Origin of the sequence: Rhodococcus sp. AB351 (genome assembly GCF_049538275.1) — a bacterium.
GTDB lineage: Bacteria > Actinomycetota > Actinomycetes > Mycobacteriales > Mycobacteriaceae > Rhodococcus.
The window spans coordinates 226,836-410,592 of record NZ_JBMVFW010000003.1; the positions used below are offsets into that span (position 1 = coordinate 226,836).

162 protein-coding genes and 5 tRNA genes (1 of these 167 running past the window's edge) are annotated in these 183,757 nt (G+C 68.7%); 88 read left to right on the forward strand and 79 right to left on the reverse strand.

The window, feature by feature from the left end:
- The 4 genes in view from ACPCXD_RS09685 to ACPCXD_RS09700 are tightly spaced (at most 58 nt apart) and all read right to left on the reverse strand, a layout consistent with a single transcriptional unit that may run on beyond the window.
- Positions 1–1,198 carry the 5' portion of an MDR family MFS transporter gene (locus ACPCXD_RS09685; RefSeq protein WP_423659354.1) on the reverse strand. It extends 311 nt beyond the left edge of the window, so 1,198 of the gene's 1,509 nt are visible here — the first part of the coding sequence; its start codon is at positions 1,196–1,198; its stop codon lies beyond the left edge, outside the window.
- 58 nt (positions 1,199–1,256) lie between these two features.
- Complete coding sequence (locus ACPCXD_RS09690; protein ID WP_006551872.1) at positions 1,257–1,682, reverse strand: HIT family protein; 426 nt, start codon at positions 1,680–1,682, stop codon at positions 1,257–1,259.
- Positions 1,683–1,707: 25 nt separating this feature from the next.
- Positions 1,708–2,214, reverse strand: a complete 507-nt coding sequence (locus tag ACPCXD_RS09695) for an ArsR/SmtB family transcription factor (protein ID WP_231913212.1) — start codon at positions 2,212–2,214, stop codon at positions 1,708–1,710.
- Complete coding sequence (locus ACPCXD_RS09700) at positions 2,211–3,320, reverse strand: serine hydrolase (protein ID WP_064852814.1); 1,110 nt, start codon at positions 3,318–3,320, stop codon at positions 2,211–2,213. Before ACPCXD_RS09700 ends, ACPCXD_RS09695 begins: the two co-directional genes overlap by 4 nt.
- 131 nt (positions 3,321–3,451) lie before the next feature.
- Between ACPCXD_RS09700 and ACPCXD_RS09705 the strand changes: the two genes are divergently transcribed.
- The 4 genes from ACPCXD_RS09705 to ACPCXD_RS09720 all read left to right on the forward strand — a co-directional run bounded on the left by ACPCXD_RS09705 (position 3,452) and on the right by ACPCXD_RS09720 (position 8,478).
- Positions 3,452–4,117, forward strand: coding sequence for a nucleoside/nucleotide kinase family protein (locus tag ACPCXD_RS09705; RefSeq protein ID WP_423659358.1), 666 nt, complete (start codon positions 3,452–3,454; stop codon positions 4,115–4,117).
- 10 nt (positions 4,118–4,127) lie between these two features.
- Positions 4,128–5,381 (forward strand): phosphoribosylamine--glycine ligase, encoded by a 1,254-nt coding sequence (gene purD, locus ACPCXD_RS09710; protein ID WP_160873721.1) that lies wholly within the window; start codon positions 4,128–4,130, stop codon positions 5,379–5,381.
- 84 nt (positions 5,382–5,465) lie between these two features.
- Entirely contained in the window at positions 5,466–7,247 is a 1,782-nt protein-coding gene (locus ACPCXD_RS09715) for a CocE/NonD family hydrolase (RefSeq protein WP_237451062.1), read from the forward strand.
- A gap of 31 nt (positions 7,248–7,278) precedes the next feature.
- The gene (locus ACPCXD_RS09720) at positions 7,279–8,478 is read left to right on the forward strand and encodes a pyridoxal phosphate-dependent aminotransferase (protein WP_026061522.1); all 1,200 of its coding nucleotides are present in this window, start codon (positions 7,279–7,281) and stop codon (positions 8,476–8,478) included.
- Between the two features lie 22 nt (positions 8,479–8,500).
- On the opposite strand, the gene ACPCXD_RS09725 is transcribed toward ACPCXD_RS09720, so the two are convergent.
- Positions 8,501–10,144 (reverse strand): GMC oxidoreductase, encoded by a 1,644-nt coding sequence (locus ACPCXD_RS09725; protein ID WP_160873722.1) that lies wholly within the window; start codon positions 10,142–10,144, stop codon positions 8,501–8,503.
- 145 nt (positions 10,145–10,289) lie between these two features.
- Here ACPCXD_RS09725 and ACPCXD_RS09730 point away from each other — a divergent pair, with 145 nt between their 5' ends.
- The 8 genes from ACPCXD_RS09730 (at position 10,290) to ACPCXD_RS09765 (ending at position 17,541) form a co-directional block, all read left to right on the forward strand.
- Positions 10,290–10,904 carry a TetR/AcrR family transcriptional regulator gene (locus ACPCXD_RS09730; protein WP_160873723.1) on the forward strand — a complete coding sequence of 205 codons (615 nt, stop codon included), beginning with the start codon at positions 10,290–10,292 and terminating at the stop codon, positions 10,902–10,904.
- A 44-nt stretch (positions 10,905–10,948) separates the two neighbouring features.
- On the forward strand, positions 10,949–12,370 hold the full coding sequence (purB, locus tag ACPCXD_RS09735) for an adenylosuccinate lyase (RefSeq protein ID WP_160873724.1): 1,422 nt from the start codon (positions 10,949–10,951) through the stop codon (positions 12,368–12,370).
- A 114-nt stretch (positions 12,371–12,484) separates the two neighbouring features.
- The gene (locus ACPCXD_RS09740) at positions 12,485–13,087 is read left to right on the forward strand and encodes a TetR/AcrR family transcriptional regulator (RefSeq protein WP_145692999.1); all 603 of its coding nucleotides are present in this window, start codon (positions 12,485–12,487) and stop codon (positions 13,085–13,087) included.
- On the forward strand, positions 13,084–13,512 hold the full coding sequence (locus ACPCXD_RS09745; RefSeq protein WP_016693979.1) for an HIT family protein: 429 nt from the start codon (positions 13,084–13,086) through the stop codon (positions 13,510–13,512). The genes ACPCXD_RS09740 and ACPCXD_RS09745 overlap by 4 nt, the downstream gene beginning before the upstream one ends.
- 4 nt (positions 13,513–13,516) lie before the next feature.
- Complete coding sequence (locus ACPCXD_RS09750) at positions 13,517–15,118, forward strand: L-lactate permease (RefSeq protein ID WP_423659361.1); 1,602 nt, start codon at positions 13,517–13,519, stop codon at positions 15,116–15,118.
- Between the two features lie 75 nt (positions 15,119–15,193).
- Positions 15,194–16,222 carry a Dyp-type peroxidase gene (locus tag ACPCXD_RS09755; protein ID WP_160873726.1) on the forward strand — a complete coding sequence of 343 codons (1,029 nt, stop codon included), beginning with the start codon at positions 15,194–15,196 and terminating at the stop codon, positions 16,220–16,222.
- Positions 16,219–17,037: a family 1 encapsulin nanocompartment shell protein gene (locus ACPCXD_RS09760; protein ID WP_160873727.1), complete on the forward strand. Its 819-nt coding sequence runs from the start codon at positions 16,219–16,221 to the stop codon at positions 17,035–17,037. Before ACPCXD_RS09755 ends, ACPCXD_RS09760 begins: the two co-directional genes overlap by 4 nt.
- Before the next feature lie 219 nt (positions 17,038–17,256).
- On the forward strand, positions 17,257–17,541 hold the full coding sequence (locus tag ACPCXD_RS09765; protein ID WP_229567018.1) for a type II toxin-antitoxin system Phd/YefM family antitoxin: 285 nt from the start codon (positions 17,257–17,259) through the stop codon (positions 17,539–17,541).
- Positions 17,542–17,652: 111 nt separating this feature from the next.
- On the opposite strand, the gene ACPCXD_RS09770 is transcribed toward ACPCXD_RS09765, so the two are convergent.
- The 3 genes from ACPCXD_RS09770 to ACPCXD_RS09780 all read right to left on the reverse strand — a co-directional run bounded on the left by ACPCXD_RS09770 (position 17,653) and on the right by ACPCXD_RS09780 (position 19,752).
- Complete coding sequence (locus ACPCXD_RS09770; protein WP_423659364.1) at positions 17,653–18,132, reverse strand: MarR family winged helix-turn-helix transcriptional regulator; 480 nt, start codon at positions 18,130–18,132, stop codon at positions 17,653–17,655.
- A 58-nt stretch (positions 18,133–18,190) separates the two neighbouring features.
- Positions 18,191–18,940 carry a cutinase family protein gene (locus tag ACPCXD_RS09775; protein WP_423659366.1) on the reverse strand — a complete coding sequence of 250 codons (750 nt, stop codon included), beginning with the start codon at positions 18,938–18,940 and terminating at the stop codon, positions 18,191–18,193.
- A gap of 149 nt (positions 18,941–19,089) precedes the next feature.
- On the reverse strand, positions 19,090–19,752 hold the full coding sequence (locus ACPCXD_RS09780) for an alpha-ketoglutarate-dependent dioxygenase AlkB family protein (RefSeq protein ID WP_423659368.1): 663 nt from the start codon (positions 19,750–19,752) through the stop codon (positions 19,090–19,092).
- Between the two features lie 121 nt (positions 19,753–19,873).
- On the opposite strand from ACPCXD_RS09780, the gene ACPCXD_RS09785 reads away from it, so the two are divergent.
- Positions 19,874–20,704 (forward strand): SDR family oxidoreductase, encoded by an 831-nt coding sequence (locus ACPCXD_RS09785; RefSeq protein WP_423659370.1) that lies wholly within the window; start codon positions 19,874–19,876, stop codon positions 20,702–20,704.
- A gap of 43 nt (positions 20,705–20,747) precedes the next feature.
- Entirely contained in the window at positions 20,748–21,719 is a 972-nt protein-coding gene (locus ACPCXD_RS09790) for a phosphotriesterase family protein (RefSeq protein WP_160873730.1), read from the forward strand.
- A 6-nt stretch (positions 21,720–21,725) separates the two neighbouring features.
- On the opposite strand, the gene ACPCXD_RS09795 is transcribed toward ACPCXD_RS09790, so the two are convergent.
- On the reverse strand, positions 21,726–22,445 hold the full coding sequence (locus tag ACPCXD_RS09795; RefSeq protein ID WP_160873731.1) for a 2OG-Fe(II) oxygenase: 720 nt from the start codon (positions 22,443–22,445) through the stop codon (positions 21,726–21,728).
- Between the two features lie 95 nt (positions 22,446–22,540).
- The gene (locus ACPCXD_RS09800; RefSeq protein WP_016693967.1) at positions 22,541–22,969 is read right to left on the reverse strand and encodes a MarR family winged helix-turn-helix transcriptional regulator; all 429 of its coding nucleotides are present in this window, start codon (positions 22,967–22,969) and stop codon (positions 22,541–22,543) included.
- An 89-nt stretch (positions 22,970–23,058) separates the two neighbouring features.
- Here ACPCXD_RS09800 and ACPCXD_RS09805 point away from each other — a divergent pair, with 89 nt between their 5' ends.
- Positions 23,059–24,957 carry an ABC transporter ATP-binding protein gene (locus ACPCXD_RS09805; protein ID WP_085469472.1) on the forward strand — a complete coding sequence of 633 codons (1,899 nt, stop codon included), beginning with the start codon at positions 23,059–23,061 and terminating at the stop codon, positions 24,955–24,957.
- On the opposite strand, the gene ACPCXD_RS09810 is transcribed toward ACPCXD_RS09805, so the two are convergent.
- Genes ACPCXD_RS09810 through ACPCXD_RS09820 form a run of 3 tightly spaced genes read right to left on the reverse strand, consistent with a single transcriptional unit; the run spans position 24,908 to position 28,536 of the window.
- Complete coding sequence (locus ACPCXD_RS09810) at positions 24,908–26,557, reverse strand: (2,3-dihydroxybenzoyl)adenylate synthase (RefSeq protein WP_229567025.1); 1,650 nt, start codon at positions 26,555–26,557, stop codon at positions 24,908–24,910. The two genes, ACPCXD_RS09805 and ACPCXD_RS09810, sit on opposite strands and share 50 nt — an antisense overlap.
- 57 nt (positions 26,558–26,614) lie before the next feature.
- Positions 26,615–27,397, reverse strand: a complete 783-nt coding sequence (locus ACPCXD_RS09815) for a 2,3-dihydro-2,3-dihydroxybenzoate dehydrogenase (RefSeq protein WP_145693007.1) — start codon at positions 27,395–27,397, stop codon at positions 26,615–26,617.
- A complete protein-coding gene (locus tag ACPCXD_RS09820; RefSeq protein ID WP_202399314.1) occupies positions 27,394–28,536 on the reverse strand; it encodes an isochorismate synthase in 1,143 nt (380 codons plus the stop codon). The genes ACPCXD_RS09815 and ACPCXD_RS09820 overlap by 4 nt, the downstream gene beginning before the upstream one ends.
- A gap of 178 nt (positions 28,537–28,714) precedes the next feature.
- Here ACPCXD_RS09820 and ACPCXD_RS09825 point away from each other — a divergent pair, with 178 nt between their 5' ends.
- The 5 genes from ACPCXD_RS09825 to entS all read left to right on the forward strand — a co-directional run bounded on the left by ACPCXD_RS09825 (position 28,715) and on the right by entS (position 48,493).
- Positions 28,715–36,499, forward strand: a complete 7,785-nt coding sequence (locus ACPCXD_RS09825) for a non-ribosomal peptide synthetase (RefSeq protein WP_423659373.1) — start codon at positions 28,715–28,717, stop codon at positions 36,497–36,499.
- A gap of 94 nt (positions 36,500–36,593) precedes the next feature.
- Positions 36,594–37,622, forward strand: coding sequence for an ABC transporter substrate-binding protein (locus ACPCXD_RS09830; RefSeq protein ID WP_423659375.1), 1,029 nt, complete (start codon positions 36,594–36,596; stop codon positions 37,620–37,622).
- Between the two features lie 111 nt (positions 37,623–37,733).
- Positions 37,734–46,970 (forward strand): non-ribosomal peptide synthetase, encoded by a 9,237-nt coding sequence (locus ACPCXD_RS09835; protein ID WP_423659377.1) that lies wholly within the window; start codon positions 37,734–37,736, stop codon positions 46,968–46,970.
- 40 nt (positions 46,971–47,010) lie between these two features.
- On the forward strand, positions 47,011–47,232 hold the full coding sequence (locus ACPCXD_RS09840) for a phosphopantetheine-binding protein (protein WP_059382429.1): 222 nt from the start codon (positions 47,011–47,013) through the stop codon (positions 47,230–47,232).
- Between the two features lie 10 nt (positions 47,233–47,242).
- Positions 47,243–48,493, forward strand: a complete 1,251-nt coding sequence (gene entS, locus ACPCXD_RS09845) for an enterobactin transporter EntS (protein ID WP_423659379.1) — start codon at positions 47,243–47,245, stop codon at positions 48,491–48,493.
- Between the two features lie 68 nt (positions 48,494–48,561).
- Here entS and ACPCXD_RS09850 read toward each other — a convergent pair whose 3' ends face one another.
- Both ACPCXD_RS09850 and ACPCXD_RS09855 read right to left on the reverse strand, forming a co-directional pair.
- The gene (locus tag ACPCXD_RS09850; RefSeq protein ID WP_016694764.1) at positions 48,562–48,960 is read right to left on the reverse strand and encodes a hypothetical protein; all 399 of its coding nucleotides are present in this window, start codon (positions 48,958–48,960) and stop codon (positions 48,562–48,564) included.
- Between the two features lie 74 nt (positions 48,961–49,034).
- Positions 49,035–50,468: an MDR family MFS transporter gene (locus tag ACPCXD_RS09855; protein WP_423659381.1), complete on the reverse strand. Its 1,434-nt coding sequence runs from the start codon at positions 50,466–50,468 to the stop codon at positions 49,035–49,037.
- 105 nt (positions 50,469–50,573) lie between these two features.
- Here ACPCXD_RS09855 and ACPCXD_RS09860 point away from each other — a divergent pair, with 105 nt between their 5' ends.
- On the forward strand, positions 50,574–51,461 hold the full coding sequence (locus ACPCXD_RS09860; RefSeq protein ID WP_229567036.1) for a phosphoribosylaminoimidazolesuccinocarboxamide synthase: 888 nt from the start codon (positions 50,574–50,576) through the stop codon (positions 51,459–51,461).
- A 6-nt stretch (positions 51,462–51,467) separates the two neighbouring features.
- Positions 51,468–53,615, forward strand: coding sequence for a S9 family peptidase (locus tag ACPCXD_RS09865; RefSeq protein ID WP_423659383.1), 2,148 nt, complete (start codon positions 51,468–51,470; stop codon positions 53,613–53,615).
- Between the two features lie 150 nt (positions 53,616–53,765).
- Here the strand turns inward: ACPCXD_RS09865 and ACPCXD_RS09870 are convergent, their stop codons facing one another.
- The 3 genes from ACPCXD_RS09870 to ACPCXD_RS09880 form a co-directional block, all read right to left on the reverse strand.
- Positions 53,766–54,398, reverse strand: a complete 633-nt coding sequence (locus ACPCXD_RS09870; protein ID WP_088897503.1) for an LppP/LprE family lipoprotein — start codon at positions 54,396–54,398, stop codon at positions 53,766–53,768.
- A 117-nt stretch (positions 54,399–54,515) separates the two neighbouring features.
- Positions 54,516–55,208, reverse strand: a complete 693-nt coding sequence (locus tag ACPCXD_RS09875) for a response regulator (protein WP_016694759.1) — start codon at positions 55,206–55,208, stop codon at positions 54,516–54,518.
- Positions 55,205–56,755: a sensor histidine kinase gene (locus tag ACPCXD_RS09880; protein ID WP_088897502.1), complete on the reverse strand. Its 1,551-nt coding sequence runs from the start codon at positions 56,753–56,755 to the stop codon at positions 55,205–55,207. The genes ACPCXD_RS09875 and ACPCXD_RS09880 overlap by 4 nt, the downstream gene beginning before the upstream one ends.
- A gap of 155 nt (positions 56,756–56,910) precedes the next feature.
- On the opposite strand from ACPCXD_RS09880, the gene ACPCXD_RS09885 reads away from it, so the two are divergent.
- Positions 56,911–58,275 (forward strand): C4-dicarboxylate transporter DctA, encoded by a 1,365-nt coding sequence (locus ACPCXD_RS09885; RefSeq protein WP_016694757.1) that lies wholly within the window; start codon positions 56,911–56,913, stop codon positions 58,273–58,275.
- Between the two features lie 70 nt (positions 58,276–58,345).
- Here the strand turns inward: ACPCXD_RS09885 and ACPCXD_RS09890 are convergent, their stop codons facing one another.
- Positions 58,346–59,209 (reverse strand): fumarylacetoacetate hydrolase family protein, encoded by an 864-nt coding sequence (locus ACPCXD_RS09890; RefSeq protein ID WP_160873739.1) that lies wholly within the window; start codon positions 59,207–59,209, stop codon positions 58,346–58,348.
- Between the two features lie 206 nt (positions 59,210–59,415).
- Between ACPCXD_RS09890 and ACPCXD_RS09895 the strand changes: the two genes are divergently transcribed.
- Genes ACPCXD_RS09895 through bluB form a run of 4 tightly spaced genes read left to right on the forward strand, consistent with a single transcriptional unit; the run spans position 59,416 to position 61,562 of the window.
- Positions 59,416–59,937, forward strand: a complete 522-nt coding sequence (locus ACPCXD_RS09895) for an SRPBCC family protein (protein WP_138841688.1) — start codon at positions 59,416–59,418, stop codon at positions 59,935–59,937.
- On the forward strand, positions 59,934–60,359 hold the full coding sequence (locus tag ACPCXD_RS09900) for a DUF1801 domain-containing protein (RefSeq protein ID WP_229567041.1): 426 nt from the start codon (positions 59,934–59,936) through the stop codon (positions 60,357–60,359). The genes ACPCXD_RS09895 and ACPCXD_RS09900 overlap by 4 nt, the downstream gene beginning before the upstream one ends.
- Positions 60,360–60,406: 47 nt before the next feature.
- Positions 60,407–60,901 (forward strand): glutathione peroxidase, encoded by a 495-nt coding sequence (locus ACPCXD_RS09905; RefSeq protein ID WP_229567043.1) that lies wholly within the window; start codon positions 60,407–60,409, stop codon positions 60,899–60,901.
- A gap of 1 nt (position 60,902) precedes the next feature.
- Positions 60,903–61,562 carry a 5,6-dimethylbenzimidazole synthase gene (bluB, locus tag ACPCXD_RS09910; RefSeq protein WP_085469192.1) on the forward strand — a complete coding sequence of 220 codons (660 nt, stop codon included), beginning with the start codon at positions 60,903–60,905 and terminating at the stop codon, positions 61,560–61,562.
- Between the two features lie 108 nt (positions 61,563–61,670).
- Here bluB and ACPCXD_RS09915 read toward each other — a convergent pair whose 3' ends face one another.
- Positions 61,671–63,797, reverse strand: coding sequence for an oxidoreductase (locus ACPCXD_RS09915; RefSeq protein ID WP_423659386.1), 2,127 nt, complete (start codon positions 63,795–63,797; stop codon positions 61,671–61,673).
- A gap of 138 nt (positions 63,798–63,935) precedes the next feature.
- On the opposite strand from ACPCXD_RS09915, the gene ACPCXD_RS09920 reads away from it, so the two are divergent.
- Together ACPCXD_RS09920 and ACPCXD_RS09925 are read left to right on the forward strand one after the other, a co-directional pair.
- A complete protein-coding gene (locus ACPCXD_RS09920; protein ID WP_423659388.1) occupies positions 63,936–64,640 on the forward strand; it encodes a DUF2334 domain-containing protein in 705 nt (234 codons plus the stop codon).
- 58 nt (positions 64,641–64,698) lie between these two features.
- Complete coding sequence (locus ACPCXD_RS09925) at positions 64,699–66,342, forward strand: FAD-binding dehydrogenase (protein ID WP_064255957.1); 1,644 nt, start codon at positions 64,699–64,701, stop codon at positions 66,340–66,342.
- Between the two features lie 94 nt (positions 66,343–66,436).
- Here the strand turns inward: ACPCXD_RS09925 and ACPCXD_RS09930 are convergent, their stop codons facing one another.
- Positions 66,437–67,081: an MBL fold metallo-hydrolase gene (locus ACPCXD_RS09930; RefSeq protein WP_006551826.1), complete on the reverse strand. Its 645-nt coding sequence runs from the start codon at positions 67,079–67,081 to the stop codon at positions 66,437–66,439.
- Positions 67,082–67,111: 30 nt separating this feature from the next.
- On the opposite strand from ACPCXD_RS09930, the gene ACPCXD_RS09935 reads away from it, so the two are divergent.
- The 12 genes from ACPCXD_RS09935 to purM all read left to right on the forward strand — a co-directional run bounded on the left by ACPCXD_RS09935 (position 67,112) and on the right by purM (position 79,872).
- Entirely contained in the window at positions 67,112–68,002 is an 891-nt protein-coding gene (locus ACPCXD_RS09935) for an LLM class flavin-dependent oxidoreductase (protein ID WP_423659390.1), read from the forward strand.
- Between the two features lie 126 nt (positions 68,003–68,128).
- Entirely contained in the window at positions 68,129–68,374 is a 246-nt protein-coding gene (gene purS / locus ACPCXD_RS09940) for a phosphoribosylformylglycinamidine synthase subunit PurS (RefSeq protein WP_006551824.1), read from the forward strand.
- Complete coding sequence (gene purQ / locus ACPCXD_RS09945; RefSeq protein ID WP_229567048.1) at positions 68,371–69,048, forward strand: phosphoribosylformylglycinamidine synthase subunit PurQ; 678 nt, start codon at positions 68,371–68,373, stop codon at positions 69,046–69,048. The genes purS and purQ overlap by 4 nt, the downstream gene beginning before the upstream one ends.
- Before the next feature lie 342 nt (positions 69,049–69,390).
- Complete coding sequence (locus ACPCXD_RS09950) at positions 69,391–69,741, forward strand: VOC family protein (RefSeq protein WP_064061098.1); 351 nt, start codon at positions 69,391–69,393, stop codon at positions 69,739–69,741.
- 72 nt (positions 69,742–69,813) lie between these two features.
- A complete protein-coding gene (locus ACPCXD_RS09955; RefSeq protein WP_258259601.1) occupies positions 69,814–71,109 on the forward strand; it encodes a M18 family aminopeptidase in 1,296 nt (431 codons plus the stop codon).
- Between the two features lie 80 nt (positions 71,110–71,189).
- Complete coding sequence (locus ACPCXD_RS09960) at positions 71,190–71,780, forward strand: Uma2 family endonuclease (protein ID WP_088897490.1); 591 nt, start codon at positions 71,190–71,192, stop codon at positions 71,778–71,780.
- A 67-nt stretch (positions 71,781–71,847) separates the two neighbouring features.
- Positions 71,848–74,127, forward strand: a complete 2,280-nt coding sequence (purL, locus tag ACPCXD_RS09965; RefSeq protein WP_088897489.1) for a phosphoribosylformylglycinamidine synthase subunit PurL — start codon at positions 71,848–71,850, stop codon at positions 74,125–74,127.
- Between the two features lie 2 nt (positions 74,128–74,129).
- Positions 74,130–75,905 (forward strand): alpha/beta hydrolase, encoded by a 1,776-nt coding sequence (locus ACPCXD_RS09970; protein WP_088897488.1) that lies wholly within the window; start codon positions 74,130–74,132, stop codon positions 75,903–75,905.
- Complete coding sequence (locus tag ACPCXD_RS09975) at positions 75,902–76,582, forward strand: CPBP family intramembrane glutamic endopeptidase (RefSeq protein ID WP_261379866.1); 681 nt, start codon at positions 75,902–75,904, stop codon at positions 76,580–76,582. Before ACPCXD_RS09970 ends, ACPCXD_RS09975 begins: the two co-directional genes overlap by 4 nt.
- Before the next feature lie 11 nt (positions 76,583–76,593).
- Positions 76,594–76,980: a sterol carrier family protein gene (locus tag ACPCXD_RS09980; RefSeq protein ID WP_016695604.1), complete on the forward strand. Its 387-nt coding sequence runs from the start codon at positions 76,594–76,596 to the stop codon at positions 76,978–76,980.
- Positions 76,981–77,078: 98 nt separating this feature from the next.
- Positions 77,079–78,662 carry an amidophosphoribosyltransferase gene (purF, locus tag ACPCXD_RS09985; RefSeq protein ID WP_016695605.1) on the forward strand — a complete coding sequence of 528 codons (1,584 nt, stop codon included), beginning with the start codon at positions 77,079–77,081 and terminating at the stop codon, positions 78,660–78,662.
- A gap of 136 nt (positions 78,663–78,798) precedes the next feature.
- Complete coding sequence (purM, locus tag ACPCXD_RS09990) at positions 78,799–79,872, forward strand: phosphoribosylformylglycinamidine cyclo-ligase (protein WP_016695606.1); 1,074 nt, start codon at positions 78,799–78,801, stop codon at positions 79,870–79,872.
- A 225-nt stretch (positions 79,873–80,097) separates the two neighbouring features.
- On the opposite strand, the gene ACPCXD_RS09995 is transcribed toward purM, so the two are convergent.
- The 4 genes from ACPCXD_RS09995 to ygfZ form a co-directional block, all read right to left on the reverse strand.
- On the reverse strand, positions 80,098–80,289 hold the full coding sequence (locus ACPCXD_RS09995; protein ID WP_006551813.1) for a DUF3073 domain-containing protein: 192 nt from the start codon (positions 80,287–80,289) through the stop codon (positions 80,098–80,100).
- A gap of 194 nt (positions 80,290–80,483) precedes the next feature.
- Complete coding sequence (locus tag ACPCXD_RS10000; RefSeq protein WP_106200610.1) at positions 80,484–81,464, reverse strand: asparaginase; 981 nt, start codon at positions 81,462–81,464, stop codon at positions 80,484–80,486.
- Positions 81,461–82,150, reverse strand: a complete 690-nt coding sequence (locus ACPCXD_RS10005) for an MOSC domain-containing protein (protein WP_088897484.1) — start codon at positions 82,148–82,150, stop codon at positions 81,461–81,463. Before ACPCXD_RS10005 ends, ACPCXD_RS10000 begins: the two co-directional genes overlap by 4 nt.
- A complete protein-coding gene (gene ygfZ, locus ACPCXD_RS10010; protein WP_088897483.1) occupies positions 82,147–83,277 on the reverse strand; it encodes a CAF17-like 4Fe-4S cluster assembly/insertion protein YgfZ in 1,131 nt (376 codons plus the stop codon). The genes ACPCXD_RS10005 and ygfZ overlap by 4 nt, the downstream gene beginning before the upstream one ends.
- A 56-nt stretch (positions 83,278–83,333) precedes the next feature.
- On the opposite strand from ygfZ, the gene ACPCXD_RS10015 reads away from it, so the two are divergent.
- The 6 genes from ACPCXD_RS10015 (at position 83,334) to ACPCXD_RS10040 (ending at position 92,424) form a co-directional block, all read left to right on the forward strand.
- A complete protein-coding gene (locus tag ACPCXD_RS10015; RefSeq protein WP_160873745.1) occupies positions 83,334–84,188 on the forward strand; it encodes an aminodeoxychorismate lyase in 855 nt (284 codons plus the stop codon).
- A gap of 217 nt (positions 84,189–84,405) precedes the next feature.
- Positions 84,406–85,905 carry a cytochrome ubiquinol oxidase subunit I gene (locus tag ACPCXD_RS10020; protein ID WP_088897481.1) on the forward strand — a complete coding sequence of 500 codons (1,500 nt, stop codon included), beginning with the start codon at positions 84,406–84,408 and terminating at the stop codon, positions 85,903–85,905.
- 12 nt (positions 85,906–85,917) lie between these two features.
- Positions 85,918–86,955, forward strand: coding sequence for a cytochrome d ubiquinol oxidase subunit II (cydB, locus tag ACPCXD_RS10025; RefSeq protein ID WP_088897480.1), 1,038 nt, complete (start codon positions 85,918–85,920; stop codon positions 86,953–86,955).
- Between the two features lie 2 nt (positions 86,956–86,957).
- Positions 86,958–88,670, forward strand: a complete 1,713-nt coding sequence (cydD, locus tag ACPCXD_RS10030; RefSeq protein ID WP_423659398.1) for a thiol reductant ABC exporter subunit CydD — start codon at positions 86,958–86,960, stop codon at positions 88,668–88,670.
- Positions 88,667–90,334, forward strand: a complete 1,668-nt coding sequence (gene cydC / locus ACPCXD_RS10035) for a thiol reductant ABC exporter subunit CydC (RefSeq protein WP_423659400.1) — start codon at positions 88,667–88,669, stop codon at positions 90,332–90,334. Before cydD ends, cydC begins: the two co-directional genes overlap by 4 nt.
- A gap of 326 nt (positions 90,335–90,660) precedes the next feature.
- Positions 90,661–92,424, forward strand: coding sequence for a BCCT family transporter (locus ACPCXD_RS10040; RefSeq protein WP_229567060.1), 1,764 nt, complete (start codon positions 90,661–90,663; stop codon positions 92,422–92,424).
- A gap of 75 nt (positions 92,425–92,499) precedes the next feature.
- Here the strand turns inward: ACPCXD_RS10040 and ACPCXD_RS10045 are convergent, their stop codons facing one another.
- The 7 genes from ACPCXD_RS10045 to ACPCXD_RS10075 all read right to left on the reverse strand — a co-directional run bounded on the left by ACPCXD_RS10045 (position 92,500) and on the right by ACPCXD_RS10075 (position 96,513).
- Positions 92,500–93,162, reverse strand: a complete 663-nt coding sequence (locus tag ACPCXD_RS10045) for a heme-binding beta-barrel domain-containing protein (RefSeq protein WP_088897476.1) — start codon at positions 93,160–93,162, stop codon at positions 92,500–92,502.
- 184 nt (positions 93,163–93,346) lie between these two features.
- Positions 93,347–93,652, reverse strand: coding sequence for a DUF1416 domain-containing protein (locus tag ACPCXD_RS10050; protein WP_006551801.1), 306 nt, complete (start codon positions 93,650–93,652; stop codon positions 93,347–93,349).
- A gap of 2 nt (positions 93,653–93,654) precedes the next feature.
- On the reverse strand, positions 93,655–94,491 hold the full coding sequence (locus ACPCXD_RS10055; protein ID WP_016695582.1) for a sulfurtransferase: 837 nt from the start codon (positions 94,489–94,491) through the stop codon (positions 93,655–93,657).
- A 104-nt stretch (positions 94,492–94,595) separates the two neighbouring features.
- On the reverse strand, positions 94,596–95,060 hold the full coding sequence (locus ACPCXD_RS10060; RefSeq protein ID WP_016695581.1) for a DUF4395 domain-containing protein: 465 nt from the start codon (positions 95,058–95,060) through the stop codon (positions 94,596–94,598).
- 119 nt (positions 95,061–95,179) lie between these two features.
- Complete coding sequence (locus tag ACPCXD_RS10065; protein WP_367652172.1) at positions 95,180–95,287, reverse strand: putative leader peptide; 108 nt, start codon at positions 95,285–95,287, stop codon at positions 95,180–95,182.
- Between the two features lie 21 nt (positions 95,288–95,308).
- Positions 95,309–95,734, reverse strand: a complete 426-nt coding sequence (locus ACPCXD_RS10070) for a thioredoxin family protein (RefSeq protein ID WP_088897474.1) — start codon at positions 95,732–95,734, stop codon at positions 95,309–95,311.
- The gene (locus ACPCXD_RS10075) at positions 95,731–96,513 is read right to left on the reverse strand and encodes an LmeA family phospholipid-binding protein (RefSeq protein WP_081314531.1); all 783 of its coding nucleotides are present in this window, start codon (positions 96,511–96,513) and stop codon (positions 95,731–95,733) included. The genes ACPCXD_RS10070 and ACPCXD_RS10075 overlap by 4 nt, the downstream gene beginning before the upstream one ends.
- A 165-nt stretch (positions 96,514–96,678) precedes the next feature.
- Between ACPCXD_RS10075 and ACPCXD_RS10080 the strand changes: the two genes are divergently transcribed.
- The 6 genes from ACPCXD_RS10080 (at position 96,679) to pstB (ending at position 102,693) form a co-directional block, all read left to right on the forward strand.
- Positions 96,679–97,488, forward strand: a complete 810-nt coding sequence (locus ACPCXD_RS10080) for a winged helix-turn-helix transcriptional regulator (protein ID WP_423659405.1) — start codon at positions 96,679–96,681, stop codon at positions 97,486–97,488.
- Positions 97,485–98,396, forward strand: coding sequence for a mycothiol synthase (mshD, locus tag ACPCXD_RS10085; RefSeq protein WP_423659407.1), 912 nt, complete (start codon positions 97,485–97,487; stop codon positions 98,394–98,396). The genes ACPCXD_RS10080 and mshD overlap by 4 nt, the downstream gene beginning before the upstream one ends.
- Positions 98,397–98,675: 279 nt before the next feature.
- Positions 98,676–99,800, forward strand: a complete 1,125-nt coding sequence (pstS, locus tag ACPCXD_RS10090; RefSeq protein ID WP_423659409.1) for a phosphate ABC transporter substrate-binding protein PstS — start codon at positions 98,676–98,678, stop codon at positions 99,798–99,800.
- Positions 99,801–99,888: 88 nt separating this feature from the next.
- Entirely contained in the window at positions 99,889–100,944 is a 1,056-nt protein-coding gene (gene pstC / locus ACPCXD_RS10095; RefSeq protein ID WP_423659411.1) for a phosphate ABC transporter permease subunit PstC, read from the forward strand.
- Between the two features lie 3 nt (positions 100,945–100,947).
- Positions 100,948–101,871 (forward strand): phosphate ABC transporter permease PstA, encoded by a 924-nt coding sequence (gene pstA, locus ACPCXD_RS10100; RefSeq protein WP_016695574.1) that lies wholly within the window; start codon positions 100,948–100,950, stop codon positions 101,869–101,871.
- Positions 101,872–101,916: 45 nt separating this feature from the next.
- Positions 101,917–102,693: a phosphate ABC transporter ATP-binding protein PstB gene (gene pstB, locus ACPCXD_RS10105; protein WP_016695573.1), complete on the forward strand. Its 777-nt coding sequence runs from the start codon at positions 101,917–101,919 to the stop codon at positions 102,691–102,693.
- A 122-nt stretch (positions 102,694–102,815) separates the two neighbouring features.
- Here the strand turns inward: pstB and phoU are convergent, their stop codons facing one another.
- The 6 genes from phoU to ACPCXD_RS10135 all read right to left on the reverse strand — a co-directional run bounded on the left by phoU (position 102,816) and on the right by ACPCXD_RS10135 (position 109,979).
- The gene (phoU, locus tag ACPCXD_RS10110) at positions 102,816–103,523 is read right to left on the reverse strand and encodes a phosphate signaling complex protein PhoU (RefSeq protein ID WP_016695572.1); all 708 of its coding nucleotides are present in this window, start codon (positions 103,521–103,523) and stop codon (positions 102,816–102,818) included.
- Between the two features lie 85 nt (positions 103,524–103,608).
- Positions 103,609–105,558, reverse strand: a complete 1,950-nt coding sequence (locus tag ACPCXD_RS10115; protein ID WP_423659463.1) for an LCP family protein — start codon at positions 105,556–105,558, stop codon at positions 103,609–103,611.
- A gap of 780 nt (positions 105,559–106,338) precedes the next feature.
- Complete coding sequence (gene dusB / locus ACPCXD_RS10120) at positions 106,339–107,481, reverse strand: tRNA dihydrouridine synthase DusB (protein ID WP_088897469.1); 1,143 nt, start codon at positions 107,479–107,481, stop codon at positions 106,339–106,341.
- Positions 107,482–107,669: 188 nt separating this feature from the next.
- Positions 107,670–108,623 (reverse strand): acyl-ACP desaturase, encoded by a 954-nt coding sequence (locus tag ACPCXD_RS10125; protein ID WP_088897468.1) that lies wholly within the window; start codon positions 108,621–108,623, stop codon positions 107,670–107,672.
- A gap of 205 nt (positions 108,624–108,828) precedes the next feature.
- Positions 108,829–109,431, reverse strand: coding sequence for a DUF937 domain-containing protein (locus tag ACPCXD_RS10130; protein WP_088897467.1), 603 nt, complete (start codon positions 109,429–109,431; stop codon positions 108,829–108,831).
- Between the two features lie 86 nt (positions 109,432–109,517).
- Entirely contained in the window at positions 109,518–109,979 is a 462-nt protein-coding gene (locus ACPCXD_RS10135; RefSeq protein ID WP_016695567.1) for a hypothetical protein, read from the reverse strand.
- A 185-nt stretch (positions 109,980–110,164) separates the two neighbouring features.
- Between ACPCXD_RS10135 and ACPCXD_RS10140 the strand changes: the two genes are divergently transcribed.
- Positions 110,165–110,803, forward strand: coding sequence for a hypothetical protein (locus ACPCXD_RS10140; protein ID WP_088897466.1), 639 nt, complete (start codon positions 110,165–110,167; stop codon positions 110,801–110,803).
- An 85-nt stretch (positions 110,804–110,888) separates the two neighbouring features.
- Here ACPCXD_RS10140 and ACPCXD_RS10145 read toward each other — a convergent pair.
- Positions 110,889–110,961: transfer RNA gene (locus tag ACPCXD_RS10145), tRNA-Lys, on the reverse strand.
- A gap of 332 nt (positions 110,962–111,293) precedes the next feature.
- On the opposite strand from ACPCXD_RS10145, the gene ACPCXD_RS10150 reads away from it, so the two are divergent.
- The 8 genes from ACPCXD_RS10150 to ACPCXD_RS10185 all read left to right on the forward strand — a co-directional run bounded on the left by ACPCXD_RS10150 (position 111,294) and on the right by ACPCXD_RS10185 (position 115,793).
- Positions 111,294–111,953 carry a TetR family transcriptional regulator gene (locus ACPCXD_RS10150; protein ID WP_145691352.1) on the forward strand — a complete coding sequence of 220 codons (660 nt, stop codon included), beginning with the start codon at positions 111,294–111,296 and terminating at the stop codon, positions 111,951–111,953.
- A gap of 100 nt (positions 111,954–112,053) precedes the next feature.
- Positions 112,054–112,126: transfer RNA gene (locus ACPCXD_RS10155), tRNA-Glu, on the forward strand.
- A 54-nt stretch (positions 112,127–112,180) separates the two neighbouring features.
- A tRNA-Asp gene (locus ACPCXD_RS10160) sits at positions 112,181–112,254 on the forward strand.
- Positions 112,255–112,293: 39 nt separating this feature from the next.
- Positions 112,294–112,370, forward strand: a tRNA-Phe gene (locus ACPCXD_RS10165).
- 85 nt (positions 112,371–112,455) lie between these two features.
- A tRNA-Asp gene (locus ACPCXD_RS10170) sits at positions 112,456–112,529 on the forward strand.
- 222 nt (positions 112,530–112,751) lie between these two features.
- Positions 112,752–113,990, forward strand: a complete 1,239-nt coding sequence (locus ACPCXD_RS10175; RefSeq protein ID WP_088897464.1) for a glycosyltransferase family 4 protein — start codon at positions 112,752–112,754, stop codon at positions 113,988–113,990.
- Positions 113,984–114,715 (forward strand): class I SAM-dependent methyltransferase, encoded by a 732-nt coding sequence (locus tag ACPCXD_RS10180; RefSeq protein WP_088897463.1) that lies wholly within the window; start codon positions 113,984–113,986, stop codon positions 114,713–114,715. The genes ACPCXD_RS10175 and ACPCXD_RS10180 overlap by 7 nt, the downstream gene beginning before the upstream one ends.
- Positions 114,702–115,793 (forward strand): glucosidase family protein, encoded by a 1,092-nt coding sequence (locus tag ACPCXD_RS10185; RefSeq protein WP_088897462.1) that lies wholly within the window; start codon positions 114,702–114,704, stop codon positions 115,791–115,793. The genes ACPCXD_RS10180 and ACPCXD_RS10185 overlap by 14 nt, the downstream gene beginning before the upstream one ends.
- A gap of 1 nt (position 115,794) precedes the next feature.
- On the opposite strand, the gene ACPCXD_RS10190 is transcribed toward ACPCXD_RS10185, so the two are convergent.
- The 7 genes from ACPCXD_RS10190 to ACPCXD_RS10220 are packed head-to-tail and all read right to left on the reverse strand — an operon-like array spanning position 115,795 to position 122,178.
- A complete protein-coding gene (locus ACPCXD_RS10190) occupies positions 115,795–116,457 on the reverse strand; it encodes a class I SAM-dependent methyltransferase (protein ID WP_016695561.1) in 663 nt (220 codons plus the stop codon).
- A gap of 44 nt (positions 116,458–116,501) precedes the next feature.
- Positions 116,502–117,569 (reverse strand): phosphotransferase, encoded by a 1,068-nt coding sequence (locus tag ACPCXD_RS10195; RefSeq protein ID WP_088897461.1) that lies wholly within the window; start codon positions 117,567–117,569, stop codon positions 116,502–116,504.
- The gene (locus tag ACPCXD_RS10200) at positions 117,566–118,675 is read right to left on the reverse strand and encodes a TIGR03857 family LLM class F420-dependent oxidoreductase (RefSeq protein ID WP_145691351.1); all 1,110 of its coding nucleotides are present in this window, start codon (positions 118,673–118,675) and stop codon (positions 117,566–117,568) included. Before ACPCXD_RS10200 ends, ACPCXD_RS10195 begins: the two co-directional genes overlap by 4 nt.
- Complete coding sequence (locus tag ACPCXD_RS10205; RefSeq protein ID WP_016693004.1) at positions 118,672–119,040, reverse strand: carboxymuconolactone decarboxylase family protein; 369 nt, start codon at positions 119,038–119,040, stop codon at positions 118,672–118,674. The genes ACPCXD_RS10200 and ACPCXD_RS10205 overlap by 4 nt, the downstream gene beginning before the upstream one ends.
- Positions 119,037–119,936: an NAD(P)-dependent oxidoreductase gene (locus tag ACPCXD_RS10210; RefSeq protein ID WP_423659417.1), complete on the reverse strand. Its 900-nt coding sequence runs from the start codon at positions 119,934–119,936 to the stop codon at positions 119,037–119,039. Before ACPCXD_RS10210 ends, ACPCXD_RS10205 begins: the two co-directional genes overlap by 4 nt.
- Complete coding sequence (locus ACPCXD_RS10215) at positions 119,933–120,682, reverse strand: SDR family oxidoreductase (protein ID WP_016693006.1); 750 nt, start codon at positions 120,680–120,682, stop codon at positions 119,933–119,935. Before ACPCXD_RS10215 ends, ACPCXD_RS10210 begins: the two co-directional genes overlap by 4 nt.
- Before the next feature lie 26 nt (positions 120,683–120,708).
- Positions 120,709–122,178 carry an aldehyde dehydrogenase gene (locus tag ACPCXD_RS10220; protein WP_145691350.1) on the reverse strand — a complete coding sequence of 490 codons (1,470 nt, stop codon included), beginning with the start codon at positions 122,176–122,178 and terminating at the stop codon, positions 120,709–120,711.
- Positions 122,179–122,260: 82 nt separating this feature from the next.
- Between ACPCXD_RS10220 and ACPCXD_RS10225 the strand changes: the two genes are divergently transcribed.
- On the forward strand, positions 122,261–123,178 hold the full coding sequence (locus ACPCXD_RS10225; RefSeq protein ID WP_145691349.1) for an SDR family NAD(P)-dependent oxidoreductase: 918 nt from the start codon (positions 122,261–122,263) through the stop codon (positions 123,176–123,178).
- Between the two features lie 38 nt (positions 123,179–123,216).
- Here the strand turns inward: ACPCXD_RS10225 and ACPCXD_RS10230 are convergent, their stop codons facing one another.
- Entirely contained in the window at positions 123,217–124,047 is an 831-nt protein-coding gene (locus ACPCXD_RS10230; RefSeq protein ID WP_145691348.1) for an oxygenase MpaB family protein, read from the reverse strand.
- A 43-nt stretch (positions 124,048–124,090) separates the two neighbouring features.
- The gene (locus ACPCXD_RS10235; protein WP_088897456.1) at positions 124,091–124,687 is read right to left on the reverse strand and encodes a TetR/AcrR family transcriptional regulator; all 597 of its coding nucleotides are present in this window, start codon (positions 124,685–124,687) and stop codon (positions 124,091–124,093) included.
- Between the two features lie 87 nt (positions 124,688–124,774).
- Between ACPCXD_RS10235 and ACPCXD_RS10240 the strand changes: the two genes are divergently transcribed.
- From ACPCXD_RS10240 to ACPCXD_RS10280, 9 genes are all read left to right on the forward strand, one after another.
- The gene (locus ACPCXD_RS10240) at positions 124,775–126,001 is read left to right on the forward strand and encodes a cytochrome P450 (protein ID WP_088897455.1); all 1,227 of its coding nucleotides are present in this window, start codon (positions 124,775–124,777) and stop codon (positions 125,999–126,001) included.
- A 76-nt stretch (positions 126,002–126,077) separates the two neighbouring features.
- Positions 126,078–126,638 (forward strand): TetR/AcrR family transcriptional regulator, encoded by a 561-nt coding sequence (locus tag ACPCXD_RS10245; protein ID WP_016693012.1) that lies wholly within the window; start codon positions 126,078–126,080, stop codon positions 126,636–126,638.
- Between the two features lie 75 nt (positions 126,639–126,713).
- Positions 126,714–127,901: a cytochrome P450 gene (locus ACPCXD_RS10250; protein ID WP_423659465.1), complete on the forward strand. Its 1,188-nt coding sequence runs from the start codon at positions 126,714–126,716 to the stop codon at positions 127,899–127,901.
- Positions 127,894–128,679, forward strand: a complete 786-nt coding sequence (locus tag ACPCXD_RS10255; RefSeq protein WP_145691345.1) for an SDR family oxidoreductase — start codon at positions 127,894–127,896, stop codon at positions 128,677–128,679. Before ACPCXD_RS10250 ends, ACPCXD_RS10255 begins: the two co-directional genes overlap by 8 nt.
- A complete protein-coding gene (gene cyp51, locus ACPCXD_RS10260; protein ID WP_088897857.1) occupies positions 128,676–130,064 on the forward strand; it encodes a lanosterol 14-alpha demethylase in 1,389 nt (462 codons plus the stop codon). Before ACPCXD_RS10255 ends, cyp51 begins: the two co-directional genes overlap by 4 nt.
- A 7-nt stretch (positions 130,065–130,071) precedes the next feature.
- The gene (locus ACPCXD_RS10265; protein WP_423659422.1) at positions 130,072–130,266 is read left to right on the forward strand and encodes a ferredoxin; all 195 of its coding nucleotides are present in this window, start codon (positions 130,072–130,074) and stop codon (positions 130,264–130,266) included.
- A gap of 15 nt (positions 130,267–130,281) precedes the next feature.
- Positions 130,282–130,833: a Cif family virulence factor gene (locus ACPCXD_RS10270; protein WP_016693017.1), complete on the forward strand. Its 552-nt coding sequence runs from the start codon at positions 130,282–130,284 to the stop codon at positions 130,831–130,833.
- Positions 130,827–132,086 (forward strand): hypothetical protein, encoded by a 1,260-nt coding sequence (locus tag ACPCXD_RS10275; protein ID WP_423659424.1) that lies wholly within the window; start codon positions 130,827–130,829, stop codon positions 132,084–132,086. Before ACPCXD_RS10270 ends, ACPCXD_RS10275 begins: the two co-directional genes overlap by 7 nt.
- 22 nt (positions 132,087–132,108) lie before the next feature.
- Positions 132,109–133,686, forward strand: a complete 1,578-nt coding sequence (locus ACPCXD_RS10280) for a GMC oxidoreductase (RefSeq protein ID WP_145691341.1) — start codon at positions 132,109–132,111, stop codon at positions 133,684–133,686.
- Positions 133,687–133,735: 49 nt separating this feature from the next.
- Here ACPCXD_RS10280 and ACPCXD_RS10285 read toward each other — a convergent pair whose 3' ends face one another.
- Both ACPCXD_RS10285 and ACPCXD_RS10290 read right to left on the reverse strand, forming a co-directional pair.
- Positions 133,736–135,199 (reverse strand): FAD-dependent oxidoreductase, encoded by a 1,464-nt coding sequence (locus tag ACPCXD_RS10285; RefSeq protein WP_159416650.1) that lies wholly within the window; start codon positions 135,197–135,199, stop codon positions 133,736–133,738.
- A gap of 22 nt (positions 135,200–135,221) precedes the next feature.
- The gene (locus ACPCXD_RS10290) at positions 135,222–136,067 is read right to left on the reverse strand and encodes an LLM class F420-dependent oxidoreductase (RefSeq protein ID WP_418345381.1); all 846 of its coding nucleotides are present in this window, start codon (positions 136,065–136,067) and stop codon (positions 135,222–135,224) included.
- A 163-nt stretch (positions 136,068–136,230) separates the two neighbouring features.
- Here ACPCXD_RS10290 and ACPCXD_RS10295 point away from each other — a divergent pair, with 163 nt between their 5' ends.
- Positions 136,231–136,914 carry a TetR family transcriptional regulator gene (locus tag ACPCXD_RS10295; protein WP_120281497.1) on the forward strand — a complete coding sequence of 228 codons (684 nt, stop codon included), beginning with the start codon at positions 136,231–136,233 and terminating at the stop codon, positions 136,912–136,914.
- 34 nt (positions 136,915–136,948) lie between these two features.
- On the opposite strand, the gene ACPCXD_RS10300 is transcribed toward ACPCXD_RS10295, so the two are convergent.
- From ACPCXD_RS10300 to ACPCXD_RS10325, 6 genes are all read right to left on the reverse strand, one after another.
- Positions 136,949–137,776 carry a hypothetical protein gene (locus tag ACPCXD_RS10300; RefSeq protein WP_423659426.1) on the reverse strand — a complete coding sequence of 276 codons (828 nt, stop codon included), beginning with the start codon at positions 137,774–137,776 and terminating at the stop codon, positions 136,949–136,951.
- A 169-nt stretch (positions 137,777–137,945) separates the two neighbouring features.
- The gene (locus ACPCXD_RS10305; RefSeq protein WP_006551747.1) at positions 137,946–138,053 is read right to left on the reverse strand and encodes a methionine/alanine import family NSS transporter small subunit; all 108 of its coding nucleotides are present in this window, start codon (positions 138,051–138,053) and stop codon (positions 137,946–137,948) included.
- Entirely contained in the window at positions 138,050–139,654 is a 1,605-nt protein-coding gene (locus tag ACPCXD_RS10310; RefSeq protein ID WP_160873759.1) for a sodium-dependent transporter, read from the reverse strand. The genes ACPCXD_RS10305 and ACPCXD_RS10310 overlap by 4 nt, the downstream gene beginning before the upstream one ends.
- A gap of 83 nt (positions 139,655–139,737) precedes the next feature.
- A complete protein-coding gene (locus ACPCXD_RS10315) occupies positions 139,738–140,859 on the reverse strand; it encodes a lysylphosphatidylglycerol synthase transmembrane domain-containing protein (protein WP_423659428.1) in 1,122 nt (373 codons plus the stop codon).
- Positions 140,860–142,290, reverse strand: a complete 1,431-nt coding sequence (locus ACPCXD_RS10320) for an HAD-IB family hydrolase (protein WP_423659430.1) — start codon at positions 142,288–142,290, stop codon at positions 140,860–140,862. It abuts the gene before it with no gap.
- On the reverse strand, positions 142,287–144,689 hold the full coding sequence (locus tag ACPCXD_RS10325) for a glycerol-3-phosphate 1-O-acyltransferase (RefSeq protein ID WP_423659432.1): 2,403 nt from the start codon (positions 144,687–144,689) through the stop codon (positions 142,287–142,289). Before ACPCXD_RS10325 ends, ACPCXD_RS10320 begins: the two co-directional genes overlap by 4 nt.
- A gap of 210 nt (positions 144,690–144,899) precedes the next feature.
- Between ACPCXD_RS10325 and ACPCXD_RS10330 the strand changes: the two genes are divergently transcribed.
- Positions 144,900–146,411, forward strand: coding sequence for a bifunctional aminoglycoside phosphotransferase/ATP-binding protein (locus ACPCXD_RS10330; protein WP_160873762.1), 1,512 nt, complete (start codon positions 144,900–144,902; stop codon positions 146,409–146,411).
- 70 nt (positions 146,412–146,481) lie between these two features.
- Here the strand turns inward: ACPCXD_RS10330 and ACPCXD_RS10335 are convergent, their stop codons facing one another.
- Entirely contained in the window at positions 146,482–147,375 is an 894-nt protein-coding gene (locus ACPCXD_RS10335) for a universal stress protein (protein ID WP_088897845.1), read from the reverse strand.
- 148 nt (positions 147,376–147,523) lie between these two features.
- On the reverse strand, positions 147,524–149,056 hold the full coding sequence (locus ACPCXD_RS10340; protein WP_160873763.1) for a CHAD domain-containing protein: 1,533 nt from the start codon (positions 149,054–149,056) through the stop codon (positions 147,524–147,526).
- A gap of 164 nt (positions 149,057–149,220) precedes the next feature.
- Here ACPCXD_RS10340 and ACPCXD_RS10345 point away from each other — a divergent pair, with 164 nt between their 5' ends.
- On the forward strand, positions 149,221–149,766 hold the full coding sequence (locus tag ACPCXD_RS10345; protein WP_016693032.1) for a flavodoxin domain-containing protein: 546 nt from the start codon (positions 149,221–149,223) through the stop codon (positions 149,764–149,766).
- A 46-nt stretch (positions 149,767–149,812) separates the two neighbouring features.
- Here the strand turns inward: ACPCXD_RS10345 and ACPCXD_RS10350 are convergent, their stop codons facing one another.
- Together ACPCXD_RS10350 and ACPCXD_RS10355 are read right to left on the reverse strand one after the other, a co-directional pair.
- The gene (locus ACPCXD_RS10350) at positions 149,813–150,319 is read right to left on the reverse strand and encodes an SRPBCC domain-containing protein (protein ID WP_016693033.1); all 507 of its coding nucleotides are present in this window, start codon (positions 150,317–150,319) and stop codon (positions 149,813–149,815) included.
- A 28-nt stretch (positions 150,320–150,347) separates the two neighbouring features.
- Positions 150,348–151,268, reverse strand: coding sequence for a pseudouridine synthase (locus ACPCXD_RS10355; RefSeq protein ID WP_016693034.1), 921 nt, complete (start codon positions 151,266–151,268; stop codon positions 150,348–150,350).
- 169 nt (positions 151,269–151,437) lie between these two features.
- Here ACPCXD_RS10355 and ACPCXD_RS10360 point away from each other — a divergent pair, with 169 nt between their 5' ends.
- Entirely contained in the window at positions 151,438–152,433 is a 996-nt protein-coding gene (locus tag ACPCXD_RS10360; protein WP_254072913.1) for an alpha/beta hydrolase, read from the forward strand.
- Positions 152,423–153,289 carry an oxidoreductase gene (locus ACPCXD_RS10365; RefSeq protein WP_160873765.1) on the forward strand — a complete coding sequence of 289 codons (867 nt, stop codon included), beginning with the start codon at positions 152,423–152,425 and terminating at the stop codon, positions 153,287–153,289. Before ACPCXD_RS10360 ends, ACPCXD_RS10365 begins: the two co-directional genes overlap by 11 nt.
- Positions 153,290–153,340: 51 nt before the next feature.
- Here the strand turns inward: ACPCXD_RS10365 and ACPCXD_RS10370 are convergent, their stop codons facing one another.
- The 5 genes from ACPCXD_RS10370 to ACPCXD_RS10390 form a co-directional block, all read right to left on the reverse strand.
- Positions 153,341–153,775: a GNAT family N-acetyltransferase gene (locus ACPCXD_RS10370; RefSeq protein ID WP_059384207.1), complete on the reverse strand. Its 435-nt coding sequence runs from the start codon at positions 153,773–153,775 to the stop codon at positions 153,341–153,343.
- 79 nt (positions 153,776–153,854) lie between these two features.
- The gene (locus ACPCXD_RS10375) at positions 153,855–154,589 is read right to left on the reverse strand and encodes an aspartate/glutamate racemase family protein (RefSeq protein ID WP_160873766.1); all 735 of its coding nucleotides are present in this window, start codon (positions 154,587–154,589) and stop codon (positions 153,855–153,857) included.
- Between the two features lie 6 nt (positions 154,590–154,595).
- Positions 154,596–156,113: an NCS1 family nucleobase:cation symporter-1 gene (locus tag ACPCXD_RS10380; protein ID WP_423659437.1), complete on the reverse strand. Its 1,518-nt coding sequence runs from the start codon at positions 156,111–156,113 to the stop codon at positions 154,596–154,598.
- 136 nt (positions 156,114–156,249) lie between these two features.
- Positions 156,250–156,972: a GntR family transcriptional regulator gene (locus ACPCXD_RS10385; protein ID WP_423659439.1), complete on the reverse strand. Its 723-nt coding sequence runs from the start codon at positions 156,970–156,972 to the stop codon at positions 156,250–156,252.
- A 101-nt stretch (positions 156,973–157,073) separates the two neighbouring features.
- Complete coding sequence (locus ACPCXD_RS10390; RefSeq protein WP_423659441.1) at positions 157,074–158,249, reverse strand: RNA polymerase sigma factor; 1,176 nt, start codon at positions 158,247–158,249, stop codon at positions 157,074–157,076.
- Between the two features lie 165 nt (positions 158,250–158,414).
- Between ACPCXD_RS10390 and ACPCXD_RS10395 the strand changes: the two genes are divergently transcribed.
- Positions 158,415–159,302, forward strand: a complete 888-nt coding sequence (locus ACPCXD_RS10395) for an oxidoreductase (protein ID WP_160873769.1) — start codon at positions 158,415–158,417, stop codon at positions 159,300–159,302.
- A gap of 29 nt (positions 159,303–159,331) precedes the next feature.
- On the opposite strand, the gene ACPCXD_RS10400 is transcribed toward ACPCXD_RS10395, so the two are convergent.
- The 3 genes from ACPCXD_RS10400 to ACPCXD_RS10410 form a co-directional block, all read right to left on the reverse strand.
- Complete coding sequence (locus ACPCXD_RS10400; protein ID WP_423659443.1) at positions 159,332–161,632, reverse strand: DEAD/DEAH box helicase; 2,301 nt, start codon at positions 161,630–161,632, stop codon at positions 159,332–159,334.
- A gap of 78 nt (positions 161,633–161,710) precedes the next feature.
- On the reverse strand, positions 161,711–162,133 hold the full coding sequence (locus tag ACPCXD_RS10405; RefSeq protein WP_024103052.1) for an organic hydroperoxide resistance protein: 423 nt from the start codon (positions 162,131–162,133) through the stop codon (positions 161,711–161,713).
- Positions 162,130–162,594 (reverse strand): MarR family winged helix-turn-helix transcriptional regulator, encoded by a 465-nt coding sequence (locus ACPCXD_RS10410; protein ID WP_024103053.1) that lies wholly within the window; start codon positions 162,592–162,594, stop codon positions 162,130–162,132. The genes ACPCXD_RS10405 and ACPCXD_RS10410 overlap by 4 nt, the downstream gene beginning before the upstream one ends.
- 150 nt (positions 162,595–162,744) lie before the next feature.
- Between ACPCXD_RS10410 and ACPCXD_RS10415 the strand changes: the two genes are divergently transcribed.
- A complete protein-coding gene (locus ACPCXD_RS10415) occupies positions 162,745–165,168 on the forward strand; it encodes an ATP-dependent Clp protease ATP-binding subunit (protein WP_423659445.1) in 2,424 nt (807 codons plus the stop codon).
- Between the two features lie 64 nt (positions 165,169–165,232).
- On the opposite strand, the gene ACPCXD_RS10420 is transcribed toward ACPCXD_RS10415, so the two are convergent.
- The gene (locus ACPCXD_RS10420; protein WP_423659447.1) at positions 165,233–166,627 is read right to left on the reverse strand and encodes a maltokinase N-terminal cap-like domain-containing protein; all 1,395 of its coding nucleotides are present in this window, start codon (positions 166,625–166,627) and stop codon (positions 165,233–165,235) included.
- The gene (gene treS, locus ACPCXD_RS10425) at positions 166,624–168,447 is read right to left on the reverse strand and encodes a maltose alpha-D-glucosyltransferase (RefSeq protein WP_016695679.1); all 1,824 of its coding nucleotides are present in this window, start codon (positions 168,445–168,447) and stop codon (positions 166,624–166,626) included. Before treS ends, ACPCXD_RS10420 begins: the two co-directional genes overlap by 4 nt.
- A gap of 125 nt (positions 168,448–168,572) precedes the next feature.
- On the opposite strand from treS, the gene ACPCXD_RS10430 reads away from it, so the two are divergent.
- Together ACPCXD_RS10430 and ACPCXD_RS10435 are read left to right on the forward strand one after the other, a co-directional pair.
- Positions 168,573–169,757 (forward strand): acyl-CoA dehydrogenase family protein, encoded by a 1,185-nt coding sequence (locus ACPCXD_RS10430; protein WP_202399319.1) that lies wholly within the window; start codon positions 168,573–168,575, stop codon positions 169,755–169,757.
- 84 nt (positions 169,758–169,841) lie between these two features.
- Positions 169,842–170,561, forward strand: coding sequence for a GAF and ANTAR domain-containing protein (locus tag ACPCXD_RS10435; RefSeq protein WP_337199382.1), 720 nt, complete (start codon positions 169,842–169,844; stop codon positions 170,559–170,561).
- A 5-nt stretch (positions 170,562–170,566) separates the two neighbouring features.
- Here ACPCXD_RS10435 and ACPCXD_RS10440 read toward each other — a convergent pair whose 3' ends face one another.
- The gene (locus ACPCXD_RS10440; RefSeq protein ID WP_229567249.1) at positions 170,567–171,028 is read right to left on the reverse strand and encodes a PPOX class F420-dependent oxidoreductase; all 462 of its coding nucleotides are present in this window, start codon (positions 171,026–171,028) and stop codon (positions 170,567–170,569) included.
- A gap of 23 nt (positions 171,029–171,051) precedes the next feature.
- The gene (locus ACPCXD_RS10445; RefSeq protein ID WP_186455116.1) at positions 171,052–171,456 is read right to left on the reverse strand and encodes an SRPBCC family protein; all 405 of its coding nucleotides are present in this window, start codon (positions 171,454–171,456) and stop codon (positions 171,052–171,054) included.
- 162 nt (positions 171,457–171,618) lie between these two features.
- Between ACPCXD_RS10445 and ACPCXD_RS10450 the strand changes: the two genes are divergently transcribed.
- The 3 genes from ACPCXD_RS10450 to ACPCXD_RS10460 all read left to right on the forward strand — a co-directional run bounded on the left by ACPCXD_RS10450 (position 171,619) and on the right by ACPCXD_RS10460 (position 174,528).
- Complete coding sequence (locus ACPCXD_RS10450; RefSeq protein ID WP_160873774.1) at positions 171,619–172,230, forward strand: acetate uptake transporter; 612 nt, start codon at positions 171,619–171,621, stop codon at positions 172,228–172,230.
- 234 nt (positions 172,231–172,464) lie between these two features.
- Positions 172,465–173,562, forward strand: coding sequence for a 3-deoxy-7-phosphoheptulonate synthase (locus ACPCXD_RS10455; RefSeq protein ID WP_160873775.1), 1,098 nt, complete (start codon positions 172,465–172,467; stop codon positions 173,560–173,562).
- Between the two features lie 81 nt (positions 173,563–173,643).
- Positions 173,644–174,528 carry a glycosyltransferase family 2 protein gene (locus ACPCXD_RS10460; RefSeq protein ID WP_423659452.1) on the forward strand — a complete coding sequence of 295 codons (885 nt, stop codon included), beginning with the start codon at positions 173,644–173,646 and terminating at the stop codon, positions 174,526–174,528.
- A 62-nt stretch (positions 174,529–174,590) separates the two neighbouring features.
- Here ACPCXD_RS10460 and thpD read toward each other — a convergent pair whose 3' ends face one another.
- From thpD to ACPCXD_RS10475, 3 genes are all read right to left on the reverse strand, one after another.
- Positions 174,591–175,481, reverse strand: a complete 891-nt coding sequence (gene thpD / locus ACPCXD_RS10465; RefSeq protein WP_016695669.1) for an ectoine hydroxylase — start codon at positions 175,479–175,481, stop codon at positions 174,591–174,593.
- Positions 175,482–175,674: 193 nt separating this feature from the next.
- Entirely contained in the window at positions 175,675–176,679 is a 1,005-nt protein-coding gene (locus ACPCXD_RS10470) for an AraC family transcriptional regulator (RefSeq protein WP_026061800.1), read from the reverse strand.
- Positions 176,680–177,873: a pyridoxal phosphate-dependent aminotransferase gene (locus ACPCXD_RS10475; RefSeq protein WP_160873778.1), complete on the reverse strand. Its 1,194-nt coding sequence runs from the start codon at positions 177,871–177,873 to the stop codon at positions 176,680–176,682. It lies immediately after the preceding gene.
- A gap of 112 nt (positions 177,874–177,985) precedes the next feature.
- Here ACPCXD_RS10475 and ACPCXD_RS10480 point away from each other — a divergent pair, with 112 nt between their 5' ends.
- Positions 177,986–178,570 (forward strand): carboxymuconolactone decarboxylase family protein, encoded by a 585-nt coding sequence (locus tag ACPCXD_RS10480; protein ID WP_026061798.1) that lies wholly within the window; start codon positions 177,986–177,988, stop codon positions 178,568–178,570.
- A gap of 3 nt (positions 178,571–178,573) precedes the next feature.
- Here the strand turns inward: ACPCXD_RS10480 and ACPCXD_RS10485 are convergent, their stop codons facing one another.
- The gene (locus tag ACPCXD_RS10485) at positions 178,574–179,500 is read right to left on the reverse strand and encodes a sigma-70 family RNA polymerase sigma factor (RefSeq protein WP_423659455.1); all 927 of its coding nucleotides are present in this window, start codon (positions 179,498–179,500) and stop codon (positions 178,574–178,576) included.
- 102 nt (positions 179,501–179,602) lie between these two features.
- On the opposite strand from ACPCXD_RS10485, the gene ACPCXD_RS10490 reads away from it, so the two are divergent.
- Both ACPCXD_RS10490 and ACPCXD_RS10495 read left to right on the forward strand, forming a co-directional pair.
- Positions 179,603–180,244, forward strand: coding sequence for a GyrI-like domain-containing protein (locus tag ACPCXD_RS10490; protein ID WP_160873779.1), 642 nt, complete (start codon positions 179,603–179,605; stop codon positions 180,242–180,244).
- A complete protein-coding gene (locus tag ACPCXD_RS10495; RefSeq protein ID WP_160873780.1) occupies positions 180,244–180,738 on the forward strand; it encodes an NUDIX domain-containing protein in 495 nt (164 codons plus the stop codon). Before ACPCXD_RS10490 ends, ACPCXD_RS10495 begins: the two co-directional genes overlap by 1 nt.
- On the opposite strand, the gene ACPCXD_RS10500 is transcribed toward ACPCXD_RS10495, so the two are convergent.
- Positions 180,720–181,322 (reverse strand): TetR/AcrR family transcriptional regulator, encoded by a 603-nt coding sequence (locus ACPCXD_RS10500; RefSeq protein WP_082937732.1) that lies wholly within the window; start codon positions 181,320–181,322, stop codon positions 180,720–180,722. The two genes, ACPCXD_RS10495 and ACPCXD_RS10500, sit on opposite strands and share 19 nt — an antisense overlap.
- 289 nt (positions 181,323–181,611) lie before the next feature.
- Between ACPCXD_RS10500 and ACPCXD_RS10505 the strand changes: the two genes are divergently transcribed.
- On the forward strand, positions 181,612–182,838 hold the full coding sequence (locus tag ACPCXD_RS10505) for an oxygenase MpaB family protein (protein WP_423659458.1): 1,227 nt from the start codon (positions 181,612–181,614) through the stop codon (positions 182,836–182,838).
- Between the two features lie 54 nt (positions 182,839–182,892).
- On the opposite strand, the gene ACPCXD_RS10510 is transcribed toward ACPCXD_RS10505, so the two are convergent.
- Both ACPCXD_RS10510 and ACPCXD_RS10515 read right to left on the reverse strand, forming a co-directional pair.
- Complete coding sequence (locus ACPCXD_RS10510) at positions 182,893–183,306, reverse strand: DUF302 domain-containing protein (protein WP_016695660.1); 414 nt, start codon at positions 183,304–183,306, stop codon at positions 182,893–182,895.
- 32 nt (positions 183,307–183,338) lie between these two features.
- Complete coding sequence (locus ACPCXD_RS10515; protein ID WP_016695659.1) at positions 183,339–183,608, reverse strand: metal-sensitive transcriptional regulator; 270 nt, start codon at positions 183,606–183,608, stop codon at positions 183,339–183,341.
- Positions 183,609–183,757: the final 149 nt, after the last annotated feature.

Below are 183,757 nucleotides of genomic sequence, written 5' to 3' on the forward strand. Positions count from 1 at the left end.
GTGCCGAGGTCAGCAGCGGCGAGAACATCAACGCGAGGCCGATGTTGAGCAGCACGTGCCAGGCGATGACCGTGCCGATCGCGGTGGTCGCGTCGAAGGTCGTCATGCCCCACATCGCGACGCAGGCGATGATCGCGCCCGGTGCGACGAGCGGCCGCGGACCGAACCGGTCGAACAGGCGTCCGACGATGTAGCCGAGCAGACCCATGACCAGACCGCCGGGCAGCAGCATCAGGCCGGTGGTCAGTGTCGACTGACCCAGGACGTTCTGCAGGTAGATCGGCAGCAGGATGAGGGTGCCGAACAGCGACATCATGCTCACGGACACGAGTGCGACCGCGAGGGAGAACGCCGGGGTGCGGAACGCGCGCATGTCCAGCAGCGCGCCGTCGCCGAGGCGGATCTGACGCAGGACGAAGACCGTCAAGGACGCGATGCCGACGACCAGCGGCAGCCACGGTGGCATGAGCGGATCGCCCTCGGCGGCCTCACCGAGACTGCTCAGACCGAAGACGAGACCGCTGAACCCGAGGGCCGACAACACCACCGACGGAGCGTCGAGCGGCACCGCGACCGGTTCGGTGACGTTGCGGATCCAGCTCAGGCCGAGCGCCGTCGCGACGACCGCGATCGGCAGCACCAGCCAGAACATCCACCGCCAGCTCAGCTGGTCGAGCACGACGCCACCGATGGTCGGGCCGACCGCGGGAGCGACCGCGATGACGATCGAGATCACGCCCATCGTGCGTCCGCGACGATCGGCGGGAACCAGATTGAGCACCGTCGTGAACAGCAGCGGCAACATCACCGCGGTGCCCACGGCCTGGACGACACGACCCAGCACGAGGACCGGGAAGATCGGGGCGCTCGCGGCGATCAGGGTGCCGAGCAGGAAGCTGCCCATCGCGATCGCGAAGACGGTGCGCAGCGACAGCCGGGTGAGCAGGTAGCCCGTGATCGGGATGACGACGGCCATGGTCAGCATGAACGCCGTGGTGAGCCATTGGGCGGTGGCCGCGCCGACGTCGAACTCGACCATCAGCTTCGGCAACGCGACGCTCATGATCGTCTCGTTGAGGATGACGACGAATGCGGCCCCGACGAGAACGGCGATCAGCAGACCGGCGCGCGGTGCGGCAGCGGCCTGCGGCTCGGCCGTACCGGCCGGGGCTGGGGAACTCGGTGGAGTAGAAGACACGAGGAACTCAACGGGATACCGGTCGGAATTGTTCCGCCGATATCCCGTCGAGCGGAGATCAGTCCGGGACGTGCTCGCCGTGACCCTGTTCGCGCAGCGCGTCCTTGATCTTCCGATGCGCGCGGTCGAGCGATTCGGGCGACGGATCCTTCTCGGCCGTCGCGAAGTCGAAGTCGCCGAGGGAGTAGGCGGGGAAGACGTGCAGATGCAGGTGGGGGACCTCCAGGCCGGCGATCATCAGGCCGGCGCGCGGGGCGTCGAAGGCGGCGGTGACGGCGCGGCCGAGGATGCGGGCGACGTCGTTCACCTTCGCCCACAGGTCGTCGTCCACGCTCTGCCAGTGGTCGACCTCCTGCCGCGGCACGACCAGCACGTGCCCCTCGGTGAAGGGGTTGATGGTCAGGAAGGAGACGACGTCGTCGTCCTGCCAGACGAAGCGGCCCGGCAGTTCACCGGCGATGATCTTGCTGAACACGGAAGTCATACCGGGAGGATAAGGGACACCTGGTTCACCGGAGCTGTTCCCCGACATCGGCCGCGGCGACGGTGAGGACGAGCAGCGGCACGACCTTCTCCGGTGCGATCCGGTAGCGGTTGCGGCTCTCCTGCTCGACCACGCGCGCAGCCGACAGTGCCCGGAGATGGTGGTAGAGCCGGCCGGTCGACGTGAGGTCGGTGGCCTCCTGGAGTTCGGTGGCGGTGGCGGGACCGCGCAGCAGGGTCCGCACGATCGCCAGTCGCGCGGGGTTGCCCAGCGCGTCGAGGACGGCGGCGACGGGAACCGGATCGAGCGCGAGGGATGCACCCGCGTCGTACTCGATGTTCCAGCGGACGTTCCCGTGCAGGGAGACCGCGCCCCCGTAGGTCACGAACCCGGTGCCCGCCGCCACGGGACCGGCACCACCGGGACCGTCCCCGGCGCCCGGGCGGGTCGCGTCGCCCTCGAGGATCCGCACACGGCGTTCGAGATCCGCGAGCCGGGCCTCGTACTCGTCGTTCACGTCGCCGTCGCTCACATCGCGCAGCGTATCCGCTCGAGGAAATCGGGATCGTTCGCTGCCGCGGCGAGCATCTCCTGGTGGGCGAACGATTCGAGGGCTCCCGCGTAGTCGCTGTCCGACATGCCGGACGCGAGCATCACCGTGGTCGCGATCGTGCCGTCGTCGCGGCGGAAGGTGATCGCGTCGGTGAGGACGCCGGGCAGGCTGCCGCCCTTGAAACCGATTCCCTCGAATCCCGGAAGCGGGGACGGTTGCCATTCGAGGTGGGTGCGCGCGAGGTCGCCGCCGGCACCGAACGAGCCGTCGGCGATCGCGCGATGCAGGGCGGTGAGTTCGGCGGCCGATCCGGTGTTGTCGAAGCGCTGGACGCGGTCGACCCGGGCGAACAGATCCTCCGGCACCGGGTTCTGCGCCACTTCGGTGCGGTAGGCCGGGTCGGAGGCATAGCGGCGCGCGGCGTCCCGGACCGCCGACGAGTCGTCGAGTGTCGGGTCGAGCAGTGCGAGCGTGTTGCCGAGCATCGTCGGTGGCGTGAAGTCGTCCCAGCCGCCCTGGGCAGCGGCCTCGCGCAGGGCGTCGTCGCCGAGCCGGTCGCGCAGGTAGTCGGGGACGGCGTTGTCGCTCTCCTGGATCATCGCCGACACCATCTCGTCGAGGGTGACGGTGTCCTCCGGGTCGTTCACGCCGAGGCGTTCGAGAGCCCGGGGGTGTGCGCCGCCGTCGGTGCCGGGGAGATGCCAGCGTTCCCAGTCGGCGAGCGGTACGCGTTCGTCGGGGGAGAGTTCGCCGGCTGCGACGGCGCGGGCATAGGCGGCGAGATGCACGACCTTCACTGCCGACGCGAGCGGTTGCCGCTCCTCGGGTCGTTGTTCGAAGGTCCCGCCGTTGCCGTCGTCGACCGCGATGGCGACCGTGTCGGAGTTCTCGGCGAGGTAGCCGATCCAGCCTTCGGCGGTGGTCACGTCGGCGGCGGGGGTGGGCACGCATTCACCGGTCGGCGCGGAGGCTCCGGCACCGGAAGATGCGGCGACGTCGGGCTCCGAGGGGTCGGTCTGTCCGCATCCGGCGAGTGCGATCACGACGCTCGTCGCGGCGAGGGTGGTTCCGATCCTGTTCGGCATGGCGATATCCGTCCGTGTCGGGGTCGTTAGTTCGGAATTTCGAACTTACGAAATAACGATAGACCGGCCGGGTGGGCGTGTCGAGAGCTCACGGCGACTCCGACGTCGCGAGCGGTCGTATCGTCGGGCTCATGGGAGGTGACGGGAGCGTGCGGGAGGCGCCGCTGCGCGTGCTCGTGGATGAACTCGTCACGCACGTCCTCGTCGGGCTTCCCGCGGATCGGCGCACGGTGGTCGGTCTGTGTGGGCCGCCGGGTGCCGGGAAGAGCCGCGCCGCGGCGCTGCTCGTCTACGCCCTCCGGTGCGCGGGGGTCTCCACCGGGCAGGTGCCCATGGACGGCTATCACCTGTCCAACCGGCAGCTCGACACCTTCGGCGCGCGGGACCGGAAGGGAGCACCCGACACCTTCGACGTCGCCGGCTTCCGCGACATGCTCAGCCGGGTGCGGCAGTGCCGCGACGAGACGATCTACGCCCCGGATTTCTCGCGGCCGCTCGACGAACCGATCGCGGCGGTGCACGCCGTGCCGGCCGACGCGCGGGTGATCGTCACCGAGGGCAACTACCTGATGTTCGAGACCGGGGGATGGGAACACATCCGCCCGTTGCTCGACCTCGTCATCTACATCGACACACCCCGCCGCACGCTCACCCGACGTCTCGTGCGCCGGCACCGGCACCACGGGCGGGGCGACGACGGAGCACGCGAATGGGTGCGGACCGTCGATCTGCCCAATGCGGAAGCCGTCCAGCGCACGCGCTCCCGCGCCGATCTCGTGTGGAGACCGGTCCCGTAGTCTGTCCTGCGTGCGCGTACTCGTTATCGGCTCCGGTGCCCGTGAACATGCTCTTGCTCTCGCTCTGTCCCGCGACCCGGGCGTGACCGCCGTGCTGGCCGCGCCGGGCAACCCCGGTATCGCGAACGTCGCCGAGCTGTTCCCGGTCGACGCGGCCTCCGCCGACAGCGTCGTCGCCCTCGCCACCGAGCAGAAGGCCGACCTCGTCGTCATCGGTCCCGAGGTCCCGCTGGTCCTCGGCGTCGCCGACGCCGTCCGCGCCGCGGGCATCCCCTGCTTCGGACCGTCGGCCGCCGCTGCACGCATCGAGGGCTCGAAGGCGTTCGCGAAGGACGTCATGGCCGCCGCCGGTGTGCGCACCGCCCACAGCGAGGTCGTCGACAGCCCCGCGACCCTCGACGAGGCGCTCGACCGGTTCGGACCGACCTGGGTGGTCAAGGACGACGGTCTCGCCGCCGGTAAGGGCGTCGTCGTCACTCCCGACCGCGCCGCCGCCCGCGACCACGCCGCCGAGATCCTCGAGAACGGGCACCCCGTCCTGCTGGAGTCCTTCCTCGACGGCCCCGAGGTCTCCCTGTTCTGCCTCGTCGACGGTGAGACGGTCGTGCCGCTGCTCCCGGCACAGGACCACAAGCGTGTCGGCGAGGGCGACACCGGCCCCAACACCGGTGGCATGGGCGCTTACACGCCGCTGCCGTGGCTGCCCGAGGGCAGCGTCGAGCGGATCGTCTCCGAGGTCGTCGAGCCCGTCGCGGCCGAGATGGTGCGACGCGGATGCGGTTTCTCCGGACTGCTCTATGCGGGTCTGGCGATGGGCGCCGAGGGCCCGGCCGTGGTCGAATTCAACTGCCGTTTCGGCGACCCGGAGACCCAGGCCGTGCTCGCCCTGCTCGAGTCGCCGCTGGGCGAGGCCCTGAACGCGGTCGCCACCGGCACGCTCGCCGAGCTCCCGCCGCTGCGCTGGAAGGACGGCGCCGCGGTGACCGTGGTGCTCGCCGCCGAGTACTACCCGTCCACCCCGCGCACCGGCGACGTGATCACCGGCGCCGAGGGCGACACCGTGCTGCACGCCGGCACGAAGCGTCGCGACGACGGTGCACTGGTCTCCGCAGGTGGGCGCGTGCTCAACGTGATCGGTGTGGGTGCCGACCTCGCGTCCGCGCGCGAGGCCGCTTATGATCGGCTCGCCGACGTCAAGCTGCCGGGCGGTCACTTCCGCCGCGACATCGGTCTGGCAGCCGTCGAGGGCCGGATCTCGGTCTAGCCTTTCACCCGCGTCCTTCACCTTGCACCTACCGGGTGTATGTTGCACACTCGGTGCATCTTTGATGCCGCCAGGGGTGACTGCATGGTTTCTCGAAGACGAACGCCGACGCCGGACCCGACACCGCTACGGCACCACCACGTCGTCGTCCACGGGCTGCCGGACGACGTCCTCGTCGAGCGCGACGTGCCCATCCGCACGGGCGACGGCACCGTACTGAGAGCCGACGTCTACCGCCCTGCCGACTCCGGTGAGCACGACCGCTGCCCCGTGCTGGTCGCCGTCACCCCCTACGGCAAGGACGCCGGCGTCGACCGCTATCCCGTCGACTTCGACGACCTCGCCGAATCCGGCAACCACGTCGGCGATCTCGAGATCAGCGACTGCACCTCCTTCGAAGCACCCGACCCCGCCTACTGGGTTCCTCGCGGCTACGTCCTCGTCGTCGCGGACATGCGCGGCCATCACGCGAGCGGCGGCCGCCCCCGCCTGCTGCTCGGCCGGGCCGCGCTCGACTGCGCGTCCGTCGTGGAATGGGCCGGTGGCCAGGAGTGGAGCAACGGCCGCGTCGGTCTCGCCGGCGCCGACTATCTCGCCACGCTGCAGTGGTACACCGCCGCGCTCAACCCGCCCTACCTTGCGGCCATCGCACCCTGGGAGGGTGTAAGCGACCCCTGCCGCGACATCCTCACCCAGGGCGGCATCCCCGAGACCCGCTACAGCGAGTTCTGGTACAGCGCGATGAACACCGGCGCCCGCTGCGGCGCCGCCTCCCTCCGGCGGTTCACCCCGTGGTTGCTGCGCCGGTTCCCCGACTTCTTCCGTCATGTCGCCCCGCCGCCCCGGCTCGAGGACGTCACCGTGCCCGCCCTCGTCGGCGTCTCGTGGTCCGATCAGGGCCCGCGCGCCCGCGGTTCGGTCGAGGGCTACCGCCGCATCGGGTCGGAGCACAAGTGGCTCTACACCCACGGCCGGAAGATGTGGCAGACCTTCTACGGCAACGAGGCCCTCGACTACCAGCGACGATTCTTCGACCGCTTCCTCAAGGACGAGGACAACGGCTTCGAGGACACCCCGCGCATCCGCCTCGAGACCCGCCACGACCTGCGCACCTATTCCGAACGCCTCGAATCCGAGTGGCCGGTGCCCGACACCCGCTACGTCGCACTCCACCTCGACCACGCGAACGCCGACCTGAGCACCACCCCGTGCGAGAGCCGCCAGTTCCGCCGCACCTTCCCCGTCGCGGGCGACGAACTCGTCTTCACCCACGCCTTCGACGAGGACACCGAGATCACCGGGCACGCGGCGCTGCGTCTGTGGGTGCAGGCGAAGGACGCCAACGACATGGACCTGTTCGTCGGACTCGCCAAGCGCGACGAGCACGGCCGCGACGTGTGGTTCGAAGGCCACGGTGGATACGAGAAGGGATTCGTCGCCCATGGGTGGATGCGGGTCTCGCGCCGAGCGCTGGACCCGGAGGCCTCCACCGCCTACCGGCCCGTCCACGACCAGAAGAAGTACTGGCCGTTGCTGCCCGAGCAGATCGTGCCGGTCGACATCGAGATCATGCCGCACAGCACCTTCTTCGAGGCCGGATCGAGTCTCGTGCTCGTCATCGCCGGCCACGACCTCGACGAGAACCCGCGCGTCGGGCACGACCGCACCATCAACAAGGGCTTCCACATCGTGCACGCCGGCGGACAGTTCGACTCGCATCTGCTGTTGCCGGTCGTGCCGCAACCGGAGCCGGAACCCGACGAGACGGCCGCCGACGCGGAGGTCGTGCCCGCGAAGGTCGTCGACCGTCAGGACTATCCGATCGCGTGGGGCGCCCTCACCCGACTTCAGCGCGTCCGGCTCTGACGAACGACGCGCGCGTACTACCGTCGTCGACGTGCGCCCCGAATCCCAACGCTCCGGTATCGAGACGTTCCATGTCATGGATGTGTGGAAGGCGGCTGCCGAGCGGCAGCGCAGCCACGGCGACGTCCTGAGTCTCGCCGCCGGACAACCGTCGACCCCCGCACCCGCTCCCGTGCTCCGCGCCGCCAACCTCGCGATCGACGCCGAACTGCTGGGTTACACGGAGACCTTCGGCATCCTGCCGCTGCGCGAGGAGATCGCGGCGTACCACCGCCACAAGTACGGCATCGACGTCGACGCGGACGACGTCGTCGTCACCACCGGCTCCTCCGGAGCCTTCACGCTGGTGTTCCTCGCGGCCTTCGACGTCGGCGACACCGTGGTCGTCGCCCGCCCCGGTTATCCGGCCTACCGCAACACCCTCGCCGCGCTCGGCTGCCGCGTCGTCGAACTCGACTGCGGCCCGCAGACCCGTTACCAGCCGACCGTCGCGATGCTCGAGGAACTCGACGCTCCGCCCGCGGGAATCGTCGTCGCCAGCCCCGCCAACCCGACCGGCACGATGATCGAACCGTCCGAGCTCGCGGCGCTCGCACGCTGGTGCGACGAGCACGGCAGTTTGCTCATCTCCGACGAGATCTACCACGGCATCGAGTTCGGCACCGCCCGGTCCGAGACCGGTGAGGGCACCGGATCACCGGCGACCTCCACGGCGTGGGCGACCTCCCGCGACTCGGTGGTGATCGGCTCGGTGTCGAAGTACTTCTCGATGACCGGCTGGCGGCTCGGCTGGATGCTCGCGCCCGAGACGATGCGTCCGGCCCTGCAGCGACTCGCGTCGAACATGACGGTGTGCCCGCCGTCGATCTCCCAGTTCGCGGCGATCGAGGCGTTCGGGACCGAGGCCCGCACCGAACTCGACGGGCACGTCTCCCGCTACGCCGTGAACCGGGAGCTGCTGCTCGAAGGGCTGCCGGATCTCGGCATCACGAAACTCGCACCGGCCGACGGCGCCTTCTACGTCTACGCCGACATCGGCCATCTGCTCGACGGCGAGAACTCGACAGCGTGGTGCGCGCGGCTGCTCCACGACACCGGTCTCGCGCTCGCACCGGGCGTCGACTTCGACACCGTGCGCGGCGACGAGACCGTGCGACTGTCGTTCGCGGGATCGACCGCCGACGTCACCGCGGCGCTCGACCGGCTCGCGGGCTGGCTGCCCGTCTCCTGATCACGGGACTGCCGCGGGGCGGTCACCGCCCGTCGGCGATGATCCGCGCGATGTTCCGTTCGGCGAGCGCCGCGATGGTCAGCGACGGGTTGGCGGTGCCGGTGCTGCCCGGGATCAGCGCGCCGTCGACGACGTAGAGGCCGGGATGACCGTGCACGCGGCCGTAGCCGTCGGTCGCGTCGCCGAGCACCGCACCACCGAGCGGATGCGCCGTGAAGGTCGCGTTGACGTCCTCGGCCATCGGCGATGCGCCCGGAATCGTGCCCCCGGCCTGCGCCATCGCGTTGTGCACGACCCGCAGGGCATCGACGCTCTCGCGTTCGCCACCGGCCGGCCAGTTCAGGACCGCGCGATCGGCACCCGGGTCGTACGCGAAGTCGGCGCGGGTGGGGTCGAGGGTCATGCCGAGGGAGGCGAGCATTCCGACGTCCTTCGCGGTGCCCGCGACGAACCAGTTCTCGAGGCTCAGCGGCAGACCGGACTCGTCGACGATGCGCGACGCCGACGGCGCGCCCTGGTCGCCGCCGAAACCCTCGGTGAGCGCGAACGAACGGACGAGCACCGCGTCGCCGTTGGTGCCCCAGCCCCGCCCCACACGCTCGTCGAGGTTCGGCAGCGAACCGGTGTGCCGCGCCTTGACGAGCAGTTCGGTGGTGCCGATCGATCCGGCACCGAGGACGAGACGGTCGCACGTGATCGTGGTGGTGCGCAGCACCGCACCTGTCGGATCGACGGCCTGTACGTCGAGCCAGTAGCGGCCGTCGCCGTCCTGACCGACCGCGAGCACCCGGTGACCGTGGCACACCAGGGTGCGCCCGGTGGCCTCGGCCGCCGGGATGTAGTTCTGCGTGAGATCGAACTTCGCACCGTTCGAGTTGCCGAGATTGCTCTCGCCCGCGACGGCCGAGCGGCGGACCGAGCCGGCGAGTTCGGCGCGCACGACGTCCCAGTCCCAGATGCCGTCGATGCGGTGCGGGCTGTAACCGGCGGCGCGTGCGTCGTCGTCCCACCGCCGCGAGTGCGCGAACTCGGCGGCGTTGTAGATGTCGTCGGGCATCGGATCGAGGCGCAGCATCGAGCGCACCTTCGGGTACCAGGTGGACGCCATCTCGTCGTAGGAGAGACGGCCGCCGAAGACGTGCTCGAAGAAGTGCCGTTCGGGAGCGATCATCACGCCGGTGAACACGATCGATCCGCCGCCCACCGCGGCGCCGCGCCACACCGACATGTTCGGGTAGTCGACCACGTCGAGGACGCCGGCGAAGTCGTCGCACACCACCGGGATGCCCGTCGGGCCGGTGAACCGGGTGCGGTGGTGGTAACCGCGACCGTCGGCGAGCAGGTCGGTCGTGAAGATCTCGCGGTGCGGGTCGCGGGGCCAGCGCATGCCGCGCTCGAGCATCGTGACCCGGTTCCCCGCCTCGGCCAGGCGCAGCGCGGCGACGCTCGCCCCGAAACCGGAGCCCACCACGACGACCTCGGAATGCTCCGGCGGTGCGGGCGGTGGAACGAACAGCTCGGGCACGAGACGGCGGTACTCGTCGACCCCGACGGGCAGCGCATCCGCACGCGGGAGGCCGACACCGGACAGACCCGGGGCCGCGGCGCCGGCACCCGCCAGGGCGGCCCCGAGAAGCGAGGCCTGCAGAAAGCGTCGACGTCTCATCCGGTACGGCTCCGATCGTTCGATGACCTACTCGCGGGGCGGCGCCCGCCGAGGACTCGACACGCGCGGGCGGGCGCAATGGTACCGGTTGGTCTCCAATTCCGTTTTCCCCTGGTGAGACGCTCGGGACTGTCACCATGAGAAGGTGTCGATTGCTGCGACCCCGAAGGGCGAACGGCGCCGTCAGGCGCTGGTCGAGGCAGCGGCCGACCTCATCCTCGAAGGGGGCATCGACGCCGTCCGCCACCGGGCCGTCGCGACCCGCGCGGGCCTGCCGCTCGCATCGACCACCTACTACTTCGAATCGCTCGACGACCTCGTCGCGTGCGCGGTCGACTACAACAGCGAGCGGGAACTCGACACGATGCGGGAGCGTGTCCGCGACATCGAGCCGCTCCCGCGCAGTCTCGAGGGCACGGCCGATCTCATCGTCGACCTGCTGATCGGACCGCGGGACTGCGACGGCGGCATCGACCGCGAGCGCCTGATCTCCCGGTACGAGCGGTGCGTCGCGACGGCCCGCTATCCGGAACTGCGCGACGTGCAGGTACGCATGCGCGAACAGATCGACCATCTGCTCACCGACCTGCTCGAACGCTGCTGCCGATCGGTGCGGCCCCGCGAGGTGCGCCGGCTCGTGGCGGTCGTGGACGGCGCGGTCCTCGGCGGACTGGGCGAGCTCGATCCCGACCCGCGCTCGCTCGCGCGCGGCATCCTGCTCGACGTCGTGGAGAGCGTCGCGCCCCCGGTCGAGGATTGAGGTCGGGGAATACGGGAGCAGGCCCGGACCGTAAACTCACTTCTGTGAGCCACATCCCCAACGTCCTCGCCACCCGCTACGCCAGCCCCGAACTCCGGGACCTGTGGTCGCCCGAGTACAAGATCGTGCTCGAGCGGCAGCTGTGGCTCGCGGTGCTGCGGGCGCAGGCCGAACTCGGGATCGACGTTCCCGCCCAGGCGATCGCAGACTACGAACGCGTGGTCGAGCAGGTCGACCTCGAGTCCATCGCGCAGCGCGAACGCGTCACCCGGCACGACGTCAAGGCTCGCATCGAGGAGTTCAACGCCCTCGCCGGTCACGAGCACGTCCACAAGGGCATGACCAGCCGCGACCTCACCGAGAACGTCGAGCAGCTGCAGATCCTGCGGTCGCTCGAACACGTCCACTCCCACGGTGTCGCCGTGGCCGCACGCCTCGCCGAGCGCGCCACCGAGTACGCCTCGCTCGTCATGGCCGGCCGCTCGCACAACGTCGCGGCGCAGGCCACCACCCTCGGCAAGCGTTTCGCGTCGGCCGCCGACGAACTGCTCATCGCGCTGCAGCGCGTCCGGGAACTGATCGCCCGGTACCCGCTGCGCGGGATCAAGGGCCCCATGGGCACCGCACAGGACATGCTCGACCTGCTCGGCGGTGATTCCGCCAAGCTCGCGCAGCTCGAGCAGAAGGTCGCGCAGCATCTCGGCTTCGCGAACGTCTTCACGAGCGTCGGCCAGGTCTACCCGCGTTCGCTCGACCACGACGTGCTCTCCGCGCTCGTGCAGGTCGGCGCCGGTCCCGCGTCGTTCGCCCACACCATCCGGCTCATGGCCGGCCACGAACTCGTCACCGAGGGCTTCCAGCCCGGCCAGGTGGGCTCGTCCGCCATGCCGCACAAGATGAACACCCGTTCGTGCGAGCGCGTCGACGGCCTGCAGGTCGTCCTGCGCGGCTACGCGTCGATGGCCGCCGAACTCGCCGGTGCGCAGTGGAACGAGGGCGACGTCTTCTGCTCCGTCGTCCGCCGTGTGGCCCTGCCCGACGCCTTCTTCGCGATCGACGGCCAGATGGAGACCTTCCTGACGGTCCTCGCCGAGTTCGGCGCCTACCCGGCGGTGATCGAGAAGGAACTCGTGCGGTACCTGCCGTTCCTCGCGACCACCAAGGTCCTGATGGCCGCGGTCCGGGCCGGGGTGGGTCGCGAGACCGCCCACGAGGTCATCAAGGAGCACGCGGTCTCCGTCGCACTCGCGATGCGCGAGGAGGGCCGCGAACCCGATCTGCTCGACCGTCTCGCCGCCGACGACCGGCTTCCGCTCGACCGCGCCGCGCTCGACACGGCACTGGCCGACCGGGAGGTCTTCGCCGGAGCCGCGGTCGCGCAGGTCGAAGCGGTCGTCGCGGCGGTGCAGGATCTCGTAACGCAGTATCCGGAAGCGGCGAAGTACACGCCGGCGCCGATTCTCTAGGAAACCGATTCAGCAGGAATCACGGGAGCCGACTACCGGGGGGAGTGTCCGATGGGGGTGGCGGTATCAACAGGGGAGAACGAAGTGTCGGTGAAACCGGGAAATACGGGTCGGGTGCGTGACGCAGCGCGAACACGCACCGCGCTGCTCGATGCGGCGCGCGAGGTGTTCCTGCGCGACGGATACGCGGCGGCGGCCACCGAGGAGATCGTCTCGGTCGCGGGGGTGACGCGCGGTGCGCTCTACCACCACTTCGCCGACAAGCGCGATCTGTTCCGCGGCGTCATCGAACGCCTCCAGAAGGAAGCGGAGAGCTCCCTCGTGCCGGCCGAACCGGTCGACGACGCCTGGGAGGGTTTCACCCAGGCCGTGCTCGCCTCACTCGACGCCGTCTACGACCCCGCGACCCGCCGACTGCTGCTCATCGAAGCCCCCGCGGTCCTCGGCTGGGCCGAGGTCCGCGAGACCCACCGGCACTCCTCGCTGAAGGCCATCGAGCGCATGCTCGTCACCCTCGACCCCGAGACCTACGAGGCGTCGCCCACGCGGACGTCGGTGCTCGCGCACCTGCTCGTCGCGGCCGTCGAGGAAGCGATGCTGTGCCTCGCGCACAGCGACGATCCGGTACGCGACCGTCCCGAGGTTCAGGGCGAACTGCTGCGCCTGCTCGAATCCGCCCGCGGACCCGCACGTACGGAGGAGTCCACGCCACGGTGACGGACTGCATCTTCTGCGCCATCGTGGCCGGGCAGTCGCCGGCCAGCGTCGTGCTCGACGAACCCGACGTGCTCGCATTCATGGACATCCGCCCGTTCACCCCGGGGCATCTGCTCGTGATCCCGAAGCGGCACGCCTCCGGACTGGCACAGCTCGATCCCGACGACGGAGCGAAGGTGTTCGCCGCCGGGCAACGGATCGCCACAGCGATGCGCGCGTCCGACCTCCCCATCGAGGGCGTGAACATGTTCCTCGCCGACGGCGTGGCTGCCGGCCAGGAGGTCTTCCACGTCCACCTGCACCTCGTGCCGCGCAGGGCCGGGGACGGCTTCGGGATCCGCGCCGACTGGCGGACACCGAACCGGACCGTGCTCGACGGCACGGCCGCCACCATCCGCACCGCCGTGGAGACACACCGGTCGTGATGCAGTGACAGGTGCATACGTTCAGCCGATCGCGCCGGTCGGCGGGTCGCTCGCGTGGTCGGCACTGGTGGCGGTACTCCCGCTGCTGACCATGCTCGTCCTGCTCGCCGTCTTCCGTCTGCGGTCCCATTCGGCCGCGGGCATCGCGGTGGTGGTGGCCCTCATCGTGGGCACCGCCGTCTACGGCATGCCGGTCGGATCCGCGCTCAGCGCCGGTGTCGAAGGTGCGGTCTTCGGTCTCTTCCCGATCATGTGGACGGTGGTCAACGCCGTCTGGGTGTACCGGCTCACCGTCGAATCCGGGCACTTCGACGTCCTCACCCGCGCCTTCGGGCGAATATCCCCGGATCCGCGGATCCTCACCATCGTCATCGCCTTCCTGTTCGGCGCGCTGCTCGAGGCGGTCGCCGGCTTCGGCACCCCCATCGTCGTGTCGACCGTCGTGCTCATCGGCGCCGGTCTGCCGCCGGTGCGTGCAGCCGCGGCGTCGCTGCTCGCCAACTCGGTCGTCACCCCGCTCGGCGTCATGGGCACACCGATCCTGACGATGTCGCGCGTGTCGGAGATCCCGATCGACGAGATCGGACCGGTCGTCGCGCGCCAGGTCTGCCTGCTCGCGGTGTTCGTCCCGCTCGTGCTGGTCGCGGTGGTCGGCGGATGGCGCGGTGTGCGTGAGACGTGGCCGGTCGCGCTGGTGGTCGGACTCGCCTTCGGTGCCGCCCAGTTCGTGTGCGCGAGCTACCTCACCGTCGGGCTGAGCAATATCGCCGGTGCCGTGGCCGGTCTGCTCGTGCTGCTCGTCGCGGTGAAGGTGCACCCCACGCATCGGGAGGTCCGCCGGGCCGCGGCCGAGCGGATCCACGACTCGCGGCGACGCGTCGTCGAGGCGTTCGCTCCCTACGCGCTGATCGTCATCGTCTTCCTCGTCAGCCGGTTCGGTCCGGTGGCGTCGCTGCTGTCGAACGCGAGCCTGTCCTTCCCGTGGCCGGGTGTGGACGTGACCACGGCCGACGGGGACGTTCCCACCGCGGAGACCTTCACCATCGATCTGCTCACGGCTCCGGGCAGCCTCGTCTTCGTCGCCGCGCTGCTGTCCATGCCGGTGCTGAAGGTCGCGGTGGCCGACGCGGTGCGGTGCTTCGTCGCGGCGGTCGTGCAGTTGCGGTGGTCGTTCGCGACGGTGACGGCGGTGCTCGCCCTCGCGTACGTGATGAACCTGTCCGGGCAGACCGCCACGATCGGTGGTTTCCTCGCCGGTGCGGGCGTGGCGTTCGCGCTGTTGTCGCCGGTGCTCGGCTGGCTCGGCGTCGTGGTCACCGGCTCGAACACCGCCTCCAATGCGATGTTCGGCAGCCTGCAGGTCGCCGCGGCCCAGCAGTCGGGACTCGACCCGACCGTGCTGGTCGCGGGGAACATGGCCGGCGGCACCACCGGCACCCCGATCGCACTGCAGAACCTCGCGCTTGTGTCGTCGGTGAAGGGACTGTCCGGCAAGGACGGATTGCTCATGCGCCGGATCTGGCCATTGAGCATCGCCGGTCTCGCGGTGCTTGCCGTCCTCGTGTGGCTGCAGTCCACCTCCGTACTGGGCTGGATGGTGCCTTGACGCTGCAATTGTGCAGTGACGAACGTCGGCGTGCCGTGAATGCCTGTTTCGTCGGCGTGCACTAGCGTTGTCGGAGTGGTTCGTGCACAACCGATACTGACCCCGCTCACCGAAGCGGCGATCTTCCTCGTCGTCACCGTCGACGAGGGCGCAGAGGACACCGTGCGGGATCTGCTCGAGGATCTCTCGGGCCTGCGCCGCTCGGTCGGTTTCCGCATCCAGGAGGGCGGCCTGTCGGTCGTCACCGGCATCGGCTCGGACATGTGGGACCGGCTGTTCGACGGCCCCCGGCCCGCCGGACTCCATCCGTTCGTCCCGCTCGACGGCGGTCGGCACCGGGCCCCCTCGACCCCCGGCGACCTGCTGTTCCACCTCCGCGCGTCGACGATGGACCTGTGTTTCGAACTCGCCGCGAAGATCAACGATCGGCTGCGCGGTGCGGCTCGGGTCGTCGACGAGACGCACGGCTTCCGTTATTTCGAGCGCCGCGACCTGCTCGGCTTCGTCGACGGAACGGAGAACCCCGAGGACGACGAGGCCGTCGACGCGGCCCTGGTCTCCGACGAGGATCCGGACTTCGCCGGGGGTAGCTACGTCATCGTCCAGAAGTACCTGCACGACCTCGCGTCGTGGAACTCGCTGACGGTGGAGGAGCAGGAGCGGGCGATCGGCCGGACCAAGCTCGACGACATCGAACTCGACGACGAGACCAAGCCCGCGAATTCGCACGTCGCGCTGAACGTGATCGTCGACGAGAACGGGGTCGAGCAGCAGATCGTGCGCGCGAACATGCCGTTCGGCAGCTTCGGCGCCGACGAGTTCGGCACCTACTTCATCGGTTACTCGGCCACCCCGGAGGTGACCGAGCAGATGCTGCGCAACATGTTCCTGGGCAGCCCACCCGGCAACACCGACCGCATCCTGGACTTCTCCACCGCGGTGACGGGCTCGCTGTTCTTCTGCCCCTCGCTGGAGTTCCTCGAAGATCTTCCGCCGTCACCGGCGGATATTCCCTCCCACGAAGATTCGAGTGCCTCGACCGCCGGCCGGCCGGCCGACGGATCACTCGGAATTGGCGCTCTGCGAAGGAGTTCGACGCTGTGAACAATCTGTATCGCGACCTCGCCCCGATTTCCGAGGCAGCATGGACCGAGATCGAGGAGGAGGCCGCGCGCACCTTCAAGCGGCACGTCGCCGGACGCACCGTCGTCGACTTCTCCGGACCGCACGGCACCGACTTCGCAGCGGTGGGTCTCGGCCGCACCCGCGAGATCGAGCCCCCGGCCACCGGAGTGCGGGCACGCCAGCACCGCGTCGCGCCGGTCGTCGAACTGCGGGTGCCGTTCACGCTGTCGCGCGAGGAGATCGACAGCGTCGAGCGCGGTTCCCGCGACATCGACCTCGACCCCGTCAAGGAAGCGGCCCGCCAGATCGCCTTCGCCGAGGACCGCGCGATCTTCGAGGGCTACGCGGCCGCCGGTATCGAGGGCATCCGGGCGTCGTCGTCGAACCCGTCCCTGCAGCTGCCCGACGATCCCCGCGACTTCCCGGAGATCATCAGCCAGGCGTTGTCGCAGCTGCGACTGGCGGGTGTAGGCGGCCCGTACTCGATCCTGCTCGGCGCCGACGAATACACCAAGGTCAGCGAGACGTCCGATCACGGCTATCCGATCCGCGAACAGCTGCGCCGCCTCATCGACGGCGACCTCATCTGGGCCCCGGCGATCGACGGTGCGTTCGTCCTGACCACGCGCGGCGGCGACTACGACCTGCAGGTCGGCCAGGATCTGTCGATCGGCTACCTCTCGCACGACGCCGAGACGGTGAACCTGTACTTCCAGGAGTCGTTCACCTTCCTCGTCTACACCGGCGAGGCCTCGGTTCCGCTGGTGCCGACGACGCTCGAACTCCCGCACTGAGCCGGTCCCGGGGCGTCCGCGCGTGCGGCGCCCCGGGTCACCGACCGTCCGGCCGGATCGCGACGGCGCCGGCGCGGGTTTCCCCACGATCGTCCTGCTGTGCTGGGTGGCCTTCGGTCTCGTCCTGGCGTTCGTGGCCTCGCGTCGAAAGCCGGCGTCGGACTCGACGCGAACCGAATGACCTGCGACTTCCCCAGCGATTTCGCTAGAAATATGTACATGACCACTCTTCCTGTCGCCATCGCCCGGGCGCAATTGTCACGACTGGTCGACGAGGCCGAGCCCACACACGAGCGATTCGAGATCACCCGTAACGGGCACCGCGCCGCGGTGCTTCTCGGTGCCGACGATTACGACGCGATGCAGGAGACGATCGCGGTGTTGTCGGTTGCCGATCTGCTGAGGACGCACATCGCGGGCCGAACCGAGGTCGAGTCGGGAGACGTCGTCGATACGGAGGAGCTGAAGCGACTGATGCGTGACGACCGGTCGTCCGAGGAATGAGCGCCGCACGGTCGAGGTCACCGCGATTTCGCACCGTGCCGATGCGTATCGATAGAAGACGGTCGGACAGTGCTGCCGCGAGCCGTCGGGGTTGCGGCAGCTACCGATCTGTCAGAGTGCTCCGGCCTTCAGTGCCGCCGTGTTGACGCGGACGAGCGCGGCGTGCAGGTCCTGGAGTTCGTCGAGTCCGACACCGAGGGCGTCGACGACCTGTCCCGGCACCGACTCGGCCTCGGCACGCAGCGCCCGTCCGGCGTCGGTGAGCTCGAGGACGAGTTGCCGTTCGTCGGCCGCGCTGCGCGCGCGGGTGAGCAGGCCCAGCGCCTCGAGTCGCTTGAGCAGGGGAGACAGCGTGGGGGAGTCGAGCTGGAGCAACTGCCCCACCTCCTTGCTCGTCAGCGGCGAACGTTCCCACAGAGCAAGCATGACCAGATACTGCGGGTGGGTCAGGCCCAGCCCGTCGAGGATCGGTCGATAGACCGCGAGCACGGCGCGGTTCGCCACGGCGAGCGCGAAACACACCTGCCGCTCCAGCGCGAGAGGATCATCGCCGGAAGCGGAGAGATGGGTGGCCGGGGACTCGACGCTCATGAACCGACGATACCGAACCGGTATATCCCCGCCCGGGTTCTCCCTGGTGCGACGATGCTCACGGCTCGTAGTCGGGATAGGTCGTGTGCAGTCTCAGGTAGCCGGTAACGTTCTCGCCCAACCACCCTTCGCTCTCCTCTGGCGTCACGCCGTCGCAGACCGCGTCACCCTCGATGCAGATCCGTTCGACGGCGATCGTGCCGAAGTCGTCGCGACCACCGCCGAGCGTGATGCCCGGGACGACCTCGCCCGGAAACAGTGTTTCGACTCCCCGGGTGTCACGCGGGTCGGAGTACAACACACCGCTGATCCGCTCCGGCGGCACCGAACCGTCGGCTGCGATCTCGGCGAGGACGTCGCCGGCGATCGACGCGCCCTGCGAGTAACCGAGGACGACGAGTTCGCTGTCGGGGCACGAGCCGTGCCGGACGGTGATGGTCTCGCGCAGGCGCTGGTGCCCGATCCTCTTGGACTCGTCGTAGGCGAGACGACCAGATCCCTCGCTCGACCCGGACTCGGGCACCGGGACCACGACGGCGGGATAACGGATGTGCTCGACCACCGTGCCGGGTGCCGCGTAGCGCGCCGAGATCTTCGCGAGGGGCGAATCGGGATCGATCGAATCCGGGGTGTCGAGGTTGCGGGTTCCGTCGACCGCGATGACGAACCGCTCCGGGCACGGACGGAAGGTCTCCGCGCGGGCGGTGGACGCGGTGCCGGTAGCGGCAGCGGCGGCGACAGGTCCGGTCAGGCCGAGGGTGAGTCCTGCGATGATCGCCAGGACACGACGACAAACGAAGTCGGACATGGCAGTCTCCTGTGATCGACCCCGACACCGATGACTACCGCACGAGAATATCGTCCGATTTGACGTATTTCTCGCCGGAGAACCGCTACTCCGAGTGTAGTTGGTTACAAAGTCACAGACCGAACGTTCGGAATTCCGGCACGGTTCGGTCAGGCGAGTCCGGTGCTCCGCAGGGTGATGTTGAGGCGCCCAGCGGTGAGTCCGCAGCGGGCGCTACCGGTGTCCGGATACACGACCGGCACCCCGTGGTAGGCGAACCGCGACGGCCCGCCGAAGACGAACAGGTCGCCGGATTCGAGACGCACGTCGGTGTACGGCCGGCCGCGCGACTCGGTGTTGCCGAACCGGAACAGGCAGGCATCCCCGAGGCTGAGCGACACGATCGGCGCGCTCACCCGCTCGTCCTTGTCCTGATGCATGCCCATCCGCGCGTCGCGGTCGTAGAAATTGATCAGGGCGGTATCGGGCTCGTACCCGTTCCCGACCGCCGGATCGTCGTAGGCATGGGCGACGGCACGCCGCCCGAGTTCGACGAGCCGGTCGGGAAGCGGGGGAACGGGAGCGTCGTCGACGTCGACCGCGGTGCGGGTGTACCGGTAGGGCGACCAGTGCCATCCGAGGCACACCGTGCTCACCGACATCCGTCCGCCACCCGGCAGCAGGGTGTGCCGCATCGGCGCCGGTGGGCGCGCCCATTCGCGACACAGCTCGACGAGCTCGCGCTGTTCGTCCGGGCCGAGCCAGTCGGGCAAGTGCACGGCGCCCGGCGCGATCTCGCGTCGCGGACGGGAGACGGAGAACAATTCGTCCATCCCGGGTGCTCGACCTTCCGTGCGTGTGAGCGGTACCTACAGCCGGTGATACGTGTAGACAGGTTCCGTACCAACTGTGCCGCATGGGACGGCACTGCGATTCGACGGGGAGGTAACAGCGATGAAGGTCGAAGGCAGAGTGGCCGTCGTGACCGGCGGGGGCGGCGGAATCGGCGGCGCCATCGCTGCCGGCCTCGTCGAACGGGGTGCGCGAGTGGTGGTCGCAGACCTCGACGAACACGCGGCACAGCGCGTCGTCGCGACGCTCGAGGAGAAGACGCCGGGCAGCGCGGTCGCGGTGGCGGCGGACGTCTCCGACGACGAGCACATCCGCGGGCTCGTCGAGCGCGCCGAAGCGGAGTTCGGTCCCGTGGACATGTACTTCGCCAATGCCGGTGTCACCGGTGTGCCGGGCCTGGAGATCGAGGACTCGGTCTGGGAGCAGTCCTTCGACGTCAACCTGCGCGCACACATCCGGGCGGCGCGACTGCTGGTGCCCCGCTGGGTCGAACGCGGCGAGGGCTATTTCGTCAGCACGGCGTCGGCGGCGGGCCTGCTCACCCAGATCGGCTCGGCCACCTACTCGGTCACCAAGCACGCGGCCGTCGGTTTCGCCGAGTGGTTGTCGGTGACCTACGGCGACAAGGGCGTGCGGGTGAGCTGCCTGTGCCCGATGGGCGTCAACACACCCCTGCTGTACTCGGGGGACGCATCCGGGCATGCACTCGGCGAACTCGCCACCCGGGCCGTCACGACCGCCGGTGCGGTGCTCGAACCCGCGGACGTCGCGGAGACGGTGTTCGCCGCGATGGAGGAGGAGCACTTCCTGATCCTTCCGCACCCGGAGGTCCTCGAGCTGTACCGGAACAAGGGCGCCGACTACGACCGGTGGCTGCGCGGCATGCGTCGCTACCGTCAGGCCCTCGAGGAGTCGACTCCCACCGATTCGTGAAATCGGTGCCCCTCCCGCCGGTGGTGTCCTAACGTCACCGGTCATGACATCCGTCGACACCGTTCGCGGCCCCCTCGACACGGGCCGTCTGGGCAGAGTCCTCATGCACGAGCACGTCTTCGTGCTCGGCGAGGAGATCCGCAGCAACTTTCCCGACTACCCGAGCCCGTGGGACGAGGACGAGCGTGTCGACGACGCGGTGGCGAAGTTGAAGGCGTTGTCGGAGCGTGGCATCGACACGATCGTCGATCCCACGGTGGTCGGTCTCGGCCGGTACATCCCGCGCATCCAGCGCGTCGCCGAACAGGTGGACATCTCCATCGTCGTCGCGACGGGCCTGTACACCTACAACGATCTGCCGTTCCAGTTCCACAACGTCGGGCCGGGGCTGCTGGTGGACGGACCGGAACCGCTCACCGAACTGTTCGTGAAGGACATCCGCGAGGGCATCGCCGGCACGGGGGTACGTGCAGGAATGCTCAAGTGCGCCATCGAGCTTCCGGGCCTCACGCCGGGCGTCGAACGCGTGATTCGGGCGGTGGGGCAGGCGCACGTCGAGACCGGCGTGCCGATCACGGTGCACACCAACCCGCACACCGGATCGGGGGAGGTGGCGCAACGCGTGCTCGCGGAGGAAGGTGTCGACCTCACCAAGGTGGTCGTCGGGCACAGCGGTGATTCGACCGATCTGGATTACCTGCGCCGGATCGCCGACGCCGGTTCGATTCTGGGGATGGACCGCTTCGGCCTCGACCTGCTGTTGCCGTTCGAGCAGCGCGTCGACACGGTGGTCGCGCTCGTGGAGGCCGGTTATACCGAGCGCATGGTGCTCTCGCACGACGCGGCATGCTTCATCGACTGGTTCCCGCACGACGTGAAGCAGGCCGCCGTGCCCAACTGGAACTACAACCACATCAGCGACGAGGTGCTGCCGGCCCTGCGCGAACGGGGCGTGACCGAGGAGCAGATCACCACGATGCTCGTGGACAATCCGCGGCGGATCTTCGAACGGTAAGAATGCTCAGGCCGCGTCGTGCAGGACCAGGCCGAGCGTGCGACGCAGGCCGGAACGGACGGTGCTCACGCCGTGCCGGACCGGCGCCCGCGACCATCCGCGTGCCGAGCGGATCGGTCGGTCGCGGGTGGTGAAGATCAGCGCGTGGCCGCGCTCGAGCACGGTGACGGTGCCCCGCGACTGCGCGCGGGGCCGTTGTTCGACCAGCAGGAACTCACCGCCGGTGTAGTCGACGCCCGCCCGGTCGAGCCCGATCACGACCTGCAGGGGGAACACGAGGTCGCCGTAGAGATCGCGGTGCAGGGCGTTCCAGTCGCCGGTGGTGTAGCGCAGCATCAGCGGGGTGGGGTCGGTCTGGCCGGCCGCGTGGCACATGCCCAGCCAGTCGTCGAAGTCGTCGGGCCAGGGTGCCGGATCGCCGAGGCGTTCGGCCCACGAGCGCGCGACGCCGAGCAGCTGCCGGTAGAACGCCGAGCGCAGGTGTGCGACGGCGTCGGGGACGGGTAGGCCGAAGTACTTGTAGATGCCGTGCCCGTATCGGTAGCGGCTCATGTCGACCGTGGTGCGGAAGCGGGCGTCGTCGTCCCACAGGGCCGCGAGCTCGGCGCATTCGTCGTCGCTCAGCAGCGGCCCGGTGAGGACGCAGCCGTTCTCGTCGAGCTCGTTCGTCAGCTCGGGCAGGTTCAGTGCGTCGACGCGCGACTGCAGATTCTCGATGGTCTCCACGGGCTCTCCTCGATCGGCCGGACAACACGGGCACAGGCCCTCGTAGGGAAGACGTCGCCGCCGTCGGAAATGTGAGTACCCGGAACCGGAAAGGATCAGCGCGGCCGGTCGTCGACGAGTTTGTGCAGCAGATCGGACAGTCGCGCGCGTTCCTCGGCGCCGAGCCGGTCGAACATCTCGACGGCGTCGGCATCGCGGGCGGAGGCCAGCTCGGCCCGGATCCTGCGGCCCTCGTCGGTCAGCCGCACGCAGACCGCGCGCCGGTCGGCGGGATCGGGGAGCCGCTCGGTGAGACCCCGCGTCTCGAGGCGGTCGACGACCTCGGTGGCCGAGCGGGGGACGATGCGCAGTTCCTTGGCCACGACGCCGAGGCGGATCGGGTCGTCGGCGCGTCCGATGACGTCGAGGGCCCGGTACTCGTGGGGTGACAATCCCCACGGCTGGAGGAGGTCGTGCCAGCGTCGGCGCAGCGTACGCGTGGTGGTGAGGAGCAGATCGCGCAGTGCGACGGGTGAATCCGACATAGTGCTCACAGTACCTCACTTGACGGTTGCCACTCAATGAGGCAACCTCAATAAGTACGAAACACGAACCACGAATCGAGGTGGCGCACATGATGCAGCCCCCACCCACACTCGGCGGCAAGCCGGGCAGCCGCGGCAGGATCGACAAGAAGGATCTCGAACAGCTCCGCGAAGCCCCGGTGAGCCTGCGCCGTATCGGCGCCCTCTTCGCGCCCTACCGGTGGAAGATCACCCTCGTCGTCGCGCTCATCATCGCCTCGTCGGTGATCTCCCTCGCGACCCCCTTCCTCGTCCGCGCCGTCATCGACGACGCCATCCCGCACCAGAACGTGAGCCTGCTGCTGTGGGCGGTCGGTGGCATGCTGGCCGTCACCGTCGCGAGCTCGCTCCTGTCCGTCGTCCAGACCTGGATCTCCACGACCGTCGGCCAGAACGTCATGCACGGTCTGCGCACCCGGGTCTTCTCCCACCTGCAGCGCCAGTCTCTGAACTTCTTCACCCGCACTCGCGGCGGCGAGATCCAGTCGCGGCTGACCAACGACATCGGTGGCATGCAGTCCGTGGTCACCAACACCGCGACCTCGCTGGCGTCCAACGTCACCACCGTCGTCGGCACGGCGATCGCCATGGCGGTCCTCAGCTGGCGACTGGCCCTGCTGTCCCTGATCGTGCTCCCGCCGGCCATCTGGCTCACGCGCCGGGTCGCGCTCATGCGCCGCGCCGTCACTGCCCGTCAGCAGCGCCGCCTCGCCGACATGCAGTCGCAGATCGACGAAGGACTGTCGGTCAGCGGCGTGCTGCTCGTCAAGACGCTGGGCACCGGCCCGGCACTGTCCGACAAGTTCGCCCGCACATCGGAGGAACTGGCCGATCTCGAGGTGCACGCGCAGTTGTCCGGCCGCTGGCGCATGGCCACGATGAACATCGTCTTCGCGGCGATCCCCGCGGTCCTCTATCTCGTCGCCGGTCTGCCGGCCACCTCGGGCGGCATGACGATCGGCACCCTGGTGGCCTTCACCGGACTGCAGGGCGCGCTGTTCCGGCCGCTGATGAGCCTGCTCGACGTCGGTGTCTCCGTCACCAGTTCGCTGGCCCTGTTCAGCCGCATCTTCGAATACCTCGACCTTCCCGTCGACATCGACGACCCGCGCGATCCGGCGCCCGTCGACCCGGCGACCGTCGCCGGCCGGGTGCGGTTCGAGAACGTGAGCTTCCGCTACGAAGGAGCGCACCGCAACGCGCTCGACGGGATCGACCTCGACGTCCCGGCGGGGGCGCAGGTTGCGCTCGTCGGTGAGACAGGCTCGGGCAAGACCACGCTCGGCTCGCTCGTCGCACGACTGTACGACCCGGTCGAGGGGCGCGTGAGCATCGACGGTGTCGACCTGCGCGACATGCGGCTCGCCGATCTCGCCGGACTGGTCGGCGTGGTCTCGCAGGAGACCTACCTCCTCCACGCGACCGTCCGGGAGAACCTGCGCTACGCGAAGCCGGACGCGACCGACGACGAGATCGAGGCCGCGGCCCGCGCCGCACACATCCACGACCTGATCGTCTCGCTGCCGGACGGCTACGACACCGTCGTCGGCGCCCGCGGACACCGCTTCTCGGGCGGCGAGAAGCAGCGCCTGGCGATCGCACGCACGCTCCTGCGCGACCCGCGTGTCCTCGTGCTCGACGAGGCGACCAGCGCCCTCGACAACGACACCGAGCACGCCGTGCAGCAGGCCCTCGACGCCGCGCGCAGCGGACGCACGACCATCACCATCGCGCACCGGCTCTCGACCGTGCGCAACGCCGACGAGATCGTGGTCCTCGACCGGGGCCGCATCGTCGAACGCGGAACGCACGACGACCTCGTCGCCCGCGGTGGCCGCTACGCGACCCTCGCGGCCCGCGCCGAGCGAGGTGAGACCGTCCCGTCGTCGCGGAGCGAGATCAGTCCTTCAGAGTGGCCGCGAGAGCGCGCCGCAGTTCGTTCCGGCTGATCTTGCCCACTCCCGTGACCGGGAAGGCGTCGACGAACTGCACCTTGTCGGGGATCTTGTACTCGGCCAGCCCTCGCTCCCTCAGGAACTTCTTGAGCGCGAGGGCCTTCGGCACTTCACCCTCGGTGACGACGAAAGCGCAGGTGCGTTCGCCGAGATACTGGTCGGGCATCGACACCACCGCCGCGTCGAGCACGGCCGGGTGCGCGATCAGATGGTTCTCGACCTCCTCGGCTGCGATCTTCTCGCCACCGCGATTGATCTGGTCCTTCGCGCGTCCCTCGACGACGATGTAGCCGTGCTCGGTGAGCCGGACGATGTCGCCGGTGCGGTAGAAGCCGTCCGGGGTGAACGCCGTCGAATTGTGTTCCGGCGCGTTGTAGTAGCCCCGGATCGTGTACGGGCCGCGGGTGAGCAGGTGACCGGTGGTGCCCGCGGGAACGGGCTCGTCCGCGTCGTCGACGACGCGGATCTCGTCGTCGGGGCTGATCGGCCGGCCCTGGGTGGTGACGATGGTGTCCTCGTCGTCGTCGAGCCGGGTGTAGTTGACGAGACCCTCCGCCATTCCGAAGACCTGCTGCAGCGTGCAGCCGAGTTCGGGGCGAACGCGTTTGGCGGCCTCGGCCGGGAACTTCGCGCCACCGACCTGCAGTACCTCGAGCGACGACAGGTCGCGTTCGGTGCGGGCCCGCGCCGACAGCCACGCCTGCGCGAGGGGCGGGACGAGCGACGCCATCGTCACGCCCTCGCTCTCGATCAGGGCGAACGCGGTGTCGGGGCTCGGATCCGGAGCGAGGACGACGGTGCCGCCGGCGTGCAGCACACCGAGGATGCCCGGCGAGCTCATCGGGAAGTTGTGCGCGGCCGGCAGCGCGACCAGCATGCGGGTGTTCTCGTCCACTCCGCAGATCACCGCGGACTCGCGCACGGAGTACAGGTAGTCGGCGTGGGTGCGGGGGATGAGCTTCGACGTTCCGGTCGTGCCACCCGACAATTGGAGGAAGGCAACGCTTCCGGAGTCGTTCTCCGTGATCGGAGCGGGTTCGCGGTCGCGCAACGACCCGAGCGCGGTGAACTCCTCGGCCTCACCCGCGACCACGACCGCCGGCGGATTCTCCATCTCCGAGGTGACCTGCCGGGCGAGCACGCGGTAGTCGAATCCGCCGTGTTCGGCGGCGATCACGTACGCTGCGGCGTCACTGAACCGGCAGAAGTAGCCGATCTCCGACGCGCGGTGTGCGGGCAGGGAGAAGACGGGGAGCGCGCCGAGGCGGAAGACCGCGAAGAGCACCTCGGTGTACTCGACGATGTTCGGCAACTGCAGGACGACACGGTCGCCCTTCCGGACCCCGAGGTCGGCGAGACCGGCGGCGATGCGGGCCGAGGCGTCGTCGAGTTCGCGGTAGGTGATGTGCCGCCAGGTGCCCGTCGCGTCGTGTCCGACGACGGCGGTGCGATCGGCGAACCGGGCGGCGCGGGCCGGGAGGAACTCGCCGAAGGTCTCGCTCGTCCAGTAACCGGCTGCGCGATACCGCTCGGCGAACTCCTCGGGGTAGCGGGCGGTGTCGACGAGCGGCGTGCGCTCGAAACCGGTTGTCACGGAACGGTTCCTTTCGGGATGCGGATCGATGTCGGGTCGGTCGGGCCGGTCTGTCGGTCAGGCGCGGAGGGTGGCGCCGCCGTCGATGTACAGCGCCTGCATGGTGATGTGGCGAGCACGGTCGGACAGCAGGAACTCGATGGCCTCGGCGATGTCGGCGGGCTCGGCGATGCGGCCGAGGGGGATGCCGACCTTGAACTGCGACAGGTCACCCTCGATGGCGCTGCGGGCGCCCGCGTCGTCGTTCGGGTCCTCCCACAGCGAGCGCTGCATGGCGGTGTCGGTGGAGCCCGGGGCGACGATGTTGGCGCGGATCCCGTACTGCGCCAGTTCGAGTCCGAGGATCCGGACGATCATCGTGGAGGCGGCCTTGGACGATCCGTAGGCGCCCATGCCCATGCGCGGCACGCCGGCGGAGTTCGATCCGACGACGACGATCGAACCCGACCGCCGCTCCCGCATGGCCCGTCCGACCGAACGCAGGACCGACAGCAGGCCGGTGACGTTGACGTCGTACATGTGCTGCCAGTCCTCGGGATCGGAGTCGAGCACCGATCCCGTGGTGAAGACACCGGCGACGTGCGCGAGATGCTCGATCGGTCCGTGCTCGGATTCGATGCTCTCGACGACGTAGGCGACGGCGTCGTGGTCGCGGATGTCGACGGGGTAGGTGGGGACGGAGCCGCCGAGCAGGGCGGCGGTCTTGCGCAGTCCCTCGGCGTTGCGGTCGGCGAGTACGAGACGGTGGCCGGCACGCGCGAGGACCTCGGCGGTCGCGCGGCCGATGCCCTGCGCGGCCCCGACGACGAGCGTGACGGGGGAGGGTGCGGTATCGGTCATCGGAGTACTCCCAGTGCATCGAGGACGGTGCCGAACTTGACGGTCGTCTCGGCCAGTTCGTCGGCGGGGTCGGAGTCGGCGACGATACCGCCCCCGGCGTACGCCGTGAGCCCGACACCGTCGGCGTCGAGGACGGCGCAGCGGATGGTGACCAGCCACTCGCCGTCGCCCGCGGCGTCGCACCATCCGAGCGCACCGGCGTAGAAGCCCCGGTCGCCCTCGGTGGCGAGGATCAGATCGCGGGCCGCGGCGGTCGGCGTGCCGCAGATCGCGGGAGTGGGGTGCACTGCGAGTGCGAGATCGAGGGCCGTGACACCCGGATCGCGCAGGCGACCCTCGATGGGAGTGCCGAGATGCCACAGCTGGCGCGTGCTCGTCACGGTCGGCTGCTCGGGGATGTCGAGGTCGACGCACAACGGTTCGAGCGCGGTGCGGATCGCATCGATCACGTGTGCGTGCTCGGCGAGGTTCTTCGCAGACCCGGCGAGTTCGTCGGCTGTCGCCCGATCGATCTCGGGGTCGCGATGACGCGGTGCGGATCCGGCGAGGGGGTGGGCGGTGACCCGATCGCCGCGACGGCGCACGAGCACCTCCGGGCTCGATCCCACCAGGTGACGTCCCGTCCACGCACCGCCGGCGGCGGTGAGGTCGACGAGGAAGCCGTTGTGCAGCGGATCGTTTCGCGTGAGAGCGACGAGGAGGTCGTGCGGGGTGACGGGCCGGTCGGCGCGCAGAGCGAGTGCCCGGGCCAGGACCACCTTGAGCAGGTCGTTGTCGTCCGAGCGGAGCAGGCGCAGTACGGTCTCGACCCGATCGATGTGCTCGCCCTCCGACGGCAGTGCACCTGTGATCGTGATCGGGGGCAGGTCGGCGGCCGGAGCGTCGTAGTGCGCGGGGGAGTGATGGAGTGTGTTCGGAGCGGTCAGTGCGGCCGGTCCGTCGGGTGCGAAGGGCAATGCTCCGACGATCGCGGCGGCCTGTCCGGTGCGCAGGGCGTCGGCGGCGACGGACGCGCGGTCGAAGCGTGCGCTCACGCCTTCGGCGACCACCGTGCCGTGCGGGCGGGACAGGACGAACGGGTGCGCGACGGGCCGCTCGGCCCGGTCGGTAGCGGTTGCGCCGAGGACCGGCACTTGCATTCTCGTACCTTCCGGTTGAGGAGGTCTGCTGGCAGGACCGCGCCACAGGACACACGATCACTGAGCAACATATACGGTAAGCCTAACCTTTGGTACTGTGCCCTCCGGCGCCGCAGCGCGCACATCAGCGGATTCCGTTCCCAGCCAATCGTTTCGATCGAAGGAAAGAGGATCTCCAGTGCCCCTTGCCGGCCCGGACGCCTCACGGCTCGCTCTGTCGCGCGCACAGTCGGGCGTATGGTTCGCCCAGCAACTGAACCCCGACAACCCGCTGTTCAACACCTCGGAATGTATCGAACTGCGAGGCGCAGTCGACGAGGAAGCGCTGGTCACTGCGGTTTCCGCAGCGGCATCCGAGGCCGAGGTGCTGGTCGCGGGATTCGAGACTCTCGCCGACGGTACGGTCGTTCAGATTCCCGGTGCGCGCACGCTCGATCTCGCCCCCACCGTCGACCTCACCCTCGCGTCGGACCCCTGGCAGGCGGCCCACGAGTGGATGGTGCGCGACCTCGAACGGCCCGTCGACCTGTCGGTGGATCCGTGCGTCCGGGCCGCGGTCCTGCGACTCGCCGACGATCACGTCCTGCTCTACTTGCGTGCTCACCACATCGTCCTCGACGCCTTCGGGTTCTCGCTGTTCAACCGGCGCATCGCCGAGCGCTACACCGCCGCGGTCGCCGGTGCGGAAGTTGCTGCCGCACGGTTCGATCCGGTCGAATCGGTGATACGGGAGGAATCGGACTATCGCGACTCGGCCGACTTCGACGCCGACCGTGACTTCTGGAGCGCGTACCTCGACGGCGTGGACGAAGCGGTCGCTCTCCGGCCCGGACCGGGTGGCATCGCACGACGCTCCCGTGGTGCACGCTTCACCCTCGACGCCGACCGGCAACGCGGGCTGGTGGCCCTCGGCAAGGAGGTCGGCGCGAGCTGGGGCGACGCGGTCACCGCGCTCGTCGCCGCCTACCTGCGCGGAGCGACCGGCCGCGAGGACCTCACACTCGGTTTCCCCGTCATGAACCGGCTCGGCAGCGCCGCACTGCGGGTGCCGATCACCGCGGTCAATGTCGTTCCGCTGCGCCTGAATCCGACCGCCTCGGCCACGCTCGTCGATCTCGTAGCTCAGGTTCGCGACGGAGTGGCGCTGTGCCGCAGCCACTATCGTTACCGCACCGAGGACATCCAGCGCGACCTGCGACTACCCACCGGATCCCGCGGCGTCATCGGCCCGTCGGTCAACGTCAAGCCGTTCGGCGACTCGCTCCGGTTCGGCGACATGCGTGCGGCCGTGCACTCGGTGGCCCGAGGACCCCTGCAGGACTTCATGGTCACCGTGCGGCCGCTCGACGGCAGTGCCGGACTCGAGGTGTTCGTCGACGTCGACGCCGACGTCTACAGCGAGGCGGATCTGACGATCCACACCGAGCGACTGGAGATGCTGTTCGGCTCGGTGGCAGAGCGGGGTCTGCACACCCCGCTCGCGCAGGTGTCCGTCCTGACCGCCGACGAGCGACGGACGATCCTCGACGACTGGAGCCACAGCCCGGACATCCCGTTCGACCCCGACCTGACCCTCGTCGACCTGCTGCGAGAGAGGATCGAGGCGGCCCCCGACGCACCGGCCGCGGCGGACACCCATGTGACGCTCACCTACGCACAGTTCGGCGCCCGGGTGCACCGTCTGGCCCGCCACCTCGCCTCGAACTTCGATCTCGACCGGCCGCACGCACGGGTCGCCCTCGCGCTGCCCCGCACCGTCGACGCGCTGGTCGCCATCCACGCCGTCCTCGAGACCGGCGCCGCCTACGTCCCGCTCGACGTCGATCAACCCCTCGAACGCCTCGCCCACATCCTCGGCTCCACCGACCCCGTCTGCGTCCTCACCACCCGCACGACCGACGACCGGGTCGCCGAGGTGACGGGGGCGCCGCAGCGTGTCGTGCTCGAGGATCTCGACCTCGACGCCGTGTCCGACGCTCCGCTCGACGACTCGGAGCGCGATCCGCTGACACCCGACTCGATCGCCTACGTGATCCACACGTCCGGCTCCACCGGCAGACCGAAGGGTGTCGTCGTACCCCACCGCGGGCTGGTCAACCTGTTCCACAGCCACCGCGCCCAGGTGTTCACCCGTGCCGCCCGCGAGGCCGGCCGCGAATCCGTCCGCCTCGGACTGGCCTGGTCGCTCGCGTTCGACGCGTCGTGGCAGCCGCTGCTGTGGATGCTGGCCGGGCACACCGTCGACATCGTCGACGAGGCGACCCAGCGCGACCCGGCGGCACTCGCACGCCGCGCCCTCGACGAGGGATGGGATTTCGTCGAGTTCTCACCGAGCCAGCTCGAACAGTTCGTCGACGACGGCCTGTTCCCGGACGGCACCGTGCCCACCCTCGGTTTCGGCGGCGACGCCGTCTCCGAGCGGTTGTGGAGCCGCCTGCGCGAACGCCGGGGTGCGGCCTTCAACTTCTACGGCCCCACCGAGTGCAGCGTCGACGTCCTCGTCGCGGAGGTCGCCGACGCCGAGACACCGGTCGTCGGCCGCCCCGTCGCGAACCTGCGCGTCCACGTCCTCGACGCGGGACTCGCCCCCGTGCCGGCCGGAACCGAGGGCGAGCTGTACGTGGCCGGGCCGGGCGTGGTCCGGGGGTATCTCGACGCACCCGCCCTCACCGCGACGAGGTTCGTCGCGAATCCGTACTCGGAGGACTCCTCCGGTCCGTACGCCCGCCTGTACCGCACCGGCGATCTCGTGCAGTGGACCGAGGACGGCCGGCTCGTCTACCGCGGCCGGGTCGACAACCAGGTCAAGGTCCGGGGATTCCGCATCGAACTCGGTGAGGTCGACGCCGCCCTGCTGCGCATCCCCGGCGTGTCCCGCGCCGCGACCGTGGTGCGCACCGATCCTTCCGGCACCGCGCAACTCGTCGGTTATCTCGTCGGTCAGGACGTGCCCGAACCGGTCGAGGCCCGTCGCCTCGTCGCCGAGTTCCTGCCCGGGTACATGGTTCCCGCGGCCCTCGTCGTCCTCGACGAGATGCCGTTGACCTCCAACGGCAAGCTCGACCGCAAGGCGCTGCCCGAACCGGACTTCTCGTCGATGGTCTCGTCCCGCGTCGCGGAGACCGAGACCGAACGGGCACTGTGCCGCATCTACGCCGAGATCCTGGGGCTCGACACGGTGGGCGCCGACGACGACTTCTTCGCCCTCGGCGGGCACTCGCTCAGCGCCGCGAAGCTGCTCGCCCGGATCCGCGACGAGCTCGGTGTGGAGCTGCCGATCCGTACGGTCTTCGACCATCCGCAGGTCGTCGCGCTCGCCGTCCACTGCAGCAACGGTGCGGACACCGCCCCGGACCGGCCTGTGCTCGTCCCGCGCGGTGGGACCGATCCTGCACCCCAGTCCCTTGCTCCACTGTCGTATGCGCAGCAGCGGCTGTGGTTCATGTACCGCATGGAAGGGCCCAGCCCCACCTACAACGTCCCCATCACCGTCGACCTGCACGGACCCGTCGATCCGGATGCTTTGCGGCACGCGGTCTCCGACGTGCTCGCACGCCACGAGAGCCTGCGCACCGTCCTCGTCGACCGCGACGGCGTGGGGATGCAGCACGTGCGCGGAACAGAAGAGATCGCAGTTCCTTTCGCGGTCGAGGCCGTCGACCGCGACGCGCTCACCGGCCGCCTGCACTCCGAGGCCCGGCACGCGTTCGATCTCGAACGCGAGATCCCGCTGCGGATCCGGTTGTTCACGATCGCGCCCGACGAGCACGTGATGCTCATGCTCGCCCACCACATCGCGAGCGACGAACTGTCCACGCCGCTGCTGCTGCGCGATCTCGGCAGCTTCTACTCCGCGCACGTACGCGGCGACTCCCACGAGCCGGCACCGCTGCCCGTGCAGTACGCCGACTACGCGATCTGGCAACGGGAACTTCTCGGCGACCAGGGCGACGAGAACTCGCTCGCTGCACGACAACTCGCGTTCTGGCGCGAGGAGCTCGAGGGCCTCCCGGCCGAACTCGACCTCCCCGTCGACCGTCCGCGCCCGGCCGTGGCCTCCTACGCGGGTGGCGGTGTCGAGCACCGGGTCCCGGCCGGCCGCGCGGCGACGATCCGGGAGGCCGCCCGCACGACCGGCACGACGATGTTCATGATGGTGCACGCGGCGGTCGCGGTCGCACTGTCGCACAGCGGCGCGGGAGAGGACATCCCGCTCGGCTCGCCCACCGCGGGACGGCCCGCCCCCGAGCTCGACGATCTCGTCGGCTTCTTCGTCAACATGGTGGTGCTGCGCACCGACCTCTCGGGCGACCCCACGGTGCGCGAGCTGCTCGCCCGGATCAAGGACACCGACGTCGCGGCATACTCGCACCAGGAGGTCCCGTTCGACCGCGTCGTGGAGACGCTCAACCCCGAGCGCAGCGCGGCCCGGCACCCCCTGTTCCAGGTGATGGTGCAGTACCAGAGCCCGCCCGCCATCACGGGATTCGACGACCTGAAGCCCACACCCTCGTTCGTCGCGAACGACACCGCGATGTTCGACCTCACCTTCGACGTCATCGAGGAATCCGACGGCGGTCTGTGCGTGCGCGTCGAGTACGCCCGCGACCTGTTCGACGAGTCGTCCGCCGAGGCCTTCGCCGCGCGGGTCGAGCGGGCGTTCGCCGCGGTGTGCGCCGATCCGGACGCGAGGCTCTCGCAGCTCGATCTGCTCACCGGCTCCGAGCGTGAGGTGCTGCGTGCCGGTGATGCCACCGCGCTGCCGGATCCGTCCGGCCCGCACCGTGGCAGCGCCGACTGCTCGGCGACCCGCAGCCTGCCCGAGCTGTTCGCCCGCACCGTGGAGCGCTACGGCGACGAGACCGCGCTGGTCACGCCGTCGAGCCGCCTGACCTTCCGCGACCTCGACGCCTGGTCCGACCGGATCGCCCGTCACCTCGTCGCCGACGGGATCGGTCCCGAAGACATCGTGGGACTGAGTCTTCCGCGGGAATCCGTGCTGGTCGCGGCGATCCTCGGCGTGTGGAAGTCGGGAGCGGCGTATCTGGTGCTCGACCCGCAACAGCCGGTGGAGCGGAACGAGTACATGCTCCGCGACGCCGGTGTGGGTGTCGTACTCGATGCCGACGCGGTCGGATCGATCACCGATCACCGCCCGGACGTGCACCTGCCGGTCGTGCATCCGGACACCACCGCCTATCTCGTCTACACCTCCGGATCCACCGGCACCCCGAAGGGCGTGGTGGTGCCGCACCGCGGTGTCGTGAACCTGTGGGAGACGGTGCGCACCCGTACCGTCGGCGATCCCGCGACGCGCCGCCGCACCGTGCTGCTGAGCTACACCTTCGCGTTCGACTCGTCCGTCGAGCCTCTCCTCGCGATGCTGGGCGGCCACACCGTGCACGTGCTCGCCGAGGACCTCATGGCCGATGCCGAGGGCATCGTCCGGTACGTCCGGGAACACCGCATCGACGCGCTCGACTGCGGTCCGGTGCTCGCCGGTCGACTGCTCGCCGAGGGACTCCTCGACCCCGCCGCACCGCATCGTCCCGAGTCGATGGTGCTCGGCGGCGAAGCGGTACCCGGTGACCTGTGGACGCAGCTCGCCGCGGAAACCGATGTGCGTGTGAGCAACATGTACGGTCCGACGGAATGCACCGTCGACGCGACCGGCGTCGTACTCACCCCGGGAAGCATCCCGAACATCGGAACCCCGATCCACGGCGGCCGGGTCCACGTCCTCGACGCGTACCTGCGGCAGGTGCCCCCGGGCGTGCCCGGCGAACTGTACGTCGGTGGTCCGCACGTCACTCGCGGTTATCTCGGCCGGAGCGCGCAGACCGCGGGACGGTTCGTGGCCGACCCCTTCGACGCCGACGGCGAGCGTCTGTACCGCACCGGCGATCTGGTGCGCTGGAGGGTCTCCCGGACCGACGGCCCGGTGCTCGACTACCTCGGCCGGACCGACGACCAGGTGAAGATCCGCGGCTTCCGCATCGAACTCGGCGAGATCGAGACCGTGCTCGGCAGCCATCCCGCGGTGAGTGCCGCGGCGGTCGTGGTCCGCGAGGACGAACCGGGACGCAAACGGCTCGTCGCCTACGCGGCCGGAACGACGGATCCCGACACCCTCCGGACGTACGTCGCCGACCGGCTGCCCGACCACATGGTTCCCGCCGTCACGGTCGTGCTCGACGAACTGCCGGTCACCCGTAACGGAAAGATCGACCGCAGAGCACTTCCCGAGCCGGCCTTCACCCCGTCCGCCGAGAGTCGGCTGCCGGCGGACGAACTCGAACAGCGCCTGTGCGAGCTGACGGCGGGTGTGCTCGGACTCGACGCCGTAGGCCCCGACGACGACTTCTTCGCTCTCGGCGGCGATTCGATCGTGTCCATCCAGTTGGTGTCCGCAGCGCGCGCCGCCGGGATCCGCTTCACCGCCCGGCACGTCTTCGAACACCGCAGCCCGGCTGGACTCGCCCGTGTCGCGGAGATCGAGGACGGGCCCGGGACGGTCGACGTCGAGGCGGCACTCGGGGAGGTCCCGGCAACCCCGATCGTCCACGACATGCTCGACCGCGGTGGACCGTACGCCCGTTACGCGCAGTCGCGCCTGCTCCTCGCGCCCGCAGGGCTGACGCTCGACCGGCTGACCGACGGCGTCCAGGCCCTGCTCGACACGCACGACGCGCTGCGGGCCGTCTTCGACCCGCAGGCACGGGTGCTCGACGTCCGCTCGGTCGGATCCGTCGACGCCGCCGATGTCGTGACCCGCGTGGACGTCTCGGGTTCGGCCGACCTGCAGGACGCGATCGTCGCCGCGACCGGGACCGCCTACGCCGAACTCGATCCCGCCGCGGGCGCGCTCGTGCGCGTGATCTTCTTCGACGCCGGTCCCGACGCGCCGGGGCGGGTGTTCGTCGCGGTGCACCACCTCGTCGTCGACGGTGTGTCGTGGCGGATCCTGGTGCCCGACCTCGCCGGTGCGGTCGACGGTGTCGCCCCGGTCCGCGCGGGTACGTCGCTGCGCCGCTGGGCGCGGGGACTGCTCGACGGGGTGCCGGCGCGCAGATCAGAACTGTCGCTGTGGCGGCGGATCCTTGCCCCGGCGGGACGCGTGCGTCTGGCGTCCGGGGATCCGGATCCCGTGCGGCACACCATGGCGGACACCGCGAAGGTGCAGGTCGAAGTTCCGTCCGAACTCACCGATGCGCTGCTCACCACCGTGCCCGAGCGGTTCCACGCCGGCGTCGAGGACGTCCTGCTCACGGCTCTGGCGTTGGCGTCCGCGCGGGTGTGTGGCGACGGGGCGGTCGCGGTCGACCTCGAAGGACACGGCCGGGAGGAACAGGCCGTTCCGGGGGCGGATCTGTCGCGCACGGTGGGCTGGTTCACCACGCTCTATCCGGTGCGCCTGGACGTCGCGGGACTCGACGTCGCCGACGCGTACGCCGGGGGAGCGAGCGCTGGTGACGCTCTGAAACGCGTGAAGGAACAGCTGCGGGAGATACCCGACAGCGGAATCGGATTCGGGATGCTGCGGCATCTCGACCCCGTGGGCGGCCCGGAACTCGCGAGCGTCGGCTCGGTGGACATCGGCTTCAACTATCTCGGCCGGTTCACGCTGGGCGAGACGGAAGGTCAGGCGTGGGCCGGTGCCCCGGAGGGTTCGGCACTCGGTGGGGCCACCGAAGCCGATATGCCCGTGGCGCACGCCGTCGAGATCGGTGTGCTCACCGACGATTCCGGCGCCGAGCCGGTGCTGCGCGGAATGTTCGGGTACAGCCCCGATCTCGTTCGGGTGGAGACGGTATCGGCGTTGGCCGACGAGTGGGTCGCGGCGCTGCGTGCGCTCGCCGGGCACGCGTCGGATGAGGACGCGGGCGGGTTCACACCGTCCGACCTCACGCTCGACGACCTCGACCAGTCGGAGATCGACGATTTCGCGCTCGAATTCGGCTGAGGGTGGAGCGCTTGGCGGGGCGGTCTCTTTCGGTTAGCCTAACCAATCGTGACCGGGGCAACGCGCCCCGGCGAGAGACTCTGGGAGTACAACGATGCGCGTTCTGGAACGCAAGCGCGCGCGGGGCGCCGCGGCGCTCGGCGCGGCAGCTCTGCTGGCCGTCGGACTTGTGGGATGTTCGAGCGACGGCGACAGCAGCAGCGCGGAGAGCGGCACCGACTCCGCCGCGACGCGCACCTTCGAAGCGCAGAACGGCAGCATCGAGATCCCGGCCGACCCGCAGCGGATCGTGTCCTGCGGCTACGCGACCCTCCCGCTCATCCAGGCCGGCGCGAATCTGGCCGCCGTGTGCGAGTGGAGCCGCGAGCTCGACAACATGGACGAGGAAACCCTCGCCGCCTACGAGGCGCTGCCGAAGGTCGCTCCCGACGGTGCCGTCTCGGAACTCAACTACGAGGCCGTCACCGCCGCCGATCCCGACCTCATCATCATGGGCGTCCCGGCCCGCGTGCAGGAGCAGGTCGACGTGGCCAAGCTCGAGGCGCTCGCCCCGGTGGTCTTCGTCGGACTCACGGTTCCGGGCGAGTGGCGTGAACTCGGTGAGCAGTACGCCGATGCCGCGAACGTCAGCGACTCCTACGGGGAGTTCAAGGAGGAGTACGAGACTCGCGCCGCCGAGATCGCCGACAAGTACGCCGGCTCGCTCGGGGGCCTGAAGTTCGCCGGCGTCTGCGGTGTGTGCGGTACCGAGCCCGGTGAGTTCTCCCGCGAGTACGCCTCGTCGTACACCACCAACCTGTTCGACGATCTCGGACTCGACTTCTACGGTGAGCCGACCGATCCCGAAGAGGTTCACTCCGAGTACCTGTCGGTCGAGCAGCTGCCCGAGAACCTCGGCGAGGCCGACGTGATCGTCTACGGTGTCGAGGCCGACGGTTCGCTGCCGCCCGAGCTGGAGGAACTGTTCGCCTCCCCGCTGTGGCAGGATCTGCCCGCAGTGAAGGCCGGCAACCTCGTCGCCGTCAGGCACTCCAGTGCAGCGACCTACGAAACCGCTCTGCTGGCACTCGATTCCATCGATGCCGAGTTGGCGAAGCTTACTGCGAACCAGAACCAGGAGTAGTCGCCGCTGCGGGCCCGTCCCGCACCACCGACCGAACGGCCCCCGACGTCCCGACGCGGGGGCCGTTCGTCGTTCGTGCCCGAATTGACCGTCTTACAACGAAAGCGACAGATGACCCGTTCCACTGCGCTCGAAGACATCGTTCCGCTCTCGCCGCTGCAACAGGGCCTGCTCTACCTGAGTACCGTTGCGGCACCGACCGGCTCGGTATCCGACGACACGGGTACGGGCGACCCCGACGCCTACACCGTGCAATCGGTGGTACGGCTGTCGGGCGCGGTCGACGAGGGGCGGATGGCGGCCTCCGCCCAGGCGCTGCTCGACCGTCATCCGGCGCTGCGCACGTGCTTCCGTCCCCGAAAGGACGGCCGTACGGCGGGTCTCGTCGTGTCGGGCGTGGAGAATCCCTGGCGTAGCGAGGATCTGTCGGGTCTCGAACGCGCCGAGGCGGAACGCCGGCTCGAGCAGATCGTCGAGGACGACCTGCACGACTGGTTCGACCTCACGCAACCGCCGCTCGTGCGCTGGACCTTCGTGCGGTTCGGCGCCGACGAGGTGCGCCTGCTGCTCACCGCCCACCACATCGTCGTCGACGGCTGGTCGTCCCCGATCCTGGTACGCGAGCTGCTCGAGATCTACGCCGCCGGGGGATCGGCGTCGGGTCTGCCGTCCGTACGCCCCTACCGCGACTACCTCGCATGGCTCGGGCGCCAGGACCACGAGGCCGCCCGGTCGCTGTGGCGCGAGGCGCTCGACGGTGTGAGCGAACCGTCGCTCGTGGCACCGCCGGGCGCGACCCGCTCGTCGGAACGCTGCGGCGAACTCGACGTGCCGGTCCCCGACGGGCTCGGCGCGAAACTCGCGGAGCTCACCCGCGCAAGCGGGGTCACCCTCAACACGGTGCTGCAGACCGCGTGGGCGATGCTCCTGTCCGGTCTGCTCGGCCGCGACGACATCGTCTTCGGCGCGACGGTCTCCGGCCGCCCGCCGGAACTCGTCGGCGTGGAATCGATGGTCGGGCTGTTCATCAACACCGTGCCGGTGCGGGTGCGGCTCGATCCCGCCGCGACCGTCACCGACCTGATGCGACGCGTACAGCTCGAGCAGTCGCGCACCGTCGACCGCCAGTATCTGGGCCTGTCCGACGTGCAGCGCGCCGTCGGGATCGGTGAACTGTTCGACACCCTCACCGTGTTCGAGAGCTACCCCGTCGACCGCGACGCCCTCGAGCGAGCCCAGCGCGCCGGGGGAGTGACGATCACCGGCGTCGACGGACGCGACGCCACCAACTATCCGCTGGTCCTCACGGCCGGCATGTCCGACCGGCTCGTCGTCAAGCTCGACCACCGTCCGTCGCTGATCGACGCGGACGAGGCCGCCGCCCTGGGTGCCCGCCTCGTCGCGATCCTCGAGGCCCTGTGTACCCGACCCGATGCGCCTGTCGCCGACCTCGACGTCCTGCCGTCCTCGGAACGGGAACGCGTACTGGGTACCTGGTCCACCGCACCCGCGGTGCCGTCGAGCGGCACCGTCGCCGACCTGCTCGCGCACCGGTTCACCACCGGCACCGACCGACCCGCAGTGGTGTGTGGTGAGCAGGAATCGTCCTTCGGTGAACTCGGCGCGGCCTCGGCACGACTGGCGAGACTGCTCGTCGACCGCGGCGTGCGACCCGACGAGCGGGTCGGTCTCGCGCTTCCCCGGACCGGCGCCATGGTCGACGCGATCGTCGCCGTCCTCACCTCCGGAGGCGCCTACCTGCCGCTCGACCCGTCCTATCCCGCCGACCGGCTGAAGCACATGATCACCGACGCCGCACCGCGACTGGTGATCACCACCGAAGCCGTGCGCGCGAGCCTCGGCGACGTGCTCGACGGGGCCGATGTGCTGGTCCTCGACGCCCCGGACGTCGAGTCCGCACTGTCGGCGTTGTCGTCCGCTCCGCTCACGGATGCGGACCGGCGCGCTCCGCTCCGTCCCGGTCATCTGGCCTACGTCGTCTACACCTCCGGTTCCACGGGCCTGCCGAAGGGCGTGGCCGTCACGCACGCCAATCTCGCCGACCTGCACGCCGCACAGGCCGCCGGGCCCATGCAGGCCGCCGGTCGTGCGCCGCGCGACGGGCAGTGGCACGTCCTGCTCACCTACCCGTTCGCCTTCGACTCGGCGGTCGCTGCGCTCACCTGGCTCTTCGAAGGCCATGTGCTGCACGTTCTTCCCGACGAGTACCGTGCCGACGTCGACCACATCGTCGACTACGTGCGCACCCACGGCATCGACTACGTCGACACCGTGCCCGTGCTCATGAACCGCCTGCTCGACGCCGGTCTCCTCGAACCGGGTGGGCACGTCCCCGCGACCATCACCGTGGGCGGCGAAGCGGTGAGCACCGCCCTGTGGCAGCGACTCGCCGCGAGCGACGTGATGGCGACGAACTGCTACGGACCCACCGAATGCACCGTCGACGCGACCTCCGCACGCATCACCGGGGACACCGTGACGATCGGCGGTCCCACCCCCGGGACGAGCGTGCGGGTCCTGGACCACTGGCTGCGCCCCGTGCCCATCGGAGTGGCCGGTGAACTGTACGTCTCCGGAAACGGTGTCACCCGTGGTTATCTCGGCCGGCACGACCTGACCGCGGCACGCTTCGTCGCCGATCCCTACGGGTCCGCGGGTGCCCGCATGTACCGCACCGGCGACGTCGTGCGCTGGACGGACGACGGCACACTCGAATACGTCGGCCGCGACGACGACCAGGTCAAGATCCGAGGATTCCGAGTGGAACCCGGCGAGATCGAGACCGCGCTCACCGCGCATCCGGCCGTGCGGAACGCCGTGGTGGTCGCGCACACCGACGACCGGGGGACCACCCGCCTCGTCGGGTACATCGTCGGCGACGGACCCGACACCGCCGAGGTGCGGACCGCGCTCGCCGACCGACTGCCCGAGTACATGGTGCCGGCCGTGCTCGTCGCTCTTCCCGCCCTTCCGGTCACGGCCAACGGCAAGGTCGACCGGAAGGCGTTGCCCGAACCCGACTTCTCGTCCCTCGCAGGTGCCGGCGAACCGCGCACCGAGACCGAGCGGACGCTGTGCGCCACCATCGCAGACGTCCTCGGTCTCGACCGCGTGGGTGTCCACGACGACTTCTTCACCCTCGGCGGCGATTCGATCGTCTCCATCCAGCTGGTGTCGCGCGTGCGCGCGGCCGGGCTGCGCGTGACGGCCCGTCAGGTCTTCGAACTGCGCACCGCAGCCGCACTCGCCGCAGCGTGCGAGGCACCCGCCGAGGAACCCCGGCGAGCCCGGACGGCGGCGACCGGTCCGGTGCCCGTCACGCCGATCGTGCACGAATCCCTCGCATCCGGATCGTTCGACTCGCTGCGCCGATTCACCCAGTCCCGGACGCTCGTCGCCCCCGTCGGTCTGCGGGAGGCGGATCTCGTCACGGGCGTGCGGGCGCTGCTCGCGGCCCACCCGATGCTGCGCTCGCGGTTCACCGTCGGCGACTCCCGGCCGTCGTGGATCGTGCCCGAGGACACCCCGGAGGCCGCGACGCTCGTCCGGCGAGTGGATCTCTCGACTACAGAACAAATTTCGTGGAACGACATCATCGCCGAAGCGTCGTCGGACGCCGTCCACGCACTCGACCCCGAAGCCGGGGTCATGCTCCGCGTGGTTTTCCTCGACCCGGGACCACAGCAGGCCGGACGCATCGTCGTCGTCGCGCACCACCTCGTCGTCGACGGCGTGTCGTGGCGGATCCTGGTGCCCGACCTCGCCGGTGCCGTCTCCGCGGCCACCCGCGGGGAGACACCCGCGCCGGAGGACACCGGGACGTCCTTCCGGGAGTGGGCGGAATCGCTCGTCGAAGCGGCTTCGTCCGAGCGGATCACCGGATCGTGGCCGATATGGGAATCGGCGGTCGCCGCCGAGAGTGCGCCCGCGGTGGGAAGCCGCGCCCTGGACCCGCAGCGCGACATCGTGTCGACCTCGGCGTCCGTCGAGATCGACGTGCCGGTCGACCTCACCGAACGCATCCTCACCACCGTGCCGCCCGCCCTCGGCATCGGCACCGGCGATGTACTGCTCGCGGCCCTCACGCTCGCCGTCACCGACGTCTGCGGCGGATCCGCCCTGCGAGTGCATCTCGAGGGTCACGGCCGCGAGGAACAGATCGTGCCCGGTGCCGACCTGTCGCGTACCGTCGGATGGTTCACCTCCCTGTACCCCGTGACGGTCGAACTCGGCGGAGACCGTGCGCTCGACGGTGGCGATCCGCTCCGGGCCGTCGCCCACGCGACCGAATCGCTGAAACGCATTCCCGACAACGGAATCGCCTTCGGTCTCCTGCGTTTCCTCGGCGACGACCGCGACCGCTTCGACGGTTACCGGGCCCCGGAGGTGATGTTCAACTATCTCGGCCGGATGACCCTCGGCGATACCGCCGACTCCGCGTGGTCGGCCGCACCCGAGGTGGCCGCGCTCGGCGGTTCCGTCGATCCGGCCATGCCCCTCGACCATGTCCTCGACGTCAACGCGATCACAGAGGACGGACCGGACGGACCTGCGCTGTCGGCGGTGTTCACCTATGCCACCGGTGCGCTCGACGCCGATCGCGCTCGCCGGATCGGGCAGCGCTGGCTCGCGGCACTGCACCTCCTTACCGACACGGTCACCGGCGGTGCCGTCGGTGCACCCGTGCCGTCGATGCTCACGGCGGCCGGGCTGTCCGTCGACGAGGTGCTCGCACTGCACGCCGAGAATCCGGACGGCATCGAGGACGTCGTGCCGCTGACACCCCTGCAGCGCGGCATGTACTTCCTGGCCGGACTGGACGAACCGTCGGGATCGGGCAGTGCCGCCGAAGGTGTCGACGTCTACACGATGCAGACCGACCTCGCCCTCGACGGCCGCGTCGACGCCGATACGATGCAGCGCTCGGTGCGTGCACTCGTCGATCGGCACGCCGTGCTGCGCACCGGATATCGACTCGGCGCAGCGGGTGAACCGATCGGCGTCGTCCGTCGTACCGCCGAACCGCACTGGGAGGTCGTCGATCTCGGGGACGTAGAGCCCGGCGAACTCGACACGCGGGTGGCGGAACTGCTCGCCGCCGACCGCGCCCGCAGGTTCGATCTCGCGGCCGCACCGCTGGTGCGCTTCACGCTGGTGGTCGCGGGACCGTCGCGGGCGCGACTGCTGTTCACGATGCACCATCTCGTCTCCGACGGCTGGTCCACCCCGCTGCTCGTGCAGGAACTCCTGCAGATCTACGCCGCCGGCGGATCCGCCGCCGGACTCGCGCCGGTCGCGCCGTTCTCGGACTACCTCGACTGGCTCGGCGAACAGGACGTCGCGGCCGGTGTCGAGGTGTGGCGCGAGTTGCTCGACGGTGTGGACGAACCCACCCTCGTCGCGCCGTCCGGCACGGCGCTGCGACCGGAGTTCCCCGCCGAACTGACGGTCGCCGTGCCGGACGGACTGTCGCGGCGACTCGTCGAGGCGAGCCGCGCACACGGCGTCACGGTCAACGGACTCGTCCGGACCGCCTGGGGTCTTCTCGTCGGATCGCTCACCGGTAGAACCGATGTCGTCTTCGGTGCGATCGTCTCCGGGCGCGTCCCCGACGTGCCGGGCGTGGAATCGATGATCGGCCTGTTCATCAACACCGTCCCGGTGCGCGTCCGCACGCAGGCGGAGGAGTCGATCACCGATCTCGTCACGCGCACGCACGCCACACAGAACCGTGTGATGGACCACCAGTACGTGGGTCTCGCCGACATCCAGCGTGCCGTCGGGATCGGCGAACTGTTCGACACCCTGCTCGTCTTCGAGAACTATCCCGTCGACCGCGACGCCCTCGACGCGGCGCAGCGGGACGGTGGCGTGCGGGTCGGCTCCGTCGGAGGCTCGGACGCGACGAACTTCCCGCTCGTGCTGGTCGCGGGACTGGAGGACGAACTGCATCTCGGCCTCGAATACCGGACCGATCTGTTCACCGAGGACGACGCCACCGTGCTGGGAGAGAGGCTCGTCCGCATCCTCGATCAGCTCGTCACCGAGAAGCCCGGCACCGTGGCGCAACTCGATGTGCTCACGGCCGCCGAACGCGCCGGTCTGCGCAGCGAGTGGTCGACGACCCCCGCGGCACCGTCGAGCGGAGCGGCGACCGTCGCCGATCTCCTGGCACGGCAGATCGCACGTACCCCGCACGCACCCGCGGTGGTCGCCGACGGCACGACACTGTCGTTCGCGGAACTGGGCCGGCGATCCGCGCGACTCGCGCGGCTTCTCGTCGACGCCGGAGTCGGGCCGGAGACGGTCGTGGGGCTCGCGTTGCCGCGGTCCGAGCACATGGTCGTCGCGATCGCGGCGGCGATCTCGTCGGGTGGCGTGTACGTACCGATGGATCCGTCCTATCCACAGGATCGACTGGCGCACATGGTGTCCGATTCGCGTCCGCAGGTGATCGTCACGGTCGCCTCGGTTCTGGACGGCATCGCACCCGTCGCCGGTGACACGCGGATCGTGGTGCTCGACGATCCCGACCTGCAGCTCGACAGATTCTCCACCGCCCCACTGACGGACGCCGACCGGCGCGGTGCGCTGCGCCCGCACAACGGCGTGTACGTCATCTACACGTCCGGTTCGACGGGGCTGCCGAAAGGTGTCGCGATCACGCACGCGAACCTGCTCAACCTGTTCGAGAGCCACCGCGCGGATCTCTACGTCCCGACCGTCGCGGCCGCCGGACGCGACTCCGTCGGCGTCGGGCACGCATGGTCGTTCGGTTTCGACGCCTCGTGGCAGCCGACCCTGTGGTTGCTCGACGGACACACGGTGCACGTCTTCGACGAGGACACCATGCGTGATCCCGAACGGATGGTCGCGTACACGCTCGAACACGAACTCGACTTCCTCGAGGTCACCCCGTCCTTCCTCGACCGCATGCTCGCGGCGGGACTGTACGAGAGCGGACACCGCCCCGCCTCCGTCGGATTCGGTGGCGAGGCCGTCAATCCGGCGTCGTGGCAGCGACTGCGGGGGGTCACGGACGGGCGGGCCTTCAACCTCTACGGCCCCACCGAATGCACCGTGGACTCACTCATCGGAGCCGTCACGGACGCCGACACACCGTGCCTCGGCCGGGCCGTGCACGGCGCCGGCGCCTACGTCCTCGACGCGATGCTCCGGCCCGTCCCGATGGGCGTGGTCGGCGAACTGTACGTCTCCGGTGCCGGCGTTGCCCGCGGATATCTCGGCCGGCCCGACCTCACGACGGTCCGGTTCGTGCCGAATCCTTTCGCCGACGACGGCAGTCGCATGTACCGCACCGGCGACCTCGTCCGGCGGGTCCGCGGTGCCGACGGCCGGCCCGTGCTCGAATTCCTCGGGCGCGGCGACGACCAGGTCAAGATCCGCAGCTTCCGGGTCGAACTCGGCGAGGTGGAGGCCGCGCTGACCGCGGTGCGTGGCGTGCGGGACGCGGTCGTGAACGCGCACACCGACACTCGTGGAGTGACGCGTCTGGTCGGCTACGTGACCCCGGACGGCGACGTCGATCCGGCGGTCGTTCGTGCCACCGTCGCCGAGCGCCTGCCCGACTACATGATGCCCGCCGTGGTGCTCGTGCTCGACACCTTCCCCGTCACCGCCAACGGCAAGGTCGACCGGAAGGCGCTGCCCGAACCGGACTTCTCGTCGCTGGTCGGCACCAGTGCACCGCGCACCGACACCGAACGGGTCCTGGCCGGACTCGTCGCGGACGTGCTCGGACTCGAACGGGTGGGCATCGACGACGACTTCTTCTCCCTCGGCGGCGACTCGATCGTCTCGATCCAGCTCGTGTCGAAGGTCCGGGCAGAAGGGCTGTGGATCACGACCCGTCAGGTGATCGAACTGCGCACCGTCGAGTCACTCGCGGCTGCGATCGACAGCGACAGCGGACAGACCCGTCCGGCAGCCGTCGGCGACGCCACGGGTGAGGTGACCGTCACGCCGATCGTGTGGGACACCCTCGAACAGTGGACCGGTCTGTCCCGGTTCTCGCAGGCGCGACTGCTCGTCGCGCCGGTCGGGCTCGCGCTCGACACGCTGCGGACCGCGGTCGAGGCGCTCGTGGCCGCCCACCCGATGCTGCGCTCGACCTTCCGGGTCGACGACGAAGGCCGACCGTCGTGGACGGTCCCCGTCACCGTTCCCGACCTCACCACTTCCGTGCGGCGCGTCGACGCCACCGGCCGGGACTGGGACGAGTTGTTCGACGAGGAACGCGAGAACGCCTACGCCGCACTCGATCCCGAGAACGGAGTTATGGTGCAGGTCGTGTGGTTCGACTTCGGGCCGCAGCAGGCCGGACGCGTCCTGATCGTCGTGAACCACCTCGTGGTGGACGGCGTGTCGTGGCGGATCCTCGTCCCCGACCTCGCCGACGCCGTCGAACAGGCCGAGCGTGGAGAGCCGGTGACCCTGTCGTCGAGCGGCACACCCTTCCGGGTGTGGGCGGACGAACTCGCGAAGGCCGCCCGCTCGGAGCGGATCACCGCGTCGTGGTCGGCCTGGCAGCGCGCCGTCGACGCCGACGAACCGATGCTCGGTTCGCGCCCACTCGACCCGGCACGCGACACCGTCTTCTCGACCCGGTCGACCCGCGTGCACCTGCCCGTCGACGTCACCGAACGGGTCCTGGCCGCGGACGTCGTCGACGACATCCTGCTCTCGGCCCTCGCCGTCGCGGTGGCGTCGGTTCGGGGCGGCGACCAGGTCCGTATCGACCTCGAGGGACACGGCCGCGAGGAGCAGGTGGTCCCCGGTGCCGACCTGTCGCGCACCGTCGGCTGGTTCACGTCGATGTATCCGGTGACGGTGGATCTGTCGGAGGTCGACGTGGCGTCCGCGTCCCGGGACACCGACGCCGCGGGCGCGGCGCTGCGCGCGGTGGCACGCGCGTCGCGGGAACGACCCGACAACGGCATCGGCTTCGGCCTGCTGCGTCGACTGAACCCGGACTTCGGCGACTGTTTCGCCCGGTACGTGCCGCCGGCCGTCGTCTTCAACTACCTCGGCCGGCTCACGCTCGGCGAGGCATCCGGCAGCCCGTGGTCGGGCGCACCGGGCGCCGCCGCGATCGGCGGGTCGGTGGATCCGGACATGCCGCTCGACCACGTCCTGCAGGTGGACGCGATCACCGAGGACACCCCGGACGGCGCGGTTCTGGAATGCGAGTTCGCCGCCGCAGCGGACGTGGTCGACGCGGACACGCTCGCCGAGATCGCGCGGATCTGGCAGGACACGGTGCAGGTCGTCGTCGCCGCGAGAGAACTGACGGGCACCGCTCGATAGAGCGCAACCCGCCTGCACACATCGAAAGAAGGAGAACACCATGCTCGATCGCACTACCGTCCTCGCCGACACCGCCCGGATCCTGGACATCGACGTCGACGAACTCGACCCCTCGGCGAGCCTCGTCGACCAGGGTCTCGACTCCGTCCGGCTGATGGCCCTCGTGGAACAGTGGCGCAGCGCCGGCGTCGAGGTCGACTTCGTGGACCTCGCCTCGGCTCCCGACCTCGAGCAGTGGATCGCGCTGCTCACCCGCGGATGAGCGGGTGATCGTGGCCGTCTTCGAGAAGCTCCTCATCGACATCGACCCGCTGCGGACCAGCCGCGAGTTCCGGTACCTGTTCACCGCACGCGTCGTCTCGCTGTTCGGTCTCGGTTTCCTCATCGTGGCCGTGCCCGTGCAGGTGTACCAGCTCACCGGCTCGACGGCGCAGGTCGCTGCCGTGTCCGCGGTGATCGGTGTGACCACCTTCGGGGCCACCTTCGCGGGCGGGGTGCTCGCCGACCGGTACGACCGGCGGAACGTCATCGCCCTCGCCCGCGGCACCGCGGGCGTCGCCTTCGCGCTGCTGGCGATCAACGCGTTCCTGCCCGAACCGCAGATGTGGGCGATCTACGTGCTCGCCGTCGTCGACGGCATCGCGGGCGGGATCTCGGCGACCGCACTCATGGCCGTCACCCCCAGCCTGATCCCGCGCGACAAGCTCGCCGCGGCCGGCGCGCTCATGGCGCTCACCGCCGACCTCGGCTCCATGATCGGCCCGGCGCTCGGCGGTGTCGTCATCGCCGCCGGTGGTGTGGGTGTGGCCTACGCGCTCGCGGCGTTCACCACCGCGATCACCACCTTCTGCATCACCCGCCTGCCGTCGCTGCCCCCGACGCATGTCGCGGAGGAATCACCGCTGAAGTCGGTGGTCTCGGGCTTCCGGTACGCGGCACACAACCGCGTGGTGGGGCAGGTGCTGATCGTCGGGTTCCTCGCGATGCTGCTCTCCGGCTGGGCCGTGCTGATCCCGGAGTTCGCCGACGAGGTGCTCGGCGTCGGACCGTCGGTGGTCGGCCTGCTCTACACCGCGCCCGCAGTCGGAGCCGTGATCGGCTCGCTGACCAGCGGCTGGACCGGATCGATCCGCCGGTACGGGCTGGTGGTCTACCTGCTCATGGCGGTCTCCGCCGCCGGTCTGGTGGGTGCCGGCGCGACCGGGGTCCTCGCCGTCGTGCTGCTCGGCCTCGCCGCGCACGGTTTCGGCGACTCGCTCGCGGACGTCGTGCGGTACGCGACCGTCCAGCGCAACACCTCCGACGAGTACCGCGGACGGATCGCGGCCGTGTGGGGTGCGCAGGTGACGGCCGGTACCTCCGTCGGCGCGGTCGCGGCGGGCGTCGTGGCTTCGCTGGTGCCGGTCTCGATGGCCCTGACCGTCTACGGCGTGGCCGGTGTGGTGATCATCGCGATCATGTTCGTCGCGACCCCGACGCTGCGGCGGTTCGAGGACGCGGGCGATCTCGAAGCTGTGGGCTGACCTGCGGGTAGACGAGCGGGGCCGGGGTGAACCCCGGCCCCGCCTTCGCGTCGATCAGCGCCTTCGCGTCATATCCGTCCGTCGCGCGCCCAGGCCTCCACGGCCGAATATCCTTCGCTGACGCCCTGGGTGTAGGCGACGAGCGCGCCGTACAGCCGGGACCCCTCGGTGGCGAGCTCGATGGTGCCCACCCAGTCGGCAGCGCGTGCCATGACGTGCGCGGAGATGTCCTGCCGGTCGCGGGTCGCGGACGACACGATCCGGAACGCCTCGTCGGCGATCCGGAAGGTCTCGGCGACACCGCGCCAGAAGTACTCCGCGTCCATGGCAGAGCGCAGCGACTCGTAATCCGTCGTGTCCTGCATCGCCGTGGCGTGTGCCAGTCGCTGCAGAGCATGCTCCGCAGCCCCGACGGGGAAGTACGTCACGTCGTCGATGGTGTCCTTGCCGCCGCTTGTCGTTCTCACCGCAGAGATGGTGCCCGATCTCGAGCGAATACGAAACAGCGCGTAGGTAACGGTATAGGCACGCGGCGTGTCGCCTACCCGGCCGCCGTCGGACGGTTCGGGATCAGGCACACGCACGACACGAGCAGGGCGGCGCAGACCAGAACGGCGACGAACACCGGCGCCACGGACGCCGCCAACTGCGCCGCGTCGGGAGCCCCCGCGGTGGTCTCGTCGGTCGCCGCACCACCGAGGGCCGCATTGGCGAGCGCACCGAACACCGCCACTCCGACCGCGCTGCCGATCGCGCGGGCGAAGGCGTTCGCGCCCGTGACGACGCCCCGCTCGGACCACTCGACGCTCGACTGCGCCGCGATCAGCGACGGGCTGGCGATCAACCCCATCCCGAGACCCACGAGCACGCAGCAGACCGCGACCTGCCAGGGAGCCGAATCCTTCCCGACCTGCGTCAGCAGTGCCGCACAGCAGAGCAGCGGCACCGCACCCACCAGGCCGGTGTTGCGGAAACCGATCCGCAGGTAGAACCGGCCCGACTGCGACGCGGCGATCGGCCAGCCGATCGTCATCGTCGCCAGCGTGAAGCCCGCGACGAGCGCCGTGGTCCCCAGTGCTCCCTGCACGAACGACGGAACGTACGAGGTCAGGCCCAGCACGACCGCGCCCACCAGACACGACACGGCGCTGGTGGTGACGAGCACCCGCCGGGTGAACAGGCGGATCGGCAGGATCGGCTCGGCCGCGCGGGACTCGATCCACACGAACACCGCGATCAGCGTCGCGCCCGCGGCGAAGATGCCGATGCTCGTCGCCGACGTCCACGCCCACGACTGGCCGCCCTCGAGCAGCCCGAGGATCAACAGGGCGGCGCCCGCCGCGAGGGTCGCCGCGCCGGCCCAGTCCACCCGCGGTCGTGGTCCGGCCGGTTTCTCCTCGCGGAAGTTGCGGACGAGCACCCACGCCGCGAGGGCGCACAACGGCAGGTTGACCCAGAAGATCCACCGCCACGACAGGAAGTCGGCGAAGATGCCTCCCACGGCCGGGCCGACCACCGCCGACATGCCCCACACGCTGGCCAGATAGCCCTGCGCCTTGGCCCGCTCGGCGACCGTGTAGATGTCCCCGGCGATCGTCTGCGCCATCGGCAGCACGGCACCGGCGCCGAGTCCCTGCACCGCGCGGAACGCGATCAGCGCCGGCATGCTCCACGCCAGCGCGCACAGCACCGAGCCCGCCGCGAACACCCCGATCCCGAACAACAGGAGCGGAGTGCGGCCGAAGACGTCGGAGAGTTTGCCGTAGACCGGGACGAGCACCGCCTGCGTGAGCAGGTAGGCGGAGAACAACCACGGGAACTGGGTGAAGCCGCCCAGGTCCGCGACGATCGTCGGGACCGCGGTGGCCAGGATCGTGCTCTCGAGCGCCACGAGGGAGGTGGCGAGCATCAGAGCGATGAGGATCGGGCCCCGCTCGGACCTGAACCCGACGTCCACCCGCGACGATGCGGCCATGCCACTCCTGTTCTCGCTCGCGTCGCTGCTCCGTCGTGCTGTGACCGAGTGGGATATCCGCCACGGGTTGCGGTACGCCCACTCGATGAGCACTAGGGTGTCAGCGTGCGTCCTTCACTCGAGTCCTACCAACACCTCGCCGGCGGCAAGGTGCGTGATCTGTACGTGATCGACGACGAGCACCTGCTCCTCGTCGCCAGTGACCGGATCTCGGCCTACGATCACGTGCTCGAGACCCCGATCCCCGACAAGGGGCGGGTCCTCACTGCGATGAGCGTGTTCTTCTTCAAGCTGCTCGACGCCACCAACAACCATCTCGCGGGAGAACCCGACGACGAGCGTATCCCCGAGGAGGTCCTCGGCCGCGCACTCGTGGTCAAGCGCCTCGAGATGGTGCCCGTCGAGTGCGTCGCCCGCGGTTTCCTCACCGGCTCCGGCCTGATCGACTACCAGGCCACGGGCTCCGTGTGCGGTGTCGCTCTGCCCGAGGGTCTCGTCGAGGCCAGCAAGCTGCCCGAGCCGATCTTCACCCCGGCCAGCAAGGCCGCGCTCGGCGACCACGACGAGAACATCTCGTTCGACGATGTCGTCGAGAAGGTCGGCCTGAACCTGGCGATGAAGCTGCGCCAGGACACGCTCGACATCTACGACCGCGCCGCCATGTACGCCTCCGAACGCGGCATCCTGCTCGCCGACACCAAGTTCGAGTTCGGTCTCGACAAGGCCGGCAATCTGGTGCTCGCCGACGAGGTCCTCACTCCGGATTCGTCCCGCTACTGGGACGCGAACGAGTACGAGGAGGGCAAGGTGCAGCCCAGCTTCGACAAGCAGATCGTCCGGAACTGGCTCACCGGACCCGAATCGGGCTGGGACCGCGCCTCCGACACCCCGCCCCCGCCGCTGCCGCAGCACGTCGTCGACAAGACGCGTGCCCGCTACATCGAGGCGTACGAACGTATTTCGGGAATGTCCTTCGACGATTGGATCGGCTGACCGCATATGACCTCCTCGAAGATCACTCCGCCGGTCGCGAAGAAGGTGCCGCTCGAGCGCACCCACCACGGGCACACCTTCGTCGACGACTACGAATGGCTGCGCGACAAGAACGACCCCGAGGTCGTCGCGTACCTGGAGGCGGAGAACTCGTACACCGAGGCGCAGACGGAGCATCTCGCTCCGCTGCGTGAGGCGATCTTCGAGGAGATCAGGTCGCGCACCCAGGAGACCGACATGTCGGTCCCCACCCGGATGGGCGACTGGTGGTACTACGCCCGCACCGTCGAGGGCAAGCAGTACGCGATCCAGTGCCGGTGCCCGATCACCGACGCCGACGACTGGACGCCGCCGAACATCACACCGGGTGTCGAACTTCCCGGCGAGCAGGTGCTCCTCGACGGCAACGTCGAGGCCGAAGGGCATGAGTTCTTCTCGTTCGGAGCGTTCTCGATCAGCCACGACGGCACGCTGCTCGCGTACTCGACCGACGTCGTGGGCGACGAGCGCTACACCCTGCGCATCAAGGACCTCACCACCGGTGAGATGCGGTCGGACGAGATCCCCGGCACCGCACCGGGAGCGACGTGGGCGCTCGACCACAGCCACGTCTTCTACCAGACGGTCGACGAGTCGTGGCGGCCCGACACCGTCTGGCGGCACAAGCTCGGCACCTCCGTCGACGAGGACGTGAAGGTCTTCCACGAACCCGACGAGCGGTACTGGGTGTCGATCGGGTCGACCCGCAGCGAGAAGTACCTCATGATCTGGGTCGGCTCGAAGATCACCACCGAGGGGTGGGTGCTCGAATCCGAGAACCCCACAGGCGAATTCCGCGTGATCCTGCCGCGTCGCGAAGGTGTCGAGTACGGCGCCGAGCACGCCGTGATCGCCGGTGAGGACCGCTTCCTCATCCTGCACAACGACGTCGACCCCGAGACGGGGGAGAAGGCCGAGAACTTCGTCCTCGCCGAGGCTCCCGTCGACGACCTGTCCGCGCTGCGCACCCTGATCGAGCACCGGCACGACGTGCGCCTCGAGGACGTCGACGCGTTCGAGGGACACCTCGTGCTCGGCTACCGCCGCGAGGCCCTCACGCGACTCGCGGTGTGGCCGTTGACCGACGAGGGCTACGGCAAGCTCACCGAACTCGAGTTCGACGAGGAACTCTTCGCCGTCGGACCGGGCGCGAACCCCGAGTGGACCCAGCCCACACTGCGTCTGGGCTACACGTCGTTCATCACCCCGAGCCGGGTCTACGACTACACGGTGAGCACCGGCGAGCTGAAGCTGCTCAAGTCGCAGCCCGTGCTCGGCGAGTTCGACCCGACGCTCTACGAGCAGCGCCGCGAGTGGGCGACGGCCGAGGACGGCACGAAGATCCCGCTGTCGATCGTTGCGCGCAAGGGCACCCCCGAGAACGCCCCCACCCTGCTGTACGGCTACGGCTCGTACGAGGCCAGCATCGACCCGGCCTTCTCCGTCGCACGCCTGTCGCTGCTCGACCGGGGCATGGTCTTCGCGGTCGCGCACGTGCGCGGCGGCGGCGAGATGGGCCGGCACTGGTACGAGAACGGCAAGTCGCTGACGAAGAAGAACACCTTCACCGACTTCGTGGCGTGCGCGCGGCACCTGATCGACACCGGCGTCACGAGCCCGGAGAAGCTCGTCGCCGACGGCGGCAGTGCCGGTGGCCTGCTCATGGGTGCGGTCGCGAACATCGCACCCGAGCTGTTCGCGGGCATCCTCGCGAACGTCCCGTTCGTCGACCCGCTCACCTCGATCCTCGATCCGTCCCTGCCGCTCACAGTGATCGAATGGGACGAGTGGGGCAACCCGCTCGAGAACCCCGAGGTGTACGAGTACATGCGCTCGTACAGCCCCTACGAGAACGTCGAGGCCAAGGACTACCCGGCGATCCTCGCGATCACCAGCATCAACGACACCCGCGTGCTCTACGTCGAACCCGCCAAGTGGGTCGCCAAGCTGCGCGCGACGAAGACCGGCGATGCCCCCTTGCTGCTCAAGACGGAGATGAGCGCGGGGCACGGCGGTGTGTCGGGGCGCTACGAGAAGTGGCGCGAGGTCGCGTTCGAATTCGCGTGGGTGCTCGAGACGTCCGGTGCCTACCGCGCGGAGGCTTCCGCGCAGTAGCCTGCACGTTCCGTTGTCGGCAGCGGCGCCGGCATCGGCTCGTCCGCAAGCACTACCTGCCGTGAGCGGTTCGTATCAGCTCGCCTTTTCGTCGTCCGCCGCAGCAATTGCCGTGGCGGATAGTCGAACTCGTAGCGGATGGAAACAGGATCAGTTGTAGGAGTCGAGCATCTCCTGCGGCAGCGGGTCGAGCATGACGATCTGCGAGCCGTCCCAGGTGTACCGCACGGTCGCGGGGCCGCCCTCGGGGCAGCAGAACGGCTCGTCACCGGCGATCCAGCGGTACTCCGCCGTGACGGTGCCGTCGGAGGCGTCGACCACCGAGGTGTACGCGTACGGCTCCGACGTCGCAGTGCCCAGATAGCTGCCGTCGGCGAAGAACAGCACGTGCTCGGGGGAGGACGCACTGTTCCCACCCACCGCGACCAGCCACATCAGCGACGGGCAGTCGCCGACGACGGCGTCGGTGGAGTCCTCGATCTGCCACGCGAACCCGTCGTCGCTCAGACCCGCGAGCGCGTCCGCGACGGGAGCCGACGCCGGGTCGAGACACAGCCCGTTGCCTTCGAGCGCCGACGCCTCCAGCGTGGGCTCGACCGGCGCGGGAATCTCTGTCGACTCGGCGGGCACCGGTGCAGGTCGTGCCGTGTTCGCGCCCGTGGCCGGCGCAGTCTCGCTTGTGGAGGTCGTCGTGGGGACGGCCGTCGTGTCGTCGTTCCCGCATCCCGCGAGCAACGTCGTTGCGACGACGGGGATCAGGAGCGCGGTCGGATGGAATCTCACGTGTGTGCCTCCTCGGTGGAGTCGGGCAGGTGATCACCCGGTACGTCGCGACCCGCCGACGCCCCCGTTAACGGAGTTATCGCATCGTTGTCGCCTCGTCATCGGATACACGACCGCTCACCTGCGCAGTTCGTACCGGACCTGGGGTCGGCCGGCGCGGCCGTACTCGGTGAGACGGGTCGCGGCTCCGTCGTCGGCGAGTCGTTCGAGATAACGCCATGCCGTGACGCGTGAGACCCCCACGGCCGATCCGACTTCCGCGGCGGTGCGCGGGCCGTCGGCGTCGTGGAGGAAATCGGTGATCTTCGACAGCGTGTCGGGGGAGATGCCCTTGGGGGTCGACGGACGGGAACTGCTCGTGCGCAGGGCCGCCATGGCGCGGTCGATGTCGTGCTGACCCGCCGCCGTCTCCGCGTCGCGCAGCGCCGAACGATAGGCCACGTACTGTTCGAGCTTGTCCTGCAGCGCCGCGAAGGTGAACGGCTTGAGCAGATACAACACCACGCCCCGAGCGACCGCCGTCCGCACGACCTCCAGATCGCGATTTGACGTCACAGCGATGATGTCGGGGCTCGGGCGACCGGCGCTCAGGCGCGCGGCGACCTCGAGGCCGTTCGTGTCGGGGAGCCCGATGTCGAGCAGCACCAGATCCACCGGTGTTTTCGCCCGCGCCGCCGACGCGACCGCCCGCACGGCGTCGCTGCCCGTGTGCACGACACCTACCACCTCGAATCCGTCCACCCTGCCGACGTATTCGCGGTGGGCCTCGGCGATGAGCGGCTCGTCCTCGACGATGAGCACGCGGATCACGACGTGCCTCCGAGGGGGATCTCGGCGACGATCATCGAACCCAGCGACGGTTCGGTGCGCAGGGTGCCGCCGTGACGCGCGACGACCTGGGCGACGAGCGCGAGTCCGAGGCCGCGCTGCTCGGACTTGGTGGAATAGCCGCGCTGCATGGCCCGGGCCAGCACGTCCGACGACATTCCCGGCCCGCTGTCGGCGACCTCGACGACCATCGACGAATCCTCCTGGCGCACAGTCACCTCCACCCACGGATCGTCCGACGCATGGGAGGCGTCGATGGCGTTGTCGATGAGATTCCCGACGAGAGTGACGATATCGCGCGCCGGGATCGGAACCGGACCGAGTTCCGTGTCGTCGGTGACGGTCAGTTCCACCCCTCGTTCGGCGGCCTCGTCGATCTTGCCGAGCAGCAGTGCCGACAGCGCCGGTTCGTGGACGGCGCTCGTCAACCTGTCGATCAGATGTTGAGAGACCGCCAGTTCTTGCGTCGCGAAGGCGACCGCCTCCTCCGGCCGGCCGAGTTCGACCATCGTGATGATGGTGTGCAGGCGGTTCGCCGACTCGTGTGCCTGCGCCCGCAGCGACTCGGCGAACCCGCGGACCGAGTCGAGTTCGCCCAGGACGCCGCGTAGTTCGGTGTGGTCGCGGAGAGTGACGACCGTGCCGATGCGGCGCTCGTTCCAGTTCACCGCGTCGCTGTTGACGACGAGGGTGCGGTCGCGCGTCAGGTGCACCTCGTCGCGTGCCTCACCGGTGAGTGCGAGTTCGCGCAGTGTCTCGGGGAGCGTGTCGAAGGGGACCGGTCCGGTCGGGGGAAGCCCGAGCAGGCGGCGGGCCTCGTCGTTGACAACGTCGACCCGCGGGGAGTCCTCGGCCGTGCCGAACACCAGCAGTCCCTCTCCGATCGAGTGCAGGACGGCGTCGTGGTGTTCGTACATGCGCCGCAGCTGGTCGGGATTCAGGCCGAGGGTCTGCCGGCGGAGCCGCCGGGAGATGAGATAGGCGCCGACCGCCGACACCGCCAGTCCTGCGGCCACGACCCCCACGATGCCCGGAAGCCCCCGCAGGAAGTTCTCGGCGATGCGTTGCCGGGTCACCCCGACCGACACGAAGCCCACCAGGTCACCGTCGTCGGCGTGGACCGGCGCGACGGTGCGGATCGACGGGCCGAGACTGCCCGTGTACGTCTCGGTGAACGGCGTGCCCGACCGGGCCTCGTCGATATGACCGGTGTACGGGCGTCCGATCTCGTCGACGACGGGGTGCGTCACGCGAATCCCGTCCGGATCGACGACCACCACGAAGTCGGTGCCGGTCGCCTCGCGGACCTGCTCGGCACGCGGTTGCAGCGCCGCGGTGGGATCGGCCGATTCCAACCCCTCGGCGACCTCCGGGAACTGTGCCATGGTCACTGCGATATCGGTCACGGACCGGCGCGTCGCGTCGTCGGCGTCGCGGCGCTCGTCGACGGCGAACAGGATGCCCGCCACGACCGCGACCACGGTGAACACCACCAATTGGAGGATCAGCAACCGGCTCGCCACGCTCATGGGCTGCCGCATCTCGCGACGTCTCACCGGTCACCTCCCCGTGAACACTATGTACACAAACTTCCTCGGCGGGGCGTTTCCCGACAACCATTTCGGGTAGGTGGAAGTGACTCCGGTCACCACCGCACACGACATCCGGGATCGAAGGGCACCCCATGAGCACCAGCACCGAACGCGACGGGAAACGCCGCGACCGTACCCACTGGCTGTACATCGGCGTCATCATCGCTGTCGTCGCCGGTATCGCCGTCGGATGGCTGGCGCCGGAGACGGGCAAGTCGCTCGGTGTCCTCGGCACCATGTTCGTCGACCTGATCAAGATGATGATCAGCCCGGTGATCTTCTGCACCATCGTGCTCGGCATCGGGTCGGTGCGGGCGGCGGCGAGTGTCGGCCGGATCGGCGGACTCGCGCTGATCTACTTCGTGGGCATGTCGACCGTGGCACTCGCGATCGGTCTCGGTGTGGGCAACCTGCTCGACCCGGGCTCGGGCCTCACCCTCGATCCGGCCAACGCCGGTTCGGGTGCCGAACTCGCCGAGAAGGCGCACGCAGCCGGTGGCACCGTCGACTTCATTGCGTCGATCATCCCGACCTCCCTGCTCTCCGCACTGACCGAGGGCAGTGTCCTGCAGACCCTGTTCGTGGCGCTGCTCGTCGGCTTCGCGATCCAGGGCATCGGCAAGTCGGGTGAACCGATCCTCCGCGGCATCGGCCACCTGCAGAAGCTCGTCTTCCGCATCCTGACGATGATCCTGTGGCTCGCCCCGATCGGTGCGTTCGGTGCCATGGCCAACGTCGTCGGCCAGACCGGCCTGAGCGCCGTGCTGCAACTCGGTGTGCTGATGATCGCCTTCTACCTCACGTGCGTCGTGTTCGTCTTCGGCATCCTCGGATCGCTGCTGCGCGCGGTCGCCGGTGTCTCGGTGTTCAAGCTCGTGAAGTACCTCGCCCGCGAGTACCTGCTCATCTTTGCGACGTCGTCGTCGGAGTCCGCGCTGCCGCGTCTGATCGCCAAGATGGAACACCTCGGTGTCCAGCGCACCACCGTCGGCGTGGTCGTGCCGACCGGCTACTCGTTCAACCTGGACGGCACCGCGATCTACCTGACGATGGCCGCCCTGTTCGTCTCCGACGCGATGGGCAGCCCGTTGAACATCGGCGAGCAGGTCTCGCTCCTGCTGTTCATGATCGTCGCCTCGAAGGGCGCGGCGGGGGTCACCGGCGCCGGCCTGGCGACGCTTGCCGGCGGTCTGCAGAGCCACCGTCCCGACCTGCTCGACGGTGTCGGCCTGATCGTCGGTGTCGACCGGTTCATGTCCGAGGCGCGAGCGGTCACCAACTTCTCCGGCAACGCCATCGCGACCCTGCTCATCGGTACGTGGACCAAGTCGGTGGATCGCGAACGCGTCGACGAGGTGCTCAGCGGACGGCTGCCGTTCGACGAGAGCATGATGGTCGACGATCACGAGCCCGCTCCCGAGCGCGAACCGGTGACGCTGGAGAAGGTCTCCGTCTGATCCGGCATCCGCTACGACAATGGCTGTCCGCTACGGAAATTTCCGTAGCGGACAGCCATTTCTGTAGCGACTACGAGCCGGCGGCGATGAAACGCTGGTGCAGTTCGCCGATGCCGTCGATCCAGCTGTCGAGCCGCTCACCGGCGCGCAGGTAGCGCTGCGGGTCGCGGCCCATGCCCACACCCGCGGGTGTGCCGGTGAAGATCACGTCGCCCGGATACAGGGTGACGTTGCGCGACAGCTCGGCGACCAGCGCGGGCACGGAGAAGATCATCTCCCGCGTACGGCCTTTCTGGACCTCCTCGCCGTCGATTGCGCATCCCAGTTCCAGATCGTCCGGGTCGGCGAACTCGTCGGGGGTGACGAGCCACGGACCCTGCGGAGCGAAGCCCGGATAGGACTTGGCGAGACCGAACTGGGGCGCCGGTCCGCGCATCTGGGCGACGCGTTCGGAGATGTCCTGCCCCGCCGTCAGGCCCGCGACGTACGACCAGGCGTCTGCTGCGTCGACGTCGCGTGCCTCCCGACCGATGACGGCGACGAGTTCGATCTCCCAGTCGACGTTGCCGCCGTCCGGAATCGTGACCTCGGAGTCGGGGCCGGTGAACGCCGAGACGTACTTGGTGAACACCGGGGGCAGATGTGTGGGCGCCTCGAAGCCCGATTCGGCGGCGTGGTCGTCGTAGTTCAACCCGACCGCGAAGACCTGACGGGGTGCGGGGGAAGGGGCGCCGAGCCGGGCACGGTCGATCGCAGCGTGGTCGGTGACGTCCGCGTCCGCCGCCCACGCCCGCACCTCGTCCCACGACTCGTAGATCGAGGCGAGGTCGGGTCCGAACCGGCCGTCGGACGCGGTGGCGATGTCGATGCCCCGCTCGTTGCCGGGGTCACCGACGACGAGGACGGCTCGGTTGTCGAGGTTGGCGATGCGCATGGACGTTCTCCTGATGGCTGCGGTGGTCGGTTCGATCCTGCTATGTCACCGCGGCCTCCGACAGAGGTGGTGCTCGAGCCGTAGCGGGGACATCGAGGACGAGTTCGACCGGGTCTCCTGATCGCACCCTCCTGTCGGAGGGATGCGGCATAGTTCGGGGAAGAAGCCACGCAACGCTCTTCAACCGCACAACTTCGGGAGTCGCTGTGAAGAACCGAGCTCGATTCGTCGATGTCGAAGGCCGCCCCGCGATCCGCTTCGAGCGGGAGTACCCGTATCCGCAGGAACGCCTGTGGAGCGCGGTGACCGACCCGGCCGAACTCTCCCGATGGTTCCCCGCCGCCGTCGACATCGAACTCCGTGAAGGCGGCACGATCACCTTCACCGACGAGCCCGGCGCCGAGCCCACGAAGGGCACGATCCTGGCGTGCGAGCCACGCGGCAGCCTGTCCTACACGTGGGAGGGCGACGAACTGGGGTTCACACTGAACCCGACGCCGCAGGGCTGCCTGTTCGTCTTCGTCAACGTCCTCGGCGACCGGGAGACCGCCGCGATGGTCGCCGCAGGCTGGACGGTCTGCCTCGACGAGTTCGACGCCCTGCTGGCAGGCGAACCGCCGTCGCAGGAGACCGACTCGGAGGCCTGGCGGCCGGTCTACGAGTCCTACATCGCAGAAGGGTTCCCGGCGGGTGCTCCCGTGCCGGGACAAGGAGGGGAAACCTCATGAGCGAGTCCGAGAAGGGCACCGGACCCAAGCTGTTGTCGGGTGGCAACCCCCAGATCCCGAAGGGGATGGGCAGGGAACCGGTCGAGGCCTACATCGCGGCGATGCCCGAGTGGAAGCACGACATCGGCCGACGCCTCGACGAGCTGATCCTCGAGGACGTTCCCGACGTCCACAACGCCGTGAAGTGGAACCAGCCGCTCTACGGCACCGCCGACGACAGCTGGTTCCTCACGTTCCGCTGCTTCACGAACTACGTGCAGCTGAGTTTCTTCAGGGGGAGTTCGCTCGACCCGCTGCCGGAGAAGGGGTCCAAGCATCCCGAGATGCGCTATCACGACATCCGCCGGCTCGAGGACCTCGACGAGGAGAAGGTCCGGAAGTGGGTTCGGCAGGCCGCCGCGCTCCCGGGGGAGAAGATGTAGCACGCCGATGTTCGGGGGAGTGATCGGGCACACGATAGTTTGGAAGCATGACCACGCCTCTCCAGGACATCCCGATCAACACCCTCACGGGTGAACCCACGAATCTCGGCGCGTACGAGGGCCACGCGGTTCTCGTCGTGAACGTCGCGTCCAAGTGCGGCCTGACCCCGCAGTACGCGGCGCTCGAGAAGCTCGCGCAGGAATACCGCGACCGCGGACTGTTCGTCGTGGGCGTGCCGTGCAACCAGTTCATGGGTCAGGAGCCCGGCACACCGGAGGAGATCCAGGAGTTCTGCTCCGCCACCTACGGCGTGACCTTCCCGTTGCTCGAGAAGATCGAGGTCAACGGCGAGAACCGGCATCCGCTCTACGCCGAGCTCACCAAGCACCCGGACGCCTCCGGCGAGGCCGGCGACATCCAGTGGAACTTCGAGAAGTTCCTCATCGCCCCCGACGGCACGGTCGCCGCGCGCTTCCGTCCCCGCACGGAACCGGATGCGCCCGAGATCCTCGACGCCCTCGAAGAGATCCTGCCGGCCTGACATGTTCGGCACAGAAGCGCGGGACGCGCTGTACGACATCATCCGCATGCGTCGCGACGTCCGTGCAGAATTCAACGGGGAACGGCTCGACGAGGACACGCTGATGCGCATCCTGCGGGCCGCCCACCACGCACCCAGTGTCGGCAACACCCAGCCCTGGGACTTCGTCGTCGTGCAGGACGAACAGCGACTGAAGGAGTTCGCCGAGCACGTCGCCGGTTGCCGACAGGCGTTCGCCGACTCGCTCCCCGAGGACCGGAAGAGCACCTTCGACCCCATCAAGATCGAAGGCATCGTCGAATCGGGGACCGGCGTCGTCGTCACCTACGACCCCGAACGCGGCGGCAAGCACATCCTCGGCCGCCACACCATCGACGAATCCGGCCTGTTCTCGGCCGTGCTGGCGATCCAGAACCTGTGGCTCGCCGCGACCGCCGAGGGACTCGGCGTGGGATGGGTGTCGTTCTACGAGGAGGACTTCCTCGCCGACTTCGTCGGAGTGAGCGCACCCGTGCGTCCCATCGCGTGGCTGTGCGTCGGCCCGGTCACGCGGCTGCAGGAAATACCCGACCTCGAACGGTTCGGCTGGCGCAAGGGTCGCCCGCTCGAGGAGGCCGTGCACCGCGACAGGTTCGCGGCGCCGGGCGACCGGGAGGCCTGATCCGACGGGTGGCGGCCGGTTCGTGCACTCACGAACCGGCCGCCACCTACTGTTCTCACAGGTCGGTCGCCACCTGCCGCTTCACAGGCCGGTTGCCACCTGCTGTTCTCACAGGTCGGTTGCCACCTTCCAGGCACTGTGGACGGCGCCCTCGATGTAGTCGACCCGACCCGCGTCCCCGACGACGCGGACGTCGATGCCCGAGCCGGCCAGCTCGTCGGCGAGCGGTGCCGCTGCCGACACCCCGGACGCGACGACGACCATCCGGGCGCGCACCGATTTCGTCTCCCCACCGACCGTGAACTCCACCGTCTTCCGCGTGATGCGCTGAACGGTCGCATTGCGGTGCACCTCGACGCCCACCTCGCGCGCGTGTTTGACGGCGGTCCACCGGCGCGGCATTGCCATCGGCACCCCGAGCTGCTGACCTTCGGCGAGCAGCGTCACCCGGCTGCCGCGATCGGCCATGAACTCGGCCAGCTCCAGACCGACGAGCGACCCGCCGATCACGACGACGTCCTTCGCCATCGGCAGGAAACGCAGGAACCGCCGGCTCAGATCACGGATCCTCCGGGGGCTCGTGGTGATACCCGCGAGCTTGCCCAATCGGCCCATCATCCGCAGCAGGGGCGACTGGCCGGAGACGCCGCCCGCGCCCGTCATGAGCGCACGCATGCTGTCGCCTGTGTGCACGTGCGGCAGGTCCCCGCCCGGCACGGTGGGACGCTCCCGCACGGCGCCCGTCGCGACGACCACCACGTCCGGATTCAGGGCACGGATCGATGAGGCGGAGGCCTCGGTGCCGAGCCGCACGTCGATGCCGAGGCGGGCGACCTCGGCCGTCAGCCATTTCAGCAGCCGTTCGTTGTCGGGGGTGGTGAGGGTCGAGAACCACAGGGTCCCGCCGAGCCGGTCGGTCTTGTCGAGGACGGTGACGCGGTGTCCTCGCTCGGTGGCGACGCGCGCCGTCTCGAGGCCACCGGGCCCGGCACCCACCACGACGACGTGCTTCGGCGTCGCGCTGCGGACGAACGGCACGAGCGTCTCGTTGCCGAGCGCCGGATTGACCGCGCAGATCGGCGTGGCGTCCCAGAAGTTCTCCTGCACGCACACATAGCAGTTGATGCACGGGCGGATCTGCTCGCTGCGTCCCTGCTTCAGCTTGGCGACGACAGCGGGATCGGCCAGCAGCTGACGGCCCATCGCGACGAAATCGGTGACGCCCTCGGCGATCATCTGCTCGCCGACCTCCGGCAGCATGCGGCCGACGGTGATGACCGGAACGGACACCGCACGTTTGACGACCGCCGCGTTGTGGGTGTAGTAGCCGACCTTGTCCGGCAGCGGACCATCGGTGAAGTTCGCGAACGCGTTCAGTGCGGTGCCCGTGATGTGGATGGCGTCGGCCCCGGCCTGTTCGAACAATGCGGCGGCAGCGGCGGATTCCTCGACGGTGAGACCGTCCGTCTCCCCGTATTCCTGCCCTGCGAGGCGCACGATGACGGCGAGACGATCGCCGACCGCTGCCTTGACCGCGCGGATCACCTCGCAGGTCAGCCGGGCCCGGTTCTCCAGCGACCCGCCGTACTCGTCGGTGCGCTGGTTCGTGTAGCGGCTGAGGAAGGCACCGAGGACGTAGTTGTGCGCGGCGTGGATCTCCACGGCGTCCGCTCCGGCGGCCGCGACCCGGCCGGCGGCCTCGGCGAACATCCGGACGAGCCACTCGATGTCGCTCTCCGTGGCCTCGTTGTAGCGGGCCTGCTTGCCGCCCTGGATGGTGGCCATGCGCTGCAGCTCCTCAGGAGTGCAATCGGCCATGGCGCTCATGTCGCTCGGTGGCTTCGGGATGCTCGGCACGAGCTGCGGCCGGTCCTGCAGGGTGTCGATGCGCGCGACCTTGCCGTGGTGCACCATCTGCACGCACAGTTTGCTGCCGGCCTCGTGAACCGCATCGGCCAGAGCGCGGAGACCGGGGATGAAACGGTCCTCGGACAGGCCGGGTTCCTTAGTGCTGGCGCATCCCGCCGGATAGGCGACCGCGCAGCAGCCGGTGACGATCAGGCCGGTACCCCCGGCCGCGCGGGCGACGAAATGATCGATGTCACCCTGCTCGATCTCACCGTCCTCGCAGAGGTTCATGTCCATGGCGGGCATCACCACTCGGTTGTCCAGGGTGATCGGCCCGATGGTGCCGGGGGAGAGAAGGCGCGTATAGGTCTGGTTCGGGACTGCCACGCCCGGACGGTATGCCCGGCTCGATGTGGCCGTCGACACTGTCCCGATGAACGGGATGCGGATTGCCGGCCCGAGTCTTCATCCGGACTTCCCGGCAGGGCAGGACGCCGTTCACCCGGGTGCAGCAGGCTCGGGGTCATGAGCGGACGGATGATCGTGTCGGTGTCGGGGATCCGGGACGTCACGCGCGACCTCGTGGACGCCTTTGCCCGTGAGACGGATGCGCGCGGAGTGCCGTTGTCATTGTTCGTCGCACCCCGCCTCGAGGACCACTACCGCCTCGCGCGGGATCCGGCGACGCAGGAATGGCTGCTCGAGCGACGCGAGGGCGGCGACGCGATCGTGCTACACGGTTACGACCAGGCGGCGACGAAGCGACGTCGCGCCGAGTTCGCGACGCTGCCCGAGCACGAAGCACGGTTGCGCCTGCTCGCCGCCGACCGCGTGCTCGAGGAGACCGGACTCCGCACCCGGCTGTTCGCACCACCGCGATGGCGCGCGTCGCCGGGCGCAGTGGCAGCACTTCCGCAGGTCGGTTTCCGGATGATGGCGGACAACGCCGGCATCCACGACCTGGTAACGGGCACCGTGACGAAGGCGCGGGTGTACGGCCTCGGCGACGGTGCGGGGTCGGACGTGTGGCGATGCCGCGCGATGGTGATGGGGGCGTCGCGGACGGCGCGGCGCGGGGAGCTGCTGCGCCTGGCGATCGCCGCGCTCCGGCTCGCCGAGTCCGGACCCCGCCAGGCGGTCCTCGACGCTGTCGACCTCGCGCTGCACCACGGTGCCGAGCCGACCGTCCACGCCTGGCGGCCGCGCCCGTCGAACAGCCGCGTGGCGTGATCCCGCCGGGCCCGCCGGTGCTCCCGGTCGTCGCATCCGCTCGGTAATGTTGGCGGCCATGGACGCTGACGTGATCGTGGTGGGGGCGGGACTCGCGGGGCTCGTGGCGGTCGGTGAACTGATCGACGCCGGTCGCAAGGTTCTGCTAGTCGATCAGGAGAACTCGAACAACATTGGTGGGCAGGCCTTCTGGTCGTTCGGTGGGTTGTTCTTCGTCGACAGTCCCGAACAGCGACGACTCGGGATCAAGGATTCCTACGAACTCGCCCTGCAGGACTGGATGGGCACCGCCGGCTTCGACCGCGAGATCGAGGACCGCTGGCCGCGGCGCTGGGCCCAGGCCTACGTCGAGTTCGCCGCGGGGGAGAAGCACGCCTGGCTCAAGCAGCGCGGGCTGAAGATCTTCCCGATGGTCAACTGGGCCGAACGCGGCGGATACGACGCTGCAGGGCACGGCAACTCGGTCCCGCGATTCCACATCACCTGGGGCACCGGTCCGGGCCTCGTCGAGATCTTCGAGCGCAAGCTCCGCGAAGGCGTCGAACGCGGACTCGTCACGCTGAAGCACCGCCACCGGGTCGACGAACTCGTCGTCACCGACGGCGCCGCCACCGGTGTGCGCGGGGCGATTCTCGAACCCACCGACGCGGCGCGCGGCGTGGCGTCCTCCCGCACCGTCGTCGGGGACTTCGAGTTCTCCGCCGGAGCCGTCATCGTCACCTCCGGCGGTATCGGCGGCAACTACGACCTCGTGAAGAAGAACTGGCCGAAGCGGATGGGGGAGCCGCCGAAGCACATGCTCAGCGGTGTGCCCGCCCACGTCGACGGCCGGATGCTCGAGATCACCGAGAAGGCCGGCGGGAACATCGTCAACCGCGACCGCATGTGGCACTACACCGAGGGCATCACCAACTACGACCCGGTGTGGCCCGATCACGGCATCCGCATCCTGCCCGGCCCGTCCTCGCTGTGGCTCGACGCCACCGGCAAGCGGTTGCCGGTGCCGTTGTTCCCCGGCTTCGACACGCTCGGCACCCTCGAGTACATCGTGAGCACGGGTTACGACCACACCTGGTTCGTGCTCGACCAGAAGATCATCGAGAAGGAATTCGGGCTCTCCGGCTCCGAGCAGAATCCCGACCTCACCGGGCGCAGCCTCCGCCTGCTGCTGCAGCGGGTCAGGTCGGGTGCACCCGGACCGGTCGAGGCCTTCAAGGAGCGCGGTGTCGACTTCGTCGTCCGCGACACGCTCGCCGATCTCGTCGCGGGCATGAACGAACTCACCCCCGAGGCGCCGCTCGACTACGAGCAGGTGCGTTCGGTGGTCGAGGCCCGCGACCGCGAGATGGACAACAAGTACACCAAGGACCTGCAGGTCGCGGCGGTGCGCTCGGCGCGCGCCTACGCACCCGATCGCGTCGTCCGCATCGCGGCGCCGCACCGGATCCTCGACCCCAAGGCCGGCCCGCTCATCGCCGTGAAGCTGCATCTGCTCACCCGTAAGACGCTCGGCGGCCTCGAGACCGACCTGTCGTCGCGCGTCCTGCGGTCGGACGGGTCGGTCTTCGACGGTCTCTTCGCCGCCGGTGAGGTCGCCGGCTTCGGTGGTGGCGGCGTCCACGGCTACCGGTCGCTCGAGGGCACCTTCCTCGGCGGATGCATCTTCTCGGGACGGGCGGCAGGTCGCGCCGCCGCCCGTTGAACCTCCCGTCGGCGTCGACCGGGACAGCAGAGCGCGAAACGGTCATAGGAGCGCGAAACATCCCGCGCCGACGACCGTTTCGCGCTCCGCAGCGTCAGACCTCGACTCCGTCCTCGTGCGGCAGCACGCGGAATTCGGTGCCCTCGGGCGCCATCTCGCTGTACCGGCCGTAGAAGATGCCGCGACCGTTGTCGTTGACGATGCCCTGGTGGATCGGCACGGCGACCCGCGGATTCACCGCGCGCAGGTAGTCGATCGCCTCCCAGATCTTGAGCCACGGCGCGGTCGACGGCAGGGCCAGCACGTCGACGCGCTCGTGCGGGATGTACAGCGAGTCGCCGGGGTGCAGCAGCCGCGACGGATTCTCGTCGTCGCCCACGAGGAAGGCCGTGTTGTCGATGACGGGCATGTCGGGGTGGATCACCGCGTGCCGTCCGCCGGTGCCGCGCACGGTCAGCGAACCCACCGAGAAGGAGTCGCCGGGACGCACCGCGGTCCAGTCGCCGTCGAGCAGGTTCGCCGACTGCGGGTCGGAGAACAGTTGCGCTCCGGGATTGGCCTCGAGGAGCGCGGGCAGCCGGGTGGTGTCGGCGTGGTCGGGATGCTGGTGGGTCACGAGGATCGCGTCGAGTCCGGTGATGCCCTCGAACCCGTGGGAGAAATTTCCGGGGTCGAAAAGGAGCTTCGCGCCGAGGTGTTCGACGAGGATGCAGGAATGGCCGAAATGGGTCAGTTGCATGCCGTCGAGTATGCCGTCGGAAGGAGCCCGATGACCGACTACGGACAGGAACTCCGCTTCGGCAGCTTCCTCACGCCCTCCGCTGCCGATCCGGCGGGCGTCGTCGACCTCGCCGTGGTGTCGGAGCGTGCCGGACTCGACCTGGTGACGATCCAGGACCATCCCTACCAGCCGCGATTCCTCGACACCTGGACGCTGCTCGGGTGGATCGCCGCGCGCACCACGACCGTGACGGTCGCGCCCGATGTGGCGAACCTGCCCCTGCGCGGGCCGGTGATCCTCGCACGGAGCGCGGCCTCGCTGGACCGGCTCAGTGGGGGTCGCGTCGAACTGGGTCTCGGGTCGGGTGCCTTCTGGGACGCCGTCGCCGCGAACGGCGGACCGCACCGCAGCCCCGGCGAAGCGGTCGATGCGCTGATCGAGGCGATCGAGGTGATCCGCGCCCTGTGGTCGGACGAGAAGGGCGCGGCCCGGGTCGACGGCACGTACTACCGGCTGACCGGCACGAAGCGGGGACCGTTCCCCGCGCACGATCTCGGCATCTGGCTCGGGGCCTACGGCAAGCGGATGCTCGACGTCACCGGGCGCTTCGCCGACGGATGGCTGCCGAGTTCGTTCGCCGCCGGGCCCGAGAAACTGGGGGAGATGAGCGCCCGCGTCGACGAGGGCGCGCACCGTGCCGGGCGTGATCCCGCCGCGATCCGCCGGCTCTACAACATCTCCGGCACCTTCGCGGGGACCGCCGACGGGTCGTTCCTGCACGGGCCGCCCGAGGTGTGGGCCGAGCAGCTCGCCGAGCTGACCCTGCGGCACGGGACCAGCACCTTCGTCCTCGGCAGCGACGAGCGATCCGACCTCGAACGTTTCGCCGGTGAGGTCGCGCCCCGCGTGCGCGAACTCGTTGCTGCCGAGCGGCGTTGAACGGGGGTGACGGGTCTCGCACGAGCGGGACCTCGGCCGATGCCCGTCCCGGTGGCCACGGCCGGTAAACTGCTGGATGTCCGGTGTCCGTCCCCGGGCGCCAGCACTACTACCGAGGAGCAGCACGTGGCGCGTGTCGTCGTCGAAGTCATGCCCAAAGCCGAGATTCTCGACCCCCAGGGTCAGGCCATCACCGGGGCGCTGTCGCGGCTGGGCTTCGCGGGCGTGACCGACGTCCGTCAGGGCAAGCGTTTCGAGCTCGAGGTCGACGGCAGCGTCGGCGACGAGGAGCTCGAGAAGATCGCCGAGTCGTTGCTCGCCAACACGGTGATCGAGGACTGGGCCATCCGGCGGATCGACGGTGACGCATGAGCGCACGCATCGGAGTCATCACCTTCCCGGGCACGCTCGACGACGTCGACGCCTCCCGCGCGGTGAAGCTCGCCGGTGGTGAGGCCGTGAGCCTGTGGCACGGGGACGCCGATCTCAAGGGAGTCGACGCGGTGATCGTGCCCGGCGGCTTCTCCTACGGCGACTACCTGCGCTGCGGCGCCATCGCACGGTTCGCGCCGGTGATGGGCAAGGTCGTCGAGGCCGCGCAGAAGGGCATGCCCGTCCTCGGCATCTGCAACGGCTTCCAGGTGCTGTGCGAGGCGGGTCTGCTGCCCGGCGCGCTCACCCGCAACGCCGGTCTGCACTTCGTCTGCCGCGACGAGTGGCTGAAGGTCGAGTCGAACACCACCGCGTGGACCTCGCGCTACGAGGCCGGCGCCGAGATCCTCATCCCGCTCAAGTCGGGTGAGGGCCGCTACCAGGCATCGGAGGAGGTGCTCGACGAGCTCGAGGGTGAAGGTCGCGTGGTGTTCCGTTTCGCGGGCGACAACCCGAACGGTTCGCAGCGCGGCATCGCCGGTATCTCGTCGGCGAACGGCCGGGTCGTCGGTCTCATGCCGCACCCCGAGCACGCCACCGAGGCGCTCACCGGCCCCAGCGACGACGGACTCGGCATGTTCTACAGCGTGCTGGACGCGGTCGTCAACGCGTGACCGTCTGACCGGAACTTCCGGCGAAGCCCCATCGACTCTCCCGTGTCGGTGGGGCTTCGCTCGTTCCGGGTTCGATGGATCCCGAACTCGAAGTCCCGGAACAGGAGAGACGGAACGAGGGACCCCGCCACCGTCCCGATCGGCTGCGGAATCCCTCGTCCCTACAACCCGGAGCTCGACCCCCCGATCAAGTCCCGGGCGCGATGTCGTCGTCATCCCCCATGCGCGACATCGCGGATCAGTCTGCCGGAGCCGAATCGTCCTGTCCTGAGTAGGACTACCCAAATCGGGCCTGTCCGTCGACGGGCGTTGCGTGTCGGTCCCCGGCGGTACCGTCGCGCCATGACAGCGACCATCGCGATGATCACCTTCGACACCACCGACCCGGCTCCGATCGCGACGTGGTGGGCCGAGCGTACGGGCGGCCGCATCGAGCAGGAGAACGACGGCTGGTTCTTCATCGTCGCCCTGCCGCAGGGCATCAGGCTCGGTTTCCAGAAGGTGTCCGATCCGACGCCCGGGAAGAACCGCGTGCACCTCGATCTCACGGCCCCCGATCTCGACGCCGAGGTCGAGCGCTTCGTGCAGGCCGGTGCGAAGGAGGTCCATCGCGAGAACATGGGAGACGACTTCCGCTGGGTGACGCTCGCCGACCCCGAGGGCAACCTGTTCTGCGTCGCCGAGGGCCACTGACACTCGGTACGAGGGGAGCGGCGCGGCTCTTTCGTTCAGCACCGAGACTGTCCGTGATGCGAAGATGCAGTCATGTCTTCCACGCGTGCCGATGCTCGGGGTCTCTGTAATTTCGTCGACCTGTCGCCGTCGCCGTTCCACGTCTGCGCCACCGTCGCCGCGGCGCTGACCGAGGCGGGCTTCGTCGAACTGCACGAGCAGCAGGCCTGGCCCTCCGAGCCGGGACGCTTCTTCCTGGTGCGCGGCGGGTCGCTGATCGCGTGGAGCACCGAGGGTGTCGCCGACGATCCGGCCGCGCCCTTCCGCATCGTCGGCGGGCACACCGACAGCCCCAACCTGCGGGTCAAGCAGCATCCCGATCTCACGTCGGCGGGCTGGCGGATGGTGGGGCTCGAACCGTACGGCGGTGCGTGGCTCAACTCGTGGCTCGACCGCGACCTCGGGATCTCCGGCCGTTTCACCGTGCGCGCGGGGGAGACGACCGAGGACGTCCTCGTCCGCGTCGACGCGCCGGTCCTGCGGGTCCCGCAGCTCGCCATCCACCTGTCCGAGGACCGCAAGGGCGTCCAGCTCGACCCGCAGCGCCACGTCAACGCTGTCTGGGGTGTCGGCACCGAACCGCGCTCGTTCATCGCGTGGGTCGCCGAGCAGCACGGGATCGATCCGGGCGCGGTGCTCGGCTGGGAGCTGATGACCCACGACCTGGCGCCGAGCGCGGTCGTCGGGCCGGGCCGCGACCTGGTCAGCGCACCGCGTCTCGACAACCAGGGCACCTGCTACGCCGGGCTGCACGCCCTGCTCGACGCCGCGGAACACGTCGCTGCGCACGGTGGCCCGATGCCGCTCCTCGCCCTGTTCGACCACGAGGAGGTCGGCAGCATGTCCGACCGCGGCGCCTTCTCGGAACTGCTCAACACCGTCATCGAACGGATCGTCCTGCTCCGGGGCGGTGGGCGCGAGGAGTTCCTCCGAGCCCGCGCCGGCTCGATCGTCGCGTCGGGTGACATGGCGCACGCCACGCACCCCAACTACCCCGAGCGGCACGAACCCGCCCACCGCATCGCGGTGAACGGCGGACCGGTCCTGAAGGTGAACCAGAACCTGCGGTACGCGAGCGACGCGACCGGCGCCGGGGCCTTCGCGCTGGCCTGCGAGCAGGCGGGGGTCCCGCTGCAACGGTACGTGCACCGCGCCGACCTGCCGTGCGGCTCGACGATCGGTCCGATCACCGCGTCGAGGACCGGCATCACGACCGTCGACGTCGGAGCCCCGCAGCTCGCTATGCACTCGGCGCGCGAGTTCATGGGCGCGGACGACGTGGCGAGCTATGCGCAGGCCCTGACCGCTTTCCTGACCCCGGCATCGTGACCGCGTTCGCCCGCCCCGAAGCACCCGCCGGTGACACACTGAAGACGGTCGTGTCCGGTCGGAGAGAACGGGGGAATGCAGTGGACGTCCCGTCCTACCCCGATCATCTGCTGTCCCTCGCCGAGTGGTCGGCCCTGCCCGAATCCGACGGGCACCACGTGGAGGTGTGCGAGGGCGTCCTCGTCGCCGCGCCGGCGCCGGGAGCGGCGCACGATCACGCCGCGGTGACCCTGGCGTTGCTCCTCGACGAGAAGCTGCCCGACGAATGGTGCGCGCTCGGCGGCGTCGAGGTGCTGGTCGCGGAGAAGCCGCTGACGGTGCGGTGCCCCGACGTGATCGTCGTGGGACGCTCCCTCGTCGACGCCGACCCGGATCGGGCACCGATCTCCGAGGTGAAGCTGGTCGTGGAGGTCACCGTCGACGGCACGGCCCGCACCGACCGGGTCACGAAGTTCTCCGAATACGCGGAGGCCGGCGTCCTGCAGTACTGGATCGTCGATCTCGGCGGACCGCCGGTGATCGCCACCTTCACGCTCGTCGACGGGTGGTACCGATTCGACGGGGAGCACTCGGGCACCGTCACCCTCGATGCGCTGGGCACCGAGGTGGCCGTCACACCGTCGGAGCTCGTGCCCGCACCGGTGAACCCCGTCGCGCCTGCGCAGCGATAGACTGATCCGCGGCAGTTCCCGCCCGGCCTGCCGTTTTCGATCCCAGAGTGAAGGGACCCGACGCCCAGTGTCACCGCACGTGGATACCGTCTCCCACGCCGCCGAAACCCCCGACGCCGCTCAGCCCTATCGGGAGCTGGGTCTGAAGGAAGACGAGTACACCCGGATCAAGGAGATCCTGGGCCGTCGCCCCACCGATGCCGAACTCGCCATGTACTCGGTGATGTGGTCCGAGCACTGCTCGTACAAGTCGTCGAAGGTGCACCTGCGCTACTTCGGCGAGACCACCACCGACGAGATGCGCGAATCGATGCTCGCGGGCATCGGTGAGAACGCCGGCGTCGTCGACATCGGTGACGGCTGGGCCGTCACCTTCAAGGTCGAGTCGCACAACCACCCGTCCTACATCGAGCCGTACCAGGGCGCCGCGACCGGCGTGGGCGGCATCGTCCGCGACATCATGGCCATGGGCGCCCGCCCGATCGCCGTGATGGACCAGCTCCGCTTCGGCGCAGCCGATCACCCCGACACCCGTCGCGTCGTCGACGGTGTCGTGCGCGGTGTCGGCGGCTACGGCAATTCCCTGGGCCTGCCCAACGTCGGCGGCGAGACCGTCTTCGACGCCTCCTACCAGGGCAACCCGCTCGTGAACGCGCTGTGCGCGGGTGCGATGCGCGTGGAGGACCTGCACCTCGCGCACGCTTCCGGCACGGGCAACAAGGTCATCCTGTTCGGCGCGCGCACCGGACTCGACGGCATCGGCGGCGTGTCCGTCCTCGCCTCCGAGACCTTCGACGACAGCGCCGGTGGCCGCCCCAAGAAGCTCCCGAGCGTGCAGGTGGGCGACCCCTTCACCGAGAAGGTGCTCATCGAGTGCTGCCTCGACCTCTACCGCGAGAAGCTCGTCGTCGGCATCCAGGACCTCGGCGGTGCCGGTCTGTCCTGCGCGACCTCCGAGCTCGCCGCCGCCGGCGACGGTGGCATGCACATCGACCTCGAGCGTGTCCCGACGCGCGCGAAGGGCATGACCCCGGCCGAGGTGCTGTCCTCGGAGTCGCAGGAACGCATGTGCGCCGTCGTCACGCCCGACAACGTCGACGCCTTCATGGACGTCTGCAAGAAGTGGGACGTCCTGGCCACCGTCATCGGTGAGGTCACCGACGGCGACCGCCTCGTCATCGACTGGCACGGCGAGACCGTCGTCGACGTGCCGCCGCGCACGGTCGCGCACGAGGGCCCGGTCTACGAGCGCCCCGTCGAGCGCCCGGCCTCGCAGGACGCGCTGATCGCGAACACCACCGCGGGCCTGAAGCGTCCGGAGACCGCCGACGAGCTGCGCGCGACGCTGCTGAAGATGCTCGCGTCGCCGGCGCTGTGCAGCCGCAAGTGGATCACCGAGCAGTACGACCGCTACGTCCGCGGCAACACGGTGCTCGCCGAGAACGCCGACGCCGGTGTGGTCCGCATCGACGAGGAGACCGGCCGCGGCATCGCGCTCGCGACCGACGCCTCGGGCCGCTACACGCAGCTCGATCCGTATGCGGGCGCCCAGCTCGCCCTCGCCGAGGCCTACCGCAACGTCGCCGCCACCGGCTCGACGCCGAAGGCCGTCTCGAACTGCCTGAACTTCGGTTCGCCCGAGGATCCCGGCGTGATGTGGCAGTTCCAGCAGGCCGTGCGCGGCCTCGCGGACGGCTGCGCGAAGCTCGGCATCCCCGTCACCGGCGGCAACGTCAGCTTCTACAACCAGACCGGCGCCACCGCGATCCTGCCGACCCCGGTCGTCGCGGTGCTCGGTGTGATCGACGATGTGCACCGCCGCATCCCCACCGGCATCGGCCTCGAGCCGGGCGAGACGCTGATCCTGCTCGGTGAGACCCGCGACGAGTTCGACGGCTCCATCTGGGCGCAGGTCGAGCACGACCACCTCGGTGGTGTCCCGCCGAAGGTCGATCTCGACCGTGAGCGACTGCTGTCGGAGATCCTCACCGCGGGTTCGCGCGACGGCCTGATCTCCGCCGCGCACGACCTGTCCGAGGGTGGTCTCGCGCAGGCCGTCGTCGAGGCCGCACTCGCGGGCGAGACCGGCTGCCGCGTGCTGATCCCCGAGGACGCCGATCCGTTCGTGACGCTGTTCTCCGAGTCGGCCGGCCGCGTGCTCGTGGCCGTGCCGCGCACCGAGGAGTCGCGCTTCACCGGTATGTGCACCGCACGCAACATGCCGTGGGTGCGCATCGGTGTCGTCGACGAGGGATCCGACTCCGTCGAGGTCCAGGGCCTGTTCTCGATCCCCATGACCGAGCTGCGCGAGGTGTGGGAAGGGACCCTGCCTGCCCTGTTCGGGTAACCGTGCCGGCCACCCAGGTCGATCGGCTGGCGGCGTTCGAGGCCCGGCAGGGCCGGATCATCGCCGCGGTCACCGACTTCGGTGAGCGCCACCCCCTCACCGCACGGGTGTGGGGGTGGCTCAGCCTGGACTTCACGGGCGTCGCCTTCGCGGCGCTGTTCTTCTGCTGGTCGCTGACGCCGTCGCTGCTCCCGCGCGACTGGCTCTTCCAGGGCCTGATCGGCGGCATCAACGCCGCGATCGGGTACGGCGTCGGATGCGTCGTCGGCTGGGCCGTGGCGCGCTTCCTGCTTCCCGGGCGACGGTGGTGGCCGCCGCCGCTACCGGTGCTGCGTGCCATCAAGGTCGCGGTTCCGGTCGCGGCCGCTCTCGCGTCGCTCGTCGCACTCGTGCTCTCCGCCGGCGAGCAACGTCAGCTCGCCGCGCTCATGGGTGTCGAGGGCACCACGACCTCGGGATATCTGCGCACCATCGTGCTGAGCGTCGCGGTCGCCGCCGCTCTCATCGCCCTGTGGCGCGGGCTGCGCGACATCGTCCGCTGGGTGTCGATGCTGCTCATGCGCCGCACCCGGATGCCGCTCGGTCTCGCCCGCACGCTGGGTGTTCTGGTCGTGGTCCTCGCGACCTTCATGCTCATCGACGGCGTGCTCATCCGCGGCACCTACGCCATCGTCAACCAGGCGTTCGGTCTGCAGGACGACACCACCCGTCCCGGCGCGATCCAACCGGTCGATCCCGCGAAGTCCGGCAGCCCCGAATCCCTCGCGGCGTGGGAGACGCTCGGATTCGAGGGCCGCAACTTCGTCTCGCGAGGACTCGACGCCGAGGAACTGACCGCCGTCAATGGCAGTCCCGCACCGGAACCGATCCGGGTGTACGTCGGGCTCGACACCGCACCCACCCCGGAAGAACGCATCGACCTCGTTCTCGCGGAACTCGAGCGGACCGGTGCCTTCGACCGTTCCACTCTCGTCCTGATCCCCACCACCGGCACCGGCTGGGTCAATCCCACCGCGGCCCGCGCGATGGAACTCGTCCACAACGGCGACCTGGCGATGGTGGCCTGGCAGTACTCCTACCTGCCGAGCTGGATCTCCTTCCTCGCCGACCGCGAGAAGGCCGCTGCCGCAGGCAAGATGCTGGTCGAGCGGGTGCACGAACGCTGGTCGCAGCTGCCCGAGGACGACCGCCCCGACCTGTTCCTCTACGGCGAGAGCCTCGGCACGCAGTCGGGGGAGGGTGCCTTCGACAGTCTCGCCGAGATCCGCGCCCAGATGGACGGGGTGCTGTGGGTGGGCCCGCCCAACTCCAACCGTCTGTGGCGGCAGCTCGTCGAACGCCGCGATCCCGGCACGACCGAGGTGCAGCCGGTGTACGCGGACGGTCTCGTCGTGCGCTTCGCCGACAGCCGGGAGGCGATCCACGAGCCCGACACACCGTGGCTGTCGCCGCGCGTGCTCTACATCCAGCACGCCTCGGATCCCGTGGTCTGGTGGTCGCCGGACCTGTTGTTCTCCCGCCCCGACTGGCTGTCGGAGCCGCCCGGACGCGACCGGCTGCCGCAGATGCGGTGGTTCCCCTTCGTCACCTTCTGGCAGGTCTCCGCCGACCTCACCAACGCTGCCGGCGTGCCCGACGGACACGGCCACAACTACGGGTCGGCGGTGCTCGAGGGATGGATCGAGATCACCCAGCCCGAGGGCTGGACCGAGAACGACACCGAGCGGGTGCGCATCGCCCTCGAGGCGTTCGCAGAGGACGACGGACCCGAGAAGTGACATCGCGAGTCACCGCTGTGAGCGGCACCGCTGCGGCATGCACTGGCGTGGGGTGCGCCGCTGCGGGATGCGCCGCCGCGCTGGTCGCGTGGAACAATCTCGTCCTCCCGGCGATGGATCTCGGTCCGCGCGGCAGGGCCGCCGCGAACGCCGGCTTCGGTGTCGCGCTCGCCGCGGCCACCCGCGCGGCCGGTGTCTCCGCAGCCGAGCTCGGCTGGCGCAGAGCAGGGAAGGGCCTGCGGTGGGGGACCGCGTCGGCGGTCCTGCCGGTCGCGGCCTACACGGTGATGCTCGCCGTCCCACCCGTACGACGGCGGATGGCCGCCGGAGCGCGACGCGCCGACCACACCGAGTGGGTCTTCGTACACATCCCCTTCGGGACGGTCCTGGCCGAGGAACTGCTGTTCCGATCGGTTCTGTACGCCCTGACCCGCCGCGCGTCACGGAGGTGGCACCGGGTGCTGACCTCGGTCGCCTTCGGGCTCTGGCACGTCGTTCCCGCCCGGCACGCCGGGGACTCGGTGCCCGGAACCGTCGCGCTCACCGCCCTGAGCGGGGTGGTGTTCGACGAACTGCGACGACGGACCGGCAGTGTCGTCGCGCCGATGCTCCTGCACCTGGCGATCAACGCCGGCGGTGCCGTCGCGGTCGGCATCGCGACGCGCCCACCTCGTTAGGCTGTGCTGCCATGGCACCCCGGAAACCCGTCGACCCCGCCGAACTGCGCGCAGCCCTCGAACGGGTGGGTCCATGGGTGACGGGGGAGAGCGACGAGAAGCCGCCGCGCCCCGATCTCGCCGCCGCCGTCCGGCTCAGTGCCCGCACCCTCGAACAGATCGCGCCGGGATCGAGCGTGGAGGTGCGGGTGCCGCCGTTCGTGGCCGTCCAGTGCATCGAGGGCCCTCGCCACACGCGAGGGACACCGCCCAACGTCGTCGAGACCGATCCGCGGACGTGGCTGCGTCTGGTGGTCGGCAGCATCGATTTCGACGGGGCCGTGGACTCGGGTGCGGTGGAGGCATCGGGTGGGCGCGCAGCGGAGATCGGACGGCTGCTCCCGATCGCCCGACTCTGACGTTTACCGGGGCCCACACCGGGCGTCCGGGAGGGAGCACCCGGCGCTGGCCGTAGAATGGGGGGAGCCCCGCTTGTCCAGCCTCAGGGAGCACGTCCGTGACCAGTGCCGATCTGTCGGTCCACACACGTAATCTTCTCGCCTCCACCGAACCCGAGAACGAACCCCGCGAAGAGTGCGGAGTGTTCGGAGTGTGGGCTCCCGGTGAGGACGTGTCGAAGCTCACGTATTACGGTCTCTATGCGCTGCAGCACCGCGGACAGGAAGCTGCGGGCATCGCCGTGGCCGACGGTTCGCAGGTGCTCGTCTTCAAGGATCTCGGTCTCGTCAGCCAGGTCTTCGACGAGCAGACGCTCGCCGCGATGACCGGCCACATCGCGATCGGCCACTGCCGCTACTCCACCACCGGGTCCACGACCTGGGAGAACGCGCAGCCGATCTTCCGCACCACCGCCGCCGGCTCGGGCGTCGCGCTCGGCCACAACGGCAACCTCGTCAACACCGCCGAACTCGCCGAACGCGGACGCCGTCTCGGTGTGCTCGATCCCACGCGGCCCGGTGCGGCGAACTCCGACTCCGACACCGTCGGTGCGCTGCTCGCCCACGGCGCGAAGAACAGCACGATCGAAGAGGCCGCGATGGAGCTGCTCCCGCAGCTGCGCGGCGCGTTCTGCCTGACCTTCATGGACGAGCACACCCTCTACGCGGCCCGCGACCCGTGGGGCATCCGCCCGCTGTGCCTCGGACGCCTCGACCGCGGCTGGGTCGTCGCCAGCGAGACCGCCGCCCTCGACATCGTCGGTGCATCCTTCGTCCGCGACATCGAGCCCGGCGAGCTGCTCGCGATCGACGCGGACGGTGTGCGCTCGTCGCGCTTCGCGAACCCCGAGCCCAAGGGCTGCGTGTTCGAGTACGTCTACCTCGCGCGTCCCGACTCGACCATCGCCGGTCGCTCCGTGCACGCGACCCGCGTGGAGATCGGCCGCCGGCTCGCGAAGGAACACCCGATCGACGCCGATCTGGTCATCCCGGTGCCCGAGTCGGGAACCCCGGCCGCCGTCGGTTACGCACAGGGCTCCGGCCTGCCCTACGGCCAGGGACTGATGAAGAACGCCTACGTCGGCCGCACCTTCATCCAGCCCAGCCAGACCATCCGCCAGCTCGGTATCCGGCTCAAGCTCAACCCGCTGCGCGAGGTGATCCGCGGCAAGCGCCTCGTCGTCGTCGACGACTCGATCGTGCGCGGCAACACCCAGCGCGCCCTGATCCGCATGCTGCGCGAGGCCGGCGCCCTCGAGATCCACGTGCGCATCGCCTCGCCGCCGGTCAAGTGGCCCTGCTTCTACGGCATCGACTTCGCGTCGCCGGCCGAGCTGATCGCCAACGGCGCGGGCACCCGCGACACCGTCGAGGAGGGGCACGACTACGACGAGATGGTCGAGATGGTGCGCCGGTCGATCGGCGCAGACTCGCTCGGTTACATCTCGATCGACGGCATGATCGGCGCCACCGAGCAGCCCGCATCCCGTTTGTGCGCTGCATGTTTCGACGGCCACTACCCGATCGCGCTCCCCAGCGAGCATCAGGCGGGCAAGGACGTCCTCAACGGCGTCGTCGACACCGATTCGGCCACCCCGACCGTGTTGGACAACGACAACGCGGACGTTCTCAGTCGGCCGTAGAAGCTGGTCGGGTACCGTAAGTGCCGCGGTCGGCACGGTTCGGCGTGCGTTTCGCATGCCCGGACGCAGGTGTGCCTGCCCGCATGTAGCCAGATTTTCACGACAAGACACAACTCGAGGCTGGAGCCGACAACTCATGACCGAGGACGCAACCCCCGGAGCTTCCTACGCCGCGGCGGGCGTGGACATCGAGGCCGGTGACCGAGCCGTCGAACTGTTCGCCCCGCACGCGAAGAGGGCCACCCGCCCGGAGGTCATGGGCGGCCTGGGTGGGTTCGCCGGTCTGTTCGCGCTCAAGGGTGGATACAAGGAGCCGCTGCTCGCGGCGTCCACCGACGGTGTCGGCACCAAGCTCGCGGTGGCGCAGGCACTCGACAAGCACGACACGGTCGGTCTCGACCTCGTCGCGATGGTCGTCGACGACCTCGTGGTCTGCGGCGCCGAGCCGCTGTTCCTGCAGGATTACATCGCCGTCGGTCGCGTCGTGCCCGAGCGGGTCGCGGAGATCGTCGCCGGCATCGCCGAGGGCTGCGTCCAGGCCGGTTGCGCGCTGCTCGGTGGCGAGACCGCCGAGCACCCGGGCGTCATGGCCGCCGACGACTACGACCTGTCCGCGACCGGCGTGGGTGTCGTCGAGGCCGAGAAGCTGCTCGGACCCGACCGCGTGCGCCCCGGCGACGTCGTCATCGCGATGGGCGCTTCCGGTCTGCACTCGAACGGCTACTCGCTCGCCCGCAAGGTGCTGCTCGACATCGGCAAGATGAGCCTGACGGCGCACGTCGACGAGTTCGGTCGCACCCTCGGCGAGGAGCTGCTCGAGCCCACCCGCATCTACGCCAAGGACTGCCTCGCGCTCGCCGCCGAGACCGAGGTGCGTACCTTCTGCCACGTCACCGGTGGCGGCCTCGCCGCGAACCTCGCGCGCGTGATGCCCAAGGGGCTCGTCGCCGAGCTCGACCGCACCACCTGGAGTCCGGCTCCGGTCTTCGGCCTCATCGCGCAGCGCGGACGGGTCGAGCGGGTCGAGATGGAGAAGACCTTCAACATGGGCGTCGGCATGGTGGCCATCGTGGCCCCCGAGGACGTCGATCGTGCTCTGGCGGTGCTCACCGCCCGGCACATCGACTGCTGGACGCTCGGCACGGTCCGCAAGGCGCAGGACGGCGCCGACGAGCGTGCGGTGCTCCTCGGAGACCACCCGCGCTTCTGACGGGCGTGCGTCGCCCGACGCGAACACGACGAAAGGCCGGTTCCCCCAGGATGAATGGGGGACCGGCCTTTCGGCTCACTGCCGTGTTGTGAACTCGGAAGTCACAGACTCGAAGGCTACGGACGGTGACGAGCGCCGTCCGGCCTCGCGTCGAACGCCGACCACACCACCGACGGAGGGGGAGCCGAAAGTCGGCCTCCCCCTCCGTCGGAGAGTGATATCAGGTCAGCGACGCCAGTCGTCGTCGTAGTCGTCGTCCCAACCGGAACGTTGCTCGGCGAAGACTTCGTCCCGCTGCGAGTTGGTTGCTCCGCCAGACAGCTCTCGCTGGAGGCTCTCGAAGTCGGTGGACGGCGAGCTGTACTTGAGTTGCCGTGCAACCTTGGTCTGCTTTGCCTTAGCCCGGCCGCGGCCCATGGCCAACCCCCTCGCGCTTTGACGGGGCGGCCTGGGGAAAAGTGGCGGCCCCGGTGTGTTGAGTATTTTCCTGACGCCCACTTTAGCGTGGAAACTTCGGTTGCGCCTCCACACACCCGGCTGGGCCGGTGTCCGTTACGCCTCATAACGACCCGACCTGCATGAATGCTGTTGAAATGTGATAAAGATGCCCTTCAGAACACCCCCGGGACGGCCCGGACGGTGCCGACTCGCACGCCACCACCGAACACCGGCGCCGACGAGAGCACCGCCAGCCGTTCGGAATCGAAGGTCGCGGCGTTCGCGGCGGCACCCGCCCCGAGGCGATGGAGCAGGGCCGCGGTGAGCGGGAGGCGTGCCCGCTCGTGCCCGTCGTCGATCTTGAAGGCGAAGGACGTGCCGTCCGGCAGCGCACCGGCGTGGATCCCGTCGGCGCCCGCCTTGCACAGCAGCCCGCCCACCGCACGCATGAGCTTCAGGTCGTCCTTGCCGGTACCGGAGATCAGGAACGGATGTTCGCGCACCGCGTCGGCCACGGCGCGTTCGGGCGTGCCGGTCTCCGCCGTCGCGAGCCGCGAGTAGGCGCGGGCGAGGTTGAACAGGGGGACGGGCACGATCGGCAGACCGCAGCCGTCGATGCCGAGATCGGTGTCCTCGATGTCGCCGGTCAGTTCGAGGATGGTCTCGGTCACCAGCTGCTGCAGCGGGTGTCCCGCGTCGGTGTAGCCGTCGGTGTCCCAGCCGTTCGCCGCGCACGCCGCGAGCATCGCCGCGTGCTTGCCCGAGCAGTTCATGTAGATCGACCGCGGTGTGCGTCCGGCGGCGAGCACCTCGGCGCGCGCGAGTTCGTTGCCGGGCAGATCCGTCGGGCAGCGCAGGTCCTTCTCGGTGAAACCGGCACCGGACAGGACGCGCTCGACGGCCTCCACATGGTCGCCCTCACCTTCGTGTGAGGCCGTGGCGATCGCGAGTTCGGCGGAGTCGCGTGGGACGAAGCCGGCGCGCAGCAGCGCGACCGCCTGCATCGGCTTGTTCGACGACCGCGGGTAGATCGGCGTGTGCACCTCGCCGAGCGAGACGAGGACCTCGCCGTCCGGATCGAGGACGATCAGCGACCCGCGGTGGACGCACTCCCGGAAGCCCGAGCGCACCACCTCGACCAGTTCGACGCTCAACCGCTCTCTCCCTTCCGTGCCCGTCCTACGAGACGGTGGGCCTTGTCGGCGACGCTGGGAGCGATGTCGGCCTGCTGCTCGAGCATCGCGGCGACCCGCTCGTGGCCCTGTCCGGTGAACAGATCGCGCACCGTGGCCCCGTGGGAGGGGACGTGCTCGACGACGATGCGGTCGCCGGCGGCCACCGGTCCCTCGGAGATCACCTTCAGGTACGCGCCGCAGTCGCCGCGGGCGACGAACCGGGTGGCCCAGTCGTCCTCCTCCGAACGGATCGCGAAGGTGCGGCAGGGGGTGCGAGGGCCGGTCACCTCGAGGAGCAGACCACCGTCGCCGACGCGCCACCGCTCGCCGATGACGGCGTCGGTGGGGGAGAACCCGGCGACGTGCAGATTCTCGCCGAACCAGCCGACGGGCAGCTCCCGGGCGAGTTCGGAACCCCAGCGACGCGACTCGTCCTGCGAGAAGGCGTAGACGGCCTTGAAGACGCCGCCGTGGTTGGCGGTGTCGCACTGGCGGTCGCCGGTCAGTCCGAGCTCGCCGACGTGCACCGGCCCGTCGACGGGACGCTTGTCGATCGCGGTGACGGGATTACGCCGCAGTCCGGTCTCGTGCAGCGTGTGCACGACGCAGACCGCTGCGACGGTCCCCGAGGTCGCCGGCTGCGTGCCGGCCGTCTCGGCGGTCACCGGCCGCGCAATCGGTCGACCGCCGCCCTTCCTGCCTGGATGCCGTCGTCGGGAGGGATGGAGTCGGGGTCGATGGACGCCGCGCACGGTCCTGCGACGAGAGCCGTGTCGGGCGTGATGGTGCGCTTGACGAGCGCGAGCGCGATCGGCCCGAGCTCGTGATGGTCGACGATCGTGCCGATGCGTCCGACCGCGCGACCTCCGGCGGTGATGTCGTCGCCCGTCTCGGGGCGTCCGTCGGCCGAGCCGTCGAGATGGAGCAGGACGAGATGTCGCGGGGGCTTGCCGAGGTTGTGGACCCGCGCGACGGTCTCCTGACCGCGGTAGCAGCCCTTGTCGAGGTGGACGGCGCCGTACTGTTCGGGTCCGCCGATCCAGCGGGCCTCGTGGGGGATGGTGCGCTCGTCGGTGTCGACACCGATGCGGGGACGGACCGCTTCGACGCGCAGGGCCTCGAACGCCCAGCTGCCGGCCGGACGCGCGCCGGCGTCCCGCAGGGCGGTGAAGATCGCGGTGAGCGACTCGCGCGGCACCAGGACATCGAAGGAGTGCTCGGTGGGCCACGGCATGCGGCGGACGAAGCCACCGGCGGGCAGAGCGACGGCGGCATAGGGCTCGGCCGGCAGCGCGTCGATCCCGAGCGCTGCGAGCACGGCGGGGCTGCCGGCATCCGGCCCCAGCAGGCTCAGGACCGCGAGTTCGTTGCCGTCGCGGGGTTCGGCCTTCGCCCAGAAGACCATCTTCTTCAGGAAGGCCAGCAGGTCCGGTCCGCGGTCGGCCTCGGTGTCGATCCACGTCACGCCGTCGAGATCGGTCTGCACGAAGTGGTGCTCGACGCGGCCGTTCGCGTCGAGACTCAGGTTCTCGGCGGAGGTGCCGTTCGGGAGCGACGCGATGTGCTGGCTGGAGATGGTGTGCAACCAGCTCAGGCGTTCGTCGCCCAGGATGGCGATGACGAAACGGGTGGAACGGTCGACCACGGCGGCCGACGTGGCGGCGGCACGTTGCTCGCCGAGGGGGTCGCCGTAATGCCAGGGGAGTCCGGCATCGGGCCCGCCGGAAGGCGAGGCGACTGCGCCGGGAAGTGCGAGAAGGGCGCTTTCGGACACGATCGGAGACTCGGTCACGACACCAGTCTATGGGGAACCGGCCGCCGGGTCTGCCAGTGGCTAGGCTGAGCGCCATGGCTGAGCGGGTGCTGGTGACGCTGGACGGCGAGGTGAGGGATGCGGACGCACCCCTTCTGCACGCCGACGATTTCGGTGTTCTTCGTGGCGACGGGGTGTTCGAGACGTTGCTCGTGCGAGGCGGTCGGGCGCGTGCGCTCGAACTGCATCTTGCCCGGCTCGCGGCGTCCGCGGCCGCCGCGCAGTTGCCCGAACCCGACCGCGACGACTGGCGGCTCGCCGTCGACGTCGCACTCGAGCAGTGGGGCGCGGAGCAGGAGGGCGTCCTGCGCCTGGTCTACACGCGTGGTCGTGAGGGCGCCGACACGCCGACGGCCTTCCTGCTCGTGACGCCCGTGGCCGAGCGCGTCGGCATCGCGCGGCGCGACGGCGTGTCCGTGGTGACCCTCGAGCGGGGTTTTTCGACCGATCTGGCGCAGAAGGCGCCGTGGCAGCTCCTCGGCGCCAAGACGCTGTCGTACGCGACGAACATGGCGGCACTGCGTCACGCCGAGTCGGTCGGCGCCGACGACGTGATCTTCGTCAGCGCCGAGGGCTACGTGCTCGAGGGTCCGCGGTCGACAGTGCTCGTCGCGCGCGGCCGGACGCTGCTCACGCCGCCGCCGGAGCAGGGGATCCTTCCCGGCACCACGCAGCAGGCGCTGTTCGACCTGGCGGGCGAGCGGGACTTCACGGTCCGGTACGAACCGCTGCGCCCGGCGGATCTCGTCGTCGCCGACGGTGTCTGGCTGATCTCGAGTGTGGCGCTCGCGGTGCGGGTGCACACGCTCAACGGGCACGCGCTGGTCTCGCGGGTCCAGGAGGGCGAGATCGAAGGGCTCGTGAGCGAGGCGGTCGACACCGCTTCCTGATCGGCGGCGGGGTGTGCCGCCACGGGTGATCCGTATCCGATGTGACGTGAGTCCGATGTGTCGGGCGACACGAACGTGTTCCACTTCGCGCAATAGCTACTACATTCGGTAGTAGCAAGGCCGGAGCAGTGCTGCCGGCGTGACTTTGCGAACGAGAACCGCAGCGTCGGCCCCGCTCGGATTTCCGTATCGACCCGGGCCTCACCTCGGAGTGGCAATGGATGTCTTGGATCTGTCCCGGTGGCAGTTCGGGATCACGACGGTGTATCACTTCATCCTCGTGCCGTTGACGATCGGCCTCGCGCCGCTCGTCGCGATCATGCAGACGATGTGGGTGGTCACCGGCAAGGACCACTGGTACCGCCTCACGAAGTTCTTCGGGAAGATGTTCCTGATCAACTTCGCGCTCGGTGTCGCGACCGGCATCGTGCAGGAATTCCAGTTCGGCATGAACTGGAGCGAGTACTCCCGCTTCGTCGGCGACGTCTTCGGCGCACCCCTCGCTCTCGAAGGCCTCGTCGCCTTCTTCATGGAGTCGACCTTCCTCGGCCTGTGGATCTTCGGCTGGACGCGCCTGCCGAAACTCGTTCACCTCGCGACCATCTGGCTCGTCGCGATCGGCGTGAACGCCTCCGCCTTCTTCATCATCGCGGCGAACTCGTTCATGCAGCATCCCGTCGGCGCCACCTACAACCCCGAGACCGGACGCGCCGAGCTGACGAGCATCTGGGCACTGCTCACCAACAACACCGCACTCGCGGCCTTCCCCCACGCGGTCGCCGGCGGATTCCTCACCGCCGCAACCTTCGTCGCCGGCATCGGTGGCTGGTGGATGGTCCGCAACATGCGACGCGCCGCCGAGCTCCGCACCTCGGAACCCGAGGAGGCCCAGCGCCTCGAGAACGATGCCCGCGGACTGTTCCGCCCCGCGACCCGCCTCGGCCTGATGGTCATGATCGTCTCGGGCATCGGGTTGTTCGTCACCGGCGACGTCCAGGCCAAGCTCATGTTCGAGCAGCAGCCGATGAAGATGGCCTCGGCCGAGTCGCTGTGCCACACCGAGACAGACCCCAACTTCTCGATCCTCACGATCGGCACGCACAACGACTGCGACGGCGTCATTCACGTCCTCGACGTGCCGTTCGTTCTCCCGTTCCTCGCAGAGGGCGAGTTCAGCGGCGTGACCCTCCAGGGCGTCGAGGACCTGCAGGCGCAGTACGAACAGGAATTCGGCCCCGGCAACTACAAGCCCAACCTGTTCGTCACCTACTGGTCGTTCCGCGCGATGATCGGCCTCGCCGCCGGTTCCGCGGCGCTGGCCCTGGCCGGGCTGTGGGTCACCCGCGGCGGCCGGGTGCCCGACCAGAAGTGGTTCTCGACGCTGTCGCTCGTCGCGATCCCCACGCCCTTCCTCGCCAACAGCGCGGGCTGGATCTTCACCGAGATGGGCCGACAGCCCTGGGTGGTTCATCCGAACCCCACGGGCGTGGACATGATCCGGCTCACCGTCGATCAGGGTGTCTCCGATCACGCGGCCGGAACGGTGCTCACCTCGCTGATCGCCTTCACTCTCGTCTACGCGGCGCTCGGCGTGGTGTGGTTCTGGCTCATCCGCAAGTACGCGATGGAAGGCCCGCAGGAGCACGACGCGCAGCCGCCGGGCTCGAACGACGACACCGACGACACGCAGCCGAAACAGCTGTCCTTCGCGTACTAGGAGTGGGCGGACATGGGACTTCAGGAAATCTGGTTCATCCTCATCGCAGTGCTGTTCACCGGCTACTTCGTCCTCGAGGGGTTCGACTTCGGTGTCGGCATGCACTTCCCGGTGCTCGGCCGCGGTAGGACCGTCGAGGCCGACACCCGGCGCCGGGTGCTGCTCAACACGATCGGTCCGGTCTGGGACGGCAACGAGGTCTGGCTCATCACCGCGGGCGGTGCGCTGTTCGCGGCGTTCCCCGAGTGGTACGCGACCCTCTTCTCCGGCTTCTACCTCCCGCTGCTGCTCATCCTGCTCGCCCTGATCGTGCGGGTGTGCGCCATCGAATGGCGCGGCAAGATCGACGACCCGACCTGGCGTCGCCGCTGCGACTGGGGGATCATCTTCGGCTCGTGGGTACCCGCCGTGCTGTGGGGTGTGGCGTTCGCCAACATCGTGCGCGGCGTGGCGATCGACGCCGACAAGCAGTACGTCGGCGGGTTCTTCGATCTACTGAACCCGTATGCCCTGCTCGGCGGCGCGACGACGGCGCTGGTCTTCGCTCTGCACGGTGCGGTGTTCATCGCGCTCAAGACCGAGGGGCAGGTCCGCACCGATGCCGTGGCGATGTCGCGGAAGCTGGCCGTGCCCGCCGTCCTCGTGGCCGGTGCCTTCGTGGTGTGGACCCAGCTCGCCTACGGCAAGGGCTGGACGATCGCGCTCGTCGCCGTGGCAGGAGTCTCCCTGCTCGCGGTGGTCGCACTGACCGCCGCCGCGCGTGAGGGCTGGGCGTTCGTGTTCACCACCGTCGCGATCGCCGCGACTTCGGTGCTGCTGTTCGCGTCGCTGTTCCCGAACGTCATGCCGTCGACACTCGACCCGTCCTGGTCGCTGACGATCGAGAACGCGTCGTCGAGCCCGTACACACTGAAGGTCATGACGTGGGCCGCGGCGTTCATGACCCCGGTCGTCCTCGCCTACCAGGGCTGGACGTACTGGGTGTTCCGTCAGCGTCTGTCGACCGACCACATCCCGCACTCGATCGGTCTGAAGATCGGCTCGAAGTGAGCATGACGCAGTCCGCCGCCCCCGCCGATGCGCCCGCGCGCCGGCGGGGTCCGGTGGACCCGCGGTTGTGGCGCTACTCGGCCGCGGCCCGCGGATATCTCGTCCTGACCGTGGTCACCTCGGTGATCGACGTCGTGATGGTCGTCGTCACCGCGCTCATGCTCGGCCGGGTCCTCGCGGGCGTCATCACCACCGAGGCCCGGTCCGTCGGCGATTGGACGACCGAACTGGCGATCCTCGCGGCGGCGATCGTCGTGCGGGTCGCGGTGACGTGGCTGCAGTCGCGGTACGCCCACCGGTCCGCGACCCGCGTGGTGGCCGAACTCGAACACGAGGTCCTCGGGTCCGCAGCGAACCTGCCTCCGCGCGAACTCGACCCGCGACGAGACGAGATCGCGGTGGTCCTCACCCGCGGGCTCGACGGGCTGAAGGACTATCTCACCGGCTACCTGCCGGCGCTGCTGCTGGCGGTGATCCTCACTCCGGTGACGATCGTCGTGATCGCCCTGCACGACCTCACCTCGGCGATCATCGTCGTGATCACCCTGCCGCTGATCCCGATCTTCATGATCCTCATCGGCCTGCTCACCAAGGGCAAGGCCGACCGTACCCTGCGCGCGATGACGACACTGTCGTCGCAGCTGCTCGACCTGCTCGCGGGTCTTCCCACGCTCCGCGCCCTCGGTCGCGAGAAGGGACCCGCCGATCGCGTGCGCGAACTCGGCGACGAGCACCGCGCGACGACGATGTCGGCCCTGCGCGTGGCGTTCCTGTCCGGCACGGTCCTCGAATTCCTCGCGACGCTGTCCGTCGCCCTCGTCGCCGTGAGCATCGGCATGCGCCTCGTCTACGGGTCGATGCCCCTCGAGGCCGGCATCATCGCGTTGATCCTCGCGCCCGAGGCCTACCTCCCGCTGCGCACCGTCGGCAACAAGTTCCACGCCGCCGAGGACGGGATGGCGGCAGCCGACAAGGCGTTCGCCGTGCTCGACTCGGCGCCGAACGACGTCTCCTCGCGCCGCGCCTCCACGGACACGGCCGGCCCCGACCGGGTCGCGAACCGCGAGATCGTCTTTCACGGTGTCTCGGTGCCCGGCCGCGACGGCTGCGCCCCGCACGGACTCGACGCGATCTGCCGTCCCGGAAGGATCACCGTCTTCACCGGTGCGAACGGGGCCGGTAAGTCCACCGCCCTGCTGGCGCTGCTCGGACTCGCCGAGCCGAGCGAGGGGACCGTCACCGTCGACGGACGTCCCGTCGTGGGCGACGAGAACTGGTGGTCGCAGGTGGCGTGGCTTCCGCAGCGGCCGGTGCTGCTGCCCGGCACGCTCGCCGACAACCTGCGACTCACCGGTGTCGACCCGGACACCACCGAACTCGACGACGTCTGCGCCGCCACCGGCTTCGACAGCGTGCTCGCCGAACTTCCGGACGGCTGGCGGACCGTCGTGGGGACCGGAGGCACGGGCCTGTCGCTCGGCCAACGTCAGCGACTGGCGCTCACCCGCACCCTCGCCTCCCCGCGCCCGGTCCTGCTGCTCGACGAACCCACGGCCCACCTCGACGAGGACACCGAGGCCACCGTCCTGTCCACGCTGCGCGGGCTCGCCGCGGCCGGCCGCACCGTGGTGGTCGTCGCGCATCGCTCCACCCTGCTCGCCATCGCGGACGAGGTCGTCACCGTCCACGCAGGGCCGACGGAGGTGTCCCGATGAAGGATCTGCGCCGGGCGATGGCCCTGCTCGAACTCGAGCCGCGCCGAGTGCTGCTCGCCGTCCTCGCCGGAGTCGCGACCCTCGGCAGTGCCCTGCTGCTCGCCGGTCTCTCGGCGTGGCTGATCGTGCGGGCATGGGAGATGCCGCCCGTCCTGGACCTGACCGTCGCGGTCGTCGCGGTGCGGGCGCTGGGCATCTCCCGCGGGTTGTTCCGCTACTTCGAACGACTCGCAACGCACGAGACCGCGCTGCGCGGCACCACCTCGGCCCGCGCGAATCTCTACCGGCGACTCGCGGACGGCGACCCGGCCGCCACCCTGGGCCTGGGACGCGGCGACCTGCTCGCGCGCACCGGTGCCGACGTCGACGCTCTCGGCGATGTCGTGGTGCGCGCACTCGTGCCCATCGCCGTCGCGGCCGTGCTCTCCCTCGCGGCGGTCGTGACCCTCACCGTCATCGCTCCCGCCGCCGGCGTGGTCCTCGCCGCGGCGCTGCTCGTCGCCGGACTGCTCGCACCGTGGCTGTCCGCCCGCGCCGCGGCCCGCGCGGACGCCGATGCGAACGCCGCACGGACCCGGTTCACCGAGGACGCGGTCACGGTGCTGGACCACGCGGCGGAACTGCGGGTCGCGGGACGGCTCGACACACTCACCCGGCGGGCCCGCGCCGCGAACGTCGCCTCCGTCCGTGCCACCGACCGCTCTGCGGTCCCCGCGGCGTTCGCCGACGCGGCCGCACCCCTCGCGGTCGGCGCGAGTGTGCTCGGTGCCCTCCTCGTCGGTATCGCCGTCTTCGGCTCCGGTCCGGCGGCCATGAGCCCGACGACACTCGGCATCCTCGTCCTGCTGCCGCTGTCGGCGTTCGAGGCCACCGCCGTCCTCCCGGCAGCCGCGCAGACCCTCAATCGCGCACGCCTGGCGGCCGGTCGCATCACGGAGATGCTCGACCGCGCCGACAGGACGGTGCCGCACGGCACCGAACCGGCCGACGGACCCGGCCGGCTACGTACGGTGGGTCTGCGAGGCGGATGGCCCGGCGGACCGTCCACTGAACCGGTCGACCTCGACCTGCGGCCGGGCTGTCGCGTCGCGATCGTGGGCGGCAGCGGCAGCGGCAAGACCACCGTGCTCATGACGCTCGCGGGCCTGCTCGCCCCACGCGGAGGCGCAGTGACGCTCGACGATGTCGACCTCGCGGACATCGATCCCGCGGCCCTGCGCCGGAAGATCGGCTTCTTCGCGGAGGACGCCCACCTGTTCGACACGTCGATCCTCGAGAACCTGCGTGTCGCGCGGGGCGACGTGGACGAGGGCGAAGCACTGGCCGCCCTCGGCACCGTGGGGCTGGGGGAGTGGGTGGACGGACTCCCGCAGGGAGTCCACACCGTCCTGGGGGCCGGAGCCCGCACGGTCTCCGGTGGGCAGCGCCGTCGCCTCCTGCTGGCCCGGGCTCTGCTGTCGCCCGCACGGATCCTGCTGCTCGACGAACCCACGGAACATCTCGACGACGAGAGCGCCGACCTGATGCAGCGACTCCTCCTGGACCGCGACGCACGCTTGGTCGGCCCCGAGCGCACCGTCGTGGTGGTCACCCACCGCCTGCCCGCGGATACCGCCGCCGACCTGGTCGTTCGCGTCGAGAAAAATGCGTTGCCCGCCTCGTGAACGAAGCGTAGTTTCGCTGGTACACGAGGAAGGAGGTGGTCTGGAAGTGATTGATATTCGGACGCGTGAGGTGGCTACCCGCTAGCTGCTTGCCGACGACGGAATTCACCGACCGCGCGCGGCTGGCGAATCCCAGGTAGTCACCCGGCCCCCGAGTCCCCGGTCCGTCCGATCGGGACCGCCGACTGCGGAGCGATCCGTGCGGTGGTGCGGCTCGGGGGCTGTTCGCATTTCGGGCAAGATCGGCGTTTCGGGTGTGCAAGTTCGTCCGTTTTGGGTACACCGGTTTGGTGCCGATACTTCAAAAAGCTCACGATTCGTTAAGATTGCGCACGTCACCGGGGGTTTTCTTCTCTTCTGCGCTCATCGCGCTGCTCTTCGTCGTACTCACGATCCTGTTCACCGACGGCGTCGATTCGATCTTCAGTACCGCGTCCAACTGGATCATGACGAACCTCGGATGGTTCTACATCCTGGGCGTCACGACCTTCCTGCTCTTCCTCGTCGGAATCGCCTTCACTCATTACGGTCGGGTCCGGCTCGGCGGTGACGACGAGCGACCCGAGCACTCGACTCTGGCGTGGTTCGCCATGTTGTTCGCCGCCGGTATCGGCACGATCCTCATGTTCTGGGGTGTCGCCGAGCCGATCTCCCACTTCGCGAACCCGCCCATGCAGGACGTCGAGCCGGAGTCCGTGGAGGCCGCGGAAGAGGCCATGGGCTTCGCGCTCTACCACTTCGGACTGCACACCTGGACGATCTTCGCCCTGCCCGGCCTGGGCTTCGGTTACTTCATCTACAAGCGGCACCTGCCGCCGCGCGTCAGCTCGATCTTCGCGCCCCTGCTCGGGGGCCGCATCTACGGCCCGATCGGCAAGACCATCGACGTCGTCGCGATCATCGGCACGGTTTTCGGTGTCGCGACCTCGGTCGGCCTGGGCACCCTGCAGATCAACGCCGGTCTCGCGCAGCTGTTCGACATCCAGGAATCCGGGGTCGTCCAGATCGCCCTCATCGCGCTCGTGACGGTGATGGCCGGCATCTCGGTCGCCCTCGGTCTCGACAAGGGCATCAAACGCCTGTCGAACATCAACATCGGCATGGCCGTCATGCTGCTGGTCTTCGTGGTCGTCACCGGACCGAGTCTGTTCCTGCTCAAGGGCATGATCGAGTCTGCCGGGATCTACGCCGAGGCCCTGCCGCGTCTGGCGTTCTGGAACGACACCTTCGCCGACTCGGGCTGGCAGAACACTTGGACCGTCTTCTACTGGGCGTGGACCATCACCTGGTCGCCCTTCGTCGGTATCTTCATCGCTCGCATCTCGCGAGGCCGCACCATCCGCGAGTTCGTCGGCGGTGTCCTCGGTCTGCCCGTGCTGTTCTCGGTGATCTGGTTCAGCATCTTCGGGATGGGCTCGTTCCACATCGAGCTCGAGGGCGAGGGTGGACTCGTCGAACGTGTCGTGGACGCCGGCGACATCCCGGGTGCCTTGTTCGAGTTCCTCGGCAACTTCCCGCTCACCGGCCTGGTGTCCGGCATCGCGATCATCCTGGTGGTGATCTTCTTCGTCACCTCGGTGGACTCGACGTCGATGGTGCTCGACATGATGGCCTCCGGGCACGAGGAGAAGGCGCCCATCCACCAGCGCCTGTTCTGGGCGGTGCTCATGGGCCTGGTCGCAGCGACCATGCTCGTCGCTACCGGTAAGGACGGGCTCGACGCCCTGCAACAGGTCATCACCGTGGTGGGCCTGCCGTTCTTCGTGATGGGCTTCATCATGATGTACAGCCTGGTGCGCGGTATCCGCGAGGATCTGGGCGAGCGGCCGGAGCCGATCACCCGGCAGTGGCCCGAGGTGCGGTCGGCCGAGGAACTCGAGGCTGCTCAGGAACTACCGGCACCTGAGGTCGTCATCCACACGAGGGCTATCCCCGACGAGTGCGAGGACGGCAACGCCGCCGAGGATGCCGAGGACGCCGGAGTCCACCGGGTCCATGCCGGCGAACCCGACGCGCTCGGTGCACGAGGCAACGGTGGGTATGCCGACAAGAGGAGTGCCACCGGCACGACGGTCGTCGAAGAGGACTGAGAGAAGAACGGTCCGGGCCTGTTCCCTCACTGGGGAACAGGCCCGGACCGTTCGGGTCGGAAGTAGGAGGCCCGGTCAGCCGATATGGCGTGACAGGCGGGCGGACATCCGGGGCTTCAGCTCGCCGTCGGCGGTGACGCGCTCCTCGACGTAGGCGAGGTCGCCACCGTCGACGATGCCGTAGAGCCGCTTGGCTCCGCCGACGACCTCACCGGACTTGGTGCGGATCACGACGTCGGTCGCGAGCTCCCACGAGGACTGGGTGAGCGCGGTGCCGTAGTACAGCTCGACGACGCCGGAGCTGTGCGTCAGCAGCAGTTCGAGCGTCTCGGGATCGTCGCTGTCGGGCGCGCCCGTTCCGGACACGCGCCAGAAGCCGCTCTCGCGCCGATCCTCGCCCACGTACGCACCCGCGTCGTCGAGACGCCACGTGCGCGACTCCCACACCAGATACGCGCCGCCGTTGTGGGCGACGGTGATCTGCTGACCGAACGGGTAGTCGCCGGTCTCGGGATCGTTGGCCTCGCCCTCGCCGCGCCACACGCCGACCATCGGGAGGACGGCGAGCAGGGCAGGGCTCAGGTCGGGGCCGAGCCGCAGGTTCGCGGTGTCCTCGGCGCCCGGCAGCCCGGGAAGGACGGGGATGTTCAGCTCGGCGGTGACGCGAGCACGCTCGGCGGCCCGGGCGATCGCTTCGTCGCCGCTACGCCGCTGGGCGTCCGATCCGTCGTTCGTCACGATCCGTCGGAGACCACGCGGTAGATGGTGTACAGCGCGAACCAGGTGATGAGGAGCGCCGCGGCGACCAGCAGAATTTCGAAGAAGATGACCACGCGGTCATTCTAGACAACCGCTTTTCCGGTACGACGAAGGGCTCCGCTCCTGGTGGAGCAGAGCCCTTCGACGAGGTGTTCCGGCCGGATTACTTCGCGACCGTCACGTCCACGTTGTGCACGCCGGGAGCGGTGGGGCTCACGGTGGAGGTGCCGTTGCCGGAGCTCGACAGGGCGCGGATCTTCCAGTCGCCGGGGGCGGCGAAGAAACGGAAGTCGCCGGTCGCCGAGGCGACGACCTCGGCGGTGAACTCGTCGGTGCCGTCGAGCAGGCGCACGAACGCGCCGCCCACGGGCTCACCGTCGGCGTTCAGGACGCGGCCGGTGATGACCGTCTCCTTCTCGGTGTCCACGCCGGCGGGCAGGGTCTGGGTCTGGACAGGGGCGCCGCACATGATCAGTTGACCTCCAGTTCGATGGGTGCACCGACGAGCGAGCCGTACTCGACCCAGCTGCCGTCGTAGTTCTTGACGTTCTTCTTGCCGAGGATCTCCTGGAGCACGAACCAGGTGTGGCTCGAGCGCTCACCGATACGGCAGTAGGCGATGGTCTCCTTGCTGTCGTCGAAGCCCTTCTCGGCGTACAGCTTCTCGAGGTCCTCGTCCGACTTGAAGGTGCCGTCCTCGTTGGCGGTGGTGCTCCACGGGATGTTGATGGCGCCGGGGACGTGGCCGCGCTGCTGCGCCTGCTCCTGCGGCAGGTGCGCCGGAGCGAGGATCTTGCCGGAGAACTCGTCGGGCGAACGCACGTCGACGATGTTCTTGGTGCCGATCGAGTCGATGACCTCGTCGCGGAAGGCGCGGATGGAGTAGTCCGGCTCGGCGGCCTTGTACTCGGTGGCCGGGCGGGTGACCTCGTCCTTCGACAGCGGACGGCCGTCGAGCTCCCACTTCTTGCGGCCGCCGTCGATGAGCTTGACGTCCTGGTGGCCGTAGAGCTTGAAGTACCAGTAGGCGTAGGCGGCGAACCAGTTGTTGTTGCCGCCGTAGAGCACGACCGTGTCGTCGTTGGCGATGCCCTTGCGCGAGAGGAGCTCGGAGAACTGCTCACGGTTCAGGAAGTCGCGGCGGACGGCGTCCTGCAGGTCCTTGCGCCAGTCGAGCTTGACGGCACCTTCGATGTGGCCACCGTCGTAGGCGGAGGTGTCCTCGTCGACCTCGACGAAGACGGTCTTCGGCGCAGTGAGGTTCTGCTCTGCCCAGTCGGCGGAGACCAGGACGTCGGAGCGAGCCATGGGTGTTCCTTTCGGTGAGGGAATCCGGGAGGTTTCCGTGACCGGAACCCGTGCGAGGGTCCGTGCCAGTGGAGGTGTGGGATGTCGAGTTCGGTGACCGCCGGTCAGGCGGGCACGCGACGCATTCGGGCGACCAGCGGGAAGATCCGGCAGCCGAGGCACACGCCGAAGGCGGCGTTGAGCAGCGCCGCGAACAATGCGAAGCCTGCGGCCACCGAGCCCACGACGATCGCGCCGGCGAAGAACGCGACCGTTCCGACGAGGGCGAAGACGAATCCGACGAGCTGCGCGAACCGCAGCGGCTCCACCGGCTCGGTCTCGATCGGAGCACCGAGGCGGGGAGCGACGAGCCTCGCGAACAGCGCACCGTACGGGCTGCGTCGCGGGCCGAGTGCCGCTCCGAGAGCGAACACGATCGTCTGCAGGGCCAGGATCACGGCCGCTGCGACGGGGGAGAAGGTGGCGACGACCAGGGCGAGGACGAGGACGCCGGTGGTGATCCACGCCGCGAAACGCGGGCCACGGACGTCGACCTGCCGGCCTGGCGTGTGGGGAGTGGATACGGACATGGGGAATCTCCTGCTGGATTCTGATTCGCTGGGCGGAGGGTGTTCATACGACCGCGGGGCGACGCATCGGGTGGAGCGGCATCGATGCCGCAAGGATCGGGACGAGCCCGTCGATGCGTTCAGCAGGGACAACAACAGCCACCGAGGCGGCACAGATCGACTGCGCGGCGTCGGGTGAGCATCAGCTCGTGGCGGTTCTGCACGCGAGGGAGTTTAACGCACGTCACCTCGGGGGTGGACCCCCGGGATCACAACGACGACAGGGCTGTGCGCAGGTCGTCGGCGGACGGAACGCCGGACGCGCGGAACCGTTCGCGTCCCTCGCCGTCGAAGACGAAGGTGGTGGGCAGCGAGAGCACGCCGAGTGTGCGTGCCAGGACGGGATTTTCGTCGAGATCCAGCTCGACCTCGCGTGCCGAATCCGGATCGCGGTCGAGAACCTGCACGATGACGCGGCGCACGGCAGCACACGGTCCGCACCAGGGTGCCGAGAAATGCAGGACCACCGGTACGCCGTCCCCGACACCCGCCGTGGCCAGCGCGGGATCGAGTTCGTGGCTGGCCGTCGAGGCATCGACGCCGGTGGCGCGGAGCGTGCCGGAACGGGTGCGCAGGGCCGTGCCCACCGCCAGTGTGGCGACTATCACGACCATGAGGACGATCACTGCGATCATGCGGGGGTCTGCACTTCCTGCAGATCGATGACGACGTCGCGGGCCTCGCCCTCGATGACGATCCGCGAACCTCGCGCCTCGACGAAGGTGGGCCGCACGCCGAAGGGAAGATTCTGCGGCTCGATCGTCGTCGTGAACAGTCCGAGCACCGCCGGCTTCAGGACGTCGGGAACCGAGAAGTCGGCGCGTCCCTCGGGGCCGAAGTAGAGATCCGACGCGACGACGTGGACGCGGTCGCCGTCGAGCACCAGATCGGCCTGGACGCTGACCGTCGCCTCCACCGGTCCGACGGGCACCGTGCCGGTGAGGACGACCCCACCGGCGGTCGTCGGCCCGGAGCCACCGGATCCGCCCGTGCCGTCGGACTTGCTCGCCGGGGGAGCGGAAACCTGCAGGTCGGGGATACCGTAGAGCTGTCCGAGCTCGGTGGCGTCGAGCATGACGCGGCCGTACAGCAGGTCGACGGGCACCGACCGGATCGACCCGTCGAGCAGCTCACCGGCCTCGGCGTGCGCACCGATCAGATTGGCCTCGACCGTGATGTCCCCGAGCAGATCGGTGTGGACGTTGTCGGCCACGATCTCGACGTTCTCGTAGTGGCCGTCGCGGGCCTGGAGGAGGAACGGGAAGCCGTGGATGGTCACCGCCGGATCGGACTCGAGAACGCCACCCTCCCGCAACGCACGCGAGACGCGGTATTCCGACCACGCCGCCGCGCCGAAGTCGGCGAGGACCGCGAGTCCGAGCAGGACTACGAGACCGAAGATCAGTTTGCGCACGCCCACCATTGTGTCGGACGCGTCGTCCGCCGGACCGCGCCCGTCCGCTCCGAGGCCGCCCACGGAATTCTCGTGCTTACATAGCGGTAACAATCGGGGCGTTACTCTGTTGCACGACGTTTACGACCCCTATCCGCGCTGGTCGCGCGAAGAACTGGAGGCCCGGTGGAGCTGCTCCTTCTGACCTCCGACCCGAATCCGGATGCGGTCCTGCCGTCCCTGGCGCTGCTCCCGCATTCGGTCAGGCCGGCTCCTACAGAAGTTTCGTCGCTGCTCGAGGCGGGTTCGGCGGATATCGCCATCGTCGACGCCCGCTCCGATCTCGCGGCCGCGCGAGGATTGTGTCGACTGCTCGGCAGCACCGGGTCGGCAGTGCCCGTCGTCGCCGTGCTCACCGAGGGCGGGCTCGTGGCCGTCAACCCCGAATGGGGACTCGACGACATCCTGCTGTCCACCACCGGGCCGGCCGAACTCGACGCGCGCCTGCGACTGCTCATGGGCCGTTCGGGTGTCGCGGTGGGGCCGGAGAACACCGGCAAGATCACCCTCGGTGAACTCACGATCGACGAGGGCACCTACACCGCTCGCCTGCGCGGACGTCCCCTCGATCTCACCTACAAGGAATTCGAACTCCTCAAGTACCTCGCCCAGCACGCGGGCCGGGTCTTCACCCGAGCCCAGTTGCTGCAGGAGGTCTGGGGTTACGACTTCTTCGGTGGTACCCGCACCGTCGACGTCCACGTCCGACGCCTGCGCGCGAAGCTCGGCCCCGAGCACGAAGCGCTCATCGGAACGGTCCGCAACGTCGGTTACAAGGCGGTGCGCCCGTCCAACCGCGTCGGCAAGGGCGGCAACGCCACTCCCGATGTCGACGACGACGATGTGGACGACACGCTTCTCGACGACCCCCGCGCGGGGGATTCCGGCGCGGGTGACTCGGGCGCAGGGGAGTCCGGGGCACAATTCGTTCCGTGAGCACCGATACGGAATTCGTCGACCACCCGTCCACCGACCACGCCGAGGCCGTACGCGCCGTGTTGTCGCGCGCGACGCAGACCGACGGCACCGCGCCGATCTCCGAACAGGCGGTGCACTCCCTCGGACGGGACGGTGCGGCCCGGCATCTCGTCGCGCTCGGAGACGACGGTGAGGTCGCGGGTTACGCGAACGTCGTGCCTGCTCAGGACGGTCATCCGGCCATGGCCGAAGTCGTCGTCGACCCGCCGCGGCGCGGGCACGGACTCGGCCGCGAACTCGTCGAGCGTGCACTCACCGAGGGCGGCGACGGCACCCGCGTGTGGGCGCACGGCGACCTGCCCGCCGCGCAGGCGGTGGCGCGCCGTCTCGGCCTGACCGGTGTCCGCGAACTCCTCCAGTTGCGTCGTTCCCTCGAACATGACGATCTTCCCGCCCTCGAGGTCCCCGACTCGGTGCTGCTGCGCACCTACGGCGGCCCGCAGGACGACGCCGAACTGCTCCGCGTCAACGCGGCGGCCTTCGAATGGCATCCCGAGCAGGGGCGTTGGACGGCCGCCGACGTGGAGGAACGCCGACGCGAGTCCTGGTTCGATCCCGAGGGCCTGTTCCTCGCGTTCGATCCCGCCGAGCCCGAGAAGTTGCTCGGTTTCCACTGGACCAAGGTGCACCCGGCCACGGCGTCCGACCCGCAGCTCGGCGAGGTCTACGTCGTGGGTATCGACCCGTCCGCGCAGGGTCGTGGGCTCGGTCGCCTGCTCACCCTTGCGGGCCTGCACTACCTCCGCGACCGGGGTCTGCCCGGTGTCCTGCTCTACGTCGAGGGCGACAACACCGCGGCACTGAACACCTACGGCAAGCTCGGCTTCGACCGTTTCCACGTGGACGTCGCCTACGCCCGGGCCTGAACACCTCCGGTCGCGCCGTGGACGAACCGCGTAAGAGGCGCACACTGCCATCCGACACGCCGATCGCGGACGGGATTCGAGTGATGGTCGCAACACCATCGCCAGGTGTATCCGGCGTGTTCATCCGCCGTTAACCTTCGGTCGTCCGAGTGTCCATCGTCTCCTCCTAACTTCACTAGCGGGTCGAGTACTGCAGACCCGGCGCCGGCGTCGCCCGCGCCACGAGGCCGCCGCCGCCCGGTGCGGCGGTCGTGTGAAGTACTTCTCGGAGGAGAACAGGTGAACTTCAAGCGCAACGGCGCTCTGCTCGGTGTTGTGGCCGCCGCAGCTCTCACACTCTCGGCGTGCGGTACCGACGACAATTCCGGTTCGGTCGACGTCGACGCGTCCGACTCCGCCGCGACCTGCGAGGGCAAGTCCACCCTGTCGGGTGCGGGCTCGTCGGCCCAGAAGAACGCGATGGACCAGTTCGTCTCCACCTACATCGCCGTGTGCTCCCAGAAGGACGCGGCCGTCAACGTCGCGTACAACCCCACCGGCTCCGGCGACGGCCGCACGCAGTTCATCGCGAACCAGATCGACTTCGCCGGCTCCGACTCGGCCATCGAGGACGAGCAGGCCGCCCAGGCCGCCGAGCGCTGCGCCGGCAACCCCGCCTGGAACCTGCCGCTGGTCTTCGGTCCGGTGGCCCTGGCCTACAACGTCGAGGGTGTCGGCGATCTCGTGCTGGACGCCGAGACGACCGCGAAGATCTTCAACGGCTCGATCACCAAGTGGAACGACCCGGCCATCGCCGCGCTCAACGAGGGCGCCCCGCTGCCCGACGCGGCCATCACCCCGATCGTGCGTTCGGACTCGTCGGGCACCACCGACAACTTCCAGCAGTACCTCGAGACCGCGTCGAACGGCGCCTGGACCTCGGGTGCCGGTTCGGACTTCACCGGCGGCGTCGGTGAGGGCGCGAAGGGATCCGCGGGTGTCGCGCAGGCCGTCGCCGGCTCGCCGAACTCCATCACCTACGTCGAGAAGTCCTTCGCCGACCAGAACAACCTGAGCATCGCGAAGATCGACAACGGCTCCGGACCGGTCGAGCTGACCGAGGAGACCGCCGGCAAGGCCATCGAAGGTGCCGAGTTCGTCCCGGCCTCCGAGGGCGACCTCACGCTCGACCTGTCGTCGATCTTCGGCAGCTCCGAAGAGGGTGCCTACCCGTTGGTGCTGGCCACCTACGAGATCGTGTGCTCGGCCGGCTACGACGCCGACACCGCAGCGGCCGTCAAGTCGTTCCTGATCTCCGCTGCGAACGAGGGTCAGGAAGGCCTGTCCGAGCAGGGCTACGTCCCACTGCCCGACGCCTTCAAGACCCGCCTCACCGAGTCGATCGACGCCATCGCCGCCGGATGACCCGCCGATCCCTCGCTCCGGTGAGTGACCGAGGGATCATCGACCCGCCCGTTCCTGACGAATACGCTGAGAAGGATTGCGAGCGCACATGAGTGACGCGCACAACACGTCGGTCTCCATCGCGGCCGACGAACCGACCCGCTCAGGAACGGGCGGTGCAACCGGCATCACGGAGGACACGATCAGCACCCCACCCCCATCCCCGGACCGGGCACGCAAGGCAGTCGTGCGGCCGGGAGACAGAATCTTCGGCTCCCTGGCATCCGGCTCCGCGATCCTGATCTCCGTGATCATCGGCGCGATCGCAGTCTTCCTCGTCTGGCGCGCCGTCCCGGCACTGCAACGCAACCAGGTCAACTTCCTCACCAGCCGTGACTGGATCACGCAGGACATCACCGACATGGCGTTCGGTGTCCTCGACCTGTTCCAGGTGACGGTGCTTGTCTCCTTCTTCGCGCTGTTCCTCGCCATGCCCGTCGCGCTGGGCATCGCGATCTTCCTCACCTCGTACTCGCCCGACCGGCTCCGGAAACCGCTCGCGTACGTCATCGACCTGCTCGCCGCGGTCCCGTCGATCGTCTACGGACTGTGGGGCATGCTCGTCCTCGCCCCGTTCCTGCGCCCCGTCGCGGAATGGCTCAACACCAACCTCGCCTGGTTTCCGCTCTTCGCCACCGGCAGCGGCTCCATCGTGGGCGGCGGAACGATCTTCACCGCCGGCATCGTCCTCGCCGTGATGATCCTGCCGACCATCGCCGCGGTCAGCCGCGAGGTGTTCGTGCAGACCCCGACGGCCCACATCGAGGGCGCGCTCGCGCTCGGCGCGACCCGCTGGGAGGTCGTGCGGACCACCGTCATCCCGTTCGGCAAGTCCGGCTATATCAGCGGTTCGATGCTCGGTCTCGGCCGCGCGCTCGGCGAGACGATGGCGCTGTACCTCATCCTGCGCACCACCTCGCAGGCGTTCTCCTGGTCGCTGTTCGACGGCGGCGCGACCATCGCGTCCAAGATCGCGCTGGGATACGCCGAGTTCAACAACGACATCCAGGCGGGCGCCTACATCGCCGCCGGTCTCGTGCTCTTCGTGCTCACCTTCGTGGTCAACGCCGCCGCGCGCATGATCGTCGCAGGAAAGAAGGACTGACCCATGTCGACCACCACCACGTCGACCACCGCACTCTCCTCGCCGGTCAAGCCCCCGGCCTTCCAGCGGGTCAGCGGACGTCGCCGCGTCAAGGACACCGCAGCCACGGTGCTCGTCACGCTGTCGGTCGTCGTCGCGCTGATCCCGCTGGCCTGGGTGCTGTTCACCGTCGTCGCCAAGGGCCTGCCCGCCCTGATCTCGCCGACCTGGTTCACGCACTCGCTGAGCGGACTGACGTCCTCGTCGATGGGCGGTGGCATCTACCACGCCCTCGTCGGCACCCTCCTGCAGGGACTCGTCTGTGCGATCATCTCCATCCCGCTCGGCGTCTTCGTCGCGATCTACCTCGTCGAATACGCCGGCAGGTCGCGGCTCGGCCGGATCACCACGTTCATGGTCGACATCCTCAGCGGTGTCCCGTCGATCGTCGCGGCGCTGTTCATCTACGCACTGTGGGTGTCGACCTTCGGGATGCCCAAGTCGGGCTTCGCGGTGGCGCTCGCACTCGTGCTGCTCATGGTGCCGGTGGTCGTGCGCAGCACCGAGGAGATGCTGCGCATCGTCCCGCAGGACCTGCGCGAAGCGTCCTACGCGCTCGGTGTGCCCAAGTGGAAGACCATCGCGCGCATCGTGCTGCCCACCTCGCTCGCCGGCATCATCACCGGCATCATGCTCGCCCTGGCCCGCGTCATGGGCGAGACGGCGCCGCTGCTGATCCTCGTCGGCTACGCGCCCTTCATCAATTTCGACCTGTTCGGCGGTGAGCAGGGCACCCTCCCGGGTGTCATGGTCGCCGAGATGAACAACCCGACCGACGCCGGTTCGCAGCGCATCTGGGGCGCCGCGCTCACCCTGATCCTGGTCATCGCGGTCCTCAACATCGCGGCCAAGCTGATCAGCCGGTACTCGCAGGTCGGCAAGAAGTAACCCACAGACCTCTTCTCACATCGATACACCAGTAGGGAGCCGGTAATGGCCAAGCGTCTGGATCTCAAGGACGTCAACATCTACTACGGCAAGTTCCACGCCGTGGCCGACGTGACGCTGTCCGTGCCGCCGCGGAACGTCACCGCCTTCATCGGCCCGTCCGGTTGCGGCAAGTCCACCGTGCTCCGGTCGATCAACCGCATGCACGAGGTGACGCCCGGTGCCCGCGTCGAAGGATCCATCCTCCTCGACGGCGAGGACATCTACGATCCGAACGTCGACCCGGTCGGTGTGCGCAAGACGATCGGCATGGTCTTCCAGCGTCCCAACCCGTTCCCCACGATGTCGATCCGCGACAACGTCGTCGCCGGCCTCAAGCTGCAGGGCGTGCGCGACCGCAAGAGCCTCGACGAGATCGCCGAGAAGTCGCTGCGCGGCGCCAACCTGTGGAACGAGGTCAAGGACCGCCTCGACAAGCCGGGCGGTGGCCTGTCCGGTGGTCAGCAGCAGCGTCTGTGCATCGCCCGCGCCATCGCAGTCCAGCCCGACGTGCTGCTCATGGACGAGCCGTGCTCGGCTCTCGACCCCATTTCGACGCTGGCCATCGAGGACCTGATCGGTGAGCTGAAGAAGGACTTCACCATCGTCATCGTCACGCACAACATGCAGCAGGCCGCGCGTGTGAGCGACCAGACGGCGTTCTTCAACCTCGAGGCGACCGGTCGTCCGGGTGGTCTGGTGGAGATCGACGACACCGAGAAGATCTTCTCGAACCCCAGCCGGAAGGCCACCGAGGACTACATCTCCGGCCGCTTCGGCTGAGCCTCTTCGCATACGCGAGACCCCGACCGGATCCGTCCGGTCGGGGTCTCGTCGTTCGTGCGCTGGTCCTGGGCTCGGTAGTTCCTGGGCTCGGTAGTTCCTGGGCTCGGTAGTTCCTGGGCTCAGGGGTTCTCCGGGTAGACGGTCAGACTGTCCACCTTCTCCACGAGCTGACGGATCTCCTCCTCGGTGGGGAGCTTGCCCGTCACGAGGAAGATGACGCGGCGGCCCACCTCGACGGCGTGATCGGCGAACCGCTCGTAGAAGCGGCCGAGCAGGGTGACGTCGACGGCGGCCGCGACCCCGTGGTCCCATTCGCGGTCCATGAGCACGGTGAACAGATGACGGTGCAGGTCGTCCATCGCCTCGTCCTCGTGGTGGAGGCGGGCGGCCCGGGCGGGATCACGGGTCTCGAGGATCTCGCGTGTGGCGGCGCCGAGCGCCACCGCGATCCGTCCCATCTCGGCGAAGTAACCCTTCACCTCGTCGGGGAGCACGTGCTTGGGATGACGTCGGCGCGTCGCCTTCGCGATGTGCAGTGCGAGCGCACCCATGCGGTCGATGTCGGCCACGATCTGGATGCCGCTGACGACGGCACGCAGATCGCCGGCGACCGGACCCTGCAGGGCGAGCAACTGGAACGCCTTCTCCTCGCAGATCGCGCCGAGATCGGTGATCTTCTCGTGCTCGTCGATCACCTGCTCGGCGAGAGCGAGATCGGCTTCGAGAAGAGCTCTGGTGGACCGCTCCATCGCGGTCCCGGCGAGCCCGGCCATCTCCCCGAGGAGATCACCGAGTTCGCCCATCTGTTCGTTGTAGACGACGCGCATAATGGCACAGCCTACGACCTCGATCGGTCCGAACGGCGAGCATCGGATGAACCACAGGTGAACGTCGACGGCCGAACAGTGGTGTCTACGTGCACAGATCGTCGGCGGCGTTGGTGATCGCGAGATCGGCGGGGAGCTCGACCGACGATTCCGACCGGGTCTGGATCTCCATCGGGGCGAGCGGCGTGCCCGCCGGGGTGGGAGCGACGACGGTGCCGTCGAAACTGGTGCCCAGGACGATCTCCACGATGCTGCCCAGCTGGGCCGAAGGCGGAGCCTCCTGCAGTACCGCGCCGGGGAAGGCCGAGGCCACCGTCGCGGCGTCGGTCTCCTGGCCTTCGCTGAAGCGGATCACGGTCTGCTTGCTCGTCCCGGAGGCGTAGTTGCCCACCGAGTAGACCGGGAAGCCGTAGGCGGCGACCTCCTCGGCGGTGCGGGCCGCCAGTCCGGACAGACCCGACGCGTTCGAGACCTGTACCGACACCGTCGACGGATCGACCGCGAGCTGCGCGGGCAGCGGTTCGGCCGGGGGAGCGGCCGCGACCTCCGTCGGGTCCTCCTCCCGCTTCTCACCCGGCAGGGGGAGATCGTCGATGATCGCGGTGAAGATCGCCTTGATGTCGTCGGTGCGCGGGATCTCGTTGCCCCAGTCGTTGGTGCCGGCCGTGGGGATGGTCAGGAAGGACACCGCACCCGCCTCGACGTTCTGCATCGAACGTCCGAGTTTGACGAGCGACTCGGCGTTGACGTTCTCGACGAAGGTCGCGCGGGTGAAGGCGCCGATGAAGCCGTTGAGCTTCCCGGGGTCGAACAGCACCTTGTTCGACAACGTCGAGCGCAGCAGCGACGACAGGAACTTCTGCTGCCGGCTGATCCGGCCGTAGTCGCTGTTGCCCTCCTGGTCGATCTTGCGGGCACGGACGTAGTCGAGTGCCCGTTTGCCGTCGAGCGTGTGGGTGCCGGGAGTCTCGATCAGGGAACCGAGTTCGTTGTCGTACAACGGTGTGGAGGTGCACACCTCGACACCGCCGATCTCGTCGACCATCGATTCGAAGCCGGCGAAGTCGATGCCCACGAAGTGGCCGATCTTCAGCCCGGACATCTTCTGGATCACCTTGACCAGGCACTTCGGTCCGCCGAGGGCGTAGGTGGCATTGAGCTTGTCGCCTTCGGCGGCCGGATACAGCTCGGAATCGTATTCGCCGGTCGCGCTGTCCCATCCGCGGCAGACCGGTCGCTCGACATCCAGATCCCGGGGGAACGACACCGCGACCACGCGGCTGCGGTCGGCGGGGATGTTGACGAGGATGACGGTGTCGGCACGAGCGCCCTCGGCGTCCTCGACGGTTCCGGCGCCGATCTCACCGCTCGCACCGGCGCGGGTGTCGGTGCCGATGATCAGATAGGTCTCGTCGCCGGTCTGACCGACCGGGTCGACGATGTCCTCCGACTCGGTGTCGAGCGCGGCGATCTGGGAGAAGCCGGCCTCCGTGGACCGGACGTATCCCCACACCGCGCCGTTGCCGAGGAGCGCGAGGACCGAGACGAACGCCACCGCCGCTCTCGCCGCGAACCTCAGACGCTTCCGCTTGCGCTGTTTGCTCTGTGCGAGCCGCCCGAGGGTCGCGTTGCCCACCGTGCGCGGCCGAGCGGAGCCGTGCGCCTTCTCGTCCGTCGCCTTGTCGTCGTTCTCGTCCTCGGCGTGCGATGCAACACCCGCGGGGGACACCGCGTCGATCTTGACGGTCGGCTGTTCGTCCGCGATAGGCGGTTGCTGTCGCGGAGGAGGCGTCTGCGGCGACCCGACGGGAGGCGCCGGTCGCGGCTCGATCGGGGGACGCGGCTCCGCCGGCGGTGCGGGGCGCGAGTCCGCGGGAGGCACCGGACGCGAGTCCGCGGGAGACACCGGACGCGAGTCCGCAGGAGACACCGGACGCGAGTCCGCAGGAGACACGGGGCGGGAATCCGCGGGGGGCACCGGACGCGCGGGCGGCGCAGACGGTACCGAAGGGGGAGGAGAGGGAGGTCCGGCCATCCGGTCCGGCGCCTGGGTGCGCGGCGGGACGGGATTCTCCGGCGGCCGGGGCCGGGACGGCCCCGGAGGCACCCGGGAAGCGCCGGGCTGCACCGGCGGTACGACCGTGGTCGGCGGGCCCGAAGAGGTCGGCGGTACCGGAGGGGTGGGCGGTCCCGAAGGAGTCGGCGGAGCAGCCGGGGGCGGCGTCCTGCGCGGGAGCTCCGCGCGTCCGGTCTCCTCGGGCGCGACGTGCCGGGCGGATTCCGGGTCACGGGGACGGGCCGGGGGCAGCGACGAGGTGGACGTGTGCGGCGGATCGGCAGGAGGCGGGTCGGTGGGCGGATCCGATCGAGGGGACGGATCGGATCGGCGTCCCATCTTGTCGAGCAGTTCGGCGACGGTGAGCTGCTCCGGATCGTCCGAGTCCGCGGCACGGCGGTTGCGTGCGCTCTCGTGACGACGCGAATCGTCGTCGGTGTCGTCGGAGCGGTGCACTCCACCGGAGCGGCTGCGGCGGGACGAGCGGGATTCGCGGTAGCTGCTGTCGGCTATCGGCCTTTCCCAGGGAGCGCGAGGATCCGGGGATCCTGTCTCGTGCTCCTCGTCCACCGATACCTGCTCTTTCCGCGGTCGTACCGCCTCGTCATCCGTCGTCGTCCACGTGATCGCTCACGGGCGACCGTCGCGAGGACTCCGCAATGATACTGATCGTCTGTTGCATGTGACCGTGACGCGGCTGTGTCGCACGACATCCATCGGTCGATCCGTCTGTCGTCCGGAACCACGTGCCGGGACGGGTTACCCGCCCGAGTGCATCATGTCGGCGCCCTCGGGCACGCAGGTGTCCTCGGGATCGTCGAGCCAGCCGTCGGGCAGTGCGACGCTGCTCGGGGAGCCCTGACGGCCCCGCGGGCCTTCGGCATCGGCGGGGAAGGGCACGTCGTGGTCGAGTTTGCCCAGCAGATCGTCGAGCTCGGCGAGCGTCGACACCCGGGCGAGGCCGTTGCGGATCTCCGAACCCGCCGGGAAACCACGCAGATACCAGGCGATGTGCTTGCGCATGTCGCGCAGGCCGCGGTCTTCGCCGTGGTGGTCGGCGAGAAGTTCGGCGTGCCGGCGCATGATCTGCGTCACCTCACCGAGATTCGGCGGGGTGGGGATCGTGCGACCACCGAGCGCGGCGCTCAGTTCGGCGAACAACCACGGGCGTCCGAGGCAGCCACGACCGACGACGACGCCGTCGCAACCGGTCTGCGCCATCATCTTCTCGGCGTCGGAGGCGTCGAAGATGTCGCCGTTGCCGAGCACGGGCACGTCGGTGACGTGTTCCTTCAGCCGGGCGATCTCGTCCCAGTCGGCCGCTCCCGAATACCGCTGCGCAGCGGTCCGGGCGTGGAGGGCCACGGCGGCGGCACCCTCGGCGGCCGCGATACGACCGGCGTCGAGGTGCGTGTGGTGTTCGTCGTCGATCCCGATGCGGAACTTGACCGTGACCGGGACGTCGGTGCCCTCGGTGGCGCGGACGGCGGCCGCGACGATCTGCCCGAACAACCGGCGCTTGTAGGGGAGGGCCGACCCTCCGCCCTTGCGGGTCACCTTCGGCACCGGGCATCCGAAGTTCATGTCGATGTGGTCGGCGAGGTTCTCGTCGACGATCATCTTCGCCGCGGCGTAGGTGGTGTCGGGATCGACGGTGTACAGCTGCAGCGACCGTGGTGTCTCGGTGGGGCCGAAGGTCGTCATGTGCATGGTGACCGGGTGCCGCTCGACGAGGGCGCGGGCGGTGACCATCTCGCACACGTACAGGCCCGACGTGCTGCCGGCCCGTTCGAGTTCGAGTTCGCGGCACAGCGTGCGGAATGCGACGTTCGTCACTCCCGCCATCGGCGCCAGCACGACCGGGCTGTTCAGTTCGAGCGGACCGATACGGAGGGATGACATGGGTACCTCTGGAAAACGTTGTGTGACAAAGAAATAGCGTGCCCGTCACTGGTGGGCCGCGGAAACGGCTGTGCCCGGTACCGAAACCGGCACCGGGCACAGGATAACCTCCGCCGGACTCGGCGGCGGTGTGCATCCGGACTCAGGCGTCCGCACACATGGGACTCAGGCGTCCGCACACATGGGACTCAGGCGTCCGCGCCGACCTTCTCGCGCTTGGCGGCCTCACGGGCGAGGGAGCGATCGCGCATCTCCTCGAACCGCCCGGCCTGACGTCCCAGTTCGTCGAGGAAGTTGCCGAGCTTGTCGAGATCCTGCTGCGCCTCGCTGCCGAGATCGCGCTCGAAGATCCTCCACTTGCGCAGCACCGGCATCACGACGTCGTCGAGGTGCTGACGCAGGTCGTAGATGCCGTGCTTGGCCATGAGCACGCCGTTGCGACGGAAGTTCGGCATGCCGGCGCCGGGCATCTGGAAGTTCTCGAGCACCTCGACGATCGCGGCGAGCGTCTGGGCCGGAGCGATGTCGATCGCCGCGTCGCAGATGTTCCGGTAGAAGATCATGTGCAGGTTCTCGTCGGCGGCGATGCGCTGGAGCATCTTGTCGGCGATCGAGTCGTCGCAGGCACGGCCGGTGTTGCGGTGCGACACGCGGGTCGCGAGTTCCTGGAAGGTCACGTAGGCGACGGAGTGGAGCATGCCGGTCGAGTTGGGGGACGAGAAGCCGTTCGTCATGTGCTCCATGCGGGCGTTCTCGAGTGCGACGGGATCGACACCGCGCGTGACGACCAGGTAGTCGCGCATGACGATGCCGTGGCGGTTCTCCTCCGCCGTCCACCGGCCGACCCAGGTACCCCAGGCGCCGTCGCGAGAGAAGCTCTCGGCGATCTCCCGGTGGTAGGAGGGCAGATTGTCCTCGGTGAGCAGGTTGGTGATCATGGCCGCCTTGGCGACCTCGTCGAGCTTCGACTGCTCCGGTTCCCAGTCGACACCGCCCATCGCGGCGAAGTTCCGGCCCTCGTCCCACGGCACGTAGTCGTGGGGATGCCAGTCCTTCGCCATCGAGAGATGCCGGTTGAGGTTCGCTTCGGCCACAGGCTCCAGCTCTCGCAGCAGCTCCAGTTGAGTCAGGACTCGCGTCATGCTCTTCTACCCCTCACATCGTGTCCGTGTACTCCGCCGGCCTACGGAGGAGGGGAGCCCGGCCGTTCGTCGCCGCGGCACGCGGTGCGCCGGTGGCCCCCCGTATTCGCCCGGATCACGGTACAGGTCCGAACCGCCCGACGACAGCACCGTCCCGCTCGTGCCGTATCACACGGGCGAGCGGAACGTGCTGCTCCAGCGGGTCTCAGCGCTTGCCGCCACCGAGAAGTCCACCGAGGAGGCCCCCGAGTCCACCACCCGAACTGCCGCCGAGCACGCTGCCGAGGACGTCACCGATTCCGCCACCGGAGCCGGCCGATCCGCCACCGGCGTTCTTCAGCAGACCCCCGAGGAGATCTGCGAGACCGCCGCCCTGCGGGGCGCTCGCGGTGTTCGTTCCCGCCCCGCCGCCGATCTGCTTGGCGAGATAGGACAGCACGATCGGAGCGATGATCGGCAGGACCTTGGCGATCAGATCGTTCCCGCCGGCGCCGTTCACGGAACCGAGGGTCGAGATCACCTGGTCCTTCTTGTCGCCGAAGACGTTGGAGACGATCCTGTCGCCGTCCTCGGTGTCGATCCCGTCGACGTCGACCTCACCCTCGGCCAGGTTCGACTCGGAGTGCTTGCCCAGCGCGGAGAGCAGTGACGCCGCCCCGGTCGGGTTCTGGGCGTTGGCGTCGAGTCCACCGACGAGGGTGGGGAGCACAGCGCGGACGGCCGTCTCCGCCGTCGCGTTGTCGACACCGAGCCGCTGCGCCACCTGGTCGACGGGAATGCGGGACATCAGATCGTCGAGACTTGCCATCGTTCCTGCCTTGACTCGTGGGTGCCCCGAAGTGGCCACCCGGTGCCGAGAGAGTATCGGGACGAGGCTCGTTCCAGCGGGAGGCGTCAGTCGAGCGAGGCGGCGCTCGTCGACGAACGGCGCAGCGCGATGAGGCAGCACAGCAGCGCGACGAGCGTGCCGCTGAGCAGGAGCACGGTCCCGTTCTGATTGGTCAGTGTCGTACTGCGATTGAGTTCGACGTACTCACCGTGGGTCTGGAACAGGCGCGTCCAGAACACCGCGGCCGTCGCGACACCGATCAGCGTCCCGGCCCAGCCGACGGCCACCGAGTCGAACAGTGCGGCGGCGAGGAGCAGGACCGCGGCCACGACCAGCGGTACCGCGAGGGACTCGTACAGCGGCAGACCCGGGACCGCGACTCCGGCGAGATCGCCGTCGGGGAAACCGTCGCGCAGCGCCGACAGGGGAATCTCGGTGGGTCGTATCCCGCCGACCACCGGCAACACCGACCCGATTCCCAGAGCGACGGCGGCCAGGAACAGGCCCAGGTCCACGAAACTGCGCATGTTCCTCCCCGGACGATGAACATTCGATTACCCCTGCGGCTCACCGTATACAAAGACGGGCAACCGCACCGGGTGAAATTCGCAGTGCGAAGAGACCTGCCCGAATGCACTGCCCCGAATGCGGTGGTCCGTAGGCTGAGATGCGCACGGCAGGTGCACGTACCGATCGGCGAGAAGGGTTCGAAATGACGGACATGAATGTCGACGAAGCGGGTTCGCGGAAAAGCTTGCCGCCGTGGGCGAAGAAGACCATCGCCGTGGTCGTGGCGCTGATCGTGCTCGTCATCGCCTACTACACCCTGGCGGCGTTCGTTCCTCGCTGGTGGGCGCAGCGGATCGCAAACCTCGCCGAGGGTGGCTTCGCGCGCGGAGTGCTGTGGGGTCTGCTCTTCGGCATCCTCTGCACGGCGATCCCCATCGCGCTGCTCGCATGGATCTGGCAGGTCCGCAACTGGAGGTACAGCCGCGGGCTGCAGATCGCCTTCGGCGTGCTCGCGCTGGTGGTCGCCCTGCCGAACCTCATGACCCTGGCGGTCGTGCTGGGCACCGGGAACGGTGCGCATGCGGGGGAGCGGATCCTCGACGTGGACGCGCCGGGTTTCCGCGGCGCCACGTTGATCGGTGCGATCGTCGGAGCTCTGCTCGCGGTGATCTTCGTCGTCGCGCTCACCCGCTACCGCAAGCGCGGACGTGATCTGAAGCAGGCCCGCACGGATCTCGAACAGCGCCGGATCGAGCAGGAGCGTCTCGAAGCACGCCGTGAGGCGGAGAGGGAACTCGGCCGGAACACCGACGACGTCCCGCCCGGCTCCCACCGTCTCTGATGAAGGACCGCGCCGTCTCCGACCAGGCTGCGGAACGTTCCGGAACGACGAACGCCGGCGTCGCGTACGACGCCGGCGTTGCCGGTGCCCCCAGTAGGGCTCGAACCTACGACCTGCGGATTAAAAGTCCGTAGCTCTACCAACTGAGCTATAGGGGCATGGGCGCACAGTGTAACCACACCGCAGTGACCACACCGCATGGTGCGGTGACCACATCACAGGGTGAGCCACGCTGCGCGATCGATGATATCGGACATCCGGCGGTGCGGACGCTGCCGGTGACCAATGGAAAGAGGCCCGGGTGCCCACCCCCTGCTTCGCACCCGAGCCGGACAAAGCGTACCACTCGGTGTGTTCTGTGGAAACCCGGGGTCTCGGGGGTGGGATTTCACATTTCACCCGGTGGAACACGGCCCGGAGCCGGGATTGTGGGGGCAGACTAGAGTTGTCTCGTGGGGGAACACAGGAACGTGGAAGGCTGAATTTCCCCATGCCCCGTCAACAGGAGCGTGCGCGTCGTACGCGGGCTGCGATCGTCCGATCGGCAGCCACCGAATTCGCGCGGCGAGGTTTCGCCGCAGCATCGATCAACGCCATCCTCGAGCAGTCGAACGCGACCAAGGGTGCGATGTACTTCCACTTCGCGTCCAAGGAGGATCTGGCCCGGGCGGTACTCGACGAAGGACTCGAGCACTACCGTGCCATCGTCGGCAGGTGGATGGACGTCCCCGATCTCGACCCCTTCGAGCGGCTGCACGGTCTCGTCGGTGATCTCGGTGCGGCTCTGCACGACGACGTGGTCATCGCCGCGGAGTTCCGTCTGGTCACCGAACCCGAGTTCGCGGAGGAGGTCAGGCTGCGCGGCAGCGTCCTGTGGGGGCGGGCCGGCTATCAGCTGGCGCGCGAAGCGCAGGAGAAGGGCCTGTTCCGGCCCGATGTCGACCTCCGGCGTTTCGTCGAGGCGATCGCGTCGTCGCTCGCCGGTCAGCGCTATCTCGCCGACCTCACGGCGCCGGAGACCGACGTCCGCGCACGCTTCGAGGCCTGCGTGGAGGTGCCGCTCGAGGCGATGGCGTCGGAGCAGTGGCTCGCGCAGTGGCGGGAGAAGGGCTGGCCGAGCAGGCCCGACAACGACGAATCGACCACTTGACCTGCTGATTTGTGATTCGCGAATGCCGTGGCATAAGCTGTCCAAGCTCCCAACGGAACGCCAAACCCGTTGAGGGTGCGGTTCGGAGAAATCCGATCGGGCCCCCTTCGTCTAGCGGCCTAGGACGCCGCCCTTTCAAGGCGGTAGCGCGGGTTCGAATCCCGTAGGGGGTACGCTTCGACCTCGTCGAAGTGTGCAGTATCTTGGTGTGAGAAGTGAATATGTATGGCCCTGTGGCGCAGTTGGTTAGCGCGCCGCCCTGTCACGGCGGAGGTCGCGGGTTCGAGTCCCGTCAGGGTCGCTCCAGAGTTTCGATCGGCATTCGGTTCGGGTGCCGTCCGGCCAGGTAGCTCAGTTGGTACGAGCGTCCGCCTGAAAAGCGGAAGGTCGCCGGTTCGATCCCGGCCCTGGCCACCACGGTTGTCCGGCGAACAACCATCAATTTCATATCTTCGACCCACCGGTTGCGGTGGGTCGAGCTGTGGGAACTTCGGTTCCTCATGGCCCTGTGGCGCAGTTGGTTAGCGCGCCGCCCTGTCACGGCGGAGGTCGCGGGTTCGAGTCCCGTCAGGGTCGCTCCAGACGAAGCCCCGGTATCACATCGATACCGGGGCTTCGTCGTCGTCAGCCGTTCGCAGGCGGTGTCGGCTCGCCGTCCCACTCGCATCGCCGATCCGCACCGGGTGCGGTCCGGCTCGCTATCGTGAGGACACAAAACATGTTCTAGTGTGTGCCCTACACAACTAGTGGACATCTGTCCGAGCGACCTGGCCCTCCGAGCGAACCCCGAGGTGGAATGTGCGCATAGCTCTGTTGTCGTACCGGAGCAAGCCGCATTGTGGGGGTCAGGGGGTCTACGTTCGCCATCTCAGTCGCGAACTCGTCGCCCAGGGACACACCGTCGAGGTGTTCTCCGGGCAGCCGTACCCCGAGCTCGACCCCGGCGTGACGCTCACGAAGGTGCCCAGTCTCGATCTCTATCGCGACGACGATCCGTTCCGCACCCCGAAACCGGGTGAATACCGCGACTGGATCGACGTCCTCGAGGTCGCCACCATGTGGACCGCCGGTTTCCCCGAACCGCGCACCTTCGGTCTGCGCGCCGCACGACTGTTGCGCGACCGCCTCGGCGACTTCGACGTCGTGCACGACAACCAGTCGCTCGCGTCCGGGTTGCTGCGCATCGCCGAGGACCTTCCCCTCGTTGCGACGATCCACCATCCGATCACACGCGACCGCGAACTCGATCTCGCCTCCGCGACCACCCTCCGCCGTAGGATCACGCTCCGGCGCTGGTACGGATTCCTGCGCATGCAGGAGAAGGTGGCCCGGCAGATTCCCACGCTGCTCACGGTGTCGGAGAACTCGGCCGACGACATCCGCACGGCCTTCGGGATCGAATCCGAACGCATCCACACGATCCCGCTCGGCGTGAACACGGAGGTGTTCGCGCCGCGGAAGGACGAGCGCGTTCCCGGCCGGATCGTCTGCGTCGCGAGTGCCGACGCCCCGCTCAAGGGTGTTCCCACCCTGCTCGAGGCGGTCGCGAAGCTGCGGACCGAACGCGAGATCGAACTGGTCCTCGTCTCGAAGCTCGCCCCGGGCGGCGCCACCGAGAAGCTCATCGACGAACTCGCGATCGGCGACGTCGTGCGCACCGTCTCCGGGATCGACGACACCGAACTCGCCGACCTGCTCGCCTCCGCCGAGGTCGCGGCGGTGCCGTCGCTGTACGAGGGATTCTCGTTGCCGGCCGTCGAGGCGATGTCGTGCGGAACACCGCTCGTCGCGAGCCGCGCCGGGGCCATCCCCGAGGTCGTCGGGGACGCCGGTCTGCTGGTGCCCCCGGGCGACGCCGAACAGCTCGCAGCGGGGCTCGCGGGCCTGTTCGACGACCCGGCCGAGCGTCGGCGTCTCGGCGCGAAGGGCCGCGACCGGGTGCTCGAACGCTACAGCTGGGCGGCCGTGGCCGCGCAGACCGCCGCGATCTACGACAAGGCGATCGCCGCGCATCGAGAGGGGAAGAACGGATGCTGACCGTCGACTTCGACCGCCTGGGCGTCGTACCGGGGATACGCGCTCTCGACATCGGGGCCGGCGCGGGGCGCCACTCCTTCGAGCTGTACCGCCGCGGCGCGGACGTCGTCGCCTTCGACCAGAACGCCGACGACATGAAGGCCGTCGCCGACATGTTCGTCGCGATGGAACTCGAAGGCGAGGTCCCCGAGGGTGCGCTCGCCCGGGCCGAGGTCGGCGACGCGCTCGCGCTGCCCTACGACGACGCGACCTTCGATCTCGTGCTCATCTCCGAGGTGCTCGAGCACGTGCCGGAGGACGAGCGGGCCATCGCCGAACTCGTCCGGGTCCTCAAGCCCGGTGGTGTCGCGGCCGTAACCGTGCCGCGCTGGCTGCCGGAGAAGATCTGCTGGGCACTGTCGGACGCCTACCACGAGGTGGAGGGCGGGCACATCCGCATCTACAAGGCCGACGAACTCGCCGCGAAACTCACCGCCGCCGGTCTCACGGTCTCGGGTACCGACCACGCCCACGCGCTGCACGCGCCGTACTGGTGGCTCAAGTGCGCCGTCGGCGTCGACAACGACGACAATCCGCTGACGAAGGCGTACCACCGGCTGTTGGTCTGGGATCTCATGAAGGCCCCGTGGGTCACCCGCACGGCCGAGAAGATCCTCGATCCCGTCATCGGGAAGAGTGTCGTGTTCTACCTCGAGAAGCCGGGAAACGCCGGTGCGGCGCGGTGAATCCGCGCGCCTGACGGTGCCGTCGGTGCCGGGTGTGCTGTCGCCGGAACAGAGCCTGGCGACGGGCCGGGCCATCGCGCGGATGCAGGAGCCCTCGGGCGCCGTCCCGTGGTTCCCCGGTGGGCACATCGACCCGTGGGATCACATCGAATCCGCGATGGCGTTGACCGCCATCGGTTTACGTGAAGAGGCGGACGCCGCCTTCGAGTGGTCACGGCGGACGCAGCGTGCCGACGGGTCGTGGCCCATCCAGTTCCGCGGCGACATCGTCGAGAACCACGACACCGACAGCAATTTCACCGCCTACATCGCCGTGGGCGTATGGCACCACCACCTCGTGACGGGCGATCGCGGGTTCGTCGAGCACATGTGGCCGACGGTGCGTGCTGCGCTCGACCTCGTGGTCGACATGCAGTTGCCGGGCGGCCAGATCTCGTGGGCGCGAGGCGACGGCGGGATGTTCGACGAAGCGCTGCTCACAGGTTGTTCGAGCATCCACCAGAGTCTGTGGTGCGGTCTGCGGATCGCCGACCTGATCGGTGAGGCGCAACCCGAATGGGAGGTCGCGCTGATCCGTCTCGGCCACGCTCTGCGTCGGCACCCCGAGGCGTTCACGCCCAAGCCCGAGTACTCGATGGACTGGTACTACCCGATCCTCGGGGGAGCGGTGCGCGGCACCGATGCGCACGAACGGATCCGCGAGCGCTGGTCGGATTTCGTCGTCGACGGTCTCGGGATCCGGTGCGTCGACCATCGTCCGTGGGTCACCGGGGCCGAGACGTGCGAACTGGTCCTGGCGCTCGACGCCCTCGGCCACGCCGGGCGTGCCCGTGAATTGTTCGCGGCCATGCAGCATCTGCGCGACCCGGACGGTTCGTACTGGACCGGTCTGGTCTACGCCGACGGCAAGCGTTGGCCGGTGGAGGTCAGTTCCTGGACCAGCGCAGCGGTGATCCTCGCCGCCGACGCGCTCTCGCGCACGACGGGCGGAAGCGCGATCTTCCGGGATGCGGCGGCACCCGCCGATCAGGTGGGCGCCGACCGCTGCACCGAGCGCTGCCCGGTGCTCGTCCCGTAGTTCAGCTGCCGGGCAGGGAGCCGACCGTGCCGGCGGTGCGTTCGAGAACCCGCAGCGAGGACGTCACCGATTTCTCGACGAACTCGCCGCTCTCCAGTGCGAGACAGTAGATCTCGTACGGGGGCCGGCCGCCGTCCTTCGGGTCGGGGAAGACGTCGTGGATGATCAGGGCGCCGCCGATGCGCACCCATTTCGCCCAGCCGTCGTAGTCCGCCCGGGCTGCCTCGCTGCTGTGCCCGCCGTCGATGAACACGAACGAGGCCGGGGTGCGCCAGAACGACGCCACCACAGGAGAATTGCCGACCACCGCGACGACGTGCGATTCGAGGTCGCCGTCGGCGAGGGTGTGCCGGAGAGCGCCGACGGTGTCGAGCCGACCGGTGTGCGGGTCGACCAGTGACGCATCGTGGTACTCCCAGCCGGGCTGATGCTCCTCCGAACCGTGGTGGTGGTCGACGGTGACGATGGTGCCGCCGGTCGCCTTGGCCGCAGCTCCGAGATACACGGTCGAGCGGCCGCAGTAGGTGCCGATCTCGACGCCGACGCCGTCACCGAGATACTGCACCGCAGCCTCGTGCAGTGCGGTTCCCTCGTCCTGGGGCATGAAACCCGGTGTCGCCTCGGCGAGTTCGATCGCCTCGCGGGGCAGGGTGGTGCGGGACATCGGATGGATCTCCGTTCTTCTCGCGTGATGCGGTGTATCCCGAGTCACCCTACCGACCGGTCGCGGCGTCCGATGCTTCCGGACACGACGGTGAGACTGTCGAGTTCGCGGATCGCGGCGCACGACCGCTTCACCATCACCGCGAACATGCGGTCGCCGCGCTCGGTCCTCGTGCCGTAGGCGCACCCGAAGACCGCGACGAGCGGACCCTGCAGCATCGCGAAGCGGTAGTCGTCCCAGCACTGCTGGAGGCCGTAGCCCTCGACGCCGTGGCACAGCAACGCGCGGTGATAGGTCGAGACCAGGGCCTGCTCGTGTTCGCGCCGGACCTCCGGTTCCAGGCTCGTCCCGACGAAATACGCGAGGTCGCGGGCGGGGAGTCCCACCGTCAGGGTCTGCCAGTCCACCGCGACCACACCGCTCTCGCCACCGGGAGGGAATAGGAGGTTGTCGAGCCGGTAGTCGCCGTGCAGCAGCGCGAACCGGTCGGATCGCGCGAGCACCCACTCCTGCGTGAGCTCCGCGCAGGCCCGCAGCGTATCGCGGTCCTCCGCGCCGATCAGGTCGCCGAGACCGTCGAGGAAGGTCTCGATGGCCGGACCGTACAGCTCGGCGAGGATCCGGGCCTGCTCGGCGTCCGTCGTGGTGAGCCAGTCCGATTCGTGGAGATCGGGTGCGCACCAGCGGGGACCGTGCAGTCCGGCGAGATTGCGGACGGCGTCGTGCGCCTCGTCGACGGTGCACCCGGCGAGCTGGTCGCCGGGTCGTGCGGGTGCGGCGTCCTCGAGGAGGAGGGTGAACTCGCCGTCCTCACCGGAGGCGACGTGATAGCAGGTGGGTGTGCGCACCGCGACGGACGGCTCGATGTCGCTGTAGAAGCGTGCCTCCCCGCGATAGGCGCCGGCGAGCATCCGCCGCGTCCCGGGATCGGGTGACGGGAGTTTCGCGACGAGTGAGGACGGCACGTCGTCGCCGGTCAGGACGAGCCGGTAACACAGGGCGATCTGACCCGTTCCGATCCGCTCGACCTGCACCGTGCGTACCGTGCCGCCGAGCACGGCCGAGAGTCGTTCGGGAGTCAGGTCGTCCACCGACAGCAACAGATCGGTCATGGTGCGCTCCGGCCGGGGTTGGCGGGTAGGGATGCGAAACGCTCGGGGTCGCGGATCGTCCGCCACGCGGCGACGACCGGAGCGAGCTCGGTGGGTGTGGCGCCGTGCAGGATCACGCTGTCGGCACCGGCGTCGAACTGGTCGGCGATGCGGGTCGCGCAGTGTGCCGCGCTGCCGGTCGCGCTCGCGGCGAGCCACTCGTCGGGCAGCAACGACCGGATGTGCATCAGCAGTTCGACCGGCGCTGCGTCGATCGGTCCGGAATGAGCACGGACCTGCGCGTCGTCCCGAAAGCGGTGCAGTACCTGAGGGTCCCAGCCGTTCGCACGGACGAGCACGTCACCGTAGCCCTGCAGGTAGGTCGCGAGCCGTCCGGTCAGTTTCCGCAACCGGAGATCCTCGGGGATCGACTCGTCGACGGTCGCGAGGACCGACCAGATGCGGACGGACTGCGGGTCGCGGCCGGCCTGCTCGGCGGCGCGTCGCACGGTCTTCACGGCGCGCGCGAGCGTGTCGTCGGTGAAGAAGGTGTGCAGGACGACGGCATCGGCCACGCGTCCCGCGAGGTCGAGCGTGCGCTCGCCGAGCGCGACCATGAGGATCGGGATGCCGTCGACGCCCTCGGCGGTGCGTCGCAGATACGGGAAGTCGCCGGCCGGGCCATGATGATCGACGGCCGCTTCACCGCGCCACAGCGTCCGGAGCAGGTCGACGGTGTCCTCGAGCTGCGCCGACGTCACGCGAGGCAGGCCCATGAGATCGAACAGCACGTCGAAGCCGCGGCCGAGCCCGAGGGCGTACCGGCCGCGGCTCAACCGATGCAGGGTGGTCGCCATCGTCGCCGTGACGAGGGGATGGCGGGTGTGCGGATTGGTCGCCGCGGTGCCGATCCCGAGCGTACGGCTCGTCGCGGCCGCCGCCCCGGCCAGCGCTGCCGCGTCCTTGGTGTCGAACCGTTCCGACAGGAAGACCGAACCGAGACCGATCTCCTCGGCGACGGTGATCTCGTCGAGCAGCGCCCTCGGGTCGTCGGTGTGCCCGGCGAGGCCGTAGAACCCGAGTTCCGGACAGTCCGGCTCCGGTGCGGACCCGCCGGGGATGCTCACGAGCGGGCCGCCGCCTTCCGTCGCTGCAACACGCTGCCCACTGCATTGTCGAGCTTCGAGCCCAGCGGCCAGCCCACGTAGTGGCACAGGAACAAAGCGATCTCGCGGAGCTGCTGCTCGTCGAGTTCGTCGTTCTTCAGCGCCGCCTCGATCTGGATCTCGGCGATGTCGGGAGCCCCCTGCGCGGTGAGTGCCCCGAGCAGCAGCAGTCGCCGATCGCGGATGGTCAGCCCGGGACGGGTCCAGATGTTCGCGAACAGGTGGTCGGCGGTGACGGCGAAGTGCTCGCCCGGGCCGTCCTGCATCTCCCAGCCGTAGACCTTGGACATCATCTCCAGGCCGCGGCGGCGGGTCTCGTCGGTCATGCGTGCTCCTTCCGGGAACGGGTCCGTGCGATCTCTCCCGTGCCGACTCCGAGGCCGGGGCCGAGGTCGGACAGCGCCCGGGCTCCGAGCGGCAGGTCGACTCCGAGTCGATCGCCGAGGTCCAGAGCCAGCGCGAGATCCTTCTCGCCGAGGGCGCGCACACGCGAGAAGATCGGGAACCAGGAGTCGTCCTCACCGAGGGGAGATGTGGTGTCGCGCCACATGATCGAACCGGCGCCGCCGGTGATCGCGTCGGTGTGCCGAACGACCTTGCCGAGCTCGGTGATGTCGAGCCTCGCGGCCTCGGCGAGTCGCTGCGCCTCCGTTGCCGCGGTGAACGCGATGAAGTGGAGCAGGTTGCGGGCGAGCTTCATCCGGGTTCCCGCCCCGACGGGACCCGCGTGCACGACCAGCGACGCGAAGATGCCGAAGGGTTCCTCGATCTTCGCGAAGCCGTCGTCGGTCGCGCCGACCATCACCGCGAGAGTGCCGTTCTTCGCGCCGCCGGCGCCACCACTGACGGGTGCGTCGACGAAGTCGACTCCCTTCTCGGCGCACTTCGCGGCGAGTTCGACGGCGGTGGTGTCGGAGATCGTCGAGTGCACCGCGACGACCGTGCCGGGCCGTGCCGTCGCGAGCAGTCCGTCCGGACCGGCCAGGACGTCGCGGACCTGGGCGTCGTCGAGGACGGTCACGCACACGAGATCGCAGCCGGCGGCCAGCTCCGCCGGGCTCGACGCCGCGGTGGCACCCTTGTCGGTGAACGGGGTCATCGCCTCGGGCACCACGTCGAGCACGGTGAGGCCCCCGGGCCGGGTGAGCAGCCGCTCGGCCATGGGCGCCCCCATGTTGCCGAGCCCGATGTACCCGACCCGGCCGATCGCGGGGCCGGTCACGAGCGGATCACCTGCCCGCCGTCGACGTTGAAGATCTGCCCCGTGACCCAGGCGGCCTCGTCGGAGAGCAGGAACAGGCACATGCCGACGAGATCGTCGGGGGTGCCCATGCGCTTGAGCGGCAACTGCTTCACCATGTCGGCGACCATGTTCGCGGGGGTGGTGGTGCGGGTCGCCTCGGTGTCGATGGGGCCGGGGGCGATCGCGTTGATGCGGATGTTCGACCCGCCGAGTTCGACGGCGAGTTGCTGTGTGAGACCGTTGATCCCGACCTTGGCGAGGCCGTAGAAGCCCGAGTACAGCCAGGCCGCCGTCGACGACTGGTTGACGATCGACCCGCCGTTCTTCGTCATGTGCGGCCACACCGCGCGGGTGACGTTGAGGGCACCGTCGAGGTTCACGCTCATGAACTTCTTGTAGTAGTCCCACGGGACCGTCAGCAGCAGATCGAGTTTCATGCCGCCGTAGATGGCGGCATTGTTGACCACGTGGTCGATGCCGCCGTAGGTCTCGACGGTCGACGCGGCGAGTGCCTCGGCGGAGGCGGGGTCGGAGACATCGACCGAGGTGAAGCTCGCGATGCCGCCGTCGGCGACGATCTGCTTGGCGACCTGCTCGCCGAGTTCGGCATCGATGTCGGCAATCACCACGTTTGCGCCCTCGGCGGCGAGCGCACGTGCGTACGCCTCGCCGATCCCCTGGGCGGCGCCGGTGACGATCGCGGTGCGACCGGTGAAACGTGCCATCGGAAAAGTCCTTTCGGAAGTTCGGGTCAGCTCGCGGGCTCGGCGACGAGCTTGGTCTCCAGGTACTCCTCGAAACCGGCCACACCCATCTCGCGGCCGATCCCGGACTGCTTGTAGCCCCCGAACGGGGCGTCGGCGGCGTACCAGATGCCGCCGTTGACGCCCAGCGTGCCGGTCCGTACACCTGCGACGACCCGCGCGATGCGGTCCGGATCGGTGCCGAACACCGAACCCGAGAGGCCGTAGGGGGAGTCGTTGGCGATGCGGATCGCGTCGTCGTCACCGTCGTGAGGAATGATCACGAGCACCGGGCCGAAGATCTCCTCCTGCGCTGTGCGCGCGGAGTTGTCGAGGCCGGCGATGAGGGTGGGTTCGACGAAGAAGCCGCGCTCGTGTTCGGCGGGGCGTCCGCCGCCGGTGACGATCGTGCCGCCCTCCTCGACGGCGAGGCGGATGTATCCCTCCACGCGCTGCCGCTGCTTCTCGGAGATGAGCGGCCCGCACACCGTGCCGGGATCGCGCGGGTCGCCGGGCCGGATGCCGCTCATGGACTTCGCGGTCAGGGCCACGGCTTCGTCGTACCGTTCGCGGGGAACGAGCAGTCGCGTGGTGATCGCGCAGCCCTGACCGGCATGCGTGCACACGGTGAAGGCCGCCATCGAACAGGCACCGCGCAGGTCGGCGTCGTCGAGGACGATGAACGCCGACTTGCCGCCGAGTTCGAGGAAGACCTTCTTGAGGTTCTCGGAGGCCGCGCGCATCACGGCCCGGCCGGTCGCGGTGGAACCGGTGAACGAGATCAGGTCGACGCGCGGATCCTCGCTCAACTGTGCGCCGAGGCGGTGATCGCTCGAGGTGACGATGTTCAGCACTCCCGGTGGGATGTCGGTCTCCTCGGCCGCGATCCGCCCGACCAGGGCAGCGCACCACGGGGTGTCGGGGGCGGGCTTGAGCACCACGGTGTTCCCGGCGGCGAGAGCCGGCCCGAGCTTGGCGAAGTTGATCTGGTGCGGGAAGTTCCACGGCGTGATCGCGCCGACGACCCCGACCGCTTCCTTGAGCAGATAGCGGTGCGTCGGGATACCCATGGGGGAGGCGTTGCCGAGATCCTGCGTCCACGCGTAGCTCTCGGCGAGGTCGGCGAAGTACAGCAGGTCGTCGATGGGGCCTTCGAGATGCGCGGCGCTCGTGAGGAATCGGGGAGCGCCCACCTCGGCGATGGTGATCTCCCGCAGTTCCTCGATGTGCTCGCGCAGGGCGTCGCGCAACTGACGGAGGCAGCGGGCCCGGAAGGTGTGGTCGCGTGACCAGTCGGTGTCGTCGAAGGCGCGACGTGCGGCCGCGATCGCGGCGTCCATGTCGGTGGCGGTGCCCTCGGCCGCGTGGCCGAGCAGTTCTTCGGTGCTCGGATCGGTGATCGCGAAGGTGCCTCCGCTGCCGGGTACGAGCTTGCCGTCGATCAGAAGGGTGGAGCTGTCGGTGGGGCGAAGTGTCATCAGACGTTCCCTCGGTTCTGGACAGGTGTCTGGACTATAGTTCGGGCACTCGAGGCAGCGCAATGGGTGAACGGGGAACCTTATGGCAGAAAACAATTCGGGGCCGGACAATTCGACCCCGCTCGCGGGCCGCGTCGTGGTCGTGACGGGCTCCAGCCGGGGGATCGGACGGGCGGTGGCGCGGACCCTCGTCGACGAGGGTGCGCGGGTGGTGGTCAACGGCCGCGACGCCGAGGCGGTGCGCGACACCGTGGAGGAGCTCGTGTCGCAGGGCGGCAGTGCGATCGGAGTGTCCGGTTCGGCGGCCGCCTCCGGGGTCGCGGAGGATCTCCTCGGGGCGGCCCTCGACGAGTTCGGGGCGGCGGACGCGCTGATCAACTGTGCCGGCACCGCGGAACCTCCGGGCTCGTCGATCCTCACGGTCACCGACGAGGAGTGGGACGACCTGATCGATTCGCATCTGACCGGCACCTTCCGTACGTGCCGGGTGTTCGCGCCCCGGTTCGTGGCGCAGGGGAGCGGGGCGATCGTCAACACCGGATCGTTCGCGTTCCTCGGCGACTACGGCGGTACCGGATATCCGGCCGGAAAGGGCGCGGTGAACAGTCTGACCGCAGCGATCGCCGCGGAACTGCGCGAACACGGAGTGCGGGCCAACGTCGTGTGCCCGGGAGCCCGCACACGGTTGTCGACGGGACCGGAGTACGAGCGGCACATCGAGCGACTGCACGAGCGCGGACTGCTCGACGACGTCACCTACGAGGGCTCACGAAACCCGGCGCCGCCGGAGTACGTGGCGCGGCTCTACGCCTACCTCGCGAGCGGCACGGCGACCGTGACCGGCGGAATCTTCGCCGGCTCCGGATGTTTCGTCGGTCGGTTCGACAAGCCGGTACCGACGCTGCTGGCGTGGCGGGACCACGACACGTCGCCGCCCTGGACGCTCGACGAACTCGCCCACCTCGTGGAAGGCGCGAGTCGTGCGGGAGCGCCGGGATAGGTCGGTCCTCGACGAGCTCCGTCGTGTGAGGGCAGGGCTCAGAAGACCCGCAGTCCGAGGCGTCGCCGCGTGCGCAGATCGAGCAGATAGGCCTTCCACAGCAGCGGCCACACCCACGGCGTGACGCGGTGCAGGCGCCGGACCGCCACGAGATAGCGGTCGAAACGCCGCTGGTCGTCGGTGGTCCAGGGGTAGTGCATGAGGTCGCGGAACTCCGGCGGCAGTGCACCGCGGGTGATCAGTTCGAACGACCTGCCGAGCACCCGGTGGATCCCGCGGCCCAGTCGTCCGAGACGCACCTCGAGGAACGCGAGATTGCAGAGCTCGGTGAGGTACTCGCGCACCTGCTCGTTCATGGAGATGTCGGCGACGCCGGCCTTCCACAGTTCCTCGTACTCCTCGCGGGTCGTGGGCCACGACTCCGGCCGGACGTTCAGTGTCGTCGCGAGGGTCGCGCCGTCGCGGAGGATCCGGGCGTACTGCTCCTCGGTGAGCGGGCCGTAGAGGAACTCGTGCTGGTCGATGAAGTACTTGAGCAGGCAGGCGGCGACCCACAACTGCAGGGCAGGGGAGTTGGCGCTGTAGCGGACCTCCGCGCCGGGTGACGAGGTGACCCGGGCGTGGATCTTCCGCACCGACTCGCGGACGAAATCGCGGTCGGCGTCGTTACCGAACACCGCGACCGCCAGATAGGTGCCGGTCGTGCGGGCCCGCTTGATCGGATGGAGATCGGCGCGGCCGGTGTCGACCGTGCTGTCGACGACGCCCTGGCCGACGCCGGGATGGGCGAGCTGCATGATGACGTTGGCGGCGTTGATCGTGCCACCGAGCGGTGAGACGAGGTCGCCGAGAGTGTCGATCGTCCGCATGACCCCTCCATCTGAAGACGGACGTGTTCAGTTGGATGCCACTCTAGCGCGTCTTCGTGGGGTCGAGGGAGGCGCCGGTCAGAACTCCGCGCACGACCGTCTCGTAGATGTGGTCGAGGTCGAGCTCGTCGCCCAGGAAGCCGCTGCTCTGGAGGACCGCGAAACCGTGCAGGGCGGCGAACATGCCGACCGCGGCCTCGAGAGTCTCCTCCTCCGGAACGCCGCAGGATGCGAGCATCGTGCGCAGGGCCACGTTGGCGTCCAGTGCGGCGGCGAGCAGACCGTCGCGGTCGACCGGTGCGGTGGTCAATGCCTCGTAGTGACGGGGATGTTCGAGGGCCCAGGTGTGGTGGGCGTCGATGAGGGCGCGAAGCCCGTCGACACCGCTGCGGCCCATCGCGACCTCGCGCAGGTGCGCTCCGAGATCGCTCATCGCGCGGATCTGCACGGTCCCCCGCACGTCGTCGAGATTGCGGACGTGGTTGTACAGCGAGGCCGTGACGATTCCCAAGCGCGACGAGAGGGTGCTCATCGTGAGCTGTTCCCATCCCAGATCGTCGACGATTCCGAGCGCTGCCGCGACGACCTTGTCGCGGGTCAGTGTCCGTCGGCGCACGGGCCGGGAGTTGTCGTCTGCCATGAAAACAGTCTAAGGGGCTTCCATTCCAAACGAACGTGAGTAGTTTGTAAACGAATGCCATTCGTACAATCCCACGAGAGCGGCTTCATGACGACTTCACCCACAGATCTCAAGAATCCCGACGTCTTCACCCAGGGGGTCCCGCACGACTACTTCTCCGAACTCCGGCGCACCTGTCCGGTCCACCGCCAACCCGAGGAGGGCACCGCGGGCTTCTGGGCCGTCACCCGGCACGCCGATGTCATCGCGGTCTCCCGCGACAGCACGACCTTCTCCTCGGCGCTCGGAACCACCCAGATCGACGATTTCGACGAGGAGACACGCCTGAAACAGGCGTCCATGCTGCTCAATCTCGACCCGCCGGAGCACACCCGCCTGCGGCAACTCGTCAGCCGAGGTTTCACCCCCCGCATGGTGAAGACGCTCGAGGAGCGTATCCGGCAGACGTGTGAACGCACCGTCGACGCAGCGATCGAGGCTGCACGCGACGGCGCGGTGATCGACTTCGTCCCGGCGATCTCGGCACCCCTGCCGCTGGAGGTGATCGCAGCGCTGCTCGGCGCACCGGCCGAGGACGTCGGGAAGCTGTACGACTGGTCGAACCGCATGATCGGCTGGGACGACCCCGAATACGGCACCACCCAGGAGGACGGCGAACTCGCCGCCGCCGAGATCTTCCTGTACGCCAACGAGATCGCCGCGCAACGGCGAGCCGAACCGCACGACGACATCGTCTCGAAGCTGGTGTGTCCCGACGAGAACGGCGACACGCTCTCCGAGATGGAGTTCGACATGTTCTTCGTCCTGCTCGTCATCGCGGGCAACGAGACGACGCGCAACGCGATCTCGGGCGGGATGCAGGCCTTCGTCGATCATCCCGAACAATGGCGCAGGCTGCAGGACGATCCCGGCCTGATCGACAGCGCCGTGGAGGAGGTTCTGCGCTGGGTCACGCCCGTGGTGGGCTTCCGCCGCACGCCCACCTGTCCGGCCTCGATCGGCGACCAGCAGGTCGAACGGGGTGACAAGGTGATCATGTACTACCCGAGTGCGAACCGCGACGAGGAGATCTTCGACGACGCGCACGTCTTCGACATCGGGCGCGAGCACAATCCGCACGTCGCCTTCGGCGGGACGGGTGTGCACTTCTGCCTCGGGGCGCATCTGGCGCGACTCGAACTGCGGATCATGTTCGAGACCCTCGCCGCCCGTATCGACCGGGTCGAGCCGGCCGGCGAACCGCGGCGGTTGCGGTCGAACTTCATCAACGGCATCAAGTCCATGCCCGTCCGTATCCACCCACGAGAGCACTGAATTCGTCGAATGAACGCGACGCGGGCATTGCCGACCCCCTCCGACCGTAGTAATGTCCAGACACGTGTCCAGAAACGTGAATCTCGAATCGACCCGCCGTCGCCTGACCGAGAAGCAGGCCGACACGGTTGCGAGGCTCACGCAGGCTGCGGTCGAGGTGCTCCGCGAGGAGGGCTTCACGGGGTTGACGGTGCGTATGGTCGCCGCCCGCGCCGGAGTCGCCCCGGCCACCGCCTACACCTACTTCTCGTCCAAGGAACACCTCGTCGCCGAGGTGTTCTGGCGTCGCTTGGCCAACGCTCCCACGGCCGACGCCGAGAGCACGAGCCGTGCCGATCGGGTGGTCGCGGTGCTGAGGGGAATCGCGCTGCTGCTGGCCGACGAACCCGAACTCGCCGCCGCCGTCACCAGTGCACTGCTCGGTCACGACCCCGATGTCGAACACCTGCGTGCGCGCATCGGACTCGACATCCGTCACCGGATCTCGGCAGCGCTCGGCGCCGACTCCGATCCGGACGAACTCGAAGCACTCGAACTGCTCTACGCCGGCGCGCTCGTCCGGGCCGGCATGGGCTACGGCACCTACGAGAAACTCGCCGACAGGCTGGAGACATCCGCCCGACTTCTATTGGAGTGATCCATGATCCAGGCATCCCCGGGCTCCGCGTCGCACGCAGGGCCCGCTTCGCCCGATCCACCGACGCTCGGCCCCGTGATCTTCAACCCGTACGACTACGCCTTCCACGAAGATCCGTATCCCACCTACCGCCGCCTCCGTGAGGAGGACCCGGCCTACCACAACCCCGACCTCGGATTCTGGGCCCTGTCCCGCCACGCCGACGTCGTCGCGGCCTTCCGCGACAACACTCGCCTCTCGAGCGCCAACGGTGTCTCGCTCGATCCGTCCGCCTACGGGCCCAACGCCCACAAGGTGATGTCCTTCCTCGCCATGGACGACCCGCGGCACATGCGCATGCGCCGCCTCGTCTCCAAGGGGTTCACTCCGCGCCGCGTCGCCGACCTCGAAGAGCGCATCCTCGAACTGACGCTGCGCTACCTCGAACCCGCTGTGGAGGCAGGGGAATTCGACTGGATCTCGGAGTTCGCGGGCAAGCTGCCCATGGACGTGATCTCCGAACTGATGGGTGTGCCCGAATCCGACCGCAGCGAGATCCGCCGTCTCGCCGATCTCGTCGTCCACCGCGAGGAGGGCGTGCTCGACGTGCCGGTCGCCGCGATGGAGGCATCGCTGCACCTCGTCGGTTATTACGCCGACATGCTCGCCGAACGCCGGAAGAAGGAGACCTCCGACCTCACGTCGGCGTTGCTGGAAGCCGAGATCGACGGCGACCGGCTCACCGACGACGAGATCATCGGCTTCATGTTCCTCATGGTGGTCGCGGGCAACGAGACCACCACGAAACTGCTCGGCAACGCCCTCTACTGGGGCGCGCACAACAAGTCCGAGGTGGCGCAGGTCCTCCACGATCCCGTCCGCGCACCGCAGTGGACGGAGGAGACCCTGCGCTACGACACTTCGAGCCAGATCGTCGCCCGCACCGCCGTCGCCGACATCGAACTGCACGACGCCACCATCCGGTCCGGCGACAAGGTACTGCTGCTCATCGGATCCGCCAACCGCGATTCCGACGTATTCGACGCCGCCGACGACTTCCGCATCGGACGGGACAGCTCCCAGAGGATCGCCAGTTTCGGTGGGGGAGTCCACTTCTGCCTCGGTGCGCACCTGGCCCGCCTCGAGGCGAACATCGCGCTCGAACAGTTCGCCCGGCGCGTCGCCGACTACGAGATCGACGAGGACCGCTGCGAACGTGTCCATTCCACCAATGTCCGAGGCTTCGCGGCCCTTCCTGTAGAGGTCACCGAACGACATGCCTAGATTCGAACCCCACCCCGAACGTCGTCCCGCGCTGGTCGCCGGGGCCTCCTCGGGAATCGGTACCGCCACCGCCTACGCGCTCGCCGAGGCCGGACACCCCGTCGCACTCGGTGCGCGCCGCGTGGAGGAGTGCGCGGCGATCGCGGAGAAGATCCGCGGTGAGGGCGGCGAGGCCTTCGCCCACTTCCTCGACGTGTCGTCCACCGAGTCCGTCGACGAGTTCGTCACCGCAGCGGAAGAGGCTCTGGGCCCCGCGGAGATCGTCGTCTCGGGCGCGGGCGACATGGATTTCGCGTTGCCGCACGAGATGGACCCCGATCGGTTCGCCTTCCAGGTCAACGTGCACCTGATGGGCACGCAACGCCTGGCCCACCGCGCGCTGCCCGGCATGATCGAACGCAAGCGCGGCGACTTCGTCGTGATCGGATCCGACTGTGCCGTGCTGCCCCGGCCGTGGATGGGTGCCTACAACGCCGCCAAGACCGGCCTCGAAGCGCTCGTCCGCGAGATGCGGATGGAACTCGAGGGCACGGGAGTCCGCGCGTCGGTCGTGCGTCCCGGACCGACACAGACCGGCGCCGGCATGACCGCGCCGGCCGAGGTGCTCGAACCGATGCTCGAGGACTGGGGCACATGGGGATTCGCGCGACACCCCTACTTCCTTCGTGCATCCGACATCGCCGCGGCCGCGCTCTCGGTCGTCTCGGCCCCCCGCGGCGCCCACATCGTGCTCATCGAGGTTCAACCCGAAGCACCCCTGCGGAAGGACAATCCATGACCACACTCGTCGAACCCCGGCGTGTGTCCGGCGGCGAACACGAACACGGCCACCTCGAGGAACTGCGCACCGATCCCATCGCGCTCATGCGCCGGGTGCGTGAGGAGTGCGGCGACGTCGGGGTCTTCCAGCTCGCCGACAAGAAGGTCGTACTCCTCTCCGGTGCAGAGGCCAACGAGTTCTTCTTCCGGGCTGCGGACGAGGATCTCGACCAGCAGGCCGCCTATCCGTTCATGAAGCCGGTCTTCGGCGAGGGCGTCGTCTTCGACGCCAGCCCCGAGCGCCGCAAGGAGATGCTGCACAATTCGGCGCTGCGCGGCGAACAGATGCGCGGCCACGCCGCGACCATCGACCGCGAGGTGCAGGACATGGTCGCCGGCTGGGGCGACGAAGGCGAGATCGACCTGCTCGAGTTCTTCGCCGAGCTGACCATCTACACGTCGTCGGCCTGCCTGATCGGCAAGAAGTTCCGCGACCAGCTCGACGGACGATTCGCCCACCTCTACCACGACCTCGAGAAGGGCACCGACGCCCTGGCCTTCGTCGATCCCTACGCGCCGATCGAGAGTTTCCGGCGACGCGACGAGGCCCGCCGCGGACTCGTGGCCCTCGTGCAGGAGATCATGGACGGGCGCATCGCGAACCCGCCGCAGGGCAAGGAGGACCGCGACATGCTCGACGTCCTCGTCTCCATCAAGGACGAGGACGACAAGGAACGTTTCAGCGCCGACGAGATCACCGGCATCTTCATCTCGATGATGTTCGCCGGCCACCACACCACCTCGGGCACGGCGGCCTGGGCGCTCATCGAACTGCTGCGCAACCCCGAGTACATGCAGCAGGTCACCGCCGAACTCGACGTCCTCTACTCCGACGGCGAGAGTGTGAGTTTCCATGCGCTGCGGCAGATCCCGGTGCTCGAAGCGGTCCTCAAGGAGACGCTGCGCCTGCATCCGCCGCTGATCCTGCTCCTTCGGGTCGCGCGCGACGACTTCGAGGTCGCCGGCTATCGGATCTCGGAGGGCGATCTCGTCGGTGCGACACCGGCGATCTCCAACCGCATCCCGGAGGACTTCCCGGATCCCGATGCCTTCGATCCCGGCCGCTACATCGACCCGAACCAGGAGGACATCGTCAACCGGTGGACCTGGATCCCGTTCGGGGCCGGCCGGCACCGCTGTGTGGGAGCGGCGTTCGCGCTCATGCAGCTGAAGGCGATATTCTCGGTTCTGCTGCGCGACTTCGAGTTCGAACTGTCCCAGCCGCCCGAGACCTATCGCAACGACCACTCCAAGATGGTGGTCCAACTCGAACAGCCGTGTGCTGTGCGGTACCGACGACGCACCCGGGCGGCGTCGGACACCGGCACGGCGACGCAGGAGTGAGGTTCGGATGAGGATCGAAGCAGATCTCGATCTGTGTCAGGGACACGCGATGTGCTCGATGGAAGCCCCGGACGTCTTCTCCGTCGCCAAACGGGGTGAGGTGGAGATCCTCCTCAATCCGGTGCCGGAGGAGATGCATGCCGACGTACGAGCAGCTGTGAAGTACTGCCCCACCCAAGCCCTTCGCATCGTCGAAGACTGAGGACCAGGAGACAGGATGGCCACGTTCGATCGTGCCGAGCTCGACGAGATGATCACCCGCTGGGTCGACGCCAACAAGCGGGCCGAGGCCGAAGGCGATTGGAAGCCTTTGGCCGACATGTACACCGAGGACGCCACCTACGGCTGGAACTACGGTCCGAAGGACGAGTTCATGGCCGTGGGCCGCGAGGAGATCCGCGATCTCGCACTGGGCCAGGAGATGGACGGGCTCGAAGGCTGGCAGTATCCCTACCAGCAGTTCGTCGTCGACGAACGCTCCGGCGACGTGATCGGCTTCTGGAAGCAGGTCGCCGACAGGACCCGTGAGAACGGTGAGCACTACTCCGTGCACGGTATCGGCGGGAGCTGGTTCCGGTACGGCGGCAACTTCCAGTGGTCGTGGCAGCGCGACTTCTTCGACTTCGGCAACGTCTCGCACCTGTTCCTCGAGATGATCACGGCGAATGCGCTGTCCGACGGTATGCAGAAGCGGATCGAGCGATCGACGGGGAAGAAGCGGCTTCCCGGCTGGTACCGGGTCGGCGAGTCGCCGGTCCCGTTGTGGTGACCGCTGTGGACACCGGCGGATCGTTCGCCGCGCTCTCCCGCACCGACCTCGCCGTGCTCGTCCCCGAACTGTTGCTGTGCGGTCAGCTCATCGACCGTTCGGGGATGGCACATCTGATCTCGGCGTTCGGTCGGGAGGGCATGGCGGAGGTGGCCATCGAGGAATGGCAGGCGTCCTCGCCGTGGTACACGCGCCGCATGCAGCGTGCCCTGAAGTTCGAGGGCGACGACGTCGTCACCATCTTCAAGGGCATGCAACTCGACATCGGGGCGCCCCCGCAGTTCATGGACTTCCGCTATCGCGTCCACGACCGCGACCACGGCGAATTCTGGCTCGACCACTGCGGGGCACTGATGGACGTCGAGCCGCTCGGCGACGCCTACGTGACCGCGATGTGCCACGACATCGAGGACCCGACCTTCGACGCCACCGCCCTCGCCACCAATCCGCACGCGAGGGTGCGGCCGATCCATCGGCCGCCCCGCGCGCCGGCCGATCGGCACCCGCACTGCGCATGGACGGTCACGATCGACGCGTCGTACGAACCACCGGCTGTCGAACCACACACCGAAGCGCTCGGCCGGACCGCGGCCGTGGCACTCGAGCTGAGTCCGATCGACCGGGACGGTGAAGGGAGACACGACTATTCGGGACCTCTCCTCGCAGACCTCCGGTTCGACGAGTTCTCGAAGTCGGCCCTGGTACGCATCGCCGAAGAGGTGTGCCTGCAACATCACCTGCTCGCTCTCGGCTTCCTCATGAGTGTGCGCAAGCGGACCGACGAGCAGTCCGCGATCGAGCTGACCCGTAAGCAGCTCACCGGCATCGCCGGCATCACGTCCGAGCGCATCCGTACCGTGCTGGGACTGCCGCGCTCGTTCGCCGGCCTGGCCGCGGTACTCGACGTGCATCCGCTGCTGGCACCGCACCGGTACGTCGATCGGGTGATCTGTTTCGACGACGACGCGCTGGGTCTCCGGATCAACCGGCGAGGTGGCGCCTTCGACGACGGGTCCTGGCCCACCCTGATCGACCCCGAACACCTCGGTCCGCTCGACGCCCTGGTGCGTGGTGTGGATCCGCACTTCACCACCCGCCTGGTCTCCGAGACCGAAGAGGCGCTGGTCGTCGAGGTGTTCCGTGCCGAATCCCCGGCGAACGAGTGCGACGAGGTCGCCATCACCCGCTTCAGCACGGGTTCGTCCTTCGTCTTCGAGGATCGGGGTATCCCCCTCCCGCTCACGGTTGTCTGACCACGCTCCAGGAGAGCCATTCGTGAATACTGCGCTGTCCCGCCGTACCTTCCTGCGGGGAACCGTCGTCGGCGGTGCGGCTGTTGCCGCGTTGTCGTTGTCCCCGATCCCACGCGCACGCGCCGAGGTCACCCAGGAGCGCCATCGGGCGGTCGTCGTGGGCAGCGGATTCGGCGGTGCGATCACCGCGCTGCATCTCGGCCGGGCCGGTGTGCAGACGCTGGTCCTCGAACGGGGCATCCGCTGGCCCACGGGACCGAACGCCGAGACGTTCCCTCACATGCTGCAACCGGACCGGCGGATGTCGTGGTTGTCGTCCGCCCCGGTGATGACCGGTACTCCGCCGATCCCGACCGAACCGTTCACCGGGCTCATCGAACGGGTTCCGGGGAACGGTATGGACGTCATGTGCGGCGCGGGGGTCGGCGGGAGTTCGCTGGCCTATCACGGCATGACCGTGCAGCCCGACGGGCAGCGATTCTCCGATTCGGTGTCCTCGCGTATCGATTACGAGCTGCTGGCCTCCGACCACTATCGGCGGGTGGCGGGGATGCTGCAGGTCGCGACCATCCCGGACGATCTGCTCGACCACGATCGGTACCGTTCCTCACGCCAGTTCCTGGACCGTGCAGGTTCGGAGGGCTACGACACGTTCAGGGTGCCGATGTGCATCGACTGGGACTTCGCGCGACGGGAGCTGACCGGGGAACTGAAACCGTCCTACACGACCGGCGACGTCATCTACGGAGTCAACAACGGCGGTAAGTTCTCGGTCGACGTCACCTATCTCGCCGAAGCCGAACGCACGGGGCACGTCACGGTCGCGCCGCTGCACCGGGTCGACGACATCGAGCGGGCACCGGACGGCACCTGGATCGTGCACGTGGACCGGATCCACACGGACGGAACGGTTCTCGAACGCAAGCGGATCATCACACCGGCGTTGTTTCTCGGCGGCGGATCGGCCGGCACGACCCGTCTTCTCGTGAAGGCGAAGGCGAAGGGACTCGTCCCCGATCTTCCCGACGGCGTCGGAACGGGATGGGGCAACAACGGTGACCGGGTGTTCGCCGTGACGAGTCCGCTCGTCAGCCCCGGCGACCATCAGGGCGGGCCCGCCTGTGTGGGTATGCGCGACTACACCGACCCCGCCGGACCGTTGATGATCGTCACCGGTCCGGTGCCGTTCCCCGTCGATGTGGGAACGACGACGATGATCGGTCTGGGGATCGTCGACGGCCGGGGAGTCTGGCACTACGACGCCGGCCGCGACGATGCGGTCCTGAACTGGGATCAGGCCTACGATCGGGAACTCACCCGTGCGATCGAGGCCCGCATCCGGCGGATCGCGGGACCGGCCGCGATCGTCATCGACGTCAACGCCGTCGACATCAACACCTTCCATCCGCTCGGTGGTGCGCCGTTCGGGGTGGTGTGCGACGACGTGGGTCGCGTGCACGGCCAGCCCGGCCTGTACGTGGTGGACGGCGCCAAGATCCCGGGGTCGACCGGGGCGTGCAATCCGTCCATGACGATCGCGGCGCTCGCCGAGTACGGCGCCGACCACATCGTCTCGCGCGACCTGGACCGCGTGTTCTGACCTGACGGGTGGTTCCGGTGGCTCGGCCACCGGAACCACCCCTTCGGTCTCAGCCCTTCGCGGCCGACAGACCGGCGCGACGCCCGAAGAAGCTTCCGTCGCCCAGCGAGGTGCCGCTCGCATACCCCCAGGCGCACACGCCCGACGTGCAGCGACCCGCGGCGAACAGGCCGGGGATCGGATCGCCGGACACGTGCAGCACCTCCGAGTTCACCGAGGTGCGCAGGCCGCCGAGCGTGAAACCTGCTGTGCAGTTGCGGAGATCGAGCGCCGCGATCGGGCTGCCGATGGGCTTGACCCACTCGCTCTTCTTGCCCAGCACCGGATCGCTGCCGTTCTCGGCGTGCCTGTTGTAGACCTCGACGGTCGCCTGCAACGTCCCCACCGGCAGCTCCATGTCGGATTCGAGTTCGGCGACGGTCTCCGCGACCCACTTCGGACGGAACCGGAAGAAGGGCGTCGAACTCGTTGCCGCACAACCCTCCTCGTACGCCTGTTCGTCGATGATCAGATAGGCCTGGTTGTCGTTCTTCAGCAGCGTGAGCTGACCGATACGACCCGGATAGGTGTCCTCGGGGACGTACCGCTGACCGCGGCCGTTGACGAGGATGCCGCGGGCCATCAACTGCGGGTCGCCGAAGAAGGCGACCTCGGTGGCGTCCATGTGCGCGAGATCGGCGCCGAGCGCCTGCGCCATGCGGATCGCGCGGCCGTCGTGCTCCTCGATCGCCGCACCCGGGCGGCCGCTGAGCTGCGGCGCGTACGACTCGACCATCTCCTTGTTGTACGCGAAACTGCCGGTCGCGAGGACGACACCGCGGCGGGCCCGGATGTGGACGTCCTTGCCGTACTGCTTGGCCGTCAGGCCCACGACGCGTCCGTCGCCGTCGACGATCAATCGCTGCACCCGCACGTCGTATTCGGCACGTACACCGAGGCTTTCGGCGACCTGCGAGAGCGGCTGCATGAGCATGTACCCGCCGCCCTTCTCGCCGGTGCGCTTGTCGGTCATCTGCGGGACGTGCCCGCGCGGGGCGGGCGTGGCGATCTCGTTGAAGGGCGCGGAGTTCTCGCCGCCGGAGTACATCAGGCCGTCGTCACCGGGGATCTCCCACCCGGGTTCGCCCCAGAAGCTCTCCTTGAACACCACACCGTTGTCCACGAGCCACTCGTAGTGTTCGACGCTGCCCTCGCAGTACTCGGTGATCTTCGCTTCATCGGCGCCCGGCCCGAGCGCGGCGAGCATGAACGCCTTCATGTTCTCGGGCGAGTCGTCGAATCCGAGGGCCTTCTGCAGCGGGGTGCCGCCGCCGAGGTAGACGATGCCACCCGACAGCGAGGCCGCACCGCCCCAACCGCCGGTCCGTTCGAGCACGAGCACGTCGGCACCGGCGCGGGCGGCCTCGATGGACGCCGAGACACCGGCGATGCCGTAACCGGCGACGACGACGTCGGCTTCGTGGTCCCAGGTGGAGACGCTGTCGGCGGGAAGGGGATGGAGATCGGTGCTCATCGGGGTCCGTTCGGGTCGGTGATCAGTGGTCGAGTTTCGAGGCGAGTCGGTCGATGTACGCGACGACGTCGTCCTGGGGACGGTCGGGCAGGCCGAAGATCACCTCGGTGACCCCGGCGTCCTCCCAGATCCTCAGTTGCTCGGCGTCGTGACGGCCTGCCAGGGCGAGGATCTCGGGAGTCCCTGCACGGCCGGCATCGGCCCAGGCCTTGTGGAGGCGCGCGACGTTGTCGACGACGTTGTTCTCCGTGGGTGTGGTGATCCACCCGTCGGTGTGGCGGACGATCCAGTCGAAGTTGCGGTCGGTGGAACCGGCGCCGAGGAAGATCGGGGGCCGTGGCTGCTGCACAGGTTTCGGCCACGCCCAGCTCGGCCCGAACGCGACGAAGTCTCCCTCGTAGGAGGCCTCTTCCTCGGTCCACAGCGCCTGCATCGCTTCGAGATACTGGCGCATCGCGGTGCGCTTCTTCTTCGGCGGTACGCCGTGGTCGGCGAGTTCCTCGGCGTTCCAACCGAATCCGACACCGAAGTTCACCCGGCCGCCGGAAAGGTGATCGAGGCTCGCGATGGTCTTGGCGAGCGTGATGGGGTCGTGCTCGAGGGGCAGTGCGACGGAGGTGCCCAACTTGATCGTCGACGTCACCGCGGCGGCGAGTCCGAGCGCCACCCACGGATCGAGGGTGCGCATATAGCGGTCGTCGGGAAGGGTCTCGTTGCCCGTTCCCGGATGCGCGGATTCGCGACGGATCGGGATGTGAGTGTGTTCGGGCACATAGAAACTGTCGAAACCGCGACTCTCCGCGGTCGAGGCAGCGACTTCGGGCCGGATTCCCCGGTCGCTCGTGAACAGGGTGATTCCGTGGCGCACAGCAGCCCCTCTCCAGACGGTGACGGAGAAAATGTAACGCGTTCTACATCCGGAGGGAAGAGATTTCCGGACACCTGTCTGATTGTGGCCGGTCGGCGGTACGAAAAGGCAGGCGCACCACGCTGAACTATCCTCGAAACGGGCATGAACGGAAGGTGGCGTGATGACGGAGCAGTCGACGACGGAGACCGCGGGCGAGGAGTCGGCGTCGACGCAGACCTCGCGACCGGCCCTCGGGTCCACCCGGTCGCCCGGTGCGGGCCTGCGGCCGGCGCAGCGGGCGCGGTACATGCGGATCATCGCCTCCGCCGAGGAGCTCGCCTCGGAGGGCGGTTACGACGCCGTGCAGATGCGGGCTGTCGCAGACCGATCCGGTGTCGCTCTCGGCACGGTCTACCGCTACTTCCCGTCGAAGAACCACCTGCTCGTCGTGGCGCTCGTACTCGAATTCGAGACCGCCGCCGAAGCCGTGACCACCGCGGAGATCCCGGGCGGCAGTGCCGCCGAGCGCCTCATGGGCGTGCTGCGCGGGGTGATGCCGCGGCTGTCCGAGAACCCGCTGCGCTACGACGCGCTCATCCGGGCGGCGATGTTCGCCGACGCGTCCTCGGCGCCCGAACTCGACCGTCTCGGTGAGGTGCTCACGCGCCTGTTCGCGCAGGCGGCGGGCATCGACATCGTCACCGAAGAAGTACTCAACGCCGTGCGGATCATCGCCGACGTGTGGATGTCGGCGCTGGTCGCGTGGGTGGCCGGCCGGCAGTCGGTCGACGATGTGCTCGCACACATGGACACCGCCGTCACACTCGTGTTCGACCGGCTGAACCGACTGCAGCGGGCGAGCTGACGCCCACCCGCCGCAGTTCGAGTTCGGGGTTCGATCAGGCCGGCACGTCCACGATGCCGATCGTGGGCAGGAAGAAGCACTGTGCGTCACCGTTCCGGACGTTGCCGAAAACGGCTGCCAGCACGGTTCCCGAGCCGGTCTCGACCGGCGCGACCCGCACGCTGCCCAGTGGCAGCGTGTCGGCGATGAAGGTCGTGATCGCCTGCTCGACGAGCCCGCGCAGGTCTTCGGGAACCCCGGCCGGGATGGCGCCCGCGGCCGCCTCCTCCGGCGTGCCCATCGGCACGAAACCGCCCTGGAAGGTGTTGACGTTGAACCACGCGAGCTGGATGCCCGAGGTGTCGGCGTCCTCCTCGAGCCCGACGGGGACGAAGGCGAAGAGCGTCTCGGCAGGGGAGACGACGTTCAGGTTCTCGGACACGAACGGGATGTCGGAGTTCGGCCACGGCCCGGGCAGAGCGCCCGCAACGGCCGGCACGGTGCCCAGCGGCAGGTCGCCGTCGGCCGTGCAGAACGGTGCGCCGGTGGGGTAGAGGAACGGTTCGACGCCGAGGCGACGCAGGAACTCCATGCCGTCCTCGTAGGCGCCGAGCGGGGTCGCTTCGGCCGCGTCGACAGCGCTTCCGCGTGCGTTCGCGATCGCTTCGGCAGCAGCGAGAGTCGTGGGATCGACGCCGGGCAGCGCGCGGAGGGCTTCGAGCGAGCTCACGAGCGGGCTCGTGGCGGGCGCTTCCGCCGGTGCTGCCGGCTCCGCGGGCGCGGGTTCGGCGACGGCGACGGCGGGAAGTGCCAGGCCTGCGGCGACGGTCAGGGCTGCGGCGGCCGAGATGCGACGCATCCGATTGCGGTGTCTGCGGCTCATGTGGGGTTCTCCTCCTGTGGGTCGTGACACCCGGACGGGCTCTACCTAACTCTAAAGTAGAGGTTTAGAGTACGACCGTTCCAGGAGACCACAAGGGCGGCGCTCCGGCCAGAGCGCCGCCCCGCGGTGTTACCGAACCGACACCCATGTGGGTCGGTTGTGCAGATGATCAGTCCGGATCGTCCGGATGCTTTCGCAGATGCAGGATGCTCAGCAGGAGACCGCCCCACAGCGTGACGAGGGCGAGAATCATCATGGCGACGGCCGCTGTGCTCATCGGGTACCTCCGGTGGACGAGTCGGGTCCGGGCGAGGGATCGCCGGACGAAGCAGGCGCCTGGGCGGACGCGAGCGGACGGTTTTCGTCCAGCTCGTATTCCTCGTCGATTCCCCTGCGCCACGGGATGAACGTCAGGAGGACGGCGAGGATGATCACGCCGGCCTGCACGCTCCACCCGAAGGCCGTGACCAGGCTGTCGGGAAGACCGCCGTAGCCGTCGCGGACACGGTCGCGGATCTCGCTGAACAGCATGTAGCCGAGGACGAGCGGGGTGATGATGCCCGTGAACACCATCCAGCCCGTGCCGACCTTGAACGACGACACCGAGTTGAGGTGGTCGCGGAGTTCGGGCAGACGACGATAGATCCACGCGACCACCACGAGCGCCACGAAGGCGACACCCACGATGCCGAACTGGTTCGCGAAGCGGTCCACCACGTCGAGGGTGTTCAGGCCGGTGGTGGTGGGGAAGAGCAGCAGCGACACGATCGCCGACACACCACCGATGGCGAGAACGGCAGGCACCCGGCCGAGGCCCGTCTTGTCCTGGAAGGCCGAAACGGTCACCTGGATGATGCTGATCATCGACGTGAATCCGGCGAAGACCAGCGAGCCGAAGAACAGCACACCGAAGAGCGGGCCGCCGGGCATCTCCGAGACGATCGTCGGGAAGGCGATGAAGGCGAGACCGATACCGCCGGCGACCACCTCACCGACCTCGACGCCTTGCGCCTGGGCCATGAAGCCGAGAGCGGAGAAGACACCGATGCCGGCGAGCACCTCGAAGCTCGAGTTCGAGAACCCGACCACGAGACCCGAACCGGTGAGGTTCGTCTTGCGCTTGAGGTACGACGCGTAGGTCACCATGATGCCGAAGGCGACGGACAGCGAGAAGAAGATCTGCGCGTACGCCGCGATCCACACCCCGGTGTCGGTCAACGCCGACCAGTTCGGGGTGAAGAACGCATCGAGACCGGTGGTCGCGCCGTCGAGGGTCAGCGACCGGACGACGAGCGCACCGAACAGCAGGACCAGCAACGGCACGAAGAACCGGTTGGCGTTGCCGATACCGCGCTGGACGCCGAGAGCGAGCACCGCGAGCGTCGCGATCCAGACCAGCAGCAGCGTCCACGCGACGCCCGGCACGAAGCTCAGGCCGAAGGTCGCATCGGTGTCCTGGTTCAGGAACGAACTCATGAAGAAGCCTTCGGGATCGTCGCCCCATGCCTCGGTGATCGAGAAGAAGGTGTACCGCGCGGCCCAAGCCACGATCACCGCGTAGTACACGCCGATGACGAAGCACACCAGCACCTGCCACCAGCCGATGAACTCGGCGCCGCGGCGCAGTCTGCGGAAGGCCAGCGGCGGCGATCCGCGGAACTTGTGCCCGATCGCGTAGTCGACCAGAAGAAGGGGGATACCCGCGGTCAGCAGCGCGACCAGATACGGGATCAGGAATGCGCCACCACCGTTCTCGTAAGCGATGTACGGGAAGCGCCAGATGTTGCCGAGTCCGACCGCCGAACCGATTGCGGCCATGATGAACACGGACCGGCCCGACCAGACCTCCCGTTTGTGTGTGACCTCGTGCTGTGCCACGGAGCTCGTCCTCCATTCATTCGGATGGAGGACAACGCTAGCGCCCCGACCGGCACGCAGGCGATCTTTTCGGGTCGGCGTCTTCAGTCGTCGTCCCAGATCCGCAGGTCCGGGGGAGCGTCGTCCTCGTCCTCCTCCTCGCCGACGTTCCGGTAGCGGAATGCGAAGACGACCCAGCCGACCGCGGCGACGAGCACAAAACTGATCAGCCGGTACACGACCACCGCCGACAGGGCCTGCGCGCCGGTCATGCCGGAGGCGGTGAGCGCCGGGACGAGCACGGCATCCATGACACCCAGACCGGCGGGGAGCAGGGGGATGGCACGGCTGGTGGCGGTGCCGGCAGCGTAGGCGACCGCGATACCGGCCAGGCTCGGCGCGCCACCGACCGCGTACGCGGCGAACGCCAGGCACGCACCGTCGCACACCCAGTTGCTCAGCGACCAGCCGAACGCGCGGGCCGCGTGTGGACGATCGAGTTGCACCGCGCTCAACTGGGCAACGATCTTCCGCCACGCCCGCGCACCCGCCTGCTCGGGCTTCTTCCGCAGCCGGTTCAGGCTTCTCAGGGCGATCAGGCCGATCGATTCGAACGAACCCGGGTTGCCGGCCGCGTACTGGATGAGCACGACCAGCAGCAGCAGACCGCCGAGCGAGAAGATCAGCGAGAACGGGTTGTTGCTGGCGCCGACGAGCAGAGCGCCGACGAGGCCCAGCAGTGCGAGTCCGGCGGCCTGCAGGAGACCGGCCATGACCAGCTGCCAGGTCGCCACCACCGGGGGTGCGCCCCAGTGCCGCATCTGCCGGTAGGTGAAGGTCGTCCCGACCACCGGTCCGCCGGGCAGCGTCACGCTCATGGAGTTCGCTGCCAGGGCCACCGAAAGCGATTGCCGTTGCGAGACCTTCACGCCGGCCGCGGAGAGCAACGCCCGCTGCACCCGTGCGAAGGTCGACATCTCCGCCATCGAGGCGAACACCGCCGCCGCGACCCAGCCCCAGTGGAGGTGCCCGAGGCCGCGGACGCTGTCGGACAGCTCCGGCCACACGAGCACGATCTCGACGGTGAGCACCACGACGAGCAGCGCGCCGACGATCCACTTGAGATACCGGCGTCGCTTCGGGGTGAGCGGCCCGTTCTCACCGTGCGGGCTCTCGTCGGCTCCGTCGTCGTCCGGCTCCTCGGGTGTCACGGTCTCGTTCGTCATCTAGTCGGTGGGCCAGCTCGACAGCGTGCGGCGGTAGAGGTCCTCGACTTCGGCGATATGCTCGCCGAGGTTCTCCCGCGACCACTCGCTCACGTCGATCGGTTCGAGCACCGCCACGTCGACGGTGCCCGAGCGCAGCAGGGTCGAGTGCTTCCACAGGATCTCGCCGGCGTTGCGGATCACGACCGGCACGATCGGCACACCGGCCTGCATCGCGATGTGGAAGGCGCCCTTCTTGAACCTGCCGATCGCCGGGGTCAGTGAGCGCGTGCCCTCGGGGGCGATGACGATCGACGTCCCCTCGCGAAGGGTGTCGACGACGGGTCCGAGCGCCGCGACCGCCCGCTCGGTGTTCGTGCGGTCGACGAAGGTGGCGCCGACGAACCGCAGGAGCGGCCCGAACAACGGGTCGTTGGCCATCTCCTTCTTCGTCACGCCCGTGAAGTCCTGCCTCAGGACCTTGGCCAGCACCACCGGGTCGAGCTGACTCTGATGGTTGAAGATGAACACCGCCGGCCGGGCCGCCCACGCATTCGCTTCCCCGACGATGCGTACGTCCACTCCGGCCAGGGCCAGGGAGACCTCGGTGCCGATGCTGATGATCGAGTCCAGCGCGGTCTTGCGGCTGCGGTTGATCAGACCGAGACCGAGACCCGTCCACACCGAGCCGAACATTCCGCCGTAGGCGGCGGCGGTGCGGACGAGTTCGCGGGCGCCCGGCGTGCCGCGCGGCCGGAACCGCATGATCGGCCAGTCGCGTTCGATGGCGACGCGGGTGAGAGCGCGATCGGGGTTCGTGGCGGTGGGGTTGCCGGCGACGGCCAGGAACTCCACGTCCTCACCACCGTTGGAATAGGTGTAACTGGCCTCGGCGTCGATGCCGTGTGTCTCGACGAAATTGCGTGCCGCCTCCGCTTTGCCGCTGCGCCACAACGATTTCCCGTCGACCCGTCCGGTGAGCACACCGTTCTCGACCTCGAGCGGGGTGAACAGGATGTGCTCGACGCCCAGCGCGTCCCCGGCGGCCTGGATCTGGTAGCGGGACGCCGACGAGGCGATCACCACCGTGTGGCCCGCGTTCTGGTGCGCGCCGATGAGCTGCCACGCCTCCGGATACAGGTGTCCCGCGATCGTCGTCATGAACAACCGGCGGCCGATCTCGTAGAGCTCGTCCTCGCTGTGACCGCGCCACGCCTTGAAGGCGATCGCGACGAAGCGTTCGAAGTCCTCCTCGGTCTCCGTCCCGCGGATCCCGTTGATCATCGTCGCGGCCAGTTCGGATGCGGAGACCTTCCCGGCGAGCACCCGGTCGCGGAAGAAGTGGACACCGGAGAAGCCGTGCACGATGGTGCCGTCGAAATCGAAGAAGGCCGCCACCTCGGGTCCCTGCGGACCCGTGCGCACCCGTTCGAGGGCCTGCTCGAGGTTCACCGTTCCACCTTTCTGTTCGACACGTCGAGCGACTCGGCCAGCGCGACCCGCTGGGCCAACTCCGACAGCTCCGTTGCGAAGACCTTCCTGCGCTCGCGGACGATCTCGGGGTCCTCGTCGTGGTCGAGCAATCCTCGATTGCGCGCCAGGTCGAGCGCGGACGCGAACAACTCCGACGACACCGATTCCGGCCCGTACAGGCGGCGCTGCAGCAGCATCTGCCGGCCCACCGCGACACACTCCGACAGGAAGGCGGCGCGGTCGACCTCGAGCTCCGGGTCCCGGACGGCGAGGCGCTCGGCGACGACGAGCTGCGCGTCGAAGAACGACCGCAGCGTGCGATGCGACATGAAGAAGCCCGTCTCGACGAGACCGGTCAGGGCCTCGTCCTTCGTCGGCAGCGTGTCGCCCCAGGACGGGACGAGCCAGGCCAGCTCGTCGCGCATCTGGACCTCGAAGGTGTCGCGGTCGGGGAAGAAGAACTCGAACTTCAGCAGGTCGCGCAGGTTCTTCGCCTCCTCCCACGCCACCCGCGCAGGATCGTCGCCGGGATTGGCGTGCGCGTAGAGGATGGCCAGCTCCATGATCGACCGGTTGACGAACCAGTGCACACCGCTGTTGCGGTAGAACGCCGCGACGAGATGCTGACCCGGCTGGATCGAGTAGACCGGCTCCTCCCCGCCGGCGTAGGTGGTCACCACGCCCGCGTGGGTGAGCGACGAGAGCACGTCCTCGAGGCCACCCTCGACGTCGAGGATGTGCAGGCCGCCCTGCGGGACACCGCGGCGATCGAGATAGCGGCGGACCGGTGCGATCACGGCCCGCACCTCCTCGAGCGTCAGCGAGCGGTCGCCCACACCGAGCAGAGCCAGGGTGACCAGGCAGTTCACCGTCACCGGCGTGTTGCAGTTGATGCCGACCGCGACCTCGAAGGCGACCTTCTGCAGCGCCATGCGGCGCAGCGCCCGTGTCTCCTCGGAATCCGTCGGCGCCGAGGCCGGGTCGGCGGCCAGCGCCGGCGCGGTCAGGTCCGGATCCCCACCGGAGACCAGCAGTTCGCGCATCGACACGGGATCGCCGAACCGCACGTACACATTCCCGGCCCGCTTGCGCTGATTGCGGGCGTAGCGCACCAGCCACCCCAGGCCTTCGGGCTTCTTCGTCGCGCCGGTCTGTTCGGCGGCGACCGCCGCGACCTCGGCGAGCCCTTCGTAGGTGATCGAGACCGGCACCAGCATCGCGTCCTCGACCCGTCCGCCGCGGATCGCGTTGGCCACGTAACTGAGCAGCCCGTAACGCGGGGGACGGAGCTTGCCGGTCCGGGTCCGGCCACCCTCGAAATACCACTCGAGGTTGAACCGCTTGCTCAGCAGGAACGCGAAGTACTCCTCGAGCGCGGCCTTGTAGACGTCGTCGTCGGCGAAGCTGCGCCGGATGAACACCGTGCCGGTGCGGCGGGCGACGGGACCGATCGGCCAGAAGGTGAGGTTGGCCCCGCCCATGATGTGGTTGCCGGGAAAGTTGTTCGCCGCCAGGATGTCGCCCAGCACGAAGGCATCGGCGTAGGACCGGTGCGAGGGCAGGAAGACCAGGGAATACCGGCGGTTGGACTCGCGCAGTGCACGCAGACCGGACTCGTCGGCGTGCACGGTCCACGCCGACGAGTGCAGCGGCCGCATCGCCTGCGAGAACAGGTCGGTGACCAGTCGTGACTGCACGGCCACGAGTTCGTCGAGCGACCTGCGTGCCCGCGCCTCGACCTCGGCACGCGAGAGGCCGTGCTCGGCGGCGATCTCGTCGAGACGGCGCCGGAAGATCGGCGAGTCCATGATCTGGGCGGCGACGAGCCGCGGGACCTTGTAGCGGTCGCCGATCACCGCTCGCTCGGCGCGTTCGAGCGCGACGACGGCGCGGCGGGTCACGTACCGCGCGAGAGCCCCGTCGTCGCCGTCACCGCCCTCCACCCTGAGCGCATCACGCAGTTCGGACAGGCGGGCCGGTTGCGCGACGACGATCCGGTAGCGGTCGGCGCCCTTGCGCACGAGCCATTTCTGCAGCAACAGATTCGGATTGCGCGGGTTCGTGAGGGCGAGGACGTCGGAGAACCGGACACGCCGCGCACCGTCGCGCTCGGCCGGGAGCCACACGACCCGCACGGGCAGGATCAGCGGATCGTCGGTGCGGGTCACGAGCTCCTCGGCGAGCACCCGCGAGTCGAGATCGAGCGACTCGGGGTGGGTCGGCGTGCGGTACTCGGCGGGAACCTCGTCCGAGCGCAGCCACTCCTCGATCATCGTCCGCTCGAGAGCCGTCGTGTACGCGACAACCGCCACCGTGGGTCCGTCGTCCGCCCGCACGGTGTCGTCTCCGCGTACCCGGCTCGGTTGATCGTTCCTCATCTCACCCCGTCCAGAAGTCGCCCCGGTGTGAAAGCTACCTGTCGCGGACGGTTCGTTCGGGCGATCCGGACGAGAACGCGCACACTGTGCGGATGCACCGGTGGGCGCTGTGCGGATGCACCGGTGGGCGCTGTGCGGATGCACCGGTCGGCGCTGTGCGGATGCACCGGGGGAGTGTCTGAACGACAATGTGGTGGACGAGACGACTCGGTGGGATCCGCCGACGGCAGGGAGGGCGCAGTGACCACAGGTGCCGGACCGGAGGGTGTCGGCTACGCGGGGGTGAGGGAGACGCATTCGTCGGTGGTCTTCTTCGTCGGCGACCGCGTGCACAAGCTGAAGAAGCCGCTCGACCTGGGTTTCCTCGACAACCGCACGCGTGAGGCCCGCGAACGGATCTGCCACCGGGAGGTGGAGCTCAACCGGCGTCTCGCACCGGACGTCTACCTGGGTGTCGCGGATGTCCACGGCCCGGACGGACAGCTGTGCGAGCACCTCGTCGAGATGGTGCGGCTGCCCGACGACCGGCGCCTGGCCGCGGCGGTCCGTCGAGGTGAGGACGTGTCGGCGGTGATCGACGAGGTGGCACGGCAGGTCGCCGCACTGCACGCCTCCTCGCCGCACGGTCCCGAGATCGACCGGTGTGCCTCCGCGGATTTCGTCGCCGAGTTGTGGGATCTCAGTCTCGACCATCTCGGCCGGCTGGAGGTGGGGGCGGATCGTGCCGGGGCGTTGACGCGGATCCGGGAGTCCGTGCACCGTTACCTCGCCGGTCGAACGGTGCTGTTCGACGAACGCATCGCGGCGGGCCGGGCCGTGGACGGACACGGCGACCTGCTCGCCGACGACATCTTCTGTCTCGACGACGGTCCGCGCATCATCGACTGCCTCGAGTTCGACGACGAGTTGCGCTACGGCGACGCCGTACTCGATCTCGCCTTCCTCGCAATGGATCTCGAACGTCTCGGTGCCGAGGCCGCGGCACGGCGGTTGCTCGAACAGTACGGCGAGGTCTCGGGCGATCACCCGCCCTCCTCGCTCGTGCACCACTACATCGCCTATCGAGCGTTGGTGCGCGCGAAGGTGACCGCTCTGCGCTACGAGCAGGGTGATGCAGCGGCGCGGGAGACGGCGACCGGTTTCGTCGAGCTGCTCGAGGGACATCTCGACCGGGGACGTGTGCGCATGGTGCTCGTCGGTGGTGTCTCCGCGACCGGCAAGACGACACTGTCGCGCACGGTCGGTGCGTATCTCGGAGCGGATGTACTGCGCAGCGACGTCGTCCGCAAGGAGTTGGCGGGTCTGCAACCCACCGACCGCACCGGCGACGGTACGGATGCCGGTCTGTACGCACCGGCGCATTCGGAGGCGACCTACGGGGAACTGCTGCGCCGCGCCGAGACCGCTCTTGCCCGCGGGCGATCCGTCGTGCTGGACGCGACCTGGTTGTCGTCCGGGCAGCGCGACGCGGCCCGTAAGGTCGCGGACGGCGCCGGAGTGGACGTGATCGAGATCGAGTGCCGTGCGGACAAGGGAATCCTGTTGCAGCGGATGGCATCCCGCGCCGATCGCGGCGACGATGCATCCGATGCGACCCCTGCTGTGCTCGAACAGCAACTCCGTCGGCGGGATCCGTGGCCGGAGGCGGTGGCGATCGATACGGGTGTCGAGACCGTCGACGCGGCACGGCTGGAGAGCATGCTCGGTCCGGCGCCCTGGTGATCGCGCCCCGGGAACAGCGAACGGGGATCGCTTCGTCGAAGCGATCCCCGTCGGCCCGGAACGGTCGGTTCTAGACCTTGCGGGCGATGAGCACCGGGCACGGAGCCTTGTGCAGCAGGTTCTGGCTCGTGGATCCGAGCAGGGCGGCGCGGAACTGGCCACGCCCGTGGCTTCCGACCGCGACGAGCTGGGCGTCGTCGAGGTGCGCGAGCAGGACCTTCGAGGCCGGGCCCCGGTCGATCACACGCTCGACGGTGACCTCGGGATGGCGATCGCTCCAGCCGGCCAGCGTCTCGGCGAGAACCGCGGTCTCCGAGGTCTCCACGGCATCCCAGTCGACCAGTGCGGCCGTGGCGCCGACACCGAGTGCGGCGTCACCGAGCCAGGAGTGCACTGCCCGGAGCGGAACCCCGAGGGCCGACGCGAGATCGAACGCGTGAGTGACTGCGGCAGCGGACAATTCGCTGCCGTCCACACCGACGACGATCGGCCGGGAATCGGGCAGCGGAGAATCGGTGTTGCCGCGCCACACGACCACCGGGCAGGGTGAATGGTTCGCGACGCGCAGAACGGTGGAGCCGAGCAGGAAGTTCTCCAGCGCACCCGCGCCGGTGGCGCCCATGACGACCAGGCGTGCGTCCTCGGCGGCCTCGAGCAGCGACTTGGCTGCGGGTCCGGGACCGATGAACCTGCTGATCTCGAGATCGGGGTGATCTGCGCGGACTCGTTCGGCGGCGTCGGCGAGGAGCTTTTTGCCGTCCTCCTCGAGCTGCTGGATCATCTGCGACTGCACCAGCACCGCGGCCTCGCTGTAGAAGATGCCTTCCGGGGGCATCGAGTGCACGAGGTGGAGGGGTGCTCCGATACGCGACGCGACGGCTCCGGCCCACCGCGCTGCCGCTACAGCCGTCTCGGAGCCGTCGACGCCTGCGACGACTGCCTTGCGGGTGCTCGGTGTGCTCATCGATATCTCCTTCTCGTTGCGGCGCGCGGCTTCCCGTGCGCCGGTCGGCTCAAGGCCACGTTACCGCCACGACGCGGCTGTGGCCCGGTGTCGACGATCTTCATGATCTCCGATCCGGGGTGCCCGGGCCAGGGCCTTCGGACCTCGATCAGGTCCACAATCGGCGGGCGGAGCGGAAGGCCTTCTTCCAGCCGCCGTCCAGATGCGCGGCCTGCGCGTCGCCGAGCTCGGTCTCGATGCGGAACAGGATCCCGAGCCCGAAACTGGTCTCGGCGGCGTGCCCCTGCTCGGAGAGCATGTCCAGGAGATGTTCCCGCGCCACGACGGAGTCCTGGAATTCACCGAGCAGATCCTGGAAGTCGTCGAACCGGTCGAGGATCCGTCCCGAACGCTTCGGGTGCAGCGGCGCGATCACCTCGATGGCGTACCGCATCCGCTTGGCGCCCTTGCGGGCCCGGTGCATCAGCGCGTCGCGCTCCGCCGGGTTCTCGGCGTCGCCGACCTTGTCGACGCGGCGTGAGACCTTCTTCGACAGCGCTGCGACCGCGTGCAGCAGTTCCTTCCGTGCCACCTTCGGTCGCGCCCCCGCCGCTTCGGTGGCGGGAGCGAGGTCGTCGATCGCTGCGTCGAGGCGGGTGAGCAGCCCGACATACCGATCCGAGTTCAAGGTGTCGACGGCCTCGAGGCGGGCGGACTCCGACCTGGCCGAGAAGTACTCGTCGATACGGGCCCTCGTCGCTTCCCGATGCGATTCGACCGGGATGTCGGCCACGCGATCCGCGAGCCGCTCCCATTGGACCTCGAGATCGCGTGAGGGGCTGAGACGTCTTCCGAGCCAACGGAGTTCGTCGACGAGATCGTGATCGACGACGATCTCGTCGGAATAGGTCTGCAGTGCGCTGCGCAGACGCCGCGCGGCCTTGCGCATGCTGTGCACCGCGTCGGGCGTGTCGCGACGGACCGCGATGTCCGACAGCTCCAGGGTGTGCAGTTCGCTCGAGAGATAGTCGCGTACCGGGAGCAACCCCTTCGCGATCGACGGGCGGGTGGGGATCAGGTCGCCGAGCACGCGGTGGAGCTTCGACGGGCTCTCCGAACGGGTGATGCCGACGGCCGCGAAGCGCTCTTCGAGCGCCGTGAGGAATCGGCTGACCGCCTTGTCGCCGAGGGTGGAATTCCACTCGACCTCGATCTCCTTCCAGCGGATCTCCGATCCGTCGGCTCCGCGCACGGCGTCGACATCGTCGACCACCACCTCCGCGACGAGGCCGCCGTCGGACGACCGGAGTCGGTGCCGATGTCGTCGGGTCACGAGCAGAGCGGCCAGGCTCAGCGGGGCGCCGCGCCGGATGCCGCGCAACAAGGACTCGAGGTCTGCGGGAACGTCCTCGGCCGAGTCGTCACCGAGAGGGAAATGCAGTTCGGTGCGGGTGTCGATACCGGACGGCAGTTTGAGATGCCATCCCGCGTCGTCACCGCCCTCGCGCCTCCGGAGCGTGATCTTCGAGCGCAGCAGGCTCAGCTCGGCGGTGTCGTAGTACTGGGCCGACAGTTCGAACCGGTCGACGTCGATCGCATCGACGGACGGCAGTCCCGTCAAGTCCGGAAGCGGCCGGTCGCCGGGGGCGGAATACTTGCGTTCCGCCTCCTCCGCGACGGTCGCCGGCGATGTGCTGCGCATGCATCTACTCCTTCTCCGTCTATGTCGAGTCCACCTTGCCACGCGGTCCGATATGAGGGGGTTCGTCCGACTGTGATCTGCCGATACCGGGCAAAGGGCACTTCGGCCCTGGTCAAGGCCCGGTTCCGGGGTGATCATGGTTCGACGCGGGTCCGGAGGTAGTGATGAAGGTTCTTGTTTCGGTGGCCAGTCGGCACGGTTCGACCGCGGAGATCGCGACAGCGCTGGCCGCGTCGATGCGCCACCACGGCGCGCAGGTCGACGTGAACGCGCCCGAGCACGTCGACGAGGTCGACGCGTACGACGTCGTGGTGCTCGGCAGTGCCGTCTACCGCAGTCGCTGGCTGCGCAGCGCGCGGGAGTTCTCCGACCGGCACGCGGCCGAACTGCGCGAACGCGACGTCTACCTGTTCTCGTCGGGTCCCGTCGCCTCGGGCGGGAGGTCGGTGAACACGTGCTACGACGCGTGCGCCGTCGCCGAACGCGTCGAGGCCGTCGAACATCGCACCTTCCCGGGGAAGTTGGATCCGGCGGTGCTCGGCACCGGCGAACGGATGGTTGTCAGGATGGTCGGTGCCCCTTCCGGTGACTTCCGGGACTGGGACGCGATCGGTGCCTGGGGTGCGCGCATCGTGGCGCGCACGACCGCCCGGGAACACGATCTCGACGGCGTCGGTTCGGCTCCTGCGCGACGTGGGGCGCGCCGCTAGGCGGATATTCCACCCGGGCGGTCGGCCCGGATCCCGAGCCGGGCGATCAGCCCGAGCTTCCCTGATAGTGCGTGCTCAGTTCGGCTGCGCGGTCCCAGATCGACCAGTCGACCGGACGTTCCTCCAACTGGGCCTCGACCACCTCGAATCCGGCGTGCCAGGCGGCGCCGTGTGCGAGGGCGTCCTCCTCGTCGTCGGTGGTGTGGGTGAGGGTGAGCCAGCACCCGCCGGAGCCGTCCGGAGTGAGTTCCCAGTGCAGAACGTCGGTATCCCAGAGGTATTCCAGGATCCGTGCGGGCCGCACCGTGAGGACACTGCCCATGGTGGTGTGCCCTTCCGGCAGGCCGAAACGTCGGGTCTGTTCCTGCGTCGAGCGGAATTCGAGTGTGGCGCCGGGTGTGAGCTCGAACTCGACGTCGGCAGGGAACCAGGCGCGGAGATGGTGCGGATCGGTCAGGACCCGCCACACTCTCTCCGGCGAGTGGGGGAACGAGCGTTCGAACCGCAGGGCCACCCGCCCGTCATAGGTACGCGAGATGCTGCCGATTTCCATGGAAACCTCCAAGACGAGAACTCGCCGGTCAGCGGGGTCCTGGTGTGCTGTTACTCCATGCTGCCAGGTTTCGTCGGCTTACGAAGCGGGTCGGCCGACCTGTGATCGGATCGTGGAACGACAGGGACCTGGCCAGAAGCTGCAGCGGATTCGAATAGTCCTGCGGCCCAACCTCGTACGCCTCCGGATAGAGGTTGTCGCCGAGGATGGGGATTCCCAGGGAGTTCATGTGTACCCGGAGTTGGTGCGTCCGGCCGGTCTCGGGACGCAATCGGTAACGCGCACGGCCGCCGGCCGTGCCTGTGACGTCGATCCGGGTGACGGCGTTGACGGGACCGTCGACCTCGCGTGCCTGCAGCACTCCGCGTTCCTTGACGATGCGGCTGCGGACCTCGCGAGGGAAGTCGAGATGCGGCGCCGCCGGGGCGATCGCCTCGTACTCCTTCTCGACGAGACGCCGGTCGAACAACATCTGGTACGCGCGTCGTGCCTCGCGCCGGACGGTGAACACCAGAACGCCCGCCGTGAGCCGATCGAGACGATGGACGGGGGACAGCTCGGGCAGATCCAGTTCCTTGCGCAACCGGACGACGGCGGTCTCCGTCACCCACGAGCCGCGCGGGGTGGTCGCCAGGAAGTGCGGTTTGTCCACTACGAGCAGGTTCTCGTCGCGGTGGAGGACGTCGATCTCGAAGGGGACGCGCTGTTCGGCGGGCGGATCACGGTAGAGATACACGAATTCGCGCGGGACGTACGGGGTCGAATGCGTGATCGCTGTGCCGTCCTGTACGACCACTTCGCCGCATTCGATCTTCTCCGCGATGCGCGTCGCATCGCTCGGGAAGCGCGCGAGCAGGAACTCCGCTATGGTCTCCCAACTGGGGTTTTCCGGCAGTCGCAGGCGGGTGGGGTTCAGGCCGTCGCGAACGGGGAGGGGAGCTTCGGGCACGGATCGTCAGGCTAGCGGTGCGAACGGAATGCGAATGCCGAGGGCCCGACGATAACGCTGCCGGACTTTCCACGATAACGATTGTGTGCAAGCCTGCTTAAGGTTTCTGCACCGTCGATACCCTGGGACGGAAGTGAAGAATGTTACTGGAGTGCAAGGGGAGCTTGTTGTGACGATTTCGGCGAAGACCGGAACCCGTCGGCGGGGGGGACGCGCTCTCGTACGGCTGCTGGTGGCGGCACTGGTGCTTCCGCTGGCACTCGCGTTCAGCGGGCTCGGTGCCGGCACGGCTGCGGCCGACCCGTACGAACGCTTCCACGAGGACATGGTCGCCGCACCGGGTGGGGTCGGGGCGATCAAGGTGCGCATCTGGCGAGCGAACAACGGCAGCAACAAGGCCGTCTATCTGCTCGACGGTCTGCGCGCCACCGACGACGTGAGCGGCTGGGAACACGAGACCAACGCGGCGTGGCTCGCCGATCACGGCGTCAACGTGATCATGCCGGTGGGTGGACAGTCGAGCTTCTACGCCGACTGGTACGCGCCGAGCAATTTCAACGGCCAGCCCTACACCTACAAGTGGGAGTCCTTCCTCACCCAGAACCTCCCCGACCATCTCGCGAACGCCTACGGCATCGACCGCAACAACAACGCGGTGGTCGGCCTGTCGATGGGCGGTAACGCGGCGCTGATCCTGGCCGCCTACCACCGCGACCAGTTCAAGTTCGCCGGCTCGCTCTCGGGTTACCTCAACCTCTCGGCTCCGGGTATGCGCGAGGCCATCCGTCTCGCCATGCTCGACGCCGGCGGATACAACGCCGACGCGATGTGGGGACCGCCCTGGAACCCGGCGTGGCTGCGTCACGACCCGTTCGTCGCGGCGCCGCAGCTGCGCGGCCTGCCGATGTGGATCTCCGCGGCGAGCGGCCTGCCCGGCCAGTACGACCGGCCGAGCTCGCTGGTGGGCAGCTTCAACACGACCAACGCCATGGGTCTCGAAGCGCTCGCCCGCACGCAGAACCGTGCCTTCCAGGTGCGCCTGCTGACCTTGGGGATCGACACCGCACACTTCTCGTTCCCGATCGTCGGTACCCACTCGTGGGGCTACTGGCAGGACGAGCTGTGGGCGATGCTCCCGATGCTCAAGTCCTCGATTGGCGCCTGACGCCACCACATCGCTGGCCGGCCGCACCGTCGTCGTGACGGGGGCCACCAGCGGGGTGGGTGAAGCGACGGCCCGGGCCCTCGGGGCTGCCGGTGCCACCGTCGTCCTCACCGGTCGCAACGTCGACCGGGGCAAGCGCATCGCCGACGAGATCGGCCCCCGGGCCGAGATGATGTCGCTCGATCTCGCCGACCTCTCGGCGATCCGTGCCTTCGCGGACGCCTTCGCCGATCGGCGGATCGACATCCTGGTCAACAACGCCGGGGTCATGGCGGTGCCGCTGCGTCGCACCGCCGACGGGTTCGAGATGCAGATGGGAACGAACCATCTCGGACACTTCGCCCTGACCGGACTGCTGTTGCCGCGCATCACCGGTCGCGTCGTCACGGTGTCGAGTGCCGCCCATCTGATCGGCCGGATCGATCTCGACGACCTCAACTGGGAACGCCGCCCGTACAACCGCGCCGCGGCGTACGCACAGTCGAAGCTCGCGAACCTGCTGTTCGCGCTCGAGCTCGAACGACGACTCGCCGCGGTCCGCTCACCGCTGCGCGCCGTCGCGGCCCATCCGGGCTACGCGGCGACCGAAGTGGGCAGTCACACGGGGACGTGGTTCGACCGGTTGTTCGGTTTCGGCAAGACGATCCTGCAGCGCACCCCGGACCAGGGAGCCGAATCAGTCGTGCTCGCCGCTTCCGATCCGGGCATCGCGGGCGGCTACATCGGTCCGCGTTTCCTGCTCTACGGAGCGCCCGGTGTCGCCGGCGTGGGGCGTCGCGCCCGCGACCGCGAGACCGCGACGCGGCTGTGGGAGTTGTCGGAGAAACTCACCGGAGTCCATGTCGAGATCGGCTGATACGCGTCGTCGCCCGCACCCCGTGACCGCCGCCCGAGGGGCGCCCTGCGGTCACGGGGTGCGGCGCATCGGCACGTGGTCGATCCCGGCCTCGAGATAGTTCGCTCCGGTGCGCACGAACCCGAATCGCGCGTACCAGTGCTCCAGATACGCCTGCGCCGAGATGTCGACCACCCCCGGACAGGTCCCGAGCGCCGCCTCGATCAGCTCCGCGGCGAGGCCGCGCCCGCGTGCGTGCCGGGCGGTGGCGACACGGCCGATGTGGGCGACGTCCCCGTCGTCGTGGAGCACGCGCAGCGTCGCGAGGACCTCGTCACCCTCCCGCGTCCAGAACAGTTCGGTGGTCGGGTCGAGATCGCGGCCGTCGAGTTCCGGTTCGCTGGTGATGCCCTGCTCGAAGACGAACACGTCGGTCCGCAGGGCGACGATCCGGTACAGGCTCTCGGGGTCGGTCTTCCTCAGCGGTGCATGGTGGATGGACGGCACGCCCCGATCGTAGGGGGACCCACTCTGTCGGGAGGACAGGGACGGGCTTCACCCGGCAGTGACGGTGGGTCGGCGGGCTTCACCCGCCCGTCGTGAACCCGTCGAGCAGTCCCGTATAGCGCTTCGGCGGGGGAGTTGCGAACTCGCCCCGCTTGCCGGTCGCCAGCCCCATGGTGACCAGCGACTGCACGGTCAGCGTCGCGGCCGCGACACCGTCGACCACCGGCACCCCGATCTCCGCGGAGATGTGGGCGCACAGGTCGGCCATCCCGGCGCAGCCGAGCACGATGGCGTCGGAACCGTCCTCGTACAGGGCATCGAGGCACGCCTCGGTGACGATCTTGCGTGCGTCGGGATCACTGTCGAGGGCCAGCACCGGCAGGTCGCACGCGTGCACGCCCCGGCACGCGTCGCGCATGCCGTAGCGGTGCGCGAGGTCCCACGCGCGTCCGGTCGTGCGGGCCAGCGTCGTGACGACGGAGAATCCGCGCCCCAGGACCGCGGCGGTGTGCATCGCGGCCTCGGCGATACCGACGACGGGTCCGGCAGCGAGTTCGCGCGCCGCGTCCAGTCCGGGATCACCGAAGCACGCGACGACGTAGCCGTCGACGCCGTCGCGTTCACCCTTCTCGATCTCGCTGAGGATGCCCGGCACGGCGAGCGCCTCGTCGTAGTGGCTCTCGATCGAGGGTGGGCCCATGGTGGGGCTGACCGCCTCGACGCGTGTGCCCGGACCTGCGACGGCCCGGGCACACGCCTCGATCGTGGCGGTCATCGACCACGTGGTGTTCGGGTTGACGACCTTGATGAACATGGAGGATCAGACTGCTTCCTGTGCGACCCGGTCGGGGAGACGGACTGCGAGGCGGGTACGGGTCGCGAGCAGGTGGTAGACGACGAAGCCGAGACCGCAGCCGATGAACCAGCTGTACTGGGCGGCGGTACCCATACCGGGAGCATCGTTGAACAGCACGGGGATCATCGCGACCACGGCGCCGACGACGGTCGCGATCACCGCGGCCGGGTTGTAGCCCTTGCGGTAGAAGTACGCGCCCTTCTCCGACATCGTGAACAGGTCGTCGACGATCACCTTCTGCTTGCGCACGAGGTAGTAGTCGGCGATGAGGATGCCGAACAGCGGACCGATGAACGCGCCCAGGGTTTCGAGGGTGTAGTGGATGACCTCGGGGTTGTTGTACAGATTCCACGGGGTGATGAGCACCGAGCCCACCGCGGCGATCATGCCGCCGGCGCGCCAGCTGATCTTCTGCGGGCTGACGTTCGAGAAGTCGAAGGCCGGGGAGATGAAGTTCGCGACGATGTTGATGCCGATCGTGGCGATGGCGAAGGTCAGCGTGCCGAGCACGATCGCGAAGGTCGAGTCGATGCGGGCGACGGTCTCGACGGGGTCGGTGATCAGTTCGCCGTAGACGGGCAGCGTGAGCGATGCGGTGATCACCACGAGCAGCGAGAAGACCAGGAAGTTCACCGGCAGACCGAGGAAGTTGCCCTTCTTGACGGCGGCGTAGGACTTCCCGTACCGGGAGAAGTCGCCGAAGTTGAGCATCGGGCCGGAGAAGTACGAGACCACCAGGGCGATCGCGCCGAGCATGACCGGCACCGACGACCATCCGGTGTGCGTGACCTCACCGAGGGTCAGATCGATTGCGCTCCAACCGGCCTGGGAGATCAGATAACCGCACAGCAGGAACATCACGACGTAGACGGCCGGGCCGCAGAAGTCGATGAACCGCCGGATCGACTCCATGCCGCGCCAGAACACGCAGGCCTGCAGCACCCAGAGCGTCAGGAAGCTGACCCATCCGAGTGCGGACAGACCGGCGAATCCGTAGTCCTCGACCACCGCATAGGGCGCGAGCGAGGGGAACAGCTTGATCAGCACCACGTCGAGTGCCGCCGAGGCGAGGAAGGTCTGGATCCCGTACCACGCCACCGCGATCAGCCCGCGGATGATCGCGGGGATGTTCGCGCCGAGGACGCCGAAGACACTGCGGCAGATCACCGGATAGGGCACACCCGTGACCTGGCTGGGCTTGGCGACGAGATTGCAGAAGAAGTAGACGATAGTGATGCCCACGAGCAGGGCCACGAGGACCTGCCAGCTGGCCAGACCGAGAGCGAACAGGCTGCCGGCGGTGACGTACCCGCCCACGCTGTGGACGTCGGACATCCAGAAAGCGAAGATGTTGTACGAACCCCACCGCTGGTTCTTCAGCGGGGCGAGGTCGTCGTTGGTCAACCGCGGGTCGTATCCGGTCGCGGGCGGCGGGGCTGCGGCGGGGACGCTGCCGGCGCTCGGTGTCAGCACTTCGGTCATGCCTGCTCCTGTGCGAGGGGGAGCCGCCCGTGCCCCGGTGCGAGGCCGGTGGGCGGAGTCGAATCGATCGACGGAACATCAACGGCAGTGGTGAATTCCGATGTGCAGACCGTAACGGGGCGATATTGCCGGAGAGTTACCCGAAATGTATATCTTCGGCGGGAAGCAGGCCGGATTCGGCGGTGAGGCCGGAGATGGCGACGTCGAGATGCCGGTTGTGGTGTTCGGACGCCGCGAGCAGCGCGTCGGTGTCGCGCGCCAGGAAAGCGGTGAGCATCGCCTCGTGCTCGCGGTGGAGTTCGGCGCGCTCGGAATCGCTCACGTGCACCATCGGCTGCACGGGTTCGGTGATGTTCCAGGCATATTCGAGCATGTGCAGCAGGCGGTGCATGCGGGACGGCCTGGTGAGGGCCATGTGGAAGACGCGGCTCTCGCGGTGATAACCACGCGAGTCGCTTTCCTGCACAGCGCGTTCGAGAATTCGATGCGACTCCTCGACGCGCCGGTCGTCCTCCTCGGTGGCGTTGCGCACGGCCGCCGCGAGCGACGCCGATTCGAGAGTTTCGCGGACGAGGTACATCTCGCGCAGCTCCGCGATCGTCAGCTGGGCGACGATGTATCCGTGGTTCTGCCGGTGGGTCACGAGGCCTTCGCCGATGAGGGTCTTGAGTGCTTCCCGGACCGGGATGCGGCTCACCCCGAACAACTCCGAGACCTCCCCGACGGGGATCGGTGTGCCCGGGGGTGCGGCTCCGGAGAGGAAGGCGCGACGCAGCTCCTCGAGGATCACGTCCTGCGGGCGGCCCGGTACGTCGACGCGGAGCTCGTCCAGCAACGCGGATCTACGGCGTGGTGCCACGACCGGGTCCTCCTTCGTCACCGGAATGCGAGTGCTCGACTCCGCGAAGGTAGACCCGTCGTGTTACGTCCTCGTCTCCGCTGCGTGACAGGGATGCGCCCTCACGCGCCGCCGCGCGGAGGGAAGGTCGGCAGCGTCGGCATCGGCCGCGGCGTGGTGGGCGTACCCGTGGTGGGGCGAGGCGTCCCCGTGTTCGGCGCGTCGCTCTCCTCGGTGTCCCGGCGGGGGCGGTCCTCGTCCGGCTCGGTGTCGCGTCCGGGCCCGCCGCGCCTGGTGAAACCACCGGCGGTCGACGTCGCCGTGGTGGTGGGGGCGGCGGTGGATTCCGCATCCGGCTCGGCGGTCGGTGCCGAGGTGATGGTCACCACCGGTGCCTCGACCTCGGGTTCCTCCGTCGTCGTCTCCGCGGCCTCGGTGGTCGTGGTCTCGGTCGTCGCTGCGGTCGTGGTCGTCGCGACCGGCGACCCCATGTCGAGTGTCGGCTCGGCGGCAGGACGCAGGACCTGTCGCTCGACGGGCTCGGCCTGCGGGAACACGAACAATGCGCCGACACCCAGCACCGCGAACACCGCCACCGATGCCGCGATGACGGGAACGGTGCGCTTCGCCCGGCGATCGCGACGGGGGAAGCCCTCCCGGTCCAGCGGTTCGAGGCGGCGCCCGAGATCGATCAGTTCCGCCTCCGAGGGCTGCACCGCGAGCAGCCGTCCCCGCAGGTGCGCGGGTAGGGGAGTGAAGGGGAGAAGCGAGAACGTTCCGAGAGCGTTCGGCACCCGGGGCACCGCACGGTCGACGAGGTCCTGCGCATGGGCGAGGACACGTCCGTCGCCGCCGGAGCCGAGCATTGCCTCGATCTCGTGGGACGAGAAGTGGTGCCGGACCGTGAGGTCGACGACCTCGCGGGCGGTGCCGTCGAGCAGGTGGACCGCCTCACGGACGTCGAGCACCTCGGAGGCGGCCTGATAGGCGGGGTCGGCCGCGGGGAGATATTCGAGGGCGGAGCCGGTGCGCTCGAGCACGCGGATGCATTCGGCGCGGACCACGGCGTAGAGCCAGGCCCGCAGGAGGCTCTCGTCGCGCAGCGAACGGATCCGCGCGGTCGCCGTCCAGACCGCGTCGTACACCACGTCCGAGGCCGACGACACGGCGACGAAGCCGCACGCGTAGGCGTACAAGCCGGGGGCGAAACGATCGAAGACCGCTGCCGTGGCGTCCGGCTCCCCGTCCCGCAACGCTGCGGCGAGTTCGCGGTCCGGACGTCCGGGGTGGTGCCCCATCGATGGAACCTCCCTGTCGTGCATGCGCCCCCGCGCGCCTGCGGTCGTGAGTTCCGGGGAAGTCTACGAGCAGGTGCGCCCCACGGCGAGGACGCGATCCATCGGGCCCGTCGACGCCGGAAACGGGGGTGTCGCCACGCGGCGCGCGTCCGTAGGGTGGCGGGCATGGGGTGGACCACGAACGATATTCCGGATCTGTCGGGACGCACGATGGTCGTGACGGGGGCCAACAGCGGACTCGGTGCGGAGACCGCCCGGGCGCTGGCGCGGGCCGGTGCCGAGGTGGTGCTCGCCTGCCGCGATGTCGCCAAGGGTGAGGCGGTCGCGGCCGACCTCGGCGACCGCGCGACCGTGCGCCGTCTGGACCTGGCGGATCTCTCGTCGATCCGTGCGTTCGCCGACGAGGTGCGTGCCCGGTACGAGCGTATCGACGTCCTGGTCAACAACGCCGGTGTCATGGCGGTGCCGCTGCGGCGGACGGCCGACGGCTTCGAGATGCAGATCGGGACCAATCACTTCGGCCACTTCGCCCTCACCGGGTTGCTGCTCGACCGCATCACCGACCGGGTGGTGACGGTCAGCAGCACGATGCACCGCATCGGCAGCATCGATCTCGACGACATCAACTGGGAACGTCGCCGCTACGAACGGTGGCTCGCCTACGGGCAGTCGAAGCTGGCGAACCTGCTGTTCGCGTACGAACTGCAGCGGCGCCTCAGCTCCGCCGGATCGAGCGTGAGTTCGCTTGCCGCACATCCGGGTTATTCGTCGACGAATCTGCAGTACCGCAGCGAGTCCTGGCACGGGAAGATCGTCGAACTCGTCACCCCCATCATCGGGCAGTCCCCGCAGCAGGGCGCACTCCCGACTCTCTACGCGGCGACCTCGCCGGAGGCGGAACCGGGCGGCTACTACGGGCCGGATTCCTTCTTCGAGATGCGCGGCCGGCCGAAGCGGGTGCAGTCGACCTCGCGGTCACGCGACGAGATCCTGGCGCGGAGGTTGTGGGAACTGTCCGAGCGGCTGTGCTCCGTCGAGTACTCGATGCCCTAGAGCGCACGATGCCGTAGATCCTGCAGTTCTCAGGTCAGGGTGAACGAGACCGGCGGCAGATCGTCGCGCCGGCACAGTCCGGTCTGATCCACTAGGTCGAGGGTGCGCAGATAACGCCGGACCAGATCGCCTGCCGAGAGCCCCGCATCCGATGCGGTGCGCAGGGCGGCGGCGAGTCCGTCCCCGCGTGCCCAGCGGTGGATCGCGGCGACGGCGGTCGGATCCGGATCCGGCCCCACTTCCAGGCCGAGACGCTCTTCGCGTCCGGCGAGTTCGCTCCACAGCCGTGAGGTGGCGCGCAGCGCCTCGTCGATCGCCGGGGTGGTGCGTCCCGGGACTCCGACGGTGCGGCGCCGGGTCTCGCCCAGAGCGCTCGAGGCGACGGCGGCGAGTTCGGCCGGTGTCAGCCCCGACCACGCGCCCGTCCGCACGCATTCGGCGACGAGAAGGTCGTTCGCACAGTAGATCCGGCCCAGGCGACGACCGTCGTCGGTGACGTAGGCCGACCCGCCCATCGGGTCGCGGAGCAGATAACCCCGCTCCTCGAGCAGATCCAGTGTGCGATCGAAGGTCTCGACGAGGCGGCCGGTGACCGTGTCGATCTGCGACCGCATCCGTTCGGTGTCGCCGTGCACCGCGGCGCGTCGCGCCGAGAGGGCGAGGAGGCGCTCCCTGTCGCCGCGTCGATGCGCGGGATGCGACCGCACCGCCCGTGCCAGCGACGTCACCAGCTCGGCCGAACCGGAGCGCCGTGCCTCGGCGAGCCGGTCGCACAGGTGCCGGTACTCGGTGAAGCCCTCGACGTCCCCGAGTTCGGTGTCGAGATCACGCAGCGCCGTCGTGTTCGCGCGGACGGCGTCGGTGAGCGCCGCGACGGATCGTTCGGCCTGGAACTGGGCGAACGAGCGTCGCAGAAACTCGCGGGAACCGGGGATGCCGCGACCGGCGACCAGATTGACCGCGGTGTTGTAGCCGACGCGCAGCGAACTGTGCAGCGGGTACGAGCGTGCGCCGGCGAGACCGGCGACGGTCGCGGGGGCGGCCTCGGGACTCCACAGCACGACGGCGTGGCCTTCGACATCGATGCCGCGGCGGCCGGCGCGACCGGTGAGCTGGGTGTACTCGCCGGGAGAGAGGCGCATCGGGCCGTCGGCGGTGGGTTTGACGAGGCGTTCGAGGACGACGGTGCGCGCCGGCATGTTCACCCCCACGGCGAGGGTCTCGGTGGCGAACACGACCCGCACGAGACCGCGGGCGAACAACTCCTCGACGGTGTGACGGAAGGCCGGGATCAGGCCGGCGTGGTGCGCGGCGAAACCGCGTTCGAGTCCTTCGAGCCACTCTGTGTGACCGACGGCGTCGAGATCGGCAGGCGGCAGGGCGGCGGTGTGCCGGTCGGCGACCGCACGGATCTCGGCGACGTCGGCCGCCTCGGTGAGACGGACCGACGATTCGAGGCATTCGGCGACGGCGTCGTCGCAGCCGTTGCGGCTGAACCGGAACCAGATGGCCGGCAACAGTTGTTCGGCCTCGAGCCGGGCGACGACCTCGGGCAGGTCGGCACCGGCCGGTCCGGGTGCTCCGCGCGCGCGTCGCCGTCGTCGTCCACGGCCGGTCGCGGGGCCGGGCGCGGCCTCGACGAGCTGACGGTGGGCGATGTACCGCTCGAGGGTCTCGTCGACGGTGCCGCACGGGGACAGCAGGTCGAACAGCCGCCCACCGGCGAGCATGTGCTGGGTGAGCGGGACGGGCCGGGTTTCCTCGACGACGATCGCGAGGTCGCCGCGGACGCCGCGAAGCCAGCCACCGAACTCCTCGGCGTTGCTCACCGTGGCCGACAGGCTGGTCAGCCGCACGTCGTCGGGGAGCGAGAGGATCGCTTCCTCCCACACCGCGCCGCGTTCGCGGTCGGCGAGATAGTGCACCTCGTCCATGACGACGTGGGTGAGTCCGTGCAGGAGCGGAGAGCCGCCGTGCAGCATGCTGCGCAGCACTTCGGTGGTCATGACGACCACGGGCGCGTGCGGGTCCAGCGAGATGTCGCCGGTGAGCAGGCCGACCCGGTCGTCGCCGAAGCGGCGCGACAGGTCGAGATATTTCTGGTTGCTCAGCGCCTTGATGGGAGTGGTGTAGAAGCAGCGTCCGCCCGCTGAGAGTGCGAGACGGGCGGCGAATTCACCGACGACGGTCTTGCCCGCCCCAGTGGGAGCGCACACCAGCACGTCGCGGTCGTCCTCGAGGGCGCGGCAGGCCTCGACCTGGAAGTCGTCGAGGGGGAAATCGAGTTCGGTCGCGAACAGCGAGAGCTGCGACCGGTCCTGCGTGCGCACATGTCCACGCTACGGGTCGGCGTGAACACGTGCGCAGCGCAGGGGCACGTCACTCGCTCGTCACCCCTCGGGGGTGACTCAGTCGTCCGTCACCTCGAGGGTGACGTCGATGTTGCCGCGGGTCGCGTTGGAGTACGGGCACACCTGGTGGGCCTTCTCGGTGAGCTCGAGCGCCTGCTCGCGGGGGAGGTTCGGCAGGGTCACCTCGAGGGTGACGGCAAGACCGAATCCGCCGCCGTCGGTAGGGCCGATGCCGACACGGGCGCCGACCGCGGAGTCGCTGACGTCCGCCTTCTCCTGCCGGGCGATCATCTGCAGTGCCGAGTGGAAGCACGCGGCGTACCCGGCGGCGAAGAGCTGTTCGGGGTTGGTGCCCTTGCCGCTGCCGCCCATCTCGGTGGGGATGGACAGGTCGACGTCGAGCTTGCCGTCGCTGGTGCGGGCGTGGCCGTCGCGGCCTGCTCCGGTGGCGAGTGCTTCGGCGGTGTAGATGATGTTCACGATGTCCTGCCTTTCTTCGAGAGTGCGCCGGGTGCTTCCTGCAATGCGGCGGTCAGGCGGTGGAGCGTCTCGCGCAGCGCGACCAGTTCGTCGACGTCGAACCGGCTGTCCCGCGTCACGCAGCCGGGGATGTCCGCGGCTTCTGTCCGGAGTGCATCTCCCGCTTCGGTGAGGTGGACGACGACACGACGTTCGTCGGTCTGCTGCCGGCGTCGTTCGACGTATCCGGCGGCCTCGAGCCGTTTGAGCAGGGGGGACAGTGTGCCCGTGTCGAGATCGAGCGAGTCGCACAGATCCTGCACGCCTCGCGCATCGCGTTCCCACAGCGCCAGGAGCACGAGGTACTGCGGGTAGGTGATGCCCAGCCGATCGAGATGCGGCCGATAGGCGGCCGTGATGGTGCGGGAGGCGCGGTAGAGCGCGAAGCACACCTGCTGGTCGAGTTCGAGTGGAGACGGCACGGGAATGAATGTAGTGCCCCGTTTTGTTGTGCACAACATTAATGGCCACAACTCGATACGTGTTTCAGATCACTTCCATGTGGGAATTGAGAGAACTCTGGGCACGTTAGTTGAGTGAGAATGGCTCAAGTTCGACAGAAAGGCTTCGGAATGCCGGCATTCTTTGGGCCTGGTGGCCCCGGCCGAATCGACATCACACGTTTCATGAGCCGCGGTACCCAGGACCTCCTCGCCCACGCAGCGCGCTACGCCACCGACCGCGGTGACGCGGAACTCGATGTGCTGCACCTCCTCCGCGCGATGGCGGAGCAGGATCCGTCCCGCACGGCCATGACACGCGCCGGAGCCGACCCCGCCGACGTCGCTGCCGCCGTCGACCAGCGGCTGCCGCAGAGCCGCCCCGGTGAGGCCGTCTCCGCACCCGCACTGACCGGTGCCGTGAAGACCGCACTCCTCGAAGCGCACCAGCTCTCGCGTGCGCTCGGCTCCACCTACATCGACCCCGAGCACCTGTTCTTCACGCTCGCGGCCGACCAGACCCGCGCTCCCGGACGCCTGCTGGCGTCGCTGGGCGTGACGCCGCAGTCGTTGCAGACCGCGTTGCAGCCCACCCCCGCAGCTCCCGTCGCGGAGGAAACCCCGACGCCGACCCTCGACAAGTTCGGCGTCGACCTCACCGAGCGGGCTCGCGGCGGCGGCATCGACCCCGTCATCGGCCGTGCCGACGAGATCGAGCAGACGATCGAGATCCTCGCCCGACGCACCAAGAACAACCCGGTGCTCGTCGGTGAGGCCGGCGTCGGCAAGACCGCCATCGTCGAAGGACTCGCCCAGCGCATCGTCGACGGCGACGTCCCGGACATCCTGCAGGACAAGCGGATCGTCCAGCTCGACCTGACGGCGATGGTCGCCGGAACCCGCTACCGGGGCGACTTCGAGGAACGCCTCACCGCGGCACTCGACGAGATCACCGCCCAGCAGGGGAAGCTCATCGTCTTCATCGACGAGATCCACACCGTCGTCGGCGCGGGCGCCGGCAACGAGGGCGCCATGGACGCGGCGAACATCCTCAAGCCGAAGCTCGCCCGCGGTGAACTGCACGTCGTCGGCGCGACCACCCTCGACGAGTACCGCAAGCACATCGAGAAGGATCCGGCGCTCGAACGTCGTTTCCAGCCCGTCACGGTCGACGAGCCCGCACGCGACGACGCCGTCGCGATCCTGAAGGGTCTCGCCGATCGGTACGCCGAGTTCCACAAGGTCCGGTACACCGACGAAGCGCTCGAAGCGGCCGTCGACCTGTCGATGCGGTACCTGCCCGACCGGCACCTGCCGGACAAGGCGATCGACCTCGTCGACCAGGCCGGTGCACGACTGCGCCTGCGGGTGCCGCGCACCGACGTGACCGAACTGCGTTCGCGACTGGGCGAACTCGAAGCCGAGAAGGATCGCGCCGTCGAGGCCGAACAGTACGAGGAGGCCTCGCGCATCCGCGACGAGATCCTCCGCATCCAGGTGCGGATCGACGGTGGGGACGGTGAGGGCGAGGGAACTCCCACCGTCGACCCGGAGCTGATCGCCGAGATCGTCTCGCGGGCCACCGGGGTTCCCGCCTCGCAGATGACCCGTGCCGAGAAGGAGAGGCTGCGCACTCTCGAGGACGAGCTGCACAAGCGCGTCGTCGGGCAGGACGAAGCCGTCCACGCCGTGGCACGCGCCGTGCGGCGCAGCCGCTCCGGCATGAGCGATCCGCGTCGTCCGGTGGGCAGCTTCCTGTTCCTCGGTCCCACCGGCGTCGGCAAGACCGAGCTCGCGAAGGCACTCGCCGAGGTCCTCTTCGGCGACGAGCGCACCATGCTGCGCATCGACATGAGCGAGTTCGGCGAACGCCACACCGTGAGCCGTCTCGTCGGTGCCCCTCCCGGTTACGTCGGCTACGGCGAGGCCGGGCAGCTCACCGAACAGGTGCGTCGCCACCCCTACTCGGTGGTGCTGCTCGACGAGATCGAGAAGGCGCACCCGGACGTGTTCAACACGCTGCTGCAGGTCCTCGACGACGGTCGCCTCACCGACGGTGAGGGACGCACGGTGGACTTCACCAACACCGTCGTCATCATGACCAGCAACCTCGGTTCGGACATCATCTCGAGCCGCGGTGGCGCCCTCGGCTTCACCACCGGTGACGCCGAGGCGGCCGAGAAGCCGCTGCGCGACCGGGTCATGGGACGGCTGCGCGAATCGATGCGGCCGGAGTTCCTCAACCGCATCGACGAGATCGTGATGTTCCGCAAGCTCGACGACGACCAGCTGCACCGGATCACCGAGCTGCTGCTCGACGACAGCCGGAAGCGGCTGCAGAGCAAGGGGATCGATCTCGAGGTCACCGCCGACGCGGTGGCGTGGATCGCCCGCAACGGTCACCAGCCGGAGTTCGGTGCCCGACCGTTGCGCCGCTCGATCTCCCGGGTGGTCGACGATCGCATCGCCGACATGCTGCTCGACGACGCTCTCGCCGAGGGCAACCGGGTCACGGCGGACGTCGTCGACGACGAGCTGCTGCTCCAGGTGAGCTGACCCGCACGACGAGGAAGGGGAGAGATGCCACGGCATCTCTCCCCTTCTCGTGTTCGGGCGGTGCTCAGCGGGTGGTGAGACGACGGATCGCCTCGAGCGGCAGGTGCAGCCACGAGGGGCGGTGCCGTGCCTCGTAGACCACCTCGTAGACCGCCTTGTCGAGCTCGTAGCCGCGCAGCAGGACGTCGGAGTCCCGCGGATCCGTGCCCGAGGCGGCCGCGTAACCGTCGCAGAAGGCGGCGCAGTTGCGTTCGGCCCACTCCCGGGCCCGGAACTCCCGCTGCGACTCCACGGCCGCGCCCTGTTCGGATTCACGGATCGAATGGTGTGCGGCGTAGTCGAACGACCGCAGCATTCCCGCCACGTCCCGGAACGGACTGTCGGGCTTGCGGCGCTCCTCGAGGGACTTCGCGGGCTCGCCCTCGAAGTCGATGAGCAACCAGCGCTCGGGGGTGCGCAACACCTGTCCGAGATGCAGGTCGCCGTGGATGCGGTGCACCCGCACCTTGCCCAGCGCGGCGACCTCGCCGAACCGGGCCCGGATCGCGTCGGAGAGTTCGACGAGTTCGGGGACCTCGGCCGCCGCAGCCTCGAGCCGGTGGATCATGCCCTCGGCCAGCTCGGAGGCGTCGCGTTCGTCCGTGCCGAGCGCCGAGCCGAGATGGGCGTGCACATCCGCCACGGCCGCGCCGATGCGGTGCGAGTCCCCGGCGAAATCGGTGCCCACCTCGTCGGCGCGCAGATCGCCTTCGAGGAGCAGATCCCGGACACTGCCGAGCGCCATCGACCAGCCGTCGGCCGAGTTCGCCGCGAAGTCCTGCACCATCGCCAGCGTGGTCCGGACCCCGTCGACCTCCGCTTCGATCCACGCCCGGATCGGGGCGATCGACCGGCATCCGTCCTCGCCGAGCGCGAGCGGCAGCTCGACGTCCGGATTGATGCCGAGCGTGAGCCGACGGAACATCTTGAGCAGCAACTTCTCTCCGAGGGCCACGGAGGTGTTGGACTGCTCCGCGCTCAGCGCACGCCCACGCAGGCCCGGTTCGATGACCGCGCCCGGCACGGTGTGGAGCTCCACCGCACCGGCGGGGGTGCCGCTCGCCAGATTGCGCGAGTACCGGTCGAGGATCTCCTGATCGCGGAGGCCGTCGTAGACGTGCAGGCCGTGGTCGTGGGAATCGTCGGGACCGACCACACTCCACGACTGCAGTTCCTCGGGGAGATGAGGACGGAAGCCGAGGGGCACCTGATAGATCTGGTCCGCCGTCGAGTCGAACGAGACCTTCACGATCACGTGGTCGGCGCCGAAACCGGGCTCCTCCACGAGCGGATGACGCAGGACGACACCGATCCTGGTGACGGTGTGGCCCTTGGCCGCGAACCATCGCTGGTGCGGCATCCACTCGCGCAGGTCCTCGACGAGCCGCTCGTCCGGATAGAGCTCGTTGTTGCTCGTCATGGCTGTACCGCCGCTTCCGCTTCGCTGCTCACCGGATGCTCGCCCGGTCCCTCCTTCGACGGATCGGGTTGCAGGGCGAACCAGAAGAATCCGTGACCGGGCAGGGTGATCATGTAACCCTCCTCCGTGATCGTCGGGAACGGGACGGACCCGGTCAGCTCCACCGGGATCCACCCGGCGAAGCGCGACAGATCGAGGACGACCGCCTGCGGATAGCGCGACAGGTTGTTCACGCACAGGATGACGTCGCTGTAGTTGCGTTCCGGGCCGGGCGCCATCTCGCGCAGGTAGGACAGGATCGCGGGATTCGCGCTGCCGAGTTCGGTGAACGAGGCCTTGCCGAAGGCCGGATGCTGCTTGCGGACCTGGATCATCCGCCGCGTCCAGTGCAGCAGCGAGTTCGTCGAGTTCATCTGCGATTCGACGTTCACCGCCTGGTACCCGTAGGTGGGATCCATGATCACCGGCAGGTACAGCCGGCCCGGGTCGGCGCGGGAGAAACCCGCGTTGCGGTCGGGGGTCCACTGCATCGGGGTCCGCACCGCGTCGCGGTCGCCGAGCCAGATGTTGTCGCCCATGCCGATCTCGTCGCCGTAGTACAGGACGGGGGAGCCGGGCAGGCTCAGCAACAGGGCGGTGAAGAGCTCGAGCTGGTTGCGGTCGTTCTCCAGCAACGGCGCCAGACGACGACGGATGCCGATGTTGGCGCGCATCCGCGGGTCGGTGACGTACTCGGCGTACATGTAGTCGCGTTCCTCGTCCGTCACCATCTCGAGGGTCAGCTCGTCGTGGTTGCGGAGGAAGATGCCCCACTGGGCGGTCTTCGGGATCGGTGGGGTCTGGGCGAGGATCTCCGAGATGGGGAAGCGGTTCTGCCGCCGCACCGCCATGAAGATGCGCGGCATCAGCGGGAAGTGGAAGGCCATGTGGCACTCGTCGCCGATCTCGGGTTCGCCGAAGTACTCGACGACGTCGGTGGGCCACTGGTTCGCCTCCGCCAGCATCACCCGGCCGGGATATTCGGCATCCATCACCGCACGGCACTTCTTGAGGAAGGCGTGCGTCTCGGGGAGGTTCTCGCAGTTGGTCCCCTCGCGCTCGAACAGATAGGGGACCGCGTCGAGGCGGAACCCGTCGATGCCGAGATCGAGCCAGAAGCGCAGGACGTCGAGCATCGCGTCCTGCACTTCGGGGTTGTCGTAGTTCAGGTCGGGCTGGTGGGAGAAGAACCGGTGCCAGTAGTACTGCTTGCGCACCGGATCCCACGTCCAGTTCGACGTCTCGGTGTCGACGAAGATGATGCGGGCTTCCTGGTACCGGTCGTCGACGTCCGACCACACATAGAAGTCGCCGTACGGACCGTCGGGGTCGCTCCGCGATTCCTGGAACCACGCGTGCGTGTCGGACGTGTGGTTCATGACGAGGTCGGTGATGACGCGGATACCGCGTTTGTGCGCCTCGTCGAGGAAGATGACGAAATCCTCGACCGTGCCGAATTCCGGTAGCACGGCACGGAAGTCGCGGATGTCGTAACCACCGTCGCGCAGCGGTGAATCGTAGAAGGGCGGCAGCCAGATGCAGTCGGCGCCGAGCCACGCGATGTAGTCGAGTTTCTCGGTCAGCCCCCGCAGGTCGCCGGTGCCGTCGTTGTTCGAGTCGTTGAAAGCGCGGGCGAGGACCTCGTAGAACACCGCGGTCTTGAACCAGTCCGGGTCCACGGGCAGGCTGCGCGCATGGGCGAAGTCCTCGGCCCGGCTCTCGACGAGATGACCGTCTTCGGTGTGTTCGTATTCGGGTACTCGGTCGGACGGATCCGGCATGGCACCTCCGTGCTCGTCGCGTCGCAGGATGGACTCGCCCCAGAATGCCCCGGCGGACGGATTTCCACACCCGTACCGGACGGAACGCTATGTGAGTGCACGTGTGCGCCGATACATTGGCGGGCATGACTGCGAACCGGCCCGAAGGGCGGGTGGCCGAACTGTGCACCCGCATGCGTTCGTTCATCGACGACGAGGTGATTCCTCTCGAACCCGTCCTGAGCCGCCACGACGACAAGGCTGCCGAGGCGCTCGCCGGTCTGAAGGACAGGGCGAAGGAACTCGGGCTGTGGGCACTGGGGCATCCCGAGGAGATGGGCGGGGGCGGGGTTCCCTTCCTCGACTTCGTCTACCTCAACGAGATCATCGGACGCTCCGAGTACGGTCAGCTCGCGGTGGGATCGGTGTCCATGCAGGACGCCCTGATGATCCAGCGGCACGGCACCGCCGAACAACGCGAGCGCTGGATCCCCGGGCTCGTCTCCGGCGACATCCTGCCCTCCGTCGGCATGACCGAGCCGGAAGTGGCCGGATCCGACCCTGTGCTCGTGCAGACCACCGCCCGGCTCGAGAACGGCGAATGGGTGATCGACGGACACAAGTGGTTCACCACCGGCGCCGCGCAGGCCGGCTACTGCACGGTCTTCGCCCGGACCGAACCCGAGTCGACGCCGCTGCACCGCAGCATCAGCGCGATCATCGTGCCCATCGACACCCCAGGACTCGAGATCGTGCGGGCGATCCCCACGATGGGGCACGACCCGAGCGATCACTACGAGGTGCGGTACGACGGTGTGCGGGTTCCCGAGGAGAATGTGCTCGGCGAACGCGGCAACGGCTTCGTCGTCGCGCAGGACCGGCTCGGGCCGGGACGGATCTTCCACTGCATGCGGTGGCTCGGCCAGGCCCAACGAGCCTTCGAACTCATGTGTGCCCGCGCCAACTCGCGCTTCGCCCACGGATCGCTGCTCGCCGAGAAGGGTGAGATCCAGCGCTACATCGCCGAATCCGCCGCCGACATCCAGGCCGCACGTCTGATGACGCTGGACGCCGCGCGGGTGATGGACGCAGGGGGGGACGCCCGGGTCCGGATCGGGCTCATCAAGTTCCGCGGCGCGCAGATGCTGCACGATGTCGTCGACCGCGCGATCCAGGTGCACGGGGCGCTCGGCCTCACCGCCGACACACCGCTCGAGGGGATGTACCGGCGGGCGCGCTACGCCCGCATCTACGACGGCCCCGACGAGGTGCACCGGATGTCCACGGCACGGCGGATGCTGCGCGACCCGGAACGCGTGCCGTGGCGGTAGACCGCCGGCCGTTCGTGATCGGTCCGATCGGCTCCCCGCCCTAGGGTCTTTCGGCACGCCGGGAGGCGAGTGCAAGTATGTGGCGTGGCATCGGGGGAGGTCGGCAACAGGGAGCGGTCGAGCGGCGCACGGCCCGAGGGACGATGGCGCTGTTCGATCGACGACGTGGCGCGCAGGATGCGCGCCGAATCCGCGTGTCTCGACGACACCCTGAGCCTGATCACTTCGTCGGCCGTCGAGTTGATCCCGGGCGCCGAGCAGGCCGGGATCGCGGTGCGCACGTCCGGTCTGTGCTTCGAATCCCGCGCCGCGACCGGGCCGCTGCCGAGCGTGGTCGACGCACTGCAGCGGGAAGCGGGCGACGGCCCCTGCGTGGAGTCGATGCGGGAGCGCAGGACGATTCTCGTCACCGACATGCGATGTGAGAGTCGTTGGCCTGCAGTCTCTTCCGGATCCGCGGCCGCCGGTGTCGGATCGGCGTTGGTGCTGTGCCTGTACACCGGCGAGGTCCACGGAGCACTGCACGTGCACAGTTCCCGTGCGGAAGCGTTCGACGAACACAGCGTCGATGTGGGCACGAGCCTGGCGACCCACGCGGCGATCGCGCTGGTCGCCTCCCGCCAGGAGGAACAGTTGCGCGACGCACTCGCGTCCCGCGACGTCATCGGGCAGGCGAAGGGCATGCTCATGGAACGCTTCGCGGTGGGCGCCGACGACGCGTTCGTCCTGCTCCGGAAGCTGTCCCAGGAACGCAACGTGCCCCTGCGACGAATCGCGGGGCACGTGGTCGACGCGGGGCGGTGAGGTGTCTACGCCAGTTCGGGCGGGAAGCCTCCCGTGGCCACCGGACCCCAGCGGGTCGGGGTGATCCGGATCAGCGACTTGCCCTGATCACGCATGGCCTGCCGGTACTCGTCCCAGTCCGAATGTTCACCGGCGATGTTGCGGAAGTACTCGACGAACGGTTCGACGTCGTCGTGGGCATCGACCACCTCCGCGGTTCCGTCGACCTGCACCCACGCGTCGTTCCAGTCGTCGGACAGCACGACGACACCGACCTCCGGCCGGCTGCGGGCGTTGCGGGTCTTGGCGCGCCGGGGATACGTCGCGATCACGATGCGGCCGCTGTCGTCGACGCCACCGGTGACGGGGGAGGCCTGCGGTGTGCCGTCGTCGCGCTGCGTCATGAGGATCATCCGGTGCCGGGGCCGGACGAAGTCCAGCAGTTCCTCCAGGCCGACTGCGGTGTTGGTGGCGATCTTGCGGGCCATTCACGTTCTCCTGTTCCGAAGGGTCACGACTCGAGGAGCGCCGCGAGTCGCGCGAGGTCCTCTTCCACCATGCGCGTGTCGCGGTCGAACTCGTCGTCGGTCAGTTCGATCTGCCGGACGGTGAAGACGACCTCGGCACCGTCCGGGTGGGGGAGTACCCGCATCGGGTTGTACACCGTCGTCCCCGACGGCAGTGTCACCTCGTGGTCGAGCACCCCGTAGTCGTTGGCGCCGACGAACCGCACGGTGACCTCGCCCATCGGGGACTCCGCGACGAGGGTGTCGCCGACCCGCCGTACCTCGCTCCGCGCCAGGCCGGCCGCCCACTTCGGCAGGTTGTCGGGATCCGCGGCGAACTCGTAGACCTGGCGCGGTGTGCACCGGACCACCCGAGCGACATGGCGGCTGCGGACGACATGCGTGCTCATGCTCGCAACATTAGAAGTTCGAAAGCTCGATCGCCGACGGAAATCGGCTTCCCGTTTGCCGCACGCACACCGGTTTCCGAGGCGCACACTGGAAGTGTTCGAACCATCCGAAGGAGGCCCGGGAGCCTGCGCCGGGTTCTTCTCCTCCGAAGGAGCCGGCGGATGTCGTACACCGAAGACGACCCCAACGAAATCGCGGTCCCCGTTCACAGAGGCGCCCACATCGCCGACCCCGGACCTCTGGGTCTGGCAGCCTTCGCCCTCACGACGTTCATCCTGTCCTGCGCCAACGCCGGGTTCGTCTCGGCGGAGGCGGAAGCCGCCGTCTTCGGGGTGGCGTTGTTCTACGGCGGTCTCACTCAGCTCGCCGCCGGAATGTGGGAGTTCCTGAAGGGCAACGTCTTCGGGGCGACGGCCTTCAGCTCGTACGGGGCGTTCTGGTTGAGCTTCTGGTATCTGGTCACCTACACCGCCGAGGAGATGGGTGCCGAGCGGCACGTCGGGGTGGGCATCTTCCTGCTGGCCTGGACCATCTTCACCGTCTACATGTGGTTCGCCAGTACCCGGATCAGCGCAGCCCTCTTCGTCACCTTCTCGGTGCTCCTCGCCGCCTTCGTCTTCCTCACCCTCGGAGCGCTGCTGGAGCAGACCGGTCTGACGAGGGTCGGTGGCTATTTCGGACTCGCCGCTGCCGCCGGTGCCTGGTACACCTCCGCTGCCGGAGTGCTGAGCACGACCTTCGGGCGTGTCGTCCTGCCCACGGGCCCACGCTGACGAGGCGCCTCTTCGTCCCCACACCGGGGGTGGTTTGACAGGCGCATCGGCCGTCCTGGTACAGTCCGGAGCTATGCAGCGTGCATATTTCTGGTTTAGCAGGCCGGCCCGGGGTGGGTCGGTCGGCGTGACCACGCGCTGACTTCTTCACCTACGAGCCGGATCCAGACCGGCTCGTCGGAATCTCAGGTTCTCTCGGGTCGGAATCCGCACCACCGAGAACAGGAACCATCGATGAGCCCCAGCACCGGAACCGCGACCAGCGGAATCTCCACGTCGAATCTCGACGAACAGCGCACCGTCAAGGTCAGCCCCCTCGTCGCACCCTCCGAGATCCGTGCCGAGTACGCACCCGACGCCGTCGTCGCAGCGACCGTCCGCTCGGGTCGCGCCGGCACCGTCGACATCCTCAACGGAGCCGACGACCGCCTCGTCGTCGTGGTCGGCCCCTGCTCCGTGCACGACCCCGCCGCCGCGATGGACTACGCGCGCCGCCTGGCCGCCAAGGCCGAGGAATTGCGCGACGACCTGCACGTCGTGATGCGCGTGTACTTCGAGAAGCCGCGCACCACGCTCGGATGGAAGGGCCTGCTCAACGACCCGCACCTCGACGGCACCTTCGACATCAACACCGGCCTGCGCATCGGCCGCAAGCTGCTGCTCGACGTCTCCGGTCTCGGCCTGCCCGTCGGCTGCGAGTTCCTCGATCCGATCCTTCCCCAGTACTACGCCGACCTGGTCACCTACGGAGCCATCGGCGCCCGCACCGCCGCGAGTCAGGTCCACCGCCAGCTGTGCAGCGCGCTGTCCATGCCCGTCGGCATCAAGAACTCCACCGAAGGTGACGTGCAGGTCGCGGTCGACGGCACCCGTGCCGCAGCGGCCAGCCACGTCTTCCCCGGCACCGACCTCGACGGTCAGGCTGCGCTCATCGAGACCGTCGGCAACCCGGACTGCCACGTCATCCTGCGCGGTGGTAGCGCGGGACCGAACTACGACGCCGAGACCGTGGCCGACACGATGGCCCGCCTGCGCAAGGCCGGTCTGCCCGAGCGTGTCGTCATCGACGCGAGCCACGGCAACAGCCGCAAGGACCACAACAAGCAGGTCGACGTCGTCACCGATGTCGCCGAGCGCATCGAGGCCGGCGAGAAGGGCATCGTCGGACTGATGCTCGAGAGCTTCATCGAGGCGGGACGTCAGGACCTGACCCTCGGCGAGGCCGACAAGCTCGACTACGGCAAGTCGATCACCGACGCGTGCATCGACTGGGACACCACCGCCGCGCAGCTCGACCGCCTCGCGCAGGCCGTTCGCACCCGTCGCGGCTGAACCGTCTGCGGCGCGAAGGGCCGGCGGAGTCGTCAGCGATGGCGAACCGCCGGCCCTCGTCGGTCCGGTAGCGTCGTTTCCATGGCTACGAACAGGTTGTCGATCGTCGTGCCGGCCCACAACGAGGAGCGTTACATCGCGCAATGCCTCGCGGCGCTGCTCGCCCAGAAGTCGGAGATCCACGAAATCCTGGTCGTGGACAACAATTCGACCGATCGCACGGCGCAGATCGTCGAAGCCATCGCCGCCGGCGAGCCCCTCGTGCGACGGATCGTCGAGTCACGGCCGGGTGTCGCATTCGCGCGTAATGCCGGATTGGACGCGGCCACGGGAGATCTCATCGGACGGATCGATGCGGACACGCGGGTTCGTCCCGGCTGGGCGCACACCGTCCGCAGCTTCTTCGCCCGCGACGACACCGCCGAGGTGGGAGCGATCAGCGGACTCAGCAACTCCTACGATTCCCCCTACCGCAGGCTCAAACAGTGGTACATCGACAAACGGGTCGCGCAAGGAGCATTCGGCGGGGAACGGCGGATCGACAATCTGCACGGCGCGAACATGGCACTGCGACGGTCCGCGTGGGAACGGGTCCGCGACGCCGTCAGTACCGACCCGAAGATCCACGAGGACATCGACCTCGCACTGTGTCTCCGCGAAGCGGACATCGAGATCGCCCAGCTCACCGAACTGTTCGCCGACGTGTCGCCGCGCCGGGCCTATACACCGCCGAGCGAGTACGAGGCCTACATCCGGTCGGGCATCGACACTTTCGAACTGCACGGCAGGCTCACGCCGCAGATCCGCAAACTCATCCGTCTGCAGTCGCGTCTCCACGTGATCGTATATGCGGCATACCGGCCCTACGATCGCGAGCTGGGCAGGTTCACCCTCCGGCGCGCGATCTTCGGCTCACGCGGACGTGCCATGCCGATCGACATGCAGGAACGCACGACATCTCCGTGACGACGGCGGCCGGGACGCCACGGGGCGTCCCGGCCACAGTCGTGGGAAGTGCTCACCTCATGTCACGTCAGGGGCGTGAAGTCGCGGCTGCCCAGATAGGACGGACGCGGCTTCGACGCGGCGAACGGTTCGACAAGCGTGTTCTCGACGCTGTTGAACACCACGAACAGGTTCGAACGCGGGAACGGCGTGATGTTCCCGTTCGAACCGTGCATGCAGTTCGAATCGAAGACCGTCGCCGAGCCCGCCGGGCCGGTGAACGTCGCGATGCCGTGCTCGGCCGCCAGCCGGGTGAGGGTGTCCTCGTCGGGCGAACCCGTCGGCGGAACATGGGTGACCAGCGACTCGCGGTAGTAGTCCTCGGGCGTCTCGCCCGCGCACGAGACGTACGTCCTGTGCGAACCCGGCATGATCATCAAACCGCCGTTGTAGCCGTAGTTCTCGGTCAGAGCGATCGAGATGCTCAGGGCACGCGGCTTGGGCATACCGTCCTCGGCGTGCCACGTCTCGAAGTCCGAATGCCAGTAGAACGGGCCGCCGCGGAAGCCGGGCTTGACGTTGAGCCGCGACTGGTGGACGTACACATCGGATCCCAGCAGTTGCCGTGCGATACCGACGATCTCGGGCCTGCGGATGATGGAGTCCACGAGATCGCTGAGCCGGTGCACGTCGAAGACCGAGCGGACATCGCCGCTGCCCTGTTCGCGGACCACACGGTCGTCGTCACCGAGCTCCCGGCCGAGTCGTGCGGTCTCCTCCAGAAGGTTTCCCACATCGTGTGCGGCGAGAAGTCCTTCGGCGGTGTGGAACCCGCGGCGGTCGTATCCGGACACGGCCTCGGCGTCGAGCGGCCCGCCGTCGGCCGAACCCCAGACGACGGGATCCTTCCTCTCGACGGACTCGCAGGCGGTGCGACCGCGGGTCGGATAGTCGTCGCGAACGATCGTGCGCATAGCTCGTAGATCACCCTCTCGAAAGTCGATGACGGTTCGCTTCCGACGTTCCCATTGAAAATGCCGGAATGCAAGCCGGACCCCGGCATGTCCGCATGCCCGGGTCCTCGCTCAAACCTCCTGGTCGAATCGAGTTTTGTTCCGGAACCGGGCGGGTACCCGGCGGGGTCGCGACGGTTGGCAGTCGTGAGCGTCAGCGGTGTTCTCGGTATGCGCGAGGGGTGTTTCCGGTCCATCTCTTGAACGCCCGGCGGAAGGCGCTCGGCTCGGAGAAGCCGAGCCGGGACGACAGATCGTCGACCGCCTCACCACGTCTCAGCCCCGCGATCGCGAGGTCGCGGAGGACCTCCTCGCGCAACTGCCCCAGCGACGTGCCCTCCTGACGGAGCAGCCGGCGCAGATGGGGAGGGCTCACCGCGAGCCTGCCGGCGATGTCCTCGGCGGTCGCCGTCCGGCCTTCGATGCCCGACTCGAAGATCCGCCGCACCTGGGACGATACCGTCGACTCGTACTCACGTTCGGAGAGAATGAGATTCGGGGAATCGCGCAGGTACTCCTCGAGCGATTCCTCGGTCTGCACGAGCGGCGACTTCAGCGCGGCATTGTCGATCTCGAGTGCGGCCCGTCCCGCGCCGAAGGTCACCGGCACACCGAAGATCGCGTCGTAACTGCGGGCCAGGACGGGATCGGGTTCGGTGTACGGCAGGAAGACCGATTCGAGGGGGACGCGCCCGCCCACCAGCCACGCGGCGAAGCGGTGCAGCAGCATGAGAAGGAAATCCACCACCACGCGGGTCTTGTCGTCCACGACCTCCGGCAGTTCCACCTCCAGGAAGGTGGTGGACGCACCCGGGGTCAGGCTCAGTTGCGGCAGTGACCGGATGACATGGTTCACCTCGATCATCCGTTGCAGAGCGTGATCGAGATCGGGCCGATGGATGAGGGTCAGGCACATCACCCGGAAGGTGCCGCGGGGCACGGGAGCTTCTGCGATGCCGAAGAGTTCGTCGTCGGTGATCTGCCAGACCACCTGGGTGAAGCGACTGACCTGGGCGGGCGTGAGCCGCGCATGGGGATGGGTGAGGACCGCGCGGCTGATGCGCGCTGCCTCGAGGGCCGGTTGCAGATCGATGCCCTCCTCGGCTCCCACCCGTACCGCTCGGGACACGAAGTCCGACGGGATGGTCGGTCGCAACATCTAGCGTGCCTCCTGCAATCCGTTCAGACGTGCCACCGCTTCGGTGAGCACCTCGTCCCGCTTGCAGAATGCGAAGCGCACCAGATGATTCCACGACGCGATGTCGTCCACGAAGACGCTCACCGGTACCGCGGCCACCCCGATGCGGCCCGGAAGCTCCCGACAGAAGGCCACCGCGTCGGTCCGGCCGAGCGGTGTCAGATCGGCACACACGAAATAGGTTCCGGCGGAGTCGAACACCTTCAGGCCTGCCTCGGAGAGTGCGTGGGACAGGAAGGTTCGCTTGCGTTCGAGGTCGGCACGCATCGACGCGATCCAGTCCTGTTCGTGCGTCAACGCATGTGCGACCGCCGGTTGGAACGGCGCTCCACCGACGAACGTCATGAACTGTTTCGCGGCGCGCACCCCGTCGATCAGTTCGCGCGGGCCCATCGCCCACCCGATCTTCCATCCGGTGACGTTGAAGGTCTTGGCGGCACTCGAGACCGTGATCGTCCGTTCGGCCATGCCGGGCAACGATGCGAGCGGGATGTGCGTGCGACCGTCGAAGACCAGATGCTCGTACACCTCGTCGGACAGCACCAGCAGGTCGCGTTCGCAGGCGAGCTCGGCCAGGGCGGTCAGCGCTTCGCGGTCGTAGACGGTGCCGGTGGGATTGTGCGGACTGTTGACGACCAGCATCCGTGTCCGCTCGGTGACGGCGGCGCGCAGGGCGTCGACGTCGAGCACGAAACCGTTCCCGGAACGGGTCAGCGGCACGGTCCGGCGCGTCGCGCCGGCGAGCGCCACCGACGCCGCGTACGAGTCGTAGTACGGCTCCGTGAGGAGCACCTCCTCGCCGGGTTCGACGAGCCCGAGGATCGCGGCGCTGATTGCCTCGGTGGCGCCGACGGTGACGAGCACCTCGGACTCGGGGTCGTGGTGCAGGCCGTACCGCGCGGCGCGGTCGGCGGCGACGGCCTCGCGCAGGACCGGCATGCCGGACCCGGGCGGGTACTGGTTGACCCCCTCGGCGATCGCGTTGCGGGCGATCTCGAGCATGGCGGGTGGGCCGTCGACGTCGGGAAAGCCCTGCCCGAGGTTGATCGCGCCGTGCCGCACGGCGAGTTCGGTCATCTCGGCGAAGATCGTCGAGGCGAACGGTCGTAGCCGGGAGACCGTACGAACTCGTCCCGAAGTCGTCGAATCAGCCATTCCTGCAGCGTAGCGCCCGCGGTGTCACATCCGTGCGGCCTGCCTCGTCTCCATGGTGTAGGCCACCTCGAACCGGCGGAGTATCCGTCGGTCGCACCGGAAGGACACCGTCATGGCACGCCTCGAAGCCGTCGCTCCCGACCGCACCGGTCCGATGACCCGTGCGATGTATGCGCTCGCCCGCCGCAGGTTCGGTTCGGTCCCCGAACCCTTCGCGGTGACGGCGCACCATCCGAGGTTGATGCGTACGAGCGGAGTCCACGAGATGCTCGCCCAACGCGCCTCCACGGTCCTGCCCGCCGCGGTCCGGGAGATCGCGGTCTACCGCGTGGCGTGGACCGTCGGATGCTCGTGGTGCATCGACTTCGGCACGATGCTCCAGCGGCTGGACGGACTCGACACCGAACGACTCGCCCACATCGCCGAGTACGAGACCTCCGATCTCTACAGCGACGACGAGAAGGCCGCGATCGCGTACGCCGACGCGATGACCGGCGACGTGGCGAAGGAGGTCACCGACGAACAGGTCGCCGACCTCGAACGTCGTTTCGGGCCGGCGGGCGTCGTCGAACTCACCTATCAGATCGCGCTCGAGAACATGCGTGCGCGCATGAACTCGGCGCTGGGCATCCACGATCAGGGATTCAGCACAGACGCCTGCCGGGTGCCGTGGGCCGACGAAGCCGGGAACGCATGACGCCTAGTCGAAGATGCCGTCGGGCAGAAGGACTCCGCGTCTGAGCTTCTCGGGGTTCGCGATGTCGTAGGCCGCCCAGATCCGTCCGTCCCGCACGGTCCACGCCGTCACGCGCGGAGGAAAGCCCGGCCGACCGTCCTCGGCCGGGCGACCGCGGTTCAACAGACCCAGCTCGCCGTTGACGAGGACCGCTTCGAAGGCCGTCAACGCCTCGGCACCGTAGAGCCGCAGCAGTCCGAGGATGAACCGCGCGACCTTCTCGGCGCCGACCACGACGTTCAGCGCGGTGCGCGTCGTGCCGCCGGCGTCCCCGATCATGCGGGCGTCGGGATGGAGCGCGGCGACGACGGCGTCGAGGTCGGCGCCCGCGAACGCCGCGACGAGTCGCCCGACGGCCTCCTCGTGTTCGGCCGGTGAACTCGGCGGTGGAACGGCCGAGACCGTCCGGCGGGCGCGGGAAGCCAGCTGGCGGGCGGTCGGGGTGGCGACGTCGAGGATCCGGGCGATGTCGTCGAACGGGATGTCGAACGCGTCGTGGAGCACGAACGCGACGCGCTGGGCCGGTGTCAGATTGTCGAGGACGACCAGGGCCGCGAGGCGGTTGTCCTCATCGCGCACGATCTCGTCGAGCGGATCCGGGGGAGCAGGGGAACCGAGGGGCGCGACGATCGGTTCGGGCAGCCACTGGCCCACATAGGTCTCGCGGCGCACCGCGGCCGAGCGCAATCTGTCGAGGCACAACCGTCCCACGACCGTCGTCAGCCAGGCACGCAGGTCGCGCACCTCGGAGACATCCGCGCCCGCAAGTCGCAGCCATGCGTCCTGCACGGCGTCCTCGGCGTCGGCGATGCTCCCGGTGAGGCGGTACGCCACCGACAGCAGGTGGGTGCGGTTCTCCTCGAACGTCTTCTGGGTGCTCTCGTCGAGCATGGGGACGATGCTAGACGCAAACGGCCGCGGGGCGAAGGGGTGTGGATCGCCCGTACGGATGCCGCCGGACGCCTATTCTCGTCCTCGAACGGAAGGGGCGCCGTGGGCAAATACGACATCAAGCGTGAGCACCGTGAGCTGTACACCTGCTCGACCGAGGATTTCACCGAGGTGCACGTCCCCGAGTTCGGTTACCTCGCCGTCGACGGCAAGAGCGATCCGAACGGTTCCGACGAGTACGCCGACGCCGTCGAGGCCCTCTACTCGGTGGCGTACACCCTGAAGTTCACCTCCGAGAAGGAACTCGGCCGGGATTTCGTCGTCGGGCCCCTCGAAGGTCTGTGGTGGAGCGAGGACATGAGCACCTTTCTCACGCGGGACAAGGACTCCTGGTCGTGGCGCATGCTCATCGCGCAGCCGCCCTGGATCACCGACGACATGGTGGACGACGCGATCGCAGCGGCGGGCGACAAGGCCCGCGCGAAGAAGAAGCCGCTCCCGTCCCTGTCGCGTGTGCGGCCGTTCCGGCTGACGGAGGGCAGGGCGCTGCAGATCCTGCACATCGGACCGTACGACGACGAGGGCCCCGTCCTGCAGCGCCTGCACACGCAGGTGATGCCCGAACGAGGGTTGGCATTCGCCGGCGACCACCACGAGATCTACCTGTCCGACCCTCGCCGCACGGCCCCCGAGAAACTGAAAACGATTCTGCGTCAACCTGTCGCAGGTATACAGGAGCGATGATGGCCGCCACCAGTGCAGGTCTGCTGTTCTACCGCATCGACGAGACCGGTCTGCTCAGCGTGTGGCTCGTCCACCCCGGTGGTCCGTTCTGGAAGGGGAAGGACGAAGCGGCCTGGTCGGTGCCGAAGGGGGAGTACGACCCGGAGGAGGATCCCCGGGAGGTCGCCCTGCGCGAGTTCACCGAGGAATGCGGGATCGAACCGCCGGACGTACCGCTGTCGTTGCTCGGTCGCTACCGGCAGTCGTCCGGCAAGATCGTCAGCATCTACGCGGGAGAGACGACGGACGAGTTGCAGTTCGTCGAAAGCAGCACGTGCGAGGTCGAATGGCCGCCGAAGTCCGGTAAGCGGATCACGATCCCGGAGGTCGACGATGCCCGGTGGGTCGTCGCCGCGGACGCCGAGACGAAGCTGCACAAGGGGCAGCGGCAGGTATTGGAAGCGCTGCGTGCGCGATTGGACGACGAAGGCCGGTACTACCGCGTCGAGCCGTAGTCCGGCAGCACCATCGGAACGAGGAACTGCCGGGCGATCGACGCGAGGGCCTCGTCGTCGTCGATGTCGACGACCTGGCTCGGCGTGGTGAGGAACGACGCCGACATACGGACGAGCATCTCTGCCACCAGGTCGGTGTTCAGGTCGGCAGCGACCGTTCCGGCGCGTTGTTCGCGCTGCAACTGCCCCGCGACGAAACGGCGGACAGCGGCGAGCATCGTTCCGTCGTCGCCACCGATCGCGCCGGCGAACAGCCCCGGTTCGGTCTCGAGCAGATTGCCGATCAGTCTGTTCGTGCGGATGACGCGCAGCGCGCTGACGAATCCGAGGACCACGCGGTCGGCCACGGTGTCGGCCTGGGCGATGTCCTCGAGGAAACGCAGGAAGTAGCGGCGGAACTCGCGCATGATGACCTCGTCGACGAGGGCATCCTTCGATTCGAACTTGCGGTACAGGGTGATTCGCGACAGCTTCGCGCGGCGGGCGATCTCCTCCATCGAGGAGCGTTGGATGCCGGTCCGGCAGAACTGGTCGTAGGCGGCATCGAGCAGACGCACACGAGTTTCGTCGATCTCGATACCCATGACGGATTCGTCCGGAAGGAGAAGTGCGTCCTGAAAAGCACGTTCCAGCAACGATGTCGATTCGGCAGGGGGCGGTGGGGAGGCGGGTGAGACCGCTCGGGAAATCGGCGACGCAGAATCCACATGTCCTCCTCGAAGTCCAGAGTTTACCGTCCCGGTCCTGTCGCCGACCATCCCGAGCAGTGACATTTCACGATCCATTGTGACCCGAGCCACAGTGTGGTTCGATGTTACAGAAAAACTCCGAATGTTTCATTGCTACATCCACGAGTCGTAGGGGAGCGACAGTATGGATAATCCGAGCAGGCGCGACGTTCTGAAAACCGGTGGCCTCCTGGGCGCATTGGGGGCGTTCGCGGTGGCGACACCGGCCCAGGCCCGGCCCTGGAGGTGGTCGCCGGCAGGATCGATACCGGGTACGGGGAGCGGTGCCGATCCACGACAGGTGTGGGACAACGAGGCCGACCCGCTCGTCGCCTCGTTGCTCGAGCGTGGCGACGTACCGAGGGTCAACGAGTTGCTGCGCACCTGGAAGAAGAACTCCCAGCCGTTGCCCGAAGGGCTTCCGAACGACCTGCGCGATTTCATGGAACACGCCCGGCAGCTTCCGTCCTGGGCCGATCCGGCGAAACTCGAGACGGCCGTTCGTTTCAACCAGAAGCGCGGGCTGTATCTCGGTGTCCTGTACGGATTCGTGAGCGGGATGATGAGCACGGTCATCCCGAAGGAAGCGCTGGCCGTCTACTACTCCAAGGGCGGCGCCAACATGAAGGGCCGTATCTCGAAGACGGCGAAGCTGGGTTACGACATCGGTTCTCGCAATGCATATCTCGGCGACGGCGAGATGATCGTCACGTCGGTGAAGACCAGACTCGTCCATGCCGGCGTGCGGCATCTGCTTCCGCAGTCCTCACACTGGGCCAATATGGCACCTGAGGACGTGCCGATCAGCCAGCACGACATGATGGTCACCTGGCACAGCCTGCCCACCAGCGTGATGCGCACTCTCGAGGAGTGGAAGGTTCCCATCCCGGCTCCGGAGGCCGAGGGATTCCTGCACTCGTGGCAGGTCAGCGCGCATATGCTCGGCATCGAGGACCAGTACATCCCGGCGACCTGGGACGACGCCGAATCCCAGGCGCAGGAGGTGCTCGATCCGATCCTGGCGCCCACACCCGAGGGTGTGAAACTCGCCGACATGCTGCTCGATCTCGGTAAGGGTCTGGACTTCTCGCTGTTGACCCGCCCGATCCTCGGTGCGCTGACACGGTTCGCGCTCGGCGACGAGATCGCCGACTGGCTCAACATTCCACGCGAACCCGTCTGGGGCACACTGCTCGACGTCGCGTGGGGCCCGTTCATCGCGGTACGCGAAGGCCTGCTGCCGCTTCCGCTGGCGCCGGATGCCTACTGGACGTTCGACGAACTGCTGCGCCAGTTCGTCCTGCTGTACATGTCGGAACTGCGCCCGATCAGCATCGAGATCCCCGAATACAACAATCCCAACTATCCCTGACCCGTTCGGGGCGAGGGCCGGCACAGTCGCTGTGCCGGCCCTCGTGGTGTCGCTTCAGTTCTGTGCCGTATCCGCCTTCAAGGAATCGATGGCGGCCTGCAAAGCGGTGGTGGCGTCGTCGGCGACCTCCGCGAGTCCCGGCTGATCGGCGACCTGCACCATCATCTGTGGGTTCATCGCGTCGACCACCACGGTGTCGGGATCCTCGGGGTCGGTGCGGACCACGACGTTGCAGGGGAGCAAGAGCCCGATCTGCCGATCGACCGTCACCGCCCGGTGGGCGAGCGGCGGATTGCATGCACCGAGGATCATGTAATCCTCCAGCTCCTCACCGAGCTTGGCCTTCAGGGTGGCCTTCATGTCGATCTCGGTGAGAATGCCGAATCCCTGCCCGGCCAGTGCCTTGCGGGTGCGTTCGACCGCATCGTCGAACGAGGTATGCAGGGTGGTCGAGAGTGCGAGTGTCATGGGTGTCCTGCTTTCTCTCGGATGGGGAGGTGTCAAGCCAGGGCGAGGAAGAGCTTCTCGAGTTCGGCCTCGGTCATCGGCTCCTTGCCGTCCTGGGCCGTCTCGGTGAGGCATTCCCGCAAACCGCTCGCCACAATCTTGAATCCGGCGCGGTCCAGAGCGCGGGAGACCGCGGCGAGCTGGGTTACGACATCCTTGCAGTCACGACCCTGTTCGATCATCGCGATCACTCCGCCGAGCTGACCCTGTGCGCGGCGCAGCCGGTTGAGTACCAGTGCGATGCTGTCTTCGTCGCCGACCATGGAGGCGTCCTTTCCTAGTTCTGTAGACCAGTGTACCCCCGGGGGTATCTGGTCGGAGTGTGAGTTGTGCGACCGATGCTCAGGCGGTGGGGCCGCGCCGGACCTCTCGGCCCGCAGTCACCCACGCTCTCGTTCCGCCGGCAACGGAT

What these genes read in the sequence shown, in the direction of transcription:
- ACPCXD_RS09690 (WP_006551872.1), bottom strand. Translation starts at nt 1,682, where the DNA reads ATGACTTCCGTGTTCAGCAAGATCATCGCCGGTGAACTGCCGGGCCGC.
- ACPCXD_RS09700 (WP_064852814.1), bottom strand. Translation starts at nt 3,320, where the DNA reads ATGCCGAACAGGATCGGAACCACCCTCGCCGCGACGAGCGTCGTGATC.
- ACPCXD_RS09705 (WP_423659358.1), top strand. Translation starts at nt 3,452, where the DNA reads ATGGGAGGTGACGGGAGCGTGCGGGAGGCGCCGCTGCGCGTGCTCGTG.
- ACPCXD_RS09715 (WP_237451062.1), top strand. Translation starts at nt 5,466, where the DNA reads ATGGTTTCTCGAAGACGAACGCCGACGCCGGACCCGACACCGCTACGG.
- ACPCXD_RS09725 (WP_160873722.1), bottom strand. Translation starts at nt 10,144, where the DNA reads ATGAGACGTCGACGCTTTCTGCAGGCCTCGCTTCTCGGGGCCGCCCTG.
- ACPCXD_RS09765 (WP_229567018.1), top strand. Translation starts at nt 17,257, where the DNA reads ATGACCACTCTTCCTGTCGCCATCGCCCGGGCGCAATTGTCACGACTG.
- ACPCXD_RS09770 (WP_423659364.1), bottom strand. Translation starts at nt 18,132, where the DNA reads ATGAGCGTCGAGTCCCCGGCCACCCATCTCTCCGCTTCCGGCGATGAT.
- ACPCXD_RS09775 (WP_423659366.1), bottom strand. Translation starts at nt 18,940, where the DNA reads ATGTCCGACTTCGTTTGTCGTCGTGTCCTGGCGATCATCGCAGGACTC.
- ACPCXD_RS09780 (WP_423659368.1), bottom strand. Translation starts at nt 19,752, where the DNA reads ATGGACGAATTGTTCTCCGTCTCCCGTCCGCGACGCGAGATCGCGCCG.
- ACPCXD_RS09785 (WP_423659370.1), top strand. Translation starts at nt 19,874, where the DNA reads ATGAAGGTCGAAGGCAGAGTGGCCGTCGTGACCGGCGGGGGCGGCGGA.
- ACPCXD_RS09790 (WP_160873730.1), top strand. Translation starts at nt 20,748, where the DNA reads ATGACATCCGTCGACACCGTTCGCGGCCCCCTCGACACGGGCCGTCTG.
- ACPCXD_RS09800 (WP_016693967.1), bottom strand. Translation starts at nt 22,969, where the DNA reads ATGTCGGATTCACCCGTCGCACTGCGCGATCTGCTCCTCACCACCACG.
- ACPCXD_RS09805 (WP_085469472.1), top strand. Translation starts at nt 23,059, where the DNA reads ATGATGCAGCCCCCACCCACACTCGGCGGCAAGCCGGGCAGCCGCGGC.
- ACPCXD_RS09815 (WP_145693007.1), bottom strand. Translation starts at nt 27,397, where the DNA reads ATGACCGATACCGCACCCTCCCCCGTCACGCTCGTCGTCGGGGCCGCG.
- ACPCXD_RS09820 (WP_202399314.1), bottom strand. Translation starts at nt 28,536, where the DNA reads ATGCAAGTGCCGGTCCTCGGCGCAACCGCTACCGACCGGGCCGAGCGG.
- ACPCXD_RS09830 (WP_423659375.1), top strand. Translation starts at nt 36,594, where the DNA reads ATGCGCGTTCTGGAACGCAAGCGCGCGCGGGGCGCCGCGGCGCTCGGC.
- ACPCXD_RS09835 (WP_423659377.1), top strand. Translation starts at nt 37,734, where the DNA reads ATGACCCGTTCCACTGCGCTCGAAGACATCGTTCCGCTCTCGCCGCTG.
- ACPCXD_RS09840 (WP_059382429.1), top strand. Translation starts at nt 47,011, where the DNA reads ATGCTCGATCGCACTACCGTCCTCGCCGACACCGCCCGGATCCTGGAC.
- ACPCXD_RS09855 (WP_423659381.1), bottom strand. Translation starts at nt 50,468, where the DNA reads ATGGCCGCATCGTCGCGGGTGGACGTCGGGTTCAGGTCCGAGCGGGGC.
- ACPCXD_RS09865 (WP_423659383.1), top strand. Translation starts at nt 51,468, where the DNA reads ATGACCTCCTCGAAGATCACTCCGCCGGTCGCGAAGAAGGTGCCGCTC.
- ACPCXD_RS09880 (WP_088897502.1), bottom strand. Translation starts at nt 56,755, where the DNA reads ATGAGCGTGGCGAGCCGGTTGCTGATCCTCCAATTGGTGGTGTTCACC.
- ACPCXD_RS09885 (WP_016694757.1), top strand. Translation starts at nt 56,911, where the DNA reads ATGAGCACCAGCACCGAACGCGACGGGAAACGCCGCGACCGTACCCAC.
- ACPCXD_RS09890 (WP_160873739.1), bottom strand. Translation starts at nt 59,209, where the DNA reads ATGCGCATCGCCAACCTCGACAACCGAGCCGTCCTCGTCGTCGGTGAC.
- ACPCXD_RS09900 (WP_229567041.1), top strand. Translation starts at nt 59,934, where the DNA reads ATGAGCGAGTCCGAGAAGGGCACCGGACCCAAGCTGTTGTCGGGTGGC.
- ACPCXD_RS09905 (WP_229567043.1), top strand. Translation starts at nt 60,407, where the DNA reads ATGACCACGCCTCTCCAGGACATCCCGATCAACACCCTCACGGGTGAA.
- bluB (WP_085469192.1), top strand. Translation starts at nt 60,903, where the DNA reads ATGTTCGGCACAGAAGCGCGGGACGCGCTGTACGACATCATCCGCATG.
- ACPCXD_RS09920 (WP_423659388.1), top strand. Translation starts at nt 63,936, where the DNA reads ATGAGCGGACGGATGATCGTGTCGGTGTCGGGGATCCGGGACGTCACG.
- ACPCXD_RS09925 (WP_064255957.1), top strand. Translation starts at nt 64,699, where the DNA reads ATGGACGCTGACGTGATCGTGGTGGGGGCGGGACTCGCGGGGCTCGTG.
- ACPCXD_RS09930 (WP_006551826.1), bottom strand. Translation starts at nt 67,081, where the DNA reads ATGCAACTGACCCATTTCGGCCATTCCTGCATCCTCGTCGAACACCTC.
- ACPCXD_RS09935 (WP_423659390.1), top strand. Translation starts at nt 67,112, where the DNA reads ATGACCGACTACGGACAGGAACTCCGCTTCGGCAGCTTCCTCACGCCC.
- purQ (WP_229567048.1), top strand. Translation starts at nt 68,371, where the DNA reads ATGAGCGCACGCATCGGAGTCATCACCTTCCCGGGCACGCTCGACGAC.
- ACPCXD_RS09950 (WP_064061098.1), top strand. Translation starts at nt 69,391, where the DNA reads ATGACAGCGACCATCGCGATGATCACCTTCGACACCACCGACCCGGCT.
- ACPCXD_RS09955 (WP_258259601.1), top strand. Translation starts at nt 69,814, where the DNA reads ATGTCTTCCACGCGTGCCGATGCTCGGGGTCTCTGTAATTTCGTCGAC.
- ACPCXD_RS09980 (WP_016695604.1), top strand. Translation starts at nt 76,594, where the DNA reads ATGGCACCCCGGAAACCCGTCGACCCCGCCGAACTGCGCGCAGCCCTC.
- purM (WP_016695606.1), top strand. Translation starts at nt 78,799, where the DNA reads ATGACCGAGGACGCAACCCCCGGAGCTTCCTACGCCGCGGCGGGCGTG.
- ACPCXD_RS09995 (WP_006551813.1), bottom strand. Translation starts at nt 80,289, where the DNA reads ATGGGCCGCGGCCGGGCTAAGGCAAAGCAGACCAAGGTTGCACGGCAA.
- ACPCXD_RS10015 (WP_160873745.1), top strand. Translation starts at nt 83,334, where the DNA reads ATGGCTGAGCGGGTGCTGGTGACGCTGGACGGCGAGGTGAGGGATGCG.
- ACPCXD_RS10020 (WP_088897481.1), top strand. Translation starts at nt 84,406, where the DNA reads ATGGATGTCTTGGATCTGTCCCGGTGGCAGTTCGGGATCACGACGGTG.
- cydB (WP_088897480.1), top strand. Translation starts at nt 85,918, where the DNA reads ATGGGACTTCAGGAAATCTGGTTCATCCTCATCGCAGTGCTGTTCACC.
- cydD (WP_423659398.1), top strand. Translation starts at nt 86,958, where the DNA reads ATGACGCAGTCCGCCGCCCCCGCCGATGCGCCCGCGCGCCGGCGGGGT.
- cydC (WP_423659400.1), top strand. Translation starts at nt 88,667, where the DNA reads ATGAAGGATCTGCGCCGGGCGATGGCCCTGCTCGAACTCGAGCCGCGC.
- ACPCXD_RS10050 (WP_006551801.1), bottom strand. Translation starts at nt 93,652, where the DNA reads ATGTGCGGCGCCCCTGTCCAGACCCAGACCCTGCCCGCCGGCGTGGAC.
- ACPCXD_RS10055 (WP_016695582.1), bottom strand. Translation starts at nt 94,491, where the DNA reads ATGGCTCGCTCCGACGTCCTGGTCTCCGCCGACTGGGCAGAGCAGAAC.
- ACPCXD_RS10060 (WP_016695581.1), bottom strand. Translation starts at nt 95,060, where the DNA reads ATGTCCGTATCCACTCCCCACACGCCAGGCCGGCAGGTCGACGTCCGT.
- ACPCXD_RS10070 (WP_088897474.1), bottom strand. Translation starts at nt 95,734, where the DNA reads ATGATCGCAGTGATCGTCCTCATGGTCGTGATAGTCGCCACACTGGCG.
- pstC (WP_423659411.1), top strand. Translation starts at nt 99,889, where the DNA reads ATGAGTGACGCGCACAACACGTCGGTCTCCATCGCGGCCGACGAACCG.
- pstA (WP_016695574.1), top strand. Translation starts at nt 100,948, where the DNA reads ATGTCGACCACCACCACGTCGACCACCGCACTCTCCTCGCCGGTCAAG.
- pstB (WP_016695573.1), top strand. Translation starts at nt 101,917, where the DNA reads ATGGCCAAGCGTCTGGATCTCAAGGACGTCAACATCTACTACGGCAAG.
- phoU (WP_016695572.1), bottom strand. Translation starts at nt 103,523, where the DNA reads ATGCGCGTCGTCTACAACGAACAGATGGGCGAACTCGGTGATCTCCTC.
- ACPCXD_RS10115 (WP_423659463.1), bottom strand. Translation starts at nt 105,558, where the DNA reads ATGGCCGGACCTCCCTCTCCTCCCCCTTCGGTACCGTCTGCGCCGCCC.
- dusB (WP_088897469.1), bottom strand. Translation starts at nt 107,481, where the DNA reads ATGTCATCCCTCCGTATCGGTCCGCTCGAACTGAACAGCCCGGTCGTG.
- ACPCXD_RS10125 (WP_088897468.1), bottom strand. Translation starts at nt 108,623, where the DNA reads ATGACGCGAGTCCTGACTCAACTGGAGCTGCTGCGAGAGCTGGAGCCT.
- ACPCXD_RS10130 (WP_088897467.1), bottom strand. Translation starts at nt 109,431, where the DNA reads ATGGCAAGTCTCGACGATCTGATGTCCCGCATTCCCGTCGACCAGGTG.
- ACPCXD_RS10135 (WP_016695567.1), bottom strand. Translation starts at nt 109,979, where the DNA reads ATGCGCAGTTTCGTGGACCTGGGCCTGTTCCTGGCCGCCGTCGCTCTG.
- ACPCXD_RS10140 (WP_088897466.1), top strand. Translation starts at nt 110,165, where the DNA reads ATGACGGACATGAATGTCGACGAAGCGGGTTCGCGGAAAAGCTTGCCG.
- ACPCXD_RS10150 (WP_145691352.1), top strand. Translation starts at nt 111,294, where the DNA reads ATGCCCCGTCAACAGGAGCGTGCGCGTCGTACGCGGGCTGCGATCGTC.
- ACPCXD_RS10180 (WP_088897463.1), top strand. Translation starts at nt 113,984, where the DNA reads ATGCTGACCGTCGACTTCGACCGCCTGGGCGTCGTACCGGGGATACGC.
- ACPCXD_RS10190 (WP_016695561.1), bottom strand. Translation starts at nt 116,457, where the DNA reads ATGTCCCGCACCACCCTGCCCCGCGAGGCGATCGAACTCGCCGAGGCG.
- ACPCXD_RS10195 (WP_088897461.1), bottom strand. Translation starts at nt 117,569, where the DNA reads ATGACCGATCTGTTGCTGTCGGTGGACGACCTGACTCCCGAACGACTC.
- ACPCXD_RS10205 (WP_016693004.1), bottom strand. Translation starts at nt 119,040, where the DNA reads ATGACCGACGAGACCCGCCGCCGCGGCCTGGAGATGATGTCCAAGGTC.
- ACPCXD_RS10215 (WP_016693006.1), bottom strand. Translation starts at nt 120,682, where the DNA reads ATGGCACGTTTCACCGGTCGCACCGCGATCGTCACCGGCGCCGCCCAG.
- ACPCXD_RS10220 (WP_145691350.1), bottom strand. Translation starts at nt 122,178, where the DNA reads ATGACACTTCGCCCCACCGACAGCTCCACCCTTCTGATCGACGGCAAG.
- ACPCXD_RS10225 (WP_145691349.1), top strand. Translation starts at nt 122,261, where the DNA reads ATGGCAGAAAACAATTCGGGGCCGGACAATTCGACCCCGCTCGCGGGC.
- ACPCXD_RS10230 (WP_145691348.1), bottom strand. Translation starts at nt 124,047, where the DNA reads ATGCGGACGATCGACACTCTCGGCGACCTCGTCTCACCGCTCGGTGGC.
- ACPCXD_RS10235 (WP_088897456.1), bottom strand. Translation starts at nt 124,687, where the DNA reads ATGGCAGACGACAACTCCCGGCCCGTGCGCCGACGGACACTGACCCGC.
- ACPCXD_RS10240 (WP_088897455.1), top strand. Translation starts at nt 124,775, where the DNA reads ATGACGACTTCACCCACAGATCTCAAGAATCCCGACGTCTTCACCCAG.
- ACPCXD_RS10255 (WP_145691345.1), top strand. Translation starts at nt 127,894, where the DNA reads ATGCCTAGATTCGAACCCCACCCCGAACGTCGTCCCGCGCTGGTCGCC.
- cyp51 (WP_088897857.1), top strand. Translation starts at nt 128,676, where the DNA reads ATGACCACACTCGTCGAACCCCGGCGTGTGTCCGGCGGCGAACACGAA.
- ACPCXD_RS10265 (WP_423659422.1), top strand. Translation starts at nt 130,072, where the DNA reads ATGAGGATCGAAGCAGATCTCGATCTGTGTCAGGGACACGCGATGTGC.
- ACPCXD_RS10270 (WP_016693017.1), top strand. Translation starts at nt 130,282, where the DNA reads ATGGCCACGTTCGATCGTGCCGAGCTCGACGAGATGATCACCCGCTGG.
- ACPCXD_RS10285 (WP_159416650.1), bottom strand. Translation starts at nt 135,199, where the DNA reads ATGAGCACCGATCTCCATCCCCTTCCCGCCGACAGCGTCTCCACCTGG.
- ACPCXD_RS10295 (WP_120281497.1), top strand. Translation starts at nt 136,231, where the DNA reads ATGACGGAGCAGTCGACGACGGAGACCGCGGGCGAGGAGTCGGCGTCG.
- ACPCXD_RS10300 (WP_423659426.1), bottom strand. Translation starts at nt 137,776, where the DNA reads ATGAGCCGCAGACACCGCAATCGGATGCGTCGCATCTCGGCCGCCGCA.
- ACPCXD_RS10305 (WP_006551747.1), bottom strand. Translation starts at nt 138,053, where the DNA reads ATGAGCACAGCGGCCGTCGCCATGATGATTCTCGCCCTCGTCACGCTG.
- ACPCXD_RS10315 (WP_423659428.1), bottom strand. Translation starts at nt 140,859, where the DNA reads ATGACGAACGAGACCGTGACACCCGAGGAGCCGGACGACGACGGAGCC.
- ACPCXD_RS10325 (WP_423659432.1), bottom strand. Translation starts at nt 144,689, where the DNA reads ATGAGGAACGATCAACCGAGCCGGGTACGCGGAGACGACACCGTGCGG.
- ACPCXD_RS10335 (WP_088897845.1), bottom strand. Translation starts at nt 147,375, where the DNA reads ATGAGCACACCGAGCACCCGCAAGGCAGTCGTCGCAGGCGTCGACGGC.
- ACPCXD_RS10340 (WP_160873763.1), bottom strand. Translation starts at nt 149,056, where the DNA reads ATGCGCAGCACATCGCCGGCGACCGTCGCGGAGGAGGCGGAACGCAAG.
- ACPCXD_RS10345 (WP_016693032.1), top strand. Translation starts at nt 149,221, where the DNA reads ATGAAGGTTCTTGTTTCGGTGGCCAGTCGGCACGGTTCGACCGCGGAG.
- ACPCXD_RS10350 (WP_016693033.1), bottom strand. Translation starts at nt 150,319, where the DNA reads ATGGAAATCGGCAGCATCTCGCGTACCTATGACGGGCGGGTGGCCCTG.
- ACPCXD_RS10375 (WP_160873766.1), bottom strand. Translation starts at nt 154,589, where the DNA reads ATGTTCATCAAGGTCGTCAACCCGAACACCACGTGGTCGATGACCGCC.
- ACPCXD_RS10380 (WP_423659437.1), bottom strand. Translation starts at nt 156,113, where the DNA reads ATGACCGAAGTGCTGACACCGAGCGCCGGCAGCGTCCCCGCCGCAGCC.
- ACPCXD_RS10390 (WP_423659441.1), bottom strand. Translation starts at nt 158,249, where the DNA reads ATGGGGCACCACCCCGGACGTCCGGACCGCGAACTCGCCGCAGCGTTG.
- ACPCXD_RS10395 (WP_160873769.1), top strand. Translation starts at nt 158,415, where the DNA reads ATGGGGTGGACCACGAACGATATTCCGGATCTGTCGGGACGCACGATG.
- ACPCXD_RS10415 (WP_423659445.1), top strand. Translation starts at nt 162,745, where the DNA reads ATGCCGGCATTCTTTGGGCCTGGTGGCCCCGGCCGAATCGACATCACA.
- ACPCXD_RS10420 (WP_423659447.1), bottom strand. Translation starts at nt 166,627, where the DNA reads ATGACGAGCAACAACGAGCTCTATCCGGACGAGCGGCTCGTCGAGGAC.
- treS (WP_016695679.1), bottom strand. Translation starts at nt 168,447, where the DNA reads ATGCCGGATCCGTCCGACCGAGTACCCGAATACGAACACACCGAAGAC.
- ACPCXD_RS10430 (WP_202399319.1), top strand. Translation starts at nt 168,573, where the DNA reads ATGACTGCGAACCGGCCCGAAGGGCGGGTGGCCGAACTGTGCACCCGC.
- ACPCXD_RS10440 (WP_229567249.1), bottom strand. Translation starts at nt 171,028, where the DNA reads ATGGCCCGCAAGATCGCCACCAACACCGCAGTCGGCCTGGAGGAACTG.
- ACPCXD_RS10445 (WP_186455116.1), bottom strand. Translation starts at nt 171,456, where the DNA reads ATGAGCACGCATGTCGTCCGCAGCCGCCATGTCGCTCGGGTGGTCCGG.
- ACPCXD_RS10450 (WP_160873774.1), top strand. Translation starts at nt 171,619, where the DNA reads ATGTCGTACACCGAAGACGACCCCAACGAAATCGCGGTCCCCGTTCAC.
- ACPCXD_RS10455 (WP_160873775.1), top strand. Translation starts at nt 172,465, where the DNA reads ATGAGCCCCAGCACCGGAACCGCGACCAGCGGAATCTCCACGTCGAAT.
- ACPCXD_RS10460 (WP_423659452.1), top strand. Translation starts at nt 173,644, where the DNA reads ATGGCTACGAACAGGTTGTCGATCGTCGTGCCGGCCCACAACGAGGAG.
- thpD (WP_016695669.1), bottom strand. Translation starts at nt 175,481, where the DNA reads ATGCGCACGATCGTTCGCGACGACTATCCGACCCGCGGTCGCACCGCC.
- ACPCXD_RS10470 (WP_026061800.1), bottom strand. Translation starts at nt 176,679, where the DNA reads ATGTTGCGACCGACCATCCCGTCGGACTTCGTGTCCCGAGCGGTACGG.
- ACPCXD_RS10475 (WP_160873778.1), bottom strand. Translation starts at nt 177,873, where the DNA reads ATGGCTGATTCGACGACTTCGGGACGAGTTCGTACGGTCTCCCGGCTA.
- ACPCXD_RS10480 (WP_026061798.1), top strand. Translation starts at nt 177,986, where the DNA reads ATGGCACGCCTCGAAGCCGTCGCTCCCGACCGCACCGGTCCGATGACC.
- ACPCXD_RS10485 (WP_423659455.1), bottom strand. Translation starts at nt 179,500, where the DNA reads ATGCTCGACGAGAGCACCCAGAAGACGTTCGAGGAGAACCGCACCCAC.
- ACPCXD_RS10495 (WP_160873780.1), top strand. Translation starts at nt 180,244, where the DNA reads ATGGCCGCCACCAGTGCAGGTCTGCTGTTCTACCGCATCGACGAGACC.
- ACPCXD_RS10500 (WP_082937732.1), bottom strand. Translation starts at nt 181,322, where the DNA reads ATGGGTATCGAGATCGACGAAACTCGTGTGCGTCTGCTCGATGCCGCC.
- ACPCXD_RS10505 (WP_423659458.1), top strand. Translation starts at nt 181,612, where the DNA reads ATGGATAATCCGAGCAGGCGCGACGTTCTGAAAACCGGTGGCCTCCTG.
- ACPCXD_RS10510 (WP_016695660.1), bottom strand. Translation starts at nt 183,306, where the DNA reads ATGACACTCGCACTCTCGACCACCCTGCATACCTCGTTCGACGATGCG.
- ACPCXD_RS10515 (WP_016695659.1), bottom strand. Translation starts at nt 183,608, where the DNA reads ATGGTCGGCGACGAAGACAGCATCGCACTGGTACTCAACCGGCTGCGC.